General features: G+C 60.0%; 180 protein-coding genes and 2 pseudogenes (2 of these 182 cut by a window edge). 86 read left to right on the forward strand and 96 right to left on the reverse strand.

All coding sequences use genetic code 11. The annotated features are described in order from the left end of the window. The 4 genes from AABM52_RS13830 to AABM52_RS13845 all read left to right on the forward strand — a co-directional run. A protein-coding gene (locus AABM52_RS13830; protein ID WP_347912317.1) for an efflux RND transporter permease subunit crosses the window boundary here: on the forward strand, positions 1–3073 show its 3' portion. The gene continues 35 nt to the left of window position 1, outside the view; only the last 3073 of its 3108 coding nucleotides appear in the window; the start codon falls outside the window, past its left edge; it ends in the stop codon at positions 3071–3073. Next, a complete protein-coding gene (locus tag AABM52_RS13835) occupies positions 3070–4551 on the forward strand; it encodes an efflux transporter outer membrane subunit (protein WP_347912319.1) in 1482 nt (493 codons plus the stop codon). Before AABM52_RS13830 ends, AABM52_RS13835 begins: the two co-directional genes overlap by 4 nt. 280 nt (positions 4552–4831) lie before the next feature. Then, entirely contained in the window at positions 4832–6949 is a 2118-nt protein-coding gene (locus AABM52_RS13840; RefSeq protein WP_347912321.1) for an EAL domain-containing protein, read from the forward strand. Positions 6950–7034: 85 nt separating this feature from the next. Then, positions 7035–7781 (forward strand): SDR family oxidoreductase, encoded by a 747-nt coding sequence (locus AABM52_RS13845; protein ID WP_223466975.1) that lies wholly within the window; start codon positions 7035–7037, stop codon positions 7779–7781. Positions 7782–7933: 152 nt separating this feature from the next. Here AABM52_RS13845 and mapR read toward each other — a convergent pair whose 3' ends face one another. From mapR to AABM52_RS13860, 3 genes are all read right to left on the reverse strand, one after another. Then, positions 7934–9343, reverse strand: a complete 1410-nt coding sequence (mapR, locus tag AABM52_RS13850; RefSeq protein WP_347912322.1) for a GntR family transcriptional regulator MpaR — start codon at positions 9341–9343, stop codon at positions 7934–7936. A 130-nt stretch (positions 9344–9473) separates the two neighbouring features. Next, complete coding sequence (gene ccoG / locus AABM52_RS13855) at positions 9474–10886, reverse strand: cytochrome c oxidase accessory protein CcoG (RefSeq protein ID WP_347912324.1); 1413 nt, start codon at positions 10884–10886, stop codon at positions 9474–9476. A gap of 258 nt (positions 10887–11144) precedes the next feature. Continuing rightward, entirely contained in the window at positions 11145–11381 is a 237-nt protein-coding gene (locus AABM52_RS13860) for a hypothetical protein (protein WP_347912325.1), read from the reverse strand. Between the two features lie 546 nt (positions 11382–11927). Here AABM52_RS13860 and AABM52_RS13865 point away from each other — a divergent pair. Genes AABM52_RS13865 through glgB form a run of 3 tightly spaced genes read left to right on the forward strand, consistent with a single transcriptional unit; the run spans position 11928 to position 19557 of the window. Continuing rightward, entirely contained in the window at positions 11928–13925 is a 1998-nt protein-coding gene (locus tag AABM52_RS13865; protein WP_347912326.1) for an alpha-1,4-glucan--maltose-1-phosphate maltosyltransferase, read from the forward strand. Positions 13926–13981: 56 nt separating this feature from the next. Continuing rightward, entirely contained in the window at positions 13982–17323 is a 3342-nt protein-coding gene (gene treS, locus AABM52_RS13870; RefSeq protein WP_347912327.1) for a maltose alpha-D-glucosyltransferase, read from the forward strand. Between the two features lie 2 nt (positions 17324–17325). Further along, on the forward strand, positions 17326–19557 hold the full coding sequence (glgB, locus tag AABM52_RS13875; RefSeq protein ID WP_347912328.1) for a 1,4-alpha-glucan branching protein GlgB: 2232 nt from the start codon (positions 17326–17328) through the stop codon (positions 19555–19557). Positions 19558–19674: 117 nt separating this feature from the next. On the opposite strand, the gene AABM52_RS13880 is transcribed toward glgB, so the two are convergent. The 9 genes from AABM52_RS13880 to glgA all read right to left on the reverse strand — a co-directional run bounded on the left by AABM52_RS13880 (position 19675) and on the right by glgA (position 33891). Continuing rightward, entirely contained in the window at positions 19675–20742 is a 1068-nt protein-coding gene (locus AABM52_RS13880; RefSeq protein WP_347912329.1) for an autotransporter outer membrane beta-barrel domain-containing protein, read from the reverse strand. A 280-nt stretch (positions 20743–21022) separates the two neighbouring features. Continuing rightward, on the reverse strand, positions 21023–21823 hold the full coding sequence (locus AABM52_RS13885; RefSeq protein WP_347912331.1) for an endonuclease/exonuclease/phosphatase family protein: 801 nt from the start codon (positions 21821–21823) through the stop codon (positions 21023–21025). Positions 21824–21919: 96 nt separating this feature from the next. Next, positions 21920–22678, reverse strand: a complete 759-nt coding sequence (locus AABM52_RS13890) for a PIG-L family deacetylase (protein WP_347912333.1) — start codon at positions 22676–22678, stop codon at positions 21920–21922. A gap of 213 nt (positions 22679–22891) precedes the next feature. Continuing rightward, entirely contained in the window at positions 22892–25054 is a 2163-nt protein-coding gene (glgX, locus tag AABM52_RS13895; protein WP_347912335.1) for a glycogen debranching protein GlgX, read from the reverse strand. 238 nt (positions 25055–25292) lie between these two features. Continuing rightward, positions 25293–25610 (reverse strand): DUF2934 domain-containing protein, encoded by a 318-nt coding sequence (locus AABM52_RS13900; protein WP_347912336.1) that lies wholly within the window; start codon positions 25608–25610, stop codon positions 25293–25295. A gap of 21 nt (positions 25611–25631) precedes the next feature. Then, complete coding sequence (locus tag AABM52_RS13905) at positions 25632–28427, reverse strand: malto-oligosyltrehalose synthase (RefSeq protein WP_347912338.1); 2796 nt, start codon at positions 28425–28427, stop codon at positions 25632–25634. Further along, positions 28424–30502, reverse strand: a complete 2079-nt coding sequence (gene malQ, locus AABM52_RS13910) for a 4-alpha-glucanotransferase (protein WP_347912340.1) — start codon at positions 30500–30502, stop codon at positions 28424–28426. The genes AABM52_RS13905 and malQ overlap by 4 nt, the downstream gene beginning before the upstream one ends. Beyond that, positions 30499–32295, reverse strand: a complete 1797-nt coding sequence (gene treZ / locus AABM52_RS13915) for a malto-oligosyltrehalose trehalohydrolase (RefSeq protein WP_347912341.1) — start codon at positions 32293–32295, stop codon at positions 30499–30501. The genes malQ and treZ overlap by 4 nt, the downstream gene beginning before the upstream one ends. A 12-nt stretch (positions 32296–32307) precedes the next feature. Further along, complete coding sequence (glgA, locus tag AABM52_RS13920) at positions 32308–33891, reverse strand: glycogen synthase GlgA (protein WP_347912342.1); 1584 nt, start codon at positions 33889–33891, stop codon at positions 32308–32310. 559 nt (positions 33892–34450) lie between these two features. Between glgA and AABM52_RS13925 the strand changes: the two genes are divergently transcribed. Continuing rightward, the gene (locus AABM52_RS13925) at positions 34451–35263 is read left to right on the forward strand and encodes a crotonase/enoyl-CoA hydratase family protein (protein WP_347912343.1); all 813 of its coding nucleotides are present in this window, start codon (positions 34451–34453) and stop codon (positions 35261–35263) included. A 6-nt stretch (positions 35264–35269) separates the two neighbouring features. After that, entirely contained in the window at positions 35270–36100 is an 831-nt protein-coding gene (nudC, locus tag AABM52_RS13930) for an NAD(+) diphosphatase (RefSeq protein WP_347912344.1), read from the forward strand. Here the strand turns inward: nudC and AABM52_RS13935 are convergent. From AABM52_RS13935 to AABM52_RS13945, 3 genes are all read right to left on the reverse strand, one after another. Further along, positions 36068–36847 (reverse strand): TSUP family transporter, encoded by a 780-nt coding sequence (locus tag AABM52_RS13935; RefSeq protein WP_347912345.1) that lies wholly within the window; start codon positions 36845–36847, stop codon positions 36068–36070. The two genes, nudC and AABM52_RS13935, sit on opposite strands and share 33 nt — an antisense overlap. A 189-nt stretch (positions 36848–37036) precedes the next feature. Continuing rightward, positions 37037–37513: a nuclear transport factor 2 family protein gene (locus AABM52_RS13940; RefSeq protein ID WP_347912346.1), complete on the reverse strand. Its 477-nt coding sequence runs from the start codon at positions 37511–37513 to the stop codon at positions 37037–37039. Positions 37514–37568: 55 nt separating this feature from the next. Next, a complete protein-coding gene (locus tag AABM52_RS13945) occupies positions 37569–38132 on the reverse strand; it encodes a TetR/AcrR family transcriptional regulator (RefSeq protein ID WP_347912347.1) in 564 nt (187 codons plus the stop codon). A 216-nt stretch (positions 38133–38348) separates the two neighbouring features. Between AABM52_RS13945 and pssA the strand changes: the two genes are divergently transcribed. Both pssA and AABM52_RS13955 read left to right on the forward strand, forming a co-directional pair. After that, positions 38349–39692: a CDP-diacylglycerol--serine O-phosphatidyltransferase gene (gene pssA, locus AABM52_RS13950; RefSeq protein WP_347912348.1), complete on the forward strand. Its 1344-nt coding sequence runs from the start codon at positions 38349–38351 to the stop codon at positions 39690–39692. A gap of 126 nt (positions 39693–39818) precedes the next feature. After that, complete coding sequence (locus AABM52_RS13955) at positions 39819–40835, forward strand: AraC family transcriptional regulator (RefSeq protein ID WP_347912349.1); 1017 nt, start codon at positions 39819–39821, stop codon at positions 40833–40835. Positions 40836–40870: 35 nt separating this feature from the next. Here AABM52_RS13955 and AABM52_RS13960 read toward each other — a convergent pair whose 3' ends face one another. From AABM52_RS13960 to arnB, 13 genes are all read right to left on the reverse strand, one after another. Beyond that, entirely contained in the window at positions 40871–41341 is a 471-nt protein-coding gene (locus AABM52_RS13960; RefSeq protein ID WP_347912350.1) for an LEA type 2 family protein, read from the reverse strand. A gap of 58 nt (positions 41342–41399) precedes the next feature. Then, the gene (locus tag AABM52_RS13965; protein ID WP_347912351.1) at positions 41400–42872 is read right to left on the reverse strand and encodes a nucleobase:cation symporter-2 family protein; all 1473 of its coding nucleotides are present in this window, start codon (positions 42870–42872) and stop codon (positions 41400–41402) included. A gap of 97 nt (positions 42873–42969) precedes the next feature. Continuing rightward, the gene (locus AABM52_RS13970) at positions 42970–43677 is read right to left on the reverse strand and encodes an HPP family protein (protein ID WP_347912352.1); all 708 of its coding nucleotides are present in this window, start codon (positions 43675–43677) and stop codon (positions 42970–42972) included. Positions 43678–43836: 159 nt separating this feature from the next. Beyond that, complete coding sequence (locus tag AABM52_RS13975; protein ID WP_347912353.1) at positions 43837–45015, reverse strand: MFS transporter; 1179 nt, start codon at positions 45013–45015, stop codon at positions 43837–43839. 89 nt (positions 45016–45104) lie between these two features. Next, on the reverse strand, positions 45105–46688 hold the full coding sequence (locus tag AABM52_RS13980) for a glycosyltransferase family 39 protein (RefSeq protein WP_347912355.1): 1584 nt from the start codon (positions 46686–46688) through the stop codon (positions 45105–45107). A 5-nt stretch (positions 46689–46693) separates the two neighbouring features. Then, positions 46694–48073, reverse strand: coding sequence for a UDP-glucose/GDP-mannose dehydrogenase family protein (locus AABM52_RS13985; RefSeq protein ID WP_347912357.1), 1380 nt, complete (start codon positions 48071–48073; stop codon positions 46694–46696). Further along, on the reverse strand, positions 48070–48471 hold the full coding sequence (gene arnF / locus AABM52_RS13990; protein ID WP_347912358.1) for a 4-amino-4-deoxy-L-arabinose-phosphoundecaprenol flippase subunit ArnF: 402 nt from the start codon (positions 48469–48471) through the stop codon (positions 48070–48072). Before arnF ends, AABM52_RS13985 begins: the two co-directional genes overlap by 4 nt. Continuing rightward, a complete protein-coding gene (gene arnE, locus AABM52_RS13995; protein WP_347912360.1) occupies positions 48468–48812 on the reverse strand; it encodes a 4-amino-4-deoxy-L-arabinose-phosphoundecaprenol flippase subunit ArnE in 345 nt (114 codons plus the stop codon). The genes arnF and arnE overlap by 4 nt, the downstream gene beginning before the upstream one ends. Beyond that, complete coding sequence (arnT, locus tag AABM52_RS14000; protein WP_347912362.1) at positions 48809–50458, reverse strand: lipid IV(A) 4-amino-4-deoxy-L-arabinosyltransferase; 1650 nt, start codon at positions 50456–50458, stop codon at positions 48809–48811. The genes arnE and arnT (AABM52_RS14000) overlap by 4 nt, the downstream gene beginning before the upstream one ends. Then, positions 50455–51339, reverse strand: a complete 885-nt coding sequence (gene arnD / locus AABM52_RS14005) for a 4-deoxy-4-formamido-L-arabinose-phosphoundecaprenol deformylase (RefSeq protein ID WP_347912364.1) — start codon at positions 51337–51339, stop codon at positions 50455–50457. The genes arnT (AABM52_RS14000) and arnD overlap by 4 nt, the downstream gene beginning before the upstream one ends. Further along, positions 51339–53330 carry a bifunctional UDP-4-amino-4-deoxy-L-arabinose formyltransferase/UDP-glucuronic acid oxidase ArnA gene (gene arnA / locus AABM52_RS14010; protein WP_347912365.1) on the reverse strand — a complete coding sequence of 664 codons (1992 nt, stop codon included), beginning with the start codon at positions 53328–53330 and terminating at the stop codon, positions 51339–51341. The genes arnD and arnA overlap by 1 nt, the downstream gene beginning before the upstream one ends. Further along, a complete protein-coding gene (gene arnC, locus AABM52_RS14015) occupies positions 53327–54346 on the reverse strand; it encodes an undecaprenyl-phosphate 4-deoxy-4-formamido-L-arabinose transferase (RefSeq protein WP_347912366.1) in 1020 nt (339 codons plus the stop codon). The genes arnA and arnC overlap by 4 nt, the downstream gene beginning before the upstream one ends. Beyond that, the gene (gene arnB / locus AABM52_RS14020) at positions 54343–55491 is read right to left on the reverse strand and encodes a UDP-4-amino-4-deoxy-L-arabinose aminotransferase (RefSeq protein ID WP_347912367.1); all 1149 of its coding nucleotides are present in this window, start codon (positions 55489–55491) and stop codon (positions 54343–54345) included. Before arnB ends, arnC begins: the two co-directional genes overlap by 4 nt. Positions 55492–55884: 393 nt before the next feature. Between arnB and xerC the strand changes: the two genes are divergently transcribed. Further along, on the forward strand, positions 55885–56823 hold the full coding sequence (xerC, locus tag AABM52_RS14025) for a tyrosine-type recombinase/integrase (RefSeq protein ID WP_347912368.1): 939 nt from the start codon (positions 55885–55887) through the stop codon (positions 56821–56823). A gap of 4 nt (positions 56824–56827) precedes the next feature. Here xerC and AABM52_RS14030 read toward each other — a convergent pair whose 3' ends face one another. The 9 genes from AABM52_RS14030 to AABM52_RS14070 all read right to left on the reverse strand — a co-directional run bounded on the left by AABM52_RS14030 (position 56828) and on the right by AABM52_RS14070 (position 67102). Further along, positions 56828–57898: an ABC transporter ATP-binding protein gene (locus AABM52_RS14030; protein WP_347912369.1), complete on the reverse strand. Its 1071-nt coding sequence runs from the start codon at positions 57896–57898 to the stop codon at positions 56828–56830. Beyond that, positions 57895–59493, reverse strand: a complete 1599-nt coding sequence (locus AABM52_RS14035; RefSeq protein ID WP_347912370.1) for an iron ABC transporter permease — start codon at positions 59491–59493, stop codon at positions 57895–57897. The genes AABM52_RS14030 and AABM52_RS14035 overlap by 4 nt, the downstream gene beginning before the upstream one ends. Positions 59494–59497: 4 nt before the next feature. Beyond that, complete coding sequence (locus AABM52_RS14040; RefSeq protein WP_347912371.1) at positions 59498–60511, reverse strand: iron ABC transporter substrate-binding protein; 1014 nt, start codon at positions 60509–60511, stop codon at positions 59498–59500. Between the two features lie 270 nt (positions 60512–60781). Next, on the reverse strand, positions 60782–62503 hold the full coding sequence (gene arnT / locus AABM52_RS14045; RefSeq protein ID WP_347912372.1) for a lipid IV(A) 4-amino-4-deoxy-L-arabinosyltransferase: 1722 nt from the start codon (positions 62501–62503) through the stop codon (positions 60782–60784). A 182-nt stretch (positions 62504–62685) separates the two neighbouring features. Continuing rightward, positions 62686–63336, reverse strand: coding sequence for a histidine phosphatase family protein (locus AABM52_RS14050; RefSeq protein ID WP_347912373.1), 651 nt, complete (start codon positions 63334–63336; stop codon positions 62686–62688). Between the two features lie 284 nt (positions 63337–63620). Further along, on the reverse strand, positions 63621–64178 hold the full coding sequence (locus AABM52_RS14055; RefSeq protein ID WP_347912374.1) for a PqiC family protein: 558 nt from the start codon (positions 64176–64178) through the stop codon (positions 63621–63623). A 17-nt stretch (positions 64179–64195) separates the two neighbouring features. Then, positions 64196–65872: an MlaD family protein gene (locus AABM52_RS14060; RefSeq protein ID WP_347912375.1), complete on the reverse strand. Its 1677-nt coding sequence runs from the start codon at positions 65870–65872 to the stop codon at positions 64196–64198. Further along, a complete protein-coding gene (locus AABM52_RS14065) occupies positions 65853–66509 on the reverse strand; it encodes a paraquat-inducible protein A (protein WP_347912377.1) in 657 nt (218 codons plus the stop codon). The genes AABM52_RS14060 and AABM52_RS14065 overlap by 20 nt, the downstream gene beginning before the upstream one ends. Continuing rightward, entirely contained in the window at positions 66506–67102 is a 597-nt protein-coding gene (locus AABM52_RS14070; protein ID WP_347912378.1) for a paraquat-inducible protein A, read from the reverse strand. The genes AABM52_RS14065 and AABM52_RS14070 overlap by 4 nt, the downstream gene beginning before the upstream one ends. Positions 67103–67473: 371 nt before the next feature. Between AABM52_RS14070 and AABM52_RS14075 the strand changes: the two genes are divergently transcribed. After that, the gene (locus AABM52_RS14075; protein WP_347912379.1) at positions 67474–69126 is read left to right on the forward strand and encodes an arylsulfatase; all 1653 of its coding nucleotides are present in this window, start codon (positions 67474–67476) and stop codon (positions 69124–69126) included. Positions 69127–69219: 93 nt separating this feature from the next. Here AABM52_RS14075 and AABM52_RS14080 read toward each other — a convergent pair whose 3' ends face one another. The 3 genes from AABM52_RS14080 to AABM52_RS14090 form a co-directional block, all read right to left on the reverse strand. After that, positions 69220–70521, reverse strand: coding sequence for an FAD-binding oxidoreductase (locus tag AABM52_RS14080; protein ID WP_347912381.1), 1302 nt, complete (start codon positions 70519–70521; stop codon positions 69220–69222). Further along, entirely contained in the window at positions 70518–71606 is a 1089-nt protein-coding gene (locus AABM52_RS14085) for a polyamine ABC transporter substrate-binding protein (RefSeq protein ID WP_347912383.1), read from the reverse strand. The genes AABM52_RS14080 and AABM52_RS14085 overlap by 4 nt, the downstream gene beginning before the upstream one ends. 171 nt (positions 71607–71777) lie before the next feature. Then, positions 71778–73136, reverse strand: coding sequence for a glutamine synthetase family protein (locus AABM52_RS14090; RefSeq protein ID WP_347912384.1), 1359 nt, complete (start codon positions 73134–73136; stop codon positions 71778–71780). Between the two features lie 162 nt (positions 73137–73298). Here AABM52_RS14090 and AABM52_RS14095 point away from each other — a divergent pair, with 162 nt between their 5' ends. Next, positions 73299–74231, forward strand: coding sequence for a helix-turn-helix domain-containing protein (locus AABM52_RS14095; RefSeq protein WP_347912386.1), 933 nt, complete (start codon positions 73299–73301; stop codon positions 74229–74231). On the opposite strand, the gene AABM52_RS14100 is transcribed toward AABM52_RS14095, so the two are convergent. Together AABM52_RS14100 and AABM52_RS14105 are read right to left on the reverse strand one after the other, a co-directional pair. Then, positions 74228–74824, reverse strand: coding sequence for a cupin domain-containing protein (locus AABM52_RS14100; RefSeq protein ID WP_056725067.1), 597 nt, complete (start codon positions 74822–74824; stop codon positions 74228–74230). The genes AABM52_RS14095 and AABM52_RS14100 overlap by 4 nt on opposite strands. Before the next feature lie 165 nt (positions 74825–74989). After that, positions 74990–76951: an FAD-dependent oxidoreductase gene (locus AABM52_RS14105; protein ID WP_347912389.1), complete on the reverse strand. Its 1962-nt coding sequence runs from the start codon at positions 76949–76951 to the stop codon at positions 74990–74992. Between the two features lie 216 nt (positions 76952–77167). Between AABM52_RS14105 and AABM52_RS14110 the strand changes: the two genes are divergently transcribed. The 20 genes from AABM52_RS14110 (at position 77168) to AABM52_RS14205 (ending at position 100564) form a co-directional block, all read left to right on the forward strand. Beyond that, the gene (locus tag AABM52_RS14110) at positions 77168–78217 is read left to right on the forward strand and encodes an ABC transporter substrate-binding protein (protein WP_347912391.1); all 1050 of its coding nucleotides are present in this window, start codon (positions 77168–77170) and stop codon (positions 78215–78217) included. A 75-nt stretch (positions 78218–78292) separates the two neighbouring features. Next, a complete protein-coding gene (locus tag AABM52_RS14115; protein ID WP_347912392.1) occupies positions 78293–79081 on the forward strand; it encodes a class II aldolase/adducin family protein in 789 nt (262 codons plus the stop codon). Between the two features lie 254 nt (positions 79082–79335). Next, complete coding sequence (locus AABM52_RS14120; protein ID WP_110659255.1) at positions 79336–79983, forward strand: TetR family transcriptional regulator C-terminal domain-containing protein; 648 nt, start codon at positions 79336–79338, stop codon at positions 79981–79983. 92 nt (positions 79984–80075) lie between these two features. After that, positions 80076–80792 carry a response regulator gene (locus AABM52_RS14125; RefSeq protein ID WP_347912395.1) on the forward strand — a complete coding sequence of 239 codons (717 nt, stop codon included), beginning with the start codon at positions 80076–80078 and terminating at the stop codon, positions 80790–80792. A 5-nt stretch (positions 80793–80797) separates the two neighbouring features. Beyond that, complete coding sequence (locus AABM52_RS14130; protein ID WP_347912396.1) at positions 80798–81571, forward strand: transporter substrate-binding domain-containing protein; 774 nt, start codon at positions 80798–80800, stop codon at positions 81569–81571. Further along, a complete protein-coding gene (locus tag AABM52_RS14135) occupies positions 81568–83823 on the forward strand; it encodes an ATP-binding protein (protein WP_347912398.1) in 2256 nt (751 codons plus the stop codon). Before AABM52_RS14130 ends, AABM52_RS14135 begins: the two co-directional genes overlap by 4 nt. Positions 83824–84031: 208 nt before the next feature. Next, positions 84032–85444, forward strand: a complete 1413-nt coding sequence (locus tag AABM52_RS14140) for an amino acid permease (RefSeq protein ID WP_347912400.1) — start codon at positions 84032–84034, stop codon at positions 85442–85444. Positions 85445–85798: 354 nt separating this feature from the next. Continuing rightward, positions 85799–86590, forward strand: a complete 792-nt coding sequence (locus AABM52_RS14145; RefSeq protein WP_347912403.1) for an enoyl-CoA hydratase-related protein — start codon at positions 85799–85801, stop codon at positions 86588–86590. 40 nt (positions 86591–86630) lie between these two features. Continuing rightward, positions 86631–87791, forward strand: a complete 1161-nt coding sequence (locus tag AABM52_RS14150) for an acyl-CoA dehydrogenase family protein (protein WP_347912405.1) — start codon at positions 86631–86633, stop codon at positions 87789–87791. Between the two features lie 18 nt (positions 87792–87809). Continuing rightward, entirely contained in the window at positions 87810–89909 is a 2100-nt protein-coding gene (locus AABM52_RS14155; RefSeq protein ID WP_347912407.1) for an acetate--CoA ligase family protein, read from the forward strand. Positions 89910–89919: 10 nt separating this feature from the next. Then, positions 89920–91527, forward strand: coding sequence for a 5-guanidino-2-oxopentanoate decarboxylase (locus AABM52_RS14160; protein ID WP_347912624.1), 1608 nt, complete (start codon positions 89920–89922; stop codon positions 91525–91527). A gap of 24 nt (positions 91528–91551) precedes the next feature. Further along, a complete protein-coding gene (locus AABM52_RS14165; RefSeq protein WP_347912409.1) occupies positions 91552–92742 on the forward strand; it encodes an aminotransferase class I/II-fold pyridoxal phosphate-dependent enzyme in 1191 nt (396 codons plus the stop codon). Next, positions 92735–94150: an aldehyde dehydrogenase family protein gene (locus AABM52_RS14170; RefSeq protein WP_347912411.1), complete on the forward strand. Its 1416-nt coding sequence runs from the start codon at positions 92735–92737 to the stop codon at positions 94148–94150. Before AABM52_RS14165 ends, AABM52_RS14170 begins: the two co-directional genes overlap by 8 nt. Positions 94151–94237: 87 nt before the next feature. Continuing rightward, positions 94238–94948 (forward strand): NAD(P)H-dependent oxidoreductase, encoded by a 711-nt coding sequence (locus AABM52_RS14175; protein ID WP_347912413.1) that lies wholly within the window; start codon positions 94238–94240, stop codon positions 94946–94948. 386 nt (positions 94949–95334) lie between these two features. Continuing rightward, on the forward strand, positions 95335–95697 hold the full coding sequence (locus AABM52_RS14180) for a DUF6124 family protein (protein ID WP_347912415.1): 363 nt from the start codon (positions 95335–95337) through the stop codon (positions 95695–95697). Between the two features lie 169 nt (positions 95698–95866). After that, the gene (locus AABM52_RS14185) at positions 95867–96322 is read left to right on the forward strand and encodes a hypothetical protein (RefSeq protein WP_347912417.1); all 456 of its coding nucleotides are present in this window, start codon (positions 95867–95869) and stop codon (positions 96320–96322) included. 223 nt (positions 96323–96545) lie between these two features. After that, positions 96546–98156 (forward strand): mechanosensitive ion channel domain-containing protein, encoded by a 1611-nt coding sequence (locus AABM52_RS14190; RefSeq protein WP_347912419.1) that lies wholly within the window; start codon positions 96546–96548, stop codon positions 98154–98156. Positions 98157–98181: 25 nt separating this feature from the next. Further along, entirely contained in the window at positions 98182–99873 is a 1692-nt protein-coding gene (gene aspT, locus AABM52_RS14195) for an aspartate-alanine antiporter (protein WP_347912421.1), read from the forward strand. Between the two features lie 143 nt (positions 99874–100016). Then, positions 100017–100289, forward strand: coding sequence for a ribbon-helix-helix domain-containing protein (locus tag AABM52_RS14200; RefSeq protein WP_347912423.1), 273 nt, complete (start codon positions 100017–100019; stop codon positions 100287–100289). Then, positions 100289–100564, forward strand: coding sequence for a type II toxin-antitoxin system RelE/ParE family toxin (locus AABM52_RS14205; RefSeq protein ID WP_347912425.1), 276 nt, complete (start codon positions 100289–100291; stop codon positions 100562–100564). Before AABM52_RS14200 ends, AABM52_RS14205 begins: the two co-directional genes overlap by 1 nt. A gap of 32 nt (positions 100565–100596) precedes the next feature. Here AABM52_RS14205 and AABM52_RS14210 read toward each other — a convergent pair whose 3' ends face one another. From AABM52_RS14210 to AABM52_RS14280, 15 genes are all read right to left on the reverse strand, one after another. Beyond that, positions 100597–102693 carry an HlyD family efflux transporter periplasmic adaptor subunit gene (locus tag AABM52_RS14210; RefSeq protein WP_347912427.1) on the reverse strand — a complete coding sequence of 699 codons (2097 nt, stop codon included), beginning with the start codon at positions 102691–102693 and terminating at the stop codon, positions 100597–100599. Further along, positions 102693–104039 (reverse strand): HlyD family efflux transporter periplasmic adaptor subunit, encoded by a 1347-nt coding sequence (locus AABM52_RS14215; RefSeq protein ID WP_347912428.1) that lies wholly within the window; start codon positions 104037–104039, stop codon positions 102693–102695. Before AABM52_RS14215 ends, AABM52_RS14210 begins: the two co-directional genes overlap by 1 nt. Continuing rightward, entirely contained in the window at positions 104036–104839 is an 804-nt protein-coding gene (locus tag AABM52_RS14220; RefSeq protein ID WP_347912429.1) for an efflux RND transporter periplasmic adaptor subunit, read from the reverse strand. The genes AABM52_RS14215 and AABM52_RS14220 overlap by 4 nt, the downstream gene beginning before the upstream one ends. Next, positions 104820–106355: a TolC family protein gene (locus AABM52_RS14225; protein WP_347912430.1), complete on the reverse strand. Its 1536-nt coding sequence runs from the start codon at positions 106353–106355 to the stop codon at positions 104820–104822. The genes AABM52_RS14220 and AABM52_RS14225 overlap by 20 nt, the downstream gene beginning before the upstream one ends. A gap of 42 nt (positions 106356–106397) precedes the next feature. Next, positions 106398–114539: a VCBS domain-containing protein gene (locus AABM52_RS14230; protein ID WP_347912431.1), complete on the reverse strand. Its 8142-nt coding sequence runs from the start codon at positions 114537–114539 to the stop codon at positions 106398–106400. A 13-nt stretch (positions 114540–114552) separates the two neighbouring features. Next, positions 114553–117696: a DUF4347 domain-containing protein gene (locus AABM52_RS14235; RefSeq protein WP_347912432.1), complete on the reverse strand. Its 3144-nt coding sequence runs from the start codon at positions 117694–117696 to the stop codon at positions 114553–114555. A gap of 217 nt (positions 117697–117913) precedes the next feature. Continuing rightward, a complete protein-coding gene (locus AABM52_RS14240) occupies positions 117914–118414 on the reverse strand; it encodes an outer membrane beta-barrel protein (RefSeq protein WP_347912433.1) in 501 nt (166 codons plus the stop codon). A 70-nt stretch (positions 118415–118484) separates the two neighbouring features. After that, positions 118485–120080: an EAL domain-containing protein gene (locus AABM52_RS14245; RefSeq protein WP_347912434.1), complete on the reverse strand. Its 1596-nt coding sequence runs from the start codon at positions 120078–120080 to the stop codon at positions 118485–118487. A 263-nt stretch (positions 120081–120343) separates the two neighbouring features. After that, the gene (locus tag AABM52_RS14250) at positions 120344–121357 is read right to left on the reverse strand and encodes a helix-turn-helix domain-containing protein (RefSeq protein ID WP_347912435.1); all 1014 of its coding nucleotides are present in this window, start codon (positions 121355–121357) and stop codon (positions 120344–120346) included. Positions 121358–121484: 127 nt separating this feature from the next. Further along, complete coding sequence (locus AABM52_RS14255; RefSeq protein WP_347912436.1) at positions 121485–121817, reverse strand: hypothetical protein; 333 nt, start codon at positions 121815–121817, stop codon at positions 121485–121487. Between the two features lie 177 nt (positions 121818–121994). Then, positions 121995–122285: a hypothetical protein gene (locus AABM52_RS14260; protein ID WP_347912625.1), complete on the reverse strand. Its 291-nt coding sequence runs from the start codon at positions 122283–122285 to the stop codon at positions 121995–121997. A 193-nt stretch (positions 122286–122478) separates the two neighbouring features. Next, positions 122479–122961 (reverse strand): hypothetical protein, encoded by a 483-nt coding sequence (locus tag AABM52_RS14265; RefSeq protein WP_347912437.1) that lies wholly within the window; start codon positions 122959–122961, stop codon positions 122479–122481. Continuing rightward, entirely contained in the window at positions 122958–123779 is an 822-nt protein-coding gene (locus AABM52_RS14270; RefSeq protein WP_347912438.1) for a winged helix-turn-helix domain-containing protein, read from the reverse strand. Before AABM52_RS14270 ends, AABM52_RS14265 begins: the two co-directional genes overlap by 4 nt. Before the next feature lie 625 nt (positions 123780–124404). Beyond that, positions 124405–124866 carry a hypothetical protein gene (locus tag AABM52_RS14275; RefSeq protein ID WP_347912626.1) on the reverse strand — a complete coding sequence of 154 codons (462 nt, stop codon included), beginning with the start codon at positions 124864–124866 and terminating at the stop codon, positions 124405–124407. A 115-nt stretch (positions 124867–124981) separates the two neighbouring features. After that, positions 124982–125662, reverse strand: coding sequence for a DUF3313 domain-containing protein (locus AABM52_RS14280; protein WP_347912439.1), 681 nt, complete (start codon positions 125660–125662; stop codon positions 124982–124984). A gap of 274 nt (positions 125663–125936) precedes the next feature. Here AABM52_RS14280 and AABM52_RS14285 point away from each other — a divergent pair, with 274 nt between their 5' ends. Both AABM52_RS14285 and AABM52_RS14290 read left to right on the forward strand, forming a co-directional pair. Further along, positions 125937–126758, forward strand: a complete 822-nt coding sequence (locus tag AABM52_RS14285; RefSeq protein ID WP_347912440.1) for a transporter — start codon at positions 125937–125939, stop codon at positions 126756–126758. A gap of 34 nt (positions 126759–126792) precedes the next feature. Continuing rightward, entirely contained in the window at positions 126793–127185 is a 393-nt protein-coding gene (locus AABM52_RS14290; protein WP_347912441.1) for a GFA family protein, read from the forward strand. 11 nt (positions 127186–127196) lie between these two features. Here the strand turns inward: AABM52_RS14290 and AABM52_RS14295 are convergent, their stop codons facing one another. Beyond that, positions 127197–127619, reverse strand: a complete 423-nt coding sequence (locus AABM52_RS14295; RefSeq protein WP_347912442.1) for an MAPEG family protein — start codon at positions 127617–127619, stop codon at positions 127197–127199. Between the two features lie 77 nt (positions 127620–127696). Beyond that, positions 127697–128651 (reverse strand): annotated as a pseudogene (locus AABM52_RS14300) (diiron oxygenase). A gap of 199 nt (positions 128652–128850) precedes the next feature. Here AABM52_RS14300 and AABM52_RS14305 point away from each other — a divergent pair. Further along, entirely contained in the window at positions 128851–129852 is a 1002-nt protein-coding gene (locus tag AABM52_RS14305) for an AraC family transcriptional regulator (protein ID WP_347912443.1), read from the forward strand. A 10-nt stretch (positions 129853–129862) separates the two neighbouring features. Here the strand turns inward: AABM52_RS14305 and AABM52_RS14310 are convergent, their stop codons facing one another. After that, on the reverse strand, positions 129863–130534 hold the full coding sequence (locus AABM52_RS14310; protein WP_347912444.1) for a DUF4157 domain-containing protein: 672 nt from the start codon (positions 130532–130534) through the stop codon (positions 129863–129865). 165 nt (positions 130535–130699) lie between these two features. Next, positions 130700–131521, reverse strand: a complete 822-nt coding sequence (locus AABM52_RS14315; RefSeq protein WP_347912627.1) for an AraC family transcriptional regulator — start codon at positions 131519–131521, stop codon at positions 130700–130702. Positions 131522–131616: 95 nt separating this feature from the next. On the opposite strand from AABM52_RS14315, the gene AABM52_RS14320 reads away from it, so the two are divergent. Together AABM52_RS14320 and AABM52_RS14325 are read left to right on the forward strand one after the other, a co-directional pair. Further along, positions 131617–132573 (forward strand): threonine dehydratase, encoded by a 957-nt coding sequence (locus AABM52_RS14320; protein WP_347912445.1) that lies wholly within the window; start codon positions 131617–131619, stop codon positions 132571–132573. 111 nt (positions 132574–132684) lie between these two features. Next, positions 132685–133380, forward strand: a complete 696-nt coding sequence (locus tag AABM52_RS14325) for a tRNA (adenine(22)-N(1))-methyltransferase TrmK (protein ID WP_347912446.1) — start codon at positions 132685–132687, stop codon at positions 133378–133380. A gap of 92 nt (positions 133381–133472) precedes the next feature. On the opposite strand, the gene AABM52_RS14330 is transcribed toward AABM52_RS14325, so the two are convergent. Beyond that, a complete protein-coding gene (locus AABM52_RS14330; protein ID WP_347912447.1) occupies positions 133473–134888 on the reverse strand; it encodes a DUF2252 domain-containing protein in 1416 nt (471 codons plus the stop codon). 732 nt (positions 134889–135620) lie between these two features. Between AABM52_RS14330 and AABM52_RS14335 the strand changes: the two genes are divergently transcribed. The 3 genes from AABM52_RS14335 (at position 135621) to AABM52_RS14345 (ending at position 137901) form a co-directional block, all read left to right on the forward strand. Then, positions 135621–136271: a hypothetical protein gene (locus AABM52_RS14335; RefSeq protein ID WP_080925219.1), complete on the forward strand. Its 651-nt coding sequence runs from the start codon at positions 135621–135623 to the stop codon at positions 136269–136271. 591 nt (positions 136272–136862) lie between these two features. Then, entirely contained in the window at positions 136863–137315 is a 453-nt protein-coding gene (locus AABM52_RS14340; protein ID WP_057714894.1) for an Ohr family peroxiredoxin, read from the forward strand. A 127-nt stretch (positions 137316–137442) separates the two neighbouring features. After that, complete coding sequence (locus AABM52_RS14345) at positions 137443–137901, forward strand: MarR family transcriptional regulator (RefSeq protein ID WP_347912448.1); 459 nt, start codon at positions 137443–137445, stop codon at positions 137899–137901. Between the two features lie 63 nt (positions 137902–137964). On the opposite strand, the gene AABM52_RS14350 is transcribed toward AABM52_RS14345, so the two are convergent. From AABM52_RS14350 to AABM52_RS14360, 3 genes are all read right to left on the reverse strand, one after another. After that, positions 137965–138849, reverse strand: a complete 885-nt coding sequence (locus AABM52_RS14350; RefSeq protein ID WP_347912449.1) for an NADP-dependent oxidoreductase — start codon at positions 138847–138849, stop codon at positions 137965–137967. 158 nt (positions 138850–139007) lie between these two features. Continuing rightward, a complete protein-coding gene (locus tag AABM52_RS14355; RefSeq protein ID WP_347912450.1) occupies positions 139008–139652 on the reverse strand; it encodes a Dabb family protein in 645 nt (214 codons plus the stop codon). Beyond that, positions 139642–139986 carry a hypothetical protein gene (locus tag AABM52_RS14360; RefSeq protein WP_347912451.1) on the reverse strand — a complete coding sequence of 115 codons (345 nt, stop codon included), beginning with the start codon at positions 139984–139986 and terminating at the stop codon, positions 139642–139644. Before AABM52_RS14360 ends, AABM52_RS14355 begins: the two co-directional genes overlap by 11 nt. A 185-nt stretch (positions 139987–140171) precedes the next feature. Here AABM52_RS14360 and AABM52_RS14365 point away from each other — a divergent pair, with 185 nt between their 5' ends. The 7 genes from AABM52_RS14365 (at position 140172) to AABM52_RS14395 (ending at position 150793) form a co-directional block, all read left to right on the forward strand. Further along, a complete protein-coding gene (locus AABM52_RS14365; protein WP_347912452.1) occupies positions 140172–141182 on the forward strand; it encodes a helix-turn-helix domain-containing protein in 1011 nt (336 codons plus the stop codon). An 88-nt stretch (positions 141183–141270) separates the two neighbouring features. Beyond that, the gene (locus tag AABM52_RS14370; RefSeq protein ID WP_347912453.1) at positions 141271–142335 is read left to right on the forward strand and encodes a YCF48-related protein; all 1065 of its coding nucleotides are present in this window, start codon (positions 141271–141273) and stop codon (positions 142333–142335) included. A 17-nt stretch (positions 142336–142352) separates the two neighbouring features. After that, positions 142353–144755 (forward strand): MMPL family transporter, encoded by a 2403-nt coding sequence (locus AABM52_RS14375; RefSeq protein ID WP_347912454.1) that lies wholly within the window; start codon positions 142353–142355, stop codon positions 144753–144755. A 154-nt stretch (positions 144756–144909) separates the two neighbouring features. Next, positions 144910–146472 carry a DUF1302 family protein gene (locus AABM52_RS14380; protein ID WP_347912455.1) on the forward strand — a complete coding sequence of 521 codons (1563 nt, stop codon included), beginning with the start codon at positions 144910–144912 and terminating at the stop codon, positions 146470–146472. A gap of 21 nt (positions 146473–146493) precedes the next feature. Next, positions 146494–147894, forward strand: coding sequence for a DUF1329 domain-containing protein (locus tag AABM52_RS14385; RefSeq protein ID WP_347912456.1), 1401 nt, complete (start codon positions 146494–146496; stop codon positions 147892–147894). Positions 147895–147968: 74 nt separating this feature from the next. Continuing rightward, a complete protein-coding gene (locus AABM52_RS14390) occupies positions 147969–148841 on the forward strand; it encodes an SDR family NAD(P)-dependent oxidoreductase (protein ID WP_347912457.1) in 873 nt (290 codons plus the stop codon). A gap of 455 nt (positions 148842–149296) precedes the next feature. Next, positions 149297–150793 carry a multiheme c-type cytochrome gene (locus AABM52_RS14395; protein ID WP_347912458.1) on the forward strand — a complete coding sequence of 499 codons (1497 nt, stop codon included), beginning with the start codon at positions 149297–149299 and terminating at the stop codon, positions 150791–150793. Positions 150794–150813: 20 nt separating this feature from the next. On the opposite strand, the gene AABM52_RS14400 is transcribed toward AABM52_RS14395, so the two are convergent. Both AABM52_RS14400 and AABM52_RS14405 read right to left on the reverse strand, forming a co-directional pair. Further along, positions 150814–151947, reverse strand: coding sequence for a response regulator (locus tag AABM52_RS14400; protein ID WP_347912459.1), 1134 nt, complete (start codon positions 151945–151947; stop codon positions 150814–150816). Between the two features lie 48 nt (positions 151948–151995). Next, complete coding sequence (locus tag AABM52_RS14405; RefSeq protein ID WP_347912460.1) at positions 151996–156858, reverse strand: HAMP domain-containing protein; 4863 nt, start codon at positions 156856–156858, stop codon at positions 151996–151998. Between the two features lie 285 nt (positions 156859–157143). On the opposite strand from AABM52_RS14405, the gene AABM52_RS14410 reads away from it, so the two are divergent. Together AABM52_RS14410 and AABM52_RS14415 are read left to right on the forward strand one after the other, a co-directional pair. Further along, positions 157144–157785: a response regulator transcription factor gene (locus AABM52_RS14410; protein ID WP_347912461.1), complete on the forward strand. Its 642-nt coding sequence runs from the start codon at positions 157144–157146 to the stop codon at positions 157783–157785. Positions 157786–158089: 304 nt separating this feature from the next. Continuing rightward, on the forward strand, positions 158090–158389 hold the full coding sequence (locus AABM52_RS14415) for a hypothetical protein (protein WP_150752803.1): 300 nt from the start codon (positions 158090–158092) through the stop codon (positions 158387–158389). 281 nt (positions 158390–158670) lie between these two features. Here the strand turns inward: AABM52_RS14415 and AABM52_RS14420 are convergent, their stop codons facing one another. The 4 genes from AABM52_RS14420 to AABM52_RS14435 form a co-directional block, all read right to left on the reverse strand. Next, positions 158671–159324, reverse strand: coding sequence for a hypothetical protein (locus AABM52_RS14420; RefSeq protein WP_347912462.1), 654 nt, complete (start codon positions 159322–159324; stop codon positions 158671–158673). Between the two features lie 276 nt (positions 159325–159600). Next, positions 159601–159879, reverse strand: coding sequence for a DUF2790 domain-containing protein (locus tag AABM52_RS14425; protein ID WP_347912463.1), 279 nt, complete (start codon positions 159877–159879; stop codon positions 159601–159603). A gap of 431 nt (positions 159880–160310) precedes the next feature. Next, a complete protein-coding gene (locus tag AABM52_RS14430) occupies positions 160311–163214 on the reverse strand; it encodes a multicopper oxidase domain-containing protein (protein ID WP_347912464.1) in 2904 nt (967 codons plus the stop codon). Between the two features lie 377 nt (positions 163215–163591). Beyond that, the gene (locus AABM52_RS14435) at positions 163592–164515 is read right to left on the reverse strand and encodes a LysR family transcriptional regulator (RefSeq protein ID WP_056724978.1); all 924 of its coding nucleotides are present in this window, start codon (positions 164513–164515) and stop codon (positions 163592–163594) included. A 136-nt stretch (positions 164516–164651) separates the two neighbouring features. Here AABM52_RS14435 and AABM52_RS14440 point away from each other — a divergent pair, with 136 nt between their 5' ends. From AABM52_RS14440 to AABM52_RS14450, 3 genes are all read left to right on the forward strand, one after another. After that, positions 164652–165707: a tartrate dehydrogenase gene (locus AABM52_RS14440; RefSeq protein WP_347912465.1), complete on the forward strand. Its 1056-nt coding sequence runs from the start codon at positions 164652–164654 to the stop codon at positions 165705–165707. 106 nt (positions 165708–165813) lie between these two features. Then, a complete protein-coding gene (locus AABM52_RS14445; RefSeq protein ID WP_347912466.1) occupies positions 165814–167169 on the forward strand; it encodes a dicarboxylate/amino acid:cation symporter in 1356 nt (451 codons plus the stop codon). 218 nt (positions 167170–167387) lie between these two features. After that, a complete protein-coding gene (locus AABM52_RS14450; RefSeq protein ID WP_347912467.1) occupies positions 167388–169514 on the forward strand; it encodes a TonB-dependent siderophore receptor in 2127 nt (708 codons plus the stop codon). A gap of 63 nt (positions 169515–169577) precedes the next feature. Here the strand turns inward: AABM52_RS14450 and AABM52_RS14455 are convergent. Further along, a pseudogene (locus AABM52_RS14455) lies at positions 169578–169676 on the reverse strand (DUF2790 domain-containing protein); the annotation flags it as partial. Positions 169677–169987: 311 nt separating this feature from the next. Here AABM52_RS14455 and AABM52_RS14460 point away from each other — a divergent pair. Further along, the gene (locus AABM52_RS14460; RefSeq protein ID WP_347912468.1) at positions 169988–170689 is read left to right on the forward strand and encodes a response regulator transcription factor; all 702 of its coding nucleotides are present in this window, start codon (positions 169988–169990) and stop codon (positions 170687–170689) included. Here AABM52_RS14460 and AABM52_RS14465 read toward each other — a convergent pair. Together AABM52_RS14465 and AABM52_RS14470 are read right to left on the reverse strand one after the other, a co-directional pair. After that, on the reverse strand, positions 170686–172173 hold the full coding sequence (locus AABM52_RS14465) for a histidine kinase (protein WP_347912469.1): 1488 nt from the start codon (positions 172171–172173) through the stop codon (positions 170686–170688). The genes AABM52_RS14460 and AABM52_RS14465 overlap by 4 nt on opposite strands. A 175-nt stretch (positions 172174–172348) precedes the next feature. After that, on the reverse strand, positions 172349–173266 hold the full coding sequence (locus tag AABM52_RS14470) for a LysR family transcriptional regulator (RefSeq protein ID WP_347912470.1): 918 nt from the start codon (positions 173264–173266) through the stop codon (positions 172349–172351). Between the two features lie 83 nt (positions 173267–173349). Here AABM52_RS14470 and AABM52_RS14475 point away from each other — a divergent pair, with 83 nt between their 5' ends. Next, entirely contained in the window at positions 173350–175140 is a 1791-nt protein-coding gene (locus AABM52_RS14475; protein WP_347912471.1) for an acyl-CoA dehydrogenase C-terminal domain-containing protein, read from the forward strand. A gap of 66 nt (positions 175141–175206) precedes the next feature. Here the strand turns inward: AABM52_RS14475 and AABM52_RS14480 are convergent, their stop codons facing one another. The 3 genes from AABM52_RS14480 to AABM52_RS14490 form a co-directional block, all read right to left on the reverse strand. Continuing rightward, the gene (locus tag AABM52_RS14480) at positions 175207–176472 is read right to left on the reverse strand and encodes an MFS transporter (RefSeq protein WP_347912472.1); all 1266 of its coding nucleotides are present in this window, start codon (positions 176470–176472) and stop codon (positions 175207–175209) included. A 51-nt stretch (positions 176473–176523) separates the two neighbouring features. Next, positions 176524–177594 carry a TIM barrel protein gene (locus tag AABM52_RS14485; protein ID WP_347912473.1) on the reverse strand — a complete coding sequence of 357 codons (1071 nt, stop codon included), beginning with the start codon at positions 177592–177594 and terminating at the stop codon, positions 176524–176526. A gap of 112 nt (positions 177595–177706) precedes the next feature. After that, positions 177707–179215 carry a PLP-dependent aminotransferase family protein gene (locus AABM52_RS14490; RefSeq protein ID WP_347912474.1) on the reverse strand — a complete coding sequence of 503 codons (1509 nt, stop codon included), beginning with the start codon at positions 179213–179215 and terminating at the stop codon, positions 177707–177709. 330 nt (positions 179216–179545) lie between these two features. Between AABM52_RS14490 and AABM52_RS14495 the strand changes: the two genes are divergently transcribed. The 4 genes from AABM52_RS14495 to AABM52_RS14510 all read left to right on the forward strand — a co-directional run bounded on the left by AABM52_RS14495 (position 179546) and on the right by AABM52_RS14510 (position 185176). Further along, positions 179546–180418 carry a DNA/RNA non-specific endonuclease gene (locus AABM52_RS14495; RefSeq protein ID WP_347912475.1) on the forward strand — a complete coding sequence of 291 codons (873 nt, stop codon included), beginning with the start codon at positions 179546–179548 and terminating at the stop codon, positions 180416–180418. A gap of 199 nt (positions 180419–180617) precedes the next feature. After that, positions 180618–182801 (forward strand): ornithine decarboxylase SpeF, encoded by a 2184-nt coding sequence (gene speF, locus AABM52_RS14500; protein ID WP_347912476.1) that lies wholly within the window; start codon positions 180618–180620, stop codon positions 182799–182801. Positions 182802–182881: 80 nt separating this feature from the next. Next, the gene (gene potE / locus AABM52_RS14505; RefSeq protein WP_347912477.1) at positions 182882–184222 is read left to right on the forward strand and encodes a putrescine-ornithine antiporter; all 1341 of its coding nucleotides are present in this window, start codon (positions 182882–182884) and stop codon (positions 184220–184222) included. Between the two features lie 48 nt (positions 184223–184270). Continuing rightward, the gene (locus tag AABM52_RS14510; protein WP_347912478.1) at positions 184271–185176 is read left to right on the forward strand and encodes an amino acid ABC transporter substrate-binding protein; all 906 of its coding nucleotides are present in this window, start codon (positions 184271–184273) and stop codon (positions 185174–185176) included. A gap of 48 nt (positions 185177–185224) precedes the next feature. Here the strand turns inward: AABM52_RS14510 and AABM52_RS14515 are convergent, their stop codons facing one another. From AABM52_RS14515 to AABM52_RS14545, 7 genes are all read right to left on the reverse strand, one after another. Beyond that, a complete protein-coding gene (locus AABM52_RS14515; RefSeq protein ID WP_347912479.1) occupies positions 185225–186925 on the reverse strand; it encodes a TrkA C-terminal domain-containing protein in 1701 nt (566 codons plus the stop codon). A gap of 283 nt (positions 186926–187208) precedes the next feature. Continuing rightward, entirely contained in the window at positions 187209–187523 is a 315-nt protein-coding gene (locus AABM52_RS14520) for a hypothetical protein (protein WP_347912480.1), read from the reverse strand. A 33-nt stretch (positions 187524–187556) separates the two neighbouring features. Continuing rightward, positions 187557–188009 (reverse strand): thiol-disulfide oxidoreductase DCC family protein, encoded by a 453-nt coding sequence (locus tag AABM52_RS14525; protein ID WP_347912481.1) that lies wholly within the window; start codon positions 188007–188009, stop codon positions 187557–187559. Positions 188010–188027: 18 nt separating this feature from the next. Continuing rightward, positions 188028–188234: a co-regulatory protein PtrA N-terminal domain-containing protein gene (locus AABM52_RS14530; RefSeq protein ID WP_347912482.1), complete on the reverse strand. Its 207-nt coding sequence runs from the start codon at positions 188232–188234 to the stop codon at positions 188028–188030. An 83-nt stretch (positions 188235–188317) separates the two neighbouring features. Further along, the gene (locus AABM52_RS14535; RefSeq protein ID WP_347912483.1) at positions 188318–188971 is read right to left on the reverse strand and encodes a hypothetical protein; all 654 of its coding nucleotides are present in this window, start codon (positions 188969–188971) and stop codon (positions 188318–188320) included. A 275-nt stretch (positions 188972–189246) separates the two neighbouring features. Beyond that, complete coding sequence (locus AABM52_RS14540; RefSeq protein WP_347912484.1) at positions 189247–189525, reverse strand: DUF2790 domain-containing protein; 279 nt, start codon at positions 189523–189525, stop codon at positions 189247–189249. 360 nt (positions 189526–189885) lie between these two features. Further along, positions 189886–190779: a LysR family transcriptional regulator gene (locus AABM52_RS14545; RefSeq protein WP_347912485.1), complete on the reverse strand. Its 894-nt coding sequence runs from the start codon at positions 190777–190779 to the stop codon at positions 189886–189888. Positions 190780–190875: 96 nt separating this feature from the next. Between AABM52_RS14545 and AABM52_RS14550 the strand changes: the two genes are divergently transcribed. Beyond that, positions 190876–192021 (forward strand): alpha/beta hydrolase, encoded by a 1146-nt coding sequence (locus AABM52_RS14550; protein WP_347912486.1) that lies wholly within the window; start codon positions 190876–190878, stop codon positions 192019–192021. Between the two features lie 45 nt (positions 192022–192066). Next, positions 192067–193278, forward strand: coding sequence for an MFS transporter (locus AABM52_RS14555; protein ID WP_347912487.1), 1212 nt, complete (start codon positions 192067–192069; stop codon positions 193276–193278). 126 nt (positions 193279–193404) lie between these two features. Here the strand turns inward: AABM52_RS14555 and AABM52_RS14560 are convergent, their stop codons facing one another. Together AABM52_RS14560 and AABM52_RS14565 are read right to left on the reverse strand one after the other, a co-directional pair. Continuing rightward, a complete protein-coding gene (locus AABM52_RS14560) occupies positions 193405–194970 on the reverse strand; it encodes a PAS domain-containing methyl-accepting chemotaxis protein (protein WP_347912488.1) in 1566 nt (521 codons plus the stop codon). Positions 194971–195283: 313 nt separating this feature from the next. Beyond that, positions 195284–196621 (reverse strand): MFS transporter, encoded by a 1338-nt coding sequence (locus AABM52_RS14565; protein WP_347912489.1) that lies wholly within the window; start codon positions 196619–196621, stop codon positions 195284–195286. Between the two features lie 228 nt (positions 196622–196849). Between AABM52_RS14565 and AABM52_RS14570 the strand changes: the two genes are divergently transcribed. From AABM52_RS14570 to AABM52_RS14635, 14 genes are all read left to right on the forward strand, one after another. After that, positions 196850–197416: a nucleotidyltransferase family protein gene (locus AABM52_RS14570; RefSeq protein ID WP_347912490.1), complete on the forward strand. Its 567-nt coding sequence runs from the start codon at positions 196850–196852 to the stop codon at positions 197414–197416. Between the two features lie 57 nt (positions 197417–197473). After that, complete coding sequence (locus AABM52_RS14575) at positions 197474–197635, forward strand: DUF2986 domain-containing protein (protein WP_347912491.1); 162 nt, start codon at positions 197474–197476, stop codon at positions 197633–197635. A 425-nt stretch (positions 197636–198060) separates the two neighbouring features. Next, positions 198061–198747, forward strand: coding sequence for a GntR family transcriptional regulator (locus tag AABM52_RS14580; RefSeq protein ID WP_347912492.1), 687 nt, complete (start codon positions 198061–198063; stop codon positions 198745–198747). Between the two features lie 194 nt (positions 198748–198941). Continuing rightward, positions 198942–199790, forward strand: coding sequence for a glycine betaine ABC transporter substrate-binding protein (locus AABM52_RS14585; protein ID WP_347912493.1), 849 nt, complete (start codon positions 198942–198944; stop codon positions 199788–199790). Positions 199791–199869: 79 nt separating this feature from the next. Then, positions 199870–200988, forward strand: a complete 1119-nt coding sequence (locus AABM52_RS14590; protein ID WP_347912494.1) for a glycine betaine/L-proline ABC transporter ATP-binding protein — start codon at positions 199870–199872, stop codon at positions 200986–200988. Continuing rightward, complete coding sequence (locus AABM52_RS14595; protein WP_347912495.1) at positions 200985–201833, forward strand: ABC transporter permease subunit; 849 nt, start codon at positions 200985–200987, stop codon at positions 201831–201833. The genes AABM52_RS14590 and AABM52_RS14595 overlap by 4 nt, the downstream gene beginning before the upstream one ends. Further along, entirely contained in the window at positions 201830–202681 is an 852-nt protein-coding gene (locus tag AABM52_RS14600) for an ABC transporter permease subunit (protein WP_347912496.1), read from the forward strand. The genes AABM52_RS14595 and AABM52_RS14600 overlap by 4 nt, the downstream gene beginning before the upstream one ends. Before the next feature lie 12 nt (positions 202682–202693). After that, positions 202694–203692, forward strand: a complete 999-nt coding sequence (locus AABM52_RS14605) for a 4-hydroxyproline epimerase (RefSeq protein ID WP_347912497.1) — start codon at positions 202694–202696, stop codon at positions 203690–203692. Positions 203693–203804: 112 nt separating this feature from the next. After that, complete coding sequence (locus AABM52_RS14610) at positions 203805–204788, forward strand: GlxA family transcriptional regulator (protein WP_347912628.1); 984 nt, start codon at positions 203805–203807, stop codon at positions 204786–204788. Positions 204789–205087: 299 nt separating this feature from the next. Then, positions 205088–205810: a GntR family transcriptional regulator gene (locus tag AABM52_RS14615; protein WP_223446758.1), complete on the forward strand. Its 723-nt coding sequence runs from the start codon at positions 205088–205090 to the stop codon at positions 205808–205810. Positions 205811–205907: 97 nt separating this feature from the next. Continuing rightward, positions 205908–207227, forward strand: coding sequence for an FAD-binding oxidoreductase (locus AABM52_RS14620; protein WP_347912498.1), 1320 nt, complete (start codon positions 205908–205910; stop codon positions 207225–207227). A 172-nt stretch (positions 207228–207399) separates the two neighbouring features. After that, positions 207400–208731: an MFS transporter gene (locus AABM52_RS14625; protein ID WP_347912499.1), complete on the forward strand. Its 1332-nt coding sequence runs from the start codon at positions 207400–207402 to the stop codon at positions 208729–208731. Positions 208732–208826: 95 nt separating this feature from the next. After that, positions 208827–209732: a dihydrodipicolinate synthase family protein gene (locus AABM52_RS14630; protein WP_347912500.1), complete on the forward strand. Its 906-nt coding sequence runs from the start codon at positions 208827–208829 to the stop codon at positions 209730–209732. Continuing rightward, positions 209729–211225 carry an aldehyde dehydrogenase gene (locus AABM52_RS14635; protein ID WP_347912501.1) on the forward strand — a complete coding sequence of 499 codons (1497 nt, stop codon included), beginning with the start codon at positions 209729–209731 and terminating at the stop codon, positions 211223–211225. The genes AABM52_RS14630 and AABM52_RS14635 overlap by 4 nt, the downstream gene beginning before the upstream one ends. 139 nt (positions 211226–211364) lie before the next feature. Here the strand turns inward: AABM52_RS14635 and AABM52_RS14640 are convergent, their stop codons facing one another. Then, on the reverse strand, positions 211365–211973 hold the full coding sequence (locus tag AABM52_RS14640) for a TRIC cation channel family protein (RefSeq protein WP_347912502.1): 609 nt from the start codon (positions 211971–211973) through the stop codon (positions 211365–211367). Between the two features lie 54 nt (positions 211974–212027). On the opposite strand from AABM52_RS14640, the gene AABM52_RS14645 reads away from it, so the two are divergent. Further along, positions 212028–212234: a hypothetical protein gene (locus tag AABM52_RS14645; RefSeq protein WP_347912503.1), complete on the forward strand. Its 207-nt coding sequence runs from the start codon at positions 212028–212030 to the stop codon at positions 212232–212234. A 56-nt stretch (positions 212235–212290) separates the two neighbouring features. Beyond that, positions 212291–213217, forward strand: coding sequence for a glyoxylate/hydroxypyruvate reductase A (locus AABM52_RS14650; protein ID WP_347912504.1), 927 nt, complete (start codon positions 212291–212293; stop codon positions 213215–213217). A gap of 147 nt (positions 213218–213364) precedes the next feature. On the opposite strand, the gene AABM52_RS14655 is transcribed toward AABM52_RS14650, so the two are convergent. Both AABM52_RS14655 and AABM52_RS14660 read right to left on the reverse strand, forming a co-directional pair. Beyond that, positions 213365–214687, reverse strand: a complete 1323-nt coding sequence (locus tag AABM52_RS14655) for a DUF1329 domain-containing protein (protein ID WP_347912505.1) — start codon at positions 214685–214687, stop codon at positions 213365–213367. A gap of 229 nt (positions 214688–214916) precedes the next feature. After that, a complete protein-coding gene (locus tag AABM52_RS14660) occupies positions 214917–215291 on the reverse strand; it encodes a hypothetical protein (protein ID WP_347912506.1) in 375 nt (124 codons plus the stop codon). Between the two features lie 151 nt (positions 215292–215442). Between AABM52_RS14660 and AABM52_RS14665 the strand changes: the two genes are divergently transcribed. Further along, positions 215443–218349, forward strand: a complete 2907-nt coding sequence (locus tag AABM52_RS14665) for an EAL domain-containing protein (protein ID WP_347912507.1) — start codon at positions 215443–215445, stop codon at positions 218347–218349. On the opposite strand, the gene AABM52_RS14670 is transcribed toward AABM52_RS14665, so the two are convergent. After that, entirely contained in the window at positions 218280–219539 is a 1260-nt protein-coding gene (locus tag AABM52_RS14670; protein ID WP_347912508.1) for an MFS transporter, read from the reverse strand. The two genes, AABM52_RS14665 and AABM52_RS14670, sit on opposite strands and share 70 nt — an antisense overlap. 135 nt (positions 219540–219674) lie before the next feature. Here AABM52_RS14670 and AABM52_RS14675 point away from each other — a divergent pair, with 135 nt between their 5' ends. Next, complete coding sequence (locus AABM52_RS14675) at positions 219675–220133, forward strand: helix-turn-helix domain-containing protein (protein ID WP_347912509.1); 459 nt, start codon at positions 219675–219677, stop codon at positions 220131–220133. 21 nt (positions 220134–220154) lie between these two features. On the opposite strand, the gene AABM52_RS14680 is transcribed toward AABM52_RS14675, so the two are convergent. Continuing rightward, positions 220155–220613 (reverse strand): metallophosphoesterase family protein, encoded by a 459-nt coding sequence (locus tag AABM52_RS14680; protein ID WP_347912629.1) that lies wholly within the window; start codon positions 220611–220613, stop codon positions 220155–220157. Between the two features lie 34 nt (positions 220614–220647). Next, positions 220648–221565, reverse strand: coding sequence for a LysR family transcriptional regulator (locus tag AABM52_RS14685; protein ID WP_347912510.1), 918 nt, complete (start codon positions 221563–221565; stop codon positions 220648–220650). Between the two features lie 197 nt (positions 221566–221762). Here AABM52_RS14685 and AABM52_RS14690 point away from each other — a divergent pair, with 197 nt between their 5' ends. Together AABM52_RS14690 and AABM52_RS14695 are read left to right on the forward strand one after the other, a co-directional pair. Continuing rightward, the gene (locus tag AABM52_RS14690) at positions 221763–222203 is read left to right on the forward strand and encodes a DoxX family protein (RefSeq protein WP_347912511.1); all 441 of its coding nucleotides are present in this window, start codon (positions 221763–221765) and stop codon (positions 222201–222203) included. A gap of 76 nt (positions 222204–222279) precedes the next feature. Beyond that, positions 222280–223203 (forward strand): NADP-dependent oxidoreductase, encoded by a 924-nt coding sequence (locus tag AABM52_RS14695; RefSeq protein ID WP_347912512.1) that lies wholly within the window; start codon positions 222280–222282, stop codon positions 223201–223203. A 78-nt stretch (positions 223204–223281) separates the two neighbouring features. Here AABM52_RS14695 and AABM52_RS14700 read toward each other — a convergent pair whose 3' ends face one another. Further along, a complete protein-coding gene (locus AABM52_RS14700) occupies positions 223282–224352 on the reverse strand; it encodes a low specificity L-threonine aldolase (RefSeq protein WP_347912513.1) in 1071 nt (356 codons plus the stop codon). Between the two features lie 113 nt (positions 224353–224465). Next, positions 224466–225281, reverse strand: coding sequence for an AraC family transcriptional regulator (locus AABM52_RS14705; protein WP_347912514.1), 816 nt, complete (start codon positions 225279–225281; stop codon positions 224466–224468). Between the two features lie 247 nt (positions 225282–225528). On the opposite strand from AABM52_RS14705, the gene AABM52_RS14710 reads away from it, so the two are divergent. Beyond that, entirely contained in the window at positions 225529–226434 is a 906-nt protein-coding gene (locus AABM52_RS14710) for an NmrA/HSCARG family protein (protein WP_347912515.1), read from the forward strand. A gap of 18 nt (positions 226435–226452) precedes the next feature. On the opposite strand, the gene AABM52_RS14715 is transcribed toward AABM52_RS14710, so the two are convergent. Continuing rightward, positions 226453–227364, reverse strand: coding sequence for a LysR family transcriptional regulator (locus AABM52_RS14715; protein WP_347912516.1), 912 nt, complete (start codon positions 227362–227364; stop codon positions 226453–226455). Positions 227365–227486: 122 nt separating this feature from the next. Here AABM52_RS14715 and AABM52_RS14720 point away from each other — a divergent pair, with 122 nt between their 5' ends. After that, positions 227487–228401, forward strand: a complete 915-nt coding sequence (locus AABM52_RS14720; RefSeq protein WP_347912630.1) for a pirin family protein — start codon at positions 227487–227489, stop codon at positions 228399–228401. A gap of 69 nt (positions 228402–228470) precedes the next feature. Here the strand turns inward: AABM52_RS14720 and AABM52_RS14725 are convergent, their stop codons facing one another. Then, a complete protein-coding gene (locus AABM52_RS14725) occupies positions 228471–228926 on the reverse strand; it encodes a glycine zipper 2TM domain-containing protein (RefSeq protein WP_347912517.1) in 456 nt (151 codons plus the stop codon). A 177-nt stretch (positions 228927–229103) separates the two neighbouring features. Here AABM52_RS14725 and AABM52_RS14730 point away from each other — a divergent pair, with 177 nt between their 5' ends. Together AABM52_RS14730 and AABM52_RS14735 are read left to right on the forward strand one after the other, a co-directional pair. Further along, on the forward strand, positions 229104–229268 hold the full coding sequence (locus AABM52_RS14730) for a hypothetical protein (protein WP_347912518.1): 165 nt from the start codon (positions 229104–229106) through the stop codon (positions 229266–229268). A 138-nt stretch (positions 229269–229406) separates the two neighbouring features. Next, a protein-coding gene (locus tag AABM52_RS14735; protein ID WP_347912631.1) for a sensor domain-containing diguanylate cyclase crosses the window boundary here: on the forward strand, positions 229407–230686 show its 5' portion. 280 nt of this gene lie beyond the right edge of the window; the window shows 1280 of its 1560 coding nt (coding positions 1–1280); it begins with the start codon at positions 229407–229409; its stop codon lies off the right edge, out of view.

Here is a 230686-nt window from a genome sequence, read left to right on the forward strand (position 1 = left end):
GGCGACCATGCTGCTGAGCCTGGCGATCATGCTGCTGGGCGGCGTGAGCTTCGGTTTGCTGCCCGTGTCGCCGCTGCCGCAAATGGACTTTCCGGTGATCGTGGTTCAGGCCAGCCTGCCCGGGGCCAGCCCCGAGGTGATGGCATCTACCGTGGCCACGCCTCTGGAACGCTCCTTCGGCAGCATTGCCGGGGTCAACACCATGAGCAGCCGCTCAAGCCAGGGCTCGACCCGGGTGATCCTGCAATTCGACCTGGACCGCGATATCAACGGTGCGGCGCGGGAAGTGCAGGCGGCCATCAACGCCTCGCGCACCCTGCTGCCGAGCGGGATGCGCAGCATGCCGACCTACAAGAAGGTCAACCCGTCCCAGGCGCCGATCATGGTGCTGTCGCTGACGTCCGATGTGCTGGAAAAAGGCCAGCTCTATGACCTGGCCTCGACGATCCTGTCCCAGAGCCTGTCCCAGGTACAGGGCGTCGGCGAGGTGCAGATCGGCGGCAGTTCGCTGCCGGCGGTGCGTATCGAACTCGAACCGCAGTCGTTGAACCAGTACGGCGTGGCCCTGGACGATGTGCGCAACACCATCGCCAATGCCAACGTACGCCGGCCCAAGGGCTCGGTGGAAGACGATCAGCGGCTGTGGCAGGTCCAGGCCAACGACCAGCTGGAAAAAGCCAAGGACTACGAGTCGCTGATTATCCACTACAACGGCGGCGCGGCCCTGCGCCTGAAGGATGTGGCCAAGGTCAGCGATGGTGTCGAGGACCGCTACAACAGCGGTTTCTTCAACGATGACGCGGCGGTATTGCTGGTGATCAACCGGCAGGCCGGCGCCAACATCATCGAGACGGTCAACGAGATCAAGGCGCAGTTGCCGGCGTTGCAGGCAGTGCTGCCGGCCAGCGTCAAGCTGAACCTGGCCATGGACCGCTCGCCGGTGATCAAGGCCACGCTGCACGAAGCGGAAATGACCCTGCTGATCGCCGTGGCGCTGGTGATCCTGGTGGTATTCCTGTTCCTCGGCAACTTCCGCGCTTCGCTGATCCCGACCCTGGCGGTGCCGGTGTCGCTGGTCGGCACCTTTGCCGTGATGTACCTCTACGGCTTTTCGCTGAACAACCTGTCGCTGATGGCGCTGATCCTGGCCACCGGGCTGGTGGTGGACGATGCCATCGTGGTGCTGGAGAACATTTCCCGGCACATCGACGAAGGTGTGCGGCCGATGCGGGCGGCGTACCTGGGTGCCCAGGAAGTCGGCTTTACCTTGCTGTCGATGAACGTGTCGCTGGTGGCGGTGTTCCTGTCGATCCTGTTCATGGGCGGGATCATTGAAAGCCTGTTCCGTGAATTCTCCATCACCCTGGCGGCGGCCATCGTGGTCTCGCTGGTGGTGTCGTTGACCCTGACCCCGATGCTTTGCGCCCGCTGGCTCAAGCCGCACACGCCGGGGCAGGAGAACCGCCTGCAACGCTGGAGCCGGCGGGCCAACGACTGGATGGTCGGCAAATACGCCACCAGCCTCGACTGGGTGTTGCGCCACAAGCGCCTGACCTTGCTCAGTCTGTTCGTTACAATTGGCGTGAACATTGCGCTGTATGTAGTTGTTCCTAAAACATTTTTGCCGCAGCAGGATACCGGCCAGCTGATCGGTTTCGTGCGCGGCGACGACGGCCTGTCGTTCAGTGTGATGCAGCCGAAGATGGAGGTTTTCCGCCGGGCGGTGTTGAAGGATGAGGCGGTGGAAAGCGTCGCCGGGTTCATCGGCGGCAACAACGGCACCAACAACGCCTTCATGCTGGTGCGCCTCAAGCCGATCAAGGAGCGCAGCATTTCCGCGCAGAAAGTCATCGAGCGCCTGCGCAAGGAAATGCCCAAGGTGCCCGGGGCACAACTGATGCTCATGGCGGACCAGGACCTGCAATTCGGTGGCGGTCGCGAGCAGACCACCTCGCAGTACTCGTACATCCTGCAGAGCGGGGATCTGGGGGCATTGCGCGAGTGGTATCCGAAAGTCGTCACCGCGCTCAAGGCCTTGCCGGAGCTGACGGCGATCGATGCGCGGGAAGGCCGCGGCGCCCGGCAAGTGACCCTGATCGTCGACCGTGACCAGGCCAAGCGCCTGGGTGTCGACATGGACATGGTCACGGCGGTGCTGAACAACGCCTACAGCCAGCGGCAGATTTCGACCATCTACGACAGCCTCAACCAGTACCAGGTGGTGATGGAGGTCAATCCGAAGTACGCCCAGGACCCGATCACCCTCAAGCAGGTCCAGGTGATCACCGCTGACGGCGCGCGGATCCCGCTGTCGACCATCGCCCATTACGAAAACAGCCTGGAAAACGACCGGGTCAGCCACGAAGGCCAGTTTGCTTCGGAGAGCATTGCCTTCGACATGGCCGAAGGCGTGACCGTGGAGCAGGGCGGTGCCGCCATCGAGCGGGCGATTGCCAAGGTCGGCCTGCCGGAAGACGTGATCGCGAAAATGGCCGGCACAGCCGACGCTTTCGCGGCGACTCAAAAAAGTCAGCCATGGATGATTCTGGGGGCGCTGGTGGCGGTGTATCTGGTGTTGGGTGTGTTGTATGAAAGCTATATTCACCCGCTGACGATTCTCTCGACCTTGCCGTCGGCCGGGGTCGGCGCGTTGTTGTCGATCTATGCGCTGGGCGGCGAATTCAGCCTGATTTCGTTGCTGGGGCTGTTTCTGCTGATCGGCGTGGTGAAGAAAAACGCCATCCTGATGATCGACCTGGCGTTGCAGCTGGAACGAAACCAGGGCATGGCCCCGCTGGAATCGATTCGCAGCGCCTGCCTGCAACGTTTGCGACCTATCCTGATGACCACCCTGGCGGCGATCCTCGGTGCCTTGCCGTTGCTGCTGAGCCGCGCCGAAGGGGCCGAAATGCGCCAGCCGCTGGGCCTGACCATCATCGGCGGGCTGATCTTCAGCCAGGTGCTGACGCTTTACACCACCCCGGTGGTTTACCTCTATCTCGACAAACTGCGCCATCGCTTCAATAAATGGCGTGGGGTGCGTACCGATGCTGCTCTGGAAACTCCGCTATGACTGACCGTTCGCTTTTCAACCTGGCTGCACCGCTGCTCACGGCTCGAGGCTCGCGCCTGTTGAGCCTGTCACTGTGCGTGGCGATGCTCAGTGCCTGCGCTGTCGGCCCGGACTACCAGCGCCCGCAAACCGCCGAACCTGTGCAGTACAAGGCAGCAGAAGGCTGGCGTCAGGCCAACCCCAGCGATGCCCTGGCGCGCGGCGCGTGGTGGGAGTTGTATGGCGACCGGCAGCTCAACGACCTGATCGAAAAACTCAACAGCGCCAACCAGACCGTCGCCCAGTCCGAAGCGCAGTACCGCCAGGCCCAGGCTTTGGTGCGCAGTGCACGCGCAGCGTTTTTCCCGACGGTGGACCTTAACGTCAGCAAGAATCGTTCTAGCCAGGGCACCGGCAGCAGCAACTCCAGCCTGAGCAGTTCGTCCAGCGGTATTCGCGACACGTATTCGGCCCAGGCGGGCGTCAGCTGGGAAGCGGACGTATGGGGCAAGCTGCGCCGAGGCCTCGAAGCCGACACCGCGAATGCCCAGGCAAGTTTTGCCGACCTGGCGGCCATGCGCCTGAGTCAACAGTCGGAGCTGGTGCAGAATTACCTGCAACTGCGGGTGATCGATGGCCAGAAACGCTTGCTCCAGGACACGGTCGAGGCGTATCGGCGTTCGTTGAAAATGACCGAGAACCAGTACCGCGCAGGCGTTTCGGGCAAGGACGCGGTGGCCCAGGCCCAGACACAGCTCAAAGGCACCGAAGCCGATATGATCGACCTGATCTGGCAACGCGCCCAGTTCGAGAACGCCATTGCCGTGCTGATCGGCCTGCCGCCAGCTGAGTTCAGCCTGGCGGAAAGTCAGGACATTCCGCAGTTGCCGCAAGTACCTCTGGCACTGCCATCGCAGTTGCTGGAACGTCGTCCGGACATCGCGTCAGCCGAGCGCTCGGTGATGGCCGCCAACGCCAACATCGGCGTGGCCAAGGCCGCCTATTACCCCGACCTGACCCTGAGCATGAACGGCGGTTACAGCAGCAGCACCTATTCCAACTGGATCAGCCTGCCGAACCGCTTCTGGTCGGTCGGACCGCAATTGGCCATGACCCTGTTCGACGGCGGCCAGCGTTCGGCGGAAGTCGACCGCAGTGAAGCGGCCTATGACGAAACGGTGGCCAAGTACCGCCAGACCGTGCTGGACGGTTTCCGCGAAGTGGAAAACTTCCTGGTGCAGCTCAAGGTGCTTCAAGACGAAGCCGTTGTGCGCCAACAGGCACTGGATGCTGCCCGGGAATCGTTGCGCCTGACCCAGAACCAGTACAAGGCCGGTTTGATCGCGTACATCGATGTGGTGGTGACCCAGGCGGCGGCGCTGAGCAATGAGCGCAGTAACCTGGACCTCTTGCAAAGCCGTTTGATTGCCAGCGTGCAGTTGATTGCTGCACTGGGCGGTGGCTGGGATGGGCAGCTTGAGGTGAGCGAAAATCGATAGTGCAATCCCTGTGGGAGCGAGCTTGCTCGCGATAGCGGTGGGTCAGGCAACATCCATGCTGAATTTGACGCAGCCATCGCGAGCAAGCTCGCTCCCACAGATTTTATGGCACCAGCAGCTTGAAGCGAGTTAATGTAAAACCTTAAAACAAGCGTTTCATCGGACTGATGGCCCTTTGCTCATTTTGTGAGTGCGTTCTCATTTGGAATCAGTACAATCGCCGCATTTGCCCCCCAGCGAGAATCAATACCAATAAGGGGGGCGTTCGCGAGAAGTCTCCATGCTCATAGGCAGCTATTCCCCCACCTTGGTCATCATTTCGCTCTGTGTAGCGATTCTCGCCTCATACACCGCACTCGATCTGACCGGACGCATTGCCACCGCCAAAGGCCGCGCCGTGCATTTGTGGACCGCGGGCGGGGCCGTTGCCATGGGCATCGGCATCTGGTCGATGCACTTTATCGGCATGCTCGCGTTCAAGTTGCCGATCAACCTGGGGTACGACGGCGCCATCACCCTGTTGTCGCTGCTGATCGGCGTGCTCTCCAGCGGTTTTGCGCTGTGGCTGGTCAGCCAGCCGCAATTGCCTGCCTGGCAGTTGGCCTTTGGCGCGTTGGTCATGGGCGCCGGCATCAGCGCAATGCACTACACCGGCATGGCCGCCATGCGCATGCAGCCGGGCATCGACTACGACCCGACGCTGTTCGGCGCCTCGCTGCTGATCGCTGTCGGTGCTTCGGGCGCGGCATTGTGGATCGCTTTCCATCTGCGCCAGCACACACCTTATGTCCGTCTGATCCGTGGTGGCGCCGCGGTGATCATGGGCATCGCCATCGTCGGCATGCACTACACGGGGATGGCCGCCGCACGCTTTGCCGACGGCAGTTTTTGTGGCGCGGCAGTCAATGGATTGAGCGGCAATGGCCTGGACAACCTGGTGCTGATCACCACGTTGGCGGTGCTGAGCATTGCCTTGCTGACCTCGATCCTCGATGCACGCCTGGAAGCTCGCACCGCGAGCCTTGCCCATTCGCTGACCGAGGCCAACCGTGAACTGACCCAACTGGCCCTGCACGACACCCTCACCGGGTTGCCGAACCGGACGTTGCTCGCTGATCGAATCGATCAAGCCATGTCGCGGGTCCGGCAAGACGGGGGGTGCTTTGCCCTGATGTTCATCGATCTGGACGGCTTCAAACCGGTCAACGATGCCTTCGGCCACCATATGGGTGATCTGTTGTTGCGCGAAGTGGCCGTGCGCCTGCGCGAAGACTTGCGCAGCCAGGACACCCTGGCGCGGATCGGCGGCGATGAGTTCGTGTTGCTGGTGCAATTGAGCGAACAGAACGACGCCTTGAACCTGGCGGCCCGTCAGGTCGGGTTGATCGCGCGCGCGTTCCGGGTTGCCGAACATGATTTGCACATTTCCGCCAGCGTCGGCATCGCGCTCTATCCGGGTAACGGGCTGTCCGCTCACGAATTGCTGATGAACGCCGACGCGGCGATGTATCACGCCAAGGGCGCGGGTAAAAACGGCTACAGCTTTTTCGACGTCTCGATGAACAGCAACGCCCGCAAACAGCTGCAATTGCTGCAGGACTTGCGCAACGCCGTGGAGCACCAGCAATTCAGCCTGCATTACCAGCCCAAGTTCGACGCCGCCAATGGCCGGCCAGTGGGCGCCGAGGCCCTATTGCGCTGGGAGCATCCGACGCAAGGGATGCTGTTGCCGGACAAGTTCATCGAAATGGCGGAAAAAACCGGTCTGATCATTCCGATCGGCGAGTGGGTGCTCAACGAAGCGTGTCGCCAGATGCGCGAGTGGTACGTGCTGGGCTACACCGACTGGCGCATCGCGGTGAACCTGTCGGCCATTCAGTTTTGCCATGCCGGGTTGGTCCAGAGCGTCGCCAAGGCGCTGGCGACGCACCATCTGCCGGCCAACAGCCTGACACTGGAAATCACCGAAACCACCGCCATGAGCGATGCCGATGCGAGCATGACAGTGCTTCAGGAACTGTCGGAAATGGGCGTCGACCTGTCCATCGACGATTTTGGTACCGGCTATTCGAGCTTGATGTACCTCAAGCGCCTGCCGGCCAACGAATTGAAAATCGACCGGGGATTTGTGCGGGATCTGGAGCACGACAGCGATGACGCCGCCATCGTCTCGGCCATTGTCGCCCTCGGCCAGGCGCTGGGGTTGCGCATTGTCGCCGAAGGTGTGGAAACCGGCGTGCAGCAGGACTTCCTGACTCAACTCGGCTGCGATTCGTTGCAGGGTTACTTGCTGGGGCATCCACTGCCCGCCGCAGGGTTCATGGTGGAAATCCATCGCGGGGAACAATTGGTCGAGCAGCTCAAAGCCAGTGCCGAGCGCGAGATGTCGATGACATGACAGCTGACGTGAAGCCATGCAAAAACCGCCAATGGCGGTTATTCTTGCCCCCGACCGCTTAAGCTTTGATTGGGGGAAAGCTCGCATGGACAAAGTCATCGTCATCACCGGCGGTAGCCGCGGCATTGGTGCCGCCACCGCTCTGTTGGCCGCCGCGCAGGGCTATCGGATCTGCATCAACTATCAGGCGGACGAACAGTCTGCACTCGCCGTGCTGGAGCAAGTCCGCGCCCTGGGTGCGCAAGCCATTGCGGTACGGGCCGATGTCAGCATCGAAGACGAAGTCATCGCGCTGTTCAATCGGGTCGACAGTGAACTGGGCCGGGTTACCGCGCTGGTGAACAACGCCGGCACCGTCGGGCAGAAGTCCCGGGTCGACGAAATGTCCGAGTTCCGCATTCTCAAGATCATGAAAACCAACGTCCTGGCGCCGATCCTCTGTGCCAAGCACGCGATCCTGCGCATGTCGCCCAGGCACGGCGGGCAGGGCGGCAGCATCGTCAACGTATCGTCGGTCGCCTCGCGTTTGGGATCACCCAACGAGTACGTGGATTACGCCGCCTCCAAAGGCGCGCTGGACACCTTCACCATCGGCCTGTCCAAGGAAGTGGCGGGTGAGGGGATTCGGGTCAACGCCGTGCGCCCCGGCTTCATCTATACCGATTTCCATGCCTTGAGCGGTGACCCGGATCGGGTCAGCAAGCTGGAGTCGGCGATTCCGATGGCCCGGGGCGGGCGTCCGGATGAGGTGGCGGAGGCGATTGTCTGGTTGCTGTCGGACAAGGCTTCTTACGCGACCGGGACTTTTGTTGACCTTGGTGGTGGGCGTTAACTCCTGAAGCAGGTGTTGTTTGCGCTGGCCTCATCGCGAGCAAGCTCGCTCCCACAGTGGATCTCCAGTGTTCACAGATATCGTGTACACCGATAAACCCTTGTGGGAGCGGGCTTGCTCGCGAAGGCGATAATGCAGGCAACATCCAACCATCAGAACGACCGCACAATCCGCCCCAATGTCTCCATCGCCTTCTCCGCATCCTCGGTCCACGGGCTGCCGTAATTCAGCCGAATACAATTCCTGAAGCGCTGGGTCGGTGAAAAGATCGGCCCCGGGGCAATGCTGATGCCGTGCGCCAACGCCATCTGGAACAACTTCAACGAATCCATCTGCTCCGGCAATTCCAGCCACAGGAAGTACCCGCCCGCCGGTTGGCTGACCCGTGTCTGTGCCGGGAAATAGCGGGCGATGGCGGCGAGCATGGCGCTCTGTTGATCCTCCAGCGCGTGGCGCAACTTGCGCAGGTGCCGGTCGTAGCCGCCGTGTTGCAGGTAATCGGCGATGGCCGCCTGGGCCGGCATCGAGGCGCACAGCGAGGTCATGAGTTTCAGCCGTTCGATTTTCTGCGCGTAACGCCCGGCGGCGACCCAGCCGATGCGGTAACCGGGGGCCAGACTCTTGGCGAACGAGCCGCAATGCATCACCAGGCCTTCGGTATCAAAGGCCTTGGCCGGTTTCGGCGCCTGCTGTCCGTAATAGAGTTCGGCGTAGACATCGTCTTCGATCAGCGGCACCTGGTGGCGCCGCAACAATTCCACAAGCTGCTGTTTCTTGGCCTCGGGCACGGTCGCGCCCATGGGGTTCTGGAAACTGGTCATGCACCAGCAAGCCTTGATCGGATGCCGCTCCAGCGTCTGTGCGAGCACGCCGAGGTCGATGCCATCGCGCGGGTGCACGGGGATTTCCACGGCCTTGAGTTTCAGGCGCTCGAGCACTTGCAGGCAGGCGTAGAACGCCGGGGCTTCGATGGCCACCAGATCGCCAGGCTCCGTTACCGCTTGCAGGCACAGGTTCAGGGCTTCCAGGGCGCCGTTGGTGATCAGCAACTCTTCCATGGGCAACATCAGCCCGCCGACCATGTAGCGCAGGGCGATTTGCCGGCGCAGTTGCGGATTGCCCGGTGACATGTCGGTGACCACCATGCGCGGGTCCATGTCGCGGCTGGCGCTGGCCAGGGAGCGGGACAAGCGTTGCAGGGGAAACAGCGTCGGGCTGGGGAACGCCGAGCCGAAGGGCACGGTGTTCGGGTCCTTGATCGAGTCGAGCACCGAGAACACCAGTTCGCTGACGTCGACCTCGGTGGACTCATTGACCTGGCTGCTGATCACCGGCTCGGAAAACGGCCGGGGTGCGTGGGCGTTGACGAAATAGCCGGAGCGCGGGCGAGCGCGGATCAGGCCGCGACGTTCCAGCAGGTAATAGGCCTGGAACACCGTGGACGGGCTGACGCCGTAGGTCTGGCTGGCGTAGCGCACCGACGGCACCCGCTGGCCGGGACCCAGGACGCCGGAGCGGATCAGTTCTGCGATGTCGTCGGCGAATTTTTCGTAGCGTTTCATCGAGTGCCCGGAAGGTTGTCATTCAAGAAAATCGAGGTGACTTCATCGCGGGCAAGCCCGCTCCCACATGGACGATGCAATTCCTGTGGGAGCGGGCTTGCCCGCGATGGCAGCACCGCAGTCTAAGGGATCACCGATTCATCGGCGCAACAAACCGGCTCTTCGCCACGCTGTAGACGCCGGGCTCATCGCTGTCGATCACCTTGAAACCGATGCTCTGCGAACTGCTGGCCGGACGCTCCGTGAGCATCGCCACCGACACCGGCACATCGACAATTTCCCCCGGCGCGAGGCTGAATTCGGTCCTGCCCTGCAACTGGAAGCCATCGGCATCCACCAGGCTCAATTGATAGTCCTGACGCTGCTGGGTTTTGTTGATCACCTTCAGACTGTAGATGTTTTCGATCTGCCCCTGGCTGTTCTCACGGAACAGGCCCCGGTCCTTGCTGACGTCGAGGGACACCATCGGCCGTTCCACCAGCGCCACCACCAGGGCTGCGATCATCACCAGCAGCACGGCGGTGTAGCCGATCAGGCGCGGACGCAGCAGGTGTGTCTTGCCACCCTGCAACTGATGCTCGGACGTGTAGCTGATCAACCCGCGCTCATAGCCCATTTTGTCCATGATCGAATCACAGGCGTCGATGCAGGCGGCGCAACCGATGCACTCCATCTGCAAGCCGTCGCGAATGTCGATGCCGGTGGGGCAGACCTGTACACAGAGCTGGCAGTCGATGCAATCACCCAGTCCGACTTCGGCGGGTTTGACCTCGCGTTTGCGCGGGCCACGGTTTTCGCCTCGGGCCACGTCGTAGGAAATGGTCAGGGTGTCCTTGTCGAACATCACGCTCTGGAAGCGTGCGTAGGGGCACATGTGCATGCACACCGCTTCACGCAGCCAACCGGCATTGATGTACGTGGCGCCGGTAAAAAACAGCACCCAGAACAGGCTGACGCCACTCATCTGGAAGGTCAGCAGCTCTTCGGCCAACGGCCGGATCGGCGTGAAGTAGCCGACGAAGGTCAGGCCGGTCAGCAGGCTGATGGCCAGCCACAAGGTGTGCTTGGCCGAGCGACGCATCAGCTTGTTCAGGCCCCACGGCGCGGCTTGCAACTTGATCCGCTGGTTGCGTTCGCCTTCGGTGATCTTCTCGCACCACATGAAGATCCAGGTCCACGAACTTTGCGGGCATGTGTAGCCGCACCAGACCCGGCCCGCGAACACGGTGATGGCAAACAGGCCGAACGCGGCGATGATCAGCAGCGCCGAGAGCAGGATGAAATCCTGCGGCCAGAAGGTCGCGCCGAAGATATGGAACTTGCTTTCGGAAAGGTCCCAGAGCACCGCCTGGCGGCCGCCCCAGTTCAGCCACACGGTGCCGAAAAACAGCAAAAACAGAAATCCCGCGCCGCTGATGCGCAGGTTGCGGAACAGCCCGGTGAAACTGCGGGTGTGGATCAGGTTGTCGCTGGATTTGGCCTTCGTCTTTGGGCGCGAAGGCTCGAATGTTTCTACGGTTCGGACGGGGATTCTTTCGCTCATGGTCTTTCGCTCATCAGCCTCCATCAGGCATGAGCACTATGAGCGGCGATCTGTTTGCATAACAGACTCAGGTATTGCATTAAAAAGCGGATCAGATGGCTGTGTTTGCACGGCCTGCGACAACTTGAAGCACCCGTCGCACAAAGCTGCAAACGCCTATGCAAAACAGCGGCGGCGGGTGTTGATCAACGTCAGTCAAATCACCGAATCACTGTTGAAGGCTTTAAAGTGCCGGCGTCCATCCACCGCGCCTGCCTGTCAGGGATTCACCCCGTCTGTGGAGGTAGTTTCACAACCTGATTCCTGCTCGTTGCTTTGCGTTTGTGAGAGCTCGTGCTGGCTGTAGTCAATATCACCCTGCAACAGATGATTCTCCAGATCCCTGATGATCGAGCTTCTGGTTGATGGTTCTGAGGGGTTGCGTTCGGCTTCGAAGCAAAGAAATTCGTAGTTGAATATTTTCAAAGGAAGGCCAGCCGTCGATTGGTCGTTCACGGTTGAGCGCGTGGTGCTGTGCGCTAGCTCTGCTTGTGAATTCGCTGACGCTGGAAAAAATCGTTTTCATGGCTGGCCACGCTCAAGGCTGACGGAGTGATGGCTATTTAAGGTGGGGGGTGTAAGTTTCGTAAAGTGTCGGGCGGGCAGAATTGCCGCTTCAGGACCGGTACTACGCGTTCTTGGGAAATGTCATTCATTTTTATGGTCGTCCCTGGTTTCTACGCAGGAACGACCAATTGTCGTCATTCAGGATTCATAATCACCGGCGGTATCGTCGTTGGAGGTTCTTCCTTTGGCGGTGGGGTCGTGGCAGGAACGGATTGTTCATTGTTCAAGCCTCCAGTGGCACATGGCGTGAGTCGTGCTTAAGTAGGTGGACTGGTTGGTTGACCGCAGCGCGTAGGACTTGATTCCGGAAATTGTCGATGAAACTTTCCCGGCGGCTGTCGCTCGGAACCTAAGTGACTTCATCCCCAGGCGGATTGCCCGGCGGGGTGGTGACCAGACACAAGCGCGTCCATGGGGCGTAAGGAGAGAGGCTCGATGACGGCTGAAAAACCGACTGAGTTGAGCTACAACCCGCACATGCCGCTGTCGCAGGCGTTGTTGCTGCCGCGTATTGTCATTGAAAACATCATGCCGACCCTTGAAGGCGGGCAGTTTGCGGTCAAGGCCGTGGTGGGGCAGGACGTGGTGGTGACGGCCAAGGTCTTCGCCGACGGGCATGACAAACTGGCGGTTCGCGTGCGCTGGCGGGCCGAAGACGAGGACGTCTGGCAAAGCGCGGCCATGCACGACTTGGGCAACAACGGTTGGCAAGGTCAGTTCCGGGTCGACAGCCAGGGCCGTTATCTGTTCTGTATCGAAGCCTGGATCGATCAGTTCGCCAGTTTTTGCTACGAGCTGGAAAAGAAGCATGCGGCGGCGGTGCCCGTCAGCCTGGAATTGCAGGAAGGGCGGATTCATGTGCAACAAGCCGCCGAACGCAGCGAAGGGCAACTCAGCGAGCAACTGGCGGCCCTGCACCATGAACTGTCAGGGCTGCTTGAAACCGAGCAGATTGCACTGTTTTTGCACCCGCGTAGCGCTGACCTCATGGCCCGCGTCGATCATCGCGCCTACCTGAGCCTGAGCCCGGAATACCCGGTGGATGTGGAGCGCGAACTGGCCCAGTTCGCCAGTTGGTATGAATTGTTCCCGCGTTCGATCACCGACAGTCCGACCCGCCATGGCACCTTCAATGACGTGCATTCGCGGCTGGCGATGATCCAGGACATGGGTTTCGACGTGCTGTATTTCCCGCCGATCCATCCGATCGGGCGTAGCTACCGCAAAGGCCCGAACAACTCGCTGACGGCGGGTTCCGATGACCCGGGCAGCCCCTATGCGATTGGCAGCGAGGAGGGTGGGCACGAGGCGATTCACTCGCAATTGGGCACCCGCGAAGACTTCCGCCGACTGGTGGCAGCCGCTGCGGCCCATGGCCTGGAAATCGCCCTGGATTTTGCCATCCAGTGCTCCCAGGACCATCCATGGCTCAAACAACACCCCGGCTGGTTCAACTGGCGACCGGACGGCACGATCAAATACGCGGAGAACCCGCCGAAGAAATACCAGGACATCGTCAACGTCGACTTCTATGCCCCCGAGGCGATTCCGAGCCTGTGGTTGGAACTGCGGGACATCGTGGTCGGCTGGGTCGAGGAGGGCGTGAAGATCTTCCGCGTCGATAACCCGCACACCAAACCGTTGCCGTTCTGGCAGTGGCTGATCGCCGATGTACGGGCGCTGTACCCCGAGGTGATCTTCCTCGCCGAAGCCTTTACCACCCCGGCAATGATGGCGCGCCTGGGCAAGGTCGGTTATTCCCAGAGCTACACCTATTTCACCTGGCGCAACACCAAGGCCGAACTGGCGACCTACTTCACTGAACTCAACGAATCGCCGTGGCGCGAATGCTACCGACCGAATTTTTTCGTCAATACGCCGGACATCAACCCGGCGTTCCTCCACGAATCCGGGCGCCCCGGGTTTCTCATCCGCGCCGTGCTGGCGACCATGGGCTCGGGCCTGTGGGGCATGTATTCGGGGTTCGAACTATGCGAGTCGGCGCCGGTGCCGGGCAAGGAGGAGTACCTCGATTCCGAGAAGTACGAGATCCGCCCCAGGGACTTCAATGCGCCGGGCAACATCATTGCCGAGATCGCCCAACTCAACCGCATACGCCGGCAGAACCCGGCGTTGCACACGCATCTGGGCCTGAAGGTTTACAACGCGTGGAACGACAACATCCTGTACTTCGGCAAGCGCAGTGCCGATGGCGGCAATTTCATTCTGGTGGCGGTCAGCCTAGATCCGCACAACCTGCAGGAGGCGAACTTCGAATTGCCATTGTGGGAAATGGGCCTGCCGGACTACGCCAGCACCCATGGCGAAGACCTGATGAATGGCCATCGCTGGACCTGGCACGGCAAGCAGCAATTCATGCGGATCGACCCGGCGTATCAGCCGTTCGGGATTTGGAGAATTACCGCCTCTTGAGAACACCACAGGGGATTCTCAGCCTGTGGCCAAGATGAATTCACCAGGAGTTTCACATGGCGAAGAAACCCAAGGCAGCCACGTTCATCAATGACCCGCTCTGGTACAAAGACGCGGTGATCTATCAAGTTCACGTCAAATCGTATTTCGACTCCAACAACGACGGAATCGGCGACTTTCCCGGCCTCATCGCCAAGCTCGACTACATCGCCGACCTGGGCGTCAACACCATCTGGCTGTTGCCGTTCTATCCCTCCCCACGGCGCGACGACGGTTATGACATTGCCGAGTACCGCGGCGTACACGGCGACTACGGCACCATGGCCGATGCCCGGCGGTTCATTGCCGAGGCGCACAAACGCGGTCTGCGGGTGATCACCGAGCTGGTCATCAACCACACCTCTGACCAGCACCCGTGGTTCCAGCGGGCGCGCAAGGCCAAACCCGGATCGGCGGCGCGGGACTTCTACGTGTGGTCCGATGACGATCAGAAATACGACGGCACTCGCATCATTTTCCTCGATACAGAGAAGTCCAACTGGACCTGGGACCCGGTGGCCGGCCAATACTTCTGGCACCGTTTCTACTCCCACCAGCCGGACCTGAACTTCGATAACCCGCAAGTCATGAAAGCGGTGCTGTCGGTGATGCGTTACTGGCTCGACATGGGCATTGACGGCTTGCGCCTGGACGCGATTCCCTACCTGATCGAACGCGACGGCACCAACAACGAGAACCTGCCGGAAACCCACGACGTGCTGAAAAAGATCCGTGCGGAAATCGACGCCAACTACCCCGACCGCATGCTGCTGGCCGAGGCCAATCAGTGGCCGGAAGACACCCAGCTGTACTTCGGCGACACCGATAAAAAGGGCCTGAACGGCGACGAATGTCACATGGCCTTTCACTTCCCGTTGATGCCGCGCATGTACATGGCGCTGGCCCAGGAAGATCGCTTCCCGATTACCGACATTCTGCGCCAGACCCCGGATATCCCCGCCAACTGCCAATGGGCAATCTTCCTGCGCAACCACGATGAGCTGACCCTGGAGATGGTCACCGACAAGGAACGCGACTACCTGTGGAATTACTACGCCGCCGATCGCCGGGCGCGGATCAACCTGGGGATTCGCCGTCGCCTGGCGCCGCTGATGGAGCGCGACCGCCGCCGGGTCGAGCTGCTCAACAGCCTGCTGCTGTCCATGCCCGGCACGCCGACCCTGTATTACGGCGACGAAATCGGCATGGGCGACAACATCTACCTCGGCGATCGCGACGGTGTGCGCACGCCGATGCAATGGTCCATCGACCGCAACGGCGGTTTTTCCCGCGCCGATCCGGCGAGTCTGGTGTTGCCGCCGATCATGGACCCGCAATATGGCTACCTGTCGGTCAACGTCGAAACCCAGGCCGGCGACCCCCATTCGTTGTTGAACTGGACCCGACGCCTGCTCGCCGTGCGCAAGCAATCCAAGGCCTTCGGGCGCGGTACGTTGAAGATGCTGTCGCCGAGCAACCGGCGGATTCTGGCCTACACCCGCGAATACACCGGGGTGGACGGCAAACACGAAGTCATTCTGTGCGTGGCCAACGTGTCGCGCAGTGCCCAGGCCGCCGAGCTGGATCTGTCTGCCTACGTCGGCATGGTGCCGGTGGAAATGCTCGGGGGGAACGCGTTCCCGCCCATCGGCCAGCTGAATTTCCTCCTGACCCTGGCGCCTTACGGCTTCTACTGGTTCGGCCTCGCCGCGGAAAACCAGATGCCGAGCTGGCACGTGGAGCCCGCACAGAGCCTGCCGGACTTCACCACGCTGGTGCTGAAAAAGCGCATGGAGGAATTGCTGGAGGCGCCGTCACGCACCACGCTGGAGCAAAGCATCCTGCCCAACTGGTTGCAGAACCGCCGCTGGTTCGCGGGCAAGGACGCCGCCATCGAACAGGTCGATCTGGCCTATGGCGTGCGGTTCGGCGATCCACAGCATCCGGTGCTGTTCAGCGAGATCAATGTCACCAGCGGCGGTCAGAGCAGTCGCTACCAGTTGCCGTTCGGCTTTATCCCGGAGGATCAGGTCGGTACTCCGTTGCCGCAGCAACTGGCATTGTCGCGGGTACGGCGCGGACGCCAGGTCGGCCTGATCACCGACGCCTTCAGCCTGGACACCTTTGTGCATGCCGTAATGCAGGGCATTCAGGCCGGCACCGTATTGGCCTCCAGCGACGGCGACATTCGTTTCGAGTCCACCGCGGAGCTGGAAAAACTCGGCCTCAATGCCGAGTCGCCGGTACGTTACCTGTCCGCCGAACAGTCCAACAGTTCGGTGGTGATCGGCAATAGCCTGGTGCTGAAACTGATCCGCAAGGTCGCCAGCGGTGTGCACCCTGAGCTTGAAATGAGCGCGTACCTGACCGAAGCCGGGTTCAGCAATATTTCGCCATTGCTGGGGGCCGTGGTGCGCCGGGACGGGGCGGGTGAAGACAATTTGCTGATGATCGCCCAAGGCTATCTGAGCAATCAGGGTGATGCCTGGGAGTGGACGCAGAACAACCTCGAGCGGGCGCTGCGCGATGAACTGGCCGACGCTATGTCCGAGCAGGAACAGCATTACAACGCGCTCGGCGAACTGAAAGATTTCGCCGCTATGCTCGGTCAGCGCCTGGGGGAAATGCACCAGGTGCTGGCGGCGCCGAGTGCCAACCCGGACTTCTTGCCCCAGGTCACCACGCAGAAAGAGGCGCTGGCCTCGGCCAGGGACGTCGCGGCGCAAATCGAGCACGCGCTGAACTTGCTCAAGCAGCATAAGAATCAACTGAACCCGGCGAACCAGACTCTGGTCGGCCGTTTACTGGACAACAGGAAAGCCATCCTCGGCCATGTACAAGCGTTGGGCAAAAAGACCGCGGGCGGCTTGCGCATTCGTGTGCACGGCGACCTGCATCTGGGGCAGGTGCTGGTGATCAAGGGCGATGCCTACCTGATCGACTTCGAGGGCGAACCGGCCCGGCCATTGCATGAACGACGGGGCAAACACAGCCCGTACAAGGATGCCAGCGGCGTGCTGCGTTCCTTCGACTATGCGGCGGCGATGGCGATCAATGTGCAGAGCGTCGACAACACCGCGGCGGCCGATGCCGCACGCTTGCGGGTCACCGATCGCTACTTGAGCGAGGCGCGGCAGGCATTTGTCGACGCTTATCGGCTGGCGGCAGCTAGTCTTGCCCATGCATGGCAAGATCCCGAAGGCGAGGATGCCGCGCTGGCGTTGTTCGGTCTGGAGAAGGCGGCGTATGAAGTGGCCTATGAGGCGGAAAATCGCCCCACCTGGTTGCCCGTGCCGTTGCACGGTTTATATGGATTATTGAGTGGGCTTAAACCCTTTTCCGATCTTGGTGGAGAGTAGTCATGAGTGTCTCGAACAAGGAACAGGGTCATCACAAAGAAGCGCTGCTGCCCAGGGCGCGGGATATCGATGCATTGGTGCGTGCCGAGCATATCGATCCTTTCGCCATTCTCGGCCCCCACGCCGATGGCGCCGGCGGGCAATTCATTCGTGCGTATCTGCCGGGCGCCCTGAGTGTGCAGGTGCTGGCCAGGGACTCCGGTGAAGAGCTGGGTCAACTTGAAGCCACAGAGACCCCGGGGTTGTTCGTCGGCCATTTCCAGCGCGCGCAAGCGTATCTGCTGCGCACCCGTTGGGCCGGCGGCGAGCAAACCGCAGAAGATCCTTACAGCTTCGGCCCTTTGTTGGGCGAAATGGATTTGTACCTGTTTGCCGAAGGCAATCACCGCGACCTCAGCGGGTGCCTGGGTGCGCAACTGAAAACCGTGGACGGCGTCGACGGCGTGCGTTTTGCCGTATGGGCGCCGAATGCCCGGCGGGTGTCGGTGGTCGGTGATTTCAACGTCTGGGACGGGCGTCGGCATCCGATGCGCCTGCGTCATCCCACCGGTGTCTGGGAGTTGTTCATTCCGCGCCTGCAAGCCGGGGACACCTACAAATACGAGATTCTCGGCGCCCACGGCATTTTGCCGTTGAAGGCCGATCCCATGGCGCTGGCCACCAGCCTGCCACCGGACACCGCCTCGAAAGTCGCCTCACCCTTGAACATCGACTGGCAGGACCAGGACTGGATGATGTCCCGGGGGGACCGCCAGCGGGTGACGGCGCCGTTGTCGATCTACGAATTGCACGCCGGCTCGTGGCAATGCGAGCTGGACGACCTGGGTGAAGTGGCCCGCCAGTACACCTGGCCCGAATTGACCGAGCGGCTGATTCCCTATGTCAAAGACCTGGGCTTCACCCACATCGAACTGATGCCGATCATGGAGCATCCATTCGGCGGTTCGTGGGGCTATCAGTTGCTGTCGCAATTCGCGCCGAGTGCGCGCTATGGCACGCCGGACCAGTTCGCCGCGTTCATCAACGCCTGCCACCAGGCCGAACTCGGGGTGATTCTCGATTGGGTGCCGGCGCATTTCCCCACCGATACCCACGGCCTGGCCCAGTTTGACGGCACGGCGCTCTACGAGTACGGCAACCCGCAGGAAGGTTTCCATCAGGACTGGGACACGCTGATCTACAACCTGGGGCGCACCGAAGTGCACGGCTACATGCTGGCGTCTGCGCTGCACTGGCTCAAGCATTTCCATGTCGACGGCCTGCGGGTCGATGCGGTGGCCTCGATGCTGTATCGCGACTACTCGCGCAAGGCCGGCGAGTGGGTGCCGAACCGCCATGGCGGGCGGGAGAACCTGGAAGCCATCGACTTCCTGCGTCACCTCAATGACGTGGTGGCCCTCGAAGCACCCGGTGCGCTGGTGATCGCCGAAGAATCCACCGCATGGCCGGGTGTCAGCCAGGGCACGCAACAGGGTGGCCTGGGCTTTGCCTACAAATGGAACATGGGCTGGATGCACGATTCGCTGCATTACATTCAGCAGGACCCGGTGTACCGCGCCCATCACCACAACGAGCTGAGTTTCGGCCTGGTGTATGCGTGGTCCGAGCGCTTCATCCTGCCGATCTCCCACGATGAAGTGGTGCATGGGAAGCACTCGCTGATCGACAAGATGCCCGGCGACCGCTGGCAGAAATTCGCCAACCTGCGGGCCTACCTGAGTTTCATGTGGGCCCATCCGGGCAAGAAACTGTTGTTCATGGGCTGTGAATTCGGCCAGTGGCGCGAGTGGAACCATGACCAGCAACTGGACTGGTACCTGTTGCAATACCCCGAGCACAAGGGCGTGCAGAAACTGGTGGCCGACCTGAACCGCTTGTACCGCGAAGAGCCGGCGCTGCATGAGCAGGACGACGTGCCCCAGGGTTTCCAGTGGCTCATCGGCGATGATGCGATCAACAGCGTTTATGCGTGGTTGCGCTGGAGCAAGGACGGCAAGCCGGTGCTGGTGGTGGCCAACTTTACGCCGGTGCCACGGGAGGCTTATCGCGTCGGGGTGCCGTTTGCCGGGCAGTGGAACGAGGTGCTCAACAGCGACTCGTCGATCTATGCCGGTTCCAACTACGGCAACAGTGGCGGGGCGGTTGCCGAAGAGGTGCCGAGCCATGGCCAGGCGTTGTCGCTGGTGCTGAATTTGCCGCCGTTGGCGGTGTTGATGTTAAGGCCGCAGGGCTGATCCTAAGTCGGCGGTGCTGCCTTTCGCGAGCAGGCTCGCTCCCACACTGAATGGATGTGGGAGCGAGCCTGCTCGCGAAGGGGCCAGCCTGGTCAAATCATCTTTTGAAGTATTCCCTCACCAGCGCATCCGTATCCCCAGGCTGCCAATCAACCCGTTCAAGTCATTGTCGTCCACGTCGCTGCTGTAGTCGGCGCTGACGTACAGGCTCACCGACGGCGTCACCCGGGCCACCAGACCCAGACCCAGTTCGACGGTCGAGGATTTGCGGCTGCTGCTGATCTTGTCGACCTGGTCGAGGGTGACGGTGTTGCCGGTGTAAACCGTGTGCCACAAGTTGGTCCGCACATAAGGTTCGACCGGCAGGCCGCTGATGTTGTAACTGCCTTGCAAGCGCGCACCGACCCGGCCGCTCCACGAGTTCAGGTCAGTTGAAGAGGCGTTGCCGGATCCGGCATAAGGGGCGTCCAGGCTGATGCGCTGATTGATCAACTGTGCCTGGGGCTCAAACACCCAGTTTTCGCCCAGGCCGATGGGGAAGCCACCCTCCACCGACAGTGTCATCGCGCGGCCCTCGGTGGCTTGCCGGGCTCCTTTCACATTACGGCTGAAGCCGCTGACCCGGCCACCGCTGGCGGTCAGGTCGACGTGCCAGCCTTGTGGTCCGGTCAGGCTCCAGTAGGCGCCGAGGCTATGCCCCTGGAGGTTGAGCCTGTCGCTGTCGGGATCGGACATTGCCGGGGTGATCTGTGCGCCGTGGTTGTTGAGCTGGTACTGACTCGTGCCGCCGACCAGACCGACCCTTTGCGTATGGCCGCTGGCGCTTTGCACGGTGAGGATCGCCGGGCCTTTGAGTGCGTGGGTGCCGGGGACGGCCAGCCCTTGGGACAGGTAATCGGTTTGTGCCTGGCGAGAGGGCTGGCCGTAGAGTTGGTCCCAGTCCGTGGGCGATGCGTCTTCGGTGGTCAGGCTGGAGCTGCGTAGATCGGGATGAGCGCTGAATTGACCGGGATAGGTGACTGCGACAGTAGACAAACCGAGCGTCGGGATGTCCTGGCGATACCACGGGGTTGTTTCCTGCTCGTCGGTGGCGGCCAGTATTTCCATGGCGGAACACAGCAGGAGTGAACTCGACACCGTGCAAAAAGTGACTTTGATCTCTTGTGGGGTGAGTGAAATGTTCATGGAGGTCTACCTTGCGGTCGCATGAGGTATCTCGCTCTGGCGTCTCTCCTACCCCGAATGAGGGGCGGCCGAATGGATCAGGGGGCGTCACGGACTGCCCGTTTATACGGGTGCCCGAGGCTGGTCCTGGTGGTGATTCCGGGGGTAGTAAAGTGAAGTCAAGAAGACCGCAACGGTCGAGTCAAGAAGATGGCCGATAAGTGGTAACGGTTTAAGTGACTGATTTATGACGTGCCCATAAGTGCTTGTTTGTTTGAAGGTGCGTCAAAAAAACTGTGGCTCAGAGATGCACTTCCACCGCCAGCGGCAAATGGTCAGACAGGTGCGTCCACGGTTTGTTTCCCAGTATTTGCGGCTCGTGGCTGCTGGCGTTGCGCAGGTAGACGCGGTCCAGGCGCAGCAAGGGAAACCGTGCGGGGTAGGTTTTGGCCGGACGACCAAGGTGGCGTTCGAAGGCTTCGTGCAGGTAGTCGCGGCGGACAAGGGTGGCGTTGCCCTGCATCTGCCAGTCGTTGAAGTCGCCGGCAATGATCACCGGCGCATCATCCGGCAAGGACTCGAGGAGCTGACAGAGCAACTGCAACTGCAGCTGACGATGGCTTTCCAGCAGGCTGAGGTGAACGCAGATGGCATGCACCTCGCGATGCCCCGGCACGTCCAGCACGCAGTGCAGCAAGCCACGGCGTTCCGGGCCGGTAATGGAAACATCCAGGTTTCGATACTCGCGGATCGGGTATTTCGACAGCAGGGCATTGCCATGGTGACCGTCGGGATAGACGGCATTGCGCCCATAGGCGAAGTCGCTCCACATGCTGTCGGCGAGGAATTCATATTGCGAGGTTTGTGGCCAATCGTTGTAGCGGGAGGAGTGGCGGTCATGCTCGCCGACGACTTCTTGCAGAAACACCAGGTCTGCCGACGTACTGCGCACCGCTTCACGTAATTCAGGGAGGATGAAGCGCCGGTTGAGCGCGGTAAAACCCTTATGGGTGTTGACCGTCAGCACGCGAAGCCGATGAATCGCCGGGGGCGTGTTCAAGGGTGTCGATTCGGCTGCCTGCCGTTTTGAATGACTGGCCACTTGCACTCCTCTGACTCAGGGCTGCTTATGTATGCGACTGATGCGACGGCAGTCAGTTCAGTCCGATAGGCTGCGCCGAACCGATAATCGATGATTTCATACCAACACGATTTCATAAGGCAAACGGATACGCTCCAGCAGCGGCCGGGGCAGCAACGGCGCGAGGCCGATGGCCGGCTCGCCGTCCAGTTGGCTGGCGTAGGCATGGGTGGCGTGGCTCTTGCGGGCGACGGTCCAGGTATCCAGGCGTACCTTGCGGGCACGGTGCCAGGGAATCAGCTCCCGGTCCCGTGCCGGCCAGTGCCAGGCCCAGAACGGTACGTCGTTGTAGGTTGCCCCTACATTGGCCGCCGCCCTGGCGCTGGCGCGGCCAACGGTGTCGTGGTCGACGTTGCCGTCCTGGCGCCAGGTGCTGAACACCACATCACCGGGGCGCAGGTAGCGCGTGATGAATTGGGCGATCTGATCTTCGTACTCCACCAGGGCGTTGTCGGTAAACCCGCCACGAATCCACTTCAGGCTGTGCATCGGCAAACCGAGCCGGCGGATGGCTTCGACGCTTTCCTGGGGACGAAATACGCTGAGGCGCTTTTCCGACCACTGCCGAGAGCCCGGATGGCTGGCGCTGCCGTCGGTGATCGAGATCAATTGCAGCGGGTGGCCGAGATTGCTGAGCAACTGCAGCAGGCCACCGCAGGTCACGACTTCATCGCCGGGGTGTGGGGCAATGAGCACTGCGCGTGCGCCGATGGGCACAAGCGACTGGGTACTGATGACCGGAATGCTGTCCAGTTGCGGGGCGCTGTTCCAGATCTGTGATGGCAGATTGGCTTCGCTCAGGGAAACGGGTTTCATGGTGGATACGTCCTTGTTCTGCGTCGCCTTCAGTCGTGCATCGGACAAGCCCGGCAGACCCGTGAGGGCTCGTTGATAGCGGTGCGACAAGCCAAACCCTGGATTGCCGCGAATCGAGTATTGCTCATGTAACGCTATTCGTCGCGTCGCGAACCTGCCCGGAATGATTTTTCCGCTCTGCGGTGTTGCGGCCAAAACTGGTTGTAGGTTTTTTTACTCTTCTTCCTCATGCTGCAACTCGAACAGCAGCAATGAGCGGCCGGTGACCGAGTACTCGTGGCCAAACTCGAAGCGTTCCTGGCCGTGGATAGATGGCTGGTTGGTGTCGATCATGCACGTCCAGAAACCGCCGTCAGGCACTTCCGGCAGCCGGAAATTGACGATGTCGTGATGCGCGTTGACCACCAGCATCAACGTCGCGTCGATGCCTTTGCGGCGAATGCCGGTTTCCTGGGCGCGGCCATCGAGCAGCATGCCCAGGCATCGGTTGTGCGCATCGTGCCAATGCCTGGTGGTCATTTCGGTGCCGTTCGGCGCCAGCCATGTCACGTCCTTGACGCCGATATCCTCGTTGTAATTACCCACCAGGAAACGCCCGCGCCGCAGGACCGGGTAGGTCAGGCGTAACTTGATCAGGCGTTTGACGAACTTGAGCAGGGCCTTGCCATCTTCGCTGAGGTCCCAGTTGACCCAGCCGATCTCGCTGTCCTGGCAGTAGGCATTGTTGTTGCCGTCCTGGGTACGGGCAAACTCGTCGCCGGCCACCAGCATCGGCGTGCCTTGGGCCAGCAGCAGGGTGGCGAAGAAATTGCGCATCTGCCGATGGCGCAGCGCGTTGATCTCGGGATTGTCGGTGGGGCCTTCGACGCCGTGGTTCCAGGACAGGTTGTTGTTGCTGCCGTCCTGATTGTTTTCGTCGTTGGCTTCGTTGTGCTTGTCGTTGTAGGACACCAGGTCATTGAGGGTGAAGCCGTCGTGGGCGGTGACGAAGTTCACCGATGAATAGGGGCGACGGCCACGTTGGTTGAACATCTCGCCCGAAGCGGTCAGGCGGCTGGCAAAGTCCGCCAGTTGGCTGTCGTCGCCTTTCCAGAAGGCGCGCACGGTGTCGCGGAACTTGTCGTTCCACTCGACCCAGCCCGGCGGAAAGTTGCCGACCTGATAACCGCCGGGGCCACAGTCCCAGGGTTCGGCGATGAGTTTGACCTGGCGCAACACCGGGTCCTGACGGCAGGCCACCAGGAAACTGTGGCGTTCGTCGAAACCGTCGTGATAACGCCCCAGGATGGTCGCCAGGTCGAAGCGGAAGCCGTCCACGTGCATTTCCGAGGCCCAGTAGCGCAGGGAGTCGGTGACCATTTGCAGCACGCACGGGTGGCTCAGGTCCAGGGTGTTGCCGGTGCCGGAATCGTTGATGTAGAAGCGCTTGTCATCGGGCTTGAGGCGGTAGTAGGACGCATTGTCGATGCCGCGCATGGACAGGGTCGGGCCTTGCTCGTTGCCCTCGGCGGTGTGGTTGTAGACCACGTCGAGGATTACCTCCAGATTGGCTTCGTGCAGGTGTGCGACCATTTCCTTGAATTCGGCGATCTTGCCGCTGGCCAGGTAACGCGGATCGGGGGCGAAGAATGCAATGCTGTTGTAGCCCCAGTAATTGGTCATGCCCTTGTGCAGCAGGTGCTGGTCGTTGACGAACGCATGGATCGGCAGCAACTCCACGGTCGACACGCCGAGTTTGCGGATGTGTTCCACCACGTCATCGACCATCAACCCGGCAAAGGTGCCGCGCAGGTTCTCGGGGACGGCAGGGTGACGCATGCTGAAGCCGCGCACATGGGTTTCATAGATGATTGTCTTGTCCCACGGTACGCTGACACGATGATCGTGGCCCCAGGTGTGCGCCGGGTCGATGACCTTGCATTTGGGCACGAAGGGCGCGCTGTCCCGTTCATCGAAGCTGAGGTCGGCGTCGGGGTGGCCGATGGTGTAGCCGAACAGCGCTTCGGACCATTTCAGCTTGCCCACCAGTTGTTTGGCGTAGGGGTCGATCAGCAGTTTGTTGGGGTTGAAGCGATGGCCGTTGGCCGGGTCGTAGGGGCCGTAGACGCGATAGCCGTAGATCAGCCCCGGATGGGCGTCGGGCAGGTAGCCGTGGTAGATCTCGTCGGTGTATTCGGGCAGTTCGATGCGTTCGATTTCAACCTCGCCGGCGTCGTCGAACAGGCACAGTTCAACCCGGGTGGCGTGGGCGGAAAACAGGGCGAAGTTGACGCCCAGGCCATCCCAGGTGGCACCCAGCGGAAAGGGCAGGCCTTCGCGGATTCGTGTGGTTTCGGCACGAGGGGCTGGCGCGGCGGCTTTCTTCGGACTGGTCATAGGTACTCCTGTAAACGGGGTACATGTGGGAGCGAGCTTGCTCGCGATGACGGCATGTCCGGCAACACTTGTATTGAATGTTGAACCGCCATCGCGAGCAAGCTCGCTCCCACAGTAATCGGGAACGGACCGTAGGTTAGTGAACGACGCTGATCCCATGTGGGAGCGAGCCTGCTCGCGATGAGGCCATAAGGCTCAATATTCATGGTGACTCTTCACAAGCCCTGTCAGGACAGTCTCAAACCGCCGGCGGTTTTCGCGCAGCCCGGGGCTTTTTCTCGACAGCCTTTTCTCCCGGCGGGATCACTTTCGACGCCGCCGGTTTGGCTTTGGTTTTTGCCGCGGCGACCTTGGCATCGCCAGCCTTGCCATTGGCCGTTTTGCTGACCGGGGTTTTGCTCGTGGTTGCCTTGGCCGGTTTTTTCGGGGCCAGGGCTTCGGCTTCCGCCAGTTTGCACGCCATCTCCCAGTGACGGGCTTCCTGGCCTTCGGGTTTTCCTTCGGATTCCCAGATCTGATAGGCAAATTCGCGGATGCGTTTATCGTCGGTACTCATCGTAATGCTCCTGAACTGAACTCAAGTGTGGGCAGTTTGAAAAATGAGATTGACCGGGAAATCCCCCAGCGCGGCGCTGATCAACAGCTCCCTGTGTTTTGTGACTGTGATGCCGGAAAAAAGTCCCTGCAGATGTTCGTCAGGGACGGTGAACGGCAATTTGACCCGGGTATCGCCCCACAGCGGCGCGTGGACCTGTGGCTCAGCACTGTTTTCCAGCAGTTCGGCACAACGTATCGGCACAATCACGATGGCGCGTTTCCCCTCTTGTTCACGGACAAATCCCAGCACTCGATGGGCTTCGCTACCCACCACTTCCAGGGCCTGGTAGGTGCCACGCCGAAACAGCTCGGCATGTTCGGCACGCAGGCTCAGGGTGCGCGCAATCAAGGCTTGCTTGATGCGCCCGTCACGCCAGTTCTGCAACAGGTCCGGCAGGTCCAGCGTTTGCTGCAATGCCTGCCGGCGGCTGGCGTAATCCACAGGGCGACGGTTGTCCGGGTCGACCAGGCTGAAGTCCCAGAAATCGTTGCCCTGATACAAATCCGGCACACCGGGCACGGTCATGCGCAGCAAGGTTTGCGCCAAACCGTTGAGTGCGCCAGGGGCGGCAATCGAGCGGGCGGCCTTGGCCAGAGCGGTACGCAACAGCTCACCTTCGGGGCTGAGCAATAGACGCTGGATGAAGTCCTCTGTCGCTTGCTCGTAAGGGGCATTGGGTGCGCTCCAACTGCTTTGCAGTTTGGCTTCGCGCAGGGCCTTGCGTTGCCACTGCCAGAGGCGCTCTGCGTAGTCCTCGAGGGCTGGCGGATGATCGATAGACGACTCCAGCGGCCAACTGCCGAGGATCGCCTGGTACAGAATCAGTTCATCCCCAGTCGATGGCATTTGATCGTCGTTGCGCAAGGGCCGGGCGAGGGCGCGCCACAGGCCGATCTGGTCGGCGTACCAGTCGCTGCGCTCGCTCAGTACCGCCAGCCGCGCCCGTGAATCTTCCCCGCGCTTGTGGTCGTGGGTGGCGCTGGCCAGCAGATTGTCCGGGAAGGTGTCGAGGCGCTCGATGCAGGCCTGATGAAAGTCGGCGGGCGGTGCACTGAACTGTTCGGTGTTGAAGCCAACGTCATTGCGCGAGAGCAGGACGGCCGAACGATAGAGCGCGGTGTCTTCCACCGCTTTCGCCGCTGCCGGCGAGGTCAGTTGCTGGAAACGTACGCCGGCGTGCTTCAGGCGTTTGCGCTTGCGACCGGCCGGGCGCGAACGCCAGGGTTCACCGCCGAGCCAGCCGGCCAGGCAGTCGAGCACCGGCCATTCCGCTTCACCGAGGGTTTGGCGGGCACCGTCCATGGCCTGGCGGAAAAACGCCTCGTCCTGGTCCGAGCGGCCAACGGGGCCGATGTAGGTGCGGTACACCGGGAAGTGCACGATCAGCGCCTGCAAGGCCCGACGAATGGCGCCGAGGGTCAGGTCGCGGGTCATGAGGTTGTCCCGGGCGACTTGCAGCAAGGCCTGGGCGACGCTTTCGAAATCTCCGGCGAGGGAACCACTGAGGATTTGCTGGCGCGCCAGTTGTGCTTCCTGGCCGAAGTCGGCGGGCCGCTCGCTGTGACGGTGCCAGAGTTCGGTCAGTGTCTGCGCACCCCGTGGGTCGTGTTGCAGCAGTGACACCTGGTTCATGAATTCGTAGCCGGTGGTGCCGTCCACCGACCAGTCGCGATGCAGGATTTCGCCTTCGCCGAGGATCTTTTCGACATAGATGGGCAGGTGGCGGCCCGCCGAAAGGCTGTCGATCCGTCGGCGCAGTTTTCGGCAGTAGCCCCGCGGGTCGGCGAGGCCGTCGATGTGGTCGATGCGCAACCCGTCGATCAGCCCTTCAGCCACCAGTTGGAAAACCTTCGCGTGGGTGGCTTCGAACACGGCGGGACGCTCGACCCGCAGCCCGCCCAGTTCATTGATATCGAAGAAGCGCCGCCAGTTGATGTCATCGGCGGCGGTGCGCCAACTGGCGAGGCGATAACTCTGGCGCTCCAGCAGGTTGTGCAGGCGCTGGAAGCCTTCGCCGGTCAGTGAGTCGTAGTTGTTCAGGTGTTGCTCGATGGCTTGGACAAGAACCGGATCGCTGACCAGATCGCGTAGTTCCGCTTTCAGCGGCAGGGCCAGGCTGTGGGCGTCGGTCTGGTAGCTCAGGGTGCTGAAGCGATCGGCCAGGTTTTTCAGTTGTTCGGCCTGTTGCGTATCGAGCGGTGCATCGGTCCTGAGCAGCTCGCCGTAATCGCTCGGGCAAATCGGAAAGCGGTGTTCGTAATGCTCGACATGGAAGCTGCCGTGCCAGGCATCGAAGCGCAGGGGCAGGGTGCCGTCCTGCAACGCGACGCCGTAGTCGCTGCCCAGAAACGGCAGGAGCAACTGGCCCTCCATCAACGGGTCGGGCGAGTGCCACTGTATGTCGAAAAACTCGCCGTAAGGGCTCAGGCGTCCCCACTCCAGCAAGTCCAGCCACCAGGGATTGTCCCTGCCGCCAACCGCCATGTGGTTGGAGACGACGTCAAGGATCAACCCCATGTCGTGTCCGTGCAAGGCACTGACCAGACTGCGCAGCGCCGCCTCACCGCCCAGTTCCGGGTTGACCCTGGTCGGGTCCACCACGTCATAGCCATGCATCGACCCGGCGCGCGCACGCAACAGCGGGGAGGCGTAGACATGGCTGATGCCGAGGCGGGCGAAATACGGCACCAGCGGCACCGCATCTTCGAGCGTGAAGCCTTTGTGAAATTGCAGGCGCAAGGTGGCGCGCAGTGGACGGGTCGGCACTTCAGTCATCGATCACGCTCGGCCGCCTGGAGTCGCGCGCAGGCGAGCAGCTCCAGGCGGCGCGCGGCATCCGCGCCATCGAGCAGGGCTTCGCTGTAGCCCGGCAAGCGCCGCGACCAGTTGGGGTGGGTGTCGATGGTGCCGGGCAGGTTGGCTTGCTGTTCGACACCCAGGGCATCTTCCAGGGGCAGCAGCACCAAGGGTGCCCGGGTATGACCGAGGAAGCGCACGCTGGCATCGAGCACCTGGTCGGTTTCGTGGGACTCTTCGCGAAAGTTCTGCGGGTCCTGGCTCAACGCCCGGCGCAGGCCTTCGCGCTCGCGCTCGCGGTGCTGGCGCCATTCGATTTCACCGCTGGCATCGACCATGCCGAGCCGGGCGTTCCAGTCGATATCGCGGCCATGCCACCAGCCGTTGAGGGTCGGCAGGTCATGGGTACTGGTGGTCGCCAGGGCGTTGTCCGGCCAGTCGAGGATCGGCTTGAAGTGGGTGTTGTCCTGCTCGAACAGCAACACCCGCATGCCCAGCATCGAGCGGGCGATAAGTTTTTCCCGCAGGCCGTCCGGCACGGTGCCGAGGTCTTCGCCGAGGACGATGGCCTGGTGACGGTGGGATTCCAGGGTCAGCAGGCGCAGCAGATCGTCCACCGGGTAATACAGGTAGGCGCCGTCGGCCGGCGGCGAGCCATTGGGGATTACCCACAAACGCTGCAGGCCCATGACGTGATCGATGCGCAAGCCACCGGAGTGGGCGAAATTGGCCCGCAACATTTCGATGAAGGCGCGGAAACCATTGCGCACCAGGCCTTCAGGGGAGAACGCGGAAATCCCCCAACCCTGGCCGGTGCGGTTGAGAATATCCGGTGGCGCACCGACGGTGAGGGCGGCGAGTAGTTCGTCCTGCCGGCTCCAGGCCTGGCTGCCGCCACCATCGGCGCCGACGGCCAGGTCGGCGATCAGGCCGATACTCATGCCGCTGGCGCGGGCGGCGGTTTGTGCGCGCTCCAGGCAGCGCGTGATCAGCCACTGACAGAAGGCGAAGAAGCCGATGCGCCCGGCATTCTCCTCGGCGAATGCCGCCAGTTCGGCGCTACGCGGGTTGCGCCAGGGTTCGGGCCACTGCCGCCAGTCGAGGTGTTCACCCCGGGCGGCGCGCGCCTCCTGGATGGCTTCGAAACGGCAGTGGTTTTCCAGCGCTTCGCCGGCAGCGTGACGGAAACTGCTGAAGTCTTCGTGCAAGGGGTGTTCACCCTGGACGAAACCTTCATACAGCGACTGCAGCAACCGATGCTTGGCTTCGGCGGCGGCCGGCCAGTCAATCAGCGGACGCTCTTCCAGCGCCTTGAGTTCAACGGCCAGCCCGGTTGCATCAATGGCGGTGCGCAGCGCGCGTTCGCCGAGAATGGTGCCGGGGGCGCAGTAAAGGCTGTTGAGAAACAATCGGCTGGACGGCGAATACGGGCTGTAGCGTTGGCTGTCACTGGAAAACATCGCATGCAGCGGGCTGATTGCCAGCGCCTCGGCGCCACGCTCGCCGGCTACCCGGGCGAGGTCTTCCAGCGCCTGGGTGTCACCAAACCCGCCATCGCCGGGGCGGCGCAATCCGTACAACTGCACGCTCAGGCCCCAGGCACGGGGGATCGGGTTGTCCACGGCATCGGCCACGCTGTAGCAACGGACCGGGGCCACGGCCAGGGTGAAGCTTTGTCCGTCGATGCTGACCTGTTGATAGCCGACCGGTACCAGCCCCGGCAGCACCGCCTTGGCGTCCAGTTTCAGGTTGAGCCGCGAACCGTCCTCGAGGTGGATTTCGCAAGGGGTCCCGGGCTCGAAAAAACGCGCCAGGTCCAGGCCCGCACCCACATCGACGGTGATCAATGGCGGCAAGTGATGGGTCTGTTGCGCCGCTTGCAGTTCCAGCAGGCTCGCGTCGATTTCCTGGGCGCTGCCGGCCGGGTGGCCAAGCCCGGTCAGCACGTTGCGCAACACGGACGGCGCGACTTTTTGCGGGCGGCCGTTGGCGTCGATCCAGTCGACGGCGAGGCCGGCACGGCTGGCCAGGATTTCCAGTTGCGCATCACTCATGGACGCTCTCCAAACGAGGTAGCAAAGGGGGCTGCAGCGGCGAGGCTGACGAGCGCGCAATACGGGGCAAGGGTGTTTGGGGCCGGCAGGTCGGGGTTCTGTGGCGGGTATTCGAACAAGGGCATGGCACCGGTCTGTGAGGTGTGGACTACGGGCCTGCCGCCGAGGTTCAGGTCAATGCGCAGCTGGCTGCCATCGCCCAGGCGCCAGGAGGCACTGACCGCGGCTTCACCCAGCACATCGGTGCCCAGTGCCTGGGCGCCCTGCAGGCGCGGGATGATGTGCCGGTGACGGATCTGCAACAGTCGGCAATACAGGTCGTGCATCTCGCAATGACCGGTCGATGGCAGGACCGGGCGGGACGCTGAAAACGTCATCGGATCGTTCGGGTCCGGAATGTGTTCGCGCAGGATCGGGTCGGCAAAGGCGCTGAACGCCGCGAACTCGTTGCGTCGGCCGTCGCGAACCTGTTTGGCCAATTCACCGTGATGGCTGGTGAAAAACAGGAAGGGTTGTTCGACTGAAAACTCGTCGCCCATGAATAGCAGCGGAATCATCGGCGACAACAGCAGCAACACCGTGGCGGCCCGCAGCGCTTGCGGGTGGGCGAGTTGATGCAGGCGCTCGCCGAAGGCCCGGTTGCCGATCTGGTCATGGTTCTGCAAAAACAGGATGAATGCACTGGGCGGCAGATGCCCGCTGGGTTCACCCCGCGCTACACCATGGCGGTTGACATGGCCCTGGAACACGAAACCCTGGCCCAGGCAGCGCGCCAGTTGTTCGGTGGGGTTTTGCGCGTAGTCGGCGTAATAGGCGTCGGTTTCGCCGGTCAGCAACACATGCAGGGCGTTGTGGCCGTCATCGTTCCATTGTGCGTCATAACCCTGTTCGAGCAGGCTGGCCTGGTTGTGTTCGTTCTCCACCATCAGCCACACATGCCGCTCCGGTCCCGTCTGCTGGCGCACCCGTCGCGCCAGTTCCTGGAGGAAATCCGGGTCTTCGATGGCGTGCACCGCGTCCAGGCGCAAACCGTCGAACCGGTATTCCAGCAGCCACATCAGGGCGTTTTCGATGAAGAAGTCCCGCACTTCGCGACGGCGCAAGTCGATGGCCGCGCCCCATGGCGTGTGTTTGTCTTCGCGAAAGAAACCCTTGGCATATCGATGCAGGTAATTGCCGTCCGGGCCGAAGTGGTTGTAGACCACGTCGAGGATCACCGCCAGGCCGTGGCCATGGGCGGTGTCGATCAAGTGCTTGAGCTGCTCGGGTGAGCCGTATGACGCTTGGGGCGCGAAGGGCAGGACGCCGTCATAACCCCAATTGCGCTCGCCGGGAAACTGCGCGACGGGCATCAGTTCGATTGCGGTGACACCCAGTTCGACCAGTCGCGCCAGATGCTGCTCGACGGCGCTGAAGCCGCCGAGCGCACCGACATGCAGTTCGTAGATCACCGCTTCGTTCCACGGCCGTCCCAACCAGGCACTGTGTTGCCAGGCATAGGCCAGCGGATCGACCACCATGCTGTGCCGGTCGATATCGCCGGCCTGAGCGCGGGAGGCCGGGTCGGGCACTTCCAGTTCGCCGTCGATGCTGTAGCGGTAACGCGTGCCCGCCGCGCATCGGATGTTGCTCACGAACCAGCCGTCGGCCTGGGGCAGCAACGGCAAGGACTGTCCATTTTCCAGTTCGACACTGACGTAGAACGCATCTGGCGCCCACAACGCGAATCGCGTGTGCTCTGGGTCCAGCATGATTGCGCCGTGGGGCCAGGTCTCAAGGGTCCGTAACGGCATCTTGAAAGCCTCTTACTGTTTGTTCGATTTCCCCAATGCTTTAGCCACAAGCTGTTCGTAGAGCTCGGCGTAGGGTTCGACCGCCTTGCACCAGTTGAACGGCGCCGCCATGGCCCGGCAGCGCATCGCGTGCAGCAGGTCGGGAAAGGCGAACACCTTGAACGCGCGGCTCAGGGCTTCCTGGTAGCTCTGCACCGTGGATTCATCGAACAGGAAGCCGGTCACGCCGTTTTCGATGGTGTCGGCCAGACCGCCGGTGTTGCGTGCCACCGGCAACGAGCCGAAGCGCTGGGCGTACATCTGGCTCAGGCCGCAGGGCTCGTAACGCGAAGGCATCAACAGGAAGTCGCTGCCGGCGAACATGCGCCGGGCGTCGGTTTCGTTGAAGCCGATGCGCACGCCGATCTGCCCGGGGAAACGCAGGGCCAGCTCGCGCATCGATTGTTCTTCCTCCGGCTCGCCACGGCCGATGATCGCGATCTGGCCGCCGTTTTTGACGATGTACTCGGACACCGCCTCGGTCAGGTCCAGGCCTTTCTGGTAGACCAGGCGCGACACCACCGCAAACAGTGGACCTTCGGAATCTTCCAGGTCGAACAGCTCGCGGACATGGGCGGCGTTCACGGCCTTGCCATCCCAGTCGCCGATGCTGAACGGGCAGAACAGGTGCGGATCGGTCGCCGCATCCCAACTTTCATCGATGCCGTTGGGAATGCCGCTGAGCAGGCCTTGCTGGGTCTTGGCAGCGAGAAAACCGTCGAGACCGCAGCCGAAATCCGGGGTGGTGATTTCCTGGGCGTAGGTCGCACTGACCGTGGTGATGTGGCTCGAATAGGCCATGCCGGCCTTGAGGAACGACATCTTGCCGTAGAACTCCATGCCTTCCTGTTGCAGCGCGTGATGAGGGATGCCCAGTTCGGGGCACGAGCCCAGGCTGGTCACGCCTTGATACGCCAGGTTGTGAATGGTGAACAGCGTCGGCGTGCGCTGCCCACGCCAGTGCATGTAGGCGGGGGCCAGGCCAGCAGGCCAGTCGTGGGCGTGCACCAGGTCCGGGCACCAGTGGATCTGCGCGAGGTTGGCGGCAATGTCGGCGGCCGCCAGGCCCAGGCGGGCGAAACGGATGTGGTTGTCCGGCCAGTCGCGGCCGTTGTTGGCGCCGTAGGGCGAACCTTCGCGCTCGTAGAGTTCGGGGCAGATCAGTACGTAAATGACCAGACCGTCGGGCATGTCCATGCGCCCGATCTTGCACGGTGGCAACGCAGCATGACCGCCAAGCTCACCGATGATATGAATGGGGTTCTCGCTGTGCATCACCTGCGGGTAACCGGGGATCAGCACCCGTACATCGTGCAGATGGGCCATGGCCCGTGGCAGGGCCGCGGAGACGTCGCCCAGGCCACCGGTTTTCACCAGGTCGGCAATTTCCGAGGTGACGAACAGGACTTTCTTACGGTTCGGATTCTGGTTGGCTGCCGGGGTCAGCGTCTTGGTACCGGGAACGCTGACGGGTTGGGTGTTTGCGGCAGTCACGGCGCTCGATTCGCCGATCTGATGAGCACGCTCTCCCTGTATTTCCAAAGCCGTACTGATCATATGAATCTCCCGTGTTGTTGATCTAATTCTTAGGTCTGGCAAACGGTGTTTCATGGCCAATTGCTGTGGCCGGGCGCAATCGCGCTACGCATCAGTGAGCAAGCGCTGCCCAATGCGTCGAAGCAAAAGGGGTGAATGAGCTATTGCAAAGATTGCACCAGTCGCAACGCACCTTCTTGTCAGAGGACCGATCGGGATGGGAAAAAGTTTCGACTTTTTTTCCACTTTGTGACCGACCGGTTTCGCCCCGAGAAAATGAGTCTAGGCCAGAACTTAGAGCGGTAAAGGCCAGATGGCAAAATTGTTCGACAATCGGTTTGTAGCGGTACGGACGTGCCTGATCGAGGTGCAAACGCCCCGACGAAGTGCATGTTTTTTTGCGTTTTGGCCTCAAAAAGTCACTGGGCAGTCACATAAATGTGCGAGGTGACTTATCAGGCGCGCACCAATATGGTGCGTCGGTTTGAGTCCCGCATTTGGCCGAACCGCTGCCTTACTGCCCAGCTTGATGCCTTGTTATAGTTCGGGCCTCATTTTTGCCCGCAAAAGGATCACTGGCATGTCTCAGTACAGCGCGTTCAACGTCGAACTGGCCGATAAAATCGCCCATGTGCAGATCAACCGTCCGGAGAAGATCAACTCGATGAACGCGGCGTTCTGGAGCGAGATCGTCGAGATCTTCCAGTGGATCGACGACACCGATGAAGTGCGGGTGGTGGTCCTCAGCGGGGCAGGCAAGCATTTCTCCTCGGGTATCGACCTGATGATGCTGGCTGGCGTGGCCAATGAACTGGGCAAGGACGTGGGGCGCAATGCGCGCCTGTTGCGGCGCAAGATCCTCACCCTGCAAGCGTCGTTCAATGCCGTCGATAACTGCCGCAAGCCGGTGCTTGCGGCCATTCAGGGTTACTGCCTGGGGGGCGCCATCGACCTGATTGCCGCGTGCGACATGCGTTACGCCGCCGAGGACGCACAGTTTTCGATCAAGGAAATCGACATCGGCATGGCCGCCGACGTCGGCACGCTGCAACGCTTGCCGCGGATCATCGGTGACGGCATGCTGCGCGAACTGGCATACACTGGTCGCACGTTTGGCGCCGACGAAGCGCGGGGCATGGGCCTGGTCAATCGCGTCTACAGCGACAACGCCAGCCTGCTTGACGGCGTCATGGGCATTGCCCGCGAAATCGCCAGCAAGTCGCCGATCGCCGTCACCGGCACCAAGGAGATGATCAGCTACATGCGTGACCATCGCATCGATGACGGCCTCGAATACATCGCCACCTGGAACGCCGCCATGCTGCAATCCACCGATCTGCGCGTGGCCATGGCCGCCCATATGAGCAAACAGAAACCCGAATTTCTGGATTGATTAACCATGATTCCTCGCTGGACCACCGCAGTACTGGACACCGATCAACCCGGCGGCTGGGCCGTCGCGCGCAGCCCTGAAGGCTTTTTGTTCGATGACAATGGCGCACTGTTCCCGCGCGAATGGCTCAAGCGCCAGGACCTGTCGATCATTGCCGAACATGGCATCGGTCATCTCGATGGCGAACCGGTCTATCTGCTGGAATTGCGCAGTCACAGCGAAGTGCCGGGTTGCAACTGGAAAGGCCTGCGGGCGTTCATGCTCGAAGGCGACCACACGCTCTACAAGGTGCTCGGTTACGCCGCGCAGATCGGCACCTGGGCCCGCGAGCACCGTTTTTGCGGTAACTGCGGTCAGGCCATGACCCAGGTGCCGCGCGAACGGGCGATGTATTGCCAGCCGTGCGATCTGCGCAGCTACCCACGGATTTCGCCGAGCATGATCGTACTGGTGACCCGAGGCGATGAAGTGCTGTTGGCACGCTCACCGCGTTTTGTCAGCGGTGTCTACAGCACGTTGGCGGGGTTTGCCGAGCCGGGCGAATCGGCCGAGGACTGCCTGATTCGCGAGGTTCGTGAAGAGGTGAGCATCGAGGTCAGGAACATCCAGTACCTGGGCAGCCAGTGCTGGCCGTTCCCGCACTCGATGATGCTCGGCTTTCACGCCGAATATGCCGGTGGCGAGATCGTCTGTCAGGAAGACGAGATCGAGGACGCCCAGTGGTTCAACGTGCACGAGCTGCCGCCGTTGCCGGCGTCACGCTCGATTGCCCGTTACCTGATCGACGTCTACGTGGCGCGGCGTTTAGGCCACGCTGAACCAGTGCTGCCAGGCTAGGCGCACGGTCAGGCCCAGCACCACGGTGATGAACACCGGACGAATGAATTTCGCGCCGCCGCTGATGGCGGTGCGGGCGCCGAAGAAGGCGCCGACCATCAACGACGAGCCCATGCTCAGGCCGATGATCCAGTCCACCTGACCGGAAAAGATGAAGATCGACAGTGCCGCCGCGTTGCTGACGAAGTTCATGCTGCGCGCCACACCGCTGGCCTTCACCAGGTCGATGGGGTAGAGCAGCAGGCTGCTCACGGTCCAGAACGCGCCCGTGCCGGGACCGGCCACGCCGTCATAGAAGCCAAGGCTGAAGCCCTGGGTCGACTGCCACTTTTTCTTGATCGGTGCCTCGCTGTCCAGCGGCGCTTTCGGCGTGCCGCCAAACAAGAGATAGACACCGCAAGCGAAGACGATCACCGGCAGCATTTTGTTCAGCCATTCCGCCGGCAGGTAATGCGCGACCACGGCACCGGTCAAAGCGCCGACCAGGGTGCCGACGATGGCGTGCACCCATTGCGCGGGGTGGAACAGCTTGCGGCGGTAGAAGGTGTAGCTGGCAATGGCCGAGCCGAAGGTCGAACTGAGCTTGTTGGTGCCCAGCACCAGGTGCGGCGGCAGGCCGGCAGTCAGCAAGGCCGGAGTGGTCAACAGCCCACCGCCACCGGCGATGGCGTCGATGAAACCGGCAACAAAAGCGACAAGGGCCAGGATGGCCAGGGTAGAGAGGTCAACGCTGAGTTCGAAAGGCATGGGATCGGCTTAATCGGCGGGTGCAGAAGGGCTGCGGGGAAGGGGGGACATATTACCCACCCGAACAACACAACACCAATGTGGGAGCGAGCTTGCTCGCGATGGCGGCTGAACATTCAACAAATCTGTTGCCTGTCACACCGCTATCGCGAGCAAGCTCGCTCCCACAGGGATTAGTGCGAATTCAAATTACAGGCCCAGATCCGACAGGCTTGGATGATCGTCAGGCCTACGCCCCAGCGGCCAGTGGTACTTGCGCTCGCTTTCCTTGATCGGCATGTCGTTGATGCTGGCGAAGCGGTGGGCCATCAGGCCGTCCTCGTTGAACTCCCAGTTTTCGTTGCCGTAGGAGCGGAACCAGTTGCCCGAATCGTCGTGCCATTCATAGGCATAACGCACGGCAATGCGATTATCGGTAAATGCCCAGAGCTCCTTGATCAGCCGGTAATCCAACTCCTTGGCCCATTTGCGGGTCAGGAAGCCCTTGGCTTCTTCGCGGTTGTGGGCGAACTCGGCGCGGTTGCGCCATTGGGTGTCCAGGGTGTAGGCCAAGGACACCCGCTCGGGGTCCCGGGAGTTCCAGCCGTCTTCGGCCAGGCGAACTTTTTCAATGGCCGATTCACGGGTGAAAGGGGGTAATGGCGGACGAACTTCGGCATTAGACATTTCAATTCTCCGTATCAAGTTAATGTTCAAACAACTGTCGAGCTTGATCAGGTTGCTACAGGTCCAACAACTTTCGTGCCATGCATTGCGCATTATCGGCGGCACTGTGATCACCCATTACAAGCGCCACGGTAATGGCACCGTCGATCAGGATCAGCAGCTGTCTGGCCAGCAACTGCGGATCCTCGGCACCCTGTTCGGTACACAGCTCGCACACGTAGTCGAGCAGCTTTTGTTTATGCTCTTTGGCGACCAGGCGCACCGGGTCTTGCGGGTCGCCGGTTTCACCGCTGGTGTTGATGAAGGCGCAGCCGCGGAAATCTTCGGAGGCGAACCACGATTTGAGCACGTTAAACAGGTTGAGCAGTCGCTCGGCCGGGGTTTGTGCCTGGCCGACTGCGCCTCTGTACCAGTGCATCCAGCGCTGGTCGCGGCGTTGGAGGGCGGCCACCACCAGTTCGTCCTTGTTGGCGAAGTAGCGGTAGATGCTTTTTCTGGAGACGCCGGCGGTTTTCACCAGAAGATCCATGCCAGTGGCGGCTATGCCACTTTTGTAGATCAACTTTTCGGTGACATCCAGAATGATGTCGCGTGTGTCATTGCTAGTGATTTCGTTCATGTGATGTACAGTAGAACGATCGTTCTCCATCGTCAATCGTTGTTTTTGTAGTGTCTGATAAATGGTCTTCGCGAGCAGGCTCGCTCCCACATTGAAATGCATTCTCCTGTGGGAGCGAGCCTGCTCGCGAAGGGGACATTACAGACAGTAACAAGACCCGAACCTTTGCATGGTGTAAGCTCTCGGGTTCTTCGGATTCGACCCATTGCGAGCCCTATGCCGTCGCTTTTCAAACGCTCCCTGCTGCCCAAGTTGCGCAGTTTTCCGCTGGCGGCCGATGCCGTTGGCGTCCTCTCCGGCGCTGCAGAATTCCGTCATTGCCTGCTGGAGAAAATCGCCAGCGCGACCCGGCGCATTTACATCGTTGCGCTGTACCTGCAACAGGATGAAGCCGGCCAGGAAATTCTCGATGCCTTGCACGCGGCCAAACTGGCGCGTCCGGAACTGGACGTGGTGGTGGTCGTCGACTGGCTGCGCGCCCAGCGCGGCCTGATCGGTGCCGGCAAGCAACCGGGCAACTCCGCCTGGTATCAGGAAATGACCCGCACCCATGCCAGCGAAGTGCCGATCTACGGCGTCCCGGTACAAACCCGCGAACTGTTCGGTGTGCTGCACCTTAAAGGCTTCGTGATCGATGACTGCGTGATCTACAGCGGCGCGAGCCTGAACAACGTCTATCTGCACAAGTTCGACAAGTACCGCTACGACCGCTATCACCTGCTGCACAATCGTGAACTGGCCGATTCGATGCAGCATCTGGTGCAGCATGGCCTGGTGGCGTCCAAGGCGGTGCACCGCCTCGACCTGCCGAACCTGCCGACCACCCGCAGCCTGCGCAATGACATCGGTGACCTGCGCAGCCGCCTCAAGCACGCGGCGTACGACACCACGCGGGGCACCACCGACAGGAGCGGTTTGTCTGTCAGCCCGTTGCTCGGCGTCGGCAAGAACAATCCGCTGAACCGAGTGATCTGCGAACTGATCGCCAGCGCCCAGCAGCAACTGACCATTTGCACCCCGTACTTCAACTTGCCGCTGGCGATCATCCGCGAGATCAATCGCGCGCTGGCCCGCGGGGTGAAGATCGACATTGTGGTCGGCGACAAGACGGCCAACGACTTCTACATTCCCCCGAGTGAACCGTTCCGGGTCATTTCGGCGCTGCCGTACCTGTACGAAATCAGCTTGCGCCGGTTTGCCAAGCGCCATCAGCGCAACATCGACAGCGGGCAGTTGAACCTGCACCTGTGGCGTGATGGCGACAACACCTATCACCTCAAGGGCATGTGGATCGACCGGCGCTATACCTTGCTGACCGGCAACAACCTCAACCCGCGGGCGTTTCGACTCGATCTGGAAAATGCCTTGTTGATCGATGATCCCCATGGCGAACTGCTGGAGCCGCGTCGCAAAGAGCTGGCGGAGATCTTCCAGCACACCCGGCGAATCGAGCACTTCCAGAACCTGGAAACCCTGGTCGAATACCCGGCGGGCGTGGCCAAGTTCCTCAAGCGTGTGAGTCGCGTGCGGATCGAGAGGCTGCTCTATCGCATTCTGTAAAGTCGGTGGATCTCAGGAAAGCTATCGCGAGCAAGCTCGCTGCCTCAGGGTTATTCGATCAGCGTTGAGCGGGTGGTTTCAGCTAATATGCCCCCACTCGAACAAGAACAGGGCTCGCCGCGATCCATGTCGGAAAAAGACACCATCTCCATTCAACTGGTGCGTGAAGCACTGTTGCAAAGCTGCACGCCAGGAATCGCCACGGACGAGGTGTTGAGCAAGGTCGGCATCGACCCGCTGCTATTGGGCAGCACCGACGCCCGTGTTCCGGCCACGGCTTATGCGCGCCTGTGGCGGTTGCTGGCACGGCGCGGGGATGATGAGTTCTTTGGCATGGACCCGCGCAAACTGAAATCCGGCAGCTTCGCGTTCCTGTGTCGCAGCGCCATGCTCCAGTCCAGCGTGGCGGCGGGAGTGGCCAGTGGCCTGGGGTTTCTGTCGTTGATACTCGAACACTTGCCGGCGCAGTTGGTGCGTCAGCAAAGCCTGGCGGAAATCGTCCTGCTGGAGGACGACAATGACCCGCGCCGGGCCTTCACCTATTTCACTTACTGGATGATCGTGCATGGTGTTGCCTGCTGGCTGGCAGGGCGGCGGATTCCGATCCTGGCCATCGAACTGCGCTGTTCGAAACCGGATTTCTGCGATGACTACCAGGTTATGTTTTCCGAGAACCTGCGTTTCGACCGTCCGCGCACGCGGATGATTTTCTCCGCCGATTGCCTGGACCTGCCCATCAAGCGCAGCCCTGAAGAGCTCGAGCGATTCCTGGCCCGTGCGCCGGCGAACATTCTGGTGAAGTACCGCGATCCGCAGAGCCTGGCCAGCCGCATCAAACACGACCTGCGTCACTTGCCGGCCGAACACTGGCCGGAAACCGAAGCCCTGGCGCAACGCCTGTGCATGTCGGCCTCAACCTTGCGCCGCCGGCTGGCCGAAGAAGGGCAAACCTACCAGGGCCTCAAGGACGGCGTGCGCAAGGAACTGGCGATTGTCTGGCTGGCCGAACCCTCGATCAGCTTCAGCGAAATCGCCACGCGGCTGGGGTTCGCTGACGTCAGTTCGTTCTACAAGGCGTTTCGCAAGTGGTCGGGGTCAAATCCGGGGCATTACCGCAGTCTGATACTCAATGACACCGAGTGAACTCTGCGGCGCAATAGGCATTTCTTCGCAGGCGTTTAACGGCTGTCAGTGGTCGATCTCGGCAGATTGAGCGTGCCACTGTCCACGAAACGCGTCGTGTTGAACACCCCACCCGAGAGCTTGCCGTGCAGGATATAGGGCATGTTGTTCAGCGTTTTCATTTGGCTGATGCCATAGGTCTGGCGGATCACCGACAACGCCGAAACGCTGACCGGTACGCTTACGACGACGTCGGAAAAACGCCCGATTGTGCCCCTCTCATCGGTGACGCCGGAGGCGAATGGCTGGCCATTGATGTCCAGATCCAACGCAACCCCGCTGTAGGTGAGAATGTTGTCATTGGGGTTTTGCACGCGGATTTTTACGGCAAAACGCACTTCCATGCCTTCGCCTTGCAGGGGCTCGACACCCACGACGTTGATTTTCAACGGGTCTCGATTGGGCAGTGAGGAACAGGCGCTCAGGCAGAGCAGGAGGGAAATCAGGACCGTGTGGAGGCTGCGCATGGACGTGCTCTCATCTGAAAAAAGGCTGAACCGCCAGCGGCTCAGCCCTTGAGTCCGACTAGTGGTTCGACTGTGCGACCACCGCGGCCATTGCGGGTTCATCCCTGGCGGTCACATCGGGGTTCTGCATGACCTGAAGCACTGAGGCTTCCGGATCGAATTCGTCCTCTTCCAGTTCGATGAATTCCTCGGGCAGGAAGATATTAAGAACGATAGCGCACAGCGCGCCGACGGTGATGGGCGATTCGAAAATGTTGTGCAGGGCCTTGGGCAGTTCACGCAAGACTTCCGGTACGGCGGCCACACCCAGGCCCATGCCGATGGAAATCGCCACGATCAGCATGTTGCGCCGATGCAGGCCGGCCTCGGCGAGAATCTTGATCCCGGCCACTGCGACGGTGCCGAACATCACCAGCTCCGCGCCGCCGAGCACCGGTTTCGGCATCAGTTGCAGCACCGCGCCGATCATCGGGAACAGGCCAAGCACTACCAGCAATCCGGCAATGAAAAACGCCACGTAGCGGCTGGCCACGCCGGTGAGCTGGATAACCCCGTTGTTCTGGGCGAAGGTCACCATCGGCATGCTGTTGAACACCGCCGCCATGGCCGAGTTGAGGCCATCGGCGAGCAGGCCGGACTTGATCCGGCGAATGTACACCGGGCCTTTGACCGGTTGCCGGGAGATCATCGAGTTGGCCGTGAGGTCGCCGGCGGCCTCCAGCGGCGACACCAGGAAGATCACCGCCACCGGAATGAACGCCACCCAATCGAAGGAGAACCCGTACTTGAAGGGTACCGGTACGCTCATCAGCGGTACTTCGGGCAGGCTGTTGAAATCCACCTGGCCCATGAGCCATGCCACGACGTAGCCCAGGGTCAGGCCGATGACAATCGCCCCCAGGCGCAGAAACGGCACGTCCACCCGGTTCAACACCACGATGGTGCCCAGCACCAGCGCCGCCAGGGCCAGGTGGCTGGCCGCCCCCAGATCCTGTGCACCGAAGCCGCCGGCGATGTCGGTCATCGCCACCTTGATCAGCGATAGGCCCATCAGCGTGATGATGGTGCCGGTCACCACCGGGGTGATCAGCATGCGCAGTTTGCCGATGAACTGGCTCAACACCACTTCAATGAACGCGGCAAAAAAGCATACGCCGAAGATGGTCGAGAGAATCTCATCGGCGCCGCCGCCCCGGGCCTTGACCATGAAGCCGGCACTGAGAATCACACTGATGAACGAGAAACTGGTGCCTTGCAGGCACAACAGGCCCGAGCCCACCGGGCCGAATCGCCGCGCCTGGACGAAGGTGCCCAGGCCGGAGACGAACAGCGCCATGCTGATCAGGTAGGGAATTTCGCTTTGCAGGCCCAGGGCACTGCCCATGATCAGCGTCGGGGTGATGATGCCGACGAAACTTGCCAGCACGTGTTGCAGGGCGGCGAAGACGGTGGCGGTCAGATGCGGGCGGTCATCGAGGCCGTAGATCAGGTCGCTGTGGCGTGGAGCGGGGGCTTTTTCGGAGGCGGTCATGGTGGTTTGCGTGCCAGAAGGCGGGCCGGGTCAGAAAATGGAGGCGCAGGATGCCAGAACCGCCCGGCCACGGCAAAAGAACCTCCAAAACAGCGACTTACAGTCGAGGGGCGAGCACCTCGCCCACACTGCGGCGTTTGGCGTGCAGTTGGCTGGCCTGGATCAACTGTTCGAGGTCTTCGGGCGTGACGTCGTAGAACGCTTCCATGTCGGCCAACGCCAGTTTCAGGTCTTCGGCGGTGATGGCCTGACGGTCGAGCGGCGGATGATCGGCAGGAATCCTGGCCACCGCTTCGCTGGCACTCTTGGGGTAACGAACGCGGGTCAGGTTGTTGTAGGCCAGGGCGCAGAGCAGCATCGTCGCGGCGCTGAGCATCACCGGTCCAATGGCTCTCCAGTCCATGGCAATGGTTGCCGGATCGGCCAGCACCAGGGTCAGTGCCAATGCACCGGCCGGTGGATGCAGGCACCGCAGCCAGCACATCAGGATCAACGCCATGCCCGCCGCCAGGCAAGCGCTACCCAGGGTTCGGCCCAGTACATGGGCCACCAGCAAGGCAACCACCCCGGCGCTCAAGTAACCGCCGAGAATCGACCAGGGTTGGGCGAGCGCGCCTGAAGACACGGCAAACAACAGCACTGCCGATGCCCCCAACGGGCCTATCAGGTGCTGGGCCACCTCGATGCCGAACACCTGGCTACAGATCCACACGCTCATCAGTGTCCCCAAGGCCATGCCGATGGCGGCGCGGCTCCATTCGGTGGGGCGGGTGTTGATGGCGGCGGGGAACCAGCGAGCAAGCATTCCGAGAAAACTCCGGCAGAAAAAATCGAGGCAAAAAAAGGGCTTGGCTGGGGAACCCAGAAAGCCCTTGAAGGTGTTCCAACTGTTGGGGGAGGAACGCGCACAGTTTGACGTTCAATCGCGCTACTGACAAATTCATATTAATGAGCTTTCAGTGCATTAATTTTGCGTTAAAGCACCTCGGCGGCCACTTGTATAGCACAGCAAACCACCCAGGGCAGCGAGTGCACTCAAGGCATAAAACATCGTCGGCGCCGGAGTGTGCATCAACATGAAGCCGCAAATCACCGGGCTCAGCGCACCGCCGAGGGCAGCAAGGTTTTGCGCGCCGTAGTAGCTGCCGCGCAGTTCTTCGGGAGCCAGGGTGTCGACGAAGAGAAACTCGGCCGGGTAAATGATGATTTCACCGAGGGTGAAGATGAACATCGCCACGCACCAGCTCACCAGGCTGTCCGCCACGCTGAAGCCGATCAGTCCGAGGATGAACAGGCCGGTGCCGGCAACGATCCATTGGCGCAGTTGCTCGCGCTTGAGAAATCGCCCGATCTGGTATTGCAGCAAAATCACACTGACGGCGTTGCAGGCGAGCAGGGCGGCCATGATTTCCATGGTGTGCCGGGGATTGCTGGTCACCAGCAGGTACTGCGACAGGTAAAAGGTAAATCGCCCGTGGACCACGGTGCTGAGCAGGCAACCGGCGGTGAACAGGATCAGGGTGCGGTCGTTTTTCAGGGTGATCAGGGTCTTGAGGAAACTCTGCGCCTGGCCGCTGACAGGCGAGCGCGCCGGGTCCTTCGCGATCCCTGTCATCAGGAAAATACTGAAAAAGGCGATGGCCGCAGCGATCAGGAAGGGTGCACTGGCAAAGGCGCCGGCAATCAGTACACCGAGCATCGGCCCGACGGCGTACCCAATGTTGGTCAGTGTATAGCTCAGGGAAAACGCCTTGGCGCGCTGACCCACCGGGAGGTTGTCGCTGAGGATCGCTTTCGAACCGATGAGGAACAGCGATGAGGCGGTTTCGGTGACGATCAGGGTGATCGTGGTCAGATAGAGGTTTTCAGCAAAGCTCAGCAACACCAGGCCGACCGCGCTGGACGCCATCGAGAGAATCAGCAACCGACGTTTTTCGAAGCGATCGATGATGTAGCCGCCGTAGAGGGAGAGCAGGGTGGCGATGAACACCGCGACACCGAGCAGCAAGCCAACGTCCTGCTGGTTGAGGCCAAGCTTGTCGCTGACGAACAGTGTGAGCAACGGGCTGGTGATGGCGCGGCTGACGACGATGGTCAGCGAGCAGATCAGCAGGCGGCGAATGAGGGGGGAGTAGCTGGTCACGGCGCGAATATCCTTATTCGATCGGGCCGGCATCAGCCCGATCGTGAGCGCTACTCTAGCAGTCGAATACTCGGTCGTTGCAACGGGATTTACTTGAGGTGCAGCAGCACGAAATCGTTCTTGTCGAACCGCCCGCTCAACACCGGTGGCAATGCACCTATAGCCGTGCCTTGGAGTGCCTTGTAGACGTTCAGGTCCATCATTAGCCACGCCGGGCCCTTGAGGGCGTCAAGTTCCTGGGGTGAATCGGTGAACTCCGGTTGCAGGCCTTGATTGATGTTGACCATGAACTTGATGGCTTTGGCATCCTTGCCCATCGCGTGCATCACCAGTGGCGCGGGGTCTTTTTGCACGAGTTCAAACGCTTCGTGGCTGAAGGTCCGGGTGTCGTAAAGCTGTCGCTGGATGGGCTCGAACTGAAGGATATAGACCGACCAAAGCGCCAGGACCGCGCAAAGAGCGAAAATCTGCGCGCGCCAGCGCGGCTGCTTGAACGCTGCCAGGGCGATCGCTTGCAGCACGCCGAGAATGATGAACAACGACGTGAGATGGGCCACGTCTTCGGGGAATCTTCGCTGTATCACCAGCAAGGTCACGATCAGCAGCCCCGGGATCAGCAGCCATAAGCCCTGCATCAACACACACAGCCAACTGAACAGCCGACCTTGCACGGCGTAAAACGGATAAGCCGCCATGATCGCCGCCATGGGCAGCATCGGTAGCAGGTACCGGGCCTTTTTCGCCTGCGGGACGGAGAGGCCGACCATCACGATCAATCCGGCAGCTGCGCAGTACAGCGTCAGGCGCAATGCCGGGCCTGACTGCTGTCGGCCGGAAGCGGCGACCGCCACCAGCGCCAGCACTGCCAGTGGCCAGGCCAGTGAGTAGTTGCCTACCGAACTGGTGAAGTAATACAACACCTCGTTGGAGCCTTCGCTGCCGTCCATGCGTCCCATGAACTGCATGCGAATCACGTCCTGCAAGAAGGCCGCGCCGCCACTGACGTCCGCCAGCCACAACAACAGCCCGACGCACACCGCCAGCAGCACCGCTGCCAGCAATCCGAAGACGATCAGCCGTCGCCATTGGCGATTGACCAGAAAATAGCTGCACAGCATCCCCGTAGGAATGACCAGGCCGATGGGCCCACGAATCCAGAAACCCAGCATCAGCAAGGCAAAGATCAGAACCCAGCGACGCGGCGCCGCGAAGTGATCGGCGGCATAGCCCAGGTAGAACACGCTGAACGCGACGGCCGCCAGCATCAGGTCGAGGGAAACGGCGCGGGTTTCGGTGATGAAGGTGTTGGTCAACAGCATCAAGGCGATGCTCAGCAGCGCCCAACGTGTGGAGTAGGGTGCCAGCAGGCGGTACATCAAGGTGACGATGACCGCTGCGGCGATGGCGCTCGGCAGCCATGCGGTCAGGCTGGTGACCTGGCCGAACGGCAGTGAAAGCAGCCAGATGAATACCGTTGAAAGCCCCGAATAGTCGGCGTAGGGCTGGCCATAGGTCGTCGGAAAAAACGACGGTCCATTGCGCAGCATCTCCTGGGCGAACAGCACGAAGCGCGAATCGAAACCGATGGCTGCCTGCTGATACATCCCGGCGCAGAACAGCAACAGCGCCAACAGACCCAGCGCAAGGGACTGTTGGCGGATGTGAGGGATCATGGGGTTCAGGCGACCACGGCTTCGGTTGACCATTGCTGGTACGGAATCGGCAATTTGCGCGACTCGCCGCGGCCGATCGGGAAGTAGGTGAAGCCGATGCGTGCCAGGCGGTCCGCGTCGTACAGGTTACGGCCGTCGAAGATCACCGGGGCGTTGAGCCGCTGCTGGATCAGCTCGAAGTCCGGCGCCTTGAACTGTTGCCATTCGGTGCAGATGATCAGTGCATCGGCGCCAGACAGGACCGACTCGGGCGTACCCATGAGCATCAGTTTCGATTCATCGGGATACAGCTTCTGGGTTTCCTGCATGGCTTCCGGATCGAACGCGCGGACATTCGCCCCGGCGGCCCACAAGGATTCGAGCAACACCCGGCTCGGCGCATCGCGCATGTCGTCGGTGTTTGGCTTGAACGCCAGGCCCCACAAGGCAAAGGTCCTGCCACGCAAGTCGCCCTTGTAGAACGCGTTGATGCGCTCGAACAGCTTGTGTTTCTGCCGCTCGTTGATGGCTTCCACCGCTTGCAGCAGGTCGCTGGAGCAATGGGCCTCTTCGGCGCTGTGGATCAGGGCGCGCATGTCCTTGGGGAAGCACGAGCCACCGTAGCCGCAACCGGGATAGATGAAGTGGTAGCCAATGCGCGAGTCGGCGCCGATGCCCAGGCGTACCGATTCGATATCGGCGCCCAGGTGTTCAGCCAGTTCGGCGATCTGGTTGATGAAACTGATCTTGGTCGCCAGCATGCAGTTGGCGGCGTACTTGGTCAGCTCGGCGCTGCGCAGGTCCATGAACATGATGCGTTCATGGTTGCGGTTGAAGGGCGAGTACAGGTCACGCATCACCTCACGCACTTCTTCGCGCTCGCAGCCCACGACGATACGGTCCGGGCGACGGCAATCGGAGACGGCCGAGCCCTCTTTCAGGAATTCCGGGTTGGAGACGATGTCGAACTGCAGCGCGCGTCCGGCCTCGGCCAGGTATTTGTCCATGTGCGCGCGCAGGGCGTCGCCGGTACCGACCGGCACGGTGGATTTTTCCACCAGGATGGCCGGTTTTTCGCGATGGCGTGCCACGGCCTCGCCCACCGACATGACGTAACGCAGATCCGCCGATCCATCTTCCCGGGACGGCGTACCCACTGCGATGAACAGCACCTCACCATGCTGAACGGCGAATTTTTCGTCGTTGGTGAACTGCAACCGCTTGGCATCCAGGCCTTCGCGTACCAGGCTGGCCAGCCCGGGTTCGAAAATACTCACGTGGCCCTGCTTGAGCAGCTCGACTTTTTTCTCGTCCACGTCCATGCAGACCACGTCGTGGCCGACTTCCGCCAATACCGCTGCCTGCACCAGGCCAACATAACCGCTACCAAACACACTGATTTTCATGGGGCACTCCTTGATTCGGGCGCACGAGCAGGTCGAGAATTGATGGTAATGACGCCGAGGATGACCAATGCCACGCCAAGGCTTTTCGTAAGACTGAATGTTTCGTTGAACAGCGGCAGGCTGGCGGCCAGCAGGTACACCAGCGCGTAGCTGATACTCAGCAGCGAATAGGCGCGGCCCAGGGGCAGGTCCCGCAGGGCGACGAGCCAGCAGAGCATCGACAGGGCGTAGGCGAAGATGGCCAGGAGCACCACGGCAATCGCTGTCAGGTCGATGTGAGCGCTGAGCCATTGTTCGGGTTGTGGCAGGTGACTCATGCTCCAGCGCATGCCCAGTTGGGCGGCGCTCACCAGCAACACGCTGCCCAGTGCGAAGGTAATACCGCGACTCAGGTTCATGTGTGTTGTCCCAGCAGTGCCACGCCGCCGATCACCAGCGCTACACCCAGCCAGTGGCGACGGTCGATGGTTTCGTGGAACACGAAACGCGCCACCAGGGTGATCAGCACGAAGTTCAGGCTCAGCATCGGGTAGGCAACCCCGACTTCCAGGCGTTGCAGCACCAGCAGCCACACCAGCAGGCCCAGACCCAAAGAGGCCAGGGCCAGCCAAAGCCAGGGCGAGCGCAGTTTGTCCACCCAGCCGGATGGTTGGCCGCGCCAGCTTTCTACCGCATATTTCTGGGCAATCTGGCCCAGGCAGGTCAACAGACAGGCCACCAGTAGCAATAGCAGGCTCATGGTGTCGCCTGTGGAATGATCAAAATCACCAGATTGCCTTGTTCGTATCGCTTGCCTTCCTTAGGCAACTGATCAAGTTCGCGCAGCTCTTCTTCGCCCTTGACCCGCATGACCACACCCACCGAGCCTTGCTGGCGGGCGTCGTGCATCCACTGTTGCACCTGATCGGAGTTGACGCGCTGCTTAAGCGAGTCAGGATAGGCAAGGCCATATTTCAATTCGCCTATCGTGTTGAAAAAAGCCACCTCCGGCCGTTTCACCCGCCAGGACAAAGCCGACGCGGCCCCCAGATCGTTGCTCAACAATTTGGCACTCTGGCCAAGTTCCTGGGCGTGATCGAGGATGAATTGGTCAGGGGTCTTATTGGCGACGACGGAGTTGGGCAGTCCGGCGGGCAGCAAGGCGGCGAGCAACAGGCTGCCAAAAGCCGGCGCGGCCCAGCACTGCAACGGGCGGAAGGCTTGCAGCAGGTTGGCCATGATCCAGCCGATCAAACCGATGAACACCAACACCAGGTTGTGCAGTTCATGATCGTAAATCGGCTTTTTCAATTGCAGGTAAACCAGGGCCAGCAGGGTGACCACACCCACCACCAGGTTCAGCAGGCCGTTGATGCCCAGGGTGCGACCTTGCTCCAGCTTCAATCGGTCAGCCAGTGCATGGCCGAGCAACAAGGCCAGGGGCAGCATGCACGGCAGGATGTAGGCCGGCAACTTGCCCTTGCTGAGGCTGAAGAAGAACAACGGCATCCACAGCCACAGCAGCAGGAACGCGATATTGGACTGGCGTCGGGTTTGCCAGGCTTGCCTGAGCGCCGGTGGCAGCAAGGCAACCCATGGCGTGCTGAACGCCACCAGCAACGGCAGGTAGTACCACCACGGCGCATCATGCTGGGCATCGTCCCCGGCAAAACGGCGGATGTGCTCGTGCCAGAAAAAGAATCGCCAGTAGTCGGGCTCCTGGGCGTGTACTGCCAGTGCCCACGGCAGGCTGACGACGATGGCGACCACCACCGCCACGGGGCCGTAGACCAGCAGTTCACGCCAGCGTTTTTGCCAGATCATCCAGGGCAGGGCGATCAACACCGGCAACAGCCAGGCCAGGAAGCCCTTGGTCATGAAGCCCATGCCGCAAGCCAGACCCAGCACCGCCCACGCGACCAGGCGTTGCCCACGGCTCGTGCTGTCGAGCGCGAACCATAGCGCCACCAGGCTCAGGTTGACCCAGAAGGTGAATTGCGGATCGAGGTTGGCATACCCCGCCGAAGCGGCAATGACCGTGAAGCTCATGTAGAGCAGGGCGCAGGCGAAACTCTTGCGCGGCTCGTTCCACATCCGGCGGGCGATCAGATAGCACAGCAGCACGCCCAGACCGGTGCTTAGCGCCGAGGCGAAGCGCACCCCGAACAGGTTCTGGCCGAACAGCGCCTGACCCATGGCGATCATCCAGTAGCCGGCTGCGGGTTTTTCGAAATAGCGCACGTCCATGAAATGCGGCGACACCCAGTTGCCGCTCAGGAGCATGCCCTGGCTGATCTGGGCGTAGCGGGTTTCGTCGGGAATCCATAAGCCGTGACTGCCCAGCGGCAGCAGGTACGCCAGCGCCATCAAGGCCAGCAATAACGGCAAAGCCCAGCGTTTGCTCATGCGCCTTGCACTCCCAGCCAGCCTTCGCGACCTTCGAGCGCACCGCGTACCACGCGCCCGATCGGCAAACTGTCAGGGGCCTGGGGCAACAAGTCGCCCAAGGGTTGAAAACGGATGTCCCGCTGACGCGCATCGCTCAGCAGTTGACGGAAATCGTTGGCCATCAGAATCCCTTCTACCTCGGCATGGATCGTGTAGACGTTGAGTTTTTCCGGGGTGAACCGGTCCAGGATGAAACTGTTGAAATCTTTGGCTGCGACGCTCGGACCGACCACTTCGTCGAAGGTCGGCAGGTCCACCGGGATTTGCGGCGTACCCAACTGCCCATTGGCCAGTCGCGGCTGGAACAGACTCTGGCCACGACAATCGCTGTTGTAGCGAAAGCCGAAGCCCTGCTTGGCTTCGATCACGCGCTCGTCGGCACGCCAGCCGGCAACCGCCGAGCAGTCGACTTTCTCGCCGAGAATGTCGCTGAGCGTGTCTACACCCTTGCGGATCTGTTCGATGAGTTGCGCGTCGCTCCAGGTCCCGGCATTGGCCTGCCAGCCATGGTGATCCCAGGCGTGCAAACCCACCTCATGCCCGGCATCCCGGGCCTGGCGCATCAGGTGCCCCAGGTCGCGGCCGATCGGTTTTCCGGGCCATGCGGTACCGGCCAGCAGAATGTCCCAGCCATACAGGCCGGCTGCGTTGGAACGGAGCATTTTCCAGAGAAACTGTGGACGGATGAGGCGCCACAAGTGGCGCCCCATGTTGTCCGGCCCGACACTGAAGAAGAACGTCGCCTTGACCTGTGCTTCATCAAGGATTTCCAGCAACCGGGGCACCCCTTCACGGGTGCCTCGGTAGGTGTCGACATCAATCCGCAGTCCCGCCTGCATCAGCGCTTGTCCGCGATTTCGAGCATGGCTTCACGGAGGAAGAAGTCCAGGGTGTTGCCGATGGTTTCGCTCATCTCAACGGTCGGCGTCCAGTCAAGCAGACGTTTGGCGTTGGCGATGCTTGGCTTGCGGTGCGACACGTCCTGGTAACCGGTGCCGTAGAACGCCTTGCTCTCGATGTCGCGGAAACCGGCGAACGGAGGGAAGTTGGCCCGCAGCGGGTGAGCTTCGAACTGACGCAGCAGCTCTTCGCCCAGCTGACGGATGCTGGCCTCGTTATCCGGGTTGCCGATGTTGATGATCTGGCCGTTGCAGACATCGTTGTCGTTGTCGATGATCCGCGCCAGTGCTTCCACACCGTCGGCGATGTCGGTGAAGCAGCGTTTTTGCTCGCCACCGTCGAACAGGCGAATCGGCGTACCTTCCACCAGGTTCAGGATCAGCTGGGTAATCGCGCGGGAGCTGCCGATACGGGCCGAATCCAGGCGGTCCAGACGTGGGCCCATCCAGTTGAACGGACGGAACAGGGTGAAGTTCAGACCCTTCTGGCCATAAGCCCAGATCACGCGGTCCAGCAGTTGCTTGGAGACCGAGTAGATCCAGCGCTGCTTGTTGATCGGGCCGACGACCAGGTTGGAGTTGTCTTCGTCGAAGTTAGGGTCCTGGCACATGCCATAGACTTCCGAGGTCGACGGGAAGATCACGCGCTTGTTGTACTTGACGCAGTAGCGAACCAGTTTCAGGTTCTCTTCGAAGTCCAGTTCGAATACACGCAGCGGGTTACGGGTGTATTCGATTGGCGTGGCGATGGCCACCAGCGGCAGCACCACATCGCATTTCTTGATGTGATATTCGATCCACTCGGAGTGAATGCTGATGTCGCCTTCGACGAAGTGGAAATTCGGGTGGCTGCGCAGGCGCTCGATGGCGTCCGAACCGATATCCAGGCCGTAGACTTCGTAGCGGTCGTCACGCAGGAGGCGCTCGGACAAGTGGTTGCCGATGAAACCGTTGACGCCGAGGATCAGCACGCGGGTGCGACGCGGGGCGCGACCGGATTCGGCGCCGCGCAGCACGGAACCGTCCACCAGGCCCAACTCGTTGGCCAGTTGCGGGCCGCTCAGGTACAGACCGTTGTCGTTGCGCTGGCCGGCGTTGATGATCAGCGAGTCTTGACCGCAGGCGATGCGCAGCGGGTCGACGCTGATGACGCGGCCCGGCGCCAGGCCTTCGTTGCCCTTGGCGACTTCGGCGCTCCAGACAATCAGCTTGTGCTCGCCCACCGCGCAGAAGGCGCCCGGGTATGGCTGGGTAACGGCGCGGACCAGGTTGAACAGTTCTTCGGCCGGCTTGGCCCAGACCAGTTTGCCGTCGGCCGGGGTGCGACGGCCGAACACCGTGGCTTTGGATTCGTCTTGCGGTGTTTCAGTGGCCTTGCCTTGCAGCAGCGTCGGCAAGGTGTCGCGCAGCAGGTCAGAGGCCGCTGTGCGCAATTTGCCGTGCAGGCTCAGCGCGGTATCGCTGCGTTCGATCGCGACTTTCTGCTGGGCAACGATGGCGCCCGCATCGGCACGCTTGACCATGCGGTGCAGGGTCACGCCGGTTTCGGTTTCGCCGTTGACCAGCACCCAGTTGGCCGGTGCGCGACCACGGTAGCGTGGCAGCAGGGAACCGTGCAGGTTGAACGCGCCTTTGCGCGCAGTGGCCAGCAGTGGTTCGCTCAGCAGGTTGCGGTAGTAGAAGGAGAAAATGTAGTCGGGGTCGAGCTTGGCGATACGCTCGATCCACAGCGGATGGTTGGCATCTTCCGGTGCATGCACGGCAATGCCGTGGCGCGCGCACAGTTGCGCGACGGAGCCGTAGAACGCGTTCTCCTTCGGATCGTCGGCGTGAGTGAACACCGCAGCGATCTCGAAACCGGAGGAAAGCAGGGATTCGATGCCGGCGCAGCCAATATCGTGATAGGCGAAGACAACAGCTTTTGCACTCATGAAGGAACCTGATCTGAAGAAGTGGAAGTTAGGCCGTCGACAACAACAGCGGAAGTTGGGGAGGCGGGCTGGCTACGCAGCACCTTTTCAATGAAGAAGCGCGGACGTGCGCGCACGTCGCTGTACATGCGGCCCAGGTATTCACCCAGCAGGCCCATGCCGATGAATTGACCACCGGTGAAGACGAACAGCACGGCGAACAGCACGAAGGTACCGCCACCGGCCCAGCCGGCGCCGAACACCAGGCGCAACAGGACCAGCGCAACGGCGAACAGCATGCCCAGGGCCGCCATGCCGACGCCGACGATGCTCAGCAGTCGCAGGGGCGTGGTGGTCATGCAGGTGACCAGGTCGAACATCAGGTTGATCAGGCGCATGGGGCTGTACTTGGAGTCGCCGTGTTCACGCTCGGCGTGGGTCACGAGGATTTCCGTGGTATGGCGGGCAAAGCTGTTGGCCAGGATCGGAATGAAGGTGCTGCGCTCACGGCAGGCGAGCATGGCGTCGACGATGGTGCGACGGTAGGCGCGCAGCATGCAGCCGTAGTCGCTCATGGCCACGCCGGTGGAGCGTTGCACGGCGAGGTTGATCAGCTTCGATGGCCAGCGGCGCAGGGCCGAGTCCTGGCGATTGTTGCGCACCGTCGCGACGACGTCATAGCCAAGTTCGGCCTGCTCGACCAGGCGCGGGATTTCTTCAGGCGGGTTTTGCAGGTCGGCATCGAGGGTGATGACGACATCGCCCTTGCACTGCTCGAAACCGGCCATGATCGCGGCATGCTGGCCGTAGTTGCGGTTGAGGATGACCGCCACCACCGGGCTGCCTTCACGGGAGGCGGCGTCTTCCAGGATCTGCGCGGAATCATCGCGGCTGCCGTCGTCGACCAGAACGATTTCGTAGGGATGGGTCAATTGCTGGCACGCCGCTTCGGTGCGGCGAAGCAACTCTGGCAGGCTTTCCTGTTCGTTGTAGACCGGAATGACGATCGAAACGAAGTTGATTGGGTAAGGTCTCAAAGGCTTCTGTCCATGCAGTTTTCGATGGCACCGACGACGCGCTCGACATCTTCGGTGGTCATGTCTGGGAACAACGGGATCGAACACAGCCGCGCCGAATTCCATTCGGTGTTGGGCAGATACAGGTTCGGGTAGCGTTGTCGGTAGTAAGTGTGCAGGTGCGTTGCAATGAAGTGAATACCGGTGCCGATATTCTGTTCCTGGAGGGCTTTCATGAACGCTTCGCGATCCAGCCCGCAGCGCTCGGCATCAATGCGCAGGATGAACAGGTGCCAGGCGTGTTTTTGCGAATGGGCGGGGACGGCCAAGGGTTGCACCGGCAAGCCTTCCAGACGCTGCAGGTAGGTCTGTGCCAGTTGAGTGCGCTTGGCGTTGATCTCGTCCAGGCGCTCCAGTTGCACCAGCGCGATCGCTGCGTTGATGTCGGCCAGATTGTACTTGAAGCCTGGCTCGATCACTTGGGCCTGGGGCTTGCGGCCGTGGGTCAGGCGATCGTAGGCATCGACCCCGAGCCCGTGAAATTTGAGCATGCGTACCCGCGAGGCCAGGGCTTCATCGTCGCTGACGAACATGGCGCCCTCGGCGCAGGTCATGTTCTTGATCGCGTGGAACGAGAAAATCGCCGTGCCTTTGGAACCGACATGGCGGCCTTTGTAGAGCGTGCCGGCGGCATGGGCGGCGTCTTCGATCACGGCAATGCCGTGTTTGTCGGCCAGGGCGTAGAGCGGATCGAGATCGAATGCCGCACCGGCGTAATGCACCGGGATGATGGCTTTGGTACGCGGCGTGATCGCGGCTTCGATCGAGGCCACGTCGGCCATCAGCGTATCGCGGTCGACGTCGACGAACACCGGCGTGGCACCCAGCAGGGTGATCATGTTGGCGGTGGAAACCCAGGTCTGCGACGGTGTGATGACTTCATCGCCGGGGCCGATACCCAATGCCAGCAGGGTGATGTGCATCCCGCCGGTGGCCGAGGAAAGTGCCACGGCATGTCGGCAACCGACGTAGTTGGCGAAGTGTTCTTCCAGTGCCAGGTTCTTCGGCCCGGTAGTGATCCAGCCGGAGCGCAATACTTGCTCGACGGCAGCGATTTCTTCGTCGCCGATACTGGGGCGGGAGAAAGGGAGAAACGCCTGACTCATGGGTACCTCGGGGGCTGAACACGTAAATAGCCTTTGAGGCTAGAAAAGGATCCAAAAATCAGCATAGACGCTAAATCAGAATCTGCATCAAATCAACTAGTTACCGGATGGAGACGAAAAAACCGCGTTGGTTGACTTTTTTCGCCATGGACGGCAGGTTGGGCATCCATTTGGGTGGCGCCGAGTTTATAGAAGGTTATGCCCGATTTTGTGAAAGGAACATGAAAAAACGGTTGGGGAATCGTTTTATCTGAAAGCTATTAAGCCGCTGTTCAGACTTCTTCCGATTATCGCGTTTTTAGGAAAAGTCCTACGCAAGTATTGTCTTTTATTTGATGGTTATTTCACTTCTTAGTTGTTTCATTGAACTGTTTACATTCAAGGCCGTTTCGTTTGATTGACTTACCTGTTACTGATTTTCGCTCACCCCTGACCAATCCGCTGACCCTGTATCTGGCGCGACTGGCGCCGTCCAGCCAACTGACCATGCGTTATGTGCTGCAGGATGCCGCCGACCGCCTGGGCTTTGAGGACCACGATATCGAGGAAATTCCCTGGCACAACCTGCAGCCCGAGGACGTCATTGCGCTGGTGGCCACCTTGCGTTCGGACGGCTATGCGCCGAACACGTCTTCGCTGTACGTCAACGCGGTGCGCGGGGTGATGAACGAAGCATGGCGCATGAGCCTGATCTCTCAGGATCATCTGTTGAAGATGCGTTCGGTGAAGGGCATGGCCGGTACGCGGCTATCCCAAGGGCGCAATCTCAGGCGCACGCTCATCCAGGAACTGATGGCGGTCTGCGCCGCCGATCCGCGGCCGCAAGGCCTGCGGGACGCAGCAATCATCGGGATTCTTTACGGTTCGGGAATGCGCAAATCCGAATCGGTGAACCTGGAGTTGAGCCAGGTCGACTTCACCGAGCGCAGCCTGCGGGTGACGGCCAAGGGCAACAAACAGTTGATCAAGTACGCCCCGGCCTGGGCCTTCGCCAAGCTTGAAGCCTGGCTCGAGCTGCGCCGTTCGCTGCTCAAGGACGGCGAGCCGGACGACCCGTTCCTGTTCAACCGCATCCGCCGTGGCAGCCATATCACTCGGGAACGCATCACCAAACACGCGATTTACTACATCGCCCGGCAACGGGGTGCGCAGGTAGGGGTGAAAATCATGCCCCACGACTTCCGGCGTTCGTTCATCACCCGGGTGATCGAAGAGCATGACCTGTCGATTGCGCAGAAGCTGGCACACCACAGCAACATCCAGACCACGGCCAACTACGATGTGCGCGATGACAACGAGCGGCGTCGGGCAGTGGATCGGTTCGATCTGTAAGCGATTAAATCTCGCTCAGCACATGGGCGTGGCCAATGGTCGAGACCTGAACCGCGCTACCGGCCGGTGGCGCATACATGCCTGAACTGCGCACCAGCAGTGATCGGCCCGACTGCTCGTTGCGGGTCAATGGCTGGAGCTCCACGGTCAGCGTGCAAGTGTTGCCGCTGAAGTCCCGATCGGTGACCACGGCCCGGCAACCGCTGGCTTCCGGGTCGCTGGGGAGGATACTTGCCAGTTGCAGTTGTTCGGGGCGCAGCATGATCTGCGCCGAGCTGTTGTTGCGGTGGTTGTTGACCGGGATCCGCCCCAGGTCGCAATGGGCCCAACCGGCCTCGATGCGTGCGGGCATGACCACGGCATCCCCCAGGAACAGCGCGGTCTGTTCGTCTTCGGGATAGCGGTAAAGATCCAGCGGATGCCCAGACTGTACCAGTCGGCCATGACGCATCACCGCCAGCTGGTCGGCGAACGACAGGGCTTCACTCTGGTCATGGGTGACCAGGATGGTGGTGACGCCTGCGTCTTCCAGCAGCCGCGCAACCATCTTGCGCATCGCCGCACGCAATCCGGTATCGAGCGCCGAGAACGGCTCGTCCAGCAGCATCAGCCGTGGCTGTTGCGCCAGGGCTCGGGCCAGGGCCACGCGCTGTTGCTGGCCGCCGGACAATTCATGGGGCCAGCGCCCGGCCATCTTCGCGTCCAGCGCCACGCTGTCCATCAGTTCGGCGACGCGCTGCTGTTTTTCAGTGCCCTTGGTGGACAAACCGAAGCCGATGTTCGCGGCCACAGTCATGTGCGGGAACAGTGCGCCGTCCTGTGGCACGTAGCCGATCAGGCGTTGATGGGCCGGCACTTCGTGGGTGCCGTCGACCAGGGTCTGGCCATTGAGCGAAAGACGCCCGGAATCGGGGAACTCGAAGCCGGCAATCATCCGCAGCAACGTGGTCTTGCCCGAGCCGGACGGGCCGACGATGACCGTGCGACTGCCGCTGGGCACCGACAGGCTGACATTGTCCAGGGCGCAATGGGCGCCATAGGACTTGTAGAGGGCATTCAATTCAAGAGTGTTCATCGGCCAGCCGTTTTTTTCGATTGGTGATAAAGAAGTCCGGTCAACGGAAGTGACAGCACAACCATCAACAAGGCGTAGGGCGCGGCGGCTGCGTAATCGATTTCGCTGGTCAAGGCCCAGAACCCGGTCGCCAGGGTCCGCGTGCCGTTCGGAGCCAGCAGCAGGGTGGCGGTCAATTCGTTTGTGATCGCCAGGAACACCAGCGCCGCACCGGCGGCCGCACCCGGGGCAGCCAGGCGCAAGGTGATCAGCCACAGTGCCCGGGCCGGCGAGCGCCCAAGGCTGCGAGCGATGTTTTCCAGTTCCACCGGGGCCTGGGCAATGCCGGCGCGCAGGCTCACCAGGGCACGGGGCAAGAACATCAGCAGGTACGCCAGCAGCACGGTGAAGGTGGTCTGGTAGATCGGCCTGGCAAAATGGATCGTGACCGTCACCAGGGCCAGCGCCACGATGATTCCAGGCAAGGAACTGGTGATGTAGTTGCAGCTTTCCAGCACTCGTTGCATTCGACCGGGGTAGCGGATCGACAGCCAGGCAATCGGGATCGCCGCGCAGGTGGTCAGCGCCGCGCCCGCGATGCCGAGCAGCAGGGTTTGCTCCAGGGCGGGCAACAACTCGGCCATGTCCCAGACTTCAGCGCCGCCAGCGATGAGCCACTTGCCCAGGGTGATCAAGGGCACGCCCAGGGCCAGGGCGCAGGTCACCATTTGCAGCGTCAGCGAGAGTAGGGTGGATATCGGTTTCAGATAGACGACCCGTTGCTCCCGGGCGCTTCCCGAACCGACGCGAGCGTAGCGCGCGGAGCCCCGCGCCGCGGATTCGGCCGTCAACATCGCCAGGCAACACAGCGCCAGCACACTGGCCAGCATGTGCGCAGCCGCACCGTTGAAGGTCGATTTGAACTGATCGAAGATCGCGGTGGTAAAGGTGTCGAAGCGGATCATGGCGTACAGGCCATATTCGGCCAGCAGGTGCAGGCCGACCAGCAAGGCGCCGCCGCAGATCGCCAGGCGCAATTGCGGCAATACCACGCGGAAGAACACTTTCCAGGGTTTGAGCCCCATGGATTCGGCGACGTCTTCGATGGCCGGGTCGAGCCGGCGCAAAGTGGCCGCTACCGGCAGATACAGGAACGGGAAGTAGGCGATGACCGAAACCAGGACACCGGCAAACAACCCGTGAATAGGCGGCACCAGGCTGACCCAGGCGTAGCTGTGAACGAACGCAGGCACCGCCAGCGGCGCGGTGGCCAGCAACGACCACCAGCGGCGCCCCGGCAGATTCGTGCGTTCCGTGAGCCACGCCAGCGTCACCCCCAGCGCGACGCACAAGGGAATTGTCAGCAGCACCAGCAACACGGTGTTGACCAGCAGTTCACCGACACGAGGGCGGAACACCAGGGCCACAACGGTTGACCAGCCTGTCTGCAGGGACACGCCGATAACGTAAGCGATCGGTAGCAGCGCCAGTAATGAAACCAGCACCGACAAACCGATCACCCATACACCGCCACGTCCCGCAAATACTCCGCGGGATCGTCGACGCAAATGTGCGGGTGTCGCCTCAGCGACCCCCGCAGGCAGGGTTTCTGGCATCAATTTAGAGCAGTCCGGCCTGTGTCATCAGCTCCACGGCTTTTTTACTGTCGAGTTTCGAAGCATCGACAGCAGGCGCATCGAGTTGATTCAGAGGCACCAGTTTAGGGTTGGATTCAGCGCCTTTGCCCACGGCGTATTCAAACGACTTGCCGTTCTTCAGGACGGCCTGGCCATCCTTGCCGGTAATGTATTTGAGAAACGCTTGGGCTTGTTCCTGGTGTTTGCTGGAGGCGAGTACGCCGCCGCCGGAGATGCTAACAAAAGCGCCAGGGTCTTTGTGCTTGAAATAGTGCAGGGCGGTGTTCTTGCTGTTTTCGCCCGTCTTGGACTGATCCACCAGGCTGTAATAGTGGTAGATCACGCCGCTGTCGATCTGCCCGGCATTCACCGCCTTGAGGACCGAACTGTTGCCACGGTAGTTGGTGTAGTTGGTTTTCATCGCCTTGAGCCACTCCAGCGTAGCGGCCTCACCCTTTTGTTCGAGGATGGCCGCGACGATGGCCTGGAAGTCAGCGCCACCCGGCGATGCGCCCCAGCGACCCTTCCAGCTCGGCGAAGCCAGGTCCATGATCGATTTCGGCAGGTCGGCTTCCGGCAGTTTGCTCGGGTTGTAGACGAACACCGTGGAGCGCGCGGCAATCCCGACCCATTTGCCGTGGGCCGGACGGTAGGCGGAGTCAACCTGCTCCAGCGTGGTTTTGTCGACAGGCGCAAACAGCCGGGCGTTGTCGACCAGGACCATGGCCGGGGAGTTTTCGGTCAGGAACACGTCCGCCGGAGAAGCCGCGCCTTCCTGCACGATCTGGTTGCCCATCTCGGTGTCGTCGCCGTTGCGCAAGGTGACGGGAATACCGGTCTCCTGGGTAAAGCCCTCGACCCAGGTCTTGGTCAGGCCTTCGTGTTGCGCGTTGTACACCACGATACCGACGGAGTCAGCGGCATAGACCTGGCCAGCGCTCAGCAACGCGGTGGCCAGCAGGGCTTTTTTCAAGAACGAAGGGATTTTGGGAATCATTCTGCGGGCTGCTCCTGGTGCATTTTTTTGAAAATCATGCGCATTCAAACGCCAGTTAACCAATGCGAATCATTTGCATGTTTTTGAAGTGCGGGAAATGTAGAGATCCAAATGAGAAAATAACGTCAAAAAAACCGTTAATACATGTAATTTTCATTCAGATTAGCAGCACTGTGCCCGCTGTGGTTCGACTCGTCCATAAAAGGATGATCGTCGATCAGGAAATGACGCAGCTGCGGATGCCTGGCCCCTTTTTTTGCGTCTTGCCTGTCAGGGCTGGATTTGCGGTAAGATCAAGACCTGCATGTCGCCGCGCTGATAGCGCTTGCCATCGGTGGGTAGCGCCTCGACTTCCTGAATTTCGGCGACGCTGTTGACCCTCATCACCACCCCGACCGAGCCCTTCTTGCGTGCCTCGGTCATCCATCGCCCGACGTCTTGCTGGGTCACCTTGCGCGACACTGCAGCGGGATCCTGGAGGCCGTACTTCATTTCACCGACCACGTTGTACAGCGCAACATCCGGTCGCCCGGTCAGCCACGACAGAGCCGAGGCCGCTCCCAGGTCGTTGCTCAGCAGCGAGGTGGTCTGGTTCAAGCTGTCCAGGTGTTCGGAGATAAACCGGTCGGGCATCTTGCTGTCGACGATCTGGCCCGGCATGGCGGCGGGCAGCAGCGCCACCAGCAGCCAGATGCCGAGGGCCGGCATCGCCCATAACGTCAATGGCCGCAGGATTTGCAGGGCGTTGGCGATGATCCAGCCCAGCAGCACGATGAACGCCAGGGACAGGCTGAACATCTCGGTATTCTCGAAAATCTCCTTGCGCAATTGCAGGTAAAGCAGCGCAACCATGGCCGTCGAGGCGATGATGACGTTGAGCCAACCGTTGAAACGAATGGTCCGTGATCTGGATTGTTCCAAAAGGCCGGTCAGCGCGTGACCCATCAGCAGCGCCAGGGGTAACAGGCAAGGCATGATGTAGGTCGGCAGCTTGCCGCTGCTCATGCTAAAGATCGCCAGTGGCAACAATAACCAGAACAGGAGAAAACCGCCGACAGGCTGACGCTTGTTGTTCCAGGCCTGGATGAATGTCGTCGGCAACAACGCAGTCCAGGGCAGGGCGGAAACCACCAGCATCGGCAGGTAGAACCACCACGGACGGGCGTGTTGCGCATTGTCGGCGGCAAAGCGGCGTACGTGCTCGTTCCAGAAGAAGAAATTCCAGAAATCCGGTTCCTGATGATGGATGGCCAGCGCCCAGGGCAGGCAGACGGCCGCGGCGACCGCAACTGCCAGTGGCCCGTATCGCAACAACTCGCCGATGCGGCGCTGCCAGACCATGTAGGGCAGGGCGATCACTGCCGGCAGCAGCCAGGCCAGAAAGCCCTTGGTCATGAAGCCCATGCCGCAGGCGATGCCCAGGACCACCCAGGCGCCCAGGCGGGCACGCGTCGTGCGGCTGTCGATGGCAAACCACAGGGAAACCAGACTCAGGTTGACCCAGAGGGTGAACTGCGGATCGAGGTTGGCGTACCCGGCCTGACCGGCAATCAGCCCGAAGCTCATGTACAACAGTGCGCAGGCGAAGCTTTTGCGCGGATCGTTCCAGAACCGGCGGGCAATCAGGTAAGTCAGCCACACACTCACCCCGGTAGACAATGCGGACGCGATGCGCACCCCGAACAGATTGTCGCCAAACACCGCCTGACCGATGGCGATCATCCAGTACCCGGCAATGGGTTTTTCGAAGTAACGAAGGCCCATGAAGTGCGGCGAGATCCAGTTTCCGCCCTGCAGCATTTCCTGGCTGATCTGGGCATAACGGGTTTCATCGGGAATCCACAGGCCGTGGCTCATCAGCGGCAGCAAGTAGAACGCGATGAACGCCATGAACAAGGCCAATAGCATCCAGCGCTCGCTGGCAGGTGCCGTTGGGGCGTGAAGGGAGGAAGAATGGCCGGTAAATTTGGGCAGCGGCTGATTTGTCGTCATGACTCGACCTTGGCGCCGGGGCGGCAGGTTAAAAAGTAATGGGTAACTTGCTGGAGACAAAGTCGGAATGATATTGAACAGCGAGAAGTTGTTTTTATACTTCTCGCTGATTGTTCAGGTGTCATTCAGTCAACTTTCAAATAACTTGTTTCAAAAGTTGTCGATCTGCAGTGGCCAACGTTTCATTTTTGTAAAAGAGTGTTCCAGTCTTCGGCATTCACAATGCCAAGTACTTGCAGTTGACCATTGCCATCGATGTGGACAAACAACGCGCTGCCGTACTCGGCATCTTTCGCCGAATGCCTGAGGCCAGTCTGCTTTTCAAAGTCAGCGATGCAACCGCTGTGGGTCACCAGCACCAGGTTGCGATGGGCCACCTTGTGTGCCACGACATCGTTACGCAGAGTCGTGCCGCAGGTCGCCAGCCATTCCTGGGTCCGCGGGTCGCTGTTGAACATGTAATGCGCCGTCTGCACCGTGCGTGTAACGGGGCTGGTCAGGATATCGGTCTGCGCCAGCCCCAGGCGCGCCAGGCCCTGGCCAACACCGGCCGCCGCTTCACTGCCGACACGGGTAATGCCGTCAGCCGGGCCCAGGCATGGGTTGCTGGAACGGTCGCAGCGCTCGGTATGACGAACCAGTACCGCGATCTCGCCGGCGCTCCAGTGCTGGAGCAATCGGGCCCGGGCTTGCGCGTCCTCTTCGGCCAGGTTGGTCGGGGATTTGGGCCACAGGAAAAATCCGGTGGCCAGCACGGCGACGGTCAGTGCACCAATGGCCACGACCGATCTGGACAAGCGCGAAGACGGTTTACGCGAGACAGAGTTGACCAAGTTTTTCCACCATTGGGGCGCCAGGGAAGTGCTGCTGGCAAAGCCTGAAACAGCACCAAAAGATCCACCGAGATTAAGTCCGGTGAATTAACTGCAGCGAAAGCTACCTCTCGGCAAGTGTCAGAGCAGTGAAAGGAATGTGAAAAAATTGCAGGGGAGGGTACCTCTAGTCATTAGTTGGTAACTGGGAATTGTTATCTTTTTCTGTTGCCGGGATTTACAGCGGAGCACAGAAGGGATGGATCAACGGCGAACTTGTCGCCGTTGATCCGGGGGCGACGGGTTCAAGGCGCAGGGCAGTTTGCCTGTGGTCTGACGGCCGCCTGGCTGATCAGCGCGGCCAGGCGCTTGACGTTGTTTTGCTGGGCAAGCACCAGGTCATCGATGGTCGCGCCCGAGGGCGTTTGCAAGGTGCTGCGGCAAATCATCCGGGGCGTGTCGCCGGTGCCGGCACTGCGCAGGCGCCATTCCACGTCCATCAAGGCGTACTGGCCGGGGACCGAGTCAAAACGCTGCACATCGATCCGCACCGAATGGCGGCCTTGTACAGGGCTGTTGCTCAGTTGATCAACCAGAGCACTGCGCAATTCGTCCACGAGGGTGGCGCCCCACCATTGGGTTTCCAGGATCGCCAGGCCACTGTTGCCCTGGCGAATGACGATCTGCGCACGATCGACCTGGGGCGGCACGCTGATCGTCTCGATCTGAATCACCCCGACGGTGGTCCTTGAGTGATTGCCCTGCTGGGTCGGGGTCAGGGTATGGAATTGAATCGGGTCACTGCGGCAGGCGGCGAGCAGCAACATCGCGGTGACCAAGGTGAACTTCAGCGGTAAAGCCATGGGTGTTGCTCCTGTGTTCAATTGCGCGGTGGCCCTTGCAGATCCACGGGGGCGGCATTGTTCGGACGGCCGCGAAGCAGCGATTCCGGATGCCGTCCCAGGTAATCCGAAAGATCACGCAAGGATCTCGACGTGCGTCCCAGTTCATCCAGGGTCTGCCCCAGTTTTTCCCGTTGCGGCGAATCGTCGGCCAAGGTCGAACTGGCCGACTGCAGGGTCGAATTGGCGGTTTCCAGGGTCTTGCTGACATCCGACAGGGTGGTTTGCACGCCGGGCAGGATCTTGCCGTTGAATTGCATCATGCCTTTGCGCAGTTCGACGAGGTTGCCGTCGAGATTGCCGGCAATACGCTCGATCGGCAGCTTGTTGATCTTGTCGACCATGGATTCGAGTTTTTCCTGCAATTGCTCGAGGCTGCCGGGAATGGTCGGAATCACGACCGGGCGTGCGTTTGCATCGAAGGCGACTTTGTCGGCCTTGGGGTAGAAGTCCAGGGCAATGTACAGCTGGCCGGTCAGGAAGTTACCGGTGCGGGCCTGGGCACGCAGGCCGTTTTCGATGAAGCTGCCGATCAAGCGTACGCCGGCGGCTTCGTTATTAGGGTCATGATCGAGCGCCTTGAGCATTTTGATGTGGGCCTGGCCCAGGCGCTGCGGGTAGATCACGATACCGACGTTGATTGGAAAGGAACGTTTTTTCTCGTCGTAATCCAGATTGACTGCCACTACCTTGCCGATTTCCACACCGAGGAATTCCACCGGCGCGTCGACCTTGAGCCCGCGCAGTGCCTGGTCGAAGCGCATGGCCAGGTACTGCGGCTTGCCGTTTGGCGGGGCGAGGGCGGTTTGCTGGTCTTCGAACAGTTCGTAGGCGTACTCCGCGGCAGCCGGCTTATCGTTGGGGCTGTAGTCTGGCGCGCGGAAGGCAATGCCGCCCACCAGCAAGGAAGACAAGGATTCGGTCTTGACCGCAAAACCGTTGGCGCCAACGTTCACGTCAATGCCGCTGGCGTTCCAGAAACGGGTGTTTTCGGTGACGTATTTGTCATTGGGGGCATGGATGAACAGTTCTATGTTCACGCCCTTGCCATCCGGGTCCAGCGCGTAGGCCACCACCTGGCCCACGGGGATCTTGCGGTAGTAGACGGGAGAGCCGATGTCCAGCGACCCCAGGTCCTGGGTGAACAGGGTGAAACGCTTGCCCGGCTCGCCGTAGGTGATGGGCGGCGGGTTCTCCAGCCCTGTGAAGTGCTTTGCCCGGCCGTTGGCCTGGCCGATATCGGCACCGATGTAATCGCCCGACAGCAACGTATCGATACCGGACACGCCGCCCGCGCCTATGCGCGGCCGCACGACCCAGAACTGCGAGTCTTCGCGGGTAAAGCTTTCGGCCTGCTTTTCCAGCTTGATGGTGGCATTGACACTCTTCTGGTCATTGGCCAGCTCCACATCGGAGACATGACCAATCACGACGTTGCGGTATTTGACCTCGGTCTTGTTCGCGGTCAGGCCGTCACCGGTCTTGAACGTGATAACGATGGTCGGGCCTTGCTGCAAAATGCTGTGAACCACCAGCGAAATACCCACCAGCACCGCGACGATCGGGACGATCCAGACCAGCGAAACGCTGAAGCGGCGGGTCTTGATCGGCGCCGGCCCGGGGGCTTGCGGCCCGTCAGTGGCTTGTGACTTCATCCGTGACCTCCTCATTGTGTGGGTTTTCCCGTTCTTTATCCCAGATCATGCGTGGATCGAAACTCATTGCCGACAGCATGGTGAACACCACCACCAATCCGAAAAACAGAATGCCCGGGCGCGGTTCGATATCGGCCAGGGCCTGGAATTTCACCAGCGAGGCCACCAGGGCGACCACGATCACATCGAGCATCGACCAGTAACCGATGACCTCGACGAAGCGGTACAGCGTCGACCGTTCTTTTCGTGCCCACTCGCTGTCCCGTTGCACGGTGACCAGCAGCAGCGTGATGGCGACGAACTTGATGCCCGGCACCGCGATACTGGCAATGAAAATGATCAGGGCGATGTCCCAGGCTCCTGCCTCCCAGAACTCCAGCACGCCGCTCATGATCGTGCTGTCGGCGCCGTTGCCGACCATTTCGGTGTTCATTACCGGCAACAGGTTGGCCGGGATATAGAACACCAGGGCCGCGATCATGAAGGCCCAGGTGCGTGCCAGCGAATTGGTTTTGCGCCGGTGCAGCGGCGCACCGCAACGCTCGCATTCGTGGGGCTCGAAGGTCATGTCGCAGGCCAGCCCGCAGGTGTGGCAAAGGCACAGGTTGAGCTCGTCGGCGTAAGGAGGCGTGCTCATACAAGGTCCCATAGTTCGCGTATGTCGCGCCCGGCGATGCGAATCATCATCAGGCTCAGGGCAGCGAGGGCAAACAACCCGATGCCGGGCAGCACATCGAGCAGTCCGGCGAGCTTGATCACCGCGACCATGGCGCCCAGCAGGCAGACTTCGAGCATGCTCCAGGGCCTGAGGGTTTCCAGCCAGCGCATGCAGAACTTGAATCCGGGCGAGCGTCGCCCACTGAGGGCGAAGCCCAGCACCCAGATCAGCAGCAGCAACTGGAAAATCGGCGCGATGATCATGGCGATTGCCGCCACCGTGGCGATGAAGGTGATTGGCCCCAGGCTCAGGGCCAGCACCGAGTCCCAGAGCGTTGCGCTGTTCTTCACGCCTTTGAGGTTGATGCTCATCACCGGATAGAAATTGGCGAATATCCAGAGCATCAACGCGGTGAAGGTCAACGCAAGACGCTGTTCCACCGTGAGGCCGTTATAGCGCTGAAGCACGCCGCCACAGCGCGTACACAGGGTCTTTTGATGTTTGGCGAGCGTTACTTTTTGGTACACGCTGTCGCAGTGCTCGCAGATGATCAGCTGATCAGTAGTTGCCATGGGTCAAGCTCAACAGAAGGCAGGAAGTTCAGAGCACCCCCTCAATATAGAAGTGACTCGCAATTGAGCAAATCGAAAGTCGCAACCTGAACACTATCTGCCGCCGGTGATGACATGACCCAGGGTATTTCATGGAGAACAAGCGACGAACGACTTTGATTTCCTCTGCCTGAACTGCGCGTTTTAAAAATAACCGTACTAGGCTGACTCGGGTGCCTTGAGTAGCTACAGGTATTCAGATGCATGGTCAGTTGAACGCCTGGAACTCACCAGAGGGCATGGTTTGGGGGTAACTCACCAGGGTCCGGTCACGGATTACTTGAAAACAGGTAACCGGCCACAAGGATCCGTCCCGATAAAGGAAGGTCGCCATGAAAAGACTCTCGCATCGCTCAAGTTTCTACATAGCAGGTTCATTACTGATAGCGCTTAACGGTTTGGCCCAGGCTGCACAAACAGAAAAACCCAATATCCTGTTCATCGTGTCCGACGATACCGGCTACGGCGATCTGGGCCCCTATGGTGGCGGCGTTGGCCGCGGCATGCCGACTCCCAGCATCGACGAACTGGCCGCTGAGGGCACAACCTTTTACTCGTTCTACGCGCAACCAAGCTGCACGCCCGGGCGAGCCGCCATGCAGACCGGGCGCATCCCCAATCGCAGCGGCATGACCACCGTGGCCTTCCAGGGCCAGGGCGGTGGTTTGCCTGCCGCCGAGTGGACGCTGGCCTCGGTGCTCAAGACCGGCGGTTACGAGACCTACTTCACCGGCAAGTGGCACTTGGGTGAAGCCGACTATGCGTTGCCCAATGCCCAGGGGTATGACGTGATGAAGTACGTCGGCCTCTATCACCTCAATGCCTACACCTACGCCGACCCGACCTGGTTCCCCGACATGGACCCGGAAACCCGGGCGATGTTTACCCAGGTGACCAAGGGCGCACTCTCGGGCAAGGCGGGAGAAAAGGCTGTCGAAGAATTCAAGATCAACGGCCAGTACGTCGATACGCCGGTCATCGATGGCAAGCCCGGTGTCGTCGGGATTCCCTATTTTGACGGTTATGTCGAAAAAGCCGCGCTGGAATTCCTCGATACCGCCGCCAAGTCCGACAAGCCGTTCTTCATCAACGTCAACTTCATGAAAGTGCACCAGCCGAACCTGCCGGCACCGGAGTTCGTTCACAAGTCGATGTCCAAGTCCAAGTACGCCGACTCGGTGGTCGAACTGGATACGCGCATCGGCCGAATCATGGACAAGCTCAAGGCGCTGGGCCTGGATAAGAATACGCTGGTGGTCTACACCACCGACAACGGCGCCTGGCAGGACGTTTACCCGGATGCCGGCTACACGCCTTTCCGTGGTACCAAGGGCACCGTGCGCGAGGGCGGTAACCGGGTCCCGGCGATCATGGCCTGGCCCGGCAAAATCAAGCCCAATGCCAAGAACCACGACATTCTCGGCGGGCTCGATCTGATGGCGACCTTCGCCTCGGTGGCCGGTATCAAGTTGCCGGAGAAGGATCGCGAAGGTCAGCCGATCATGTTCGACAGCTACGACATGACCCCTGTAATCACCGGCACTGGCCCCGACCCGCGCAAGGAGTGGTTCTACTTCACCGAAAACGAGTTGTCGCCGGGGGCGGTCCGTGTGGGCAACTACAAAGCCGTGTTCAACCTGCGCGGCGACGATGGTGTGCCGACCGGTGGCCTGGCCGTGGACACCAACCTGGGCTGGAAAGGTGCCACCAAGTACGTGGCGACGGTGCCTCAGGTCTTCGATTTGTATCAAGACCCACAGGAGCGCTATGACATCTTCATGAGTAATGTCACCGAGCGTACCTGGACCATGGTGCCGATCAGTCAGGCGATCAACAAACTGATGCAGACCTACATCAAATACCCGCCACGCAAGATGCAAAGCATGACCTATGACGGGCCGATCGAATTGTCCAAGTACCAGAAATTCCAGTCGGTACGGGAAGAAATGCAGAAGGAGGGCATCAACATTCAGATGCCTCAATAGATGTGCCGCGGCGATCTCTTGAGGTCGCCGCCACCCCACCTGACCTGCCGGCACGCCTGAAGCGAGAGACAACTCGTTTCAGGCACCCGGTGGTCAACCCAGCACTTCGCGCATCCGATACCAGAACATGCCAAGGGCCAGCAACGGTGAACGCAGGGCGCGTCCGCCGGGGAAGGTCATGTGCGGCACGGCGCTGAACACGTCGAAGCCTTTGCTGTGGCCGGCATGGATCGCTTCGCCCAACAACTTCGCGCACCAGTGGGTCACGTTCAGGCCATGGCCGGAATAGCCTTGGGCGTAGAACACGTTCGGGTGCTGGCTCAGGCGCCCGACCTGGGGGAAACGGTTGGCCGAGATGCCGATCTTGCCGCCCCACTGATAGTCGATGCGCACATCGGCCAGTTGCGGGAACACCTTGAGCATCTGCGGGCGCATGTAGGCGCTGATGTCCGAAGGATCGCGCCCGGAGTAGTGGCAGGCACCGCCGAACAGCAAGCGCCGGTCAGCCGAGAGCCGGTAGTAATCCAGGCCGACCTTCTGGTCGCACAGCGCGACGTTGTGCGGGATCAGTTGCCTGGCGGCGTCTTCCGACAACGGCTCGGTGGCGATGATGTAGCTGCCCGCCGGGAGCACCTTGCCGCTGAGCTTCGGTTCCAGTTCTTCCAGATGGGCATTGCAAGCCAGCACCAAGGTGTCTGCACTCACAGTGCCACCCGCGCAACGGACCTGCACCGTGCTGCCATGGATCAACTCCAGCACCGGGCTCTGTTCGAAAATCCGCACCCCCAGGGATTCGGCAACTTGCGCCTCGCCAAGCACCAGGTTCAGCGGATGCAAATGCCCCGAGCCCATGTCCACCAGGCCACCGGCATACACACCGGAGTTCACCACCTGCTCACGGATTTGCTCCGGCGCGACCAGTCGGGTTTCAAAGGCGTAGCCGGATTCAATCAGTTCCGCTTGCTCGGCCTTGAACGCCTTGAACTGGGCCGGGGTATTGGCCAGTTCGCAGAAGCCCCAGCTCAGGTCGCAATCGATACCGTGCTCGCGGATCCGATTGGCCACGACTTGCACTGACTCGTTCCCGGCGTGTTCCAGGTATTGCACGCCATCGGCGCCGATGTGCCTGGCGAAACCGCTGACGTCATGGCCGATACCACGAATCAACTGGCCACCGTTGCGCCCGCTGGCGCCCCAGCCAATTCGCCGGGCCTCCAGCAGGATCACCGAGAGACCGCGCTGAGCCAGCTCGATGGCGGTGTTGATGCCGGTGAAACCCGCGCCGATCACGCAGACATCGGCCGTCAGGTCCGAGGCCAGCGCGGGACGCTGCCTCATACCTTTGGCGGACGCTGCGTAATAGGAGTGGGTGTGTTCCTTGGTGTACTGATTCATTTGTTGGACTTCACTTTGCTCCACGAACGGGTCATCAGGCGCATGATCGACTGCGGCGGCGTGGTGGAGATGTAGAGTTTGTCGAGGACTTCCTGGGGCGGATAAACCTCGGGGTTGTTGACCAGTTCAGGGTCCATGTACTGCTTGGCGGCCGGGTTCGGGTTAGCGTAGCCGACCGAAGCGCTGACCTTGGCAATCACTTGCGGGTCCAGCAGGTAGTTGACGAAGGCGTGGGCTTCTTTTTGATTGCTGGCGTCGGCGGGGATGGCCAGCAGGTCGAACCACAGGTTGGCGCCTTCCTTGGGAATGGCGTAGGCGATGTTCACGCCGTTCTTGGCTTCCTTGGCGCGGTTGGCGGCCTGGAACACGTCGCCCGAGTAACCGAACGCTACGCAGATGTCGCCGTTGGCCAGGTCCGAGACGTACTTGGAGGAGTGGAAGTAGGTGATGTAGGGGCGGATCTGCAGCAGCTTGGCTTCGGCCTTTTTGTAGTCCTCGACACTTTCGCTGCGCGGGTCCATGCCCATGTAATTGAGCATCGCCGGGAACACTTCGTCCGCCGAGTCCATCATCGACACGCCGCAGGCGCTGAGCTTCTTGATGTTTTCCGGTTCGAACAGCACGGCCCAGGAGTCGATCTTGTCGATGCCCAGCACAGCCTTGACCTTGTCGACGTTATAGCCGATGCCGTTGGTGCCCCACAGGTACGGCACCGAGTGCGAGTTGCCCGGATCGTTCTTCTCCAGCAGCGCCAGCAGTTTCGGGTCGAGGTTCTTGAAATTCGTCAGTTGCTCGCGATCGAGCTTGAGGAACGCGCCGGCCTTCACCTGGCGGGCGAGGAAGTGGTTGGACGGCACCACCACGTCATACCCGGTACGACCGGCAAGCAGTTTGCCCTCCAGGGTTTCGTTGGAATCGAATACGTCGTAGATCACCTTGATCCCGGTTTTGGCCTGGAAGTCGACGAGGGTGGTTTCGCCGATGTAGTCAGTCCAGTTGTAGACACTGACCTGTGGCTGGGCCTGGGCAACGGCGCTGAACAAGACCGCCAGCGCGACCGGGACTACGGATTTCAAAAGACGCATATCGATACCTTCTTGGAATTATTGGATTCTTCAGGTGTTCACGCTACCTGTGGGAGCGAGCTTGCTCGCGATGGCGGCCTGTCAGTCAACGGAGATGTTGAATGCGCTGGCCTCTTCGCGGGCAAGCCCGCTCCTACAGGGGATGTGTGATCCCTTGGGGGAGCGAGGGCGTTAAACGCTGAGCATCAGGAACTCACGCTCCCACGAACTGATCACCCGCTTGAAGTTCTCGTGCTCGGCGCGTTTGACCGCGACGTAGCCGCGCACGAACTTGCTGCCCAGGTAACGGCCAATGGTGTCGCACTCTTCCATCTGGGTCAGGGCGTCTTCGATGGTGATCGGCAGGCGCAGGTTGCGACGCTCATAGGCGCGGCCCTGTACCGCAGCGCTCGGCTCGATGCGCTCGATCATGCCCAGGTAACCGCACAGCAGGCTGGCGGCGATGGCCAGGTACGGGTTGGCGTCGGCGCCCGGCAGACGGTTCTCGACCCGCATGGCGTCCGGGCTTGAAGTCGGCACGCGCAGGCCGACGGTGCGGTTCTCTTCGCCCCATTCGACGTTCACCGGTGCCGAGGTGTCCGGCAGGAAGCGGCGGAACGAGTTGACGTTCGGCGCGAACATCGGCAGCACTTTCGGGATGTACTTCTGCAGGCCGCCAATGTGATGCAGGAACAGCTCGCTCATGTTGCCATCGGCATCGGCGAAGATTGGTTGGCCGGTGGCGATGTCCACCACGCTCTGGTGAATGTGCATGGCGCTGCCAGGCTCGTCGCCGACCGGCTTGGCCATGAAGGTTGCCGCCACATTGTGCTTGAGCGCCGCTTCACGCATGGTGCGCTTGAACACGGTGATCTGGTCGGCCAGGTCCAGGGCGTTGCCGTGACGGAAGTTGATTTCCATCTGCGCCGGGCCGTCTTCGTGGATCAGCGTGTCGAGGTCCAGACCTTGCAGTTCGCACCAGTCATAGACGTCTTCGAACAGCGGGTCGAATTCGTTGGCCGCGTCAATGGAGAACGACTGACGACCGCTTTCGGCACGGCCCGAACGGCCCATTGGCGCCTTGAGCGGCAGGTCCGGGTCTTCGCAGCGCTGGGTCAGGTAGAACTCCATTTCCGGCGCGACGATCGGCCGCCAGCCTTTGTCGGTGTACAACTGCAGGACTTTCTTCAGCACGTTGCGTGGCGACAGTTCGATCGGGTTGCCGAACTTGTCGAAGGTGTCGTGGATCACGATGGCAGTCGGCTCGATGGCCCATGGCACCACGTAGACGGCGTCGGCGTCCGGCTTGCAGACCATGTCGATATCGGCCGGGTCGAGCAGGTCGTAGTAGATGTCGTCGTCGACAAAGTCCCCGGTTACCGTTTGCAGAAGGACACTTTCCGGCAGGCGCATGCCTCGCTCATGCAGGAACTTGTTGGTCGGTGCAATTTTGCCGCGTGCAATGCCGGTCAGGTCGCTGACGACGCACTCGACTTCGGTAATCTTGTGATCTTTCAGCCAAGTGAACAGCTGATCGAAAGGGACATTCATAAAGACCTCGTTATTGGTTTTATTAACGCCAGGAGAGACCGGTTTCATCCGCCGGACACTTCCCCTGTAGCGCGTTGACGACTATCTTGTGCGAGCCTTGCAGTTCCATCTATCCACTTTAAGCAGCACAAAGCGCACCAAAAGAGTGCGTAAGGTCGCCCCATGACAGGTTCCAATTCCCTCCAGGTCCAAGCGTTCAACACCGCCGATGTCGCCGAGCAAATCCGCGCCACGCCGGGCTGGGTGCAGCAATACCAGCAGATGTCGCCGGGGCATTTCGCAGGCCTGGTGCGCTATCTGGATCTACAGGGCGTGGAGATTTACGAAGAGTCGATGAACACCCGGGTCGAGCAGAATTTCAGCGCGCCCCAGGGTTCGTTGTCGTTCTGTTTCGATCGCGGCGACAACGCGCTGTACGTGTTGAATGGCGAAAGCCGCAACATCTGGATCACCCCGGAGAACTACCAGGAAATCGCCGTGGTGTTCGGGCCGGAGTTTGTAAAGCGCCACAGCCTGGACATCGCCAGGCTTGAAGGGCTGTTCATGGCACCGCTCAACTCCCAGCAGAACGCGCTGTTCTGCCGTTGGCTCAGCGGGACCCTGACGCGACTGTCGCAGACCTTCGATCCACCGAGCCGCGAAGCGCTGACCCAGCAACTGCTGGAAGATTGCCTGTTCATCCTCGACAACGCCTGTGTCGGCCTCGATCAGGGGTCCTTGCAGCGTCGGGCCGGGGAGCGGTCGATCATGAAACGGGTAGGGGAATGGGCCGCGGACACCCCGGAAGAGCACCTCAACCTGCTGGAGTTGTCCCAGGTTGCCGGGGTTTCACTGCGCCAGTTGCAGCATGCGTTCAAGACCTACACCGGCATGTCGCCGACCCAGTGGCTGCGCCTGCGCCGACTCAACAGCGCGCGCCGCGAATTGCTCAGCCGCACGCCCACGCAAACCACTGTGGCTGAAGTCGCCATGCATTGGTCGTTCTGGCATCTGGGGCGGTTTTCCAGCAGCTACCGCGCGTTGTTCAACGAGCTACCGAGCGACACCCTCAAGCGTGCGAGTACCACTCAGTCAAACGGTCGCAGCCGACGTTAGAACGTCGGCGGGGTAATCACCCAGATCACCACCGCATCGACATCGCCGGGGTTGCCGTAGCGGTGCGGTTCCTGGCTGGAAAAGCTGAAGCTGTCGCCTTCATTGAGCTGGAAATGGCGTTCGCCGACCCACAACTCGAAACTCCCCGAGAGCAAGTAGCCGGCTTCTTCACCGTCGTGGCTGTAGCTTTGCTGGCTGTAGGTGCCGGGCGGGAAACGCGAGTGGAGCATTTCCAGTTGGCGGTTGGCTTGCGGCGTCAGCAACTGGTCGACGATGCCGTCTTCGTAATGCACGTTGAGGCGGCTGTTCTTGCGCACCACAACGCCATCGTCTTCGGGCGCGGTGACCGCTTCACTGGCGAAGAACCACTGGATGGTGACGCCGAGGCTGCGGGCAATGTTGAACAGCGCCGGAATCGACGGGTAGGCGAGGTTGCGCTCCAGCTGGCTGATGTAGCCGGCGGTGAGTTCGCTCTGTTGCGCCAGTTCCGCCAGGGTCATGCCCCGGCGCTTGCGCAGGCCGCGAATGCGCGTGCCGAGAAAATGCGGTTCGGCGCTGCCTGATGCGGGCGGGGTCTTGCTGTTGTTGCTCATGGAAAGTTCCGAACCGGGAGGAGGATCGCATCCCCTGTAGGAGCGAGCCTGCTCGCGATGCGGTGGGTCAGCCAACATTGATGTTGAATGTACTGACGCTATCGCGAGCAGGCTCACTCCTACTGGGGCGGTGTGAGCCGTAAAAGCCCCGGAGTATAAACAGCCTTAAAGCTCCCACGCGACTTTCAGTCCCTCATAAATCGCTTCTTCGACCGTACGCGGCGCCAGGCAGTCACCGATGCGGCGAAACTCCACCAGCCCTTGCAGTTCAGCGCCCAGGGTATCCACCGGTTGATGACCCTGGCACAGCACCAGCGTGTCGATGTTCTCCATCAGCATCGGTTCGCCACTGGCGGTGTGTTGCAGGTACACCGTGTTGTCATCGCAGCCATACAACCGCGCATACGGCGTGATCGGCACACCCAGCTTGTGCAGCTCGCCGGCCAGTTGATCGCGCACGTACAGCGGCAGGTTTTCTCCGCAATGGGTGCCGTTGACCGCCAGTTGCACCTGGTGCCCGGCGCGCACCAGGCGTTCGGCGATACCGGGGCCGATCCAGTCGCAGCGCCAGTCGACCACCACCACCGAACGGCCGATCCGTACTTCATCGCGCAGCACTTGCCAGGCGTCCACCACCTGCAACTCACCGCCACGCTCGAAGGGTGGCCAGTAGGGCTCGGCGCCGGTAGCGACGATCACCACGTCCGGTTTTTCCTGCTCCACCAGTGTCCGGTCGACCCGGGCATTGCGCACCACGCGCACACCGGCCAGTTCCATTTCCCGCTGCAGGTTGGTGCTGGCGCCGCCGAACTCGGCGCGTCGTGGCAGCAATTGCGCGAGCAACACCTGACCGCCCAGTTGCGAACTGGCTTCGTACAGCGTCACTTCATGGCCACGCTGGGCCGCGACAGTAGCGGCTTTCATCCCGGCCGGACCACCGCCGGCGATCATGATGCGTTTGCGCTGTGGCGCTTGTCGGCGTTCACCGAAGATCAGCTCGCGCCCGGTTTCCGGGTGCTGGATACAGGAAATCGGCAAGCCCTTGTGGAAGTGGCCGATGCACGCCTGGTTGCAGGCGATGCACGCCCGCACATCTTCGACGCGGCCGGAGTCGGTCTTGTTGGGCATTTGCGGGTCACAGATCAGTGCCCGGGTCATGCCGCACACATCGGCCTGACCGCGAGCCAGAATCAGTTCGGCTTCCTGGGGCTGGTTGATGCGCCCGGTGACGAACAGCGGGATGTTCAAACCGGCCTTGAACGTTCCGGCTTCCTTGGCCAGGTACGCCGCTTCGATCGCCATCGGCGGCACGATATGCACCGCGCCACCAAGGGACGCCGAGGTGCCGGCGACGATGTGCACGTAGTCGAGCTGTGCTTGCAGTGACTGCACGGCGGCCAGGGATTCGTCCTCGGTCAGGCCTTCCGGGTCGCGCTCGTCGGCGGAGATGCGCAGGCCGATGATGAACTGCTCATCAGTCGCCGCGCGCACGGCTTCGATGACTTCGCGCAGAAAACGCAAACGCTGCTCCAGCTCACCGTTGTAGCCGTCGGTACGTTGGTTGACCCGCGGATTGATGAATTGCGCTGGCAGGTAACCGTGGCTGGCCACGACCTCGACGCCATCGATGCCTGCCTGATGCAGGCGGCGGGCGGCAGCGGCATAACCGGCGACTATCTCATCGATCATCGCCTGATCGAGTGCGCGGGGCATCACCCGGAAGCGTTCGTTGGGCACCGACGATGCGGAGTAGGCCACCGCCAGCAGGCCATCGCTGGACTCCATGATCTCCCGCCCTGGATGGAACACCTGGGACAACACCACGGTGCCGTGGGCATGGCAGGTTTGCGCCAGTTCGCGATAGCCCGCGATGCACGCATCGTCGGTGGCCATCAGCACATGGGAGGTGTAGCGCGCACTGTCATGCACGCCGGCCACTTGCAGCACGATCAGCCCGGCACCGCCTTCGGCACGCGCCCGGTGATAGGCGATCAATTGTTCATTGACCAGGTTGTCGGTGGGCATCGAGGTGTCGTGCCCGCTGGACATGATGCGGTTTTTCAGGCGCTTGCCACGGATCTCCAGGGGTTCGAACAGGTGCGCGAAGGCGGGTGTCGAGGTCGGCATGGGGCGGGTACTCCTGGCAGGCTGAAGCCGAAAGGCCGAGTTTCGGCGTTGTTATTATTGATCTATAGAAATTTACCTTCAGTAAAAAATCAACTTGTTTTTTTACTGAACCTTGCAGTAGTTTCGTCTCGAGCCCGCTCCAGGGCCAAACCTCACAACAATAAAAAAGGGCTGCGCGGGCCTTGGGTCCCGTGGCACCTGCAAGAGGAACCACTGATGAAATCGCACACGCTCAAGCACGGTTTTTATCCCTTGGTGTTGTCCGTGGCCATGGGCCTGGGCAGCGCTCAGGCAGCATCGGACATGGTGGTGGTCGGATACGGCGGAGCCGGACAAAAAGCCCAGGATGTGGCGTTCTTTCAACCCTTCGCCGCTGTGGATCAAAGCAAGGTGATCCAGAGCGAATACAACGGCGAAATGGCGAAAATCAAAGTGATGGTCGACACCGGCAACGTCGACTGGGACGTGGTGCAGATCGAAGGCCCGGACCTGATGCGCGGCTGCGAGGAAGGCATGTACGAGCGCCTGGACTGGACCCGTCTGGGCCACGCCGACCAGTTGATCCCCGAAGCGGCGCAGGAATGCGGTTCCGCCGCGCTGGTGTGGAGCGTGGCGATTGCCTACGACACCGACAAACTGGCCCAGGCCCCGACCTCGTGGGCAGACTTTTGGGACGTGAAGAAAACCCCCGGCAAGCGCGGGCTGCGCAAACGCGCGGTGTACAACCTGGAGTTCGCCTTGCTGGCGGACGGGGTCAAGACCGAAGACGTCTACAAGGTGCTCGGCACCCCGCAGGGCGTGGACCGGGCATTCGCCAAACTCACTGAACTCAAGCCGTACATCCAGTGGTGGGAGGCGGGCGCGCAACCGCCGCAATGGTTGACCGCCGGTGATGTGGTGATGACCTCGACCTACAGCGGACGCATCGCCGACGCCGCGCAAAAAGGCAGCCACCTCGGCCTGGTCTGGCCCGGCAGCCTGTACGGCATGGATTACTGGGCGATCATCAAAGGCTCCAGGCATGTGGATCAGGCCAAGCGCTTTATCGCCTTCGCCAACCAGCCGGACGCCCAGGTCAACTACGTGCAGCAGATTCCCTACGGCCCGACCAACACCCAGGCCGCTGCACGGTTGGACGACAAACTGGCGCAATGGGTGCCCACGGCGCCGCAGAACCTCAAGGGCGCACTGTCGATGGACGTCGGTTTCTGGGTCGATCATGGCGAAGAGCTCGAAGAGCGCTTCAACGCCTGGGCCAGCAAATAAGCATGGACGGCTGGACGTGTCCAAGCGTCCAGCCTTACTGTCTGCCCCAGCCGATCAGCCTGGAGAACCACGACAATGAATAAAATCGCCACCCGCCTGGCCCCCGAGCGCAGCGCCACCGAACAGCGCCTGCGTGAGGAACTGGCGGCCTGTTACCGCTTGATTGCGCATTTTCGCATGACCGATCTGATCTTCACCCACATCTCGGTGCGCATTCCGGGGCCGGAACATCACTTTCTGATCAACCCTTACGGGCTGATGTTCGATGAGATCACCGCCTCCAATCTGGTCAAGATCGACCTTGATGGCCACGCCGTGGAGCCTTCACCGTATCCGGTCAACCCGGCCGGTTTCGTGATCCACAGCGCGATCCATGGCGCCCGTGAAGATGCGCAATGCGTGCTGCACACCCACACCAAATCCGGTTGCGCGGTGGCGGCGTTGAAGTGCGGGTTGTTGCCGGTGAACCAGATTTCCATGGAGTTCTATGGTCGGGTCGCTTACCACGACTACGAAGGCGTGGCGCTGGACCTGAGCGAGCAACAACGCTTGGTGGCGGACCTGGGCGACAAATCGGTGCTGATGCTGCGTAACCATGGTTTGCTCACCGTCGGCGAGACCGTGAGCCAGGCGTTCCTGCGCATGTACTACCTGGAAAAAGCCTGTGAAATCCAGCTGGCCGCCCAGGCCGCCGGTGAAGTCGTTCTGCCGTCCCACGAGGTTTGCGCGCATACCGAACGGCAGTTCAATGATCCGGGGCGGCCGTTGGAGGAGGGGGAGCTGAGTGATCCGGATGCCATGCAACTGGCCTGGGCGGCGTTGTTGAGAATGCTGGATCGGGTGGCGCCGGGGTATCTCGACTGATCCAGATCCTGTGTTGAATGGACTGACGCCATCGCGAGCAAGCTCGCTCCCACAGTGGTTTGGGTTGTTCGCAGATCTTGCGTACACCCGTTAACCCTGTGGGAGCGAGCTTGCTCGCGATGGCGGATTATCAGGCGCCACAACCTCTCAGATATGCAACTGGCTAGAGACTTGGCCCGCTCTTGCTGTACAGTCGTTCAGCCCAACGCTTATCCGCGCGGGTCTGAACGATTGAACCAAGGAGCATGTCGCCCATGAATCAGGAAGCCCGTTTTTCCCGCATGGAACCGGAGTTGCGCAAAGCCAACCTGATCGAGGCGACGCTGGTGTGCCTCAAGCGTCACGGCTTCCAGGGCGCGTCGATCCGCAAGATATCCGCCGAGGCCGGGGTCTCGGTGGGGCTGATCAGTCATCACTATTCCGGCAAGGACGAACTGGTGGCCGAGGCCTACATGGCGATTACCGGGCGGGTCATGACCTTGCTGCGCGACGCCATGGAGCAAGCCGCGCCGAATGCCCGGGAGCGCTTGTCGGCGTTTTTCCGCGGCTCGTTTTCCGCCGAGCTGCTCGATCCGCAACTGATCGATGCGTGGCTGGCGTTCTGGGGCGCGGTGAAAACCGCCGAGGCCATTAACCAGGCCCACGATCATTCCTATGGCGAGTATCGCGGCATCCTGCGCAAGGTGCTGGCGGAACTGGCCCGGGAGGAGGGCTGGGAAAACTTCGACGCCGACCTCGCCGCCATCAGCCTCAGCGCCTTGCTCGACGGCTTGTGGCTGGAGTCCGGGCTGAACCCCGGCACCTTCACCCCGGAGCAGGGCATCCAGATTTGCGAGGCCTGGGTCGATGGTTTGCAGGCCGGCGGACGCCAGCGCTTCTGCGTGCAGACGAGCGACTGTTGATCAGTCGTTCAGCAGTCGATACTCTCTGGCGCCGATGCAGGAAAACACTCTAATAAGAAACTGGCCTTCGGGCCTATGCCGGACACCAAGCGATGACTCCTCGGGTATTGATCGTCGATGACGATCCGCTGATTCGCGATCTGCTGCACGCCTACCTGTCACAGGAAGGCTACGACGTCCATTGCGCCGCCACGGCGGAACTGGCGGAAACCTTCCTCGCCAGCCAGAGCGTCGACCTGGTGATGCTCGACATCCGCCTGCCAGGCAAGGACGGCCTGACCCTGACCCGCGAGCTGCGGGTGCGGTCGGAGGTCGGGATCATCCTGATCACCGGGCGCAATGATGAAATCGACCGCATCGTCGGCCTCGAATGCGGCGCCGATGACTACGTGATCAAACCCCTCAATCCAAGGGAACTGGTGTCCCGGGCGAAAAACCTGATTCGCCGGGTGCGTCATGCGCAAACGCCACAGCCTGCCGTCGCGGTGGCCAAGCCAGTCAAGCAATTCGCCGACTGGTCGCTGGACACCGACCGCCGTCGCCTGATCGATCCGTCCGGCAGCGAAACCCTGCTGACCCACGGCGAATACCAGTTGCTCAGTGTGTTCCTGCGCAACAGCGGCCACACCCTCAGCCGCGACCAGTTGATGGACCAGATCCGCAACCGCGAGTGGGTGCCCAACGACCGCTCCATCGACGTGCTGGTCGGGCGCCTGCGCCGCAAGTTGCACGACGATCCGGCCGAACCCCAGTTGATCATCACCATTCACGGCGCCGGTTACCTGTTCACCGCCAGCGTGGCGGCCTGAAGCTGATGACGCGATGGTTTTGCCTGCTGGCGATGCTGGTGGCCGGCCATGCCGCCGCGGCGGACAAGGTTCGCTATTGCGATTACCCGGTGTACCCGCCGATCTCCTGGAGCGATGGCAAGCAGGTGCGTGGCCTGGCGCCGAACGTGGTGAAAAACCTGTTCGGCCAGTTGGGTTACGAGGTCGAAATGGTCGTGCTGGGCAACTGGAAGCGCTGCCTGCTGGACGCCGCCGAAGGCCGGGTCGATGTGGTGCTGGCCTACAGCACCGCGCAACGGGAGCAGAGCATGCTGTTCTCGACGGTGCCGGTCTTGCGTGAAGAAGTGGCGTTGTTCATCAACCGCCAGCACCCGGTGAAATTCGAACAACTGGACGACCTGGCCCGTTACCGCGGCGGCCTGTTGTTCGGTGAGAGCTACGGCGTGGAGTTCGATCGCATGGTCGCGCGCAACAACAATATCGAATGGGTGTCCGACAGCCACCAGAACTTCGGCAAGCTGATTCGCGGGCGCATCGATTTCATCACCCAGGAGCGACGCACCGGCCAGCTGTACGTGGAAAACCTGCCCGGCGGCCAGGACATCGTTGCCTTGCCCAAGGCATTGAGCGTGGACTATCTGCGGGTTGCCGTGTCGCGGCGCTCGCCCTTGGCCGCTCGCATGCCCGAGATCAATGCGCAGTTGCAGCGCATGGTCGATGCCGGTGACATCGAGCGCTGGCTCAACGAAAGCGAAGTGACCTACCGCGACATGATCAACCTTCCGGCGGATGCGCAATGATTCGCGCCCGTCCCGGTGGACTGTTGCGGCGCCTGTTGCTGTTCATTCTGTTGTTCAGCCTGTGCTTCACCGTGCTGGCCAGCAGCGTGCAACTGTACATCGAGTATCGACGGGAAATGCGCGACATCGATTCGCGCATGGAACTGATCCGCGCCGGCTACCTGGCCAGCCTGGAGCGCAGCCTCTGGGACTTGAACCAGGAGCAGTTGAACGTGCAGTTGCGCGGGCTGGTGGACTTCTCCGACGTCGCGCGGGTGCACTTGACCAGCGCCGATTTCGACCTGGTACAAGGCAATCCGGACCCTGCGGGACCGCTGCGCATCGAGCGCTTTGCCTTGGACTATCAACCGCCGTCCGGCCCGTTGCGCAACCTTGGCGAGCTGGAAGTGAGCACGGACCTGGGGGCGGTGTACCAGCGTCTGTACGCCACCGGTTTGACCAGCCTGTTGTGGATGGCGGTGTTCCTCTGCGGTCTGGCCGTTGCCTTGTCGGGCTTGTTTTATCGACTGGTGACCCGGCACCTGAAAGTCATGGCCGAGTTTGCCCGGCGCATCGCCGCTGGTGAATGGCACGAGCCCCTGCACCTGGACAAGCGTCGCGGCAGCGACGAAATCGACACCGTGGCCCATGCCCTGGACGATATGCGCCGGGCGATCCTGCGGGACATCGAGCGCCGGGAAACCGATCGCCTGGCCTTGCAGGACAACCGTGACGAGCTGCTGAAAATGGTCGAGCGCCGTACCGCCAGCCTGATGCGCGCCAAAGACGAGGCGGAGGCGGCCAACCTCGCCAAGTCGCGGTTCCTGGCGACCATGAGCCACGAACTGCGCACGCCCCTCAATGGCATTCTCGGCATGGCCGAATTGCTGCGCGGTGCGCGCCTGGATGCCCAGGACAGCAAACGCCTGGATGCCTTGCACAAGGCCGGCGAAGGCTTGCTGACGATCCTCAACGAAGTGCTGTATTTCGCCAAACTGGAGGAGGGCGTCAGCCATCCCGAACCGGTGGATTTCTCGCTGCGCCAGTTGCTCGACGAGGTGCTGACACTTCTGGAACCACGAGCGCTGAACAACGACACGATCCTCAGCTGTCGCATCGATCAGCGCATTGCCGAGCATCACCACGGCGCCAAGCAGTTTCTGCGTCAGGTGCTGAGCAACCTGCTGGCCAACGCGATCAAGTTCACCGAAGGCGGCGAAGTCAGTGTCGAGGTGGCGCTGCTCAGCGAAACCGGCGAACAGACCGGGCAGCGGCTGCGGGTTAGTGTCACGGACGACGGCATCGGCATTGCCCCTTTGATGCAGGCGAAGATTTTCGAGCGGTTCACCCAGGCCAGCGAAGAAGTCGCGCAGCGTTTTGGCGGTACGGGGTTGGGGTTGGCGATCTGCAAACATCTGGTGGCGCAGATGGGCGGCTGCATCGGCGTGGACAGTGAAGAGGGGCGCGGCAGTTGCTTCTGGTTCGAGCTGTCCTTGCAGCCGGCCAGCGGTGTGGCTGAGGCCCCGCCGGTGCGGGCGGCGGGGCCGGCACTGAACATCCTGGTGGTCGAAGACGTGGCGCTCAACCGCGAAGTGGTCAAGGGCTTGCTGCAACGGGACGGCCATCGGGTGTGGCTGGCCGAAGAAGCGGATCAGGCGCTGCAACACTGCGCGGCACAGGTGTTCGACCTGATGCTGTTGGACGTGCATTTGCCGGGAAAAAGCGGTGTCGAGTTATGCCGGCAGATCCGCCACAGCGACGGGCCGAACCGCCATACACGCATTTTCGCCCTGACCGCCAGCGTGCAACCGGCACTGGTGCGCGGTTATCTGGAGGCCGGGATGGACGGTGTCCTGGCCAAGCCCTTGAAGCTGGAGAACCTGCGCCAGGTGCTGGAAGGGCAGGCGCCGGTGGCCGAGTCGCTGCCGAGCGATGAGGCAATGGACTGGCCGCTGTTGCAGACCCATCGCAGCCTGCTCGGTGTGCAAAAAGTCCAGGGGCTGCTGGCGGTGCTGCGCGACTCGATCCTGCAGCACCGCGATGCGCTGCATGAAGCCATGGCCGCCGACGATTGCACAGAGGTCGCGCAATTGGCTCACCGCTTGGCCGGTAGCTGCGATTCCCTGGGTTTTCGAGCCTTGGCCAGCACTTTGAGGGCGCTGGAGACCCTGGCGCTGGCAAACGATGAATCGGCGATCCGGCGCATGAGCCCGGTACTGGATGAGCAATTGCAGCACTCGCTCGATACCCTCGAAGGCCTGTTGCAGAGCTGACGTACAAGTTTGTTACGACTTTGTACAACTTCGATCTTTACGGTCAACGCGAACTTACATGGCTTTCCAATAATCGACGCAACCGCCGCAGCGCGGTCTTCGAAGCTTATTGGAGATAATAATAATGAATTGCCGTAAAGCTGATCCCTCCCTGCGCCGTGACGTCCTGTCGCGCGCTGCGCACCTCACCGACTGCTGAGGTGCCGACATGAACGAAAACACTGATCGCAAAGGCATACAGCTGACCCGCGCCCTCAAGAGCCGGCACATCTTCATGCTGTCGTTGGGCGGCGTCATCGGCACCGGGTTGTTCATGGGTTCCGGCGTGACCATCAATCAGGGCGGCCCGGTGGGGGCGATCCTGGCTTACCTGGTCGCGGGCTTCCTGATGTACCTGGTGATGGTCTGCCTGGGTGAACTGTCGGTGCAGATGCCGGTGTCCGGTTCGTTCCAGACCCACGCCACCAAATTCATCGGCCCGGCCACCGGGTTCATGATCGGCTGGGTGTACTGGATGAGCTGGGCCACCACCGTGGGCCTGGAGTTCACCGCCGCCGGCATGCTGATGACCCGCTGGTTCCCGACGGTGCCGATCTGGTACTGGTCGGCGCTGTTCGTGGTGGTGCTGTTCGGTATCAATGCCATGGCGACCCGCGCCTTTGGTGAAGCTGAATACTGGTTCTCGGGGATCAAGGTCGCGGCGATTCTCGGTTTCATCGTGGTCGGCGTGCTGGTGATCTTCGGCGTGATGCCCCTGAGCAGCGGCGCACCGGCACCGATGGCGACCAACCTGATCGGCGATTCGTTGTTTCCCAACGGCCTGTCGGCGGTGTTCGCCGTGATGATGACCGTGGTCTACGCGTTCCAGGGTTGCGAGATCATGGGCGTGGCCGCCGGTGAAACCGATCAGCCGGAAAAAAGCATTCCCCGGGCCGTGCGCAACGTGGTGTTCCGCGTGCTGATCTTCTACGTGCTGGCGATCATCGTGCTGTCGGCCATCGTGCCGTGGCAGCAGGCCGGTCTGATGGAAAGTCCGTTCGTGCAGGTGTTCGACATGGTCGGAATTCCCTACGCCGCTGACCTTATGAACTTCGTGATCCTCACCGCGATCCTCTCGGTGGGCAACTCCGGCCTGTATGCCTCGACGCGCATCCTGTGGGCGATGTCGAAAACCGGCATGGCACCGAAAAGCCTGTCGCCACTGAGCAAGCGTGGCGTGCCGTTGCGCGCCTTGAGCATCACCCTGTGCTTCGCGCTGGTGTCGTTGATGACCAGCTTCGTCGCCGCCGACACCTTGTTCATGGTGCTGATGGCGGTGAGCGGCATGTCCGGCACCGTGACCTGGATTGTCATCGCGCTGGCGCAGTACAAGTTCCGCAAGGCCTGGCTGCGTGACGGCAACAAACTCAGCGACCTGAAATACCGCGCACCGTGGTTCCCGGTGTTGCCGCTGATGTGCATCACGCTGTGCTGCTCGCTGTTCGTGTTCCTGGCCCTGGATGAAACCCAGCGTCCGTCGCTGTATTGGGGCTTTGGATTCATTGCGCTGTGCTATGGCGCGTACTTCCTGATCCATCGCAAGCGCCAGGGCGTGTTGGCGCCGAGCTTGCCGACTGCATAACACCTCCAGATAACCACTTCCCCCTGTGGGAGCGAGCTTGCTCGCGATGGCGTCATCAGGTTCAACATCTCTGTTGACTGATTCACCGCTATCGCGAGCAAGCTCGCTCCCACAGGGGTTTGCGGCGTTCGGTAGATTTGCGACCGACCTCCTGTCACCAGTTGTTCGAAGTTGTAACAGCGCCAACGGTCTACGCTCGCACTTCTAGAAATAATCCAATAAAACCAATGCCTTATCGAATTATTGAGCTTGTTACAGCCCATTTCCCCGCCGATTGCCGCCTTACTGAACACTCGTTTAGTATGACCTCAAGTCGCATCACCTCAGACCCATCACAATAATTCGAGGATTCCCATGACCACTCAATCGTCGCTGCTCAGCCAGGTCGAAGCAGGCGTTGCCTGGATCACCCTCAATCGCACTGCCCAACGCAATGCGCTGGACATTCCGACGCTGAGAAACCTGCACGGCCTGCTCGACGCTTACAACGCCGATCCGGCGGTGCGCGTGGTGGTGCTCACCGGCAGCGGACGCAGCTTCTGCGCTGGCGCCGACCTCGATGAATGGGCCGATGCCGAAGCCCGGGGAGCCCTGGAAACCTACGGCTGGACCGAAACCGCCCACGCCCTGATGACCCGCCTGCACAGCCTGGAAAAACCCACCATCGCCGCCATCAACGGCACAGCGGTCGGCGCCGGGATGGACCTGACCTTGTGCTGCGACCTGCGCATCGCCGGGCAATCGGCACGCTTCAAGGCCGGCTACACCAGCATGGCGTACTCGCCGGACGCCGGCGCCAGTTGGCACCTGCCACGCCTGATCGGCAGCGAACAGGCCAAGCGCTTGCTGTTCCTCGATGAATTGTGGGGCGCTGACCGTGCCCTCGACGCCGGTCTGGTCGGCGATGTCTGTGCCGACGATCAACTGCTGACGGTCACCAGCGAACTGGCCGCACGCCTGGCCGTCGGCCCGACCTTTGCCTTCGCCCAGACCAAAAAACTCATGCGTGAAGGCGCCGAACGCAGCCTTGCCGAACAACTGCAAGCCGAACTCGCCGCCGGTTTGCTTTGCGGTCGCAGCGAAGACGGCAACGAAGCCCTGCGCGCCGCCATGGAAAAACGCCCGGCACGCTTCATCGGTCGTTGATTCCTCTCCATCTCCCAGAACATGAACAACAGGTAGCCGCATGAATTTCCAACTGACCCAAGAACAAGAAATGTTGGTGGACTCGGTACGCAGCTTCGTCGTGAAGGAACTGCTGCCCTATGAAGAGCAAGTCGATCGCGCCGACGAGGTCTCCCCGGAACTGGCGGCGCAGATTCGCGGCAAGGCGATCGCCGCCGGTTTCTACGCCTTCAACATGCCCGAAGAAGTGGGCGGTGGCGGTCTGGACTATCTGTCCCAGGCGCTGATCGAACGTGAGTTGTCCAAGGTGTCCTGGGCGCTGCACGTGTTCGTCGCGCGGCCGTCGAAAATCCTCATGGCCTGCACCGGCGACCAGATCAACGACTACCTGTTGCCGTGCATCCAGGGTGAAAAGATCGATTGCTTTGCCCTGACCGAACCGGGTGCCGGTTCCGACGCCAACGCAATCAAGACCCGCGCCGTACGTGAAGGCGACGATTTCATCCTCAACGGCAGCAAGCATTTCATCAGCCACGCCGGCCATGCCGATTTCGCCATCGTCTTCGCCGTGACCGACACCTACGAACACAACGGCAAAAAGCGTAACGCCGTGACCTCGTTCCTGGTCGACCGCAACACCCCGGGCATGACCATCCGCCGTGGGCCCAAGTGCGTGAGCAACCGTGGTTATCACACCTTCGAAATGTTCTTCGACGACTGCCGCGTGCCGGCCAGCAAAGTGTTGGGCGAAGTCGGCAAGGGTTGGGACGTGGCCAACGCCTGGCTGACCGCCGGGCGCGTGATGGTCGCGGCCAACTGCGTCGGTCAGGCCCAGCGCGCACTGGATGTGTCCTTGCAATGGGCGGCGGACCGCAAGCAATTCGGCCAGCCCATCGGCACTTACCAGGGCGTGTCGTTCAAACTGGCCGACATGGCCACGCAAATCCGCGCCGCCGAACTGCTGACCCTGCACACCGCGTGGAAAATGGACCAGGGCACCATGACCGATGGCGAGGCCGGCATGGCCAAGCTGTTCGCCAGTGAAGTGCTCGGCCGTACCGCCGATGAAGCGGTGCAGATCTTCGGCGGCATGGGCCTGATGGACGAAGGTCCGGTGGAGCGCATCTGGCGCAACGCGCGGATCGAGCGGATCTGGGAAGGCACCTCGGAAATCCAGCGCCACATCATTTCCCGCGAGCTGCTGCGGCCGCTGCTGCGCTGATCGGCCCGGAGAATCCCCATGTCCCAAACCATTCGTGACAACCTCAAACGCATGCTCGCGCCGCAACACGTGGCGTTTGTCGGCGGCCGCAGCATGGCGCGCGCCCTCAAGCGCTGTGCCGAGGGCGGCTACCAAGGGCAAATGTGGCTAGTCAATCCGCAACACGACAGCCTTGAAGGTGTGCCGTGCGTGCGCAGCGTTGCCGAGCTGCCTTGCGGCCCGGACGCGGTATTCATCGCCACCAACCGCGAGCTGACCCTGACCTGCGTCGCCGAACTGGCCGCCATCGACGCCGGCGGCGCGATCTGCTACGCCTCGGGTTTCGCCGAGACCGGTGCCGAAGGCCAGGCCCTGCAACAGCAACTGCTCAAGGCCGCTGGCGACATGGCCTTGCTCGGCCCCAACTGCTACGGCCTGCTCGACTACCTGCACAGTTCCGCGCTATGGCCGGTGGCCCATGGCGGCAAGGCGGTGGAGAAGGGCGTTGCGGTGCTGACCCAGAGCGGCAACTTTGCCTACAACCTGTCCATGAGCGACCGCTCGCTGCCGGTGGCCTACATGGCTTCGGTGGGCAATCAGGCGCAACTGGGCGTGGCTGAACTGATGGACGTGTTGCTCGACGAACCTCGGGTCACCGCCATTGGCCTGCATCTGGAAGGCCTGAAGAATGTGCCGGGTTTTGCCCGCGCCGCGCACAAGGCGCTGGAAAAGGGCATTCCGATCATCGCCTTGAAAACCGGCGTGTCGCAGATCGGCGCCGAACTGGCCTTGAGTCACACCAGTTCGCTTTCCGGCTCCGATGCACTGTACGACGCGCTGTTCGACCGTCTCGGCGTGATCCGCGTCAGCGGCCCGGTGAGTTTTGTCGAAACCCTCAAGGCCGCCGCCTGTGGCAACCTGCCGGCGGGCAACAGCCTGATCGCGCTGGCCTGTTCCGGTGGCGACGCCGGGCTGATTGCCGACTACGCCGAACGCAACGACCTGGGCCTGCCGAAACTCGATCAAGGGCAGGTCGGCGAACTCGCGCAAGTGCTGCCGACCTACGCCAATCTGGTCAACCCGCTGGACTTCACCACGGCGATCTGGGGCGACGGCGAAGCCTTGAATCGCATGCTCGACAGCGCGCTGCGCACCGAAGCCGATGCGGCCATGCTGGTGCTCGACTACCCGTCGGAGTTCACCGGCGAGCGCAAGGAATGCGACCTGCTGATGGAGTTGTACTGCGCGGCACTGCAACGTCACGGCAAGACCGGTTTTGTCACCTCGGCTTTCCCCGAATTGCTGCCGGCCCATGCCCGTGAACGTCTGCACGCCCAAGGTGTCGCGGCGTTGCAGGGCGTTGAGGACGGGTTGGCCGCATGGGGCCGCATCGCCGGTTATCAGCGCAATCGCCAGGCCTTGCTGGCGCTGGGCGAATCGGCGCTGGTGCCGTTGTGCCCGCACGCGCTCGAAGGTGAGGGGCGTTTGCTCAATGAATGGGATTCCAAACAGGCGTTAAAAGCCTTTGGCTTGCCGACGCCCAACGGCGCATTGAGCACCCCGGACAAGGCCCTGAAGGACGCCGAAGCATTGGGCTATCCGCTGGTACTCAAAGCGGTCAGCGCTCAACTGCCACATAAGACCGAGGCCGGCGCCGTGGCGCTGAACCTCAAGGATGGCGCGGCATTGAGCGCTGCGCTGGAAAAGATGCGCGTCAGCATTGCCGCTTACGCCCCGGGCGTAGCGTTCGATCAACTGTTGCTCGAACCCATGGCCAAACCGCCACTGGCTGAGCTGATTGTCGGCATCAAGCGCGAAAACGATTTCGGCCTCGCCCTGGTGATCGGTGCTGGCGGCATTCTGGTGGAGTTGCTCAAGGACAGTCGCAGCCTGTTGCTGCCGACCACCGACGGCGCGATCCGCAACGCCTTGCTCAGCCTGCGCAGCGCACCGTTGCTGCAAGGTTTCCGTGGTCGCGAGCCTGCGGACCAGGACGCCTTGGTCACCGCCATCCGCGCCGTGGCCGACTACGCCTGCGAGAACGCCGGACACCTGCTGGAACTCGATGTGAACCCATTGTTGGTCGGTGCCCAAGGCACGACTGCGGTCGATGCGTTGATTCGCCTCGGCCAGGAGTGAGGACATGAACATGCAAAGCAAAACATTGACCGGTGGTCAGGCCCTGGTACGTCTGTTGGCCAACTACGGCGTCGATACCGTGTTCGGCATCCCCGGCGTGCACACTCTTGAGCTGTATCGCGGTTTGCCCGGCAGTGGCATTCGCCACGTGCTGACCCGCCATGAGCAGGGCGCCAGTTTCATGGCCGACGGTTATGCCCGGGTCAGCGGCAAACCTGGTGTGTGCTTCGTCATCACCGGCCCCGGCGTGACCAACGCCGCCACCGGCATTGGCCAGGCCTACGCCGACTCGATTCCGATGCTGGTGATTTCCAGCGTCAACCACAGCGCCAGCCTGGGCAAGGGCTGGGGTAGCCTGCACGAGTGTCAGGATCAACGGGCAATGACCGCACCGATCACTGCGTTCTCCGCAGTGGCGCTGACCGCCGAAGACCTGCCGGAACTGATCGCCCGTGCTTATGCGGTGTTCGACAGCGAGCGGCCGCGCCCGGTGCACATCTCGGTGCCGCTGGACGTGCTGTCGGCGCCGATTGCCCGTGACTGGAGCAATGAGGTGGTGCGTCGCCCGGGTCGTGGTCCAGCATCCGCCACTGCGCTGGACCAGGCCGTGGCCAGACTCAATGCTGCCAAGCGTCCGATGATCATTGCCGGTGGCGGTGCGCTGAATGCTGCTTCGCAGCTGCAAGCCATCAGTACCCAGCTCGCAGCGCCGCTGTTCACCAGTGTTGCCGGCAAGGGCCTGTTGGCACCGAATGCACCGTTGAGCGCCGGTTCATCCCTGTGCGTAGAACCGGGCTGGAACCTGATCGCCGAGGCCGACGTGGTGCTCGCGGTCGGCACTGAAATGGCCGACACCGACTTCTGGCGTGAACGCTTGCCACTCAACGCCGAGCTGCTGCGAGTGGACATCGACCCGCGCAAGTTCAACGACTTCTACCCATGCGCCGTGGCTTTGCATGGCGACGCCCAACAAACCCTCAGTGGTTTGCTTGAGCGTTTGCCGTCCGACGTGCGCGATGCCAGTGCTGCGATTGCCTCGGTCGCCACCCTGCGCAAAGCGGTCAAGGCCAGCCATGGCCCGTTGCAGTCGATCCATCAATCGATTCTCGACCGTATCGCCGCAGAGCTGCCGGACAACGCCTTCATCAGCACCGACATGACCCAGCTTGCGTATACGGGTAACTACGCCTTCGACAGCCTGGCGATTCGCAGCTGGCTGCACCCGACTGGCTACGGCACCTTGGGATACGGCCTGCCGGCCGGGATCGGCGCCAAGTTCGGCGCACCGCAACGGCCGGGCCTGGTGCTGGTGGGCGACGGTGGTTTCCTCTACACCGCCCAGGAACTGGCAACGGCTGTCGAGGAACTGGATAGCCCGCTGGTGGTGCTGCTGTGGAACAACGACGCCCTGGGGCAGATTCGCGACGACATGCTCGGCCTCGACATCGAGCCCATCGGCGTGCTGCCGCGCAACCCGGATTTCGCCGCCCTCGCTCGTGCCTTCGGCTGCACCGTGACCCAGCCGCAAAGCCTGGCCGAGTTGCAGACCGACCTGCGCCACGGCTTCAAGCGTAACGGCGTGACTCTGATTGAACTCAAGCATGCCTGTGCGCACTGATCAGCATTTCAAGGGGATGAAGCCATGCGCTTTTCCGATCTGACTCAACGTATCGCCGGTGACGGCGCCGCCGCGTGGGACATTCACTACCGCGCCCTGGCACTGCGCGAGCAAGGCGAAGACATTCTGCTGTTGTCCGTGGGCGACCCGGATTTCGACACGCCACAGCCCATCGTGCAGGGCGCCATCGACAGCCTGCTGAGCGGCAACACTCACTATGCCGAGGTGCGCGGCAAGCGTGCCCTGCGTGAAGCCATTGCCAAGCGTCATCAGAAGCGCAGCGGCCAAACCGTCTTGGCGGATCAGGTCACCGTGCTGGCCGGGGCGCAATGTGCGCTGTTCAGCGTGGCCCAATGCGTGCTCAATCCGGGTGACGAAGTGATCGTTGCCGAACCGATGTACGTCACCTACGAAGCGGTGTTCGGTGCTTGCGGCGCCGTGGTGGTGCCGGTGCCGGTGCGCTCGGAAAACGGCTTCCGCGTGCTGCCCGAAGACGTCGCCGCTCGCATCACCCCACGTACCCGTGCCATGGCACTGAACAGCCCGCATAACCCGTCCGGCGCCAGTCTGCCGCGCAGCACCTGGGCCGCGTTGGCCGAGTTGTGCATCGTCCACGACCTGTGGCTGATTTCCGATGAGGTCTACAGCGAACTGCTGTTCGAAGGCGAGCACGTCAGCCCGGCGAGCCTGCCGGGCATGGCCGAGCGCACCGCGACCCTCAACAGCCTGTCGAAATCCCACGCCATGACCGGTTGGCGCGTCGGCTGGGTGGTGGCGCCGCCATCCCTGGCCGCGCACCTGGAAAACCTTGCGTTGTGCATGCTCTACGGCTCGCCGGATTTCATTCAGGACGCCGCGGTGGTGGCCCTGGAAAGCAACCTGCCAGAACTCGAAGCCATGCGCGAAGCCTATCGCCAGCGTCGCGACCTGGTGTGCGACAGCCTGGCCGATTGCCCCGGCGTGCGGGCGTTGAAACCCGATGGCGGCATGTTCGTGATGCTCGATATCCGCCAGACCGGGCTCAGCGCCCAGGCGTTTGCCGACCGCTTGCTGGATCGCCACGGCGTGTCGGTACTGGCGGGCGAGGCCTTTGGTCCGAGCGCGGCGGGGCATATTCGCCTCGGACTGGTGGTCGGCGCCGAACCCCTGCGCGATGCCTGCCAGCGCATTGCCCGTTGTGCTCAAGAATTGATGGAGGCCAAGCTTCATGCTTAATCACAAGACACTGTTTATTGACGGTCGCTGGCAAACCCCGTCGGGGCAGGGCATCGCCGAGGTGATCAATCCGGCCACGGAAGAAGTGGCTGGCAGCGTTCCGCTGGGTGATGAGCGCGATGTCGAAAACGCCGTGGCGGCTGCACGCCACGCCTTCGCTTCATGGTCGCGCACGCCGTCCAGCGTGCGTGCCGGTTACATCCGCGCACTGGCCGACCAACTGCGCAATCGTGCCGATGAAATGGCCGCGGTCATCACCACTGAACTGGGCATGCCGGTGCAATGGTGCCGCTCGGTGCAGGTCGACGGGCCGATCACTGGCCTTGAGCAGTACGTCGAACTGGCTCATCTCATGGACGAAGTGCGCGAAGTCGGCAACTCGCTGGTGATCCGCGAGGCGGTGGGTGTCTGTGCGTTCATCAACCCGTGGAATTACCCGCTGCACCAGTTGATCGGCAAACTCGCCCCGGCACTGGCCGCCGGTTGCACCGTGGTGGTCAAGCCGAGCCAGGAAACCCCGCTGCATGCATTCCTGCTGGCGCAAATGATCGAAGACATCGGCCTGCCGGCCGGTGTGTTCAACCTGGTCAGCGGCCCGGGTTCGAAAGTCGGTGAAGCGCTGGCCAAACACCCGGACGTGGACATGGTGTCGTTCACCGGTTCCACCGGCGCCGGCGTTCGCGTCGCGCAGGCGGCGGCGCCATCGGTCAAGCGCGTGTGCCTGGAACTGGGCGGCAAGTCGCCGTTGCTGATCGCCGAGGATGCCGATCTGGCAGCGGCGGTGCGCTACGGCGTGCAGGACGTGATGATCAACTCCGGCCAGACCTGCACCGCGTTGACCCGCATGCTGCTGCCGGCCAGTCGCTACGCCGAGGCCGTGGAACTGGCGCTGGCGGAAACCCTGAGCCTGCGCATGGGCAATCCCCTCGACCCGCAAAGCTTCCTTGGCCCGATGTGTTCGGCCGGGCAAAAACGTACCGTGCTCGACTACATCAAGGTCGGCCAACAGGAAGGCGCACGACTGCTGTGCGGCGGTGATACGCCGTCGACTTTCGAGCGTGGCTTCTATGTCAGCCCGACACTGTTCGCCGATGTCGACAACCGCATGCGCATTGCCCAGGAAGAGATCTTCGGCCCGGTGCTGTGCCTGATTCCCTACACCGATGAAGCACAGGCGATCCAGATCGCCAACGACTCGCCGTTCGGCCTGTCCAGCGGCGTCTGGGCCGGCAGTGCCGAGCGCGCCTTGCACCTGGGACGGCAGATGCGCGCCGGTCAGTGCTTTCTCAATGGCGCGGCGTTCAATTATCAGGCGCCGTTCGGTGGCTACAAACAGTCGGGTAACGGTCGGGAATGGGGTGAGGAGGGGTTGAACGAGTTTGTCGAAGTGAAGGCGATCCAGGTGTGACGGTTGGCGATTCAAACTGTTCATCAGCCATGATGTTGCTACTCCATACCTTCAACCGATTCGCTGGAACAAGTCTAAGGAACCACCATGAAAGTACTGATCGTCCACGCTCACCCGGAGCCGCAATCCTTCACCGCCGCCCTGCGGGACCAGGCTGTTGCCACCCTCGAAGCCCAGGGCCATGAAGTGCAGGTCAGCGACCTGTACAAAATGAACTGGAATCCGGTGGCCAGCGACGCGGATTTCTCGAATCGGGAAAACCCCGAGTACCTGGTCTATGCCCTGGAGCAACGCCTGGGCGTGAAGAGCCAGTCACTGGCGCCGGACATCCAGGCGGAATTGGACAAACTGTTGTGGGCCGACCTGCTGATCCTCAACTTCCCGATCTTCTGGTTCTCCACCCCGGCCATGCTCAAGGGCTGGATCGACCGGGTGCTGGTGTCCGGCATCTGCTACGGCGGCAAGCGCTTCTACGATCAGGGTGGGTTGGCCGGCAAGAAAGCGTTGGTGACCGTGACCCTGGGCGGGCGTGAACACATGTTTGGCGAAGGCGCGATTCATGGCCCGTTGGAAGACATGCTGCGGCCGATCTTGCGTGGCACGTTGGCGTATGTCGGTTTCGACGTGCTGGAACCCTTCGTGGCCTGGCATGTGCCGTACATCAGTGAAGAAGCGCGCCAGCAATTTCTGGTTGATTACAGCCAGCGTTTGCAGCACTTGAGCGACGACCAGCCTCTGGTGTTTCCGAAGTTGGCGCAGTTTGATGACAAGCTCTATCCGCTGACCACCAATGCCTGATTAACACCCCACAGTTTTTTGTATTTTCAGCTTACGACTGAGGCGTGTTTAACGGCTGTCAGCGTTACTTCTCGCAAGCTACAACGGCTTGCGTCATTGCCTACAGCTACGCCAGAATCCGCCGGCTTGTGCGTCTTGGTGCCGGGTTTTATCGTTGGCCGGTCGCTGGAAAACAACAGCGATCGGGTTTGGTAGCCCGGAGTCTGGCGCGTAACGACACATCAAGCAGATGCTCATTTTGGTCTCTGTTTTTATGGTGGTCATGCGCAGGGCCTCTTCGGAGGCGCCGGCTCCAGTACTCCGGTCTACCAACCTGCGTATGGCCACCACCCTTCGTTTGGTAGCGAAAGTGATGGCTCCAACGTAATAAGTACTGGAGTTTCACTATGTTCAAAGTCACACCCAACCCGCCGGACACCGATCCGACATCCCCGTACGAAAGCCTCGACTCCCAAAAACTTCACGAAGCCGCCGAGCGCGCCCTCGATCATTACCTCAATCCCGGCCCCGGCATCATGGCCACGCCGCGTAAACCCAGCAGCATGTTCATCGTCAATCCCGAACTCAATGTCGAGACCTTGCTGGTGCATGCCTGTGAATCGCTGGCGTCGGCCAATGTCATGGCCACCGATCTGGTGGATCATCTGGAAGGAACCAGCCGCAATGCGCTGCTGGGCATTGCGCAAGTGATCATGCTCGGAGAGCTGGCGGTGAACCGGGCGCTGGATCAGCTCGATCCGCCTGAGTAACCACACATCCGCAGATCACCACCGCTTGTTCGGAAGTCCGTCTCTGCGAGGCCGTTGAACTACACTTTTCAGTTGCTCCATCCGATCGGCAGGGCGACGCATGACGTCGCTTGCCATCCGCCAGTCGCCCCAAGGCTTGCCCGTTGTGGCATGCCTGTCGGAGGTCATCATGAAAAGGTTTTCACCGGTCAGCCTGTGCATCGCATTGTCGGTTTTGAGTAGCCCGCTTTGGGCACAATCGGTGGTGCCGATGAAAGGGCAAAGTTCGCAACAGACCCAGGCCGACATCAACGAATGCAACAGCATCGCCGCCAGCCAGAGCACCTCGACGTCTTCCACGCCTTCCGGCGGGAGGGTCAAGGGTGCCGCTGTGGGGGCTGCCGCTGGCGCGACGGCGGCCCAGGTGCGCGGCAATCAGCACGACGAAGCTTATGATCGTGTCGACGATGACAGGAAGCAGGACTATCGCCAGGACCGGGCCAAATCGACGGCAGCGGCCGGGATGGTGGTCGGTGGTTCACGTCAGCGTCAGGAACGTCGGGCGGACGAAAAAACCACCCAGACGAATACCGCATCGGCCTACAGCAGTTGTCTGCAGGGCAAGGGGTATCAGGTCAATCCTTGAGTCCGGTACCCAACACACTGTGGGAGCAAGCTCGCTCCCACAGGGATCTTCAATGTTTCGAAAATCCGGTCAAGAGCACAACTTCCGGGGCTTGAGCTCGCTGTTTCAAGGAAACAGACGGATAAGAAAACTGCCTGTAGCTCAAATCTGACAACCGTTCATCGGTGAACTACGCTGCGGTACGTACCCTCGATTTGAATTTTGCGAAGTAAGGATCCGACACATGCGGAGCAGGCTGCTCGCTGTAATGTTTACTGTTTTCGGGATGTTTTGGTCGGTGCAACTGTGGGCCGAGGACGCGCCGAAAGTGGTTGATGCTCCCGTTGAATTGAAAGTGGCCAACCGCAGCATCATGGTGTTTCGCGCGACCATCCTCGGAGAAGCCCCGGCCTCGCGGGTCAAGCGGGCAAAAACGGTGATCGGTGAGGAACTGGATGACGCCGATGACCTCAATGTCACCATCGATCCGATCATGAAAAGCTACATGGTGCTGCTGGGTAGCCGGCGTGCCTTTATCGTTTCGCCCAAGGATTTCGACGAGACCGAATACGACTCGGTACAGCAGGCCGCCGAAGCCGCGGCCGACAGGCTGCGCCAGGTCGTGGCCGAAACCCGGGAGGCCCGTAGCCTGCAGTTGATCCTGCGCTCCGTGGTCGCCGCGTTGATCGCCACCGGCATTTACATCGCGCTGCTGTTCGGCATGTCGTACCTTCGGCGCAGGGTGCTGAAGAAACTGCCCGAGCTGATGCATCGGCACACCCAGGCCCTGAAAGTCGGACGGGTGCCGCTGGTCGACGCCAATTACCTGTATCCGTTGGCCAGCCGCCTGCTGGAGCTGGTGCGCTGGATCGTCGTGTTGCTGCTGACGTACGAATGGCTGGGCTTCGTCCTGTCGCGCTTTCCCTATACCCGTCCCTGGGGCGAGAGCCTCAACAACTATCTGCTGGAGCTCGGCGACTATCTGCTGCAAGGCATCGTCGGTGCCATACCCGGGCTGGGCGTGGCGCTGGCGATCTTCTTCATCGCCCGCGGCGCAACCGCGTTCATGCGGCGGATACTGCGGCGGATGGCGGCACCGGGAACCCTCAGCTGGCTCAACCATGAAACTCTGCAACCGACCCAGCGCCTGACGTCCCTGGCGATCTGGCTGTTTGCCCTGGCCATGGCCTATCCGTACCTGCCGGGCGCCGGCACCGATGCCTTCAAAGGCTTGTCGGTGTTGATCGGCCTGATGATTTCCCTGGGCGCCACCAGCGTGGTGGGCCAGGCGGCGGCGGGGTTGATCCTGACCTACACCCGAACCCTGCGCCCCGGCGAATTTGTGCGCATCGGCGACTACGAAGGCACGGTGACCGAACTGGGCATGTTCACCACCAGCATTCGCACCGGCCTGGGCGAGGTGCTGACCCTGCCCAACTCGATGATCACCGGCACCGTCACCAAGAACTACTCGCGGGTGGTACAAGGCCCCGGCTACGTGGTCGACACCATCGTGACCATCGGCTACGACACGCCGTGGCGGCAGGAGGAGGCGATGTTGCTGGAGGCCGCGAAACGTACGCCGGGGATTCTCGAAGTACCGCCGGCCCAGGTGTTCCAGACGGCATTGTCGGACTTCTACCCGGAGTACCGGCTGGTGGCCCAGGCCATTCCCAGTCAGCCTCGGCCGCGCGCCGTGCTGCTGAGCATGCTGCACGCTAACATCCAGGATGTGTTCAACGAGTACGGCGTGCAGATCATGTCGCCGCACTACCTGGGCGATCCGCAACAAGAGAAATGGGTGCCCAGGGACAAGTGGTACCCGGCCCCGGCACAAGAACCGAAGGAATCCTGATTTCGCCTGAAAGGGAGTTCGCACCATGCTTGAGTTCATTCTCCACGCCCTGCGCACTGACCCGGAAATCGCGGTGTTCCTGGCCATCGCCCTGGGCGTCTTCGTCGGCCGCATCCACATCGGCAGTTTCCACCTCGGTTCCGTGGCCGGTGCGCTGTTGATGGGGCTGCTGATCGGCCAGATCGGGCTGGAAGTGCCGACCGGATTGAAGACGGTGTTTTTCGTGATGTTCATCTACGCGGTCGGCTTCAAGAGCGGGCCTGAGTTTTTCGGCAGCCTCAATCGCGGCACGCTGAAACTGGTGGTGTTGAGCGTGGTGCTGTGCGGGACCGCGCTGGCGGCGATCCTGCTGATGAATGCGGTGTTAGATTTCGACGCCGGTTTCACCGCCGGGCTCGGGGCCGGCGCACTGACCGATACGGCGATCATGGGCACCGCCACCAGCGCCATCAATCAACTGTCGATCGACACCGCGGCCAGGGCCCAACTCAACAGCCACATGGCGATTGCCTACGCGATCACGTACCTGTTCGGCACCATCGGCCTGATCGTCTTCGTCGGCAGCATTGCCCCGAAGCTGCTGGGCGTGGACCTCAAGGCATCGGCACGGGAGCTGGAACTGGAGCTGGGCATCGCCAAGGAAGAAGACGCGATCACCGTGCCGTACACCCGCATCGTCGTGCGCGCCCATCAGGTGGCTGACAACGGTTCGGCGAATGGGCAGCGTATTGCCGATGTGGAGAAACAGCACGAGTCGCTGACCGTCGAGCGCGTGGTGCGTGCCGGAAAAGTCTTCGAGCGAGACGAAGCTTTCACGCTGATGGCTGGGGATATCGTCGGGGTCTACGCCTTGCGCGAAGCCGTGGGCACGCTCACCCAGTGGATCGGGCCGGAAATCGATCATGCCGAATCCCTGTCTTTCCCCACCCGCGAAGTGGACATCGTCGTGACCTCGCCTGAGTTCGCAGGCAAGACGATCCATCAGGCGAAAAGCCGGCTGGAAAGCGCCAGGCGCCAGGGCTGCTTCATCAATACCATCACCCGCCAGGGCTACGAGTTACCCTTGCTGCCCAACACCGTGCTGCGTCGAGGCGACGTGATCACCCTGACCGGCCGTACCGCCAGTGTCGAAGCGGTGGCCAAGCGGCTAGGGCGGATTCGCGAGAACAACTACAAGAGCGACATCGCCATGCACACCCTTGGCATGGTGCTGGGCTCGTTGCTGGGGCTGTTGTCGACCCATATCGGGATGATCCCCGTGGAGCTGGGCATCGGTGGCGGGGTGTTGGTCGCCGCGCTGGTGATTGGCTGGTACAACTCGCGCCACCCGGAAATCGGCGCATTGCCACCGGCTGCGCAATGGGCGTTTTCCGAGTTCGGCCTGACCGCGTTCGGTGCGGTGGTCGGCCTGCTGGCCGGCCCCGCGGCTTTTGCCGCGATGAAGGAACAAGGCCTGGCGTTGCTGCTGTCCGGCGCCGTGGTCACTATCGTGCCACCGCTGGTGGCGCTGTACTTCGGCCGCTATGTGCTGCGCCTGCACCCGATGATCCTGTTCGGCGCCCTGGCCGGTGCGCAGACCGAAGCGGCGTCGATGAACAAGATCATCGAGCAGTCTGGCAGCAATACCCCGGTGATTGGTTTTACCGTGTGTTATGCGATTTCCAATGTGTTGCTGGCGGTGTGTGGGCCGATCATTGTGTTTGTGGTGGCGGGGTAGCTGAGCTCATGCAATGCCTGATGACCATTTATCGCGATTGACCATCCTGGGTTATTGGATGTGATTTAATTCGATTCACATTGAAGCAATCCGAATCACGTTAACAGGTGTCTGCTGCATTTTGCGGCGCTGGAGCAAAATTCATGGCTACTACTGTCAAAACCCGATCAGTGACGGCGCACGTCCCAGTAGACCTGGCCGAGCGGGTTGATGAACTGGCTGATCGACTGGATCGATCTCGAAACTGGATCGTCAAGCAGGCACTGTCAGCGTGGCTGGATCAAGAGGAGGAGCGCAGTCGCCTGACCCGTGAGGCCTTGGCGGATGTGGATGCCGGCCGCGTTATCGATCATCAGGCTGTCCAGGCATGGGCCGAAAGCCTCAGCACGGAATCCCCATTACCGGTGCCGCGCTGATGGAGTTGAAGTGGACCAGCAAGGCGCTTTCTGATGTAGCTCGCTTGTACGAATTTCTAGCCACCGTCAATCATTCCGCCGCTGTCCACACGGTTCAACAGCTTACGGCTGCTCCCGGCACCTTGCTGACCAACCCGCGCATTGGCGAGCGACTGGAGGAATTCGACCCACGGGATGTGCGTCGAATTTTGATCGGCCACTACGAACTCCGATATGAAATTCAACATTCAACCCTCTATCTGCTGCGCCTGTGGCACACACGCGAACATCGATAGCGCCTGCCGGTAAGGGCACTTGGATCCTGCCTTCAGAAACCACTTTCCCTCATCAACACCGCCATCAAATGCGTAGCACCATCAGCCAGCAAGCTGCGCCGTTCCCCTTCGATCTTCAGATGCCCCCGGGTTTCCCGCAGGCTCGGCAAGGGTTCGTCGAGTTGAATCAGCACCTGGAACAACGCCGCGCTGGGGATCAGCGCGTGTTCCGCCGAGGTGGTCGGCACCGGGCCGCCGAAGCGTGAGGACAGCATGCGGTGCGACAGTTGGCTGGCGCGGGTGCTGCCGATCACCAGGACGCGGCCGGTGAGCGGGGTGGTCTGGCCGTCCGGGTAAAAGCGCACGCGGTCGCCGGTGACCATGCGATGCACCTGGTCCTGTGCGACATAGGCGTCCACCTGCCAGCTGCGCGGGTCGATCAACATGCCCAGGGATTCCTGGCGACCTACCCACTGGCCGGCTTTCCAGTCCGGATTGACGTCCAGCCAGAGCCCGGCGAAGGGTGTTTGCAGGTTGAGCCGGGCGATCTCCGAGCGTGCGGCCCGTGCCTCTTCGAATTGTACGTTCAGGCGTTGCCGGGTGACGGCGTCTTCCTGCAGTCCGCCGGGGTCGGCCAACAAGCCTGACAGGCGCGCTTCATAACTGCGGGCATTGGCTTCGCTGCTTTGCAGGCGCGAGGCAATGTCCGGCTCGTCGAGCACGATCAGGGTTGCGCCGGCATTGACGGGGCCTTCGGCATGAATCGATTGCAGGCGCGCCGGGTAGGGCGCATAGACGCGCAACTGGTGTTCGGCACGGGCCACGCCAACCGCGTCGATCTGGCTATGCCAGGGGATCGCCAGCCCGGCGACAATCAGCGCCAGCACGCCGTAGAACGCAAGCTTGCGCCGGCTTGGGATGCCGGCGCGGTGTTGCCACCAATGATTCAATTCGCGCACCACCGGCATGGCGATGAACCAGGACAATTCGACCATGAACAGGATGATCCCCAGCAGTTTGAAGAAGAACAGGTAGACCGCTAGGGCAATCCCCAGGAACAGCACCAGCCGGTACAGCCAGGTGATGATCGCGAACGTCACCAGCAGCCGGCGTTGCCCGGTCGGGAACGCTTCCGGCCAGTCTTCCTGCAAGCCCAGTAGATTACGGCGCAGGGTGACCCGCGCCAGGGCTGAGGCGCGTTCGTGCAGGTTGGGAAAGTCCAGCAGGTCGGAGAGGATGAAGTAGCCGTCGAAACGCATGAACGGGCTGGCGTTGAGCGCCAGTGACAGCAGCCAGCTGGTGGTCGCCAGGTACAGCAGTGCATTGCGCAGCGGGCCCGGATCACACAGGGCCCAGCCCAGGGTCGACAATCCGGCCAGGGACAACTCGGTGACGATACCGGCCGAGGCGATCGCCAGGCGCTGGCGCGAGCGACTGAGTTTCCAGCTCTCGCCCGTATCGGTGTAGAGCATCGGCCACAACACCACGAAGGCGATGCCCATGTGCCCGACCCGCAAGCCCAGGCGCGTCGCCACCAGTGCGTGCCCCAGTTCATGCAGGGTCTTGGCGACGATCAACGCCAGGGCGAAGCTGAACAGGCCTTCGGTGGAAAACGACTCGACCACAGCGTGGGTAAAGACATCCCATTGCTGCAGGACCAGAATCACCCCCCACAGGCTCAGGGTAAACACCAGCAGGCCCGTGAGCGGGTGAAACAGCCAGCCCAGCGCACGAGCCAGGTGCTGCAACGGTTGTTGCGGACGCAGCAACGGTATGCGGAAGAACAGGTAATGGTGCAACCACCAGCGCCAGCTCAGCCAACTGCCTGCCTCGTCCTTTTCCTTTAGCCGTTCGAGGGCTGCGGGGCCTGCACGCAGCAGTTGGTGCTGTTCGAGGAACTGGCGGAAGTCGAGGATCTGTTCGACATCCGGTTTGAGCGCGGTGCCTTCGCAGATCTGTTCGCTGATCTGCCGGGGCGACTGCCCCCAGCGCAGCAGGCATTCGAATTCCAGCCAGCCGATGCGGTAAAAACGGTTGATCACCGTGTCCTGGATCACCCAGGCCGGTTCGCCGTTGCTGCCGTTGGCGGCTTCGCTCAGGCGCAGGTCTTCGCGCAAGGGCGGCAGGGGCAAGTCAGCGGGATCGAGCATTACCAGCCACTCCACGCCCGCAGCGTCGCCAGCGGCCGGCGCAGCAAGTAGTAACCGAGCATCACCCGGCCGCCATAGAGTTTGGCGGTGCCGTGCAGACCCAGGCGCGCATGCTCCGGCGCGCCTTCGATGCTTGCCAGCAGACGATAGGCGACCACGCCTTCATCGCTGGGGCGGGCCTGGTAACTGGTTTCGAGGATCTGGCCCTTGAGCGGGGTCAACGGGTACGCCGTGAGAAACAGCGTGACTTGCGCCCCGGGCTCCAGGGCGATGGCATCGGCCACCGCCAGCTGGATCAGCATGGCCGGTTGGCTCGGGTCGGCCACTTGCATGATCCGTTCGCCGGTGACCACCGGTTTGCCCAGCCAGTCGTTGGGGTCACTGAACACCGCCACGCCGCCGCGGGGTGAAAGGACCTTGGTGCGCTTGAGTTGGGCTTGCACCGCCGCCAGTTCGGCCCGGCGTTGCTGGGCTCGGCCCTGAAGCAGGGTCAGCTCGCTTTTGCTTTGCGGGTTATCGAACGCCCGCTGGCTGGCCGCCTGCAACTCGGCATCGGCCACCGCGACTTCCTTGCCCAACACCTCGGCGCGGCTGCGCAAGGTGGTTTCGTCCAGGGAGAACAATGGTGTTCCGGTTTCCACCGGTTGGTTGGGGCGCACCTGGATCTGCTCGATCACGCCGTCGATGGGTGAACTGATGATTTGCGCCTGGCGCGACACGATCTCCGTCGGGGCCAGTGCGGTTTGCCTTACCGGCAGCAACAACAAGGCGCCGAGCACGATCAGGCCCAACAGCAGTTGTTTGCGGTTGGGGCGCCAGCGGCCGAGGCGCCGATGCCGGGTCAGCGCGGCCCAGCAGTAGCCCCAGGTATTGACCAGGCCTTTGAGGTGTTGCCACAACACGGTCGGCGGCTCCTGCTCCAGCAGCAACATCAACAGACCCAGGCGTTGCCCTTCACGGTCTTGGAGCGGAATGCACCAGAGGCCCGACGGCCACCATTCGCTCCAGCCTTCGACGACGTCCGGCGGCGGGGTGGTGGTGTCCGGTGTCAGCCACACAGGTTCGCCATCGGCAACCTGAGTGGCGATCCAGCGACTGGCCCGGCGCAACCAGACCAGGTACGGCGAATCTTCGCTGGGGCGTGACAGTCCGGAAACGTTCAGCAGTTCCAGCGACGATTCCCGTTGGGCAAAGACCAGGGCCTGATGAAACGGCAGCAGCGGGTACAGATCGTTGGCCATGCTGAACGCCAGGGCGTTCAGCGAGTCGGCGGCGATTGCCTTGTCCCGCAGGGCATCGAGTTCCAGCAGCAGATGAGGGTGGGGCAGCGGCTCGTTCATTGTCATGGTTGGGCACTGTTTTGTGCATCGTTTTGCAGCGCAGTGTCCTGATTGAAATGCGCCGTGCCGCTCATGCCCGCCATCAGGTCGGGGTATTTCTGGTCGAGCCGGGCTTCGAGCTCGACGGTCTGGGCCACTGCATCGACCCGCGAGTTGATGGCGCTGACGTGGGCTGGGTAAGTCTTGCCGGTTTCGTGAATGCTCACCTGCAGCGCCAGGCCGGGCTTGAGGGTCTTGAGCAGCTTGGAAGGTACGTTGAGCCGGACTTTCAAGGCGCCGTCGCTGACCAGGTCGAACAGCGGTGTACCGGCCGTGACGGTCTGGAACGGCTTGACGTAGACCTTGGCGATACGCCCGGAAAACGGCGCCAGCACCTGGCAATAGCCGCTCTGGGCCACGCCCATGGCCCGCGCGCCGTCGGCTTTCTGCACTTCGGTGTTGGCCATGGAGACTTCGATGTCGCCCACGGCGTTGAGTTGGCGCAGCTGTTTTTTCGCCTCCAGGTTCTGCTTGGCCATGGCCAGTTCGGCGGCCGCCACTTTACTGCGGGCCTCGGCTTCGTTGCAGTTGAAACGGGCGAGCACTTCGGCTTTGGCGACATGCTCGCCGAAACCGGTTTTCATCTCGCCCAGGGTGCCGCTCATCTGGCTCGACAGGGTGGTTTCCAGTTCAGCAGCCAGCAACACGCGAATGGCGCTGGCGCTATCGAGGGTGGGCGCCAACGGTGTGTCATCGGCGTTGACGGGCAGGATCAGGCAGGCCAACAGCAGGGCCCCTATGCGGGACTCAAGGGCGGGTTTGTACATTCGGCGTTCCTTGCTGGGTGATGAGCAGACGTTGCTGTTCCTGTTCGTTCAAGGTGCGCTGGATTTCCCGGGCCAGAGTCTTGACGTCGTGTTTGGAGATTTCCTCCGGCAGGACGTCCAGCCCCACGGAGTTGTACAAGCGACCCCACGCCGCTTGGGCACTGGAGAACGCCGCTTCACGCTGGTAGCGCGACAGCAGGTAGCGACCTTCGGAGCGGATCACCTCAAGCTCGGAACCCAGGGCGCCGGTTTTCGCCGCCTGGGCGTAGTCGAGCAGGCTGCGGTCGACCCGCAGGCTGTCTTCGGTGAACTCCACTTCCTGGCGCGCCAGTTGATAGCGCAGGGTGCCGACCCGTACCTGAGTCAGGATCGCCATGGACAGCGCCACCCGGCGCGTGTCGTCGGTTTCGCTCTGGGATTTTTGCGCGGCATTGAGCGACGGCAATTGCAGCAGGCGCAGCAGGTTCATCGAGACTTGCAACCCGGTGGCGTTCCAGTCGCTGTTGTAGAGGTACTTGTTGGTATCGTACCGGTAGCCGAAATCCGCGGTGACGTTAGGCCACAACTGCGCTTTGGCAATGTCCAGGTCTTTCTGGTTGACCCGCTTGCGATACCACTCTTCCATGATTTCCGGGCGGTGTTCCAGCGACAGTTGCTCCAGCTGCGCCATGCTCTGACGCACTTCCGGCAACGGCGGATCGGGCATGTCGGCCAGAATCATTTTCGAGCCCGGCGGCAATGACATCAGCGCGGCGAGTTCGGCCTGGGCGAACTCCAGATCCTGGCGGCGCACGGTCAGCAGGTAGATGGAGTCGAGCAGGGCGCGTTGGTAGGCGAGGATTTCCTGGCGCGGCAACAGGCCACGTGTTTCGGCTTCCCGCGCGGAGGTCAGCGCGGTGTGGGTGCGCATCAGCAGCTTGTCCACTTCGGGCATCAACCGTTGCGCGCCAAGGGCGCGCCAGTAGGCGTTGCGCACATCCTGCAAGACGTTCTGCGCGACTTTGCGCCGACGCTCCTCGGCCATTAGGATCTGATCGGACTTTTGCTGGGTGCGGTAATAGGCCACGCCGAAATCCAGCAGGCTCCAGCTCAGGCCCAGGCCATAGAGTTCGCGATAGCGCTCTTCGGAGGTCGACGGACGCAAGCTGACCTGGCGGTCTTCAATACCGATTGAGGTACCGCCGGAATCGTTGTTTCGCCCGGCATAACCGGCCGAGGCCACCAGCTTCGGCAACATCTCATGGCTGGATACATCGCGCAGGTCCGACGCCAGGGCGCTTTCCATGAGTTTGAGGCGGTAGTCGAGGTTGTATTTCAACGCCCGGGCGGCCGCGTCATAAAAGGTGATGGGCGCGCTGACCGGTTCCTGGCCGGAATACATGCGCGCCTGATCGGCGAGGATGCGTTGACGGTTCTCTTCGTCGGTGGAGGGCTTGGGCTCCAGTGACGAACAGGCACTGAGCAGCAGTGCAGAAGCGAGGGCGGAACTGATGAACCTCGTCGCATGTTTCGGCATGTTCAATCCTTTATGCTCTTTGAATTATTCCGTTCGGTCACTTCAACTGCCCCGATTGGTCGGGTGCAGACGCTGGGCGGCATTGCGTACCTGCGCGCTGAACCCCCGGGCCGGGCGTGGCTCCTGGGCTTTTTCGCCCTGGGCCGGCCCGTGGGTCATGCCCGCGGGATCGACGACAAACAACGATGGATCCGGCAGCAGGCCATCGGCACTCAGGCCGACGCGGCCATGTCGTCCGAGAATCCAGGCCATTTCCAGTTCACTGTCGAGCCGGCTGTCGCGCACGGCTTCGGCGACGAACTGGCCGGGTACCAACCCCAGTCCATTGCCCAGCGAATCGCTGGCGAACTCGCCACTGGAGCTGATGCGCAAGTTGCTGCCATCGGCGTTCCAGCTGGAGAGTTCATTCAATCGGGCGTTACGTTCGACCACGGGTGTCACGAAGATCGCCGGCACCGGATCGGGGATAAGCAGGCTGCTGCTCTGGCGGTCGAGGTCACGATCGAAGTGATTGCCTTCCGGTGCAGGGATGAAGGGCGTGGCAATGTTCAGAATGATCGCCAGTTCCGCCTGATCGCTGGCTCCGCTCAGATCATTGATGGTGTAGGTAAAGACATCACGAAGCACCTGCCCAAGGCCGGCGGCGGCCAAGACTTGGGGATTGCTCTGGTCGATGGTGTAGGTGTAGGTGCCATCGGCGTTGAGTACCAGGGTGCCGTACAGACCGAGGATCGGCTGGCCGATCACGCCCGCCGTGCCTGTGCCGTTCTCGGCACCGGTGCGTATCGCCACCACTTGCTGGTGATCGTTGCCATCGACGTCGCTGTCGTTGGGCAATACATTGCCCGTCGCTTGCGGTGCCGGGGTTTCGTCGCTGGCAACCGCGCTGTCGTTTTGCGCCACCGGGTTGTCGTCGGCCCCCTGGATGACCACGGTCAGGCGTGCATCCGAAGTGACCCCGGCGGTGTCGGTCATGCGGTAGGTGAAGGTCTCGCTGAGGGTTTCGCCCGCAGTGCGTAGCGCTTGCACCACCGGGTTGCTGTTGTCGATCAGGTAGGTGTAGCTGCCGTCGGCGTTGATGATCATTTGCCCGTAGCGCCCGGTCAGCACTTGCCCTGCGCCGGCGGACTGGCCGTTTTCGCCGGTGACGCTCAGCACCTGTTTGCTTTCGCCGTTGGCCACGCCATCGACATCGCGGTCGTTGGCCAGCACGTTGCCCGTGGCGTTGCTGCCCGGCGTGCCATTGGCCACGCCGCCCGCTTCGACGGCGACAGAGCCGTCGTCCCGGGCAATGGGGGTGTCATTGCGACCATCGACGGTGATGCGCAATTCCGCCTGGCTGCTGGCACCGAAGACGTCGGACAGGGTGTAGCTGAAGACGTCCGTCAGGGTCTGGCCGCTTTGACGCAGGGCCTGGACCACCGCGAGGCTGTTGTCGACGGTGTAGGTGTAGCTGCCGTCGGCATTGATCACCAGGTCACCATACAGCCCGCGCAGCACAGTGCCCACGGTGCCGCCGGTGCCAGTGTCGGCAAGCCCGCCGGTGCGGATCGCCGACACGTTGAGGACGTCGCCTTCGACGTCGGTGTCATTGCCCAACACATTGCCCGTCGGGTCGATGCCGCTCTGGCTGTTGTTGAGGCCACCGGCTTCGACAGCCGTCGACGCATCGTCGCCGGCTACCGGTGCCGAGTTGCGCCCGCGGATGATGATGTGAATTTCCGCCAGATCGCTTTGCCCGCCAAGGTCGGTGACCTGATAGGTGAAGCGCTCATTGAGAAATTGCAGCGGTCCCAGCGCCAGTACCGTGGGGTTGCTGGAGTCGACGACGTAAGTGTAATTGCCGTCGGCACCGATGATCAGTTGCCCGTAGAGACCGTTGATCAAGGTGCCGTTGGTGTTGTCGGTGCCTGGGTCGACCGCATCCAGAGTGCCGCCCGCCGCTTCAGTGCCGAAGCGGATACCGGTGATTTGCAGGCTGTCGCCCTGATCGACATCGGTGTCGTTGGGCAACACGTTATGGGTCGGGTTGACGCTGTTTCCATTGCCGTCACCGGCGACGGCGAGTGCCACATCGTTGGTCGCCACGGGGGCATCCCAGGCGCCGTCGATGCGGATGTTCAGTTGGGCGACATCGGTGGCGCCGGCAGTGTCGCGCATCCGGTAGGTGAAGGTTTCCACCAGCGAATCACCTGCCTTCAGCGCCTGGACAGCGGCCAGGTTGTTGTTGATCACATAGCTGTAGGTGCCATCGGCGTTGATGGTCAGGGTGCCGTACAGACCATCGAGGGTTTGTGTGGTGCCGACCGTGGTGAAGGTGCCCGCGGCGGTTTTGTCGCCACCCCGGACGTCGGTGACGGTCTTGCTGTCGTTGGCGTCGACGTCGCGGTCGTTGGTCAACACATTGCCGGTAGGGTTCAGCCCCGGAGTGGCATTGGCGGTGCCGCCAGCCTCGACGGCCACCGTGCTGTCGTCCGCCGCCAGCGGGTTGTCGTTGGCGCCGCGGATGATGATGGTCAGCGTGGAGGTGTTGCTGGCACCGAAGAGATCGCGCACCTGATAGGTGAAGGTTTCTGTCAGCACGTCAAGAGGCGTGCGCAGGGCCTGGACCCGCAGGTTGTTGTTGTCCACCAGATAACTGAAGGTCCCGTCGCTATTCAACGTCAGGGTGCCGAACTTGCCGACCAGCCCGCTGCCGAGCACGCCGACGGAAGTCCCCTCGTTGAATCCGGTCACGCTGAGCCTTTCGGTACTGCCGTCGACGTCGGTGTCATTGAGCAGCACGTTACCGGAAGGGTTGGTTCCCTGGGTGCCGTTGTTCAGCCCGCCGGCTTCGAAGGCGATGCTGATGTCATTGCTTGGAAGCGGCGTGTCGTCGCGGCCGTGAATGTCGATGTTCAAGGTCGCGCGATCTTCGGCGCCGCTGGCATCGATCACGGTGTAGCTGAAGGCATCCTCCAGCCTTTCGCCGAACCGCAACGCCTGAACCTGCGCCATGTTGTTGTCGAGCCGGTAGCTGTAGCTGCCGTCGGCATTGAGGGTCAGCCAGCCATAGGTGCCGCGCAGTTCGCTGCCCAGGGCGCCGGCTGTGCCGGTTGCGGCTTCGTTGCCGGTACGCACCGAGGACACGGCGCGGGTCTCGCCATAGTCGTGGGCGGGCAGGTCGGCGGGCACCTCGCCACCGTCGACGTCGGTGTCGTTGTCCAGCACGTTGCCGATCGGGTCCAGGCCGGGCTGATTGTTATTGGTGCCACCGGATTCAATGGCGATGGAGGTGTCATCGGTGGCGACGGGGTTGTCGTTCTGGCCACGGATCAGCACGATGATTTCCGCCGAGTCGGTTTCCGGCGTGGGGCTGACGTTGTCGCTGACGGTGTAGGTGAAGCGCTCCAGCAGCAGGTCGCTGCCACGGCGCAACGCCTGGACATCCGCATTGTCATTGTCGAGCGCGTAGCTGTAGCTGCCGTTTGGAAAAATCGTCAGCGTTCCGTACTGGCCAACAATCACCGTGCCGCCCGCATTGACGGCGATTGGCGTGCCTGTACCACCCTCGGCACCGGGCTTGATCAAGATCACTGTCAACGGGTCGCCATCGGGGTCGAAGTCATTGGCCGTGGCGTCGCCGGACGGATCGCGGCCGGCGGTGCCGTTGGCAATGCCGCCTTTTTCAGTGGCAATGGCAATCACGTTTTGCGACACGGGTGGGTCGTTGACACCGTGCACGGTGATGACCAGTTGTGCAGTGTCGGTCAGCCCATTGGTATCGGTGATCCGGTAGGTGAAGAACTCGGTCAGGGTCTGTCCTGCGGCGAGCGCCTGCACAGCGGCATTGGTACTGTCGACATCGTAGAAGTACGAGCCATCGGCGCCGATGCGCAAGGTGCCGAACAGGCCGGTCACCACCGTGCCGTCAGCTGAGGTAGTGCCCGTGGCGACGCCACTCAGGACATCGACGGCCGGGTTGTAAGTCGCTTCGCTTTTATTGATCACCCCGTTGACCAGCAACTGGCTGCTGGGTTGGTCCGCCGCGTCGACGTCATGATCGATACCGTTATCGACAAGTCCGGGGCGGCTCGGGAACTGGACGACGTTGCCGCTCGGGTTGCTTTCGCTGGCATTGTTGTTGCTGGAAGCCGCCTGGGCTTCTGCCTGGTCATCACTGGCCACCGGGTTGTCATTGGCCCCTTGCACGACGATGCGCAATTGCGCCACGTCGTCGAGCCCGCCGGTATCGGTGACCCGGTAGCTGAAGAAATCAACCAGTTGCTCACCGGCGCTCAGGCGCTGAACCCTGGTGTTGTTGTTATCGACCACGTAGCGATAAGTGCCATTGGGGTTGATGGTCAGGGTCCCGTAGAGGCCGACGACGCTGGTGGCAGCGGTAACAGGCGTGAAAGCAGCTGCAATCACCTCCGGGACCGGACGGATGCCGGTCACGGTCCTGGTTTCGCCATTGACGGTGCTGTCCACATCGGTGTCATTGGTCAACACGTTGCCGACCGCGTCGCTGCCCGGGGTGGTGTCGAACACGCCTCCGGCTTCGGCGGCACCGCCATTGTCATTCACGCCCACTGGCGTGTCGTTGGCCCCCTCGATGGTCACGGTCAGGGTGGCTGTGGCGGTGGCACCGGCCAGGTCACTGACAACGTAATCGAAACGATCGGTCAGGGTCTGGCCCGACAGGCGCAGGGCCTGTACGGCGGCATTGTTGTTATCGACAATGTATTCGTAGGAGCCATTGCTGCCGACCAGCAACTGCCCGAACTGGCCGTTGATCACCACCACACCGACGACCGGCGTCTGAATGCCGGCGCCCGGGCCGACTGACAGAACGTGCAACCGGTCGGCATTGGTGGCGATATCGAGATCGGTATCGTTGACCAGCAGATTGCCCCGCGGGTCGACCCCGATAGCCGTGTTGTTGGTACCGCCCGCTTCAACGGCAGTAGCACTGTCATCGACCGCAATCGGTGGGTCGTTGACCGGGGCGAGGATGATTTGCAGGGTGTCGGTGTCGCTCAGGGCATCGGCAGTAGTGCCGGGCAGGCCAGAGCCATTGGCATCGCCATAGTTGCCCTGGTCGTTAGTGACCACGGTCAGGGTGTCGGTGCCGTTGAAGTTCAGGTTACCCAGATAGCGCAGGCTGGCCAGCGCCGTGTTGAGGTTGGCGAGGGTGCCGGTCAGGGACAGGGTGGTCGTATTGGCACCGGTGACCGTCACGCCGGGAACGGTTGCACCGAGGAACAGGGTGCCGTTGAGCACACTCAAGGTTACGCTCAGGTTGCGGCCGGCGACATTCGGGTCGCGGTTGGCGTCGAAGTCGGCGACGCTGATGCCGCCGATGCTCAGAGGCACATCCTCCTGGCCGTTCTGAGTGCCGGGCAGGGTGTTGACCGGTGCGTCGTTCTGTTCGACGTAACCGGCGTTGGCCGCCTGTGTCGCGGCATCGCCCAGGGTGATGGTGATCTGCCCGAGCGTGCCGGCATCGGTGTCGACCCGCACGCGCAAATCCCCCAGCGGCTGCGGGTAGCTCACCAGCCCGGCCGGAACATCAATGCGGAACACGCCCAGGGGCAGCACGCCAAAGTGGTACTGGCCGTTGGCGTCGGTGACGGTGGTGAATGTCAGGTTGTCGGCGGTAGTACCGAGCTGACCGTCGGCGCCGGCCCAGGTCAGGGTGACGGTCTGCCCGGCCAGGCCGGCGCCGTCGGGCGTGGCGCTGGCGGTCGGCGACGCGGTGTCGTTCCACAGGGTGCCGGTTATGACGCCGAGCCCGGCGTTGTCGCGCAGGATGTACTGGTTCGGGCCGACGGTGCTGCCGGTGCGTTCACCGTTCGCCGTGCCGTCGATGCCGACAAAGTTGCCACCCCAACTGGAGAAATCTTCCGGCAGGCTGCTCCAGGTCAGGGTAGCGTTGCTGCTGGCGACTATCGAGGCATTGGGCAGGGTGACCTGATAGCGCACCTGAATCTGTGCGCCCACGTCCAGTTGATCGAAGTTGACACTCAATCCGCCGGAGGTACTGAAGCTCACGCCGGCAGGCAGGTTGCCGGGGCCGAAGCTGGTGCCGTTGAGGGTGACGCTGAGCAAGGTGTAGTTGCTGCCACCGGCAAAGCTGTCGCTGACGCGCGTATCGAACGCCGGCAGGCCGCCGTTCTGGGTGAAACTCAGCTGCACCGTAGCGCTGCCGGTGGTGCCGCTGGGGTTGGGGTCGAACGCGACGATCTGTTTGTCCAGGCCACTGAAGCTCGGTTCGACGATGCGTTCGAAAACGGTGTCGCTGTTGGCCCGGCCCGCGCCGTTGACGATTTCATGGGCCGAGACCGCCAGTTGAGCGCCGCTGATGTTACTGGCGGTGTTGCTGACCCGCACGTTGAACTCGATGGCGATGCCTTCAAGATCGTCATCGTCGGCGCTGTTGACCACGTTGCCGAGGTTGAAAGTCACGACCTGACTGCCGTCGGGATTGGTCACGACGGTCAGGCGGTTCGGGTCGAAGACGCCGTTGGGCGCCAGCCCTGACAGGTCGGGAGTGATCGGCAAGGCTTCGGGACTGTTCTCGTTGCCGTTGACATTGAGCGTGCCACCGACGATCAGGTTGGCGTCGCTGGTCAGCGAGCCGTTGGAAATGAAGGCAATGCGCAACGCATTCACCAGGGCGTCCGGGGAAATGAACTGCAGGCCGTTGGCGAGGGTGATCTGGATCTGATAATTGGGGTTGTTGCCCTCGGGTACCAGCACCACCACCCGGTAGCGAATCACTTCGCCGATGGTCACCTGTTCCACTGCGGTCGTGGTCGGGGCCGGTGCCGCCGTGTCGGGCAAACCGCCGACCCGGGAGATTTCAATGGACTGCGCCACGGGCACCAGCAAGGTCGAAGCATTGCGGTAGTCGTTGAGTGTGCCGCCGTTGATCAGGCCATTGACTCCTGTGCGCTCGCCGCCCTGGGTGCCATCCAGACTGGTCCATTGCACCGTTGCCACGTTGGCGAAGTTGGACGTGGCCGCTGCCGTGGCATTGACCACGCCGGTCACCTGCAAGACGATGCTGCCACCCTTGGCAATGTCGATGTTGGCACCGTTGGCGGTACGCAACTGGCCGCCAACGATCTCGAAACCCACGCCGCCGTTGTTGGTGGCGCCGTTCTGGTACAGCACGCCCACCAACGTGATGTTGCTGAACTGGGTCGGCAGGTTATCGAGAAAACTGATGTCGAATGCCGTGAAGTCGCTGGCAGCGTTACCGTTGCTGATGGTGATCGTGAAGCTGACGGTGTCGCCCTGGTCATAGCCGCCATTACCGGTGGTTGTCGTCAGTGCCTGGCTGATCTGCAGGGTGGGTTCACGCACGATCACCGTAGGTCGGCCGCCGGTGAGTGCCACTGTGCGATCCACCGCGACGTTGCCGTTGGCGGTGTTGGTGTCGGGGTCGCTGTAGATCAATTGCGCGTTGTTTTGCCGGGACACGTTGGCCTGGTTGCCGATGACGTTGTTGGCCACCAGTTGCAGGCGTATCACGAAGGTGTTGTTGCCGGTCTGGTTGTCGGCCGACGCACTGGACACGCTGAAGGTCCAGCGTGCATCCACGCCATCGTTACCCAATGTGCCGCCCTGTCCGCCGAAGCCACTGACCAGCACGCTGCCGGCGAAGTCTGCACCCAGGGCGCCACTGCCGGTGCGGGTGGTGATGATCTGGTAACCCAGGCCGCCGTTGAACGAGGTATCCAGGCGCATGCCCGGTGGGATCAGGTCGTCGATGCGCAGGTTTTGCGTGCTGCCTTCGGGCAGGGTGATGACGATGTCGTAGCGCATGCTTTCGCCGATCACCAGGTCGCTGCCGGTGGTGTGGCCGGCACTGGAGTCGCCATTGTCCAGTGTGCCATCGGCGAACACTTTGCGAATGACCGGCGCGGCGACTTGCTGGTTGGCAAGGTCGGTCAGGTCGGCCGGCGTGAAGTCCGTACCGCCGTTGACGCTGGCATAGTTGCTCAGGGTCGCGGTGGATTGCAGGGTGCGGCTGGCCTCAATGGTATTGCTGACCGCCACGTCGTAGCTGATCACCACCAGATTGGCGCCGCTGGTGTCGGCGGCGGTGCCGCTGCGTCCGGCGAGGAGTGTGGCCTGGCCACCCGCGTCAAGGAAGGTGATCTGGTTGCCGCTCACGCTGTAGTCGGTGCCCAGCACCAGCAGCGTGCCGTCACCCCGGTAGATCTGCAGGTTCGCTGCCGCCGACGAAGCTCAGGCCAGTCGGCAGGGTGATGCTGGTGCTGACATCGAAGGCGCCGCCACCCCCGCTGTTTTCAATGGCGGTGACCAGGCGCAGGCGGTCGCCGCCGTCGATATTGATGATGTTGCCGTCTACGGCCGCCAGGCTGGTGACGCTGCCATTGAAGGGCACGCCAGTGCTGCCCGGAGGGTTCCAGCTGCCGGTGGTGTTGCTGACGGTGCCGTTGGTGCCGGAAACCACACCGTGTTTGATATTCAGCACTGGCTCGGCCACGGACACGATCACCGCGACGTCGGAGGAAATCAGGGTACGGTCGGTGAGGGTGGTTTGCTGGCTCGATTGCGCCAGTACGTCCAGCGAGCGCTGGTCGGCAAAGGGCTGGTCGCCCACGCGCACGCTAAAGCGGATGACGATGCGGCTGCCAGTGGTGTCGGGCGTGGTGAAGCTGCCGAAGTCGAAGACCACCGAGTTGCCGTTGGCACTGGTGACGCTGACCACGCCGCCGGCATTGGTGTTGCCGGGACCGATTTGCCATTGGCCGACATCGCTGCCCGTGGCCCAGGTCACGCCGGTCACGTTGAACAGTGGCAATGGCAGATAGGCCGTGAGCTTGAACTGTTCGTAGTCACCGGTGACCAGGTCGTAGCTGAGCTGGAACGTCACTTCATCGCCAGGGCGCAGTTCACCGCTGGCCGGCGGGGTGCCGTTATTGACCTCGACCAGGCTGATATCGACGACGCTGGTCGGGATCACGCTGGTGGTCGCCGAACCATCGGTTTCGCTCTGGCCGGTGAGGTTGAGGGGGTCTTGCAACAGGGTGCCATCGACCACCGCACTGTTCCCCAGTTCGTCGCCCTCGTTGATTTCCGGCTGCGGGTTGCCTGAAGGTGGTTTGTAGGTCTGGCCGACGATGGCCGAATAGCTGAGCACCGCCAGCATCGCGCCTTGAAGTTGCTGGTCAAACGCCAGGTCGCCATTGAGCCAGCCACGCAGGGCAAACGAATTACGCAACGACTGGGCAATGTCGAACGCCATCGATGTGCTGCCGTCGGCGTTGTTGACGACGGTGGTGACCAGGGTAATGGTCTGCGTGACGCCGTTGATGGTAACGGTCAGGGTCGGGGTGCCGGTCAGCGTCTGGCCGTCACTGAGTTGGTCGCGAATGATCAGTTGCCCTGCGTTGAAGGCGTCCTTGCCGAAGGCGAAGTAGTCGGAAATGGCCAGGTTCAGGTTGTACTGCAAGGTGTCGCCGGGGGTGATGCCGGTGTGGCCGATATCGTTCTGCACGGTGACGGTCTTGAGCAGCGTGATCGATTTGGCGATGAACTGCGTGGTGACGCCGGAGCCGCTGAAATCGATGGTGGTGTTCGGCGCGGTGACGTCCCGTGGGTCAAGCGGTACCCATTGACCGGACGCACTGGGGGCGTCGAGGGTGATGGCCACATCGTCGCCGGTGACCGGGTTGATGACCGGCAGGCCGTTGGCGTCGACTTCCGGTACATAGAACGCGACCACGGTATCGGTCTTGCCCGCAAGGCTGGCATAGGTCACGGAAAACGAGCTGAGATACACGTTGTCGGCGGCGATCAGCACGGCGATTTGGGCCGGGTTGGTGACCACCGTGCCATCGTGCAGGGTAATGGAGGTCAGGCGGCCACCGGCCCCGGGGGTAATGGCGGTGACTTGAACATTGTCCGGCAACGGCTGGGTCACCACGACATTGGACAACGTCTGGCCCGGGGCGGGGGTTACTGAGAGGGTCAAGGTACGGCCATAGTTCGGGCCGGTCGCGGTTTCACCCTCCGGGGTGCTCAGGGTTTCATCGAAGGTGATGACCGTCGGATGCACCACAAACGCGGCGGTACCGGCCTGAATCAGGCTGGGATCGTTGGTCGGGTTGTCCAGGGCGTCGTTACCGAACTCAAAGCCGCCGCTGGTGCGGATGGTCAGGTCCGGGGTGCCATTGGAAAAACTGGTGTCGGCCAGGTTGCTGAGACTGGCGTTGATCTGTACCGGGATGACGGGTTGTGCGTTGGTGACGCTGGCAAAGGGCAGTTCGATGACCACCAGTGTGTCGCCGGCGCGCATGCCGTAGGTCGACGCGTTGATGACCAGGAAGTTGCCGTTGGCGTCTTTCGCCAACGGGTGAGTGGCGTTGCCCGACGCGTCGAACGTTACCAGGTGGCTGACCAGGTTTTGGCCAAGGTAACTGGCGGAGATGAAGTTAACGCCGTCATTACCGTCCCGGCCGGTGGTCGGTAGCGCCAGGTTGATGAAGGGGGCAAAACCGGTCTGGGTGGAGGTGTTGCTGAAGTTCACGGTAAACGAGAAGTTGTCACCCAACAATACATTGCTGCCGGCGACGGGCAGGCTCGCGGTGGGTGCGGCATCGGCCAACAAGCCGTCGAAACTGGCCATGGCGGCGCTGCTGATCGCAATGCTCTTGTCGATATCGCCGACTCTGGTTTCCAGTGTCCAGTCACCGCCGGCCCGGGTGCTGCCAGTGTCATTGCTGGAGGCGGCCACATCGGCGCCGGTCCAGCGGGCCAGTTCGGTGACCAGGGTTTTGCCGGCCATGCCCGCGCCGATGTCGCAACCATAGAGCTGGATATCCGCGCCCTGGGTCAGGTTGTTGCGCCATTGTCCGAGGGTCTGGCCGAGTTGGTCGACGTTATCCGAGGTGATGGTGCGATTGCCCAGGGTGAATTGCCCGGCGGCGCCGTGGGACATGACCTGGATCGAATCGACTTTACCCAGTTGCGCCAGCGCCGCGGAAATCGCCGCCAGGCCATCCTCACCGACGTTGACCACTATGGCGGTGACATTGCCCGGCAATTGGGCCAGCAGTTGATCGCGGTTTTCGATACGGCTGTCGAGCACCAGCAGGCTGCGTGCAGCCGATGGTGCCTGCTCGGTGGCGGCACGGCCTTCGGTCGGGGTCGCATGAGGAACGGGGGCGTCAACCGCTGCAGGCGAGGCAGTCGGGTCAGAATGCTGCTGATCGGCCGTCGCGGAAGCGGCCGCACCGTCGAAAAGAATCCTTGGTTCCAGCGCAAGCGCCTGGCGTTGCGGACGAAGATGAACGCCTGAAAATGAACGTCCTGACCCTTGCATAGTGAGGCCCTCTGCCTACGCGGTTAACAATCCATTGATACCAAGCCCACTACTGGACTCGTTGAGCGTAGGACGTTTCTGTAGCTTTTCCAGTGTGTTAGCGAACTTTGCAAAAGTCCCGGGAAGGACTCCGGGAATTTGGCGTAAGTGGCTTTTTGGCACTATGCGGGGAGGGAGGACGTTGAGCGACCGGCAAGGCCGCTCGGTTGCAGCGGTGTCAGAAAAGCATGTAGGCGGATGCGGTCGTCTGATTCAGGTCGATCTCTCCGACCTCCAGGACTTCGTATTCAGCGCGCAGGCCGATGTTGCGAAAGACATCGACCTCCAGGCCGACACCGTAGGTCAGGTCAACCCCGGTATCGTCGTCGGTGGCATTGCCGTCGGCGTCCCAGGCGTGAGCGCCGACACTGCCGAACACCCGCATCCGATCACCCAACGGAAAGCCGAGATGGGCGGCAGCCTGGGCCGACTTGCCTTCGAAATCGACATTCTTGTCCTTGAATTGACCCAGGTCGACGTAGGCACCCTCGAAGGCCAGGTAGTTGTTGACGCGATACCCGGCATAAACCTTGTAGCTGGTGTCGTCGTCGTCCAGTCTGGATTCGTCGGTCTGTATGCTGCTTACGCCAGCTCCAAGATATAAACCTTTGTCATCAGCGAGCGCCTGAAAAGACAGCAGCGATAGCAATGAAGCGAAGCCAAGGTTTCGAAGTAGCATGTGTGGTGGAGTCCTTGTACAGGGTTGTCTGGTGTTAGGGTTCGGCGAGCATTTGAGGGACCATGCGGGGTTAATAGAAGTCATTGATTGATATTTTTGGGTCGTAGGGCGGGATGTTTGCCGGGCATTGAAAGTAGCGTCTTGCCAACGCCTGGATTGGCAGCGCTTTGCAGAACAACCAGCCTTGCGCCAGTAGAACCCCTTCCGAAACCAGATGCGGCAGTTGCTCCTGAGTCTCGACACCTTCGGCTACGACCTTGAGCCTTAGCGACTTGGCCAACCGGGCAATGTGGCGCCACAAGGCGTCCTTGGCCGCGATCCTGTCGTCTGCGATGAATGAGCGATCTATTTTCAGAATGTCGAAAGGCACTGAATCGAGGAGCGAAAGGTTGGAATAGCCGGTGCCGAAGTCGTCCACGGCAATGCGGTGTCCGCACGCACGAAGCCGTCGCAATTGCATGGCGGCAGGCTTCTGGTCGAGCAGGGTCCTTTCGGTGATTTCAAAGGTCATGGCGGACGCAGGCATGTTGTAGGTTGCGAGAACGCTGGCCACATAGTCCGGGAAGTTCGGGTCCTGAATATCCTGGGCGCAAAGATTGACCGTAATGTAGAAGTCCTTGCAGGCCCAAAGGTAGGTGCTGTAATCCTCCGCCACTTGTCGAATCACCGAACGTGTAAGTTTGCGGATCAAGTCGGACTTTTCCGCCACCGGGATGAAAACATCCGCAGGCACTTGGGTGCCGTTGTCGTTCCAGTGGGAAAGTGATTCGGCGCCCACCAGATAGCCCGTCGTCAAATTGACGATAGGCTGGTAGTGAACGCCCAGGGTGTTGGCTTTAAGGGCATTGCGCAGCCGTACGGCGGTAGAGGTGTAATGTCGTTGAATACACCTTGCGAGCAAGAGCAGAGCTGTGAACACGCACGCAAGGCCAATGAATAATTTGAATTTGAGACTTGTCAGGTAGCTCAACGGAAGAGAAATGACGGAGATCAGTTCATTTCGGTTGCCTGCAAAGGCGATCAGGACCTTGTCTGCCGAGGTGACCAGTTCTTCCAGGTGGAACGGCTTGCGCATCGTCAGCGGATTGTGGCCCGTAGAGGCAATGGGCACTGCGCCGCCGGGGCCGATGAGGTCCAGTTGCAGGTCCTCGGGAAACTTCAGATTGTCGAGCAGGATCTTCTTGTTTGCCCAGACGTAGGTTGACTGTTCCGACACAATGATAAAGTCGGTGTCCGCAGAAACCCTGTTCCCGGCATCCACCCAATAGGTTCGCTTTCCAACGGAGAACTTGCGTTTCTCGCTACCGGCCAGTATCGACGGGAGTTCTTGTCCGTAGGAGGAACAGACTTTGCCGTTGGGCAACTGGATTGCCGCTTGATCAACGAATCGCAGGTTCTTGACCAGGTCAGCCAGTTGCGAGTATTGCTCGACGGAGCATTCCTGACCCGAACGATCAAGATCGCCGAGGGTTTCCAGTACTTTGTCGATCTGCGCATTGGGCTCCACTTGAGCAGCACGCAGATCGGCATAAACGTTATTCAACTTCCGTGCAATGAATGGCTCCGCGAGTCCTCCGGCGCAGAGCCATGCGGCCCAACCCGCTGCAGCAATCAGACAGACAGTGATTGCGTGCCTTCCAAGTAACGCTTTATATGTGGCAACCATCGACAAACCCCGAGGTATCATTATTTCACTGTGCATCCTGTGGTCGCGGATTAAACGACTTCAGTACCAGTCAATTACCCAGGCCAATAAGATGCCGCTTGCATAGACGGCAATGCACAGTGCGATTTTCTGCTTGAGTGGCAGCGTGTTTATTCGATGTTGCATGCTTATCTCCTTAAGTAGGCAAATAAGCAATTTTGGATACCTGTGGTTAATCAAGAAAAATCATTAATCATCATTTACGGGGCTTTGATAAATGCCTGTTAACGATAATTTCTAGCGCCAGCGACCTTGTTGTAAGCGGGCGAGGTCGTGTTCCTGGGCCTGTCTGAGTTGCGCCGGGCCGTTTCCGACGGTGTCTCTCCGTAAGCCATCTGATACGCCTTGGAAAACCGGCCCAGATGGTGAAAGTTCCAGAACATCGCGGTTTCTGTGACGGTGGGCCAGGTTTTATTGATCAGGTCGCGACGGGCGCTCGCGAGTCTCAAGTTTCTGATATAGGCGATTGGCGACATCCCGAACGTTTCAATAAAGCCAAAGTGCAGGGTGCGAGTCGTGGTTTCCAGTTGCCTCACGAGCGATTTTATAGTGAGCGTTTTTTTTGTATTTTCATGGATGTACTGTATGGCTTGTATCGCCACCTTTCTTCTTGTCGGGACTTTGCGACTGACACCGCCTGCGGGTGTCAATGACCGCAACAGAGAAGCGAGTACCACACTTTCAATTGCCGAACCCTCTGCTTCGCTGCGTTGTGCTGAAGCAGCGTCATTGATGTCGACACAGCAAGCGCTGATGGCTTGAATGGCCGATTGTATGAATTGAAAGTTTTCAGCCTGGAAGCTGTGTTGTGTCCTGTTTGCAAGGATATCCATGACAGGGTGATGTTGGCGGCACCGGTCATAGTTTTCCAGTGTCGTGGTGATGGTGAACAGTGTTTCATTCGGTTCGCAGGTGTAATGCACCGATTCATCGCTGTGCAATACGATGACTTCGTCAGGTCGTAGTTTGTGATCGTTTACGACGGGGCGGCCAATCGGGGCCTGGGAGATGGCGAATGTCACACATCCGGCAGGGACAGAACTGACCAGGGTCACGGATGAGTCGAACTCAAGGCGACTGCACTGCAGTTGCGGACTGTGAAACAGTTTGTGTTGCCGAATGCGCGCCTCATGTTCAATCGGGATAAGGCTCATTTCCCATTTGCCTATTGTTCTATTCAGTTGGCTCGGCAATGCGGCAGACAAATGAAAGATCTCGTCGGGCGGTGCGATACTCATGAAGTTGAAGGCTCATCTGTTAAATGATTAGGGTCAAGCCTGACGGGCAGTCAGGGAGAAGATACGCGATCGGGCGTTCTTTCTGACGGTGAGTTCGACCCCGTTTCCATTGGCTTTGAACGGGTTGTCAGAGTCCCCGGATCAGTTCCAGTTCTGCCGAAAATACGTACTTGCTGTCCAACGGTGAGTCGTCCATGTGTTGAACGTTGCGCGGATCGATTTTTGAACTGAAGATCTGCGATTGGGGTTTCATCGGGTCAATGGCGGCTGCTGTAAAGGCGTGAAAGTCGTCAATACGATAACCGGTTTTTACCTGATAGCCATTTTTCACGGTACTTGGGGCCTTCTTGTTGGTTTCGACACTCGTCAATTTGGCACTGTAGACGCCCTTGTCGTCGGCCATGGCCTTGAGAGAAAGCAATAAACCAAACGACACGGTGACGAAGTTTTTCAGTAGCATCGAGGCGATTCCTTATTAACAGTTAATTCAGGCAGAGCAGAATGTCAGCTGCATCTCTGCCACGACTTGGGCTGCAAATAATCTCACTGTGATGGTGCCTGCCAAAGTCAATAACTCATATTTGCCAGGTCGCCGGAAGAGGCCGGTCACTGCTTGCCCCTGCGAATACAACGCTCCTTAAAGCAGAATGAGCGAGTTGGCGTAGCTCATGCCGGTATCACTTTGTGGTGGGGCAGGGAGAGTGGAATCACTGTTCTGCTCGTCCGTTTGATACTCATTCTCGCTGTGAATTTTCAGATGCGACAGTTTCTGGCTGTCATCCGGGCTTGTTTCAATTTCATAATATTCAATGGTCGTGCTTTCGACGGAGCGCTCGTCGTGCGCCAAGGAATAAAGTGGCATGGCAGACAGAAAAAAGGCCGCCAGGAATCCAAAAGTCGTCGATGTATGGGTTCGCAGGAAATGCATGGTTTTCACTTGACTCTCCTGTATAGGGCATTGTCCCGGGCGAGAATCAAGCAGGCTCGATTCCAAGGATTATCGGCGAGGGATTTTTGGCAGGAGAGGCGTTTGATTCAAATCAATAAGCGTTATTTTTGTTTGAGCAGTTCTTTGATGTGAACCTGTGCCACGCGGGTGTCAAGTCGTTGCGGGAGGCCGATTAATGGTTCATGCAGCGCAAGCGACCAAGTTCATGTATGTAAAAACACACGGCGTTTTTATCCTGGGTCGGGATCAACTCGTAGTTTAGAATGGCGCCTTCTTGCAAGACATATTGACGCCTGAAGAACAGGTCAGGGGTCTTTTCAATGGCAAAAAGTTCATTGTCCTGGCTGAGTTTGATATTGCTGACTTTGATCTCGACGTGTTTATTGCTTTCTCCGATTATATTCGCCGAGATGGTCGCATTGCGGATTTTTCCATTCAGGCTTTCCAGCGTGGTCCCGGTGAGTCGACCATGCCCGATAGTGAGGTACTCTTCGGTGTTGAGTTGGTTGAGATCCTCCAGCCATTGTCGGGATTTTGTCTGGTAGCTGATATTTTCCATGTAGTGCGAAGGAGAGTAAAAAAGTGAGAAAATGCACAGTGCATTGATCAAGCCTATAAGAGGCCAGTGAACGGCTTGCGGAATTTCAAACTTCATAAGGTGATTTCCAAACATTGGCGAATCATCAAGGCGAGGTCTCTTTCACTGCTGTTCAATTGCAGATTGGCAGTGCTTTGATCCTGGCGAATGCACGAAACGGAATAATTGGCTTTATACAGGTTGATCCAGACCTGGCCCTTCAGGTTTGGCAGTAGCTGTTCAGTTTGTTTGACCGACAGATCCATCAGCGTTTGAGCCTCGGCAAGATCGCTGCCCACGGCGTGTATGACCAGTCCATTCTTGTCGATACTGGAAATTTCAATTTTTGGCGCGTCGAAGTCGAATTGAAAAACAGTAAAGGCAACGACTGCCAGCGTAACGACATAAGCGATCAGATGGGCCTTTGTAAGGCGGGTGGATTGACTGGTTTTACCTGAAGATGCCAATGGTTCATCACCACCCGGTGGCGGTAGTTGCTCAGTGGCGGGCGCGGGTGGCGGCGCTGTTTCCTCTCGGGGTGCCGGTACGTCTGCCTCTGCATCGACTACGCATTGCCGGTTGAAGCAATATCCTCGTCGAGGAACAGTCATCAAGATCTCGTGATCTCGACTGTCATTGAGAATATTGCGCAGTGAGAAAACCGTTTGATTCAAACTGCCGGAGGCAACCACGCGGTCATTCCAGGTGTAGTCGATGATTTCATCGCGGCTTTTAGTGACACCCGGCTCCATGAGCAGCAGGTCCAACAGGCGCGACTCAGCTCTACCTAGCGTGGAATTCTGTACATCTCCATGGGGTGTTGTAATGGAAAGCATGGCGTTGTCGGGGTCGAATACCGCCATGGCGCCATTTTTCAACTTGAAGGTGTAGCTCATAGAAATCTTCCGTTCAGGCGGTGCTGGCCTGAGTATAGGGGCCGGATTTGGCTCGGTACATTCTGGTCCGGGAAGTGAACGAAGATGAGGGCCAGGCGGAAGGTGCACTGTGCGTTGCATTTACAATGCCGGACTGGCTCGTTTCAGAGGCGCGCGTTTCGGCAAACAGCCCGGCCTGTCAGAGGTATCAGTTCAATCAAACAAAGAAAAAGCATTGCTGGATGATCCATGGTTTTCGATTTGGACACCATGAATAATGCTTGGAATGGATTAACTGTGCTATCCGAAAACTGCAAGCTCGAGCAGGTGGGTTTGCGCGCGGCCAGGCCTGAATGAACTAACCTCGTTGTTCCGACTGGCCTCAATTGCAGTTTGAATTATTGGGATACAAATTAATTATTGTATTTTTGCGCACCAGGCTTGCTAAAGATTATTTTTGATTCTTATTAACTTTGAACCAGAGACGTTAACGATTTAAATGGATCTCGAGGAGCGTTGACGCACAACGCGGTCATCGTTTGTTTGTCGCGGCGTAAACGATCCTCACCTCTCGTTCTACGACTTTGCCCCGGGTCCTTTCATGAAGGCCCCGGGGCTTTTTTTGAGCGGGTGCAAGTGGCCAGGATCAAGGCAAGACATCGTAGCCACGTTGTTGCAGGCAACTGCTGTAGACGGAGTTGTTGGCGGTGATGCTTTGTTCGCTCTCATTCATATCCTGCCGGCGCTCCTGACGTTGTCTGGAGCCTCCCACGACGGCGCCGGCAACTGCGGCACTGTGTGCGCGGTTCTGGCGATAGTCTTGCTTGGTATCGTCGTCGATCTGGTCATAGAGGTTTTCATGCTGGCGGCCGCGAACTTCTGCCGCCGCTGCACCTGCGACCGCGGCGGTTGCGGCGCCCTTGACCCGGCCACCGGAAGGCACGGTGCCTTGCACCGGATGCTGCGCGTTGGCCTGGGATTGGCAGGCACTGGTGTCCTGCGCGATGGTCTGGGAGGTCTGACCTTTGAGGGGAATCACTGTTGCAGCCAGGGCGCTGGTGCTCAGGAACAGCATCAGGATCGCCAGGGTATGGGCCGGAATTTTCATCATTGAGTCTCGCGTCAGGCGTTGGCACGGCTAACGGTTTGTCAGAGGGAAAACGCGGCGGGGTATCACATTGAAACCCCATGCCGGTCTGCTTGCGATGGGGTCTGCCTGCGGGTCAACGCTTGAGGAGGAGGGCCTGCATATCGTCTGTCATGCCTTTGAGTGCAACCTTGAAGTCATTGGCAACAATCGGCTGCTCGGCATTCTTGACGGTCTCGCCGAATACCTTGCGCACGATTTTCGCGACCGGCATCCCGGTTTTGGCGTCGATCAGGTTGGCTTCGATGTACATCTCGGCGGTCTGATCCCGATGCCCGGTGGCTGCTTGTGTCGCCCCGACAATGGCGCCGATTGGAACAGCCTCATACCAGTGCATGCCTTCATTGTTGGCGCTGACGTGAGTGATCGCGGCCTGCAGAATCAGCGACCGTGAATCGCTCGGCGCAAGCTGCGGATAAGGGACGATCGCATAGCGACGGGCAAAGGCGGTCTTGACGCTGTTGCTGGTCATCAATTGCAGGTCTTGCAGGGTCTTCAGGCTGACGCGCGCGGTCGGCTGCAGCGATGGATACAGTTCCATCTGCCGGAACACCACAGTGGAGTACGCGCGAGGATCGAACCCTGGCGAGACCCAGCGCAATACTTTCTGCTCACTCGGCGTAGTTTGCTCCTCCAGGCCCTGGTAGTTGCCCAGGAAGCCCGAGTATTGCTCTTGCTGCGCGACTTTCGAGACACAGCCGACCTGAAATACACAGCTCAAAGCAATTCCCGCAATCCATTTGTTCGACATGCCCATGTGTTTGGTTCTCAAGTGATGAAAGTTGTCATTCGGGTTCCGACCTGGCCCCGGGCGCCTTGTATTCAGGCACTGGTACTCGCCGGTCGGTTTCGCAAGGCAGGTGCTTGCACGCCGGTCAATGCGGGCCGAATGCTGCCCGTAGCGGCGGGATAATCCGAATCAATAACTCTCATAAACTGTTAAACACACGGCCGGGAAAAATTGCACTTCGATCACAGTTGCCTACGCTAATCCTTTGCAACGCCGGTTTTGGCCTCTACAGGTGAGTGAGATGGATTTGAAAGAAGGATGGACGGGTACCGTGTCGACACTCGTCGTTGCGTTGGGCCTCATCCCGATGGCTCAGGCCGACGATTCGGCAGAGTTGGCGAAGAAAGCCCTCAACCCGGTCGCGGCGATGTACAGCCTGCCCGTGCAGTACAACTGGGACCAGAAGATGGGGCCGACCGGGGAGGGCATGCACAGCGTCACCAATATCCAGCCTGTACTGCCGTTTGCCTTGAACGAAGACTGGAACCTCATTTCCCGGACCATTCTGCCGATCATCGACCAGCACGGCCTTGCCCCCAATGGCGCAGCGGACAAATCCGGCAGCGGCGACATCACCCAGAGTTTTTTCTTTTCACCGACCAAGCCCACGGAAAGTGGCTGGATACTCGGCGGCGGTCCGGCGTTGTTGATACCGACCGGCAGTGACGAGTTACTCGGCAGCGAGCAATGGGGCCTCGGCCCGACGGCCGTGGCGTTGAAACAGTCCAATGGCTGGACCCGAGGCATTCTGGCCAACCATATCTGGGGCCTGGACGGCAGCCCGCCAGACAACAAGGAAAAGGTCAACCAGACCTTCCTGCAACCCTTCCTCTCGTACACCACCCATACGTTCACGACCTACGGGGTGAACACCGAGTCGACCTACAATTGGCAATCGCGCGAATGGTCGGTACCGGTCAACCTCACGGTCACTCAACTGTTGAGGATCGGCGGTCAACCGCTGACGGTGCAGGCCGGCCCGCGCTACTGGCTCGACAGCCCGGAGGACGGCCCGCAAGGCTGGGGCTTTCGCGCCGCCGTGACGCTCCTGTTTCCACGCTGATACGCCGTTTCGGACGGCCTGGAGGAGACACCCCATGGACCGATTCACCGGCGGTTGTTTGTGCGGCAAGGTGCGCCTGGTCGCGTCGGGGCGCCCGTTCCGGGTTGGCGTTTGTCACTGTCTCGACTGCCGCAAGCATCATGGGGCGCTGTTCCACGCGTCCGCGATATTTCATCAGGATGCCGTGACGATCGAGGGCGAGACCCGTGACTACGCCGGGCGGCATTTCTGTCCGCACTGCGGTTCGTCGGTGTTTTCGCGCAGCGCAGACGAAATCGAGGTGAATCTTGGATCCCTGGATGCCCCTGACCAGTTGACGCCAACCTACGAGAGCTGGACCGTGCGGCGCGAGGCCTGGTTGCCGGCGTTTGCGCTCACCCGACATTACGAGCGCGATCGAGACAGCACGGGGCGTTTTGAGGATTAACGGGCACATATTCATATGCCATCACCAAAGGCTATGACAATAAGCGCGAGAAAACACACCAGCTGAACGCTAAAGAAAGTAAACCGAACCGCCACGAACGCATTGGTTTGCTCATGGGACACGTGAACCAATGACTGGCACACGCGAGCGATCAGGACGAGCGTGGACAAGTAGTTCACTGCGGCGCCATTGATATCAAGGGCTGTAATCACGAATACGATGACGCCAAAGACAGGCAGGTTTTCCACACAGTTGGCGTGTGCCCTGGTCCCGCGCCGATACCAATCCTCGCCTTCGAGCCGATCGCTGCGGAAAGAGGCGATCGGAACGCTGGAGAACAGGATCCCGACCCAGCGATAAACCCCGACGGTTGCCATCAACAGCAGCAAGGTCCAGGTCGCAAACCCAAGCAGCATCCACATCGGTATCGTCATGGCCGCCATCCTCGATAGATCATTATCAGCACATCACCCGCAGTGCGACCGACGAGCAGTCGGTCGCGCGCTGTCGGTCAATTGCTCATGATGGGTGCCAGCGCAGTCTGAATCCGGGTCATTTGTGCGGGCGTTGTCATCTGCGTCAGCAGTCGGCCGAAGTGTGGATGCCGTACGCCCGAGATAATGTATTGCCAGCGGTAGGCATTCAGCACGCAGGCCTTGATTTGCGCGGTCTCATCGACACTGAACGATCGTGAAGCATTACTGATGAAGTAGTCGGCATCGGCAGCCGATTGTGCCTGCAGGATTGCGTCCACGGCCGCCACCAGCGCAATCAGGTCATTCACTGCCAGGTCGCGCTCGGCCGGCGAGAGTTTCGCGTGCTCGTCCTGCCATTCCAGTTCATCGAGTACGACGTGGCGGCTTTCATCCTTCCAGTGGAACTTGAAGACATCCTTGAACAACGGGCAAAGTTCTTCGCGCGGGGCGATGCTTTGCACGTAGTGCGCCTGAACGAACAGCTCGATATGGCAGGTCAGCGCCAGCACCGACCAGGTGCTGGCGGCCAGTACCGCGCGCGCAACATCGTTTGGATCGGCAACCTGACGATATCCCGCTGGCAATCTGGAACTCATCATCGTTTCCATGCGCCGGAACAGTTCCTGATGCTTGATCTCGTCGTTGGAAAAACGCACCAGCGCTTCAAGCGCCAGTTGATTGTCGAATACATGGGCCCGACCCTGATCGAGCATCTTGGCACTGATGAACCGCTCGACCAGACCAAAGATGTACGCATAGGTCCGGCCCTGAATCTGGCTGAGCAGACGCGCCTCGGCTGCATCGAGAAAGGTCAGGCGGTCGACCTGCGACAGTCCGTCGGGGAGGAATTTGCGCGAGAAGTCGAAACGGCGGTCCTGGAGCAGATCGCAGATCGATCTGCCATTCGGTCTTTTTCGAAGACCTGACCATTTGCGCATAACGGGCGGTGTTGCCTGACGCTGAGCCGGGTAGTGTAACGACGCTGTTCATATGGATCTCCTGCTGCCCTGGTTGAGTTGGAATGGGGCAATTTCGGTTGACGTCGGAGCCAATGACCTCAGGTGAAACCTCTGGGGGCAATCTCGATCGCTGAGTCCGCGTTGGTGCTAATCTAGGCCTCGCCGTTCAGGTGTTGAATGACCGGTGCGCCTGAAAACCTGCTCCGGACTCCGGAAAGAAGGGCGGTCAAGTGTTGGATGCGCTTTCTGATGTATTGCGTGTGATTCGGCTGTCTGGAGGGGTCTTCCTCGAGGCAGAGCTCACTGCGCCCTGGTGCATCAACGGCAGAATCTCGGCGGATGATTGCAAGCCGTTCCTGGCGGCCCCTCGACACATCATTGCGTCGCACTTTGTCGCCGCGGGGCGCATGCAAATTCAAATCGACGGTGGGGCCGCCATCGAGGTAAGGGCTGGCGAACTCGTTCTGCTTCCTCGCAACGACGCCCATTCCTTTGGCAGCGACCTGGGTATTGCGCCCATGCCGGCCAGAGAAGTCATCCAGCCGCCAGAAGTCGGCGGCATTTCGAGGATCAAGTACGGCGGGGGCGGCGAGGCTACGCAGTTGTTGTGCGGATTCCTCGGTTCGGAAACCCCCTTCAGTCCGCTGCTTTCGTCGCTGCCTTCCTTATTGAAACTGGACCTGCGCGCGACGGCATCGGGCACCTGGATCGAAAGCTCCTTCCGTTTTGCTGTCAGTGAAATCGCGGCGGGCCGTGTCGGCTCGACAACGGTCATCGCCAAGCTATCGGAACTGCTGTTCGTCGAGGCCGTCGGCCAGTATGTCGCCAGCCTTCCCCCTGAGCGGCGCGGGTGGCTGGCAGGTTTGCGCGATCCACATATCGGGCGCGCACTGGCGCTACTGCATGCTCGCCCAACCGAAGGCTGGACGGCGGAAGCCCTGGCGCTTGAGGTGGGGATGTCGCGCTCGGTATTCGCCGAGCGCTTCACGGCATTGGTCGGACAGCCGCCGATGCAATACCTGACGTTGTGGCGCATGCACGTGGCGGCGCAACAGTTGCGCGAAGGTCGCGGCAATGTGGCGCAAATCGGCTTTGCCGTTGGCTACGACTCCGAAGCTGCGTTCAGTCGCGCATTCAAACGCCAGTTCGGCACATCCCCCGGCACCTGGCGCAGACAATCGGCGCGAGGGGGGAGCTGTGCCAGCTCTACATGGTTACCTGACCAGGGTTGAGCCTTTGAACTCAAGGAAGCCGAGGCGATTCCGCCCGAGCCTGGCTGGCTCGCAGCGTTCTGGAGACCTGGGCCTGAATCTCGTAGGCAGGCGCCTCGACGGCTTCGTAATCACGGGTATAACGGGTGGCAAACTCGTGATTGCCCCATTGCTGGTACTGCTGCACGTGCTTCAACTCATGCGCCCACAGCGCGACATCGTTCAGTGCATCATTGGCATTTCGAAACACGATGATGTCGATGAGGGTGACCGCACGTACATCGGGATTCTGCAGCATAGTGTTTGCAGCGTTCAGCTCCACATCATCGCCGACCTTGTAGCGCGCCGAATCGAGCACTTGAATGTCATACCAGGGTTCGAGCTGGGCCCGGATATTCAGCGGAATTGGCCGGATATCGCCTGTTGCCGCAGAGTCGCGCGATTGCACAATCCAGTTCTGTAATCCAGAGGCCGCCATCTGGTTCATGTCGTCGAAGATCGATCCCGCTTCCTCTTTGGAACCTGGAGCACAAAAACACGCGACCATGCAGACCTGGGACTGCCCGGCGGGGCAGGCGAAAACCGAGGACGAGGTGCCTGCGCAAAAGAGCACGATCGCTAACCGGAAAACTTGACGCAAAAATACAGCTGACAATGGGGTCTCCCATGGGCAATGGCGGTCGGCAGGCGATACGTTGGGCATCTTGCACCCATTGTCCTGCCGCGTGTTGGACCGCTGCGACACTGTTCGATTCCCTGGGTTCCACAGTTTCTTTTGGGCGTTTCCCTCAATGCCTGTAAGGCCCTGCCTGGCCGAAAGCAGCACGGTTGAGTCACCAATCGGTAAAAACCGGCTGATAAGCAGGCGCTAACGTAGCCCCAAAGACTGACGCAGTTGCGCCGGACTCACGCCAAGGCGTTGCTTGAAGGTGGTCGCCATGTGCGCCTGGGAGTTGAAACCGCAGGCGTAGGCGATCTCCGTCAGGGTGGCGGTGGAGTCGCGCATCAGGGCGCGGGCCTTGGCGAGGCGTCGGTCGATCAGGTAACTGTGGGGGCTTTTGCCGGTGGCATTCTTGAAGGCACGCATGAAATAGCCTTCGGACAATCCAAGCAGGCCCGCCATCGCCGGTACGCTCAACGGGCCATCGAGGCCTGCATCAATGAACTCATCGAGCATGCGCATCCGGCTGCCGGTTATCGAGCCATGGGGGGCTGTCGACAGCGCTTCGCTCCCCGTCGCCCGCTCGGACAACGCCAATGCCCAGGCTTCCCAATCGTCCTCCATGCAAGGGTGCAACAGCGCGGCACGGATTCGCCAGGCGAGGGCGGTGGCCTGCAGGTCGATGCGATTGTTGAAGGCACGATCCCCGACCAACGCCATACCGTCGGTGCGAATCACCCGCAGGTATTCACCGCCCTGGGGTGATTCGGACAACACGTCACATCCGGCGGGGACGAACGCCAGGCCGTTGGGCACGGCATCGAAGGGGCGTATGCGGTCACTGCCGATGGCGTGCAGGCCTCGCTGACTATCGAAGGCGAAGCCGATTCCCGACTGGGTCGCGACATAGCGGGTCGCGTAGGCGCAGCCGGGGAGCAATTCGATCGCCCAGGGCCCGGCCTCGATACGACGGACCGGTTCGGACGGCAGTGGTGGCGGCGGGCGATTTCGATGATTCATGCACAACATAGTAGTGAAGAGGGGGGGCAAAAGTCAGGTCGGTTTTTTGAAAGCCGGAGACTGCGCCCGTGTTCAGACTGGGCAAAACCTCAGGGGGACCACTCATGCACAGACTGACTCGCGACGATATCGAACAGGCCGCTCGCCACGTTTACCAGGTCATGCCCGCCACAGCCCAGTACCCTTGGCCCTTGCTGGCTCAGCGGTTGGGTTGCACGGTGTGGGTCAAGCACGAAAATCACACGCCTACCGGTGCTTTCAAAGTGCGCGGCGGTATCACGTTCATGCACTGGCTCAAACGCGAGCACCCTGGCGCGAAGGGCATTGTCAGCGCTACCCGCGGCAACCATGGCCAGAGCCTGGCGCTGGCGGCTCGCACACTGGGTTTGCAGGCGTTGATCGTCGTGCCGGAAGGTAACTCGGTAGAAAAGAACAACGCGATGCGCGGCTTTGGCGCTGAAGTGGTCGAGTATGGCCGCGATTTCGATGACGCCCGTGAAGAGGCTGCCCGCCTGGCGCAGGCGCACGACCTGTTCCTGGTTCCGCCGTTTCACACCGAACTGGTCAAAGGCGTTGCGACTTATGCGCTGGAGCTGTTCAACGCCGCGCCGGACCTGGACACGGTTTATGTGCCGATTGGCTGTGGATCGGGGATTTGCGGGGTGATCGCCGCCCGCGATGCGTTGGGTCTGCAAACACAGGTGGTTGGCGTGGTTTCCACGGAGGCGGCGGCTGCACAGTTGTCGTTTGATGCTGGCGCGATTCGCGAAACCGCCTCGGCCAATACCTTTGCCGACGGCCTGGCCGTCCGCAAGCCGATTCCCGAAGCCTTTGCCGTCTACGCGGCAGGTGCGGCGCGGATCGTATCGGTCAGCGATGAGCAGATTGCCGAAGCCATGCGTGTGTATTACACCGATACCCATAACCTTGCCGAAGGGGCCGGTGCGTCGGCGTTGGCAGCGCTGATCTCGGAGCGTGAAGCCATGTCGGGAAAAAGGGTGGGGGTGATTCTGTCCGGTGGCAACGTCGACAGATCGGTGTATGCGCGGGTGATTGCGTGAAGGCGGCCATGATCCTGGTCACATAAATTTGAAATGCGCGGCATTGCTCGACAGAATCACGCCCCGATCCGGCCAAAGGCGCCGGACGTTCGTGGTGAAAAGGGGCCGCAGTTGAACGAACAGACATTGTCCATGCGCCTGGAGCGCGTGGCGGCACAGGTGCCAGCCGGTGCGCGCCTGGCCGATATCGGCTCGGATCACGGCTACCTGCCGGTGGCCTTGGTGCGCCGGGGCGCCATCGCGGCGGCGGTGGCCGGTGAGGTGGCGTTGACGCCGTTCCACGCGGCCAACCGCACCGTGCGCGAGAACGGCCTGGACTCGCAAGTCACCGTACGCCTGGCCAACGGCCTGGCGGCAATCGAGCCGGGAGACGGGATTACGGCGGTCAGCCTCTGCGGCATGGGTGGCGAAACCATCCGCGACATCCTCGACAGCGGCAAGGCGTACCTGAGCGGTCAGGAGCGCCTGATCCTGCAACCCAACGGCGGTGAACAGCCATTGCGCCAATGGCTGATGGGCAATGGCTACCGCATCCTCTGCGAGGAAGTGCTGCGGGAAAATCGATTCGACTACGAAATCATCGTCGCCGAGCGCGCCGGACCGGTGATCTACACCGCCCAAGAGCTGTACTTCGGTCCGTTGCAGATGCAGGCCCGCACTCCGGCGTTCCTGCTCAAGTGGCGGCGCAAGTTGCGCCATAAACAGAAGACCCTGAGCCACTTTGCCCGGGCGCAGCAGGCCGTGCCCGAGGCGACGGTGCAGGACATCGCGCGGCAGGTCCGGTGGATCACTGAATTGCTGGCTTGAGCGAGCCTGGGGCACAGCTGCTCAAGAACCTCGATCCAGCGTGGGTGTGGCTGAGTCGAGCGAGCCCCGTCAACGTGATGGATCGGCCCCCATCACTCTTCTTCCCTGAGTGCATGGATCCGCCCTGATTTTTCCGCAGCTATCAGCGCGGCATGATCTTTCGCATTTTGATTGGCATAGGCGATGGAGAACTTGCCGATGGCCTGGTCGAAGGTGTCCAGCTTGCCCAGGTAGCCACTGATGAGCGCCGCATCTCCGGATTTGGCGTGGGCACGGGCGAGGGTATGGCCACACCACTCGGCGTACATTTTCATCCGTGCGGCGGAAACGCCTTCGATGGGCGCTGACATTTTCATGTCCCGCAACTGGCGTACAAAGAAATGCCGGCCATTTTGCCCGCGTGTCCAGCCCAGGAAGATGTCGCTGGAGGACTGCATCAGCCGCTGCCCCGTGACGACACGCTGCCCCTGGTTCTCGTAGTCGCTGTTGCCTGCATAGGGTGCCAACACCGAAGGGCAGGCCTCCTTGAATTGCAGGAGCAAGGGGTGGTTTTCCGCGGAAAAGAACAGTCCGACGAAACAATAGGTCCCCACGCTCCCGATCCCGACAGCTTTGACCGCAATGTCTTCGAGGCGGTAACGATCAAAGAGTACGCGTCGTTCATGGGGAAGCGATAAACGATAATCACGCAGGGCGATACGGACTCGCTGCTTGAAGCCCTTTTCATACACATGAAAGAGCAAGGGCGGCTGATCGATCAGTCGCCGCCGGCCACCCACTTCGCTGCTGATTTTGGGATAGAGGTAATCACCCAGACGCAACCTTGCCTTCGCGATCACTTGCTCGCGAATTTTCTTGATCTCGGCATTGGGCGCCATATCGATGATCGTTTGAGCGTCCAGGCGGTCATACCAGACATCCAGCGGGCCCATTTTCGAAAATTTGCGCAGACCCTCGCGGTACGCGCCAGCGCATTTGACGGCAATGCACCGTGCCTCCTTATCGTTGAGTCGGTTATCCCGCGCGGCCACGGCAAAGCTGATCGCCAGGCGTTTGACGTCCCACTCCCAGGGGGCCGGGAGCGTTTCGTCGAAATCGTTGATGTCAAAAATCAGGTTGCGCTCAGGTGTCGCGAACAACCCGAAGTTCATCAGGTGGCAATCTCCGCAGGCCTGCACCTGGACGCCAGTGGTCGGGGTCGTGGCCAGGTCATGGGCCATCAAGCCTGCGGAGCCGCGTAAAAAGGTGAATGGACTGCGCAGCATGCGCCCGTAGCGCAGCGGCACCAGGTTGGGCAGTCGAAAGCGGTTGGACTCTTCGAGCAGTTCGATGGGGTCGCGGCGCTTTCCCGGTGGCTTCCATTCGGCGTGAGCCGAATGCGGCAGGCGTTCGCGCAGTTGCTCGCCTGCGAACAGACGCTCCTTGCGCGAGAGAAAGACCGAGTCGTCACCGGTGTCGTCCGACGGCTTTGCCAAGCCATCGGCAGATTTGCTTTTGCGGGGGGGCATGTCCACTCCTTTGCTCAACGAAGTCTGACTCGCTCGGGCACAGGATCTGGTAATGCGACTGTTCCATCAGCCCCCGGGGCGCGCGTGCACTGGCATCCTGGAAAGTGTCGAAGCTGTTTTTCAAGCGTAGCAGCTCCGATCCTGGATGTTGTATTGCCAGTACTGAATGTGCACTCGATTTGAAGTGGTTTGCGGATGACTGCAAGCGACTTGAACTTGCCGGAGACAGGCAGGAAATTGAACCACTCATCGGGTCTGGCGACGAAAGTTCAGCGAAATAGCGGTTTTTTTTTCGGCATACGGCCAGAAACGATTCAGCGGCGTAGCAATGCGGGTTTCAGCCAAAGAGGCAGGCGTCCCCAAGTGCTGGAAACAGTACCGTTTGTCGATGTTTCTGCTTAAAAAATGAACGATCGGGATATGCTGGGCTCTGATTTCCCAGCAGGCGGATCCTTAGTGGCCCGCTGCACTCACTAGAAAAATGGACGTATACCTCATCTGCATTGAATGGAATGCACATGGGGATTTTTTTTACCTGAGACCTGGAGTGATAGTATGCCGTCATCACTTACTCGCTGGGCGAGTCGCTCTCTCTTGTAATACCAAATTATTTAGTTGCTTCAATCTTTGCCAACTTGACCTTGCAGGTGCGAATAAATAATTCGCATGCCTGGGGCATGGTCATTTTGCACTGCTGCTATAAGTGGAGATGTAAACTTGGATATTAATACAATGATCGGCCTGATCGGCCAGAAAGAATCCATGGAGTTTTTGCGTTTAGGTGTTGTGTACGTTCATCTGTTGGCATGCTGCGTCGCTATTGGCCTGGTGTTTGCCAGCGATGCGGCAATGGTAAAGGACTTGTTGAAAGGTCGCGTGTCGTCGGGGCACGATAATGAACATATGGCCAGTCTGCAGAAGTCTGTTGCCAATGCGTTGATATTCTTGTGGGTGACTGGCGCTGCGATTATAGGCATTGATTACCTGGATAAAGGCATGACCTATTTTGCCAATCCGAAACTTCAAGCCAAAGTTATTATTGTATTGTTGCTGACGTTCAACGGCATGTTGTTGCACCGCTATGTACTGCCTGCAATGTTGAAGGCCAGTTCGTTGCTTGATCTTAAGGTCAATGTACGAATGTTTGCCCTGTTCTCTGGCGCACTGTCGGGCGTGTCCTGGTTGTATGCCGCCATGCTGGGTGTCGGTCGACCGCTGGCCTGGAAGTATTCGCTCACCGAGTTGCTGATGGCTTATCCGGTGTTGATCGTGCTCGGCTTTGCGATGATGGTGGCGCTGACCGAGTGGGCGCGTAAACGCAACGAAGCAACTCCGGTTCAAGAGTCTTCGTGGCTGTTTGCGGGTATTCCTGCGCTGCGCTGAGCTGAAGAGAATCCGGGAAAGGACGGTTGAAACCGTCTGAACCGCTCAAACATCAGACCCCCTCCTCGTGAGGGGGTTTTTTGTTCGTGTGGATATCAGAGTTCAAAGAAAACCGGCTCGAATGGCCGGTTTTTTTTCGTGTGAAATACGTCCATTTCATTTCAGCGCCAAAGCGTTGATCGTCGCGTGTGATAGCGATCCGAAGCCCGTAACCAAGGGCTCGAACGAAGAGACGGCCATCATCCTTTCGGCAAGGGGGGAGGGTAGCAGGGTTGATCGCGCATCTACCGCTCATCGCCAAGGCATAAAATAGGCTTTGACATCATTGGGGCCTTGGTTGAGTATTCATCAATCGCATGCGATCTAATCGAAAGCGATAGAAGATAGCGACAACCCCGACCGTTTGGAGATTCAGCCATGAACACCGGAAGCAGCCGCACAATGTTTATCTCGACCGCTCACGCTTCCCATGGCCAAAACGGCAACAACTGGATCAATGCACACGCCAATTGATGAACGTTGTCTTTTTAATCGTCACAAATGACGCATGCGATGTAATCGCACAAAATATAAAATCCTGAGGAAGTCCCCATGAGCAAGATCGAAAAAGTACTGGCCAGCGGCAAAACCCACACCACTCACAACAGCGCAGGCAACACTTCGCGCGGCCATAACGGCAACCTCGACATCGTACTGTCGTCCCCTGGCAGCGACACACCGGCACACGTGCTCACTGCCGTCCAGCCACACCCGAAAGCCGAGCAACTGTTCGCCGGAGCGTGGTCGGCCTGCTATATCGCAGCGGTGGGGCTGGCCGCCCAGCAGATGAAAGTGACACTGCCGACCGACACGGCCGTCGACATTGAAGTCGATCTGGGCCAGACCGGCGCGGCTTACTTCCTCCAGGCCCGACTGACCCTGCGAGTGCCGGGGCTGGACCAAGGAGTGGCGACCGAGTTGGCCCACAACGCCGATGCCATCTGCCCTTACTCCAAGGCCACGCGCGGCAACATTGACGTCGACATCAACGTCCTGACGGCATAACCCACTGCACGACCGGTTCACCGGGAATATTCCCGGTGAGCCGGTCGTCGGTGTTTATACGCACTTCCGATACCATCGCGTACGACGTATAGTTTCAGCCTCTCCAGATTGACCCAAGAGAACGCCCATGAAAAACACCGACAAGACATCCGCCCTGGATCTCAAACTCTCCGAGTTCCTGTGTTTTGCGGTCTATTCCACCAATCTGGCCTTCGGCAAGGCCTACAAGTCGATGCTCGAACGGCTCGGCCTGACCTATACGCAATACATCACCCTGGTTGCGCTGTGGGAGGAAGACAAACAGACGGTTGGCAGCCTCGGCGAAAAGCTGTTTCTCGAATCCAATACCCTCACGCCGATCCTGAAGAAGCTGGAAGCGATGGGTTATCTGCTGCGCCAGCGCGACCCGGAAGACGAACGCCAGGTGCGGATCAGTCTCACCAAAGAGGGGCGAACACTGCGTGAAGGCCTCACCGAAGACGGCTTCCCGCAAACCGGTCTTGATCCCGACGACTTCGTGCAAATGCAGAAGGCGATTGTGAAGTTGCGGGGCAGTCTTATCCGGTCGACCAAGGACAGAGAGTAAGTCGTACCCGGTAAAGTGAGCGGCCCCGGATTTGCGAAGTGCACTGCGTGCAGAAACCCTTCTTTATTCTGCAACCTGCAGAACCATCTTCACTTTGGCGTTGCCACTCTGCAGTAGATCGTGGGCTTTTGCTGCCTGTTCCAGTGGCAGAACTTCGATGCGTGGCGGATGGACCCGAGCGCTTGCCAGCAAGGCGGCGATTTTGGCCAAAGGCGCACCGCTGGGCATCTTGCTGTAGGTCACCGCGGTACGCATGCCACGTTGAGCCGCGCCAATGTGATCCGGGCCGGTATCTCCCTCGGCCAGCGTCAATATCGAGACCAGCATGCCTCCCGGCCGCAGCAGGTCCAGGCCGTCAGGCAAACTCCCGCACCCGACGCAATCGAGCACCAGGTCCACTCCGTCGCCGGACCACTGGCGGGTGGCGGCAAGAATATTCTGTGTGCGGTAGTCAATGCTCAGTTCACACCCCAGGGACTCGATGTAACTGCGATTGGTATCGCCACAGGTCGCTGCGACCTGCGCTCCAGCGTCTTTCGCGAACTGGATCGCGAAGTTGCCGACGGCACCTCCACCGCCGTGGATCAATACTCTTTGACCTTTTTCCAGGCCGCCATCCTCGAACAGCCCGGCCCAGGCTGCCAAGGCTGGCGTCGGCACCGCCGCTGCCTGAGCGAATTCGAGGTTATCGGGCATTTGCACCACCGACTCCTGGGAAACACAGACAAACTCGGCATAGGATCCCCACTTTCCAGCACCGACATCACTCTGGGCAAAAACCCGTGTGCCCTCGGGAAAGCCTGAAACCCCTTCACCGGTTTGCGCGACTGTCCCGGCCAGGTCGAAGCCCAGGATAAAAGGAAAGGTATAGGTGATGAAATGGCTGAGATAGCCTTGGCGACATTTCCAGTCCGCCGGATTGACACCTGCACAATGGACACGAATCAATACTTCTCCCGGCCCTGGCTCGGGCCGCTGGATTCGGGACAGCTGCAAAACCTCGGAGCCTCCCAGGCGATCTATCACTACGGCGCGCATCGTTGTACCTCTGTCTGGAGTCGTTTTATAAAAAAGGGTTGTGGGGCCGCGACGTTGCGATGCCCCAGTCATTGCAATGCCTTTCTATTAACAGGCAGCGTCAGGAGGCTGGTTGTCTGTGCGCAGAAAGCATGGGCAATGGCCTCCACGGTCCATTCGGGAAACTCCGGATCGAACCAGCGATCGACCCAGGCCCAATGGAACGGATGGGTCAGGTATTCACCCAGCAGCCCCTCCATGCTGGCGAACTCCTGCTGCCAGACGTGCGTCCAGGTGCTATCCGAGCAAACGCGGCTCAACTGCCAGTTACCGATGCTCGCGATGTACGCCGGCATGTGCAGCAGGTCGCGTTCCAGCGCTGCGACAAGTGCCGGGTCCTGCTCCGGGCGGACGCGCAGCAACAGAGTGCGCCAGATACCGTTTTCCAGGCCCACCGCACGCTGACCACCTCCGATCCGCTGGTACGCCAAGCGGTCGACGCGCGCAAGGGCGGGCAATCGCGCCAGGCTGTCGGCGGTGTTGGCTTGGTACGCGTCGCTGACAAAGGACAAGTCCAGAGTGAAGTCGCCTGCGCCCCAGCTGCCTTCAAGGTTGCGTCCCAGATGGAAATGGCCGAGACCAGGCAGGTTTTTCAGGTGTTGCTGCAGATCATCCTGCAGCGCCTCGTGCACGACACCGGGGTTGAGGTAAAGCTGTACGGTCTCATTCCACATGCTGCGCCACCTCGGGTATGGCCAACGGTTGACTGGCATCGCCCAACACATGCCGCTTTCGATGCTCGCTGAGTTTGTCCACGGCGGCCCAGAACGCCAGCACTTCGGCGCCTGCCCCCAGGCGCATGCCGTAGTAGCCCCAAACGTCGGGCACTTGCCACAGCAACCAGAGCCGGTTGCGCTCGCCAGGCACGGCAACAGGTGGCGAGACCCAGCGCTGCAGCAACGTCAGCCCGCGAGGGCCTGCAGTGGGCAGGTAGCGCTGGTCCAGCAAGGTCAGCAATGCGGGCAGGTGTTCGGCGTCGAGGAGGATTTCGTCGAGTATCCGGATCATGGCTTGCCTGTGCTGTGATCAGGCGTCAGGCTGAGATGGCCCGGCAAACGGGTGATGGCGAAAGTCATTCTTTGAGCGCTCCGATGATTCGTTTGGGTCGGACGCCATTAATCCACACACTTTTTTGCAGCACCGTCACCGGATCAATCAGTAATCGCTACTACACCGATCAATATGAGAGTTGGATGATGGTTTTCCGATCAGCGCATGCCGTTCATGTACCCCATGGGCTCAGCACCCGACTGCTTGACGAATTGCAGCGCAATAGCCTGCCCGGAGCGAGCAAGCGCGGGGCCGAGCGGACGCTTTCGGCCGACGGTTTCGTGAAACTGTTTCGCGAGGCCATCGAGCAGCTGGAAGCCCAGGTGGCAAAGGGCGAGAGCCATCCTCCGATGCGCAAGCAGGAAGTGGACCTGATGTGCCGCTGCCTGCTCAGTTGCGGCACCCTCGGCGAGGCCATCGAATGCGCCGGCGAATTCTGTGCGATGTTGCTGCCCCGTGCCGGCAAGCTGAGCCTGGAGCGGCGCGGCGAAAAGGCTGTGTTTCACATGGACTCGCTGCGCCGCACACGCAGCTCCGCCGCCTGCCTGGTCGACCTGACCGGGCTGTTCTGCTACTTGCAGTTGTTCGCCTGGTTGACCGGCAACACCCTGCAGGTGGACAGCGTGTTCCTGGCCCATCCCAAGCGAGAAGACGCCATGCCCTTTCTCGGCCTGTTCGACGCGCCGGTCGCGGTCGGCAAGCGCACCTACGGCTTCAGCTTCGAGGCCAGCCTGCTCACGCGGCGGGTGATCCGCCAACCAGTGGAACTGGGTGCGTTCCTGGTGGATTTTCCCTTTCGCCTGGTCGGTGCCGCACCCAGCGTGGTGTCTGTGACGCAACAGGTTCGCGGGTTTCTCGAGGCGGCGCTGAGCCACGCGCAGGAACTGCCGACCCTGGGCGCGATCGCCACGGCGCTGGGCTTCAGCGAGCCGACCTTGCGCCGGCACCTGGCTGCCGAAGGTGTCAGCTACCAGCAGTTGCGCCGGCTGTGTCTGTGCGAGACGGCACAGCGCTGCCTGCGCGACACCGACTGGACCATCAATCGGATCGCAGATCATCTTGGTTTCAGCAGCGAGGCGGCGTTTCGCCGCGCGTTCCAGGATTGGACCGGACTAGCCCCCAGCCGTTATCGCGCGAATACCAACAGCGCCTAGCCGAAGCTATCGTCTAAATGGACGATGGCTGCCCCTGCGCGGCGCGGCTCTACTGGTGTCAATCGAACAGGCATCAGGAGCAGCAGGTATGGGCAGTGAACAGCAATGCCGTGCGCCGGTCAGTAACCGGCAACCCCCGGTCAAGTTGAGCATCGGTACCGCACCCGGGGTCCGGTGCGGCCAATCGCGAACCTGGTTGGGCCTGTGTCTGGTTGGCATGGTGGCCGTGGGTTCGGTCGCCTCGTTTCTGCCCCGTCCCACCCCAACAACGGCGCCGACCCGTGTACAACCACAGCAGATGTTGATCAACGGCGTGGCTCAAGCGGGCGCCAAACTGTTGGCCGCCGGCGAGTTGGGCCACCTGTTCGTCAGCCGGGATGCAGGCCGGCAATGGGACGAGGCCACCGTAAGCCCGTCGCGTGGTTCGACCCTGACCCAAGTGTTCGTTGCCAACAAGACGCTGGCCCTGGCGGTCGGACACGATAGCTGGATTTTGCGCAGTGAGGACGACGGGCAAACCTGGAAGGAAGCGAATTTCGACGCTGATGCCGGCAATGTCTTGATGAACGTCTGGGGAAACCCCACCGGTCCATTCTTCGCCATTGGAAGTTTTGGCGATTTCCGTCTTTCGACCGACCAGGGCCGAACCTGGCAAAAGCGCAACGTCGGACTGGGGGATCGGCATCTGTATGGCGTGGCCGGCAGCGGTCCCGACAGGATGATGCTGGTCGGCGAAAGCGGCCTGGCCGCGCGCTCCACCGATGGTGGTCAGAACTGGACCCGTCTGAGCGGTTTTTATACGGGCAGCCTGTTCGGCCTGATTGCCTTGTCGGGCAACGACTGGCTGGCCTATGGCATGCGCGGCAAGGTGTTTCGCAGCAGCGATTTCGGTCAGTCCTGGACAGCGATCGAGTCGGGCACGGAACGGGCGCTATACGGCGGCACGCTGACCCGTGATGGCCATGTGGTGCTGGTCGGGGAGGGTGGCGTGGTCATTGTTTCAGCCGATCGCGGAGAAACCTTCCAATTACTGCACGCCGGTAACGGGCCCAGTTTCTCCAGTGTGGGCCAGGCCGCTGACGGGCGCCTGATCTACACCGGGCAGCAGGGTATCGCCTTCGAAAACCTCCCCTTGGCAACGTCGAATCACTGACGGATGCGAGCACTCTCATGAATAACAATAAAACGCTGCTGGTCGACCGTTGCGCCGACCTTTTGATGGCTCACCGACGTTGGTTGCTGCCGCTGTTTGTCGTCCTGACCGTGGTGTTCGCCGGCACGGCGACACGGATCAAGCTTGATCCCGGTTTCTACAAAATGATCCCCCTGCAACACCCTTACATGCAGACATTCATCCAGTACCTGGATGCGTTTCCGGGGGCCAACCGGGTGTTGTTCAACCTGCGCTGGAAGGGCGAGGGTGACATCTACAACCCTGTGTTCCTCAAGGCGCTGCACGCGGCAAGTGATGAGGTGTTTTTCATTCCGGGGGTCGAGCGTACCCGGGTGTCATCCCTGTTCACCCCGGACACCCGTTACGTCGAGGTGACCGAGCAGGGCTTCTACGGCGACGTGGTGGTACCTGCACGTTTCAGCGCCAGCCCGGCGGACCTGGACCTGGTGCGCCGCAACGTAGCGCGATCCGGGGTGATCGGCCGACTGGTGCAGAACGATTTGAAGGGCGCCCTGATACGTGCCGATCTGCAGGAAATCAATCCGCAAAACGGGCGCAAGGTGGATTACACCGAAGTCGCCGCCGCGCTGGACAAGATCCGGGACAAGTACGCCAGCGAGCAGATCGAGGTCAATGTCATCGGTTTTCCGGTACTGATCGGCGACATCATCAGTGGCCTGTCGAGTGTCTTCACTTTCTTCCTGGTGGCCTTTGTCATCACCACGGTGTTGCTGTTTTTCTACTGTTGTTCCCTGCGCTTGACCCTGCTGGCGCTGACCGTTGCGCTGCTGCCGGTGATCTGGTTGCTCGGGTTGCTGCCATTGATCGGCTTTGGCATCGATCCGATGTCGATCCTTGTGCCTTTCCTGATCTTTTCCATCGGAGTTTCTCATGCCGTGCAGATGACCAACGCCTGGAAACTTGAAGTGTTGACAGGTGCCGATTCGCTGACGGCCGCCCACAGCTGTTTCCGCCGTATCTTCGTGCCCGGCGCCCTGGCGTTGCTGGCCAACGCCTTGGGGTTTGCGGTGATCATGCGCATTCAGATCGACAGCGTCCGTGAGTTGGGGATCATGGCGTGCCTGGGCGTGTTGCTGATGATCGTCACCAACAAGATGCTGCTGCCGATCCTGCTGTCGAACATGCGCCTGGAAGATTCCGCGCGGCGTGCCAGGGTTGCCGCGGGCGGGCGCCATCCGTTCTGGTGGGCGCTGTCCACTGTGACCCGGCCGGGGCCGGCGCTGTTGGTGATCGGTGTGTCCCTGTGCTTGCTGGCGGTGGGCATTGTCGAGTCACGCAAACTGGTGGTCGGGGACATCGGCAGCGGTGCACCGGAATTGCGCGACGGTTCGCGGTACAACGTCGACAGCCACAGCATCGTCGACCGCTACGCGATTGGCGTGGACGTGCTGACGGTGGTGGTCGAAGCGAAACAGTTCGCTGGCGATGACGCCTGTCTGCACTACGACGTGATGAACGCCGTGGACAAGTTCGCCACCTTTTTGCGCGGCGTGCCGGGTGTGCAGTCAGTGGTCAGTGTGCCGGACCTGGCCAAGGTCGGCATCACCGCCAACAACGAAGGTAATCCGCGCTGGTCGGCCTTGCCACGCAGCAGCCAGGCCCTGCAACAGGGTGCCGAGGCGTACAACCCGGACATGGGCATGAACACCCAGGGTTGCTCGGCCATGCAGGTGCTGATCTACACGCAGAATCACGAGGGCGCGACACTTGGCCACCTGACCCGGGAGATCAAGCGCTACATCGCCCTGCAAGCGAACGATGACACCGCTAGCGGATTTCGCGTCGGTCAGGCCTTCCAATTGGCAGGCGGCAACGCCGGGGTGATGGCGGCCACCAATGAAGCCGTCGAAAAGGCTGAAATCGAAATGCTCGTGGCGATCTTCAGCGCAATCACCCTGATGTGCTTTTTGACCTTTCGCTCCTGGAAGGCGGTGTTGTGCATCATTGCGCCGCTGGCGGTGGTATCGGTGCTGTGCAATGCCTTGATGGCTGTGTTGGGGATCGGCCTGAAAGTGGCGACGCTACCCGTGGTAGCCCTGGGCGTCGGGGTAGGGGTGGACTACGGGATCTATCTGTTCGAACGGGTCGAACATCAACTCGAACGGGCAGGGCAGGATTTGCGCACGGCCTTTTATGAAGCCTTTCGTCAGCGTGGCACTGCCGCAGTGTTCACCGCAGTGACCATGTCGATTGGCGTAGCGACCTGGGCCTTTTCCCCTCTCAAGTTTCAAGCGGACATGGGCCTGCTGTTGGCCTTCATGTTCCTGGTCAATGTATTCGCAGCGGTGCTGTTGCTACCGGCGTTGGCCTGTTGGCTGAACGTGGGCCGACGGTGCATGGTTTCTGCTGCGCAGACGCGAACACCCGTCGCTCGCTAGCCGGGCGACACGCTACAAAAACTTCCTCCGACAACACCTTTTTCCGGTAGCGCAATGGCGTTCTGACCGTGGGCGTCGCTGCGCCAAAAAAAGCAGATCACGGTTGTTACAGGACAACAACAACTCACAAGAATGTCCCAGTGGAGCTGTCTAGATGAACGATACAAAACCAGAGAACAGGCGTCGCATGCTGTCGCGCCATTTCAAGCTGAGCTGCGTGACGTGTGCCTTGACCACGTTTGCGTTGCCGTCCGTACAGGCGGGCACCTTCGAGTTCGGTGACGGGATCGAAGCGGATTACCTCACGACGCTCAACTATGCCCTCAACACCCGGACGGAGAAGCAGGCTCACAAGCTGCTGAACAACATCAACGGTGACGACGGTGACCGCAATTTCGACCGCGGCAGTTTCTTCAACAATCGCGTCAGCGCGCTAGGCGAACTGAACATTCACAAGGGTGACAATGGTGTCCTGCTGCGGGGCTCGACCTTCTACGATTTTGCCTACATGAGCTCCAACGACAACGACTCGGCCGCGACCATCAACAAGCTCGGCGCGGTCGATCATTTCACCTCCCAGGCGCAAGATCGTAGCGGCACGCGCACGCGCCTGCTCGACGCCTATGCCTACACGACCCAGACCGTCGGCGACAACGGCTACCTTGACCTGCGCCTGGGCAACCAAGTTGTCGCCTGGGGTGAAAGCCTCTACATCTCCGGCATCTCCGGAGTGCAGGGCCCCGTCGATGCCACCAAGACCAACATTCCGGGTACCGAGATCAAGGAAGTCCTGCTGCCTGAACTGCAAGCCTCCGGCAAGTTCACGATCAAGGACCTGACCCTGCTTGGCTATACCCAATTCAAAAATCATCCTTATGAGTTGTCACCCGGAGGCGACTATTTTTCCTATGCCGACATGATCGGGCCAGGCTCTGATTTCATACGGTTGGCGCCCGGTGATCTCGCGACACTGCTCAACAATGGTGGGGCGCTGACCCGAGGGCCGAGCGAAAATGCCCGTGATGGCGGGGAGTGGGGCGTGGGTGCTCGCTACAAGGTCACGCCGTTTACCGAAGTGGGGGTGTACCGCCTTCGCTACCACGATCGCACCCCCAGTGTGATCACCGATTTTGCGACGCGGAGCTACCACCTCAAATACTTCGAAGACATCGACCTGACCGGCGCCAGCCTCTCCACCCGGCTGGGCGACTGGCAGGTGTCCGGAGAGGTCAGCTACAAGGACGGCACGCCGCTGGTGACCAAAACTGGTGTGTCCCGCGGCAACGCCACTCAGGTGCAAGTGTCGGCGTTGAAAACCTGGGGCAACACCTGGATTTCACCTCAAGCGAGTTTTTCCGGCGAGCTTGGCGCGGTCCACGTCAACGACGTCGACGAGGGTGGTCTCTCCAGCCTGGCCTACGATCGCAACGCACAATTCGGCCAGTTCAACGTCACCCTGACGTACCCCAACGTTTTCGTGGGCTGGGACATGGACGTGCCTTTCACCTATGGCCGCTCCTTCAATCAGTCCGCTGTCAGTTCCTTCGGTTTCGGCGGCGACGGGGACTCCCGTGCGAGCCTCGGTGGCGTATTCAAGTACCTGAACAACCTTCAGGTGGGTGTGACCTACAACGCCTATCTCGGCTCGCCGGACCCGTTGGAAAAACCGCTGGCCGACCGCGATTTCGTGGCGATCAACATCAAATACAACTTATAAGATCCATCAGGAGAGCATGTGATGAAGGCTTCGATTTTCCGTGCAAGTCTGCTCGCTGTCGGTGTTCTGACCGCGTTGAGTCCATCGGCCTGGGCCAGGGTTTCGCCCGAAGAAGCGGCCAGGCTTGGCCACGATCTGACCTGTGCCGGCGCGGAACGTGCCGGTAATGCCGAGGGCACGATCCCGGCTTTTTCCGGCAAGTGGGTGGGCACACCCGACACCGTGAAATACGAGGGCACCGGGCATTTCTGGCCAAACCCTTACGCCGCCGAAAAACCGCTGTTCGACATTACTGCGAAAAACATGTCGCAGTACGCCGACAAGCTCACCGATGGCCAGAAGGCCTTGCTGACGAAGTACCCGGAGACCTTCCACATCCCGGTCTACACCAGCCATCGCGATTTCGACTTTCCAGAGTGGGTGTGTACAGCGTTCAAGAAAAACGCGGTCACGGCGCAACTGGTCGACGATGGGTTGGGCCTGGCAGCGGTCACTGGATCAAGTCCGTTCCCTATCCCGAAAACCGGCCTGGAACTTTTGTGGAACATCAACAACACCGGTGCCCAGCCTTACACCACGGAGGTCACCACCCAGGAACTGGTGGTGTACCCGGATGGCAATCTGGCCTGGGGTGAAACCCTGTCCAGATTCCTCGGGCTGCGCAGTGATCCCGGGGTGATGCGCGACACCGCCGATGCCGGCTCGAAGTACGGCAGGCTCAACGCACTGTCGCTGACCAAAACCATCCTGCCGCTGCGCGACAAGGGCAGCGTGAACGTCTCGCTGGAGTCCTTCAACTACAAGGAAAGCCCGCGTGACGTGTACCTCTACAACCCCGGAACACGACGGGTTCGACAGGCGCCTTCGTTCGGTTTTGACATGCCCTTGGGCGTTGGTGGTTTCCGGGTGGTGGACGAACACCACATGTTCAACGGTTCGCCTGAGCGCTACGACTGGAAGATCGTCGGCAAGAAGGAAATCTACATTCCCTGGAACGCCTACAGCACCAACCAGAGCGACGTGAAAATGGCTGACCTGGCCAAATACAAGGGCCACATCAATACCGACTACATGCGCTTCGAACTGCAACGTGTGTGGGTGCTGGAAGCCACGCTCAAGGAAGGTTTCCGTCATCAGTATTCCAAGCGTGTGTTTTACATCAACGAGGACACCTGGTCGGCGGTGATGACAGACCAGTACGACGGTCGCGGTCAGCTGTGGCGCACGGTGTTGGGCAACTGGATGTGGGCCTACGAAACGCAAACGCCGTACTGGGGCATCGCCGCCCACCAGGACCTGATCTCCGGTGCCTACCTGATCGACAACGTGCCGAATGAACGGGGTGCGCCATTGCTCAACGCCGGTAAGGATTGGACGCCGGCGATGTTCACCGCGGAAGCGGCGGCCCGGGCCGGACACTGATCTTCACACAACAGCAAAGCCATCGGCTCGACACGGAGATGGCTTTGCACCTGACTTGATTCCAAGGAGTACCCATGACCCAAACAACTCAAAAACTGGCCGGGAAGGTTGCTCTTGTCACCGGCGCCAGCCGGGGCATCGGCCGCGCCATCGCCCAGCGTTTCGCGGCAGAAGGGGCGATCGTGGTGGTGAGCGCACGCAGCCTCGAGCAGACGACCAGCCTGCCGGGGACATTGGCCGAGACAGTCGAACTGATCAGGAGCTCCGGTGGCCAGGCCATTCCATTGGCGGCCGACCTGGAACTACCCGCCGAGCGCGACACCTTGGTCGCTCGCGCCGTCGCCGTCACGGGCGGCCTGGATATCCTCGTCAACAACGCGGGTTTCGCCGAGTACTGCGACGTTGAAACGATGCCGTTCAGTGTGTTCGAGCGCACGCTCGATCATTATTTGCGGGTGCCATTCGCACTGAGCCAGGCTGCAATACCCTTGATGCGGGCTCGGGGTGGCGGCTGGATTCTGAACCTGGGATCGGTCACGGCTCTGCCACCGCTGCGCCCCTACGGCGACTTCGAACGATTCGGCGGGATCTCCGTCTATTCCGCGGCCAAGGCGGCGATCAACCGGTTCACCCAGAGCCTGGCGGCTGAGCTTTTGGTCGACAATATTGCGGTGAACACCGTGGGGCCGAGCACCGCGATTCGTACCCCGGGTGGCGGGCGCTATATCCCCGACGACTACCCGACCGAGCCCGTCGAATACCTGGTGGAAAGCGCATTGGCGTTGTGCCATTTACCTGCTCGCGACCGAACCGGACTGATCACCCACAGCCTGCACTTTCCCCTGGCTCACGGATTGCCGGTCTTCACCCTGGACGGCCGCGAGAGGTTGCCGGCGCCGGTCATTCCTGCGTGGGCGCATCCGGCCATCGAACCGACAGGTACATAAGTAAAGCTGGTTGCAGCGATGGAGTCGGCGGCCCAGGTGACGGTACGGATCTGAGCGACTCATGAAATCCGGGGGAGCAATACGGCTATCGGATGTTGTGCGGCGGTTGTACTGCAGTACTGGCCCCTGATCTGAATCCCCCCGATTTCGGCGTGAATTCCCCCCGCTAATGGGCGCGATTCCCCAGCAGGATTCGCGTCTCCATCAACTCGGGAATTTCAGATTCCGAGCAATGTTTGCGGGGCGTTCAGGCATGCCGATAAATATTGCTGCACCGATGGCAGGGTAATTGCTGAGCGAGGCTATCCCGTTCATGAAAGGTGCCGGGACGCCGTGGAGCTGTAAGTACCCCCATTGAGCGATTGATGTAACCGTCGGGTTGCATCACGAAATACCCCTGGCGACTCAATGAAAGTGCTGCGGTCATCCTCTGCAACTGTCCAGGGGAAGTCGTTATGAACCACTGCAAGGTAGTGTCGCTGCTTCGTCTGTTGTGCTTGCTGGTTTGCCTGCTGACGGCCACGCTGGTTGCGGCGGACGAGCCTCAGGGCAATGACAATCAAAGTAACGATAAGTGGGTGGAGCCGGCACGCTCCAGGCTCATGCATGTGATTGGCGGGATGCCGTTCTTTCCCCATCGGGCCAATACCACCGGCAACCTGGTCTTGAATGTGAAGGACTTCGACAATGCCCAGGTCTGTGGCGCTTGTCATACGGAGATCTACAAGCAGTGGCGCTCGTCGATGATGTCCCAGGCCTGGGATGAACCCATCTATCGGGCCTTGCTCAAGCGCGCGAGTTCGGCCACCGAAGGCAAGGTCGATAACTTCTGCACCGGCTGCCATACCCCGATCGGTCTCACGACCGGGCAGATCACTTCGCAAGTCAACCGCTCCTCGATTGAAGACAGTGCCAAGAATCACCCGATGCCTGGGGTCGATTGCGAGACCTGCCACAACATCAGTGCCCGCACGGGCCTCGACAACGGCGCCTATGTCCTGAGTCCGCGGGCACACGGCAAGCCGACCAAGTTCGGCCCGCGCAGGGATGCCGTTTCGCCTTATCACGACACCGTGTATTCCGCCCTGCACACCCGCTCGGACTTTTGCGGCACCTGCCACAACGTCACGCACCCCTTCAGCAGCGTGGCGGTGGAGCGCACCTATGACGAATGGCAGGAGAGCACCTACAGCCTGAACAATGTGACCTGCCAGAGCTGCCATATGCCGGGTTTTGCAGGCAAGGCCGCGATCATGGGGCCAGACCGCGAGGAGGTTGCCTCGCATTGGTTCAGCGGGGCCAACGCGATGATGCTCAAGCATCTCGGTCAGGAGGAGGGGGCGCAACGTGCACGCGACATGCTCACGGGCGCCGGGGACATAAAGTTCGAGCAAGTGCCGGCCGCCATGACGCCCGGGCAATACACCTCGGTAGCGGTCAAAGTGACCAACGTCGGCGCCGGGCACAAGCTGCCGACCGGCTTTCCCGAGGGGCGGGAGATGTGGATCGATTTCCGGGTGCAGGATGCCACTGGTCGCGAGATCTACCGCTTGGGATCGATCAAGGACGGAAAGACCGAGGTCAATACGCGAAATTTCAAGGTGCACATAGGCGACAAGGACGGCAATCCGTTGGACGTCGAGGTCTGGAATGCCACGCAGATTCTCTCGGACAACCGCATTCTGCCCAAGGGCTACGATGTCGGGGAGTTCTCGTTCCTGGTGCCCGCCGACGCCGTCGGGCCGCTGACCCTGACAGCCGATCTGAACTACTGGCCGTTTTCCCAGAAACTGGCCGACTACCTGCTCGGCAAGGATAAAGTGCAGGTGGAAATCACCCGGATGTCCAACGTCACGCAGAGCGTACCCCTGTCGACCGGATCCGAAACGGCGAAGCAGGCGGTACCCGCGAAGTTGAAACTCGACGACGCTAGCGCTTACTACAAAGAATGAACATGTCACTGCCATCCGGGTCAGTCGAGTGGCAGCGATATCGTTAATTTCGTTCCTTTGTCCGGCGCGCTGTCGATCGTGAATTCCCCGCCCAGCATGCTGATGCGTTCCTTCATTCCCACCAGCCCGAACGAGTTCAATTTTTTGCGATCCGTCATGCCTACACCGTTGTCTTTGATCTGCAGGTAAAGCCGCTGACCCTCCCATGAGAGCTCGATACGCACCTGTGTCGCTTGCGCATGCCGGGCAATATTCGACAGCGATTCCTGCACGATGCGGAACAGGGTCGTGGCGGATTTTTCATTTAGATCGCAACGGAAATTTTCGTCTTTCGCCGACATCGTGCAATCGATCGCGCTGCGTTGCCGGAATTCTTCAAGTTGCCACTCGATCGCTGCCTGCAATCCAAGATCAAGTACGGGCGGTCGCAGATCATTGATGATACTGCGGACACTGCGGATGGCTGTATCGAGGTGGTTCAGGGCGTCGCTGGCCTTTTCGTTGAGCTTGGGGTGCATGGTACTGGTGCGCGCCTGCAACATGGAAACATCGATTCGCAACGCCAGCAGGCTCTGTCCCAGCTCGTCATGGATGTCGCGTGCGATCCGCTTTCGCTCTTCTTCCTTGATGTGCTCCTGATAGGAGGCCAGTTCACGCAGCTGCAGCTTCGATTGCAGCAATTCTTCGGCCTGCATCGTCAGTTTGCGCTGCAGGTAGAACAGGTCGACAAACACCCGGATCTTGGCGCGAAGAACCTCGGCCACAATCGGCGAGAAGATGTAATCCACTGCGCCGGACGTATAACCGCGGAAACGCTCGGAATCCGTTTCGGCCTCAGCTGTGACGAAGATAATGGGTGTGTGGGCCGACTTCGGACGGCCGTGAATGAGTGCAGCGGTTTCAAAACCATCCATCACCGGCATTTTCACGTCGAGCAGAATGACGGCGAAGTCGCGCTGCAATAGCAGGCGCAGCGCCTCGCGCCCGGAGGTCGCCGTGGCAATATCGAGGCCCATGTCGGCAATCACCGCGGCGAGCGCCGTAAGCTTGGCGGGATTGTCATCCACCAGCAACACTGATGCGGGCACGCCATCAGGCGGGAGCGGGTGCCGCACCTGGGCGCTCTCACTGAATACCGGAGGTTCCTGCTGCATGTTTATGCCACTTCTGTTTGCGCTAGCCGCAATGAGCGCGGTACAGCGTCATCGATAGAGCCATTTGCGCATCAGCGACAGCAACTGGTCGGTATCCACCGGCTTGCTGACATAGTCCGAGGCTCCTGCCTCGATGCACTTTTCACGGTCGCCCATCATCGCTTTGGCCGTCAGCGCAATCATGGGCAGGGTTTCAAATCTCTTGAATGTACGGATCTGGCGCATGGTTTCAAAGCCATCCATCTCGGGCATCATGATGTCCATCAGCACGATGTCGGTATCGGGCTGCTGCTGCAGCAGTTCTATGGCGGTTCGACCGTTTTCGGCCGTGGCCACCAGCATTTTGTTGCACTCAAGCACGCTGGTCAGGGCAAAAATATTGCGCACGTCATCGTCGACCACCAGGGCCTTTTTACCCTCGAGACTGTCCGAACCCTCATAGAGTTTTTCCAGCATCCTGCGCTGGGTCTGCGGCAGCCTGGCTACGACACGGTGTAGAAACAGTGCGGTTTCATCGAGTATGCGCTCTGGGGACTCAACGGCCTTGATCACGCCCTTGCCGAGCAGTGTTCTGAAACGCTCGTGTTCCGGCTTGGTCAGTGTCTCTGCACCATAGGCGACGATCGGCAATTCACGCAGAGCGTGGTCTTGCTGCAATGCCTCGAGAAAGCTGATGCCGGATGCGTCGGGCAGTTTGAGATTGATTGCCAAGCAGTCGTAGCGTTTCTTTGCCAGTTTCTTCAAGGCTTGCGCGTCGCTGGCGGTCGCCTCGATCTTCAGGTCGGTATTGCCGAGTAGATCGAGGATGCGGGCGCGGCTCCCGTCGTTGCCGTCGATGAGCAGCAGGTTCCTGGTCTTGCGTTGAGCGAATGCCACGATGCCGACCAGCGCATTTTGAATTTCGTCGGCGGTGACCGGCTTGAGCAGATAGTCGAAAGCGCCATAGCGCAGCCCGCGTGTGTGGTCGTCAGCGGTCGAGATGATCTGGACCGGGATGTGACGCGTGGCGAAATTGCGCTTCAACTGCTCGAGCAGCGACCAGCCATCGATGTCCGTCAGGCCCGGGTCCAGTGTGATCGCGGCGGGTTTGAAGCGCTCGACAAGCTCCAGTGCATCCGCGCCACGGGTCGTGACGATAGCCCTGAATCCCTTCTGGTGCGCGGCCTCGAGCAGAATGCTGGCGAATCGGGCGTCACCCTCGAGCATCAGTAGCACCTGGTCCCCGGCTTGGACCGACTCGCGGTCGTCCGGTATCTGTGCAGACGGGCTTGGCATGAGGTCGCGCCTGACTTGGCCAGGTACTGCCTCTGTCGTGGATTCGTTTAGCGTCTGACGCTGGGCATCCTGTGTACGCAAGGGCACGTACAGCGCGAAAGTACTGCCCTTGCCGATCTCACCGGGGATCAACCGCACCTCACCACCCAGCCGGTGTGCGAGCTCGCGGCTGATCGACAGGCCGAGGCCAGTGCCGCCGTATTTTCGTGAGGTTCCGGTATCTGCTTGCTGGAACGCTTCGAAGATGAGCTTCTGCTTGCCGGCAGATACGCCAATGCCGGTGTCGGTGACCACGAAGGCGACCACTGCATCGGCACAATTCAGTTCGCTGTTATCCACGCTCCATCCGGACACAGCGGGTTCGATGCTGATCTTGACGCTGCCTTGCTCAGTGAACTTGAAGGCGTTGGACAGCAGGTTCTTGACCACCTGCAGCAGGCGCTTTTCGTCGGTCCGGATGACGGGGGGCAGGGCAGGCGCCAGTTCAATCGTGAAGGTCAGGCCCCGGCTTTCGGCGACCGGCCGGAAGGTGCGTTCGATCTGCTCGTGCAGATCGGCGAACAGCGCTTCATTGAAATCCAGTGTGACCGTACCCGACTCGATCTTGGACAGATAGAGAATCTCGTCGATCAGCTCCAGCAGGTCTTTGCCCGCGCTACGGATGGTCTTGGCATATTCGACCTGCCTGGGCGTGAGGTTGTGTTCTGCGTTGTCGCTGAGCTGCCGGGCCAGGATCAGCAGGCTGTTCAGTGGCGTTCTGAGCTCATGGGACATGCTGGAGAGGAATTCGGACTTGTACTTCGAGGTCAGCATCAGCTGCTCCGCCTTCTCCTCCAGCGACAGCTTGGTGATTTCGACTTCGCGGTTCTTGCGCTCGACTTCGGCTTTCTGCTCCGCCAGCAGTCCGGCCTTGTCCCCCAGTTCCTCGTTGGTCTGTCTCAATTCTTCTTGTTGCTTTTGCAACTCCTGCGCCAGCGACTGCGACTGCTTGAGCAGTTCTTCGGTACGCATATTGGCTTCGATCGTGTTGAGCACGATACCAATCGATTCAGCAAGCTGATCAAGGAAGGTTTGATGAATGATGCTGTAGCGCGTGAACGACGCCATTTCGACGACGGCCTTGACCTTGTTCTCGAACAGGATCGGCAACACGATGATATTCAGTGGGGCGGCCGCACCCAGTCCCGATGAAATCGCGACGTAATTGGCGGGTACATCGGTCAGCAGGATGCGCCGCTTCTCGTAGGCGCATTGCCCGACCAGGCCCTCGCCGAGCCGCCACTCATCGTTCACATTGATGTTTCCCTTGTACGCATAAGCGGACAGCAGTTTGAGTTTCGCAGGGTCGGGCGGGCTCTCGTTCATCATGTAGAACACACCGTGCTGGGCGTTGATCAGCGGAGCCAGTTCAGACAGCACCATCTTGGAGACGGCCGCCAGATCGCGCTGGCCCTGCAGCAGACGGTTGAATTTCGCGAGATTGCTCTTGAGCCAATCCTGCTCCGCGTTTTGCCGGGTGGTTTCGCGCAGGTTGCGGATCATCTCGTTGACGTTGTCCTTCAATTCCGCCACTTCACCCTTTGCTTCCACCTCCACGTAACGCGTCAGATCGCCCTTGGTAACGGCAGTCGCCACGTCGGCAATGGCGCGCACCTGATTGGTCAGGTTGGCCGCCAGACCGTTCACGTTGTCGGTCAGGTCGCGCCAGGTGCCGGCAGCACCCGGCACGTTGGCCTGGCCCCCCAGCTTGCCCTCGACCCCCACTTCACGCGCCACCGAGGTCACCTGATCGGAGAACAGTGCCAGGGTATCGGTCATGCCGTTGATGGTGTCGGCCAGTTCGGCGATCTCGCCCTTGGCTTCCAGTGTCAGTTTCTTCTTCATGTCGCCGTTGGCGACTGCGGTCACCACTTTGGCGATGCCTCGCACCTGGCTGGTCAGGTTGGCCGCCATGAAGTTCACGTTTTCGGTCAAATCCTTCCAGGTGCCGGACACGCCTTGCACCTGTGCCTGTCCCCCGAGCTTGCCTTCTGTGCCGACTTCGCGCGCCACCCGCGTCACTTCGGCGGCAAAGCTGTTGAGCTGGTCCACCATGGTGTTGATGGTGTTCTTCAGTTCCATGATTTCGCCTTTGGCTTCCACGGTAATCTTGCGCCCCAGGTCACCTTTGGCCACCGCCGTCGTCACGTCGGCGATGTTGCGCACCTGATTGGTCAGGTTGGCCGCCATGCTGTTGACCGAGTCGGTCAAGTCTTTCCAGGTTCCACCGACGCCCGTCACTCTGGCCTGGCCACCGAGCTTGCCATCAGTCCCCACTTCGCGAGCCATGCGCGTCACTTCGTCGGCAAAGGTCGAGAGCTGGTCCACCATTGTGTTGATGGTTTCCTTGAGCTGGAGAATTTCACCTTTCGCTTCGGCTGTGATCTTGCGTGACAGGTCGCCGTTGGCCACCGCCGTCGTCACGTCGGCAATGTTGCGCACCTGGGTGGTCAGGTTGGCCGCCATGCCGTTGACCGAATTGGTCAAGTCCTTCCAGGTACCGGACACGCCGGTCACTTCAGCCTGTCCGCCCAGTTTGCCTTCGGTACCGACTTCCAGGGCGACGCGGGTCACCTCCGAGGCGAAGCTGGAGAGCTGGTCGACCATCGTGTTGATGGTGTTTTTCAGTTCGAGAATCTCGCCCTTGGCTTCAACGGTAATTTTCTTGCCGAGGTCGCCGCGCGCCACCGCCGTCGTCACCTGTGCGAGGTTGCGCACCTGGGTGGTCAGGTTGGCCGCCATGCCGTTGACCGATTCGGTCAGGTCGCGCCAGGTGCCCGATACGCCGCGCACTTCCGCCTGACCGCCCAGTTTGCCTTCGGTACCGACTTCCAGCGCCACGCGGGTCACCTCCGCAGCGAAACTCGAGAGCTGGCCGACCATCGTGTTGATGGTGTTTTTCAGCTCGAGAATCTCACCCCTGACTTCGACGGTAATCGTCTTGCCCAGATCGCCTTTGGCCACCGCGGTCGTCACGTAAGCGATGTTGCGCATCTGGGTGGTCAGATTGGCGGCCATGTCGTTGACGGAGTCGGTCAGGTCTTTCCAGGTGCCGGACACCCCTTTGACATTGGCCTGCCCTCCGAGAATCCCTTCAGTGCCGACTTCGCGCGCCACGCGGGTAACCTCGGATGCGAAGGAGCCCAGTCGCGTCACCATGGTATTCACGATCCTGGCGGATTTGAGGAACTGACCCCGCAGTTTCAGGTCGTCGAGTACCGGTGGTACCTGCTGGCTCAGATTACCCTCGGCAACCGAACCGATAACACGAATCATCTCGTTCATCGGGCTGATGAGGTCGCTGGTGAGCGCATTGCTCGAGTTGACGATCTTTTGCCATGAGCCTTTCATCATCGGCAATTGGATACGCTCATCGACCTTGCCCTGCTTGCCGATCAGTCGCGCCACGCGTTCGAATTCGGTGGCGGTGTCGGCCGCCATGTCGATGATCTCGTTGAGCGTATCGGCGATCTTGCCCGGCATGCCGGTCCAGTCTTGCGGCATACGCGTGGTGAAGTCGCCATTGCGCAACGCCTTGAGCGCTGTCAGCAACGTCTTCATGTCGAAAGTTTCGATCGGTGTCGTCACTGTGGCCATGTCTATGTCCAGTCAAGATGGATGCCACGCGGGAGCCGGCATTGCAGTATTGACCATGCTGAAAACCGAGCGTTGGCTTGTGAAATATTAGCAAGGTTGGCGCAATGCCCCCGGATCCTGGGGAAATTGGCCGGGAACAGGCCGTTCCAACCGACTGCACCCGCAGTCCGGAGTAGTGAGCACTAATGGCTGAGGCAAAAAGTGCAAGTGTGCTCTGTGCCTGCTAACGTCAAACGCTGCAGCAGATTCCATGGCTCGCTGGCCACTGGTGAATGGAAAATACAGATGGTTGACCACAAAATCAGAGTCTTGCTGGTGGATGATCACAGCATCGTGCGTAGCGGCGTGCGACGCATGCTGGAGACTGCCGGCGAGATCGACGTTACGGGTGAAGCAGAGACGGCACAAGACGCAATGCTCCTGGTCCGGGAGCAGGATTTCGACGTGGCGCTGGTAGATATTCAGCTGCCCGACAAGACCGGCCTCCAACTCCTCAAGCTCATGCGTGCAGAGAAACCCAAGCTCGCCGTTCTGATGCTGAGCATGCATTCGGTCGAGGCCTATGCGTTACGCGCGATCAAGCTCGGCGCAGCGGGATACCTCACCAAGGATATTTCCGCAGCCACCCTGGTTGCGGCCGTTCGCAAGGTGGCCTCAGGCGGCAAGCACGTCAGTCCTGAGCTGGCAGAAAAACTGGTCAACGCTATCGGCAGAGGCGACGGGGCACCCCACGAAGCGCTATCGGACCGGGAGCTTGAAGTACTAAAACTCCTCGCTTCAGGCGAGAGGATTGTCCGCATCGCACAGATACTGCACTTGAGCCCGAGTACCGTCACGACGTACCGGGCACGTATCCTGGAAAAAACAGGGATGGACAGCAACGCGAAACTCGCCCGCTATGCACTCGAAAACGGCCTGTTGACTTAGAACACCCCGCCATCGACGCAGCCGAGCCACTCAATCGGTCTCGGCAGCCTCCAGACTCTGCGGCACATGCCCGGCTTCGCCGGATCCAGCCTGCTTGTAGTGGAATCACTACAAGTGCTTGGCCGATATCGCCACAAGGAAGTCCTGCTAACGTCGATAGCGGGGTCTGTTCCAATCAAGCATATTTACCCCTCGGCAAATGTTCGTCCTCTCAATGGAATTGTCTTCGTCAACGTCTTGTACAGCCATGTCAAAAAAGTCAGGTGAAATCATGCAGGAATCAATGTTCTAACTGGAGTACGTCATGATGATAGGTTATTGGTTATGTGCGTTACTGTGGGGTGTGGTGCTGCTGGAGGAGATCCAACTCATGCCCCTTCAAGAATGGAAAGACGAAGGTCTGAAAAAGGTTCTGTTGTTGCGCCGGACCAGAACCCGGACCGGCTACTTTATCGCGTTGATAGCGGGCGCCATGTGCCTTTATAGCGAGATCCTGGTGGCACCGGTCGATCAAAACATTTTCAATCCGGAGCTGATACTTGCCCTATGTGGTGTTCTTTGGGGTGCTTATCTTTCCGTAGTCTGTATGAAGGGCAAGCGATAGGCGCCTGGCATCCCAGGTTAGCGGACGAGCTCCAGGCGCGCGGCATTATTGATGGGGATGAGCGAAAGGGTCTGAGGCGACGGAGCTTAATGCCCGTGCTGTCGAGGCGGGTTCAACACACTGGATTTGGTGTAGGCGGGATCTTGGTCAAACCGGCGCTGGCAGCCACTTGGGCGCCGCCAGCGAGGATTGAGGCTGCACATTTCTGTCAGCCGGGATTTTGTGAACTGCTAACAGCGGGATTTATTGGCTAAAGCTGAACTTCCTTGTTCAACCTGGCTTCACCATCCAGCCAGGGCGGCGTTTCCTGTTGTCCGGGTGCCTTGCTCCATACGCGCTTCGGAGTCTCTGTCTTTTGCCCAGACAGTGAGCAGTACCATCGCCCCGAATCCACCGACGATGAGAACCGGATAGGCTGCCAGCAACTCCACCAGCGAGTATTTCCAGGCCAGCGGACGACCAACCCCCAGCATGGCGGCATAGAACCACGACACGCCAGAGAACGCCCCCGAGAACAACGCCAGCATGCGCAGGTTGAAGGAGAGTTTGAGTAACGAACCGGCTTTTTTCAGCGCCGGTAATACCGCGCTATGCAGCAAGAAGCCGTTAATGGTCAACAGTACAACGATGCCGATTTTGGCTTGCAGTTTGGGATTGAGGAAATATTCCATCCCCTTGCCGGCATAATCGATCCCGACAATACCAATGCCCGTGATCCAGAGCGCTACAAGTGCAAGCGATACGGTTTTTTGAAGGCTTTCCATGTGCGCGTCATCTTGGTGACCTGACGCATCCCCCTTCAGGAGTTGCTTGACCATTGCAATGTCACTGGTCAAAACCAGCCCGATTGCAACGCAGCAGGCGATAAGATGAAAATATACAACGCCCAAACGCACATATTCCACGGTGGACGAAGAGAACATACTAAGTTCCATGGTGACCTCTTGGCTTCAATAGTGAATCAACTTGGCTCTCGGCACGGTTTGATTGGGATTTACCGTTGCTGACTGCCATTTAGATCCAGCCATTGTTATCAGTTAATCTTGCGACATTACGCCATCAAGATAATAGTGAGTTTCGCGAATGAACTTTTAGTCATTCGAACATGTCCATTTTCAGGTAATAAAAAACATCATCCGCACTGAGTGCATATGAGGTTTAACTTCCGCTTCTGGGGGCCTGCGAGGCCCGGAACCCGATCGACGAGCGGATCAGGCAATGCTGGTTGGGTCGGCGGGGCTTCCACCCCATTCGAGGAAACGGATCTTGTGAACCTCGCCCTCGCTGTCTTCGTAGACCAGGGTCACCGGTACCACGCCGGTCTTGTCGGATGTATCGGTGCGCTGCAGTACCCGTTTCACATCGATGTCCATTCCGTAGTGGTACTCGACGGCTGAGACATGCGCGCCGGGGTCTTGCAGGCTGCTCTGGTCGAAGACACTTGGTGCGAGACTGGAAATCACGGCACTGACAATTGTGGCCATGCTCATAAGGCTTACCTCCACTGACGTTTGCTTGACAAGGACTTAATGTGACACGTCAAGAAAGTGAAGTTCACTTGACCGCGACGAACGCGCCCGTTTGAAAAGCCTGTAGTGGCTGCAAACTCCCGGCAATTCCCCGTGCTTGACGCCTCTTGACCATTCGTCCTTTAACCCCCGTATTTGTTGGCCAAAGTCCATTTTTGACAGAGGTCATGACATGTCATGACGGATTTTCACGCAAGGTGAACCGGTGCTTTCAATTCAGTCGGCTGTCAGGGGGAAGTGTCGGGGATTGGCCGTTTACTGCCGGTCGCGAAGGGCTGAAAACGACCCAAAGCCGACCGAGATGACAGTCGGCTTTGGGATTGAAACGATCATGCAAGTGGTTCTTTGCGTTTGCAGAAGACATGACCAGTCGTTTGATGGACGAGGCTAGCCTAGCCTTTGCCTCCGCTGACACCGCTGCCGCTGCTACTACCACTGCCGCTACTACCACTACTACCACTACCACTGTCCTGGTTATTGTCGACCTTGACCTGTGGCCCGACACCATCGCCCGTACGGAATGTCGGTAACGCAACCGAGTTTACGAATTTCACGCCGTCCCAGCTGGGTAATGGCGTAGGCATCAATTGGATCTGGCCCGGGTGTTCAGAATCCCAACGCAGCAGCATCGACGTGTCCTCATGCTGTGTGTTGTGGCAGTGCTCCATGTAGGTGCCGGCAAACTCACGGATGTGCAAGGCCATTTCGACATTGTCGAGGCTCTCGGAATCGGAGCCCACACGGTAGATATCCTTGCGCGCGCCTTTTTCCCATTCCGGTGGTGGTTTGCCACCTCGAGTGAGAATGATCCCTTCCTCGAAGTGCACGTGCACCGGGTGACTCCAGCCATTGCCGCCGTTCTGGATCTTCCAGACTTCCAGCGTGCCTTCACCCTTGAACCCTGCCGGTGTCGGGCCGGTGGCCAGCTGTGGCGCGGCTGAAATCCGGCGCGGGTCCATGCCGAAACCTTCGCCGCCATCGGTCTTGATCGTCCAGGGTTTGAAATCCGTGCCGTTGGAGCGGCCAAAGATAAAGGTGCGGTGCCGCGCCTGGGCAAGCCGGGCGATATCGGCAGGGTCATCACGGTGCAAGGGCAGGGGGATCATGAACCTGCCCTCGGGCTTGCCTGGCTTGGCGGGCTCGAAGTCGACCGGGTTCATGCTGACATCCTGGCCGGTGTAGGGCTGGACGTTCAGTTGCATGAATATGCCCACGCCCGGGTCACCGTTGATCCACTGTGGTCCGTGGCTGGTTTGCCTGACAACGGGCAGGTACTTCTCGGAGAGTACATCCGCCAATGGAATGTCACGATTGGGACGCTTGCCGTTTTCATGCTCCTCGATGTTGACGATGAAAATCCTGTCGCCCGGCTTGATGCCGTTTTTCGCGAAGTCGACGACGATGTCATAGCGTTCGGCAACGCCGAGTATCGGCAGAATGGCGTTGTGGTCCTGTTTGTCGCCGTCGCCATCGAGGTCCAGGCTGCCATCGAACGGCACTGCGTGCTCCATGATATTGCCGTCGTTGGCGATCATGTGGAACGGCACCCGGTTATAGGAAACCCCGGAACCGGCCCGGCCAGGAAACTCGCCACCATTACCATTGACCTGTCGCACCACCGCCAGCTTGAAGTAACGAGAAACCGATCCATTGAGAATGCGGAAACGGTAGCGGCGGGCACGCACGTCCAGGAAGGGTTTGTACTCCCAGTTGGTCAGCACCTGGTCACCGAGAAATCCGTCGGTGTTGAAGGGGTTGAACCACAACTGGCCGGCCTTGTCCCAGGCCTTGTCGGCGATCGTCAGGTTGACGTCATAGTCGCGGTTACCCCATCCCAGCCCCGAACCGCTGGGCAAGCGCAAGTTGACCCCGTCGTCGACCGCCTCGTTGCCACGGTCCACGGCGCTGTAGTAGTTCATCATCGTCGCGTTGCCCTTGTAGACATTCTGCGCGGTGAAATCGAGCATGTGGTCGTGGAACCAGTGCGTGCTCATGGTTTCGCGCCAGTCGCCACGGATCTTGATGGTGCCGTTGTTGCAGGTCTTGAAGCCGGGCTTGGCGTCGTTGACGAAAAGTATTTCACCGGGGTCGCACGGGAATGCTGCCCGTGGGTCCTGTGCAGTGGTGTTGATGCTGTCGTAACCGGCCAACTGGATCGGCCAGCGATAGTCGTAGTACTGGCCGGGGAAGAAGAACGCGTTGGCGAAACCGTCGCTTTCGGCGGGCGAGTGGCCGTTATGTTCATGGGTGGTGATGGTGTGCAGGCCAAAGCCCCGGTTGGCCGACGGGTCGATGGGCAAGGCATCGTAATGACGCATCAGCATCGCCTGGCCATAGCGCACTTGAAGCAGTTTGGGCGGAAAGGTGCCGTCGAATGTCCACAACGCATTATGGTCCTGAACAGGCAAGTTAGGGTGAAACTGCACTTGAATGCCCTTGGTCGTGCCCTCGTTGGCCGGGTCGCCGTTGGTGTTGTGATAGAGCCCGCCTGGCGCAAATTCCCCCACGGCGTAGTTATGCCGTTGCATGCGATCACGTAGGCCGCTGTTGACGTGCGCGCCTGCCTGCACAGTCTTGAAAGCGTCGCGCGGGAAAAACTCATTGAAACGCTGGTGCGACCAACCTTTTCCTGGTGGCCGTCCCTCTGCGGGCGAATCGACCCGGCGATTGAGGAAGTCCTCGATCTGCGCCTTCCAGGGGTTGCGGTCCAGTACATTGGAGAACTCGGTCGGGAAGGGCGTCAATGCCGGCTGCCTGAGAAAGGCGTCCAGCGCCGTCGGCGACGGGCCGCTTCGCGCCACCTTCAATGGATCTTGCGCCGGTGCGGGGCCCACCGTCGGAACCGGAAACGGAACGGGTGATGGCGGGTCGGTCGCGTTCAGTTTGTTCGAGCCGAATTCCTCGAATAGTTCAAGCTTCTGTGTGAACGGTTGAGCCCCGAACACCGGGCTGGCATTACCGTTAGTGGGGATGTTGAAGCTGGGTTGCAGGTCGGGTGGCAGCACATTGTCGACCAAGGGGGTCTTGCGGTTACCGACCACGCCATTGGGCAAGTCGAAGGCGCCGACGTTTGCGGGAGGCAGCTTGAGCAAGTCCCTCAAAGCGGCTTCGGGGTCGGCGGGCTGATTGGTGAACGCCGATGGATCGGTAGGGGGCGGTGGGTCGGTGTTGTCGAGGGGGGCTGCCTGGGTCTGGGACAAGCCCAGCCCAAACATGAACACGGCAGCAGAGATACTCAGCGCCAGTCTGGTTTTGGACAATGAACCAGGTTTCAACCTTGCGGCTTCCAGTTTCATCGCAAACACCTCTGACGGGTTCCTCGGAGCGTGGCAATGCATGGGCATCGAGCCACTGCTTCCAGACCCGGTTGGTAAAACATTTGATCCCGGGCCGGGATGGAAAAGATGCATATTTCCCGCCAAAAGTGACAGGGAGTGACTGGTGGCTCTACGCCACGGCCCTCTTGTCCGCTGGCCTCAAGTTGACGTATCGGCAGCCCGGATGAACGCCCCGATGACGGGGAATATCCCCCAATGCAGGGGGGGGGATTGTGCGGGGTGCCCGGGCCAGGATAAGTGGCGACTTTCCGAATGAATCGATGGCCGATTGCTTTCATTCGCCCCGACTTCATCGGTGCCCGCTGTTGGCCGAAGCGACTGCGGGCCCAGGCTGTTCAGTCGTGCAGGCCTGCCGTTTCATCCAGGTGGTCGATGTGCCTGAAACGCTCGACCAGGAAATCGATCAGGCTGCGCACACGGGCTGACAGGTGTAACTGTTGCGGGTACACCGCATAAACATCGGCGCGGGTCGGAGTCTGGTCTTCCAGCACTAAACGCAAGCGGCCGCTGCGCACGTATCGGGCAATGTCCCATTCGGCCCGCAACAGAATGCCGTAGCCTTCAAGCGCCCAATTCAGGGCCACTTCGCCGTCATTGCAGCCCAGTGCGCCACGGACCTTGATGTTTTGCGTGCGGCCCCCGTTGGTGAAACTCCACACACCGTAGGGCGTTTCGTTTTGCCTGAGAAAGATGCAGTTGTGTTGCTGCAGGTCCGACAGGCGTTGCGGCACGCCATGCTTTTCCAGGTACAGCGGCGAAGCGCATAGAAGACGACGGTTGGACGCGATCTTGCGTGCATGGAAGGCGGCGTCCGGCAGAGTACCGAAGCGTATGCCCAGGTCAAACCCATGGGTCGTCAGGTCCAGGGGGTGATCGCTGATTTCCAGCTGCACCTCCACCTCCGGGTACTGGGCGAAGAATGCACCCAGGGCCGGGCCGATGTATCGGCGACCGAAACCCAGCGACGCGTTGACCCGAATCAGGCCCTTGGGTGTGGCCCGACTGCTGTGGATCAACTGCTCGACCTCATCGATCTGCGTCAGGATACGGGCGGCGTGGGAAAACAGCAGCTCACCTTCCGAGGTCAGGCTCATGGAGCGCGTGGTGCGATTGACCAGGCGGATGCCCAATCGAGCCTCCAGCGCGGTGAGACGCTTGCTGACCGCCGGCGGCGTGATACCCAGCTCCCGTGCGGTCGCGGCAAGACTGCCTTTATTGGCCAAGAGGTAGAAAAACGACAAATCCAGGGTCTGGCTCATTCGTAACTCAAAGTTATTTATGTAGTGATTATGAGTAACTCACACCTATTTGTTCACTACATATACTCCGCTCACACCCTGATTGAACAGCTCGTTCGACAGGCACAACAAGAAACTTACGAGAGTGGAGTTGACCATGAGCGCATACAAGATTGCAGCGGTTCCAGGTGATGGCATCGGTGTCGAAGTGATTGCCGCTGGCGTCGAGGTGCTGCAAGCCCTGTCGAAAAAAACCGGCTTCCAGCTGGATTTCAAACACTTCGACTGGAACTCGGATAACTACCTGAAAAACGGCTACTACATTCCCGAAGGTGGCCTGGAAGAACTGAAAACCTTCGATGCCATCTTCTTCGGTGCAGTGGGCGCGCTCAACGTGCCGGATCACATTTCACTCTGGGGTTTGCGCCTGCCGATTTGCCAGGGCTTCGACCAATACGCCAACGTCCGTCCTGCCCGGGTACTGCCGGGGGTGAAGAGCCCGCTGCACAACGGCGATCAAATTGACTGGGTGGTGGTGCGGGAAAACTCCGAAGGTGAGTACTCCGGCAACGGTGGTCGGGTACACCGTGGCCTGCCGGAAGAGGTCGCCACCGAAGTCTCGATATTCACCCGTGCCGGCGTCGAGCGCATTCACCGTTTCGCTTTCGAACTGGCGCGCAGCCGCCCGCGCAAGCACCTGACCATGGTCACCAAGTCCAACGCCCAGCGTCATGGCATGGTGCTGTGGGACGAGATTTTCTACGAAGTGGCCAAGGATTTCCCGGACGTCAGGATCGACAAGGAACTGGTCGATGCGGTGACCACGCGCATGGTGCTCAAGCCGTCGACGCTTGATGTGATCGTTGCCACCAACCTGCACGCCGACATCCTGTCTGACCTGGCCGCGGCACTCTCCGGCAGCCTGGGCATCGCACCGACCGCCAACCTCAACCCGTCACGCCAATTCCCGTCAATGTTCGAACCGATCCACGGCTCGGCTTTCGACATCACCGGCAAAGGTGTGGCCAACCCGATCGCGACGTTCTGGACGGCGGCAATGATGCTCGAGCATCTCGGTGAAAACGCCAGCGCCAAACAGTTGATGTCCGCGATCGAAGCGGTGACCGAAAGTGGTTTGCATACCCCGGATCTTGGCGGTACTGCCACCACCCGCCAGATCACGGATGCGGTCATCGCATTGATCAACCGCTGATTTATCCAGCACTTCAAAGCAGTACTGCGGCACAACGCCAAGGGGCAGGTCAGTTGACCTGACTCCTTGGCATTTCCTGACAACAATAAAAAATCAGGGCCCTGTCATGAAAAGAATATTCGGCAAACTCTATGTGCAAGTACTGATCGCGGTGATCCTCGGTGCCATCGTCGGCGTGTTCGTTCCCGAAACCGGCGCTGCGCTCAAACCTCTGGGCGATGCATTCATCAAATTGATCAAAATGCTCCTCGCTCCGGTGATCTTCCTGACTGTGGTCACAGGCATTGCCCGCATGGAAAACATGAAGGAACTGGGGCGTGTGGGCTTTCGGGCCTTGCTCTATTTCGAAGTGGTCTCGACCCTGGCGCTGGTGGTCGGCCTGGTGGTGGTCGATGTGTTCAAGCCCGGTGCCGGCATGAACATCGATGTCGCCACACTCGACACCTCCAGCCTGGCCACCTACACCACGGCGGTGAAACATGCATCGTTCATGGACTTCGTCATGAACATCATCCCAGACACCATTGTGGATGCCTTCGCCAAGGGCAATGTGCTGCAGATCCTGCTGTTTTCCATTTTGTTGGGCATCGCCCTGGCGCATGTAGGGCCGCGGGGCAAGGCATTCGTCGATACGCTCGATAGCCTGATGCAGGGCATGTTCCGCATCGTCAACATGGTCATGCGCCTGGCACCGATCGGCGCATTTGGTGCCATCGCCTTCACGATCGGCAAGTATGGCTTCGGCTCGCTGTTCTCCCTGGGCAAGTTGATGGCTTGCGTCTATCTCACCTGTGCCGTGTTCGTGATCTTCGTCCTCGGCCCGATCTGCCGCTACAGCGGTTTCAGCCTGTGGAAGTTCTTGAAGTTCATCAAGGAAGAATTGTTCACCGTGCTGGGTACCAGTTCTTCGGAATCGGTGCTGCCACAGATGATTTCCAAAATGGAGAAGGCCGGGGTGTCCAAACCCGTCGCCGGGATGATCATTCCTTCCGGCCTGACCTTCAACCCGGACGGGCAAGCGATCTACTACACCATTGCTGCGATATTCATTGCCCAGGCTACCAACACGCCGCTGACCCTGACCGATCAACTGATCGTGCTGGCGGTACTGATGTTCACCTCCAAAGGCTCGGCAGGTGTCACCGGTTCCGGGTTCATCATTCTGGCCGCCACCTTGTCTTCCCTGGGCACCATACCGGTGGCGGGGATGGTGTTGCTGCTGGGCGTCGACCGGTTCATGTCGGAAGCGCGGGCGATCACCAATACCATCGGCAATGGCGTGGGCACCATGGCGATTGCCAAATGGGTCGGGGCGCTGGACACCGTCAAGATGCACAAGGCTCTCAATGGTGAGGTCGAAGAGCAAAAACCTGAGGCGGTGCGGGCGGAGGTGGTTCATGCCCATGCATCGGCAACGAGCAGTCCCTTGCTGCCCGGTCTTAACAAAGCTTCACGAGTGTAGGTATCCGGGGCTGACGTCCTGAGTACAAAGGGCCCTTTTCAGGGCCCTTTTTGATTACGCCAGGGAGGCTTGAACCATTGCGAGTTGAAATGGAGCAGGTCGCGTTCAGAAAATACAAATGAGAATACGTATCAAAGCACACTGATACGGTATACCATGCGCCGCGATTTATTGGCATGTATGCCGCTCCATTTGGCTATTTTCACAAGGTTCCCTAGATGCGTCGTACTCTGGTGTCTATCTGCGTGCTTCAGGCGTTTTCCGCTTCCTCTTGGGCGGAGCAAGCCACTACCGATAAATCCAGTCTGGAGTTGCAAGCGACTGACATCGTTGGCACAGCAGACTATGAAACCGCCCTGGGGCCGGTTGACGGGTACCGCGCGACGCGTTCGGCAAGCGCCACGCGTACCGACACTTCGATCCACGAAACGCCACAGTCCATCAGTGTGGTGACCCGGGATGTCGTGGAGGACATCAGTGCCACCCGCTTGCAGGACGCCCTCGATTATGCCGGCGGTGTGGGGCGGGCCAACAATTTCGGCGGCCAGGGCCTGACCACCTTTACCGTGCGCGGCTTTACCACCGGGGAGTTCTATCGCAACGGGTTCCCGATCAACCGTGGCTATCCGAACATGCCGGATGCCAACACCATCGAGCGACTGGAAGTACTGCGAGGGCCGGCGACCATGCTCTATGGCCGAGGCGATCCGGGTGGCACCTTCAACGTGATCTCCAAACAACCCTTGGCCGTGCCCACCGTGACCCTGGGTAGCCAACTCGATGACCAGGGCATGAAGCGTGGCACGCTGGACGCCTCCGGCCCGTTGGACGAAGACGGCCGCCTGGCCTATCGCCTGAACGTGGTGGGTGAGGGCGGTGATACCTTCCGCGATCATGTCGAAACCGAACGTTACGGCGTGACGCCGGTGCTGTCCTGGCAGGCCACCGACGACACCAAGGTGGTTTTCGAAGGCGACTTCATGCGCAACAATCACCCGCTCGATCGCGGCGTGACCCGCTATCCGAATCAGATTGGCACTGCGTCCCGCGATACCTTCTTCGGCGAAAAAGATGTTGGCAAATTGCACAACGACAACAACATGGCGCAACTGCGGTTTGAGCATCTGCTGAGCGATAACTGGACGTTGGGCGGCGGATTCCAATGGCTCGACGGCACCCTCGAGGGGAATGCGGTCGAAGCCAACGGTGTGGCCGCGGACGGACGAACCCTGGGCCGTAACTTCAACTACCGCAAGCTGGAGTGGACGGACAAGGACACGCAACTCAACCTCACCGGACATTTCACCGCAGGTGGTTTCGATCACACCCTGCTGACCGGCGTCGAGTACGAGGACTACGACTACAAGTCGATCATCCAGCGCTCCAGCGGCGCGGTGAGTGCCTACCCGATCGATATCTTCGACCCGGTGTATGGCCAGCCTCGTCCTGCCTTGACCCGCACCCCGACCAACGACAAGGAAAACCTCAAGACCTACGCGGCATTCGTCCAGGATCAGGTGGCCTTGACCGAGCGTTTGAGAGTATTGGCCGGGGCCCGTTTCGAGCGCTTCGAGCACGATTACCAAACCTTTGTGCCGGGCGGCAGAAGCTGGGACGCCAGCGACAACGCGGTGACCCCGCGCGTCGGGGTGACCTATGACCTCACCGACACCGTGGCGATCTATGCCGATACGGCTCGCTCGTTCAAGCCCAATACCGGCGCCAGTCGCCAGGGCGGTGGTTTTGAACCGGAAAAGGGCAAATCCTATGAGCTGGGTATGAAGTGGGAAGCGCTGGACAGCCAATTGAGTGTCGACGCGGCGATTTACCAGATCGAAAAGCGCAACGTACTCACCACCGATCCTGTGGACTCGACCTTCAGCGTGGCGGCAGGCGAGGTGCGCAGCCGTGGTTTCGACCTGAACATCGCCGGCAACCTGACCCCGCAATGGCGGGTGATTGGCGGCTACGCTTATGTCGATGCCGAAGTGACCAAGGACAACGTCATCAAGTCCGGCACCCGGCTGATGAACATTGCTCAGAACAGCTTCAGCCTGCTCAACGTCTACGAGTTCCAGGATGGCGCGCTCAAGGGACTGGGGCTTGGCACCGGGCTCAAGTACGTCGATGAGCGTGCAGGACAGACGGCCAACACGGCGTTTTCGATGGGCAGCTACACCGTTGTCGACCTGCTGAGCTACTACAAGGTGAACGACAGGATCAGGCTTAACCTGGATGTGAAGAACCTGACGGACGAAGACTATGAGGAGGGCGCATTCGGCAACGTCTACGCCTATCCAGGGGCTCCAAGAACGGTGCAGGTCGGTGTTTCCTACACGTTGTAGCCCGGCTGAATGTCCCACGCCACCGCGTCGTCCGGCATGGCGCACACCAGTACCCGTGGTCAGTCAGTCGGGGGGGCTTGCACCCCATTCGAGGAAACGGATCTTGTGAACCTCGCCCTGGCAGTCCAGGCAGACCACGGTCACCGGTACCACGCCGGTTTTGTAAAACGGTGGCGATCCAGGGCTGCGCCCGAGGGAAGAAGAGCGACTGTTGGTCGGATGAAAGACAGATCCGGGTTTTATCAGGTCCTTTGCTTGTTTGTTTTTTAATTACCTTTTAAAACAAATAGTTGAGCGATAAAGATAAAGTGATTTGTAAGGTTGATTGCTGGTTGACGATCCGGTTTCCTCCAACCCGAATCTGATTTCCGAACGCCAGACACCCGGGACATACGACTGATGACCGGCGTGATCCCGGGTTCCCTGCTATTAATCAATGAATATTCGAGTGCTTTTCCTTTCGGGAGCGCGTCATGAGTCCATTCATTCGCATCGGCATTGTCGACGATCATCCAATGTTACGTGAGGGCGTCGCCAATACGTTGAGAAAACGGGCGGATCTTCAGGTCGTGGAGCAGGGCGCCAATGCGCAGGATGCCAGGGATATTGCCCAGAGGGTGAGCCCGGACGTGATGTTGATGGACGTCAATATGCCGGGGGATGTTTTCGCCGCGGTGCGCTTCATTTCCACTGAACTGTCGGATGTGAAGGTGCTGATGCTGACGGTTTCGGAATCCGAAGATGACGCCCTTCTGGCACTGGATGCCGGCGCGCGCGGGTATGTGTTGAAAGGTGTCAGCGGACCGGACCTGATCCTGGCGATCAGGTCGGTTGCCAATGGTGAGACCTATATCACCCCCGAGCTTGCCAACAAACTGCTGAGCAACAGCCAGAAGCACGAAGCGCAAACGCCCAACTTTGATCTGACCCATCGCGAGGAAGAGGTCATTCGGGAAGTTTCAAAGGGTCTGACCAACAGGGAAGTCGCGACAAGACTGTCGATCAGCGAAAAAACCGTCAAGCACCACATGGGCTGCGTGATGCACAAGCTGCACGCCCGAAATCGCGTCGAAGCGGTTACGGCTCTACGGCGACATTGGGAGCGCGAAGCGGTCGGGCGTCTTCACAACGGCGAAGGGAAAACACCAATGGATGCCCGCAGCGGCGCTGACTAGAGTTTGAACTGTGCATTGACCGACGTACCCGAGGCGCTGGAGTCGATGCTGAACAACCCGCCCAGGGATTCAACGCGATAACGCAAACCGGCGAGCCCCAATCGGGTCCTGCCGGATGTCTCGAGCAGCATGGCGTCCTCCGTCATGCCCGGACCACCGTCCCTGACGCTGATTTTCAATACCTCATCAACGTATTGCGCGCGGATGACCTGACCCTCGCCGCTGGCATGACGGTAAGCGTTGTTGAGGGTTTCTTGCACAAAACGGTACAAGCAGAGTTTGAGCGGCAGTGGCGCGGCCTCCGGTAGCCGCCCCATGGTTAATGTGACCCTGGTGCCAGTGCGTTGCTCGTGCCGTTGCGCCACCAGTTGCAACTCTTCCTCCAGGCTCAAGTCGTTGATTTCCGGAAGTGCCAGGCCTCGTGATAAATCGCGGACCTCACTCAATGCGTCGGTGGCGGCGCCACGAATGGTTTCCAGCGACTCCTGATCGACAGCGGAGCAGTTTTCGGCCAGGTCGTCGAGGCGGATCAGAATCAGGGTCAACAACTGCGCCGGCCCATCGTGCAAGTCTGCACCAATGCGCCTCAAGGTGAGTTCGTTGACCCGGGAAAACTCCTGGGTAGCCGTCGCCATCTTGCGCTGCAGTTCGGCATTGCTGATGTGCAAGCGGGTTTGCTCCTGCAGCCGCAAGCGCAGTGCCACTTGCTGTCGCTGGATAATCTTGTCACTGCGTCGCACGATGAAGAACAGCAGCGTCAGCATTGCCAGTGTCGCGGTACCTACATCCGTCCATACCTGCTGCCGGACGCGGCTGATCTCGCGCTTGAGGCTGTCGGCCTTTTCATAAAACTCGCCCACCGCGATGATTTCTCCGGTGCGTGAGTCCCGCAGTGGTGCGTAGATCTCATAGAGCGGCACGTTGAGTTTGCGCTCGAACTCGTTCTCATCCTCGTCCAGGTCTTTAAGGTCGGTGACCACATTGCCCTTGAGTGCCTCGGTGATCTCATCGAGTGGGAATTTTCGGTCGGTGATGGCTTTGTTCGTGCCGTAGATCACCGTGCCATCCGCTCGCCAGAGCTTGATCGAGACAATGTGCTGTTTGAGCGAACGACTGTCCGCGAGGCGGTCCAGGGACTGGACGCTTGCAGCCGAGAGGGTGTTGTCCCGGCTCAGCTCCTGCACATAGGGCTCCAGAAACGTATCCATGTACTGCGCGGCAGCTTCTGCTGCGCTATGTACAGCGGCGTTTTCTATCCGTTCGCTCACCAGGTTGCCGACGAAGAACATCGTAAGTCCCAGGATCACCGTGGCGGCGATGACAAACTGGGTCGAGTGACTCAGGTTGCGCGCCTGGCCCCTGATCCGTGTGCCCCAGACTCTATTGCCAGCCACATCGGAAACAGAGGCCGGTTCGCCCGGGGCCTCAGTTTGCGACGCGGTAAACGGCTGGTTTTTTGATTCGACTCTTGCATCTTTTTCCATCGGCCTGGTTCCGTGATCATCGTGATAAGTCGGTTGGAAACCCTGCAACTCAACGGATATCTGGAGATTGGCAGTGGGTGCCACGCCCATGACTGACAGTAGTTCACCGCATAGCGATCCGACAGTTTCACAGGTGTATCAAACACCACCGATGATCAGCCAGGCCATCGTCAGTTCAAGTCGGCCGCACCGCCAGGATTTGCTCGATCAGCCACGCCAGCGCCGGCTCATGTTGGCGTTGCGCCAGATACACCAGTTCGAGGTGGAACGAGCCGACGTCGAAGGGCAATTCGAACACCTGCAGCGGCAACAGCTGTGCGAATTGATTGGCCAACTGGGTCGGCAGGACGACGCTCAAGTCTGAATGGGCGACCAGGTGCGCCGCCTGCAGGTAGTTGGGTGTGGTGTAGACGATTTTGCGTGACAGGCCTTGCTTGCCCAGCCATTGGTCGACCATGCCGCGCGACTGGCCGCCACTCACCCAGAGATGGCGCAGCCCCAGAAAGTCATCCAGCGTGAGTGTGTCGTGTGCTAGCGGATGCTGCTTGCGCACCGCCAGTCGCAGGGTTTCGCTGTGCCAGGTCCTGCGGGTGAAACGCGCCGGCACTTCTTCGAATCGTCCCAGAACCATGTCCAGTTCACCCCGGTCCAGCAGCTCGGCAGGAAGACTGGGGGCGAGGTGAGCAACGTCGATACGCAGGTTTGGCGCCAGTTCTCCCAGGCGCGCCAGCAAGGGCGGCATGCACAGCTGTTCGACAAAGTCGGTCAGGGCGATGCGCACCTGCTGCTGGCTCAGGCGTGGGTCGAAGGCTTCCCCGGCATTGAGTGTCTGTTCGATCTGTTGCAGGGCCGCGCGAATCGGCCCTTCAAGCGCCAGCGCCCGGGAGGTGGGCTGCATGTGGCGGCCAACCCGCACCAGCAAGGGGTCGTCGAACAGTGAACGCAGGCGGGCGAGGGCGTTGCTGACGGTGGGCTGGCTGAGGGCCAGGCGTTCGGCCGCTCGCGACACGTTCTGTTCGCGCAGCAACATATCGAGCACCCGGAGCAAATTCAGATCGAAGCTTTTTAAATTCAAATTACAAATACCAGGCATATGAAAATGAAATTTCAAAAATAGTAGGCGCCTGCTTAGGGTGACGGCAATCTTTTCCACTCTGCCAACCCATGAGGCCCGCCATGAAGTATCAAGCTCCCCTGCGTGACATGCGTTTTGTGCTGCACGAACTGTTGGATGTCAGCGGCCATTGTGAGCGGTTGAACAAGGGGCTGGACCGGGAAACCATCGACGGCGTCCTCGAAGAAGCCGCCCGTTTCGCCGCCGAAGTGGTCGCACCGCTGAACCGCAACAGTGACGAGCAGGGCTGTCAGCTGATCGACGGCCACGTCACCACGCCTCAGGGATTTCGCGACGCCTACCGGCAGTACGTCGATAACGGCTGGGCGAGCATGACCGGGCCGCTGGAGTTCGCCGGCCAGGGTTTCCCGCAGCTGATCTCGGCCAGCTTCCACGAAATGCTGATGGCCGCCTCATTGTCCTTTCGCATTTATTCCGGCCTCACCGAAGGCGCGGTGCTGGCTTTGCATCGGCATGGCAGCGAGGCGCTCAAGCAGGCTTATCTGGAAAAAATGGTCAGCGGTGAATGGTCCGGCACCATGTGCCTCACCGAGCCCCAGGCCGGTACCGACCTTGCCCTGCTGCGCACCCGTGCCCAGCCTCTAGCCGACGGCAGTTATCAGGTCAGCGGCAGCAAGATCTTCATCAGCGGCGGCGAGCAGGACCTGACCGCCAACATCATTCACCTGGTCCTTGCCCGTTTGCCTGATGCACCGGCCGGGGTGAAGGGCATCAGCCTGTTCCTGGTGCCCAAGTTCATTGCCGCGGCCGATGGAACACCGGGGCCGCGCAATTCGCTGAGCTGTGGCGCACTGGAACACAAGATGGGCATCAAGGGCGCGTCCACCTGCGTGATGAACTTCGACGGCGCACAAGGCTGGTTGATCGGTGAGCCGAATCAGGGGCTGGCGTGCATGTTCACCATGATGAACGATGCACGCTTCCAGGTTGGTTTGCAGGGACTGGGCATCGCCGAGGCCGCCTTCCAGGGTGGCCTCGCTTATGCCCGTGAGCGTCTGCAATCGCGGGCCATCAGCGGCCCGGTGGCGCCGGACAAGAGCGCCGATCCGATCATCGTGCACCCCGATGTTCGGCGCATGCTGCTGACGCAAAAAACCTTGAGCGAAGGCTGCCGTTTGCTCGCGGCCTACACCGCCCTGCAATTGGACCTTGAACACGGCGACCCGCAACCCGAGGCTCGCCAGAACGCGAGTCGTCGGGCAGCGCTGCTTATTCCAATCGTCAAGGCGTTCCTCACCGACGTCGGCCAGGAAGTCGCCAGCCTGGGCGTTCAGCTGTATGGCGGCCACGGTTACATCCGCGAGTGGGGCATGGAGCAGTTGATGCGCGACAGCCGCATCACTCAGCTATACGAAGGTACCAACGGTATCCAGGCGCTGGATCTGCTTCGGCGCAAGGTGCTGGGCGATGGTGCCACGGAGCTGGGTGCCTTGATTGATGAACTCGTCGTGCATGCCGATGCAGCCGGTTCGCATGCGTCGCTGAGGGAAATGGCCGAGGCCATGCAGCAGCGTCTCGCCGAGTGGCGTGAACTAGGGGGCGAGGTGGTCGAGGCCTGTCAGCGTGATGTGCAGGAAATCGGCGCCATGTCGGTGGACTTCCTGGCGTACAGCGCTTACGTGCTGGTGGGCGGGCTGTGGTTGCAGGCGGCTGTGCGTGCCCAAGCCGCACTGGATGCAGGCACCGACGAACCCGGGTTCTATCGGGCCAAGCTGCAAGCGGCGGATTTTTACTGGCGCCGGGTGCTGCCCCGTGCCAGTGGCCACCGCGAAAGCCTTCGGGGCGGCGCTCATTGCCTGATGGCCATGGACGAGGCCGATTTCGCCTTTTGATGGCAGCACAGTGCGGCGGTAACCGAGAGACTCCGGTTGCCGCCGCACTGCATACACCGTCTATGTTCAGGCTTGTGCGGCGCTGACCTTGCCAGTGATCGTGGCGTTTTTACGGACCGCTTGATACAGCAGGCTGGACACCATGAACCCGACAATGGCCAATACGCTCATCAACGAGAACACGTAGTTGTAGCCTTGTTGACCCGGGAAGTGGTCAAGGATTGCGCCGTAGATGACATAGGCAAACATGCCCGGCGCATAACCGATCAGGCAACCGATCCCAAAGGCTGAACCGGTGATGTGCTGGGGAATGCCGACTTCACCCATGGGTGCCCAGAACACGCCGCGCATGGAAAACACAATCAGCGCGAAGGAGAGGATGGCCGCCATGCCTGCGTAGATGTAATCAGGGCTTTTCGGGATGAGCATGATGACGCCCATCAGCGGCACCAACGCCAGGAATGCCCACTTCAGGTATCGGCTGGAACTCTTGAACTGCTTGTCGGCAATGAAGCCACCGGCAGGGCCGCCCAGGATCTTGAGGAAGTACTGGTTGATGATGCCGTAGGCGCCCACCAGGGCTACGGGCAGTCCGTACATTTCCTTTAGGTAGGGAATGAAATAGGTCAGGCCGCAGTACACGATGTAGACCATGAACACGTTGAGGCTGACCAGCCAGATGCCCGGCACCTTGATGGCCTCGAGCAGGTTCGACAATCCGTTCTTCGGCTTGACGGTCGACTGGGTTTTGCCGCTCTTGAGCAGCAGCCAGGTCAGGGTACCGGCAAGAATGTCGATGACCGAGTAGAAGAGGATCGCCGATTTCAAACCGTTTTCCCCGGAGCCCATGGCGACGAAGACGCCCAGCGCTGAGAAGGCGACCAGGGTATCAACGACGCCACGCCCGCCTTCGAGCAGGCCGAACAGGCGCCCCTGTTCCTTGTCGTCGCCCAGGTTGCGGATGGCTTTGAGCAGCGAAGGCCAAAAGAGGCAGTCGGCACACACGGCCAGCAGGCAGAACACCACCAGCAGATTGCTGAAGGGCGGAAAGGTCGCGAGGTAAAGCCCGAGGCCGCCGGTACCGATCAGGCCGAGGGGGATCAGCTTGCGCGTGTCGTACCGGTCGGCGAGCATGCCGCCCACCACGAACAGCGCGGTGGCGATGATGGCGTTGGCGCTCAGCAGCACACCGATTTCAGTGTGGGACAACCCCATGAATTCTTGCATGGGGATGTAGAAGGCGTCTTTGAGATTCGCCAGCTTGTAGATGGTGCCGCCACCGAGGATGAGAATCAGGAATCTGAGCCATTTGGCCTTGTCATGGGATGTCATTATTGTTCTCCAGGCGTAATTGGGTAGGCAGTGCCGATGGGCACGTCAGGTTCAGGCGTTTGCGCAATGGGCCAGGGTCAACTCGGCCAGGGTGCGGAACTCGGCCAGCAGACCTCGTACGTAGGTCACCTGGTTGTTTGCCCAACGGTGTTCATCGGCGAGCATTCGCTCCAGCGAGAAGCCTTGAGGCAGCGCTGTTTCACTCATTTCCCGGTACGCAATGAACGGGTCGGCGGCTTCGTCGAACTGGCGGAACGCCGGGGCGACGTAGTGGTTCTCCTGCTCGAGAATGAAGGCGATCACTTGCGGGGTTGATTCGCCGAGCATCAGCAATTCGAACAACATGCGTGCGTTGGGCAGGTCGTCTTCGGCACAGCCTTGCAGCACGCCGTAATGCCCGAAGCCGTTTTGCTCAGGCACGATGCGCACACCCTTGAGGTGGGTCTGGCGTATGTGCGGCGCCAGGGTGCGCAGTGCCGCCAGGGGCTGCTCACAGGCATTGATCATGTTGCCGAAGTCGAACAGGGCGTGCAGGCGAGGGTGGTTAAGTCGGCTCAGCAGTTGCGCGATCTCGGCGCTCTTGAGTTCTTCGTGCTGCTCGAAGTCGAAGAACAGGTCGTGCTCGTCTGCCTGTTGCGCGAGGTAGTGCAGGTCTGACTCGATCACGTCCATGACCCGGGACAGCGCCCCTTCGTAGCGTGAGTAGACACGGATGTTGCGGGTACCCAGCGCCTTGGCAATGGCGATCACTTGATCGACATCCTTTTTCAGGGTGCTGCTGATTTCCAGATGCACATCCAGCCCGAGTGCGTTGGCCTTGGCAGCGAATGCCTGAAGCTGCGCGGCGGTCATTTGGCTCAGGCTGTTTTCCTCACCGTCGAGCAAGTGCAGGCTCAGGCCCTGCAGTTCGTGGCGATAGGCGAAGTCCAGCAGGTCGCCAGGGGTGACACGGCCGTGGGTCAGGTTGGTCAGCAAGGGGTAGGCATGGGCAAACAGGCGCAGTTGGGCCAGTCGGTCGAGCAACTGGCGGGCCAGTGCTTCGGTCAATACGGGGGGAGCCTCGGCCTCGACGGCCTTATGGCTGAGCAAGGTGTTGAATCGTTCCTGGATCTTATTGTTCATTCGAGTCGTTCCTGGTTCAGACACCGGGTCTACCGGCGCAGCCTTTATCGCGCCAGTCAGGAACTCTCGATAGATCCATTATCAGTTAAATCATAAGACCACTTGCCTTGGGTCAAGTGGCCGGCTGCAGGTGGCCCATTTTGTCCAGGGCCTGGGCCAGCGCTTCGACGCGCGCTTCGGCCTGGTCCTCAGGGGTGCTGGCAAAGCCGATCAACAGCGCCGGCGGCAAGGCATGTTCGACGCAGTAGTCACTCAGGGGATAGGTATGAATGCCATGCTGGCCGAGCTCCCTGGCCAGGGCGTCGTCATCGAGATGCGTGGGTAACCAGGCGATCAGGTGCATGCCGGCTTCCACCGGCGTGATCCTGAAGAAAGTCCCCAGCCGTTTCTGCAGCTGTTCCACCAGTGCCTGCTGGCGAGCCTGGTACAGCGCGCGCATTCGACGGATATGGCCGAGAAAGTGCCCTTCGCGCATGAAGTCCGCTGTGACGGCCTGTAGCAGTGTGGGCGGGCTGCGATCCATGACCGCCCGCAGGGTGCAGAAGGGTTCGATCAAGGCGTTCGGCAGTATCACGTAACCCAGTCGTAGCGAGGGGAAGAGCACCTTGCTGAAGGTTCCGGCGTAGATGACCCGAGCCCATTGATCCATGGCATAGAGTGCCGGCAGGGGGCGGCCGTTGTAGCGGAACTCACTGTCGCAGTCATCCTCGATGATCCAGCTTTGATTCTGGGCGGCCCAGTCGATGAGTTCCTGGCGCCGCGCATAACTCATGGTGACGCCCAGGGGATGCTGACGGGAAGGAGTGGTAAACACCAGGCGAGCGTCAGGACACAGGGCCAGGCCTTGCCGGACATCGATCCCCTGTTCGTCGATACGCAAAGGCACGACCCGGCCACCTTGGGCCTGGAGCGCAATGCGCGCCGCGATATGCCCCGGATCTTCCATCCAGAAACTGTCCTGCGGATTGAGCAACAGCATGCCCAGCAGGTTGAAGGCTTGCTGGGCGCCGGACACGATGACCACCTGATCGGCAGTGCAATCAATGCCACGGGCATCGAAGACGTACTCGGCAATCGCCTCGCGCAGGGCCAGCAATCCCTGTAGTTCGCCATAGCCGAGCATGGCCTTGGTTGGCTTGTGCAGGTGCCGGTTCAACAGGCGCTTCCAGACCGATTGCGGGAACGCATCGTAGGCACTGTGGCTGGGCAGGAACGAGGTCGGGCTGCCGGTCCCCCAGTCGGCATAGGAAACACCGCGGAAATGATCGCTGCGCAACGACAGCATGGACTGGCTCAGGTCGGACAGGCGAGGAGGTTGGCGCTTGTGCTCATCGTCTTCGATACCGCGGCTTTCCCATTCATGGCCGACATAGGTCCCGGCCCCGGTCCGCGACGTCAGAAAACCTTCGGCAATCAGTTGATCGAACGCATTGAGAATGCTGATTCGCGACAGCTGCAGTTCCTTGCTCAGGGTCCGGGTGGACGGCAGGCGCACGCCGCCCTGAATCCTGCCACTGAGAATCTGTTTGCGAATCTGCAAGTAGAGTTGGCGGTACAAGGGGATCGCACTGGCACGGTCCAGCTCGATACCTGACAACAGCAAACCTGCGGAGGATTTCATTTTTGGTTCGTCTGGATGAGGTGTGGTTTGGCCTGAATTGCCGTCAGGCACCCGGGTGCGAAAGGGTATCGAGGGGGGCTGGATAAGTCATCCACCACAGCGTCACAATAATATGGCTGCTGAGTACGGCATTGCACTAAACGATCTTGTCATGGTCCATAACCCCCGCATGACCCTCAGCGGTCGCACCGACCGGCCCCGCATCGGTAACTTGATCAAGGACAGCGAAAGCATGATCGCCGCCTCATAACAAGCAACGCCCCCCACCCGGTTCAGTGAATCGGGCCTCGCCGCACGTTTACCCCTCAATTCCTTTCGAAGATTTAACTCATGTACCTACGCAAAATTGCAGTTGGGCTGTCGGCCCTTGTTTTGCTCTCGACCGGGGCGCAAGCCCGCAGCCTGCTGGACCTGCTCAAGCCACCCACCGCGCAACATGAACAAGCGTCCCGCTCGGGCTCGATCAGCCAGAACGCGGCCCTGGACCTCTATTCAAGCAAACAGAAACAGGCATCGTTTGACGGCTGCGCAGACCTGTTCCCGGCAGCGAATCCGATCAACACCGCCACAGTGCCTGCCTCCATGAAACCCTTGGCGCTGTGTTCCGACAACTTCGCGGTGCTGTACTCGCAAACCAGCAAGACCCCGCTGGTGGTGGTCGAACGCCTGAATGCAGCCCAGTTGCAGGACGCCAAAGGGGAGGAGCGCACCAACCAGTTCTATCCGGACCCACGCATTCCCAAGAGTGGGCGCGCCGAGTTGAGCGACTACCGCAGCCAGCATCCGGCCGTGGACCGTGGCCACCAATCCCCGGCAGCCGATGCCCCGAGCCCCAAGGCAATGGCCCAATCCTTTGCGCTGTCGAACATGGTGCCGCAAGACCCGACCAACAACCGCAAGATCTGGAGCAAGGTCGAGGCGGATGTCAGGAAGTTTGCCAAGCGCGCCGATGGCAACGTGTTTGTCTTTACCGGTCCGCTCTTTGACTCGGGCCACTCGACCATCGGCGACAACCAGGTCTGGGTGCCGACGCGCCTGTTCAAGCTGGTGTACGACGCTTCGTCCAAACGTGCCTGGGCCTATGTGCTGCCGAACGCAGAAACCCGGATCGAGAAGCCGATGGACTATGAGACGTTTGTGAGGAGTACCGGGCTCAAACTACTCGGGAACCTGCCCGTCACAGGTTCCGCCGGGCGCACCTGATGGCTGGATGAGCAGCACCCCAAAGGTTGGAGGCAACCGGTGGGGTGTTTCATACACCGAAAAAATTTCGGCAAGGGGTAACATTTTGTAAAAGTGAACTATACCCAATAGGGCAATCGCTCCGGACCCCGGGACATGATGCCTCTGAAAATGATCGTCCCAGGAACTTCAACGTCAAGCAGACCGAGAGATTCTGGATATGAACGCTTTGAAAATCGCTGCCAGCGATGCGGTCCGGGATTGTTTTCGTAATAGCCGTGAAATCGTACGGTTCGACCAGACGGACTTTACCGATGTCGCCGTCGCCGTGCTCTGCATAGATGACTTGGCCGCCGGGGTGCTGGATGTCATCAAGCGCACCGGCTTCGACATCCCGATCTTCCTGGTGGCCTCTCAGGGCCGCAGCAATCGCTCCCTGGCAATCTACAAGCAACTGCAGGATGTCATCTTGCAGGTCAATGGTGTCTTCGACTTATCCAGCAATAATGCCGAGTACCACGGCAACCAACTGGAAACAGCCGCCAAGGCCTATGAAGAAAGCCTGCTGCCACCGTTCTTCGACGCGCTCAAACACTACACCGAGGCGGCCAACGCGACCTTTGCCTGCCCCGGCCACCAGGGCGGCCAGTTCTTTCGCAAGCACCCGGCCGGGCGGCAGTTTTTCGACTTCTTCGGCGAGACGCTGTTTCGCGCCGACATGTGCAACGCCGACGTCAAGCTCGGCGACCTGCTGATCCACGAAGGCCCGGCACTGCTGGCGCAGAAACACGCCGCGCAGGTGTTCAATGCGGACAAGACCTACTTCGTACTCAACGGCACCTCGGCCTCGAACAAGGTGGTGACCAACGCCTTGTTGACCCCCGGCGACCTGGTGCTGTTCGACCGCAACAACCACAAGTCCAACCACCAGGGCGCGCTGTTGCAGGCCGGCGCCACGCCGGTCTATCTGGAAACCGCACGCAACCCCTACGGTTTTATCGGCGGCATCGACGCCCACTGTTTCGAAGAGGACTACCTGCGCGAACTGATTGCCGAGGTCGCCCCGGACAAGGCGCAACTGCCGCGGCCGTTCCGCCTGGCGATCATTCAACTGGGCACCTACGACGGCACCATCTACAACGCCCGGCAAGTGGTCGACCGCATCGGCAAGCTGTGTGACTACATCCTGTTCGACTCGGCGTGGGTCGGCTACGAGCAGTTCATCCCGATGATGAAGGACTGCTCGCCGCTGTTGCTGGATCTCGACGAGAACGATCCGGGCATCTTCGTCACCCAGTCGGTGCACAAGCAGCAGGCCGGTTTTTCCCAGGCCTCCCAGGTGCACAAGAAAGACCGTCACATCAAAGGCCAGGCGCGCTATTGCAACCACCACCGGCTCAACAACGCGTTCATGGCACAGGCCTCCACCAGCCCGTTCTACCCGCTGTTCGCCTCGCTGGATGTGAATGCGCGCATTCACTCCGGCCGCAGCGGCCTGCGCCTGTGGGAAGACTGCGTGAAGTTCGGCATCGAAGCGCGCAAGCTGATCCTCGAAGCCTGCACCATGGTCCGCCCGTTCGTGCCGCACACCATTGAAGGGCGCGCGTGGGAAGACTATCCGACGGAAGAAATCGCCAACGACATCCGCTTCTTCGAGTTCCACCCCAAGGACCGCTGGCACGCCTTTGCCGGCTACGCCGAGAAGCAGTACTTCATCGACCCGTGCAAGTTGCTGTTCACCACGCCGGGCATCGACCCGGTGGACGGCAGCTACACCGACTTCGGCATTCACGCCGGCATCCTGGCCAACTTCCTGCGCGAGAACGGCATCGTCCCGGAAAAGTGCGACCTCAACTCGATCCTGTTCCTGCTCACCCCGGCCGAAGACTGGGCGAAGATGACCCACCTGGCCGCGCAGATCGCCCGCTTCGAACGCTTCATCAGCGATGACGCGCCAATGAGCCGGGTGCTGCCGGCGATCTACGCGCAGCATCAGGAACGCTATCGCAACTACAGCATTCGCCAGCTCTGCCAGGAAATGCACGACCTGTATCGCCATCACAATGTGCAGCAGTTGCAGAAGGACATGTTCCGCAAGGAGCACTTCCCGAAAAAAGCGATGAACCCGCAGCAAGCGCAAATCGAGTACATCCGCGGCAACGTCGAACTGGTGGCGCTGGCGGATGCCGACGGGCGCATTGCCGCCGAGGGCGCGCTGCCTTACCCGCCAGGCGTCTTGTGCGTGGTGCCGGGTGAAATCTGGGGCGGCGCGGTGCTCAAGTACTTCCTGGCCCTGGAGGAGGGCATCAACCGCTTGCCCGGCTTCACACCGGAGTTGCAAGGCGTTTATCTGAAGCAGGAAGGCGGTCGCACGCGGGCGTATGGCTATGTGATTAAGCAGTAAGGATCACCCTCGTACTCGATGACAGGTGTCAGGTCAGCGGGCTCAGGGGTTAACTCTCTGAACAGGGCAAGGAGTTTGCGATGGCTGATTCAAGCAAGAAAATGGGCCTGATGGGGCTCACGACGCTGGTAACGGTCAACATGATGGGCTCGGGCATCATCATGTTGCCCACCAACATGGCTCAACTGGGGGCCGTCTCGCTGCTGTCATGGATCTTCACGGCAATCGGTTCGATGGCTATCGCCTACTGCTTTGCCCAGTGCGGGGTCTTCTGCTCACGCTCCGGCGGCTTGTCCGCCTACACCGAAGAAGCCCATTCAAAGTCGGGCTTTTTCCTTTGCTCGTACTTGTACTTCCTGTCATTGGCCATCGCCAACGTGGCCGTGGCCATTTCGGCGGTGGGCTACATGACGGCCTTCGTGCCCTGGCTGGGCTCCGGTGCCATACCATTGTGCGTTGGCACGATCGGGCTGATCTGGCTGACCACCTTCGCCAACTTCGGTGGCCCTAGCATCACCGGCAAGATCGGTGCGTTCACGGTGTGGGGCGTGATCATTCCGGTCGCGGGCCTGAGCATCATCGGCTGGTTCTGGTTCAAGCCTGATGTGCTGGCCGCCGCCTGGAATCCGCACAGCGTGGCGATCTCCGAAGCCATTGGCAAAGCCATACCCCTGACCCTGTGGGCCTTCCTGGGCATGGAGTCGGCCGCCCAGGCCACCGATGCCGTGGAAGACCCCAAGCGCAACGTGCCGCTGGCCTGCCTGTTCGGCACCCTGGGGGCCGCCGTGGTCTATGTGCTGTCGACCACTGTGATCCAGGGCATCATTCCTAACGCGGAACTGGCCAAATCCACGGCGCCCTTCGCGTTGGTCTACGCCACAATGTTCAGCCCGATGGTGGGCCATATCGTCATGGCGCTGGCGGTCATGGCGTGCGTCGGCTCGCTGCTGGGCTGGCAATTTACCCTGGCGCAAACGGCCAAGATGACGGCTGACCAGAACCTGTTCCTCAAGCTGTTCAGCAAGGTCAACTCGATGAATGCGCCCGTCATCGGCATGATCGTCTGCGGCGTGTTGCAGACCCTCATGGCCCTGTCGACCATCTCGCCCGATGCCGCCGCCCAGTTCAGCAAGCTGGTCAGCCTGGCGGCGGTCACCAACCTCATCCCCTATATCACTGCGCTGACGGGCCTGCTGGTGATCATGCACAAGGCCGGGGTCTCGTCAGCGATTCACACCCGTAATGTGGTGGTCTTGCTGATTGCAGTGACGTACTCCTTGTACGCCCTGTATGCCTGCGGCAAGGACGCAGTGATGGGCGGCACCCTGGTGCTCGCTTTCGGCTACCTGCTCTATGGATTCCTCGCCAAGCGCTTCACCGAAGCGCCAGCGGCCAACCAGGCCAGGGCCGCAAACCCTTAGGCGTGGCCAACAGGACTGCACAGACATCTGCATACGGGGAAACCGGACATGAACGTACCATTTGCCACAACCACCAGACTGCTGCTTGCCTTCGCACTTTCGACGCTGCCGCTAGTGGCCGGCGCCAACACCCTTGAACGGGTGCGCAGCAGCCACACCTTTACCCTGGGCTACCTGCCTGACCTGGCCCCTTTCAGCAAACAGGAGGGCGACAAGGCCAGCGGTTACGCCATCGACCTGTGCCTGAAAGTCGCCGACAAGCTCAAGAGCGAGCTGGGTCTGCCCGACCTGCAAGTGCGCTACCAGCCCGTCAAGATTTCGGACGAGGTCAACGCCGTGAGCCAGGGTAAAGTCGATATCCTCTGCACGCCGACACCGCCCACCCTGGAACGGCGCAAGATGATCAGTTACTCCATACCGATCTACACCGCCGGCCTCTCGGTCGTGGTGCGCAACGATGCTCGCGAACCGCTGCTCAATGTGCTCAATGGCAAGGTCGCCAATACCGGCCCGACCTGGCGTGCCAGCATCAACAACGGCCTGGCCAACCAAACCTACGCGACCCTGGAGGGGGGCGTGACCGAAGACTGGATTCGCGAACAGATGCGCCTGCTCAACGTGATCGCTTCGCTGGTGACCGTGGACAACAACGACGAGGGCATCAAGCTGGTCGCAGAGGGCAAGGCCGATGCCTTCTTCTCCGAACGCATGCTGCTGCGCAACGAAGTCGCCAAGGAGGGCGCGGCCAAGAACCTGATGCTCCTGGACCGCATCTTCGAGTACTCGCCGGTGGCGATGATCGTGGAGCGCAACGACGAAGACTTCCGCTTGCTGGTCGATATGGCCCTGAGTGAAGCCTATCACTCGGGCTTCATAGAAAAGGCCTACGACCAGTATCTGGGCGGCAGCAACCTTACCGTGAAGAGACTGTTCAGGGTGTATGCGTTGCCCTGATGCCATCGTGAATCAAAGGCCGCCTGCGGGCGGCCTTTTCATGGGCATTCAATTGGCCAGAACCATGGCGAAGTAGCCGAGGACCGTCAGCAGGATTCCCGAGACGGCAAAGGCTACCGGAAACCCCACCCACGGCACGTTGCTGCCGATCTCCGCCGCGGCCTCCAGGCACGGCCCGGAATGGCTGCGGGCACCGGCCATGCCGCCCATCAGCACCGCCGGATTGATCTTCATCAAGTGATAGCCCACCACCCAGACGGCGAGCGGCGGCAGCATGCAGGCGACGAAGCCCACCAGGAAAATCTGCACGGCGAGGGTACCCGTCAGTTGAGCGAGGAGGGTGGCGCCGGCATTGATCCCGACAATGGCAACGAACACCAGCAGCCCCATGTCCTCAAGGATGTTACGCGCCGCGTTCGGCGTATTGCCGAAGAAGCGCAGGCGCGAGGACAGTGACGAGACGATGATTCCCGAGACCATCAAGCCGCCGGCGCTCCCCAGTCCGACAGAAGCGCCAAAGGCGGGGAACTGGATCAAACCGATCAGCAGCCCCAGGGTCATTCCGACAAACAGTGTCAGCAAATCGGTCATGCTGCTGGGCCGGGCGATGACCCCAAACACCTCGCCAGCGCGTTGCACGGCGCTGGAAAGGCCCGTGACGAAAAGCACGTCGCGGCGTTGCAATTTGGTCTCCGGCCCTGCGGGCAGTGGTACGCCGCCACGCTGGATGCGAGTCAACTGAAGCTGACCGGCCAGGTCCAGTCCGCGGAACTTCTTGAGCTGCTTGCCGATGACGGCTTTCTCGGTCACCAGGATCTCCGCGTTGTCCAGGGGGACGGCGAGGGCCTTGGCGTCATCGACCTCTGGACCGATCAGGCCGATATTGGTGGTCAGCCCTCTGCGTGTACTGCCGAGGGTAATCACATCCTCCAACTGCAACCGGATGTCAGGGGCTGCCCCTATCGATTCACCGTCGTGATGCACATTGACGATGCGATATTCCGGGTATCGAGCGAGAAATTCACGGATGGTAAGGCCGGCGGTCACGGGGTTTTCCAGGCGATAGGCGCGCAAGCCGAAGGCCTTGTCAGCGGTGATGCCGTCGTCATCGAGATCGTGCATCCCATGCTGCTCCTCATAGGCACGGGCCGCTGCTTTCGCATCGACACCCCACCAGCGCGGCATGTATTTGCACATCAATACGATGCCGACGGTGCCCCAGATGTAGGTAATGCCATAGGACAGGGTGATCATCGCCGACACCCCCTCGACCGTGTCGCCCGGAGCGAGGTGGACGGCGCCCGAGGCAACCGCCTGTTCGGCCGAGCCGATGGCTGAGGACATGGTCGTGGCCCCGGCGAGGATTCCGCCGGCCGCGCCTGTCGGCAAGTTCAAGAGACGCGTCCCCACGACCACCACGGCCAGACTGAACACGCTGCAAATGACCGCAAGGAGGGTGAACTTCAGCCCGTCATCCTTCAGGCTGTTGAGGAAGGAGGGACCGACGCGCAAACCGACCCCGTACATGAACAGGTAGTAGAAGAGGTTCATGGTAAAGGTATCGAGCTTGTATGTGATGCCATACAGGGAAGCGGCAATGGCGATGCCACAGCCCACCACGATGGCGCCCCCCACAGTGCCCAACCCATAGCCCTTGATGGTGAAACGCCCGATCAGCACCGCCAGGCTCACCACCAGGAACAGCAACATGTAGGGGTTGGCATTGAGAAACGCGAAGAGTGCCTGCACCGGTTGATTCTCCCTTTTCCGTTACGCCATTGCCTGATTTCAGGAAATCCTCAGGCACTAGCGTAGCGTGTGAATCCGGGCAGGGTTGGCTCGCAGCGCTTCTCCTTATCTGTCAGGTCGACGAGTCTCCTCCAGGGGAGCTGCTACAGTTACCCAGTGCTTGTTCAAGGCATTACTTGCAGGCAGCAGCAATCTACTCAGGAGCTTTATCATGCGAATCGTCGCGGCCGCTGTATGCACACTCCTGTTGTCCCTCGCCTTGCCATCGATCTCGTTTGCCGGTTCAAATTGCGATAATGCGGGCAGTGCAAGTGATGTCAGAAACTGCATGAAAAACAACAATGATCAAAAAGGGAAAGGCAATTGCAATGACAATGGCAATTGCGGCAAGGCCAAGGACAAGGCCAAAAATAATGCTGACGATCACTCGGTCAGTTGCATGGAGATCAATAACCTTACCCTGCGCCGCCAGTGTCTTGATAAACGTAGAGATTGAATGACGGCTCAAGCCATTATTGAGCGGCAAGATAGCTGCGAACTCATGCAGCGCCAACCTGTGGTTGGTGCGTTCGCTGACGCAAACCTGACGCCGGCCCACTACGGGCGATCCGGTTAATGCGTGTGAGGGCGTTTATAAAGGGGCCTTCAAAAAGCGCTGTTCATGATCAGGGTCCGGCAACAGACAGGTGTCGTATTTCCCGAAGAGCCGATAACGATTAAGCGCAATGCGGTCGTATGCCCAATCTCGAAGTTTGCGAGGGAAGATGCGCAGCAGGCTCACAGGGCGCCAGCGTGGGGGAAGCTGGGCGATGACTTCGAAAAAAGCTTGCGAACGTTCCCAGTAGTGTCGGTCGCGGATCACCGCCATGGTGTGGAATTGATCCAGGGGCAAACCTGCCCATGCGAGCAGAGCCTGCCCCTCGGGTGACTGAACCGCCGCCAACCGCACGCGCCGCTGGCGGTCATGGCGGATCAAGAACCTCACCCAGCCATTGCATAGCTTGCAGACACCGTCGAACAAGACCACCGTCTCTCCTGGTTGGAGCAGCGGCGCGGGTGAGGGGCGGATTTGCGAGGCTGGCATTGGGGCGCGCTACACCGATCAGCTGCTGGCGTGATCGGTCGCCCTGGCTTTGCTTTGAGCGACAGCGGCTTCAGCCTTCTGCTTCTGTGCAGCCTGGAAGGCTTCCATCGAGACTTTCCGGGCCGACTCCATGCGTGCGAGGGTCCGGTCACCACCACCTGTGGCCATCGCCAGGGAAGAGGCGGTCAGAGCGGCGACTACGAAAAGGGCTTTCATGGATTTCATTTGGGTATCCTCAAGTGACATTTTGTAAACAGCTAAAAGCGTGATTCATTTACTGAAGCTGAACTTCCTTGTTCAATCTGGCTTCACCATCCAGCCAGGGCGGCGTTTCCTGCTGACCAGGTGCCTTGCTCCTTACGAGTTTCGGTGTCTCTGTTTTTTGCCCAGGCAGTGAGCAGTACCATCGCCCCGAATCCACCGACGATGAGAACCGGATAGGCTGCCAGCAACTCCACCAGCGAGTACTTCCAGGCCAGCGGACGACCAACACCCAGCATGGCGGCATAGAACCACGACACGCCAGAGAGGGCGCCGGAGAACAGCGCCAGCATGCGCAGGTTGAAGGAAAGGTTAAGTAACGAACCGGCTTTTTTCAGCGCCGGCAATACCGCGCGATGCAACAGGTAGCCGTTAAAGGTCAGCAGCACAACGATGCCGATTTTGGCTTGCAGTTTGGGATTGAGGAAATACTCCATCCCCTTGCCGGCATAATCGATCCCGACAATGCCGATGCCCGTAATCCAGAGCGCTACAAGTGCAAGCGATACGGTTTTTTGAAGGCTTTCCATGTGCGCGTCATCTTGATGACCTGACGCATCCCCCTTCAGGAGTTGCTTGACCATTGCAATGTCACTGGTCAAGACCAACCCGATTGCCACACAGCAGGCGATAAGATGAAAATATACAACGCCCAAACGCATATATTCCACGGTGGACGAAGAGAACATACTAAGTTCCATGGTTACCTCTTGGCTTCAGTGAATCAATAATGCTCTCGGCACGGCTTAATTGGAGTTTGCCGTTGCTGGTTGCAATCAAGATTCAGCAATTATTATCAATTAATCTTGCGACATTATGCCGCCAAGATAACGGTGAGTTTCTCGAATGAACTTTTAGTCATTCGATAATGTCCATTTTCAGGTAACAAAAAACATCATTCGCACTGGGTGCATATGAGGTTTAACTTCCGCTTCTGGGGTGGGCAGTCGAGGCCCGGAACTCTATTGCGAGTGGATCAGACAATGCTGGCGGGATTGGCCGGGCTTCCGCCCCATTCGAGGAAACGGATCTTGTGAACCTCGCCCTCGCTGTCCAGGTAAACAACAGTCACCGGTACTACGCCGGTCTTGTCTGATGTATCGGTGCGCTGCAGTACTTGTTTAACATCGATGTCCATGCCGTAGTGGTAATCGATGGCTGAGACATGTGCGCCGGGCTCTTGCAGGCCGCTCTGGTCGAAGACGCTTGGTGCGAGACTGGAAATCACGGCACTTACTACTGTGGCCATGTTCATTAGGCTGTACCTCTGCTGAAGTTCGCTTGACGGGGACCTAATGTGACATGTCTTGGAAGCTAAGTTCACTTTACCGCGACGAACGTGCCCGTTTGAAAAGCCTGTAGTGGCTGCAAACTCCTGGCAATTCCCCGCGCTTGACGCCTCTTGACCATTCGTCCTTTAAACCCCGTATTTGTTGGCAAAAGTCCGTTTTTTGAGGGAGGTCATGACATGTCATGACGGATTTTCACGCAAGGTGAACCAGTGTTTTCAATTCAGTCGGCTGAGTCCGAGGGATCGGGTAATGGCCGTTTGCTTCCTGTCGCGAAGGGATGCAAACGACCCAATAGACGTTGCAGCGCGTCGAGTATGGAGCGCTCAGCTTCTATATTTCAGCGCCTCCACCAATGCAGAAAAGGCGGGGGACGCCTGGCGTCTGTTGGGGTAATACATATGGTAGCCCTGAAACTCAGGACACCAGTCGGCCAGGACTTCTTTGAGTCGGCCGTCGGCCAGATACGGTGCTACCAATTGCTCTGGTACGTAGGCCAAGCCAATGCCATCAACGGCAGCGTTGAGTACATGCATGATGCTGTTGAAAACAAGTTGTCCATCTGCCTTGACCGTAAACGCCTGGCCATCTCGTTCAAACTCCCAGGCGTAGATCGCCCCTGATGGCCTGTGTCGGATATTCACGCAGTCATGCCCGGTCAACTCATGGGGGGTTGTGGGTGCCGGGTTACGTTCGAAATAGGCTGGAGAGCCCACCACCGCCAGTCGCCAATCGGGCCCTATGCGAACGGCGATCATGTCCTTGCTGATCGATTCGCCCATGCGAATTCCGGCATCGAAGCGTTCCTCGACCACGTTGGTGAATCCATAGTCGACGTAGAACTCCAGTGTGATATCCGGGTAATTCTTCAAGAAGCCTGCAAGCATCGGCCGAATGCACAACTCAATCTGATCGTCAGTGCAGGAAATACGAATCGTGCCACTGGGCTTGTCCCGTAATTCGCTCAAGGCTTCAAGCTCAACCGCGATCTGATCAAAAAGCGGGGCGATCGAGCGCATCAATCTTTCTCCAGCCTCTGTCGGCGACACATTGCGTGTCGTGCGGGCCAGCAGACGTATCCCCAGTCTTTGTTCAAGTGCCCGGACCGTATGACTCAGTGCAGAAGGCGTAATGCCCAGTTTGGCGGCGGCTTTGGTAAAGCTTTGATCGCGCGCCACCGCCAGAAAAGCCTGGAGATCGTTGACTTTGGTATTGGCCATTGCTGAGTTTTTCTCAAAACTACATGAAGATTATGCCTACTAATCAGGGTATCTCGAATCCGTCAAGCTCTGTCACCTATCTGGAACGGAGTACTGATGATGAGCGAGACACCTGTAACCCTCCTTGAAGCTATAGAAGCCTTGACCCCTCCCGGGCTTGATCGGCGCGAATTCGTAAAGGCCACCGGCGTCAGCATTGCGGCTCTGGGCGTCCTTTCGGTTGCGGGCGGCTCAGCCTTCGCGGCTGACTCGAAAAACGCTGTCAGCCCGCCGGATGGCGCTGACAACTTTTACAAAAGCGACAAGGTCACTGTGCAGAAGGTGACCTTCAAGAACTCATACAATCTTCAGATCGTGGGCAATCTTGTTACGCCCAAAAGTCTGGCTCGAAACGTTAAAGCGCCGGCGATTATCGTCGGTCATCCCATGGGAGCAGTCAAAGAGCAAAGCTCCATGCTCTATGCACAAAAGCTGGCGGAACAAGGCTTCATCACTCTGGCGATTGACTTGCCTTTCTGGGGAGAGAGTGAGGGCCAGCCTCGTAACCAGGTCGCCCCCGAAATGTATGCCGATGCATTCAGTGCCGCCGTTGACTACCTTGGCACGCGGGACTTTATCGATCGCAACCGTATCGGCGTACTGGGTATCTGTGGCAGCGGTGGCTTTGCCATCAGTGCGGCCAAGATGGATCTGCGTTTGAAAGCCGTGGCCACCGTCAGCATGTACGACATGGGCGCCGTTACCCGTCATGGTCTGGGGCGTTCAGTGACTGTCGAGCAACGCCAGGCCATGCTCGCCAAAGCTTCCGAGCAACGCTACGACGAGTTCTCTACCGGGCAAATGCAATTTCTGAACTATTTGCCGGTGCAGCTTGCTAAAGATGCAGACCCAGTGACTCGTGAATTCTGGGACTTCTACCGTACGCCACGCGGCATCCATATCCCTCATGGCAGAACGTTGGAACTGACGCAAAACCGCGCATTGACCAGTGAAGTCAGGTTCGTGAATTTCTATCCATTCAACGATATCGAGACGATTTCCCCGCGTCCGCTGCTATTCATCGCTGGCGATCAGGCTCACTCCAGAGAGTTCAGCGAGGACGCCTACCAACGCGCCGCCGAACCTAAGGAACTGGCCTGGGTGCCCGGCGCGGGTCACGTGGATCTGTACGACCGCGTGAACTTGATTCCCTGGACCAGGCTCACCACCTTTTTTACCCGGCACCTGACGGCAGTTGGCTAAAAGGCCAGTGCTTCAGCCAACAACTATTTGATGAGAGGCTTTTGAATGACGGCTCAAGTATTCGACACCCCGGCAGGTGATGCCGTTGGCACGCCGGGGACTGGGGAACTGCCGGCTTACTGGAGTGGCATCTTTGCGATGACACTGTGCGTATTCGCGCTGATCGCCTCGGAGTTCATGCCGGTCAGTTTACTCACGCCGATTGCATCGGATCTGCAAATCAGTGAAGGACTGGCCGGGTATGGGATCGCCATCTCCGGCGCCTTCGCGGTGCTGACAAGCCTTTCAATTTCCAGGCTTGCGGGCTCCATGGACCGCAAGACGCTGTTGCTGTTACTGACAGGGATTATGTGCGTGTCGGGACTGGTGGTCGGTCTGGCGCCAAACTATACGGTGTACATGATTGGTCGTGCGCTGATCGGCGTGGTGATCGGCGGGTTCTGGTCGATGTCGGCGGCAATGGCCATGCGCCTGGTACCGTCCCATAGCGTGCCCAAGGCTCTGGCAATCTTCAACGGCGGCAATGCTTTGGCAACCGTAGTGGCCGCACCATTGGGAAGCTATCTGGGGAGTGTCATCGGTTGGCGGGGTGCTTTTTTCTGCCTGATTCCGGTAGCGATCATCGCGTTGATCTGGCAGTGGATCAGCCTGCCAGCCATGACGGCGGCGCCGCGCAAAGCGGGCGCTGGCAATGTCTTTCGATTGTTCAAGAGCCCATTGGTCAGTGTCGGCATGTTGAGTGTGGGCACTTTCTTCATGGGGCAGTTTGTATTGTTCACCTATCTGCGCCCGTTCCTGGAGACCGTCACGGATGTAGATGTCTCCATGTTGTCGATGATCCTGCTGGTCATCGGCGTGGCGGGTTTTGTCGGGACCCTTCTGATCGGCACTTTTTTGAAAACCGGCATGTACCGCGTCCTGGTCTGCATTCCACTCTTGATGGCCGCTATTGCACTTTCCTTGATTGTCCTTGGCGACGGAGTCGTGGCAGCTTTTGTATTGCTGGGGCTGTGGGGCCTGATCGCGACGGCGGCACCTGTGGGGTGGTGGTCGTGGTTGGCCAAGGCGTTGCCCGAGGATGCTGAAGCCGGTGGCGGCCTGATGGTGGCAGTCATTCAGCTTTCCATTGCGCTGGGCTCTACCCTCGGCGGGCTGCTGTTCGACGGGAGCGGCTATCGCATGACCTTTCTCGCAAGCGCTATCTTGCTGGTACTCGCCGCAGTGATGGCCTTTTTCACATCGCGAAACCAGGTTTAATAGAAGGCAGATTTGAGTAAGACAGGCAACTGTCCGCAATATGTCAGATCGGATTTGATCCAACGTCTGCTGTTGGCCGATGGCTGCCTGTTGTCCGGATGCCAGATGGTCAACAGGCGCCAATGGCTATCGGCTGAAACGTTCGGCCAGGCTGTGCAGGTAATCGGCCATGACTTCCAGATCCTGGCTGATGGCGGCGCCTTGCTTGGCCTGCCCGGCACTGTGATCACACAGTTGGGCAATTCGCGTGATCTGTTGATTGATATCTTCAGCCACGTGACTTTGCTCTTCAGACGCCGAGGCCATCTGCTGGCTCATGCCGGTTATCCGGGTGACGGCCTGGCTGATGCCGACCAACGCCTGCTGCACCGCCTCGACACTTTGCATGCTTTCGCGGGAAATCTGCTCGCCACGATTGGCCGTTGATACAGCGCGATCGGCACCGTCATACAGCGAAGCAATGATGCCGTGGATCTGTTCGGTGGAGGTGCGGGTGCGTTGGGCAAGGGAGCGCACCTCGTCAGCAACCACGGCAAAGCCGCGACCTTGCTCACCGGCCCGGGCCGCCTCGATGGCAGCGTTGAGCGCCAGCAGGTTGGTCTGTTCGGCAATGGAGGTGATGACATCCACGACACTGCCGATCGACTGCGTTTCGCTCGCCAGTGCATTGACCGCCAGGCCAATCTCGCTGACCGCCTCATGCATGGTTTTCATGGCGCTCAGGCTTTGCCGGGCCAGTTCACTGCCGTCACGGGTCAACTGGTCAGCCTCCGAGGCGGCATGTGCGGTGCTGATGACGTTTTGCGTGACTTCCTGAATGGTGGCGGCCATCTGTGAAATGGCGGCGGCAGACTGATCGGTTTCACTGCGCTGGCGATCCAGCGATTGCGCCTGGGAACCTGAGAGTTCGGATGATTGCGCCGCCTTGGCCTTGACATTGACCCCGGCATCGACGAGCCGGCTCAGGGCTGTCTGCAGGCGCGCTTCCTCACTGAGCATGGCCATGTCCAGTTGCCCCTGGGGACCGTGGTTATCGCTGTAGGTGAGCGCGACCAACGGGTCGGAAAAGGCTTTCGGATGCTCGGCCAGGGTGCGCTCGATGGCCCGGCGATTTCGAGACTCGATCAGGTACCAGGCAACCCCAAGGCTCGCGACCAGGACCCCTTGTGCCGCCGTTGTCGGTAGCCACTGACTTCCCACCAGTGAAACCCCGCCAGCCATCAATAATGGCCACCCTTGTTGCAGTGGCCGGAAAATCCGCGCGCTCAGCGAAACGATCGGCTTGCCGGCCCGCATCCTTGAATAGAGTGCTGCTGCCCGCCGAACCTGGTCGCGGCTGGGCACCGAGCGGACCGACTCGTAACCACTCATGCGTCCGCTTTCATAGATGGGCGTGACGTAGGCACTGACCCAATAGAAGTCACCATTTTTTGCGCGGTTTTTCACAATACCCATCCAAGGTTTGCCTTGCTTGATGGTGTGCCACATATGCACGAATACCCCGGGCGGCATGTCGGGGTGTCGAACCAGGTTGTGGGTCTGGCCGACCAGTTCGTCGTAGGTGAAACCGCTGATGGCAACAAAGGCGTCATTGCAGTAAGTGATTCGGCTATCCAGATCGGTCGTGGATATCAATCGCTGTTCGGTGGGGAAAACTCTTTCATGCTCGGTTACGGGTAAATTCACACGCATACAATGCGACCCCTCGGATTATTATTATTTTGAGCATATAAATAGGAAAAGCGCCCAGGCATTGCGCCAGCCGGGCCAGGCGTCAGATCGGGGGATTCAACGCGCGGGCCTGAAGAGGAATCTATGGACGGGGGAGGCTATCGACCATTCATTCGACGACAATTTCTTTTCATTTCATGACAAACCGGCGATATCAATGTGAAATCATGCATGACGTCGATTTGAGTCAGCCTTGAGTCGCGAATGAGCGTCGCGGTCAAAGGCCGCTGAGGGAACCTCGTTGGCCTGACGCCTGCCGGCTCGTTTCGTGTTTTCAGGCGGATGCGCCCACGCCTTCGGCTTTCTCCTGCGCCGCAACGTCATGCAGGGAAATCCTTGAAGTCTCCGGTAATGCCAGGCCACCCGCCAATGCGAGCAAGGCAATCGCAATCAGGTAGAACGCCGGCGACAGGTTGCTGCCGGTTGTGCTGATCAGCCACGTCGCCACCAGCGGCGCGGTGCCGCCGAACAGGGTGTACGCCATGTTGTAGGTGATAGCCGAGGCGGTGTATCGGGTACGGGTAGGGAAGGTTTCCGAGAGCAAGGCCGCGGTCACCACGCCACACAACACCGCGCCAATCGCCAGGAGCATGACGCCGACGATGGACGCGACGAACGAACCGGAGCTGGCCATCAGGAACGATGGATACACGACCACCATCAACAGCGCGCAAGCGGTCATCACCGTGATTCGACGCCCGACCCGGTCCGAATACAGCCCGGCCAGCGGGCAGATCGCTGCGGCGAACAACAATGCAATCAGTGACACCAGCAAGGCTGTTGCGCGACTCAGGCCACCGGCAACTTGCAGGTAAGTCGCGAAGTAGGTGGTGAACATGTAAAACGAAAGTGCCGTGAGTGACACAAAGGCGCCCAGGCAACAGATCGCCGCACCATGGTTGCGCAAGGTTTCCTTGAGTGGAGAGTGTGCGACAGCATGTTCCTGAGTCACCGCCTGGAATGCCGGTGTCTCATCGAGCTTCCAGCGCAGGTAAAGCCCCACCAGGCCCAGGGGCGCGGCAATCAGGAACGGCAGGCGCCAACCCCAGCTTCCCATTGCTTCGGCCGACAATGACGCCTCGAGCGCATAGGCCACCACGGCAGCGGCGGCGAAGGCGGAAAATGTCGACACCGGAATGAAGCTGCCGTACCAGGCGCGTTTATCACTCGGTGCATGCTCCATCAGGTAGGCACAGGCACCTGCGTATTCTCCCCCGGCGGAAAAGCCTTGGGCGCAACGGATCAGGGACAGAAGAATCGGCGCCATGACCCCGATCGCCGCATAAGTGGGCAGCAGACCGATCAAGGTCGTGGCACCGGCCATCAGCAGGATGGTCATCGCGAGGGTGCGCTTGCGGCCGATCCTGTCGCCCAGCATGCCGAAGAAAATCCCGCCAAGGGGCCGAAACGCAAAGGCCACGGCGAATACCGCGAAGGTCTTGAGCAGCGCGGCACTGGCATCGCCGCTGGGGAAGAATTGCTGGGCGATAGTGGTGGCCAGAAAGCCGTAGACGGCAAAGTCGAACCACTCGACGAAATTGCCGATGCCGGCGGCCACAATCACTCTTCTCAGCGTTTGCGGGCTGACTTGTTCCATAGTTGCGCTCGTCATGCTTGACCTCGACAGTTCGTCAGTAAGCTATCGATTATCGGGGCAGGCCCTGAGGTGGTTCACTTCAAAAGTGTCACCCACATAGTCAGTACCGACTTCATACCGTTGAATCACGCAGGATTCGCGCCAGATTGGCCGAGGGAAAGAAAAGGGCGATTTTTTCGCAAATCTGAAAAGCGTCGAGGGTATTGTCGGTCGCGGGGATCAGATCAATCAAAAGGGATGAAGATGACACTGACTGCCGAAAGCCTGCTCAGGATCGCAATGACCAACCCGGTAAACGCAGAAATTTCCGCTCGCTTGCCTGAGCTCGGTTTGAACCAATGCCTGCTCACGGCCGGTTGCCTGTTCCAGGCCGTCTGGAATCATCAGGCACAGCAACCGCCAGAGTGGGGCGTGAAGGATTACGACATCTTTTACTTCGATGATGATTTGTCGTGGGAAGCCGAGAATGAGGTTATCCAATCCGGTCAGCGTCTGTTCCGTGACCTCGACGTGAACATTGAGATCAAGAATCAGGCTCGCGTGCACCTGTGGTACGGCCAGCGCTTTGGCGGGGATTATCCAAGGCTTGAGTCGGCAAAAGACGGGATTGATCGCTACCTGATTGCCGGCACCTGCATTGGCCTGGACATCGAAACTGGCGAGATCTATGCGCCCAACGGCCTGGCCGACACTGAGCACGGGTTGCTTCGAATCAATCCAAAGAATTCCAAGCCAGAGCTGTTCGATCAGAAGGCGAAAAGTTATCAGGCTCGCTGGCCCTGGCTCAGGATCGTGGAGCTGCAAAGTTGAATCGGTTCAATGTCTCAAGCTGATATCATTCAAGAATTACAGGCTGAGTAGAACAACATGAACCGTCAAAAGAAACTAAAGCAGCTGTTCAAGGCTAAGGCCAAAAAGGCCAGTGCCAAACTGGCACCGAAAAGCAAGTCGACCTACATCAGTAAAGCGGACCGATTGAAGCTGGCTGCACAAACCACTGACGAGTCAACCATCGCCTCTGAGAGCTGATTCAGGTCGGACCGCGTAGACGTGGTCGACCCCTTCCTTCAAGTCGAAGCCGCTTCGCGGCTTTGAATGACTAGATCCCCTCGCTACATTTCTCGAACATTGCCCTTTTTGTACCGTCGACTGCATGTCGTTTGCGGTCTTGAAAACGGCGCCACCGGACATCCGATCCGGCAATGTGCCCGTTGCCCAGCCCGAAGGGCCGTTCAATTTGCGACAGGTTACGTTTCTGTTAACGACCCTATGATTTTGGTTTGAAATTCCATCTACATGATTTGTAAGGTAAATAACTATTTCCTATGTGTGTTCTTACAGTATTTTCTGTGTATACATAAAAAATACAAAGCATTGACGACACCCGAAACCCGTGCGAATCTGAATTCAACAACAAGCCGTAACCGCTGATTTGACTGCCTCGGGAGGTCATTGTGAAAAACGGCAAGAGCACTCTTTATGACGACCTCAAGCGTCAGATCCTCACGATGGAGCTCGATCCTGACGAGGCGCTGGATGAGGTTGCCATCAGCGAGCGGTACGGACTTTCGAGAACCCCGGTACGGGAAGTGTTTCGACGTCTTGCAGGTGAGGGGTACATCGATATCAGGGAGAACCGCGGCGCCCGGGTGATTCCCATGAACCACTCGACACTGCGAAATTTTTTTCTGGTGGCTCCCATGGTGTACGCCGCGATAGGTCGCCTGGCGGTTCAGAATTTCAAGGCTCAGCAACTGGTGGACCTGAAGGAAACGCAACGCCGTTTCCGTGCTGCGACGGTGTCCCGTGATGCCCTGATGATGGTCGTTGAAAACAATCGCTTCCACGCGATCATGGGTGAAATGTCAGGCAATCAGTACCTTGAGCCCAGCCTCGAAAGACTGCTGATTGATCACGCGCGGATTGGCCATACATTTTTCCGCCCTCGTGATGAGGATATGGAGCAACGGCTACAGCTTTCCGCAGAGCACCACGATGCTTTTATTGAAGCCATTGAGCGGCGTGACGAGAGCGCTGTAGTTGACCTGGTCTTTGAGCATTGGGAACTCTCTCGCGAGAACATGGAAATGTTTATCGCCCCCCATGGAATGAAGGCAGACCTGCCAATTCCATTTAAATAATACCGGCCCTCGCTTAATTGGTTTGAGGATCGATACGAGTTGATGCCGTAGAAACTTCGGCATTGAATATCAATTCGCTTACGGATTGATAGGCAACAACAACTGAAACAGAGGGTGAGCTTACAGCTGTGCACCACGGGCCTCTATTGTTTAGAGACTAATATAAAAAGTATTAACGTAGGTCGAGGAACGCCATGAAGAAGATTTGGAAGGCAGTCTGCGCGGTCGCGATGATGGGCATGGTAATGCTGCCTGTTCACGCGGAAGAAAAAACAATCACCATGGGCACGTTGACCTGGGAAGACTTGACACCCATTACCGGTATTACCAAAAAGGTGCTTGAAGACTCCGGTTATAGCGTAAAAGTCATCGAGTTTTCCGAGTGGGGCATTGCTTATGCCGCGCTGACCAAAGGTGATATCCAGGTACTTGCCTCACAAACCGACTACGCGGCAAACGACTACTGGAACAAGAACAAGAACCGTCTGGAAAAGCTCTCTCCGGTCTCCTATGGCCTTTACCAGGCGATCGCCGTACCTAAATACGTCGACATCGATTCAATCGAACAACTCAATGACAACGCTGAGAAGTTCGGCAACAAGATCATCGGTATCGAACCAGGTTCGGGCTTGATGAATGATGCGAGCAAGGCGGTCAAGGACTACGGCATCAAGTTGCAACTGCTCGAAGGCAGTACCGCTGCCATGACAGCCGCATTGAAATCGGCAGTCGATCGTAAAGAGTGGGTTGCCGTCACTGTGTGGGAGCCTTCATGGATGGCGCAGAAGTTCGATCTGAAGTTCCTCAAGGATCCAAAGGGTGTCTTCCCACCACCACAAGGTTACTACTGGATTGGTCATAAAGACTTCTCAAAAGAAAACCCACGTGCACGTGAAGTAATGGCCAGCGTATACGTGCCGATTTCAGATATCACTGCAATCAACGGTGAAGTAAAGGACGGCAAAACCATGGAGCAAGCCATTCAGGGCTGGACCGATGGGCACGCTGAGCTTTTGAAGCGCTGGGAAAACATAAAGAAGTAAACAGTACCTTTTTAAACGCCACTGCCGCCCTTTGATTCATTAGAAAAACCAGAAAAAACTGGTTCGACGGGTACGAAAAATGACAACGCCCAACATTGATACCAACGAAGTGCTGATAGATTGCCAGTCAGTCTGGAAAATCTTCGGGAAAGCCGCACCTGCTGCGATGAATGCCGTCGTTCAGCAGGGGCTCACCAAGACTCAGATCCTGCAAAACTACGGCTGCGTGGTCGGGGTCTCGGACGTCAGTCTCCAGGTTCGCCGGGGAGAGATCTTCTGCATCATGGGATTGTCAGGCAGTGGCAAATCTACCCTGATAAGGCTGTTGAACAAACTCATCACACCCAGCGCCGGCAAGATCGTCGTCAAGGGCAAAGAGTTGTCGTCTTTGAGTGCCGCGCAACTGCGTGAGGTGAGAGCACGTCATATCGGCATGGTTTTTCAGAGCGTTGCATTGCTGCCTAACCGTACGGTTCTGGAGAACACGGCATTTGGACTGGAAGTACAAGGCGTGGGCAAGGCCGAGCGCTACAAGGTTGCCGAGCAGGCCTTGGCCAAAGTCGGTTTGAGTGACTGGATGTCGCGCTACCCCAGCGAACTGTCCGGCGGTATGCAGCAGCGGGTAGGGCTGGCCCGGGCAATCACCGCAGACCCGGAAGTGATCCTGATGGATGAGCCTTTCAGTGCGCTCGACCCGTTGATTCGCCGGCAGTTGCAGGATGAGTTCCGCCAGTTGACCAAGGAACTGGGCAAGTCTGCTGTATTCATCACCCACGATCTGGACGAAGCCATTCGTATTGGTGACCGGATCGCGATCATGAAGGACGGCGCGATCATTCAGGTAGGGACTGCCGAGGAGATCGTGCTCAATCCTGCGGACGATTACGTTGCGGAATTTGTCGCCGGTATCTCAAGATTGCATCTGGTCAGGGCCGGCTCTGTCATGACGCCCGTCGAGCCGTTCAAGGTAGCAAACCCCGGCTGCGACATCGCCAGGCTCACCAAAACCTCGGTCGATGCGGATATCAACGAGCTTATCGGCTTGACCATGAAGTCCGAGCGCGACGCACTCGCCGTGGTCGATAACGGAGTGGTGGTGGGGATCATTACCCCGCGTGATTTGCTGCGTGGCGTCCAAGGTATTCCCAACGAGTTCGCGGTATCGAAGGCCGCCACTGCACTGGAGGCGTCGACATGAGCACGCCTGACTTTTCAAACCAATTCGATTCGGTCGTCGACTCGAGCCTTGAATGGCTGATGGACAATGGAGAGTCGGTGTTCGACACGACCAATGCGTTTTTGAAGGGCGTTTACGAAGGCGTGCAGTGGTGCATCGCCTACCCACCTTACTACGTCATTGCGATAGTCATTGCCCTGATCGGCTGGCGCGCAGTGGGTTTGCGTTTTGCGATTCTTACCGGCCTGGCCTTGTTGTTTTGTGATGTCATCGGTTTATGGCCAGAAACAGTCAGCACGCTTGCCCTGGTGCTTACCGCTACCGTGCTTGCCCTGGTGATCGCGATTCCACTGGGCGTGCTGGCGGGGCTGGCGCCTTCGTTTGACCGGGTGGTGGATCCGTTCCTCGATCTGATCCAGACCATGCCGCCCTACATCTACTTGCTGCCGGCCATTGCGCTGTTGGGCTATGGCACCGCCACGGCACTGTTGGCGACTTTTATCGTGGCTGTACCACCTGCCATGCGCCTGACCTCCCTGGGGATTCGCATGACACCAAAAGAGTTCATCGAACTGGGGGACGCCAGCGGCGTCACCGGGTGGCAGATGTTTTTCAAGATCCGCCTGCCGTTTGCCATGCCAAGCATCATGGCCGGGGTCAATCAGAGTCTGATGATGGCCTTCGGCATGGTGGTCATCGCCGGCATCGTCGGTTCCGGTGGCCTGGGTGAGTCGATCTATGGCGCTGTTCGCACGCTGGACATCGCCAAATCAATCAACGCCGCCATTGCCATTGTCATCCTGACCATGATTCTGGATCGGTTGGCGCAGAGCGCCGCGCGTTCCCGGATGGGAGAATCGAAATGACTGCTGCAGAAATCCATTTTTCACCGGGCGCATTCCTGGCACCCGCCGTCGATTGGCTCAACGCCAACTTGCATGGGCTGTTCAAAGTCATCAGCCAGGTGATCGAGGCGGTACTGGGTGGAGTAGAGGGTGCACTGCTTGCGCCGCATCCCTATGCCCTGATCGGCGGGGTAGTGGTGCTGGCATTCTTTTTCGCCAACAAAAAAGTGGCCCTGTTTGCCGGGTTGATGTTGGCATTCTGTCTGTTCTCCGGGCTGTGGGTCGCGTCCATGCAGACCATTGCCCTGGTCTCGGTTGCGGTGCTGATTTCGGTATCCATAGCCTTTCCGCTCGGCGTTCTGGCAGCACGGGTGAAACGGGTCGACGAGGCGATCTTGCCAATCCTCAACATCATGCAAACGGTACCGCCTTGGGTTTACCTGATCCCGGCCGTGATGCTGTTCAGCCTGGGACGGGTGCCCGCGATCATTGCAACCATCGTCTACGGCATTCCTCCGATGCTCAGATTGACGACCCTTGCCTTCAAGCAACTGCCCAAGGAGTTCCTTGAACTGGGCCAGGCCATTGGTGCTTCGCCGAGGTCGATCCTGTTCAAGATCGAATTGCCGACTGCCGCGCCGACGCTGTTGGTGGGACTGAACCAATGCATCCTCCTGTCACTGGCAATGGTGGTGTTGGCAGGCCTGGTGGGGGCGGGTGGTCTTGGTGCTGAAGTCACCCGAGGCCTCACAAGGATGGAGATGGGGCTGGGCCTGCGTGCCGGCTTGGCGATTGTCGCTGTCGCACTCCTTCTGGATCGACTGTCTCGTGGCGCGTTGCAGCGTCACTCCCCGCGCAAGCTCGTGTGAGAGATTTTCAGAATGAGACGTAGCTTTTTTTGTGTCGATTCCCATGCGTGCGGGAACCCGGTTCGCGTCGTCACGGGTGGCGGGCCGTTGCTGCCATCCGTATCGATGGCGGAGCGCCGCGAGATCTTCGTTCGCGATCATGACTGGGTGCGCACGGCGTTGATGTTTGAACCGCGAGGGCACGACATCATGTCCGGCGTGATCATCTATCCATCCTCCCGTGAGGATTGCGACTTCGGCGCCTTGTTTATCGAGGTCAGTGGGTGCCTGCCCATGTGCGGGGCGGGCACCATCGGGTTGTCCACGGTTGTCATTGAGGAAGGCCTGGTCACACCTCGCGAACCTGGTCGGCTGGCCATCGAAACGCCGGCGGGCCGGGTGGATGTCGACTACACCCTGAACGGTGAATATGTTGACTCCATCCGCCTGTTCAACGTAGCCAGTTATCTGCACAGTGCCGATGTGGTGGTGGATGTGCCTGGCGTTGGCGAACTTGTCGTAGACATTGCCTACGGCGGCAATTTTTACGCAGTGGTCGAGCCGCAGGAAAACTGGCCGGGTTTGAAAGGATTGACCACGGCAGACATCGTCAGCCTGAGTCAGAAGCTGCGCACCGCCCTGGCTGAAGTCAGTGATCCTGTGCATCCAGAGAACAGCAGGATCAGCGGCGTTCACCATGTCATCTGGTGTGACGAGGAACACTCGACGGCAGCAGACGGGCGCGGTGCAGTATTCTACGGCGACAAGGCGATTGATCGCTCGCCCGGTGGCACAGGTACTTCGGCACGAATGGCGCAACTGTTCGGCAAAGGACGGTTGAAGGTCGGGCAGACATACCGCAACGAAAGCCTGATCGGTACGATCTTCGAAGGAAAAGTCGAAGCGTCGGTGAAAGTGGGAACCTTTGACGGAATCAGGCCTAGTATCGGTGGCTGGGCGCAAATCACCGGGCACAACACCATTTTTGTCGATGACAAGGATCCTCTTCGTCATGGCTTCCAGCTTGCTTGACCCGGAAGGAGTGGCCTCAGGATGGTGGGATTCCCAACGCTACAGGTGACGCTTTCTCGAACGTAAAAGAGTGGATTGAAGATTGATCGAAAGACGCCAGTTTAGCGGAGGCATGAAGGGGAAGAATCTTCGCTATGTGAATGACAACCCCAGCCAGCCGACGCAAATGGTTCGAGCGGGATTCCTGTTGCTCGAGCACTTCTCGTTACCCGCGTTCACCCAGGCGCTGGATACGATTGTCACCGCCAATCTACTGCGTCCCAAGCTGTTCTCGTCCCAGACGTTCGGCTTGAACGACGGGGAGGTCGTCAGTGATCTGGGCCTGGTCATCCGGCCAGATTCCCGTATCAATTGTTCGGTACTTCAAGACCTGGACCTGCTGGTCATTTGTGGCGGTTACCGGACAGAGCTCAGGGCTGGCGATGAGTTCATACACTTGTTGAAGACAGCCGCGGGCTTGGGCATCACGCTTGCCGGATTGTGGAATGGTGCTTGGTTCCTGGGGCGCGCCGGATTGCTCGCCGGCTACCGCTGCGCCATTCACCCCGAGCATCGCCCCGCACTGGCCGAGTTCTGCAAGGCGACACAGGTCAGCAGTGAGCCCTATGTGATTGACCGAGACCGGCTTACCGCCTCCAGTCCTTCCGGGGCATTCCACATGGCGCTGGACTGGATCAAGGGGCTGCACGATAAAGCGCTGGTCGAAGGTATCGAGGACATTCTCGCTTTTGAAGAGTCTCGCTACCGGCGCATCAAGCCGACAGAGAACATCTGTTTGAGTGCGCCGCTACGGGAGGTGGTCAAGCTGATGGATGCCAACCTCGAAGAACCCCTGGAGCTGGAGCAACTGGCGGCTTACGCCGGCCGCTCACGCCGGCAACTCGAACGCCTGTTCAGGGAGCAGTTGGGCACTACGCCGCAACGCTATTACCTGGAGTTGCGCATCACCGAAGCGCGTCGGCTCCTGCAGCATACCGAGCTCTCGCAAGTCGATGTACTGGTTGCCTGTGGCTTTGTTTCACCCAGCCATTTCAGCAAGTGCTACAGCTCCTACTTTGGCTATCGCCCGTCGAAGGAAGTCCGGCTGGTCAAGTAAAGAAGCCGTGATTGAACAACCGCCATTCGTGAGGCGAACACGCTCAGGGATATGCCTGGGCGGTGTCACGACGATCATCCTTCTGATGTCGCAAGCGAAGCGGCCCTGACGCCTGTTTCCGCCAAAATCCGGCGCTCTGACGCCAGACAAAATCCGCCTCCTCAAAACCATCCGTCGCTTCGGGATAAAGGCTGTTTTGAATGTGTATTTTAATTGTAGACACAAAGAATAATGTTGTTTTATAGTGAGAATACAGGTAGTAGACAGCGTTCACTCACCCGTACGAAGGTTTCTAATAAATGGCTACCAAAGAACTCGATCTGCAGGCCACCGCGGATCTGCCCGTTGACCGTAAAGCTGTGCTGGGAGAGGCGTTGCGTCGCCGGATCCTGAGCATGGAGTTGGCACCTGGCGCCGTCGTTGACGAACTGGCCTTGTGCGACGAGTTCGGCCTTTCCCGACCCCCTGTGCGCGAGCTCATGCGGCAGATGGCGGCCGAGGGATACATCGATCTTGAAGCGAACCGTGCCGCCCGCGTTTCGTCAATGAGCTACCAGTCGCTCAGAAGCTTTTTCCTGGCAGCACCGTTGATCTACATCGCCACCACCCAATTGGCGGCTGCCCATGCAACGCCATCGGAGATTGCAGAGCTTAAGCGCATCCAGGCGTTCTTCCGTACGGCCATCGAGGAAAAGGATGTAGAGAAGCGCGTGCTCTATAACGACGAGTTCCATTTGCAGATCGGCAAGATGGCGCACAACGCTTACTTGATGCCAAGCCTGCAACGCTTGCTGATTGACCATGCGCGGCTGGGGAAGATCTTCTATCGCCATCCCACGACAGTGGACATGCAAGAAGATCTGGAAGTGGCGGCGCAACAACATGACGACATGATCAGTGCCATTGAAAACCACGATCAGGTTCTGGCGGGAGATATCGTGCGCGCGCATCTGGAATTGTCGCGTCGCCGAATGTCCGAATACGCTGCGCCGGAAGGGTTGGATGTAGCGCTTACCTACTAAAGCAGTACCGATGCCACTTGCATGAACAGTGTGACGAAAACGTGCAGAAGGGACGCTTTTAGTAACTACAAATATAAAAGAGCCCAGGTCGCGAAAAATGGCAAAAATCAGATACACACCTGCAGATGACTCTACATGCGGCTGGTTCCACCTCAGCCAGTCGAGAGTGGCCCGTCCCTCTCACTCGGGTATCCGCTCGGCCCGATGGGTCGTGCTGGGTGCCGGGTTTACCGGGCTTGCGGCAGCTCGCCAACTGGCGCTGAATTTTCCAGATGACGAGATTGTCCTGATCGAGGCCCAGGAGGTCGGTTACGGGGCCTCCGGCAGAAATGCCGGCTTCGCCATCGACCTGCCACACGATATCGGTGCCGATGATTACATCGGCGATATCAAGACGGCAAAAATCAGTATGGCGTTGAACCTGACAGGGCAGCACATTCTGAAGAGCCTCGTGGAAAAACACCGGATCGACTGTCAGTTCCGCATGTGCGGGAAGTATCAGGCTGCCATTGAAGACCGGGGCATCGCGGTTCTGGATGCTTATCGCCGTGGCCTGGACAAGCTCGGTCAAGAATACGAAGTGATCGAAGAGAAAGACTTGCCGGACCACATCGGCACGCCTTTCTATCGCAAGGCACTGTTCACCCCGGGCACGGCACTCATCCAGCCGGCCGCCTTGGTCAAGGGCCTGGCCGACAGCCTGCCGGCCAACGTGACGCTTTATGAAAACACGCCGATTACCGACGTGGAGTATGGCGACAAAACCATCCTCTCCCATAAGAACGGTCGTATTGTTGCGGACAAGTTGCTGCTGACCAATAACGCGTTCGCCATGAGCTTCGGCTTTCTGAAAGGGCGCATGCTGCCGATCTTCACCTACGGCAGCCTGACCCGGCAGCTGACGGAAGAAGAGCAGGCACGCCTGGGAGGCCGGCCTTATTGGGGCGTGATTCCTGCCGACCCTTTCGGCACCACATTGCGCCGGACAACGGATAACCGCCTGCTGGTGCGTAACAGCTTCAGCTTCAATGCAGATGGACGCAGCCATCAGAAATACCTGGAGCGGTTTATCCAGCGACACAAGGATTCGTTCGATCGCAGGTTTCCCATGCTCCCCGATGTCAATTTCGAGTACACCTGGGGCGGGTCGCTGGCGTTGTCGCGCAACCACATGGCGCACTTCGGGCAACTGGCCAACAACGTCTACGGTGCACTCTGCTGCAATGGATTGGGCGTGACCCGCGGCACGGTGACAGGCACCTTGCTGGCCGACTGGCTGGCAGGCAAGAAGGACCCGCTTATCGACTTTCTATTGTCGTCCCCAGGGCCTAACAGAAACCCACCGGAACCCTTACTTTCAGCAGGTGTGAATATGAACTTGTTGTGGGGACAGTGCCGGGCCGGGAAAGAAAGCTGATTGCGCAACACTCTGACAGACAAGTTAAACGTTAAATAATTGGTTAGAAGTTCTTGGCTTATTGGCTAGTCCATCAAGGCTGATGGTTTCTTATCGAGGCGGCTTTGATTCGCCCGGATTTTGGGTTTGCGCTTCAGCCCTCTGAATGACCGAAGCGAAATAGGAGATAATAATGACAAGTCCTAATACCTCTATTGAGGATGTTCCTCTCAATAACTTTCACCGTTTACTGACAGCCCGTTCCGGGGGCGGGTCGTTTGTAGACGGTTATGTACTGAGCATTATCGGTATAGCGATGATGCAAATAACTTCCGCTCTGAATTTGTCGGAGTTCTGGCAAGGAATGATTGCCGCATCGGCACTCATGGGGGTGTTTTTTGGTGGTTTCATCGGTGGCTGGTTGACCGACAGGCTGGGTCGCAAAAAGGTTTATTTCGTTGGGCCTACGCTCTTCATCGTTTGTTCGTTGGCACAGTTTTGGGTCGAGTCCGCGCCGGTGTTGTTCGCCCTCAGATTTATCATCGGTCTGGCGGTGGGTATTGAATACCCGGTGGCCACGTCGTTGTTGGTCGAGTTCCTGCCGAAGAAACAACGCGGCCCAAGGCTCGCGGCGCTGACCATCCTGTGGTTTGCCGGTGCGGCGTTTGCCTACGTTGTCGGCACTTCAATCCTTAATGTAGGTGGGGATGACGCCTGGCGTTATGCCCTGGCGAGTACCACCGTCATCGGGCTGATGCTGCTAATACTGCGTGTCGGCACCCCTGAGTCCGCGCGCTGGCTCTTGAGCAAGGGGCGCGAGGCTGATGCCGAGCGCGTGATCAAGCATGTGTACGGTCAGCACTATTCGCTTCGAGATCTTCCTGAAGAGCCCGACCAGAGGAAAATGTCATTCCGGGATTTGCTTCACTCCGGCTATGGGAAACGCTTGTTCTTTGTTTCCGTCTTTTGGTCCTGCTCGATCATTCCGGTTTTTGCAGTCTATGCGTTCGCCCCCAAGGTTCTCCTGGCGTTGAATCTGAAAGGGGAGTGGGCTTCATACGGTTCCATGATCATCACCATGCTGTTTGTTGTGGGTTGTGTATTCGCGACAAGGCTGATCAACACGATTGGCCGGCGCTGCATGCTGATTCACAGCTTTCTATGGTCGGGCCTGGCCTTGTTGGGCTTGGCGACTTTTTCCCACAGCAATGAAGTGCTGGTGCTCTTCCTGTTCGGCGCCTACGCGGTGTTTATCGGTGGAGCACAAGTTCTGCAGCTTGTTTATCCCAACGAGTTGTTCCCTACAGAAATTCGCGCATTTGCCGTCGGCATCGGAACTTCCCTTTCCCGTGTGGGAGCAGCGGTCGGCACTTACCTGGTACCTGTTTCGCTACAGACGCTGGGTATCGGCAACACGATGTATGTGGCCGCCGTGGTCACCTTTGTCGGCCTGATGGCTGCTTGGGCCATGGCACCTGAAACACGTTCGTTGAACTTGCGCGAGGCAGCGGCGCTGAGCAGTTGAGAAGTTGCAACTGAGCCGTAGGCAATGAGTTGTCCCTGATAAATGGCGGTGGACGCCAGGTTGAATAACATTCCCTTAGTGATGGAGAGGCAATCATGAAATTCGAAGGCATTTATACCCCGGCAATCACTCCTTTGACCGCGAGCGGTGAAATCGACAAGGCCGCTTTCGCCGACGTGCTGGAGTACCTGATCGAGTCGAAAGTGCACGGCATTATCATTGGTGGTTCGACCGGCGAGTATTACGCCCATACCTCTCAAGAGCGTATCGAACTGGCGACCCAGGCTAAAGATGTCATCGGCGGACGCCTGCCGCTGGTGGTTGGTACCGGTGCAATCCGCACTGAAGACTCCGTCGAATACGCCAAGGCTGCTCGCGAGATCAAGGCCGATGCGATTCTGGTGGGCTCTCCGCCGTATGCATTGCCTACCGAGAAAGAAAACGCCATCCATGCGCTGACCGTGGATCGCGCTGCCGACTTGCCGATCATGCTCTACAACTACCCGGCACGCATGGGCGTCAGCATGGGCCCGGAGTATTTCGCGGCCGTTGCCGAAAGCAAAAACATCGTGGCCATCAAGGAAAGCTCCGGCGACATGGCGCAAGTCCATCGCCTGGCCCGGGAATACCCGAACATCAGCCTGTCCTGTGGCTGGGATGACCAGGCGCTGGAGTTCTTCGCCTGGGGTGCACGCAGCTGGGTGTGCGCCGGATCGAACTTCATTCCCCGTGAGCACGTTGCGCTCTACGAAGCCTGCGTCGTGGAAAAAGACTTCGATAAAGGCCGCAAGATCATGAGCGCCTTCATGCCGCTGATGGACTTCCTGGAAAGCGGTAAATTCGTGCAGTCGATCAAGGTTGGCTGCGAGTTGAACGGCCTGCGCACCGGCGGCGTGCGTTCGCCTCTGCAACCTCTTTACGAGCACGAGAAACAGGCCTTGCAAGACATCATCACCACCCTGAAACGTGACGTCGCCCAGGTGACCGGGAGCGCAAAATGACTGGCCTTCTCAGCGCGGCGGAATATGCCGCCATCGCCCGGGGCCTGAAGTTCCCGACTCAGTCGTTCGTCAACGGTGAGTCCTACACATCGGTGTCGGGCAAAACCTTTACCACAACCAATCCGGCGACCAATGACGTGCTGGCCGAGATCACGGCCTGCAATGCTCAAGACGTTGACTTCGCAGTGGCCAAGGCCAAGGAGGCCTTCGAAGATGGTCGCTGGCATAAATTGAGCCCTGGCGAGCGCAAGAAGGTGTTGCTGCGCTTTGCTGACCTGCTGGAGCAGAATTCCCACGAGCTTTCTGTCCTGGAAAGTCTGGATAGCGGTAAACCCGTTCGCGAGTGCCAACTCACGGATGTTCCGGAAACCATTCACATGATCCGCTGGCATGCAGAGCTGATCGACAAGATCTACGACAGCACCGCACCGGTCGGCTCCGGTGCGTTGAGCCTGGTGGTGCGTGAAGCCATCGGGGTCGTCGGCCTGGTGCTGCCCTGGAACTTCCCGCTGCTGATGCTGGCGTGGAAAATCGGCCCTTCGCTGGCCGCGGGCTGCTCCATCATCGTCAAACCGGCCAAGGAAACCACCTTGACGGCACTGCGGGTCGCCGAACTGGCTCATGAGGCAGGCGTGCCCGCCGGTGTGTTCAACGTGCTGTCGGGCGGCGGCGGTGAAGTGGGCGAGCCGCTTGGCCGGCACATGGACGTGTCCATGGTCAGCTTCACCGGTTCGACAGCCACCGGCCGCAAGTTCCTTAACTACGCGGCGGATTCGAACCTCAAGCGCATTGTGCTGGAGTGTGGCGGCAAGAACCCGGCAGTGGTGATGGATGACATCGAAGACCTGGATCTGGTCGCCAGCCACGTCGTCAACGGCGCGTTCTGGAACATGGGCGAAAACTGCTCGGCGTCCTCGCGCTTGATCGTGCATGCGGACATCAAGGACGAGTTGTTGAAGCGCATCGGCGTGCAGATGCGCGAATGGAAGATGGGCAATCCACTGGATCCGGACAATCGCCTTGGCGCCATGGTCAGCAAAGCCCATTTCGAGAAGGTTCGCTCCTACCTCGAGCAAGCGGCCGTTGAGAAACTCGACGTCGTTTATGGCGGCAACACCAAGAGTGACATCTTCGTCGAGCCTACCGTTGTCGATGGCGTAGGTGTCGATAGCAAACTGTTCCAGGAAGAGATCTTCGGCCCTGTGCTGGCGGTCACGACGTTCAACACCGTTGACGAAGCCATCGCTCTGGCCAATGACTCGGTGTATGGCCTGGCGGCATCGGTCTACACCGACAACCTGCGTAACGCCATCAAGCTCTCGCGGGAAATTCGCGCGGGGATCGTGACGGTCAACTGCTTCGGTGAGGGTGATGCTTCCACGCCGTTTGGTGGCTACAAGGAGTCCGGGTTTGGCGGGCGCGACAAGTCCATCTGGGCCCACGATCAGTACACCGAAATCAAGACCATCTGGATCGACGTCTCTGAGCGGTAATCTACCGAACGGATGACAGCGGTATGCACGCCCATCCCGAATACCACGAATGTCGGGATGGGGGCTGCATCAAGCAATGGCAAAAAATAAAATGCCAATTGAATGTACCCGTTATTTGCCGTCCATACTCCCGGACGGCTCATCCCTGTTTGGTGGAAAAAATCGCCGGCATCTGGAGATGCTTGTAGATGGCGAGAAACCTCAGGCCGAAGGTGAAAATCAATGCAATCCAACCGGCAACCCAGATCGAGGGGAATACGTCGCGTAGCAGAACATAGAGCGTGCATCCCAGCAAAATTGGCGTGGCATAGATGTCACGTGACATCAGCAGCGAGACTCTTCCGGCCAGGACATCCCGCGCGATGCCACCTCCGATGCTGGTCAGCACCCCCATCATCACGGCCAATGGCGCTGCAAGATGCAATGCCAGGACTTTCTCGGTTGCCGCCAATCCGAACAGCGCTGCCGCTAATCCATCAAGGTAAAGCAACAGTCGATAACGCTGCTGCAGCCTTTGGGTCAGAAAAAACGCCAGCAGTGCTGCCAGCAAGGCGGCCCAAATGTAATTGAAGTCGGCAATCCAGAAGATCGGAAGATCCAGCAACAGATCGCGCAGGGTGCCGCCGCCAATAGCCGTGATGATTCCGAGCACCACAGCACCAAACAAATCGACATCCGCTTTCTTGATGGCCAGCACACCTGTGATGGAAAACACCGCAATACCTAGCATTTCCTGGAGATAAAGCATCTTGCATTCCCTTCTCAGGTGACCCGGCAGTAGAGCCAAGTAAGTATGGTCAATATGAAAGCCAGTAACGCGAAAATGCTCTCAACCCTGATCAGTGCCATGGGCTCGGACCGGATGGGCGCGTCCATTGATTCAGCGCTGCGAAGTATCCTGGGATTCGATATGAGCTGCGGCTATTTTTATATGGGCTCGGAAAGTACGGAGGCGAGATCCGAAGATGCGTTGGTTCACATCCTTTCCGGCGGTTCATCAACTATCTGACGGGGCCACTCTGAAAAGACAGTGGTCGTTTCCCGATTGCGGACAAGGAGCTTTCAATGTGCATCCTGTACATGGCAGACCCGGCCGATGCGCAGAAGTGGCGCGATTGCCTGTCATCGATGGCTCCTGAACTGGAGTTCCGCCAGTGGCCTGATGTCGGTAACCCGGCAGAGGTACGTTACCTCCTTGCCTGGGAGCCTCTGCCCAACCTGGCTGACCGGTTTCGCAATCTTCGAGTCCTTTACGCAGCGGGGGCTGGCGTCGATCAGTTCGATCTGGCCGGTTTGCCGGCAGGGGTATCGCTCGTTCGGCTGGTTGATGGCTCGATGGCCTACATCATGGCCGAGTATGTCTTGTTCGCCGTACTTGCCTTGCACCGAGACATCCTCGCGTACCAGGAGGATCAACGCAGTGGTCGTTGGCAACCCAGGCCAATCGTGCTCGCATCCCAGCGGTGTGTTGGCGTCATGGGGCTTGGTACTCTGGGGCGAGCGGCGCTTGGTCGCCTTCAACCCTTGGGGTTTCAGCTCAGTGGCTGGAATCGCTCCATGAAGGATGTTCCTGGCGGACGCTGTTACGTCGGCCAAGAGCAGCTGGATGAGTTTTTGGCTCAGTGCGACATCCTCGTGAACATGTTGCCGCTTACCCCCGAAACAAAGGGGATACTCAATGCTGCAACGCTGGCTCGATTGCCTCAGGGAGCGGGGCTGATTAATGTGGGGCGCGGCGCCCACCTGGTTGAGCAAGATTTGCTTGCAGCGCTGAATGACGGCCGCGTGGGAGGGGCAGTGCTGGACGTCCTGGCACAGGAGCCTGCGTCCCCGGACAATCCTTTTCGTAAACACCCTCGAGTACTGTTGACCCCGCATATCGCGAGTGATGTGCAGGTTGAAGGGGGCGTGGCCGTGATCGTCGAAAACCTTCAGAGAGAGCGAGAGGGTAGACCACTCTTGAATGAGGTTGATCGTTTCAAGGGTTACTAGAGTCCCGGTTTGCAAGGACAAACGCTACGGTTGGCCTGCTGCAATCGATCCATATCTGCATGAAAACACTCGCCCGAAATCTCAAGCCCCCTGGTTTTTTTGAACCAGGGGGCTTTGTTTTACCTCCGGCATTGCTTCGCCACGGACCTAGCGGATACCGGCACCCGCCATGGACTCTGGCACCCACTGCGCGGTCGATAGCGGCTCGATGTAGCGGATGCCGCCATGCGGGCCTACCACGCCATTGATGTTATAGGTGCCTTTCGACAGGTCGTAAGTCATGAAAGGGGTGGCGTCCGGGACCTGCTGGTCGTAGCTCTGGCTGAAGAACGCGAAGGAGCCACGGTACAACTGGCCACTGGTGTCGTACTGATCGGAGGCCACCGCGGCCCAGGTGTCTTCATCCAGGTAGAAACGGCGCTTCTGGTAGATGTGCTTCGCCCCGGGCTTGAGGTTGCCCTCCACGACGTACACCCGGTGCTTTTCCCAGCGTACGAAGTCCGGGGCAATGAAGTTGGGCGTAGTCAGCGACTTGGCAGCGCGAGCGTAGGTGAGTTTGTACGTGTTGTAGGGCACGATCATTTCCTGCTTGCCCACCAGCGTCCAGTCGTACAGTTCGAGTGCGCGGGCGGTACCGGGGTTGGGGGTGTCGTAGGCCAGGATCGATATCTGTTTGACCCGGCGCTGGGCAGGCATGTACTGCCAGGCGCGGCCAGGGAACTTCGTCGCGTTGGTGGCGTTCTTGAGCATGATCGACTCGCCAGCTCGGCGCGCTGGTCCGGTATACGACAGTTTCAACTGATAGTAGATGTCGGAGCTGTTGAACGGCTTTGACAGGTTCTCGTAGATCGGGAAGGAGATGAATGCTTCGCCGGTGACCGCCAGGCTCGGAACGCCCGCCGTGTCGACACTCCAGGAATCGTACTTGGAGTGGATGTTGACGCCCTGGTAGCGCAGCAGGAAATTCCACATCGCTTCGGCGCCGGATTGCGGGATCGGGAAGGGCACTCCGGGCATCACATTGTCGATGGCGATCCCGCCGTTGAGGGACCTGGCGTTGGTCGCATTCTTGCGGCTGTTGTCCAGTATCGCCTGTGGCAGCGATGCCGTGCGGTGGGTCGGATAGACGTCGATGCGAAAGTCGGGGTAGCGCTTGGCCAAGGCCACTGTGGTGGCGGTCAGCATGCCTTTATACGCGTCGACGTTTCTGCCGTTGATCACCTGCAGCGGTTTTTCGCCCGCGAAGGGGTCCGGGCGCATGCTGTCGCCGGCCTTGAAGCTGGATGGAGCCGTGGTCAGGCCACCGTTGTAGGGCGGAATGGAACCGTCGGCATTACCGGCCTTTTCGGCTCCCACCCACGTCAGGCTGGTGCCCAGTCGGGCGGCTTCCTGGCTCGATACATAGGCTCGGGCATCGATGGCCAGCGCCATGATGGGTACAGCAGCCAGAAGACTTTTCACGAATTTCATATTGTTATTCTCCTGCCTGGCGTACCAGGCAACTCGTGACTCAGGCGCAGCAGTCGCTTACGTCAACTCATCGCCAGAGACCTTTTCAGTACTGCCATTAGATAGCCCCCTTATCAGGGTCGCTTTTCATTCGACGACAGCCCCTTGGCTATTGATGACAGGCCAGGGCTGTCTCGGCGGGCATTCGATGGGTCGAGTGATCATCACTTGTTTGTATTTTTCAGCGGAATCATCGGGTTACCGAATGGTCATAGTTATGGCTGAACACTGCCCGGATGAAAGTTTCGAGCAGCCATGACCCTTCCATACCTCCGACGTTTAGGACGTTTTTATGAATCGCGCAGTAATCTTGATCGTGGCCATTTCCAGCGCCGTCTTGTTGGGAGGCTGCGGCCCACATTGGGATGACGGAGAACGGTACGGGCGATATCACGATCATGACCATCGACGTGGTTACGACCAGCGAGGGGACGATGATCGAGGTTATGACCGTGACGATGATCGTCGTGGCTATGATCGCGATCACCGTCGCTACCGTGATCGCGATGACAACGACGATTGATACGTTAACTTCGAGTGGATGGAAGCCAGGTCTGAGCAACACGCAGCGAATAATTTGCAGCCCGTCTCATACCTGGCACTAAAGTGAACAAAATCATTGAAAAAAACCGCCATAAGCTTTAAACGGAAAGCCAAATGGCACATTGCAAGCAATCAGCCAGTGAGTTTCAGTAGTTTTGGCTCAGGGAGCGCTGATGAGTTTTCGTACATTGACTGGCTCCCCGCGGCAATCGAGCAATGACGCAGTTGCCGAATTTCACCCCCCGGGGAACCCGGATACTGTCGGCATGGCCTGCGCCGGCAACGACGACACGATCGGGCACTTGTTGGACTCGGCGCGCAACTGGGCCCATACCACCGCATGGGTGTTTTACCGTGCCGGTGAACAGATGCATCGGGTTGGCCAGGGCGACCCACGGGTACAGTGGCCTTCGAGCGTTGCGAGTGACGAGTTTGATGCCTTTTGCCTGGCTTCGAACCTGCACCGCTGGCCCACCGGCAAGGGCGAAAGTGAGCTGGGCTGGCTGCTCGCGCCACTCGACGATGCTGCAGAACCGGCGCTTGCCGAACTTGCCCAGTGCCTGGGCATTGAGCTGCAGACCAATACCCTGGCCCGTGCGCAGATCACTCAGCGTGTGCTGTATGAAATTACCTACCTGGCCAGCTCGACCCGTGACCGGTCAGAGTTCCTGGTGGGGGCTCACCGGCTGCTGGCCAGCCTGATCGACGCCGAGAACTTCTATCTCGCGCTGTATAACCCGCACACTGGCAAGATCGATTACCCGTATTACGTCGACATCATCGACGTAGATGCCCTGGAATCCGAGAACTACGAATACCTTGACCCTTCGCGCCTGTCGTTGACCGGCCAGGTGTTGACCACCGGCCAGCCGTTGCTGATCGATGCCGCCGGTATTCTCGCGGCCCAGGCCGAGGACCGTTTCCACTGCGTGGGTGATCGTCCCGAGTTCTGGATGGGCGCACCGTTGAAAAACGCCTCGGACGAGGTGTTTGGCATGCTGGCGATGCAGGTCTACGACGTTTCTCGCATCTACAGCGCTGAAGACCGCGCACTGTTTCTGGTGGTCGCCCGCCACGTGGCCATGGCGCTGGACCGGATTCTGCACCGGGAAGACCTGGAAGAAACGGTGTTGCGTCGCACCCTGGAGCTTTCGGCGGTCAACGACGCATTGCGCCAGGAAGTCACAGACCGGGAGCGTGCCGAACATCTGCAAAGCGCGCTGTTCCAGATTGCAGAACTGTCCAGCCAGCCCGGTGACATGGCCGAGTTGTTCCGGACCCTGCATGGCATCGTCGGTGATCTGCTGTTCGCGCAGAACTTCTACATTGCGCTGTTTGCCGACGCGACCGGCGAAGTGACGTTTCCCTATTACGTGGATGAGCGGCAGACCACCTGCCCGGCGGCACGTCGAGGGCGTCGGGGCTTGACCGAGTACGTCATCCGTCAGCGCCGCCCCTGCCTGATTGACGTCGGCGAAGCTGAACGATTGTCCGCGCAGGGCGAAATCCAGATTGCCCATGAGTCCGTGCGCTCCTTCTCCTGGCTGGGTATTCCTTTGTTCGAAGACGACGTGGTGCGCGGTGTACTGGCGGTGCAGAGCTATACCTCGCAGGTGCGCTATACCCTGCGCGACCAGGAATTGCTGACCTTCGTGTCGCGGCACATCGACACAGCGTTGTCGCGACGCACGGCCGCCGAAGCGATTCATGCCGCCAACCTCAAGCTTGAAGCCAGGGTACAGAGCCGCACCCGCGAACTCGATCACGCCAACGCCAAGTTGCAGCACGAAAACTCCCACGATGCGCTGACCGGGCTACCCAATCGCACTTATCTGCAGCAGCGCCTCAACCTGGCCTGGTCGCGGTTCGGCCGCGAAGGCGGGCACCTGGCCGTGATGTTCATCGACCTCGACCGCTTCAAGATGGTCAACGACAGCCTCGGCCACCATTTTGGCGACCTGCTGTTGATGCAGGCTGCCCACCGTTTGCGCGGTTGCCTGCGCGAAACCGACATGCTGGCTCGTTTGGGTGGCGATGAGTTTTCAGTGCTGGCTCCCGAGGCATCGCTGGAGGTGTTGATCGAAATCGCCGAACGGATCCTGGTGGCATTCGACCTGCCGTTTTTCATCAATGGCCATGAAGTTTTTTCGTCCTGCAGTATCGGCATCGTCAGCGCCGATAGTCAGTTCCATCACGAGCCCGCCGACTTGCTGCGCGATGCCGATGTGGCGATGTACCGGGTCAAGAGTGCCGGGCGCGACAGCTACGCGGTGTTCAACCAGGAAGTGCGCCGTGAAGTCTCGGACCAGGTCGAGCGAGAAGGGGCCTTGCGCAACGCGCTCAAACGCACCGACGAACTGCTGCCGTATTTCCAGCCGATCGTCAGCGTCGACACCGGCGAACTGTTGGCCCTTGAAGCACTGATCCGCTGGCACCAGCCGGGCGGCCGGGTGATTGCACCGGGCCAATTCTTGCCGGATGTCGAGGGTTTGCGCCTGATCGGTCGATTGGATCTGTACATGCTCGCCAGCATTGCCGCGATCCTCGCACAGCCCGAACACGCCGACTGGCCGCCGGTGCACGTCAATTGCTCCAGCTACAGCATGACGCGCCCCGAATTCGCCAACGAGGTGCTGGCACTGTTGGCGCAGCACCGGGTCTCGCCATCGCGAATCTGCCTGGAGTTGACCGAAGGGGCGCTGGTCGCCGAACCGGCGATTGCCCGGCAGACCATGCAACAACTGGCCGACAACGGCATGTCAGTGGTGCTCGATGACTTCGGCGCAGGGTTTTCATCCCTGAGCTATGTGCATCAATACCGCTTCAGCGGCTTGAAAATCGACAAGTCGTTCATCCTCGAACTGACCACCAGCCCCCGAAGTCGCGCGATCGTCCGGGCTATTGTGCGGATGGCCGAATCGCTCGACCTGAGCGTGGTGGCCGAAGGCGTCGAGGATCAAGCGACGCTGGAGTTGCTGCGTGAAATGGGGGCAGGGCAGGCCCAAGGTTATCATTTTGCCAAACCGATGGCCTTGAAGGCGCTTTTGGCCAGCCCACTGCTCGGTCGCCAGCGTTGCTGACAAAACCACAGCATCAGGGCAGTCGCACTGATCAAGGCCCCCAGCAGGCTGACGGCGATCCAGCCCCATAACGCATATACCTGCGTCGCGGCGGCGGCACCCAGTGCGCTGCCCACCGAGTAAAAGCACATGTAGGCGCCGACCATGCGACTTTGCGCGTCGGGCCGTGCCGCGAAAATCAGGCTCTGGTTGGTGACGTGTACGGCCTGCACCGCGAAGTCGAGCAAGAGCACTCCAAACACCAGCGCGATCAGTGACCACTGTGCAAAGGCGATGGGCAACCAGGACAGCGTCAGGATCGCCAGCGAAATGCCGGTGACCCGTTGCCCCAGACCCTGGTCGGCCCAGCGACCGGATCTTCTGGCAGCCAGGGCACCAGCGACGCCCGCCAGGCCAAACAGGCCAATGACCGTGTGCGAAAGCGACAGCGGTGGGGCGCTCAACGGCAGCACCATGGATGTCCATAGCACGGAAAAAGCGGCAAAGATCAGCAACGCCAGCAGGCCCCGGGTTCGCAACACCGGTTCGGTCATGAACAGCGTGAACAGCGAGCGGATGAGTGCCGGGTAGGTGTATCGACTGCGTGGCGTCACTGCGGGTGGCAACACTTTCCAGAACACCGCCGCGAGGGTCAGCATCAATCCCGAGGAAACGAAGTACACAGCACGCCAGCCCGCCAGATCGGCGATCAGCCCGGAGGTGAACCGCGCCAGAAGAATGCCCAGGACAATGCCGCTGGTGACGGTCCCCACGGCCTGGCCACGTTGTGACGGCGTTGCCAGGGCAGCGGTGCAGGCCACCAGCACTTGAACCATCACGGCCAGCAAACCCACAGCGATCATGGTCCCCAACAGCGTCAGCCATTGCTGTGCGGCGCCGACGCCCGCCAGCGCAATCGCAGACAGCAGCATTTGCGTCAGAATCAGCCCTTTACGGTTCAACAAGTCGCCCAGCGGGACGATGAACAGCAACCCCAGCGCGTAACCGACTTGAGTCGCCGTCACCACAAACCCGATCATTGATGGGGCAACCTCCAGGCTCCGGGCCATCGAGTCGAGCAAGGGTTGTGCGAAGTAGACGTTGGCGACGGCAAGCGCGCAGGTGACAGAAAACAGAAACGTGAGCTTCGCAGAAAGCCCCGAAGCCTGCGTGGTGAATGGATGGGTGGCTGAACCGGTACCTGCTTTCATGTAAGCCTCCGTGGCGCTAAACTGGTTTCAATTGGCAACTGGATTTAATTGTTATCGAATCAGGTTTCATATTGCAACCACATTGCTCAAGGCCAGACGATTGGCCTGGCAGTCCTTATCCAAAAGGTAAACACGATGGTCGCAGACCCTTCATCGCAAGGCAGCGAATGCCCGGTAGCACGGGCACTGGAAGCTATTGGGGATCGTTGGTCGCTGATGATCATTCGCGACGCGTTTGACGGCATTCGCCGATTCAGCGAATTTCAAAAAAGCCTGGGGGTGGCCAAGAACATTCTGGCATCGCGCCTGAAGACGTTGGTTGAGGTCGGTGTGTTCGATGTTCAACCTGCGTCGGATGGAAGTGCCTACAAGGAATACGCCCTGACGGAAAAAGGGCGTGAGATTTTTCCAGTGGTGGTCAGTATGAGGCAGTGGGGCGAACGGTTTCTGTTCACCCAGGACGAGACCCGTTCGGTGTTGCTGGACAATGAGTATGGCCAGTCCCTGATGCCGATTGAAGTTCGCTCCGCGAGCGGTCAAAAACTTGGACCGTCCGACTGCCACCGGGTGAGGGTGGTAGCGGGCGAGTCGTGAATCGAACGGTTGAAAGGTGAATCAGTCGAGCAGCGACACCAGCCGCGGTTCGATTGACTGCCCAACCATTTCCAGCAACGCCAGGGTGACAGGCAATTTGAAGCGTCGGCGCCCGGCACTGCCTGGGTTCAGGAACAGCCGCTCACCGCGCCAGTCGATGCACGGTTTGTGCGAATGACCGGTGATCACCAGCTTGATGCGGCTATCAAGATCGGCCGCCACATCGGCGATGTCATGCACCAGCAGAACTGTCCAGCCGTTGAGCTCCAGGCGCAGACAATCGGGCAACGTCTGTGCCCAAAGGGCGTCCAGGTCATTGTTGCCACGCACCGCATCGACCGGCGCGATTGCGGCCAGTTGGTCGAGGATCGCTTCGCTGCCGATGTCACCCGCGTGAAGGATACGATCACAGCCTTGCAGGGCGGCAATCGCTTCGGGGCGGAGCAAGCCGTGGGTGTCGGAAATGACGCCGATTTTCATCGCGGGCGGCTCGAGTTGCATTCTGGTTCCAGGCTCAAGGGGATGTCTCCTGCGCCGAGCTTTGTTGAGCGAAGCGGTCGATCAACCACCTCGCAGCCGGCCCCGGCGGCAGATCCGTGCGGTAGATGACGTCGAAGGGGTAAATTCCGCTCTTGTATTCCGGGATGTTCAGTTGCACGAGTCGGCCGCTCTCCAGGTCTTCCCGGACCATCGGGGCCGGCATGTTCCCCCAACCGATGCCTTCACGCAGCAGCATGTGCTTGGCGCCAAGGTCCGCCAGGCGCCAGGTGCGGTTACTGAGCACGGCGAAATCCTTGTCCTTGGTCAAAAGCGAGCGGTCGGACAGCACCAGTTGCGTGTGTTCTCGGCCGGCGCCCGGAACGTTCGAGTCGCTTGAAGCCAGCGGATGATTCGGGGCCGCCACGGGAATCAACTCGACACTGCCGACGCCCATTCTCTCGATCCCGTCGATACCCTCGTTCATCGGACCGCTGACGCCGATGATCGCACCACGGTTGACCACCCGTTCAGTGACGGCGCCGAGGGCTTCCATGTGCAAGTGCAGGGCAACGGTCGGGAATTCTTCGCGAAAGGATTTGAGTGCATCCACCACGCGCTCGGGGGGCAGCATGACATCAAGCACCACGTGAACTTCGGCTTCGAGCCCCTGGAGCAGGCCTTTGACCTTGGCGCGTAGCCCATGGATGCCGTTGGCAATGGTCCTGGCTTCGGCCAGTACGGTGCGACCGGCATCGGTGAGCTGGGGCTTGCGGGTCGTCTGGCGATCGAACAGCGACACGCCGAGCTGCATTTCCAGGTTGGCGATCGAGTAGCTGACAACCGACGTGGCGCGATGAAGTTTTCTGGCGGCGGCTGCAAAACTGCCGACTTCCACGACCGTCAGGAACACCCGCAGTTGGTCCAGTGTCGGTGTTCCCGGGTCAGAGATCATGTCTGTTTCCTTGATCCAGACGTCGCTCGGAAAATTGCACGATTGATCTCTCCTTTGCCGGTTGTGCGGGTGTGCTTTTCTAATAAATCGAATCTAATGATCTAAATTAGTCAGCTATTAAGATTAGCTGACGCAGCGCAACATTTCCTCACCAAGGCGGTTCCTGTCGAATCGCACCCAACTGAAGGAAATACCTCATGACGACTTCTGCAAACATCGCTCAAACAACCACCTCTGAACAGAGCCGTTCCGACGTCACCCAAGCCTCGGCCTCGTTGATCGGCCGCGTACTGCTCAGCGCCATCTTCATCCTTTCCGGTTTTTCGAAACTCGCCGCTCCGGCAATGATGATCGGCTACATCGGTTCGGTCGGGCTTCCGCTTCCACAATTGGCACTGGCGGTGGCGATCATTGTAGAGATCGGCGGCGGCCTGGCACTGATCGCCGGATACCGCACCCGCACCGTCGCCGCCGTACTGGCCGTGTTCAGCGTGTTCACCGCGCTGGCGTTCCATAACGCACTGGGCGATCAGAACCAGTTCATCCACTTCTTCAAGAACATCGCGATGGCCGGTGGCCTGCTGCAGGTCGTGGCCTTCGGTGCCGGTCGCTTCAGCCTCGACGCCCGCCGTCGTTGATACCCCCCGCGCTGCGCAGGGCACGCGCCCACGCAGCGCAATGTTTTCTCCCTTCTTTTCGATTATCGAGGCCTCCATGAAAGCCCTACGCGTATACGAATACGGCAGTCCTGATGTATTACGCCTGGAAGAAATTGCAGACCCTGTCGCCGGCGTTGGCGAGGTGCTGATCGATGTCGCCGCAGCCGGGGTCAACCCGATTGACTGGAAAGTCCTGTCCGGCGCCATGAAAGCGTTCATCCCGTTGCCGCTGCCTTTTACTCCGGGCGTTGAGGTGGCCGGCACCGTCGTCGCGCTGGGGGAGGGCGTCACTGAGTTCAACATCAGCGATGAAGTGTTCGGCTTCATCAACATCGTCGGCGGTTACGCGACCAAAGCCGTTGCCCAGGTTTCCAAACTAGCGCTCAAGCCAAAATCCCTCAGTGTCTTGCAGGCTGGCGCTGTTCCGGCATCGGCATTGACGGCGTGGCAGGCACTGACCGAACACGCTGGCGTGCAACGTCGACAGAAGGTATTGATCCACGCCGCGGCCGGTGGCGTGGGCAGTATGGCCGTACAGATTGCCAAGTACCTGGGCGCTGAAGTCTACGCAACGGCCTCGGCACACCACCATGCCTACCTGAAGGAAATCGGAGCGGACTACACCATCGACTACACCACCCAGGCTTTTGAGGAACTGGTATCAGGCCTCGATGTGGTACTGGACCTGGTGGGTGGCGAAACGCAAACCCGTTCGTTTGCGGTACTGAAAAAGCACGGCGTGCTGGTGTCGCCGGTTAGCGCTCCAAACATGTCGCTGGCCAATGACTACGGCGTGACCCCCGCGAACTTCGCCACCCGTTCGGATGGCCGGCAGCTCTCGCTCATCGCCGAACTGTTCGACAAGGGACACCTCAACGTCGATGTAGAGACTTACCCCTTGAGCGAGGGGACAATCGCGATCGAGAAAAGCATGGGCCGTCACTTACGGGGCAGGCTTGTTCTCGATACAACAAAGTAAGTGGTTGCCAGTGATTGTTCCTGGAGTTGGGCGTCGATACTGGAGACGCCCATCAATCCCTGTGTTGGGTGGCGAGTGTTACTCGCGTTCCCGATCTATAGCTCGCCTCACCTGGTTCAGCAGGTGATCGACATCCTCGGCGGTGGTGGCGAACGAGGTGACAAAGCGAACAACATTTGGCCCCCAGCGATCATGGTAGAACCCGAAGCCGGCCTTTAGCAGCGCATCGATCATTGCCTTGTCCAGCCGACAGAACAGGATGTTCGCCTCGGTGCCGCCGAGCACCTCAACGCCGCTCAGGCCGGCAAGTCCCTGGGCCAGGCGCTGGGCGGCAGCGTTGGCCTTGCGTGCGTTGCGCAACCAGAGGTCGTCGGTCAGGTACGCATCGATCTGCGCCGCCAGAAAACGCATTTTGGAAAACAGATGGCCTGCGCGCTTGCGCCGGTAACTCATCTCGGTGGCGAGGGAGGTGTTGAACAGGACGATGGCTTCCGCCGCCAGCACGCCGTTCTTGGTGGCACCGAACGACAGGGCATCCACGCCGGCCTTCCACGTCATCTCGGCCGGGGAGCAGCCAAGCGACACCAGGGCGTTGGCGAAGCGCGATCCATCCATATGCAATCCCAGGGAGGAGGATTTGCAGACGTCACCAATGGCTGCGATTTCATCCAGGGTGTAGATGCTGCCGACTTCGGTGGCCTGGGTGATGCTGACGCAGGCGGGTTGGGTCGTATGCACGTCGCCGACTTTGTCGCGAGTGCGCTCGCGCAGTCGGACGATATCCAGCTTGGCCGCCGGGCCGTCGACGGTCATCAGCTTCGCGCCGTTGGAAAAGAACTCCGGCGCGCCGCATTCATCATTGTTGATATGGCTGGCGGGGTGGCAGTAGATGTTGCCCCAGGGTGGCGTCATCGCGCTAAGGCACAGGGCGTTGGCGGCGGTGCCGGTGGGTACGAGGAGCACTTCGACGTCACGCTCGAAGATCTCGCAGAACTTGCGCCGGACCTGCGCCGTCAACTCGTCGGTGCCATAGGGACTCGCCTGGCCTGTGCTGTGTTTGACCAGGGCTTGTGCCACCTCCGGCGATGCACCGGCGATGTTGTCACTTGAAAAACCCAGCGCGGGCGGCCTGTTTGTTTCACCGTTCATCATCCATATCTCGGCTGTGCGGGCAAAGGTGTTTCGCCCGGATTGGCGCATCCTATGGAGAGGGAAGGTTGTTGCGCTTGTAAAAAATTGACGGTCGCCTGATGGTCGGCGGCCTAAGACCTGTAGCGCGATGGCGCGACGCCGAATGCCTGCCGAAAGGCGCGATTGAAATGGCTTTGATCGTAAAAGCCGACGGCGTGGGCGACATCGATGATCGGTTGCTCGCTGCCAGACAGCAGACCACAGGCCCGTTCAAGACGCAGGCGAAGCAGCCACGCGTGGGGCGTCATGCCGACCGTCCGCTTGAACTGCTTGAGAAACGGGAAACGCCCCAGCCCACAGAGTCCGGCGAGATCATCGAGGGTGATTCGCTCATCGATGTGACTGAAACAATAGTCCCTGACGCGAGACCATTGCAGGGGCGATAGCGTGCCGGTAATCGTTTCGGGCTTGATCGCCCGTGACTGGCTCAACAGCTGTTCAAGCAGGCTGAACCATTGCGTCTGCACCGCCAGGCTGCCTGGCCCAACGGCCTCCTGCATCGCGTCGTGCAACCCACGCAGGTTACCGGCAAGCCCCGCGTCTTCCAGCAACACACCGGTCAATTCAAGCTCTCTCGATTGACCGCTGATCTCCTCGGTCAGGCTCGCAACCAGCGCCTGGGACAGTCGGAATGTCTTGAGCGTATAAGCGTCGCCGCCCTCGGGCAGACCGTCGTGGATTTCGCCCGGCGGCATCAGGGCAATCCTTCCCGGACCTAAAAGAAACGACTCGCCTTTGGATCGATGACGCTGGATGCCTTCGGTGACAAAACCAACGTGGAAATCGAGGTGGTAATGGCGATCGAAACCGGTGTCTACAAAGCGCGCGGACCCCAGCACCAGGCCTGGTACTTCGGACACGTGATGGTACTTGGCATGCTCAGTCATGAAACCCGTTCAACAATCGGCGAGGAGGGCGGGGACCACAAAGTTTAGGTCCACCAGCGGTATAGATCCATGGGTTGCCAGCAATTGGCCTCAGGCTGGATATGTTTGCTCATTCCTCGTACAGCTGGATGAGTGCAATCCAATTCTCCCGACTACTCAATCAATCGGACCACCCCTACTGTTTCAGGTATCGGGCCGTGAGGCTCGTCGATTTTTCCACCCAGTCATCCTTCAAAGGAAAACGACCATGTCAAATACCCGAAAACTCATTGCCGTCGTCGGCGCAACCGGTCATCAGGGCGGCGCCGTTGTGCGTGCGTTGCAGGCAAACGGTCAATTCAAGGTCCGTGCGTTGACGCGCAATCCGGCCGAACATCTGCAGTTGGCGGACGAAGTCGTGCTGGCGGATCTGACTCGTCCGCAAACACTGAAAGACGCGTTTGCCGGGGCACACGGCGTTTTTCTGGTCACCAACTTCTGGGAGCCGGGTACGGACGAGTACACCCAGGCGCTCGCGGCCGTTCACGCGGCCAAAGCGGCCGGTGTTCAGCACTTCATCTGGTCGACGCTACCGAACGTGGAGGCGATCAGCCAAGGCAAACTCGATGTCCCGCATTTCACCGACAAGGCAAAGATCGACACAATCGTGAGCGAGGCCGGATTTGCGCACCACACCTTCGTGATCGCACCGTTCTTCTATCAGAATCTGCTGGGTGTAATGGCACCGCAGAAGCAAGCAGACGGGACGGTGGGATGGGCGCTGCCGCTCGATCCGAGGCAGCGCGTCATTCACATGGGTGACATCTCCGAACTCGGCCCCGTCGTGGCAGGCGCATTCGCCCAGCCTGAACTGGTCGGGAACGGCGAATACTTGCCGATGGTGGGCGACTTCCTGAGCTTCAACGAGGTCATCACCGAGTTGAATCGACTGGGACACAAGGTCTCGTTCAAGCACATCCCGCCAGAAGTTTTTGCCGGCTGGTTCCCGGGAGCCCAGGAGATAGCGCAGATGCTCGCCTACTTTGAGGCCCACACTTATCTGGGGGCCGATTCGCGCGAGGCCATTGCTCTGGCCAACAAGGTCGCCGGCGTAGAACCGACGAAGTTCGCCGCGTGGGCGAGGGAAAACTTTGCGGTGCCGGCCATCGCCTGATGCATCGATTGCCGCTCGCTACGGGTGCACCTCTGGTGCGTCCGACGCATTCAACTTCTCGATCACCAGGTCGATGAAGGCCGATACTGCGAGCGGCAACTGTCGTCGGCTTGGATACAGCACGTTCAGGCCATAGCCTTTGGGTTGGTATTGCGCCAGCACCGGGACGAGTACACCGGCCTGAACATCGAGCCTGGCCATCACTGGTGGCAGTAGCGCGATGCCGAGGCCGGCCACAGCGGCCCTGCGCAGTGCCTGTGCGGTATTGCCACTGAAGCGCCCGCTGACTTGCACTTCCTCCTCACCCTGCGGGCCGACCAGGCGCCATGTGGCGTAGCCGCCGGGTTGCGCCGAGATCACACAATCGTGGTCCACCAGGTCTTGCAACGTGCGGGGTGAGCCGTGTGCGGCAATGTACGCTGGGCTTGCGACCATTCCGACGCTGCGCGGGTCAAGGATCTGACGGCCGACAAAACCGGAGTCGCGCAAGGCGCCGCCGCGAAACGCGACGTCGATCTGCTCTGCAATCAAGTCGGCCTTCCCATCGCTGAGTACGAAGTCGAGCCGCACACGGGGATGCGCGGCGAGGAACCCGCTCACCCAGTCCATCTGGAAGAAGTCGAAGAAGTCGGCCGGTGCCGCCACGCGCACCAGGCCACTGGGCTCGTGACTGCCCGTCACCAACTCCTGTCCGGCTTCGAGCAAACCGTCGACTGCGCCTGCACAGCGCTCATGAAAGTCGTGCCCTGCACTGGTGAGTGTGAGCTTGCGAGTGGAGCGTTGCAGCAGCCGCGTGCCGAGGTGTGCTTCGAGCTGCTGGATGCGGCGACTCACGGTATTGGGCGGCATGCCCAGGCGTCGTGCCGCCTCGGCAAAGCTGCCGCTGCGGACTACCTGCACAAACATCGCGATGTCATTGAGGTCGAGCATGGCCGGTCATTCCTTGTCGTCGTGGATGAGTGCAATCCAATTGTATCGACTAATCAAGTAATCGGCCTCGCTCTATTGTTCGAGGTATCGGGCCGAAAGGCTTTCCACTTCGAGTGATCATGATGAACGTTCAGCTACAACCTCCTATCGCGACTGATCCGCGCTCTGCACGCGAAGCCGAAACTCACCGCGCAATCAGCTATCGCACCACGGGCAGCGGGCACGGCGCTATTGTCCGGCTGATGAGTCCTGGCGATCTCGGCCACCTGATCAAGCCCTTTGTGTTCCTTGATCTGTTCGAAGGTGAGAGCTCATTCATCAACGGCATGCCCATGCATCCGCACTCGGGCATCGCCACCGTCACGGTGATCACCGAAGGCAATTTGCGCTTCGAGGATGCTGATTCGGGTACCGGGATGATTGACTACGGCGGTGTCGAATGGATGCGGGCCGGCGGCGGGGTCTGGCACGGCAAGGAAATGTCGGTAGGCACTTCGAAGCGGATTCAAGGTTTTCAGCTGTGGATTGCACTACCACCGACCTTGGAAAACGCCAGTGTCGATAGCCAATATCTGGAGTCAAGCGTGATGCCTGAAGTGGGGCCGGCGCGGGTGATTCTCGGCGCGTACCAGAGTGTCCAGAGCCCGGTGCGTGCTCCCGCTGGCATGAATTACCTGCTGGTCACGCTACGAGCCGGGGAGTCCTGGACTTACATACCACCCAATGGGCACGAGTCGTTGTGGTTGAGTGTCAGCCGCGGCACTTTGTCCGCACCAAGGTTGGTCAACGCAGGAGAGATGGCCATCTTCGAACCCGGCAACGGCGCAGTGACGCTCAAGGCGCTGAACAAAGACGCCGTCTTCGTGATTGGTTCAGCAGAACCTCATCCCTACGATCTGGCGCTGGGAAACTACTCGGTGCATACCAACCCGCAGGCGCTGCGTGCGGGAGAGGCGAAAATTGCCGAGATTGGCGTTCGCTTGCGTGAGCATCTGAAAAAGCCCGGCGGGTCAGCCGGCGTGCCGGTTTTCAAATAACTTGTGAGCCATGGCGGCGCGCCCTCCGTGTCAGGATGGCGCGCCTTTGTCATGTTGCAGTCACCGCTGCTAGCTTTGTGGCACCACCCGCGCTTCGTTACCACTACCCTCGACATACACGTTCATGCCTTTTCTCAGCGCCGGATTGATCGGCTGGGTCACTTGAACCAGTACGCCGCTGTGGGTGCGCACGATGATCTGCTGTGCGTCCACGGGCTGATCATATTTTTTCTTTTCGACGTAGTTGCCGCCTGCCGCCCCCGCGAGGGCACCGGCGACCATCGCCACATCCCGGCCGGTACCCTGGCCGATCAGGCTACCCAGGCCCAGACCGCCAATACCGCCCAATATGGCACCGACGCCGCTATCGTGATTGGTCTGCATCTGGGTCTGTGTGATCTGCTCGATTTTCCCCGAGCGAATTTCCATCTCGCCAGCGCCTCCACTTCCGGCACCCACTGCGGCACAGCCGCCAAGCACCAGACCAAGAAGCGTAATCGTCAGCCAGGAAGCGATTGTTTTCATCGTCGAACTCCATTTTCAGAGGAAGTGGGTCATGCACACGCATCCAATGACGTTAGACGAAAAAGCCTGGTGCATGCGGTTGTTCGGCAACAAGACCCTCTGTCGCCACTCGACTGCTCCCACTATTTAGGGTGTTTACTTCCAGTCAGGCCCTTCATGTGCAGAAAGGAATACACGATGAGCAATCAACAGATGGCACCTGAAACAACAGGTGTTGCGGTGAAGTTACTTGCAACAGACCAGCCAAAGCGTTGGCGAAAAGCTGTGTGGAAAATGAGCTTGCCAGGTAACTGGATAATCCGGGGCGATTCAAGTGGGCTCTACGTCTACCGCGAGGTTTAGTGAGATACTGGCATCGTAAGACACGGACTTCCCTTTTACTGCATGGATTGCACCCCGCTTGAAAACCATAGCGCTTACCTTCGCTTTACTTGTTCCCATCGGCACCACGCACGCTTTGCGCGTTGAGAAGCCCGAATGATGTTTACCAGGCGGCGCGGCTCCCTGGTGGGGTTCACTCTTCTGGCGGTCGGTTTGGTTGGTTTCTCGACCTTGTTACTGCTGACATCTGAGACCGAACGCCGGGAAACGCGTTTTTCAGAGTACGTACAGAACATTTCCGGCATCGTGCACAACCAGCTCGATACCAATGAAGCGGTATTGTCGGGTTTCTCAGCCTTTCTCCAGGCCGTCGACCAGAGCGATACGGAAGCAGCAACTCGCTATGCGGCAGCGGTTTTATCCGCGTACCCTCACATTTACATGCTCGAGGCGGCGAGGGCGGTCCCCGTCGCCGAGCAGGCTGCATTTGAAGAACTGTTGAGACGCACCTGGCGTCCGGATTTCGCACTCAAGGATTTCCCGAGCCTCGCTCAGCAACCTGCCCAGCGTCAGGTCGATCTCAATGAGACCTGGCCCGTGATGTTCATGTACCCGCCACTCCCGCAATCCAGTTCGATCTATGGCGTCAGGCTGGAAACCGTTGGGCATCTTTCATATGCACTGGCTCGAACCCGCAGTAATCAGAAACCCGTCGTATCACCCGTTTTCTCGATGTTCGAAGGTGGTAATGCTTACATTCTGATGCAGTCTGTCCGTCGGACCGAGGATGCAAGAGAGAGCACACGCCCCAATTTTTTCGGCAGCACGATGTTGTCTTTGCTTTTGATCAGAACGGACTCGTTATTGGAAGCCGTGAATGATGCGAACGTCGATCCTTTCGTCCATATCAGCGCTGTTCTGAAAACCGGTGCCGGTTCAGAAAACAACGTGTTTTCTACAGACACAGAGCAGGCCGGTTTCCTGGATCAGCTTTTCCTGCCGTGCCTGACTGATCGGGTCGACATCAGAAACGCGTCACAACCCATGACGTTGCTGTTTGAGCGTCAGTTGCGGTTTGGGGATGTTCTGAGCGCCGAAACATTGGTGATCCTTGCCGTTTTGGCCGGGGCGCTTGTCCTCATGCCGCTTGTGTTGATCCGGCATTTCAAGGCGATAGAAAGGGCTGAAGTCGAGCACGAGCGAGCAACGTATCTGGCAACCCATGACGTACTCACACAATTGCCCAACCGCTACCTCTTTGCCGATCGTTTTGAGCAGGCCATCGCCAACTGGAAAATGGATGGGACTCAGTTTGCCGTGTTGTTGATCGACCTGGATCACTTCAAGGAAATCAACGACGAATGCGGCCATGAGGTAGGCGATCAAGTGCTTCGAACGGTCGCAAGTTGCATGCTTCAGGCGACTCGCTCGCGTGACAC

It is taken from the genome of Pseudomonas grandcourensis, assembly GCF_039909015.1.
GTDB classification, from domain to species: Bacteria; Pseudomonadota; Gammaproteobacteria; order Pseudomonadales; family Pseudomonadaceae; genus Aquipseudomonas; species Aquipseudomonas grandcourensis.

Bases quoted from the DNA above. Each gene is read 5' to 3' on its own strand.
- AABM52_RS13835 (WP_347912319.1), top strand. From the start codon at position 3,070: ATGACTGACCGTTCGCTTTTCAACCTGGCTGCACCGCTGCTCACGGCT.
- AABM52_RS13840 (WP_347912321.1), top strand. From the start codon at position 4,832: ATGCTCATAGGCAGCTATTCCCCCACCTTGGTCATCATTTCGCTCTGT.
- AABM52_RS13845 (WP_223466975.1), top strand. From the start codon at position 7,035: ATGGACAAAGTCATCGTCATCACCGGCGGTAGCCGCGGCATTGGTGCC.
- mapR (WP_347912322.1), bottom strand. From the start codon at position 9,343: ATGAAACGCTACGAAAAATTCGCCGACGACATCGCAGAACTGATCCGC.
- ccoG (WP_347912324.1), bottom strand. From the start codon at position 10,886: ATGAGCGAAAGAATCCCCGTCCGAACCGTAGAAACATTCGAGCCTTCG.
- AABM52_RS13865 (WP_347912326.1), top strand. From the start codon at position 11,928: ATGACGGCTGAAAAACCGACTGAGTTGAGCTACAACCCGCACATGCCG.
- treS (WP_347912327.1), top strand. From the start codon at position 13,982: ATGGCGAAGAAACCCAAGGCAGCCACGTTCATCAATGACCCGCTCTGG.
- glgB (WP_347912328.1), top strand. From the start codon at position 17,326: ATGAGTGTCTCGAACAAGGAACAGGGTCATCACAAAGAAGCGCTGCTG.
- AABM52_RS13880 (WP_347912329.1), bottom strand. From the start codon at position 20,742: ATGAACATTTCACTCACCCCACAAGAGATCAAAGTCACTTTTTGCACG.
- AABM52_RS13890 (WP_347912333.1), bottom strand. From the start codon at position 22,678: ATGAAACCCGTTTCCCTGAGCGAAGCCAATCTGCCATCACAGATCTGG.
- glgX (WP_347912335.1), bottom strand. From the start codon at position 25,054: ATGACCAGTCCGAAGAAAGCCGCCGCGCCAGCCCCTCGTGCCGAAACC.
- AABM52_RS13900 (WP_347912336.1), bottom strand. From the start codon at position 25,610: ATGAGTACCGACGATAAACGCATCCGCGAATTTGCCTATCAGATCTGG.
- AABM52_RS13905 (WP_347912338.1), bottom strand. From the start codon at position 28,427: ATGACTGAAGTGCCGACCCGTCCACTGCGCGCCACCTTGCGCCTGCAA.
- malQ (WP_347912340.1), bottom strand. From the start codon at position 30,502: ATGAGTGATGCGCAACTGGAAATCCTGGCCAGCCGTGCCGGCCTCGCC.
- treZ (WP_347912341.1), bottom strand. From the start codon at position 32,295: ATGCCGTTACGGACCCTTGAGACCTGGCCCCACGGCGCAATCATGCTG.
- glgA (WP_347912342.1), bottom strand. From the start codon at position 33,891: ATGATCAGTACGGCTTTGGAAATACAGGGAGAGCGTGCTCATCAGATC.
- AABM52_RS13925 (WP_347912343.1), top strand. From the start codon at position 34,451: ATGTCTCAGTACAGCGCGTTCAACGTCGAACTGGCCGATAAAATCGCC.
- nudC (WP_347912344.1), top strand. From the start codon at position 35,270: ATGATTCCTCGCTGGACCACCGCAGTACTGGACACCGATCAACCCGGC.
- AABM52_RS13935 (WP_347912345.1), bottom strand. From the start codon at position 36,847: ATGCCTTTCGAACTCAGCGTTGACCTCTCTACCCTGGCCATCCTGGCC.
- AABM52_RS13940 (WP_347912346.1), bottom strand. From the start codon at position 37,513: ATGTCTAATGCCGAAGTTCGTCCGCCATTACCCCCTTTCACCCGTGAA.
- AABM52_RS13945 (WP_347912347.1), bottom strand. From the start codon at position 38,132: ATGAACGAAATCACTAGCAATGACACACGCGACATCATTCTGGATGTC.
- pssA (WP_347912348.1), top strand. From the start codon at position 38,349: ATGCCGTCGCTTTTCAAACGCTCCCTGCTGCCCAAGTTGCGCAGTTTT.
- AABM52_RS13955 (WP_347912349.1), top strand. From the start codon at position 39,819: ATGTCGGAAAAAGACACCATCTCCATTCAACTGGTGCGTGAAGCACTG.
- AABM52_RS13960 (WP_347912350.1), bottom strand. From the start codon at position 41,341: ATGCGCAGCCTCCACACGGTCCTGATTTCCCTCCTGCTCTGCCTGAGC.
- AABM52_RS13965 (WP_347912351.1), bottom strand. From the start codon at position 42,872: ATGACCGCCTCCGAAAAAGCCCCCGCTCCACGCCACAGCGACCTGATC.
- AABM52_RS13970 (WP_347912352.1), bottom strand. From the start codon at position 43,677: ATGCTTGCTCGCTGGTTCCCCGCCGCCATCAACACCCGCCCCACCGAA.
- AABM52_RS13980 (WP_347912355.1), bottom strand. From the start codon at position 46,688: ATGATCCCTCACATCCGCCAACAGTCCCTTGCGCTGGGTCTGTTGGCG.
- AABM52_RS13985 (WP_347912357.1), bottom strand. From the start codon at position 48,073: ATGAAAATCAGTGTGTTTGGTAGCGGTTATGTTGGCCTGGTGCAGGCA.
- arnF (WP_347912358.1), bottom strand. From the start codon at position 48,471: ATGAACCTGAGTCGCGGTATTACCTTCGCACTGGGCAGCGTGTTGCTG.
- arnE (WP_347912360.1), bottom strand. From the start codon at position 48,812: ATGAGCCTGCTATTGCTACTGGTGGCCTGTCTGTTGACCTGCCTGGGC.
- arnT (WP_347912362.1), bottom strand. From the start codon at position 50,458: ATGAGCAAACGCTGGGCTTTGCCGTTATTGCTGGCCTTGATGGCGCTG.
- arnD (WP_347912364.1), bottom strand. From the start codon at position 51,339: ATGCAGGCGGGACTGCGGATTGATGTCGACACCTACCGAGGCACCCGT.
- arnA (WP_347912365.1), bottom strand. From the start codon at position 53,330: ATGAGTGCAAAAGCTGTTGTCTTCGCCTATCACGATATTGGCTGCGCC.
- arnB (WP_347912367.1), bottom strand. From the start codon at position 55,491: ATGAGTCAGGCGTTTCTCCCTTTCTCCCGCCCCAGTATCGGCGACGAA.
- AABM52_RS14030 (WP_347912369.1), bottom strand. From the start codon at position 57,898: ATGAACACTCTTGAATTGAATGCCCTCTACAAGTCCTATGGCGCCCAT.
- AABM52_RS14035 (WP_347912370.1), bottom strand. From the start codon at position 59,493: ATGCCAGAAACCCTGCCTGCGGGGGTCGCTGAGGCGACACCCGCACAT.
- AABM52_RS14040 (WP_347912371.1), bottom strand. From the start codon at position 60,511: ATGATTCCCAAAATCCCTTCGTTCTTGAAAAAAGCCCTGCTGGCCACC.
- arnT (WP_347912372.1), bottom strand. From the start codon at position 62,503: ATGACGACAAATCAGCCGCTGCCCAAATTTACCGGCCATTCTTCCTCC.
- AABM52_RS14055 (WP_347912374.1), bottom strand. From the start codon at position 64,178: ATGGCTTTACCGCTGAAGTTCACCTTGGTCACCGCGATGTTGCTGCTC.
- AABM52_RS14060 (WP_347912375.1), bottom strand. From the start codon at position 65,872: ATGAAGTCACAAGCCACTGACGGGCCGCAAGCCCCCGGGCCGGCGCCG.
- AABM52_RS14065 (WP_347912377.1), bottom strand. From the start codon at position 66,509: ATGAGCACGCCTCCTTACGCCGACGAGCTCAACCTGTGCCTTTGCCAC.
- AABM52_RS14070 (WP_347912378.1), bottom strand. From the start codon at position 67,102: ATGGCAACTACTGATCAGCTGATCATCTGCGAGCACTGCGACAGCGTG.
- AABM52_RS14075 (WP_347912379.1), top strand. From the start codon at position 67,474: ATGAAAAGACTCTCGCATCGCTCAAGTTTCTACATAGCAGGTTCATTA.
- AABM52_RS14080 (WP_347912381.1), bottom strand. From the start codon at position 70,521: ATGAATCAGTACACCAAGGAACACACCCACTCCTATTACGCAGCGTCC.
- AABM52_RS14085 (WP_347912383.1), bottom strand. From the start codon at position 71,606: ATGCGTCTTTTGAAATCCGTAGTCCCGGTCGCGCTGGCGGTCTTGTTC.
- AABM52_RS14090 (WP_347912384.1), bottom strand. From the start codon at position 73,136: ATGAATGTCCCTTTCGATCAGCTGTTCACTTGGCTGAAAGATCACAAG.
- AABM52_RS14095 (WP_347912386.1), top strand. From the start codon at position 73,299: ATGACAGGTTCCAATTCCCTCCAGGTCCAAGCGTTCAACACCGCCGAT.
- AABM52_RS14100 (WP_056725067.1), bottom strand. From the start codon at position 74,824: ATGAGCAACAACAGCAAGACCCCGCCCGCATCAGGCAGCGCCGAACCG.
- AABM52_RS14105 (WP_347912389.1), bottom strand. From the start codon at position 76,951: ATGCCGACCTCGACACCCGCCTTCGCGCACCTGTTCGAACCCCTGGAG.
- AABM52_RS14110 (WP_347912391.1), top strand. From the start codon at position 77,168: ATGAAATCGCACACGCTCAAGCACGGTTTTTATCCCTTGGTGTTGTCC.
- AABM52_RS14115 (WP_347912392.1), top strand. From the start codon at position 78,293: ATGAATAAAATCGCCACCCGCCTGGCCCCCGAGCGCAGCGCCACCGAA.
- AABM52_RS14120 (WP_110659255.1), top strand. From the start codon at position 79,336: ATGAATCAGGAAGCCCGTTTTTCCCGCATGGAACCGGAGTTGCGCAAA.
- AABM52_RS14125 (WP_347912395.1), top strand. From the start codon at position 80,076: ATGACTCCTCGGGTATTGATCGTCGATGACGATCCGCTGATTCGCGAT.
- AABM52_RS14130 (WP_347912396.1), top strand. From the start codon at position 80,798: ATGACGCGATGGTTTTGCCTGCTGGCGATGCTGGTGGCCGGCCATGCC.
- AABM52_RS14135 (WP_347912398.1), top strand. From the start codon at position 81,568: ATGATTCGCGCCCGTCCCGGTGGACTGTTGCGGCGCCTGTTGCTGTTC.
- AABM52_RS14140 (WP_347912400.1), top strand. From the start codon at position 84,032: ATGAACGAAAACACTGATCGCAAAGGCATACAGCTGACCCGCGCCCTC.
- AABM52_RS14145 (WP_347912403.1), top strand. From the start codon at position 85,799: ATGACCACTCAATCGTCGCTGCTCAGCCAGGTCGAAGCAGGCGTTGCC.
- AABM52_RS14150 (WP_347912405.1), top strand. From the start codon at position 86,631: ATGAATTTCCAACTGACCCAAGAACAAGAAATGTTGGTGGACTCGGTA.
- AABM52_RS14155 (WP_347912407.1), top strand. From the start codon at position 87,810: ATGTCCCAAACCATTCGTGACAACCTCAAACGCATGCTCGCGCCGCAA.
- AABM52_RS14160 (WP_347912624.1), top strand. From the start codon at position 89,920: ATGCAAAGCAAAACATTGACCGGTGGTCAGGCCCTGGTACGTCTGTTG.
- AABM52_RS14165 (WP_347912409.1), top strand. From the start codon at position 91,552: ATGCGCTTTTCCGATCTGACTCAACGTATCGCCGGTGACGGCGCCGCC.
- AABM52_RS14170 (WP_347912411.1), top strand. From the start codon at position 92,735: ATGCTTAATCACAAGACACTGTTTATTGACGGTCGCTGGCAAACCCCG.
- AABM52_RS14175 (WP_347912413.1), top strand. From the start codon at position 94,238: ATGAAAGTACTGATCGTCCACGCTCACCCGGAGCCGCAATCCTTCACC.
- AABM52_RS14180 (WP_347912415.1), top strand. From the start codon at position 95,335: ATGTTCAAAGTCACACCCAACCCGCCGGACACCGATCCGACATCCCCG.
- AABM52_RS14185 (WP_347912417.1), top strand. From the start codon at position 95,867: ATGAAAAGGTTTTCACCGGTCAGCCTGTGCATCGCATTGTCGGTTTTG.
- AABM52_RS14190 (WP_347912419.1), top strand. From the start codon at position 96,546: ATGCGGAGCAGGCTGCTCGCTGTAATGTTTACTGTTTTCGGGATGTTT.
- aspT (WP_347912421.1), top strand. From the start codon at position 98,182: ATGCTTGAGTTCATTCTCCACGCCCTGCGCACTGACCCGGAAATCGCG.
- AABM52_RS14200 (WP_347912423.1), top strand. From the start codon at position 100,017: ATGGCTACTACTGTCAAAACCCGATCAGTGACGGCGCACGTCCCAGTA.
- AABM52_RS14205 (WP_347912425.1), top strand. From the start codon at position 100,289: ATGGAGTTGAAGTGGACCAGCAAGGCGCTTTCTGATGTAGCTCGCTTG.
- AABM52_RS14210 (WP_347912427.1), bottom strand. From the start codon at position 102,693: ATGCTCGATCCCGCTGACTTGCCCCTGCCGCCCTTGCGCGAAGACCTG.
- AABM52_RS14215 (WP_347912428.1), bottom strand. From the start codon at position 104,039: ATGACAATGAACGAGCCGCTGCCCCACCCTCATCTGCTGCTGGAACTC.
- AABM52_RS14220 (WP_347912429.1), bottom strand. From the start codon at position 104,839: ATGTACAAACCCGCCCTTGAGTCCCGCATAGGGGCCCTGCTGTTGGCC.
- AABM52_RS14225 (WP_347912430.1), bottom strand. From the start codon at position 106,355: ATGCCGAAACATGCGACGAGGTTCATCAGTTCCGCCCTCGCTTCTGCA.
- AABM52_RS14235 (WP_347912432.1), bottom strand. From the start codon at position 117,696: ATGCAAGGGTCAGGACGTTCATTTTCAGGCGTTCATCTTCGTCCGCAA.
- AABM52_RS14240 (WP_347912433.1), bottom strand. From the start codon at position 118,414: ATGCTACTTCGAAACCTTGGCTTCGCTTCATTGCTATCGCTGCTGTCT.
- AABM52_RS14245 (WP_347912434.1), bottom strand. From the start codon at position 120,080: ATGGTTGCCACATATAAAGCGTTACTTGGAAGGCACGCAATCACTGTC.
- AABM52_RS14250 (WP_347912435.1), bottom strand. From the start codon at position 121,357: ATGAGTATCGCACCGCCCGACGAGATCTTTCATTTGTCTGCCGCATTG.
- AABM52_RS14255 (WP_347912436.1), bottom strand. From the start codon at position 121,817: ATGCTACTGAAAAACTTCGTCACCGTGTCGTTTGGTTTATTGCTTTCT.
- AABM52_RS14260 (WP_347912625.1), bottom strand. From the start codon at position 122,285: ATGCATTTCCTGCGAACCCATACATCGACGACTTTTGGATTCCTGGCG.
- AABM52_RS14265 (WP_347912437.1), bottom strand. From the start codon at position 122,961: ATGAAGTTTGAAATTCCGCAAGCCGTTCACTGGCCTCTTATAGGCTTG.
- AABM52_RS14270 (WP_347912438.1), bottom strand. From the start codon at position 123,779: ATGAGCTACACCTTCAAGTTGAAAAATGGCGCCATGGCGGTATTCGAC.
- AABM52_RS14275 (WP_347912626.1), bottom strand. From the start codon at position 124,866: ATGAAAATTCCGGCCCATACCCTGGCGATCCTGATGCTGTTCCTGAGC.
- AABM52_RS14280 (WP_347912439.1), bottom strand. From the start codon at position 125,662: ATGGGCATGTCGAACAAATGGATTGCGGGAATTGCTTTGAGCTGTGTA.
- AABM52_RS14285 (WP_347912440.1), top strand. From the start codon at position 125,937: ATGGATTTGAAAGAAGGATGGACGGGTACCGTGTCGACACTCGTCGTT.
- AABM52_RS14290 (WP_347912441.1), top strand. From the start codon at position 126,793: ATGGACCGATTCACCGGCGGTTGTTTGTGCGGCAAGGTGCGCCTGGTC.
- AABM52_RS14295 (WP_347912442.1), bottom strand. From the start codon at position 127,619: ATGACGATACCGATGTGGATGCTGCTTGGGTTTGCGACCTGGACCTTG.
- AABM52_RS14310 (WP_347912444.1), bottom strand. From the start codon at position 130,534: ATGCCCAACGTATCGCCTGCCGACCGCCATTGCCCATGGGAGACCCCA.
- AABM52_RS14315 (WP_347912627.1), bottom strand. From the start codon at position 131,521: ATGTTGTGCATGAATCATCGAAATCGCCCGCCGCCACCACTGCCGTCC.
- AABM52_RS14320 (WP_347912445.1), top strand. From the start codon at position 131,617: ATGCACAGACTGACTCGCGACGATATCGAACAGGCCGCTCGCCACGTT.
- AABM52_RS14330 (WP_347912447.1), bottom strand. From the start codon at position 134,888: ATGCCCCCCCGCAAAAGCAAATCTGCCGATGGCTTGGCAAAGCCGTCG.
- AABM52_RS14335 (WP_080925219.1), top strand. From the start codon at position 135,621: ATGATCGGCCTGATCGGCCAGAAAGAATCCATGGAGTTTTTGCGTTTA.
- AABM52_RS14340 (WP_057714894.1), top strand. From the start codon at position 136,863: ATGAGCAAGATCGAAAAAGTACTGGCCAGCGGCAAAACCCACACCACT.
- AABM52_RS14345 (WP_347912448.1), top strand. From the start codon at position 137,443: ATGAAAAACACCGACAAGACATCCGCCCTGGATCTCAAACTCTCCGAG.
- AABM52_RS14355 (WP_347912450.1), bottom strand. From the start codon at position 139,652: ATGTGGAATGAGACCGTACAGCTTTACCTCAACCCCGGTGTCGTGCAC.
- AABM52_RS14360 (WP_347912451.1), bottom strand. From the start codon at position 139,986: ATGATCCGGATACTCGACGAAATCCTCCTCGACGCCGAACACCTGCCC.
- AABM52_RS14365 (WP_347912452.1), top strand. From the start codon at position 140,172: ATGATGGTTTTCCGATCAGCGCATGCCGTTCATGTACCCCATGGGCTC.
- AABM52_RS14370 (WP_347912453.1), top strand. From the start codon at position 141,271: ATGGGCAGTGAACAGCAATGCCGTGCGCCGGTCAGTAACCGGCAACCC.
- AABM52_RS14375 (WP_347912454.1), top strand. From the start codon at position 142,353: ATGAATAACAATAAAACGCTGCTGGTCGACCGTTGCGCCGACCTTTTG.
- AABM52_RS14380 (WP_347912455.1), top strand. From the start codon at position 144,910: ATGAACGATACAAAACCAGAGAACAGGCGTCGCATGCTGTCGCGCCAT.
- AABM52_RS14385 (WP_347912456.1), top strand. From the start codon at position 146,494: ATGAAGGCTTCGATTTTCCGTGCAAGTCTGCTCGCTGTCGGTGTTCTG.
- AABM52_RS14390 (WP_347912457.1), top strand. From the start codon at position 147,969: ATGACCCAAACAACTCAAAAACTGGCCGGGAAGGTTGCTCTTGTCACC.
- AABM52_RS14395 (WP_347912458.1), top strand. From the start codon at position 149,297: ATGAACCACTGCAAGGTAGTGTCGCTGCTTCGTCTGTTGTGCTTGCTG.
- AABM52_RS14400 (WP_347912459.1), bottom strand. From the start codon at position 151,947: ATGCAGCAGGAACCTCCGGTATTCAGTGAGAGCGCCCAGGTGCGGCAC.
- AABM52_RS14405 (WP_347912460.1), bottom strand. From the start codon at position 156,858: ATGGCCACAGTGACGACACCGATCGAAACTTTCGACATGAAGACGTTG.
- AABM52_RS14410 (WP_347912461.1), top strand. From the start codon at position 157,144: ATGGTTGACCACAAAATCAGAGTCTTGCTGGTGGATGATCACAGCATC.
- AABM52_RS14415 (WP_150752803.1), top strand. From the start codon at position 158,090: ATGATGATAGGTTATTGGTTATGTGCGTTACTGTGGGGTGTGGTGCTG.
- AABM52_RS14420 (WP_347912462.1), bottom strand. From the start codon at position 159,324: ATGGAACTTAGTATGTTCTCTTCGTCCACCGTGGAATATGTGCGTTTG.
- AABM52_RS14425 (WP_347912463.1), bottom strand. From the start codon at position 159,879: ATGAGCATGGCCACAATTGTCAGTGCCGTGATTTCCAGTCTCGCACCA.
- AABM52_RS14430 (WP_347912464.1), bottom strand. From the start codon at position 163,214: ATGAAACTGGAAGCCGCAAGGTTGAAACCTGGTTCATTGTCCAAAACC.
- AABM52_RS14435 (WP_056724978.1), bottom strand. From the start codon at position 164,515: ATGAGCCAGACCCTGGATTTGTCGTTTTTCTACCTCTTGGCCAATAAA.
- AABM52_RS14440 (WP_347912465.1), top strand. From the start codon at position 164,652: ATGAGCGCATACAAGATTGCAGCGGTTCCAGGTGATGGCATCGGTGTC.
- AABM52_RS14445 (WP_347912466.1), top strand. From the start codon at position 165,814: ATGAAAAGAATATTCGGCAAACTCTATGTGCAAGTACTGATCGCGGTG.
- AABM52_RS14450 (WP_347912467.1), top strand. From the start codon at position 167,388: ATGCGTCGTACTCTGGTGTCTATCTGCGTGCTTCAGGCGTTTTCCGCT.
- AABM52_RS14460 (WP_347912468.1), top strand. From the start codon at position 169,988: ATGAGTCCATTCATTCGCATCGGCATTGTCGACGATCATCCAATGTTA.
- AABM52_RS14465 (WP_347912469.1), bottom strand. From the start codon at position 172,173: ATGGAAAAAGATGCAAGAGTCGAATCAAAAAACCAGCCGTTTACCGCG.
- AABM52_RS14470 (WP_347912470.1), bottom strand. From the start codon at position 173,266: ATGCCTGGTATTTGTAATTTGAATTTAAAAAGCTTCGATCTGAATTTG.
- AABM52_RS14475 (WP_347912471.1), top strand. From the start codon at position 173,350: ATGAAGTATCAAGCTCCCCTGCGTGACATGCGTTTTGTGCTGCACGAA.
- AABM52_RS14480 (WP_347912472.1), bottom strand. From the start codon at position 176,472: ATGACATCCCATGACAAGGCCAAATGGCTCAGATTCCTGATTCTCATC.
- AABM52_RS14485 (WP_347912473.1), bottom strand. From the start codon at position 177,594: ATGAACAATAAGATCCAGGAACGATTCAACACCTTGCTCAGCCATAAG.
- AABM52_RS14490 (WP_347912474.1), bottom strand. From the start codon at position 179,215: ATGAAATCCTCCGCAGGTTTGCTGTTGTCAGGTATCGAGCTGGACCGT.
- AABM52_RS14495 (WP_347912475.1), top strand. From the start codon at position 179,546: ATGTACCTACGCAAAATTGCAGTTGGGCTGTCGGCCCTTGTTTTGCTC.
- speF (WP_347912476.1), top strand. From the start codon at position 180,618: ATGAACGCTTTGAAAATCGCTGCCAGCGATGCGGTCCGGGATTGTTTT.
- potE (WP_347912477.1), top strand. From the start codon at position 182,882: ATGGCTGATTCAAGCAAGAAAATGGGCCTGATGGGGCTCACGACGCTG.
- AABM52_RS14510 (WP_347912478.1), top strand. From the start codon at position 184,271: ATGAACGTACCATTTGCCACAACCACCAGACTGCTGCTTGCCTTCGCA.
- AABM52_RS14525 (WP_347912481.1), bottom strand. From the start codon at position 188,009: ATGCCAGCCTCGCAAATCCGCCCCTCACCCGCGCCGCTGCTCCAACCA.
- AABM52_RS14530 (WP_347912482.1), bottom strand. From the start codon at position 188,234: ATGAAATCCATGAAAGCCCTTTTCGTAGTCGCCGCTCTGACCGCCTCT.
- AABM52_RS14535 (WP_347912483.1), bottom strand. From the start codon at position 188,971: ATGGAACTTAGTATGTTCTCTTCGTCCACCGTGGAATATATGCGTTTG.
- AABM52_RS14540 (WP_347912484.1), bottom strand. From the start codon at position 189,525: ATGAACATGGCCACAGTAGTAAGTGCCGTGATTTCCAGTCTCGCACCA.
- AABM52_RS14545 (WP_347912485.1), bottom strand. From the start codon at position 190,779: ATGGCCAATACCAAAGTCAACGATCTCCAGGCTTTTCTGGCGGTGGCG.
- AABM52_RS14550 (WP_347912486.1), top strand. From the start codon at position 190,876: ATGATGAGCGAGACACCTGTAACCCTCCTTGAAGCTATAGAAGCCTTG.
- AABM52_RS14555 (WP_347912487.1), top strand. From the start codon at position 192,067: ATGACGGCTCAAGTATTCGACACCCCGGCAGGTGATGCCGTTGGCACG.
- AABM52_RS14560 (WP_347912488.1), bottom strand. From the start codon at position 194,970: ATGCGTGTGAATTTACCCGTAACCGAGCATGAAAGAGTTTTCCCCACC.
- AABM52_RS14565 (WP_347912489.1), bottom strand. From the start codon at position 196,621: ATGACGAGCGCAACTATGGAACAAGTCAGCCCGCAAACGCTGAGAAGA.
- AABM52_RS14570 (WP_347912490.1), top strand. From the start codon at position 196,850: ATGACACTGACTGCCGAAAGCCTGCTCAGGATCGCAATGACCAACCCG.
- AABM52_RS14575 (WP_347912491.1), top strand. From the start codon at position 197,474: ATGAACCGTCAAAAGAAACTAAAGCAGCTGTTCAAGGCTAAGGCCAAA.
- AABM52_RS14585 (WP_347912493.1), top strand. From the start codon at position 198,942: ATGAAGAAGATTTGGAAGGCAGTCTGCGCGGTCGCGATGATGGGCATG.
- AABM52_RS14590 (WP_347912494.1), top strand. From the start codon at position 199,870: ATGACAACGCCCAACATTGATACCAACGAAGTGCTGATAGATTGCCAG.
- AABM52_RS14595 (WP_347912495.1), top strand. From the start codon at position 200,985: ATGAGCACGCCTGACTTTTCAAACCAATTCGATTCGGTCGTCGACTCG.
- AABM52_RS14600 (WP_347912496.1), top strand. From the start codon at position 201,830: ATGACTGCTGCAGAAATCCATTTTTCACCGGGCGCATTCCTGGCACCC.
- AABM52_RS14605 (WP_347912497.1), top strand. From the start codon at position 202,694: ATGAGACGTAGCTTTTTTTGTGTCGATTCCCATGCGTGCGGGAACCCG.
- AABM52_RS14610 (WP_347912628.1), top strand. From the start codon at position 203,805: ATGAAGGGGAAGAATCTTCGCTATGTGAATGACAACCCCAGCCAGCCG.
- AABM52_RS14615 (WP_223446758.1), top strand. From the start codon at position 205,088: ATGGCTACCAAAGAACTCGATCTGCAGGCCACCGCGGATCTGCCCGTT.
- AABM52_RS14620 (WP_347912498.1), top strand. From the start codon at position 205,908: ATGGCAAAAATCAGATACACACCTGCAGATGACTCTACATGCGGCTGG.
- AABM52_RS14625 (WP_347912499.1), top strand. From the start codon at position 207,400: ATGACAAGTCCTAATACCTCTATTGAGGATGTTCCTCTCAATAACTTT.
- AABM52_RS14630 (WP_347912500.1), top strand. From the start codon at position 208,827: ATGAAATTCGAAGGCATTTATACCCCGGCAATCACTCCTTTGACCGCG.
- AABM52_RS14635 (WP_347912501.1), top strand. From the start codon at position 209,729: ATGACTGGCCTTCTCAGCGCGGCGGAATATGCCGCCATCGCCCGGGGC.
- AABM52_RS14640 (WP_347912502.1), bottom strand. From the start codon at position 211,973: ATGCTTTATCTCCAGGAAATGCTAGGTATTGCGGTGTTTTCCATCACA.
- AABM52_RS14645 (WP_347912503.1), top strand. From the start codon at position 212,028: ATGAAAGCCAGTAACGCGAAAATGCTCTCAACCCTGATCAGTGCCATG.
- AABM52_RS14650 (WP_347912504.1), top strand. From the start codon at position 212,291: ATGTGCATCCTGTACATGGCAGACCCGGCCGATGCGCAGAAGTGGCGC.
- AABM52_RS14655 (WP_347912505.1), bottom strand. From the start codon at position 214,687: ATGAAATTCGTGAAAAGTCTTCTGGCTGCTGTACCCATCATGGCGCTG.
- AABM52_RS14665 (WP_347912507.1), top strand. From the start codon at position 215,443: ATGAGTTTTCGTACATTGACTGGCTCCCCGCGGCAATCGAGCAATGAC.
- AABM52_RS14670 (WP_347912508.1), bottom strand. From the start codon at position 219,539: ATGAAAGCAGGTACCGGTTCAGCCACCCATCCATTCACCACGCAGGCT.
- AABM52_RS14675 (WP_347912509.1), top strand. From the start codon at position 219,675: ATGGTCGCAGACCCTTCATCGCAAGGCAGCGAATGCCCGGTAGCACGG.
- AABM52_RS14680 (WP_347912629.1), bottom strand. From the start codon at position 220,613: ATGAAAATCGGCGTCATTTCCGACACCCACGGCTTGCTCCGCCCCGAA.
- AABM52_RS14685 (WP_347912510.1), bottom strand. From the start codon at position 221,565: ATGATCTCTGACCCGGGAACACCGACACTGGACCAACTGCGGGTGTTC.
- AABM52_RS14690 (WP_347912511.1), top strand. From the start codon at position 221,763: ATGACGACTTCTGCAAACATCGCTCAAACAACCACCTCTGAACAGAGC.
- AABM52_RS14695 (WP_347912512.1), top strand. From the start codon at position 222,280: ATGAAAGCCCTACGCGTATACGAATACGGCAGTCCTGATGTATTACGC.
- AABM52_RS14700 (WP_347912513.1), bottom strand. From the start codon at position 224,352: ATGAACGGTGAAACAAACAGGCCGCCCGCGCTGGGTTTTTCAAGTGAC.
- AABM52_RS14705 (WP_347912514.1), bottom strand. From the start codon at position 225,281: ATGACTGAGCATGCCAAGTACCATCACGTGTCCGAAGTACCAGGCCTG.
- AABM52_RS14710 (WP_347912515.1), top strand. From the start codon at position 225,529: ATGTCAAATACCCGAAAACTCATTGCCGTCGTCGGCGCAACCGGTCAT.
- AABM52_RS14715 (WP_347912516.1), bottom strand. From the start codon at position 227,364: ATGCTCGACCTCAATGACATCGCGATGTTTGTGCAGGTAGTCCGCAGC.
- AABM52_RS14720 (WP_347912630.1), top strand. From the start codon at position 227,487: ATGAACGTTCAGCTACAACCTCCTATCGCGACTGATCCGCGCTCTGCA.
- AABM52_RS14725 (WP_347912517.1), bottom strand. From the start codon at position 228,926: ATGAAAACAATCGCTTCCTGGCTGACGATTACGCTTCTTGGTCTGGTG.
- AABM52_RS14730 (WP_347912518.1), top strand. From the start codon at position 229,104: ATGAGCAATCAACAGATGGCACCTGAAACAACAGGTGTTGCGGTGAAG.